Genomic DNA, 227,660 nt, shown 5'->3' with positions numbered 1-227,660 from the left:
TCTGCTGACAACCAGCCACAGGAATATGTCATGGAACTTGTCTATAAATGGATCACGCTGGCCAACCGGCATTACTACATGTATCTCAACCGCGCACTCGCACCCTTTGGCATCAATAGCAGCCAGTATCTGTTCATTCTCAACCTGTGCCGCGACCCTGGCATCACTCAGGACAAATTGCCCGAACGTATCTGCGTGAACAAAAGCAACGTTGCCCGCACTCTGGCCCAGCTTGAGAAGAAAGGGCTTATCCGGCGGCAGGTCAATCCTGGGGACAAGCGCACAGCCGCGGTTTTTCCCACCGAGCGGGCACGGGAGCTGTACCCGCGGATAATGGAAGTTATTGCAACATGGGATGATGCCGTGACCAGCGTGCTCAGCGCGCAGGAAAAGGAAAATCTGCTTGAGTTCATGCAGCGCGTGGCGGACAAGGCCGCTGCCCTGCGCGGGGCAAGCCCCGCGGCCCTCAGAAAGTAGGGCTGTTTTCGCTAAGCGCTTGTGTCTTGTGACCATTACGGGATATGTTGCGGCAAAGGCATTGCGCCTTGACATGTGTTTTGCGGGAGGAGCGCCATGCTCAGCGTTTTTGATCTGTTCAAGATCGGCATAGGGCCGTCCAGTTCCCATACCATTGGCCCCATGATTGCGGGCAAGGCCTTTGCGGGCGAACTTGCCGTTTTGGGCATGCTGCCTCTGGTAGGCCGGGTAAAGGTGGAGCTTTATGGTTCACTGGCGCTCACCGGCGAGGGGCACGGCACCATTGGGGCCGTGCTGGCAGGCATTGAGGGGGAAGAACCGCAGGAGGTGGACATTGCCCATATGGCCCGCCGTACTGCAGATCTGCAAAACAATGCCGACCTTGTGCTCATGTGTGCCTACACCATCCCTTTTAATTTTGAGCGCGATGTGTGTCAGCACAAGGGCATATTTTTACCCAAACATTCCAATGCCATGACGCTTTCGGCCTTCAGCGCCGACGGCGAGCTGATATACTCCAAGAATTTCTATTCCATCGGCGGCGGGTTTATCCGCACGGACGATGATTTTGACAGCCCGCGCGAACTGTACGCCGCGCCCCCCTATCCGTACGAAAAGGCTTCGGAGCTTTTTGACATCTGCGCCCGCGAAAACAAGACCATCGCGCAGATCGTTATGGCCAACGAAGTATTCTGGCGGTCTGAAAGCGAGGTCAGCGAGCGCGTAACTGCCATCATAGACGTCATGCGTGAAGCCGTGGAACGCGGTTGCTATACTGACGGCGTGCTGCCGGGCGGGTACAATGTGCGACGCCGTGCGCCCAACCTGCTGCGCAAGGTCAGCGCCCTGCAGGCAGCCGGGCGGCGCGACCTGAGCCTGTGGCCCATGCTCTACGCCTTTGCCGTGGCGGAAGAAAACGCCTCAGGCGGGCGCATTGTGACCGCGCCCACCAATGGCGCGGCGGGTATTGTGCCGGCCGTGCTGCTGTATTATCTGAATTTTTACCCCCACGCGACGGATGACGGCGCCCGTGATTTTTTGCTCACTGCCGGAGCCATTGGCCTGTTCTACAAGCTCAATGCGTCCATTTCCGGCGCGGAGGTGGGCTGCCAGGGCGAAGTTGGCGTGGCCTGCTCCATGGCTGCTGGCGCGTACTGCGCGGTTACGGGCGGCAACGTCAAACAGGTGGAAGTGGCGGCGGAGATCGGCATGGAACACAACCTCGGCCTTACCTGCGATCCTGTGGGGGGGCTGGTGCAGATTCCCTGTATCGAACGCAACGGCGTGGCCGCGGAGCGAGCGGTCAACTGCGCCCAGTTGTCGCGGCTGGAAGACGGGCGGCAGCGGGTGATCTCGCTGGATGATATTATTGAGGTCATGTACCGCACCGGGCTTGATTTGCAGTCCCGCTACAAGGAAACCTCGCTCGGCGGGCTGGCCGAAGCCGTAGCCAAGGTTATGGAACGCAAAAAGATGGTTCCGGGGGCATCCGGCAACTAGGCGTAAACGCACTTTTTCCCCCTTGGGGACGAGCTAAGAAAACGCGGCTGAGAAGCCGCGTTTTCTTGTTGATGGGTACAAGTGAGTTGAAAATATAATCAATCTTTAAGTATTTGCCTGGCAACAACCAGAATGGAGAAGTAAAACAGGCTGGGCAATGCTTTTGCAATGTAGAATATTTTATATTTATGTGGTAATGTACTTGGCGGATTTGTGTGAATTGTAAATTATCACATGCGATTTATTGGCAGATATTGGAATTTGTGTTTTTTTGATGCAACAAGTCACAAGACTTATTATATTTTCGAATATATTTGAATTTATGACAGCATATCGACAAAATATAAAAAATAAGGGAGTGTTTTTTATACCGTGGCAGCATCTGGAGTAATGTGGACATATGCCTTACGTGGTGTCTGGTTAAACAGAGTGCCGATCTGGCGTATATTTAAATGTGCAGGACTCGAATATAATTGGATAAAAAGTACTAAGTTCTCTTTTTGTCCAGATTCAAGACATTACTGCAATGGATCTGATCATGCTTCATAGTGCTCTTTATGCTGCCTGTTGTGCGTCCTGAAACATGTAACACTGGAAGTGCAAGATGAAAAAAGTATGTTTTGCAATCGTGCTGGCGGCCGTGCTTGCCTTGCCCATGACTGCCTCGGCAAAGAGCGACAAGATAGATTTCGGCAAGCTGCCTTGCAGTTCGTTTGTGCAGTTGGACGCCCAGACCATGACCATGTTCTATTTCTGGCTTGATGGTTATGCCAGCGCCAAAACCGGCGACACGACCCTGGATGTCAACGCTGTGGAAAACAACCTGACCCAGATTATGAAGGTCTGCAAACAGAACCCCAAAAAGACCGTGCTTTCGGTCATTGCCGACTAATAGCGCAAGGGGCGGACCGTAAGGCCCGCCCCTGTTTTTTGGAGAGAATACCTTCAGCGGTCTGCTATGGTTTTTTCAGGGGCAGATTTGTCTGACGGGGTGCAGCCGTATTTGCGGCGACAGCGCTGTCTTTTCCAATAGCAAAAAGCTTGTCCGCCAGCTTGCGGTGCGCAGCGGGCATTGCCAGGGCGTCCAGATCTTGCGGCGTGACCCAGCGAGCCTCGGTGGCGGCGGAAAGCACCGGCGGCAGCGGCGGGGTTATCTGCGAGTCTGGTGCGTCCGCGCTGTCAAACTCAAGCCCAAAACAGTGCAGCGTCAGGCGGTAGGTGGTATATCCGTGCCGGATAATCCCGTGCTGTGCCGCCACACGCACGGCAAAGCCCGTTTCTTCCATAAATTCCCGCACTGTGGCCTGTTCCGGGCTTTCGTCCGGCTCAACCCGGCCGCCGGGAAATTCCCACAGATTGCCCCACACGCCCGCAGGCGGGCGCTTTTGCACAAATATTCTGTTGCCGCAGCATAAAACCCCGGTCACGGCGTTAACGGGCGTGATGGTGGCTCGCTTCCCGGGCACCGGGCGCTGGTCTGTGATGCCAAGATGCAGGCTGATGCAGAACCGGGCCAGGGGGCACTCTGCACAGCGTGGCTTTTTGCCGCAAACAAGAGCTCCAAGCTCCATCATGGCCTGATTATGTTCCCGCGACCTGCCCTCGGGCACCAGCCGCAAGGCCCAGCGGTGAATGATGCCCGCCGCCGGGTTCTGCTTTACGGGGCTGTCCACATCAAAGATGCGCGCAATGACGCGCTCCACATTGGCGTCCACGCATGGCAGCTTTTCACCAAAGGCAATGCTTGCCACCGCGCCTGCCGTGTAAGGGCCAACACCGGGCAGACCTCGGATGGCTTCAAGCTCCGAGGGAAAAACGCCGCCGTGTTCCGCCATGATTTTACGGGCGGCGGTCAGGATGTGTCTGGCGCGTGAATAGTAGCCAAGGCCTTCCCACTGGCGCAGCACGTCTTCCTCGCTGGCGGCGGCGAGAGTTGCTATGTCGGGGAAGCGCTGCATCCAGCGGTTAAAGTAGCTGACGCCCCGCTCCATTTGGGTTTGTTGAAGCATGACCTCGGAAATCCATACTTCGTAGGGCGTGTAGTTGACCCGCCACGGCAGGCGGCGCTGGTTTGCGGCAAACCAGTCGAGCAGGGAGTTTTGCAGGTCGCCAAGGTGATTCTGGGGCGGCAGATGCGTGCTGGCAGCGGCCTGTTCCGGCATGCCCGGCAGTGTTGCCGGTTGGGGCTTGGAAGTCTTGCGGTTCATGCTCCGAAGCCTATACCGGGAAACGGGCATTGTCATCCGCGCTTCCATACCCTATATTCGCGCCAATGGCGGGGGAACGCCCGCTGTGCAGAATAACCATTCAAGGAGCACCCATGTCCGACAATCCTACGGTTTTGCTGGAGACCTCCTCCGGCGACATTCTTGTGGAGCTTTATGCCGACAAGGCCCCCCAAACCGTTGCCAATTTTTTGAAATATGTGGATGACGGCTTTTACGCCAACACCATTTTCCACCGCGTTATCCCCGGCTTCATGATTCAGGGCGGCGGCCTTGGCGCGCGCATGGACGAAAAGACCACCCGCGAGCCTGTGACCAACGAAGCAGACAACGGCCTCAAGAACGAGCGCGGCACCCTGGCCATGGCCCGCACCCGCGATCCACATAGCGCCACTGCCCAGTTCTTCATCAATCTGGTGGACAACGATTTTCTCAACCACAGCTCCCCCACCCCTGACGGCTGGGGTTACTGCGTTTTCGGCAAAGTGACCGAAGGCATGGAGAATGTGGACAAAATTGCCAAGGTTAAAACCAAGACCGTGGGCTTTCATGAAAATGTGCCCACCGACATGGTGCTGATCACCGGGGCAAGCCGCTTCGAATAAATGGCGCGGCAGGCTTTGCCCTGCAACGCTATAGCATGGAACCGCCGTATGCCCGCAGTTGCGGCGCTGCGGCGGTTTTGTGTTTGAGCGGCCTTTTACGCACAGGTAGCTGTGCACCAAACCTGAAAAAAAGAGGAAAAGCCATGTCCAGAGACATCGTTGCCGCCCTTGAAGAACCCTATCAGCGTTCCTGGGCCCTGCTGGCCCAGTTTATGGACATCTGCCCCGAAAATATCTGGGCCGAAACCAACGGCGGCTGGCCTGTGTGGCAACAGGTGGCCCACGCCATTGCCGTGCTGAACTTCTTTATTCTTGAAAAAGATGATGAATCCTTTATGCCTGCGCCAGCCGACATTGGCGTGCTTATGCTCAAGGAGCAGGGCAAGGCTGTTGTGAGCAAAGAAGCCATGCAGGCTTACGGCAAATCCGTAAAGGCCGCAGTGGACGCACGGCTTGCTGCGCTTTCCAATGCCGACCTGACCAGGGTGCAGGAGCGCGTGAGCAAAAAGATTGGCCGGGATCTGACCTATGCGGCCATGATTGCCATGCTGGCCTCGCACACCACCTACCATCTGGGTTCCTGTGATGCGGCTTTGCGGGATCACGGCTTGCCGGGCGTGTTCTAGGCTGCAACAGTATTTTACTGTTGGCGGGTTGTTCTGCGGCAAGCTTCAGGGCTGCCGCAGAACAGCCCGCACTGCCTGCGTATCACTAACAAGGGCAGTGGCGCAATTTTTTTTGATAAATCATCTGGAACAACTTGACTCGGCAGCGTGGAGCCTTAACTAAAATCCATAGCTTGAACGTATGTTTTTCGGCAGGTGTTGCCGTTAAAACCAGTAATATAGATTTGAGCCCAACCTGCACTAAGCGGGAGGTTGTTATGGCTACCTGGAAGAACGATCCCGACCATTCGCACCTTGGTTTTGTGGTGCGGCATCTCATGATTACCGACATCAACGGCAGGTTTGCAGACGTTGCCATTGACCTTGAAACCGCCAAGGGCGACCTTTCTGACGCGGTCTTTACCATGACGGCCAAGGCTGTGAGCATTGATACACACGTGCATGCGCGCGATGAGCATTTGCGCTCGCCGGACTTTTTTGATGTGGCGCAGCACCCCGAAGTTACCTTCCAGAGTTCGTCTGTGCGCCTTGGGCCGGATCATGCCGGAACCATCACTGGTCTGCTCGAAATGCGTGGTACGGCGCGAGAAGTGACGTTCAACATCACAGCCAGCGACCGCATCACCAACCCCATCAATAACAAGGAAACGCAGTCTTTCAGCATCACTGGCGAGGTGAATCGAAGCGACTTTGGTATTGGCCCCAACATCCCGGCAGCCATTGTGGGCGACAGGGTGAAGGTGGCGGCAAACTTTGAAGTTTCGCCTGCCTAGGGTTCGCTTCTGGCTCAAGTAATTGCTGGGGGTTCCCTGGTCAGAAACATCCGCTAATATAAAAAATTCAGTTGCAGAGTTGTAACTGTCGTGATCTTTCCCACCACGCGAAATCCGGCCCCGCCATACCCCGGGTTACGTTTAAAAGCCGCCCCTGCTGACAGGGGCGGCTTTTTATTCTTCTGCCCATTCATCAATTCCGCACAAAAAGGCCGGGGCATCTGCTCCCGGCCTGATGGCCCTGTGCGGGCCAATATGTATTTTTAACCTTACTGGATCTTGCAGTTGCCGTCATTGCAGTCTTCGGTGGCGATCACAGGTGTAGCCTGGAACAGCACTACCTGTTCGCGCCCCTTGTTGGTGATGACCACCACGGTAATGCGCATGAGGCCTTCGGGCAGCGCGGGCGTGGCCTTGGCCTTGAGGTAGCCTGTGCCGGTGATGAGCTTGGCGTCGCTGATCAGGGCAGTGCGGGCATTGGTGAAGGTCAGCCGGTCAATGACCAGTTCCTTGTTCTTGATGGTATTGATGAAGTGTTCTTTGTCCTCAATGTGCCCGTTGGCGTTGATATGCCAGTAGTTGGGGGCCAACAGGGTTTCAAGGGCCGGGATGTCGCCTGTCATGACGGCTTCGGTATACAGCGCAACTGTGTCTGCCTTGGCGTGGGCAAGCCCACCGGAAAGTGCAATAACAAGGGCTATGAACACAGTGGTCACTTGCAGAATCTTCATGGTATCCTCCCTGGATGGGCTGTTGGGGCGGCCAGAACGAAAATTGCCAATGTGAACGGATTCTTCTATGGTTATGTGTAAAGAGTTAAGCAAAACTTTTCCATTGTAAAGCGAATATCTGCCATCGAGCCGGATTTCCTGGCATTTTTTACTGTGAGGCATATGTTTTCATGTTAACCAGCATTTTGCAAACCATTGGCAACACCCCAATGCTGCGGCTTGATCTTTCACGCGACCTGCCCGGCACGGTCTGGCTGAAGCTTGAAAACCGCAATCCCGGCGGTTCCATCAAGGATCGTGTGGCCTTTCACCTTGTTGGCGAAGCTCTGGAAGAAGGGCGCGTAGAACCGGGCGGGGTGCTGGTGGAGGCCACCAGCGGCAATATGGGCATTGGTATGGCTCTGGTTGCCTCGGTACGTGGTTTTCGCTGCATACTGACCATGCCCGAATCCATGAGCGTTGAGCGCCGCAACCTGCTGCGGGCGCTGGGCGCAGAGCTTGTACTCACCCCGGCGGAACAGGGCATGAGCGGCGCTGTGGCCGCTGCAAAGCGCATTGCCGAAGAACAGGATGCCTTTGTTCTTGGCCAGTTTACCAATCCACAGGCTGTGGTGGCTCACTACAAGACCACCGGACCGGAAATTTTCAAGGACAGCGTGGGCAAGATGGACGTGCTGGTTGCGGGCGTTGGCTCCGGCTCGACCATCACTGGCGTGGGCAGGTACCTCAAGGAGCGCATCCCCGGCTTCAGGGTGGTTGCCGTTGAGCCAGCCGCCTCGCCGGTGCTCTCGGGCGGCAAACCCGGCCCTCATCTTATTCAGGGTATTGGCGCTGACTTTGTGCCAGCCATCCTTGACCGTGCGCTTTTGGACGAGATTATCCAGATGGACGGCGAGGAAGCCATAAGAACCGCCCGTCTGCTCATGGAAAACGGCATCATGGCGGGCATATCCACAGGCTCCAACGTGCGCGCGGCCCTTGATCTTGCGGCGCGGCCAGAAATGCAGGACAAGAATATTGTTACCTTTGTCTGCGACACGGGCGAACGCTACATGTCAACGCGGTTGTTTCAGGGAATATAAACGGCTGGCAAGCTGGCTTTGCACCTGATTTATGACGGTATTTTCAATGCCAATGCGCTCAGTTTGATATGTTCCCCGTTTTGTGCGAAACAGAAAAATATGAAAAAAACTGTCTTTTCGGCCTGCATGGCTAAATATTTGCACTTGGCAACCGATAAGAGAGTCAGCGTAAGCTTCGCTCACCGGCTGGCAGCAAACAAGTTCAGGTCTGCCGTCCGACATTAACGGGCTTCGGCCCAACGGAGAGCATTTCCATGGCGCAGACCAACATCCTGCTGGAAACCGGCACCAATGAGCTGGAAATTGTGGAATTTTTCGTCAACCAGGACGGTTACGAAGCCCACTATGGCCTTAACGTGGCCAAGGTGGTTGAAATTGGCCGTCGCCAGCCAGTGACTGCCATGCCGGAAATGCGCCATAAAGCACTTTTGGGCGCGTTTCTGCACCGCAATGGCCGTGTGGTGCCGCTGATTGATATGGCCCAGTTTCTGGGCAGCGGGCCCATTGAAAACGAAGACGCCAAGGTTATCGTCACCGAATTTAACGGCGTGTGTACGGGCTTTCTGGTGTCGGGGGTCAACCGCATCTATCGGCTGAGCTGGACGGACGTGGAAGCGCCGGGGCAGTTTTTGCAGAATGTGAGCCGCAGCTCGGTAACGGGCGTGGTGCGGCTGGAAGAGCGCGTGATCTTTTTGCTGGATCTTGAAGCCATTGTAGCCGAACTGCATCCGGCCATGGCCATGCGCTTTGACGCCTCAGACATGCGCCACAGCGGTGAAAAGACCTACAATATCCTGCACGTGGACGATTCAAGCAGTATCCGTAGCCTGCTGCTTGACCTGCTCAACAAGGAAGGCCGCTTCACGGTGACGCAGAAGGTCAACGGCCAGGAAGCCTGGGATTACCTGAAGGTTCTGCGCGACCGCTGCGAAGCCGAAGATCGCCCCATTTCCGATTTCGTTCACGGTGTCATCACTGACATTGAAATGCCTGGTATGGACGGCTTGGCCCTGTGCAAACACATCAAGGAAGAAAGAGTCCTTAAAAAACTGCCAGTGGCCATCTTCTCTTCCATGATCAACGAGGCGTTGGCCAAGAAGTGCGCGGTTGTGGGGGCTGATGTGCAGTACACCAAGCCCGACCTCAAGGTGCTTTCCGTCAAACTGTATGATCTGGTGACTGAAGCCTGGGGCTAGCGCCGCTTATCGCTGAAAATGTTGAAGGCCCTCTCCCATTGGTCAGTCAATGGGAGAGGGCCTTCTTGTATTGAACGGTTTGCGATTGTTTAACGCGCAACCCCCTCTCGGGTAGGGACACGAGAGGGGGCGCGCATGGGGCGGCCAGGGGTAGGGGCCGCCTCTTGTCACTATGAAAAGGGCTGGTTAGCCCATCTTGGTGGCGTCAATCACGTTGTAGTCGAGGCCCAGTTCCTTGCCGGGAATACCCAGGGCAAGGCCCACCAGCTGCGAAAGGTGCAGCACGGGTACACGGGCTTTTGACTTGGCTATATCCTGCGCTGCTTCCTGATAAATGTCGAGCTGCATCTGGCAGAGCGGGCAGGGGGTTACGATGCAGGCCGCGCCGGAGGTAGCGGCGCTGTCCACAATCTGGCTGGTCATGCGCATGACGGATTTTTCCGCCGGGTACACGGCGTGGAAGCCGCAGCAGTCCAGCCGCTTGGCAAAGGGAACCGTCTGCCCGCCAAGGGCGGCCACCACGGTTTCAAAGCTCGAGGGATTCACCGAGCTTTCAAAGCCAAGGGAGGATTCGGGCCGCAAGCTGTGACAGCCATAAAAAGCCGCCACTTTAAGACCCGTAAGCGGCTTGGTCACCTTGGTCTTGAGGGTCTGGGCGTTTTGCGCCAGAACCCAGAGCAGGCTGGTGACTTCGCTGGTGCCGTGATAGGTCATGTTGCCCTTGGCAAGAAAGGTGTTGATACGGTCCTTTTTGCCGCCGTCAAGTTCTGCCTTGGCGCGGCGCAGCATGAGCAGGCAGGTGCTGCACGAGGTCAGCACGGGCAGGCCCATTTTTTCGGCCAGGGCAATGTTGCGGGCATTGGCAACCAGGGTCGCCACGGGGTCCACATCCTGAGCCTGGGAAGCGCCGCAGCAACTCCAGCCGGGGATTTCCTTGAGTTTGATGCCAAGCCTTGGGGCCACGGCCTCAAGAGCCATCTTGGATTCCTTGGCGGCCTGAGTCAGCACGCAGCCGGGAAAAAAGGCGAATTCGGTCTGCATACGGCTACTCCTTTTCTGCGGCATGGGCCGCCTGAATCATCTTCACCAGGGCATCATGCCCTTCAATGGTTTCGCCGCCAAAGGCCTCAAGCGGGTTCATCTTGCCCTGGCGCAGCAGGGTCACAGCCATGCCCGCGCGGGCAATGGTGCTGATGCCTTCGGTGCGCAGGGCAAGGCGCACTTCGTTGAGGCGGCCGGAATTTTCCACCAGATCGGTGTAGAACGACTTGGCGTGGGCCGGGCCAACGCCGTCGGTCATGCCCTTGGCCATGACCATGGCCCGCAGGCCGGCGATGTCGTCGGCGGCGCTGATGCCCTTGGGGCAGCGGCTGGCGCATTCCTGACAATGCACGCAGTTCCACAGGCCGCCCGCCACTGCAGGCTTGCCGTGCAGCAGGGGATCCTTGGAGCGCGAATCGTTGGCCACGCGCCATGCGTGGGTGAAGACAAAGGGTTCCATGTAGTCGCTGCGGTCGGCGCTGAGCTTGTTGCACTCAGAGGCGCACGCGCCGCAGAGGATGCAGTCCCACTGCTTGATGATGCGGTCGAATTCCTTCTGGTTCTGGCGGCAGCCTTCCTTCATGGAGAATTCGGATTTTGCCACCATGCCCGGATGCACTTTGCGCAGGTTTTCCATGGCGGGTTCCCAGTCCACAACCAGGTCGGAAATAACCTTGAAGTTCGCCAGGGGCGAGATGTGGAAGGTGTCTGAACCATAGGTTTTGGCGAGGTCGTCCATCTTGGTGTCGCAGGCCAGAACCGCATGCCCGTTGACGCGCACGGCGCACGCGCCGCAGATGGCGCAGCGGCAGGAGGCCGTGAAGTTCAGCGTGGGATCCTGGGTCTGCTTGATGAACAGCAGGGTGTTGAGCACGGTCTTGCCCGCCACGTCCGCCGGATCAAGTTTGTAGCTCTGCTCAAAACTGTTTTTGCCGTCAAAGCGGTCAATGATGATGGTGGGCATTAGTACTTCCGCTCCTCAGGCTTGAATTTGGTGATTTCCACTTCTTTCCAGCCCATGCGCATTTTGCCGCTGTCGTCCATGGTGACCATGCTGTGCTTGAGGAAGTTGGCATCGTCACGCTTGGGGAAGTCCTCGCGGGTGTGCGCGCCGCGCGATTCCTTGCGCTCTGAGGCGGCAAGGCAGGCGGCCTGGGCCAGTTGCAGCATGTTGCCCAGCTCCACATATTCGGTGAACACCGTATTGTAGACGGGGTTGGCGTTGGGGACGCGCAGGGCGTCGTAGCGCGAACGCAGGTCGGCCAGGGTGCTGCTCAGGGTGTCGAGCTTGGACTGGGTGCGGAAAATACCCATGTTGTCCCAGAGTTGTGCGCCCATTTCTTCGCGGATGGCGTACATCTGCTTGGCATCGCCCCCGTTGGTGGTGTTGCGGAAGCGATCCTGCCAGCGGGCGGTCAGATCGGTGAGGCGCTTGCCCGCGCCAAAATCGGCATGGCTGGCAAAGGCCGCCGCGCCGTTACCGGCGATTTTGCCCGTCACCACCGCATCGGCCAGCGAGTTGCCGCCAAGGCGGTTTGCGCCGTGGATGGACACGCACGAAGCTTCACCAGCGGCAAACAGACCGGGCACAACCGTGGCCATGTCGTCAAAGGTATTCACGTCAATGCCGCCCATAGAGTAGTGGGCCGTGGGGCGGATGACCATGGGCTTGTCCACAAGGTCGATATTTTCAAAAAGCTTGCCCACGTGGCGAATCTGCGGCAGATCGTGGACGATCTTTTCCTTGCCGAGGTGCCTCAGGTCAAGCAGCACATAGGCTTCCAGCCCCTGTCCGTAGCCACGACCCTCGCGGATTTCCGTCTCGATGGCGCGGGCCACGATGTCACGGGGTCCAAGTTCCATCTTGGCGGGGGCGTAGTCCTTCATGAAGCGCTCCCCCTTGTTGTTGAGCAGGTAGCCGCCTTCGCCGCGAGCCGCTTCGGTGATCAGCACGCCGCCGTGCACCACGCCCGTGGGGTGGAACTGCACCATTTCGGCATCCTTAAAGGGAATGCCTGCGCGCAGGGCAGCGGCTACGCCGTCTCCTGTGGCAATGTAGGGTGTGGAGGTGCGGTTCCAGAAAATGCGGGTATAGCCGCCGGTGGCAAGCACCACGGCCTTGGCGCGCACAGGGGCGATTTCGCCGGTGCGGATGTTGCGCAGCACGGCGCCTTCGCAGCGGCCATTATCCACGGCCACGTCAAGCAGCTCGTGATCCATGAGGAATTTGACGCCGTGGCTCAGGGCATCGTCCAGGCAGGTGTGGGCAACGATGTGGCCGGTCTTGTCGGCGGAGTAGTTGCAACGCACCTTGGACGCGCCGCCAAAGGGACGGGCCTTGACCTTGCCTTCAGCCGTGCGCGAGAAGGGCATGCCCAGATAATCCAGTTCAAGGATGGCGGGGCCTGCCTGCTCGCAGAATTTGAGCGTGGATTCCTGGTCAACCAGATAGTCGCCGCCCTTCACGGTATCAAAGCAGTGCAGCTCGTAGGAGTCACCCTTGCTGAAATCGGTGACGCCGTTGATGCCGCCTTCGGCCATACAGGTGGCGCTGCGCGAGGGCATGCACTTGCTGACCACAACCACGTTGAGTTTGGGATTTTTTTGCAGGGCTGCCACGGCGGCTCGCAGGCCAGCGCCACCCGATCCGATGATCAGGATGTCGCAGGTGGCCAGGGGGCCGACACCAGCGGCTGCGGCAAGAGCTTTTTCAATGCCGCTCATGTTCACCGTCAGCGCGCTGATGGTGATGCAGGCCGATTGCAGAAATTTTCTGCGGGTAAACTGCTGCGTCATAAGGGTTTCCTCAAAAGTAGGTGGATTTGCCGTCATTTCCAGCGGTTGTGCAAGAAATTACTTGTGCCGGAAAGGACGGCAAAAAACTGATTGATTGAGCAAAGAATAAAAGTATGCTCTGTTGATAGTGAAAAATAACACACCAAATCGCGCCAGAGCAACGCGGATTCTTGATTTGTAAGTTTTGAAACTTTTGTAAGTAATGAAATCGGTCGGGGCGGCGGGTACAAGGATGGGCCGCGGCGGAACTTTCAGCGCCGCATGTTTTGAGAACAGTCAAAAAAAGGAGACTCTTTGATAAAAGAGCCTCCTCATCATGTCGTTCAAGAGCTTATGCTGGCAGCAGCTAGAACCCCTGTTCCAGCGGCGGCCATACGAGCCAGTCGCCATCGTGCGGCGCACGGGGGCTGTTGCCGGGCTTGAGGTGCACCTGCCGCCCCTGCACATCTATACGGCCCTGAGCCAGCCATTGGATTGCCTGAGGATAGATGCGGTGCTCCATCACATGGATGCGGCTCATGAGGTCGTCCTCGCTTTCGCCAGCGTTGACCGGCACAACGGCCTGAATCAGCACCGGGCCGCTGTCCACCTTTTCTTCCACAAAATGCACGGTGCAGCCGGAAACCTTGACGCCGTAATTGACGGCATCGGCACCGCCGTGCACGCCGGGAAAGCTTGGCAGCAGCGCCGGGTGGATGTTGATGACCCTTCCGGCAAATGCCTCAAGGAATACCGGGGTCAGCAGCCGCATATAGCCCGCCAGCACCACAAGCTCCGTCCCGGCTTCGCGCAGGGCTTCAACCATACGGGCGTCAAAGCTCGCGCGATCGGGAAAGCTTGTGTGATCCAGTACAAGGCAGGGAATGCCCGCCTTTTCCGCACGGCTCACAACGCCCGCACCGGGGCGGTTGCAGACGATCAGGGCAATGTTCACGTCCAGCACGCCCTGGGCGGCCTTGTCGATCATGGCCTGAGCGTTAGTGCCGCTGCCGGAGGCCAGTATGGCGATATTCAGGGGCATGTCTTATCTCGCAAAGTACGTTTTCAGGGCGTCCACCAGTGCCGGGATGGTGTAATCCATGGGCATGATGTTGCAGGTAAGGCCGTTTTTTTGCAGCGTTTCTGCCGTTACCGGGCCGATGGCGGCCAGCTTCACTTCCGGGTGCATCTTGAGGATTGCAGCCGGGATAAGGGAGAGGAAGTTCTCCACCGTGGAGGAGGAGCCGAAGGTCACGCAGTTCAGGGTGCCAGCGTTGATGCGCTCGAGCACTTCGTCCCTTTTGTGCGCGGCGGGTACGGTTTCGTAGGCGGAAATAACGTCCACCACGGCCCCTGCCTTGCGCAGTTCTTCGGGCAGCACTTCGCGGGCCTTGGCGGCGCGGGGCAGCAAAAAGCGCATGCCTGCCACGTTGCCGTTTTCAAGGGTCAGCAGCCCTTCAAGCACACCCTCGGCCATGTAGCGCTCGGGAATGAAATCGGGGGTGATGCCGCGCTCGGTCAGGGCATCGGCTGTGGCGGGGCCGATGGCGGCCACCTTGCAGTTGCCGAGCGCGCGGCTGTCCTTGCCCGCCTTTGCCAGCCGCAGCCAGAAGTGCTTTACGCCGTTGACCGAGGTAAAGATAACCCAGCGGTAGCTGGCAAGATTACCCAGAGCCGCGTCAAGTTCCGCATAATCGGCCAGAGGGCTGATTTCAATGGTGGGGCACTGGATGACCTCGGCCCCCAGCGCCGTAAGGCTCTGGGCGAGGCCGCTGGCCTGCTCGCGCGCGCGGGTCACAACAATGCTGCGGCCAAACAGCGGCTTTTTCTCAAACCAGCCAAGGGTGTCGCGCAGGCCGGCAACCTTGCCCACAAGAATGACCGAAGGATTGGTGAATTTGGCTTCTACCGCAGCCTGAGGCAGACGGGCCAGGGTATCCACAAGGCTGCGCTGGTAGGGCGTGGTGCCGCGATAGATAAGCGCCGCCGGAGTGTGCGGGTCCATGCCGGCTTCAAGCAGGTTGCGGGCGATGTCGGGCAGGTTTTTCATGCCCATCACAAAAACCAGAGTGGAGGCGCTGGCGGCAAGGGCCTCCCAGTTGTGCACGGAGCCTGGCTTGTCGGGATTTTCGTGCCCGGTGATAATGGTCACGGAAGAGGCAAAATCCCTGTGAGTCACGGGAATGCCCGCATAGGCGGGGGCGGCTATGGTGCTGCTGATGCCTGGCACTTCTTCAAAGGGAATGCCTGCAGCCGCCAGCTCTTCGCCTTCTTCGCCGCCGCGCCCAAAGATATATGGGTCGCCGCCTTTCAGGCGGGCCACAACGTTGCCTTCCTTGGCCTTGTCCACCAGAAGGGCGTTGATCTGATCCTGCGGCAGGGCGTGGTTGCCCGCCACCTTGCCCACATAGATTTTTTCCGCATCGGGGCGGGCGTAAGAGAGCAGGCTGTCGTTTGCCAGGGCGTCGTATACCACCACATCGGCGGCGGCCAGGGCGTCACGCCCCTTGATGGTCAGCAGGCCCGGATCGCCGGGTCCGGCTCCGATGAGAAATACCTTCATTATACGCCTCCCCTGGCGAGATCGAGCAGCGTACGCGCGCCAAAGGCCGTGGGCCCTGCCGGAGCAAGGGGTGTGGCCTTGGCGGCCCAGTCTACCCCGGCAATGTCCAGATGGGCCCAGCGCACGCCCTCTTGAATAAAGTGTTGCAAAAAGAGCGCGGCGTTGATGGCCCCGCCTTCGCGCGGGCCCATGTGGCAAATATCGGCCACTTCGCTTTTGAGCGATTCAACATAGGGCTTCCACAGCGGCAGGGGCCAGTATTCTTCGCCGCAAGCGCCGCCTGCCGCGCGGATACGCTCGGCAAGGTCGGCATCGTCGCTGAACAGGCCCGCAAGCTGGGTTCCCAGCGCAACGGCGCAGGCCCCGGTGAGGGTAGCAATATCAACCACAGCAGCCGGAACCCATGTTTTTTGGGCATAGGCCAGCGCATCGCACAGGGCAAGGCGGCCTTCCGCATCGGTATTCTGGATTTCAACGGTGTCGCCATTGGCGGCGCGCACCACATCGCCGGGGCGCATGGCGCGGCCACCGGGCATGTTTTCAGCGCAGGCCAGCAGGCCCACCACGCGGCGGGGCGCGTCTTCCTGCGCAAGGGCCGCCACCGTGGCCAGCACCGTTGCGGCGCCGGTCATGTCGGCCTTCATCTGGTGCATGTTTGCGGCGGGCTTGAGGCTGATGCCACCCGTATCAAAAGTGATGCCCTTGCCCACAAGCACGAGGGGCTTGTCCTGTTCATGCCCGGCAGGAGCGTGCTCCAGCACGATGAGGCGGGGCGGACGGCCCGAACCCTGGCCCACGGCCATGAGGCAGCCCATGCCTTCCTTTTCCAGATCGGTTTCGTCCAGCACGGTGCAGGCAAAACCTTTTTCGCGCGCCAGTTCCTGCGCTTTCTGGGCCAGCATTTCGGGGTAGAGCAGGTTGGGCGGCGTGGTGGCAAGGTCGCGGGCCAGGCTCACGGCCCAGGCGGCGTTTTCACCCCTGCGGGCGGCGGCGTGGGCGGCGTCCGGCACTTCCTGGCCGTCAAAGGCCACGGCCAGCCACTGCGGATCGGCAGTTTCGTCCTCATCGGCCTTTTTGAGGGCCGTAAAGCGGTACAGGGCAAGCTGGGCGGCGCATACGCATTCTTCCACCAGCCGTTCGCGGCCTCCGGGCAGTTTTGCCAGAGCCGGTTCGGGCAGCACTATGGACGTGTAGCCCTGCTTGCGGCACAGTTGCACTGCGGCGGCAATGGCCTTGCGGATGTCGCTGGTGGAGACCTTTTCCCTCGGGCCAAGGCCCACGGCCAGCACACGGGGAACGGAAAGGTCGGGATGCCCGTGCAGAAGGGCCAGTTCGCCCGTCTTGCCCTTGAAGTCACGCAGGGCAGGGGCTATGACCAGCCAGGGAGCAACCTTGTCCAGTTCAGGAACCTGCTCAAGCAGGGCTTCGTCCTGGCAGACGGGGGCCAGCAGAACGTCCCCTTTCCATTGTTCCGGTCCGAGATTCTGAAAGCGTATATCCATAGAGCTGCGTCTCCTGAAAGTGCGTTGCGTACAGGCCGCCAGCGCGGTGAAAGATGCGGCAGAAGGCCGCAGGGCGCTTGCGCCGTGTTCCAATTGGTGAATATACTTCGCCGCCGCGTTTTTGCCAAGGGCGGGCAGCCGCCTGCGCGCGGAATTCCCGGCACGGCGGCGGATGCGGGCATATTCCTTGCAGACTTTGTTCATATCTGTTGCCAGTGGGCTGCAACGCTGGTTTTTTCTTTGTTCCGCAGGGTGTTACGCGCAGGCGGAGCGTCGTTTTTTTGTCACTCACAGGATCGCTTATGCTGCTTTACATACATGTTCCCTTTTGCTCCACGCGCTGCCGCTACTGCGCATTTCATTCAAGCCCGCTGGGGCGCGGCGTTGATGCGGCCAGCTCCCCTGCCGTGCGCGACTACGTGGATACCCTGTTCCTGGAGCTTGCCCACTGGGGCGACCAGCTTGGCGGCAGCGAGGTGCAGTCTGTCTTTTTTGGCGGGGGGACGCCCAGCCTGCTTTCGCCGCGCATCATCGGCCTGACCATGGAGCGCATAAACAAGTATTTCAGGCTCGTGCCCAAGGCTGAGGTGACGCTTGAGGCCAATCCGGAATCCCTGCGCGGCGGGCACCGCGCGGCCCAGTATCTGGATGCGGGCATCAACCGCCTTTCCATCGGCGTGCAGAGCATGGACGAAGGCATGCTGCGTCTGCTGGGCCGTCCACACAAGGCGCAGGACAGTCTGCACGTGGCCTTTCTGGCGCGGGAGGCGGGCTGCGCCAATATCAACCTTGACCTCATGTGGGGTTTGCCGGGGCAGAGCGTGCGCCAGTGGCTGCAAACGCTCAAGGATGTTATCCGCATGACTCCCGACCATATTTCCGCCTACGGCCTCACGCTTGAGCCGGGAACCCCGCTGGAGCTTGATGTGGAAGAAGGCCGCCTGACCCTGCCGCCGGAGCGCGACCAGAACATCATGTTCATGGAAGGGGCAGCCATGCTTGAGCAGCACGGCTACCTGCACTATGAAATTTCCAATTTCGCCCGCATGGGTTTTCAGTGCCGCCACAACATGGGCTACTGGGAGGGGGAAGACTATCTTGGTCTTGGCCCTTCGGCCACGTCCACCATCAACAACCGCCGCTGGACAAATCCTTCAAGTCAGGCTGCCTGGAACGCCCGCACCCGCGAGGGCAAACTGGCCCAGACTGTGGAAGAACTCACGCCTGAAACGCGCGTGCTCGAGCTTTTGATGCTGCGCCTGCGCACGGCGCGGGGCCTGCGCGTAAAAGAATACCGCGAGATGACCGGGCGCGACTTTGTGCGCGATCACCAGCGGCTGGTGCAGGCCCTGCACGAAAACGGGCTTATCCGCATCCGGCAGGGCTATCTGCGGCTGACCCGCAGCGGCATGCTGGTTTCCAACTCCATTCTCAGCAATCTGTTTGCCCGCACCCGCGAGGTGCTCAAGCAGGCGGCGCTTTCTGGCGGGCTGAAGCCCCAGGCCGTGGAATCTCCCGAAGGAACAGCAGAGCCGAGCGCGCTGCACGAAGACAGCCCGGAAATCCGCCCGGTACGCTGGCCCAGCGCCTGATTTACGGTCAGGAGTGGGGCCGCTGTGCAGGCTTGCGCAAGGCCGGTGTTTACGCGGGGCAAAAATGCCACTAGTATGCGGCAGCCGGTCTTGACGGTACCCCCCTCCGTCTGCTCGGCTGATGCGAATTGCCCGCGCCCTTGCGCGGCTATGGCTGATCCTTCCCCGCCGTCTGCGGTTACGCGCGGCGCGGGACCAACCGATTTGGGCCTGTTTACGCTATGGCTCCTTTGCCCTCTGCTTGCGTCAGAAAGCCTTTTTATTCCAGTTGAGTACCTATGTGTACACTCCTTTCACAAAAAGGCTTCCACCCTTGGCAGGGAACAAAAGTTCTCACAGTGTCAGTAGCCCTGAGCGTCAACGAGAATACGGAGAGAGGGTATGCGTCAAAAGGATTTTGTGGTTTTAGGCGTTTGTTTGGCGGCGTTCGGTTGGCTGGCTTTTGGGCCCGGGGCGCTTGAGGGCTTTATCAGCCTGACTGCCCAGTATCCTTTTGGCATGAGCTTTCTCAAGTTTGCCATTCTGGCTACCCTTGGCGAATGCATTGCCCTGCGCATCACCACGGGCGTGTACAACAGGCCCGGATTTGGCGTTTTGCCCAAGGCGATTATCTGGGGTTTGCTGGGCATAGGCATCAAGATTGCCTTTACCGTGTACGGCGCGGGCACGTTCAAGCTGCTCAACGAAATGGGTCTGCTTTCGGGCGCACCCACGACCTTTGGCGCCAAGCTGCTCATGTCTTTTTCCATCAGCGTGCTTATCAATACGCTTTTCGCCCCGGTGCTGATGATTACCCACAAGCTCACCGACCTGCACATTGCGGCCACCGGCGGCACGCTCAACAGCCTGTGCACCAAGCCTGACGTGGCGGCCCTGTTCCGCACCATCGACTGGAATTCCATGTGGAGCTTTGTGCTCAAGAAGACCATTCCTTTCTTCTGGATTCCCGCGCACACCATCACCTTTATGCTGCCCGCCCATTTTCAGGTGGTGTTTGCGGCGGCGTTGGGCATTGCCCTGGGCGTGATTCTGGCCTTTGCGGGCCTGCGCGCCAAGAAGGCGTAAACAAAACAGAAAACCTTGCGGGTGAACTCCGCAAGATTGAGAACATAAAAAACGGCCACACCGCAAAAAGTGTGGCCGTTTTTTATGATGCATACGTCTGGCAGGGGGCGCTGCGAATCTGCCTACCTGCCCGTGCGGCATGCGCCAAGGTTCAGGCCCATTGCGAGGATGGCGGCGATGTTGCGCGCGGTTCTGCGCAAATTTTCATTGCCTTCGGTAAGGGCCTCGTCAATGGTGCAGGGGCGGTAGAGCACGCTTGAAACCGCGTCAATGCCGTGAGCAAACACGGCGTCCACATCGGCCCGCAGTGAACCGCCAATGGCTATAACCGGCTTGTTGTGGCGCTTTGCCACGCGGGCAACGCCCACGGGGGTCTTGCCAAAGGCCGTCTGCCCGTCAATGCGGCCCTCGCCGGTAACGACGATATCGGCATCGCGCACGTGCGCGTCCAGGCCCACGGCTTCGGTCACAATCTCGCTGCCGGGGCGCAGCCGCCCTTTCAAAAAGGCGAACATGGCAGCGCCCATGCCGCCAGCAGCGCCAGCGCCGGGCATGTCCGCCATGTCCACGCCGAGGTCGCGGCGCGCGATGGCCGCAAAGTTCTGCAAATAGCCGTCGAGCTGCTGCACCATTTCAGGCGTGGCCCCTTTCTGCGGGCCAAAAATGGCCGATGCGCCGCGCGGGCCGCAGAGTGGGTTGTCCACATCGCAGGCAACATCAATGACGCAGCCGGCAAGGCGGGCGTCAAAGTTGGACATATCTATGCGCGCAAGCCTGCCAAGGCCCATGCCGGTGGGCTCGATTTCCTGCCCCTGGCCGTCCAGCAGCCGCACTCCAAGGGCCTGAAGCATGCCAGCGCCGCCCTCGTTGGTGGCGCTGCCGCCAATGCCCAAAATGAACTTGCGCGCGCCAGCATCCAGCGCAGAGCGGATAAGCTGGCCTGTGCCGTAGCTGGTGGTATTGAGGGGGTTGCGCAAGTGGGGCGGCACAAGGGCCAGACCGCTGGCTGCGGCCATTTCGATCACAGCGGTTTTGCCGTCGCCGGTCAGGCCGTAAAAAGCATCCACGGGGTCGCCCAGCGGGCCGCGTACCGTGGTATCCACCCGGCGGCCTGCCGTGGCTTCCACCATAGCTTCCACGGTGCCTTCGCCGCCGTCCGCCACAGGAACCTTGACGTAGACCGCATCGGGGAAAACCTCGCGAAAGCCGGATTCGATGGAAAGGGCCACTTGCAGGGCAGACAGGCATTCCTTGTACGAGTCGGGCGCGATGACGATCTTCATACTACCTCCAGAACGGCAGGAATCTGCGGCGCGTTACGCGCCGCGATGCCCCAGCATAGGGCACAACTGGCCGAATGAACAGGTGCTGCGGGGACTGGCCTTATCTGCACCAACAACAAATGCCGACAGCCCGTGTGGGGGCCATCGGCATTTGTTGTTGCGGCACCATGTCGGAGAGGGTCGGCTGTGCCGTCTCAAGCTTTAAGACGCTCACTCCCGTGCGTAATAGCTTCGTGGCGGGGCCTGTTCGCACAGTTGCCAGAGCGATCTCAGAGTGAAATTGCTCTAGATGAAAAAGCCCGCCACGATGAGGATGGTGCAGCCCACAGCCCAGCAGATGGTGGTCGTGACCGACCAGATGCGGATCTGCTCGCGCACGTCCGAAACACCGAGCATGCGGGTGACAACCCAGTAGTAGCTGTCATTGAAGTAGGAGAAGATAAATGCGCCAGTGCAACAGGCCAGCGCCCCAAGGGTGGGATTGAGGCCAAGGGTTGCGGCCATGGGCGCAACGATGGAGGCCGATGTGACCATGGCCACAGTGCCGGAACCCTGCATAAGGCGCACAATGGTGGCGATGGCAAGCGGCAGGATGACCGCAGGCAGATGCATGGTGGCAATGAGGTTTGCCACATGCGTACCCGCGCCGCTGTCGCGCAGCACCATGCCCAGCGCGCCGCCGCCGCCCGTAACCAGCAGAATGATGCCCGCCTGCTTGACGGAGTCGTCCATCGTGTTGACCACGTCCTTGCGGCTCATGCCGTCGGTGAGGAAGAAGGCCGCGAAAACAAGGCCGATGCCCACTGCCACAACGGGGGAACCAAGGCCGTCAATGAGGTCAAACATCAAGCCCACGCGCTCAGCCTTGGGAACAAGGGCGGTGGTGAAGGTGCCAAGCAGGATGAGCACTACGGGAATAAGAATGGGTGCAAAGCTCTTCCAGGCCGAGGGCAGCTTGCTGTCGTCAGCGTCCATCCACTGGCCGCCCGCGCCAATGGCATAGGGCTGGTCAACAAAACCATCATCACTGTCCTGTGCGGGCAGGCGAAACACCTTGTTGCCGATGTAACGGGCATAGATGATGGAGGCGATGGTCAGGGGGATGGCCAGCAGCAGGCCGAACAGGATCATGTCGCCAAGGGGCACGTTGAAGTATTCCGCCGAGGCCACAGGGCCGGGAGTGGGCGGAATAAGGTGGTGGGTGATGACCAGCCCTGCCGCCAGCGCCACGCCAAGAGTTATGAGGCTTTTGCCAGTGGCCCGCGAAATGGCTTTTGCCAGCGGCGAAAGAATGACAAAACCCGAATCGCAGAAAATGGGAATGGACACGATAAAGCCCGTTGTGGCAAGGGCCAGTTCTTCGCGGCCTTTACCAAAAAGCTTCAGAAAAACCTTGGCCATGCGCTTGGCAGCGCCGGATTTTTCAAAGATGGCGCCCATCATGATGCCAAAGCCGATGATGATGCCGATGCTGCCCAGGGTGCCGCCAAAGCCCTTGGTGACAGAAGCGATAACCTTGCTGAAGGGCATGCCGCCCACAAGCCCCGTGACGATGGCGGCAATGATCAGCGCCGGGAAGGCGTGAATACGACTGTAAAGAATAAGACCAACCAGAACGCTGATGCCAACCACAAGGCCAGCAATCATCTGCCAACTGCCCACATCCATAGTTAACTCCCTTTTAAAAGTGCGTGCACGGCAAACCCTCGTTGCCGCACCGGCTTTATCCGGCGGCCACTGCCATACCCCTTTGCAGCAGTGGCCGAGCCCCGGATTTAATGTCTGACGAAGTTGGGCGCGTATTCCGCAGCAAGGCGGATGGCTTCCACCATGCTCACGGCGCTGGCCTTGCCTGTTCCGGCAATGTCAAAGGCCGTGCCGTGATCCACCGATGTGCGCAGAATGGGCATGCCCAGCGTGAGCGAGATGGTGCGTTCAAAATCCACCATCTTGGTCGCTATGTGCCCCTGATCGTGATAGAGCGAAAGCACCGCGTCCCACGCGCCCTTGAGGGCAAAGTGGAAGACCGAATCCGCCGGGTTGGGGCCGTGAACGTTGAAGCCCTGACGGCGGGCTTCTTCAATGGCCGGAACCACTTCAGCGTCTTCCTCATTGCCAAAAAGTCCGTGCTCGCCGCAGTGCGGGTTGAGGCCAGCCACCACCATGCTCGGATTTTTCAGCCCCAGCAGCTTGAGGGCGCTGGTGCAGCGGCCGATGTAGTCGAGCACGCGGTCTTTTTTCACAGCGCGGCAGGCATCAATCAGCGAGAGGTGACGGGTCAGGAAGAACACGCGCAGGTTGTGCACCTGAAACATGGTCAGCGGATCCTTGGTGCCTGTGAGGTCGCCAAAAATTTCGGTGTGCCCGATGTAGGGCACATGGGCTGCCTTGAGGGATTCCTTGTTGATGGGCGTGGTCGCCACGGCTGCGGCCTTGCCCGCCATTGTCAGCTCAATGGAGGCCTTGATGTATTCAAAGGCCGCCTGGCCGCACTGGGCCTGCACCTTGCCGTAGGCAAAGGAGGCCAGATCCACGTTGTCCATGTTGATGATGTTGGCAGCGCCCTCGCGCCAGCCGTTGAGATCCGCATCCACCTCGTTGAAGTCGAGGTCTGCCTTCATGATGGCGGCGGCGCGGCGCATGATTTCGGTATTGCCCACCACAAGCACATTGGCCATGTCGGTGACGGCGGCGTCAGCCAGCGAAGCGGCCAGAATTTCCGGCCCAACGCCTGCGGGGTCGCCCATTGGAGCGCAAATCAGGGGTTTCATTTCTTTCGTCCTTGTTGATTATGAACTGGTTTTGGTGCGGCGCAGCGCGTCAGGCGGGCCGCTTGCGGCTTGAAATCTTGGTGAACAGGTATTCCATGCACTCCACCAGGCTGTCTTTGTCGCCCACAAATCCGCCCTTGGTGATCATGGGCAGATCGGGGTGTTCGCCGCCGATGATGTGGCCATACACGGCAAGGGGCAGCACTTGATCGCGCACGGAAAATCCGCCTGCCTTCAGGGTGCGCACCACGGCTACCGTGACTTCTCCGCCTGAGGTGTAGAGGCCGCCGATGCCCAGTTGTTTTTGTTGCAGGGCCTCGCGCGTCACGGCGGCAAGGGCCGTGTTGATGCGCTGCGAAATATCGCAGGGCAAAATGCCAAGCCTGCGGGACATTTCTTCCATGGAAAAAACATCTTCCCTGCTGCCAGCCGTGCAGATGCCAAGAACCGTGGCCTCCTTGTGCGGGGCGCATACGGCCTTGAGCACCCGGTCGCATTCCTGTTGCCGCTCTGCCTCTCCAGCCAGAATTTTACGAACATCCATCGTTATGAGGTGGCAGGGATGGGCCAGGCGCAGGGCCTCAAGCTGGGTGCGGGTCAGTTCGCTGGTGCTGCCCACGGCAAGAAAAACACGGTTTTCAAACTGCGCGCGCGGGGCCTTGACGCGTACGGCGGCAAGCTCTGCCGTGAACGGGCCGGGATCAAGGGCAATCAGGGGATAGGGCGCACTGGCAAGGGCCTGAGCGATGGTGGTGATGTCTTCATCCGCCACGGCATCGCAGACCACGGCGCGACAGCCACGGGCGCGTGCGTCCTCAATGGTTTCGCGTACGGCGGCAGGCCCGGCGAGGATCCTGTCAAGCGGGACAAATCCGCAGGCAATGGCGCTCTGCTCTGCCACGATTTTAAGCACAGACGTATTGTTGACAGGGGTTGCCGCGTCCTTGGCAATGGGCGAGCGTTCCAACGGTATGCCGTGAACGATCTGGTATCCCCCCACGCATATGCGGCCCGATGTCGGGTAGGACGGCACCAGCACGGCCAGCGACTGCTGGTGCCCGTAGGTGTCGTCCATAGCCTTGATGGAGGCTTCCATTTCTGCCCCCACGTTGCCGCGCAATGTGGAATCCACCCGCTTTGAAACAAGGGCTGGATGTTCCCTGCAAAACATGCTCACGGCGTCGTACACAACCTGCCAGGCTTTTTGCTGTGGCAGCAGGCGACTTTCCGCATTAAGGGAAACCGCAGTGTAGGCAGAAAAATCTGCGGGGTTCCAGTGATCCGGCCCAAGGCAGGTGGCGCTGGAAAAGCCCTTGGCTGTGAGCAGGGCCCCGTTGGCATTGGCGCCCGTGAAATCATCGGCAATAACGGCAATATCCATAACAAACCTTGTCAGAAAAGGGTTATGCGTCGGCAATAATCAAATGGGCGGGCGCAGCTTCAAGGGCGGCGCGGGCTTCGGCGGTCAGGCCGCTGTCGGTGATGATGTGGTCAAAGCGTTCCACACCGGCCACCAGCCAGGGGCTGAACTTGGCGTACTTGGACGCATCCGCCAGCAGAAAGGTTTTGTCGGCGCTGGTCATGAGCTGACGCTTGTAATGCATCTTGGCGGAAGTGCTGGTGGTGATGCCGTGGTGGGCATCCCACACGTTGGTGCCCACAAAGGCCATGGTAAGGCGCAGGCCGCGCAGGTAGGCCACGGCATCGCTGTCGTTGCAGGCGCGGCTGACAGGATCGATAAGCCCGCCCGAAAGAAAGACGGAAATATGGTCGCAGCCAGAAAGCAGCAGGGCTATTTCCAGGTCAGGCGTGACAACGCCGAGGCTTGTGAGGGGCAGGGCGGGCAGCAGGCGGGCCAGCTCAAGGCTGGTGGTGCCCGCATCAAGGGCAATAAAGTCTTCGTTCTTGATAAACTGGCAGGCGGCGCGTGCTATGACCTGTTTGGCCTCAAGCATGGAAACGGCCTTGCGGGCGCGGGGGATGTCGTTGGCTTCAAAACTCAGGGGCACAGCCCCGCCCCAGGTGAGTTCAAGCTGGTTGCGTTCTTCCAGCAGCTTGAGGTCACGGCGCACTGTCATGGTGGAAATGCCCAGCGCTTCGGCAAGTTCGCGTGTATTGACCGCGCCCCGGTTTTTGATGAGGCGGGCCATTTCTCTGCGGCGTTCTGCTGGCAACATGGCGGCTCCGGAGTGTGACGGGTATGTGTTAATTTTGTTTCAAATTTGTTGTTTTGTGTTATGCCCCTGAAAGGGAATATCGTCAAGACAGGTGGGGTAATTTTGTGGATATAGCTCATACTTTTTATCTATGTTGTCAGAAAAATGTTGTTTTTTGTTAATTAGTGAGAGGTCAGCCAGGGCACTGTGTTCCGCCTCCCCGCCGGGGCAACAAAAAAAGCCCGGAGCATCCCTCCGGGCTGGAAAAAGCGCGTCTGCCGCTCCTGTGCCGTATTGCCTGCGGCAGAACGCAAAAAGGCCGCCGGGCACATGATCCGGCAGCCTTCTGCTAGGGTTTACGCGGGCGGGGTAGACCCGCGCTGGCTATGCGTTGCCGAAGAATGGGGGGCGGCGCGTCTGCGCATCGCCGCTGACCCGGAAAATCTGTACCGTATACTGGTCTTTGCCGCTGCACATGGGGCAGCCGTCTGTGACCAGCATGCAGGAAGAATCGAGTTCAAGGGGGTCAATGCCCGCCAAGCTGAGAATATGAGTGGCCTTGCCCTGCTCCCACATGACGGGCGAGCCGCAACGGGCGCACTCAACATAGAGCATTTCAGGGTCAAAGCCTGCGGGCACGGGGGTACCGCGCAGCGGTTCGGCAATGGCTTTCAGTGTGTTGCTGTACATAGAAACCTCCCGGCTTGCTTTGCGTGTTGCCAGAAGCCTGGCCGCGCGCATACGCAGCCTCGTCTTCCATACATAAGCACAGCGTGCGCCGAGGCAAGCCCTGCCACGGGAATTTATTCTCCCCGCGCAGCCGCGCATGCGCCGCAGTCGAGGCCGCTTGCCTTGTGGAGCGCGCCCGAATACACTGGGCCTATGTCTGAAAAACATCGTCATATACGTTTGCTACCGCCTGAGTTGCGCAATCAGATCGCCGCAGGTGAAGTGGTGGAGCGTCCTGCCAGCGTGCTCAAGGAGCTGGTTGAAAACAGCCTTGACGCCGATGCCGCGCAGATCGACGTTTGCCTTGAAAACGGCGGGCAGAGCCTTATCAGCGTGCAGGACGACGGGTGCGGCATAGCCGCAGCCGATCTGGAACTGGCCGTCACCCGGCACGCCACGAGCAAGATTGCCAGCCTGTCTGACCTTGAGCACATCAGCTCTTACGGTTTCAGGGGCGAGGCCCTGCCGAGCATTGCCTCGGTTTCCCGGTTTTCCATAACCTCTGCGGTGACTGACCCAGACGGCCAGACACAGGCGCACAGGGTTGAGGTGGAGCACGGCTTGCTGACGGTTTCCGCCCCGGCGGCCCTGCACCGGGGAACGCGGGTGGAAGTGCGCGATCTTTTTTCCAACATACCAGCACGCTTGAAATTTTTAAAGACCCCATCCACAGAGTTCAAACGTGCGCAGGACTGGCTGGCCCGACTGGCGCTGGCCCGCCCCGCCGTGGGCCTGAGCCTGAGCTCCGGCGAGCGCGAGGCTCTGCGGTTTTTACCGGGGCAAAGCCTTTCCGACCGCCTTGGCGTGCTCTGGCCCCGGCTGATTGTGGAGGCCCTGCGCCCCTTTGACGGCACCCGCCACGGCATCCGCGTGCGCGGGTTGGCTGCCCTGCCCAATGTGAGCCAGCCGCGCGGCGACCGCATGCTGTTTTACGTCAATGGCCGCTCGGTGACGGACAAGCGCCTGCTTGCTGCCGTGCGCGAGGCCTACAAGGGCCGTATGACCAGCCGGGATTATCCGCAGGTAGCACTGTTTGTGGAGATGGACCCGGCGGAAGTGGACGTGAACGTACATCCCGCCAAGTCTGAAGTGCGTTTCCGGGATGAGTCCGCCGTGTTTTCTGCCGTGCTGCATGCCGTGCAGGGGGCGCTGCTGACCTCCTACGATGTGGCCGAAAATCTTTGGCCGAACGCGTCAGAAGACGACACTGCGGAAAGCCCTCTTGAAGCTTCTGCCCAACAATCTGCCCCGCGTCCGCAGGGTTTTTGGGGCAGGCTGGACAACCCCCCTCTTATCAAGCCGCAGGAGCAGGACGACAGGCCGGACGAGGAATCCTCGTGGCAGGCCCGGTTGCCCGAACCAGCCGCAGGCCCGGACAGTGCGGCAAACTGGTGGGGCGATTCTGTTCAGAGTGATGCGGCATCAGCCCATGAGTCAGCACCCGCGCAGAAGGAAAGCGCTCTGTTTGTTGCTGCGCCGGAAGATATTTCTGGCCTTGCGGAAGCGGCCTCAGCCTATGCGCACCACACCCCTGATACTGTCCCGTATCAGGCTGCGGATAAAGCGAACGAACACAGTGGAGACATTTTCCCGCCGGCGCAGGAACGTCAGCCCTTGAGCGTTGGGCAGTTTGCCTACCTCGGGCAGGTGGCGCTGACCTATCTGGTGCTGCGGGACGCATCCGGCGCGTTGCTGCTGCTCGACCAGCACGCGGCGCACGAGCGAGTGCTGTATGCCCGCCTGCGGCGCGGGGGATTTGCCGGGTCTGGTCAGTTGCTGGCCCTGCCGCTGGATCTGCCCCTGCACCCGGCTGAAACGGAACGTTTTTTTGAACTGCGGCCCCGGCTGGAATCTCTGGGCTTTGCCCTTGAGGTCAGCGGCGGCAACTTGCGCGTCAACGCCATGCCCCCGGTACTCTCCCGCGCCGAAGCCAGGGATTTTTTGCGTGAGGCCCTTGCCGGACGTAAGGATGATCTGGCCGACATGTTCATATCTATGTCGTGCAAGGGGGCCATCAAGGCTGGGCAACGTCTTGCGGATGACGAGGCCGCGGGGCTGTTGCAGCAGTGGCTGGAAACGCCCGACCGGGAATACTGCCCGCATGGCCGCCCCTGCGTCTTGCGCTGGGACGCCGCCGAACTGGAGAAGATGTTCAAGCGACGGCAGTCATAAGGGGAAAAGCCGTCAGGCACGGCATCTCATTTCTTGCGCATAAAACAGCGGGCGGCTCTCCCATGAGAACCGCCCGCTTTGCTGTTTATTCGCTGGCTTCGTCAACCAGATAGACAATAGAATAGTAGGGGATGCCGCCGTGCAGCGAGAGGCCGATCTGGCAGGTGCGGCTGGATGAATAGCCCACCTCGCAGGTGCTTACCTGCATGCGCAGGCCCTTGAGCGCGGCCTCGTTGAGTTCGGGATGGGTAAAGCCACGGTCACCCGCCCAGCCGCAGCAGTTGATGCCGTCCGGCACAACCACGGTTTCAGCGCACTTGCGGGCCAGTTCTTCCAGCTTGCCCTCAAGGCCCATCTTGCGCATGGAGCAAGTGGCGTGCAGGGCCACGGTCTTGGGCAGTTTTTTGAGCTTGAGCGTGTCCATGAGGTTCTCAAGGATAAACTGCACAGGCTCCATGAGCTTGATGCTGGGGTCGAGGGTCTGCTTCATGTGCAAGAGGCAGGGGCTGGTTTCGCACAGCACTGGGTATTCGCCATTGTTGCTGGCTTGGCGCAGGGCCTTTTCCAGCTCCTGTTCTTTCTTGTGGGCGGCGTCTGCGAGGCCCTTGCTGGCAAAGGCCATGCCGCAGCACAGCTTGTCCAGATTGTTGGGCAGAATGACGTCATACCCGCCCTTGAGCAGCACGCTGATGACGGCTTCCGGCTCTGTACGGCGGTCGTTGTGCTCCTCGCCGGGGCCCATGTTGCGGGCGATGCAGCTGGGGAAGTAGACGACCTTCTTGGCGTTGCCCGAGTACGGGGTGGGCAGATAGACCGAGCCCCCGCCCTTGGGCATGTTTTTGTTCCACAGTGGCACCTTGTTGAAGGTCAGGCAGCGCAGGAGGCGCGAGCCGTCGCGCATGATGGTGGTGCCAAGGGCGCGGTGCAGGGCGTCCACGCTGTTAAGCGCAATGGACATGGCCTTGCAGGTTCCCGCAAAGTGGTCGGCAATGGAACCGGCAATCTTTTTGCTGAGCGATCCGGCGTCCTTTTTGCGCAGGCTCTTGATGAACACGCCCGTATCCACGCCTGCAGGGCAGCGCGGGCGGCACAGGCTGTCTGTGGCGCAGGTGGCCTTGCCCATGTATTCGTAGCCCTTTTGCAGCGTTTTCAGCTCGCTGCTATCAGGGGCAACCTCGCGCAGGCGGCAGATTTCGCGGTATACGGTGATGCGCTGGCGCGGCGTGAGCGTAAGATCGCGCGAGGGACAGACAGACTCGCAGAAGCCGCATTCCATACACTTGTCCACCAGTTCGTCGGCGGGGTGCAGGGGCTTGAGATTTTTGAGATGCCCCTGCGAATCGCTGTTGAGCAGCACGCCGGGGTTGAGGATGTTCTTGGGGTCGAGCAGGCTCTTGATGCTCTTCATGATGGCGTAGGCCTGACTGCCCCACTCCAGCTCCACAAAGGGCGCGATGTTGCGGCCAGTGCCGTGCTCCGCCTTGAGTGAACCATCATACTTTTCCGTAACCAGCTTGCAGAAGTCTTCCATGAATCCCTTGTAGCGGGCCACTTCTGCCGGAGCGCCAAAATCCTGCCAGAAAACAAAGTGCAGGTTGCCGTCGCGGGCGTGGCCGAAGAGCGGGGCCACCGTGTAGCCGTGGCGGGCAAAAAGCTCCTGCAGGTCTGTGGCGGCCTCGCCCAGCCTGTCGAGGGTGAAGGCCACGTCTTCAATGACAATGGAGGTGCCCACGGGCCGCATGCCGCCCACCGAGGCCAGAATGCCCTTGCGGATGAGCCACAGCTTGGTGAATTCTTCGGGTTTGTCGGTAAAGGCGTAGGGCCGCACAAAGGTCACGTTGCTGAAAGCCGCATTGATGGTGGCAATGTTCTTTTCAAGCTGTTCGTGGGTGGCGGCACGGGTTTCCACAAGCAGGGAACAGACGTCGTCGTCCAGGGTTTCCAGCCCTTCGGGCAGGCCGGGGGTGCCTTCCACCGAGCGCAGGGATGCCCTGTCCATAAGTTCCGCAGCAGCAACGGGCAGGGTTGCCACGGCAGAAGCCAGATCACAGGCGGCCTTGACCGTGGGCAGGAGCAGCAGGGCAGAGGCCTTGAAGGGGGCCTCCTCCACCGTGCGGTAAGTCACTTCGGCAATAAAACCCAACGTGCCTTCGGAGCCGACCATGACATGCTGCAAAATTTCAAAGGGGTCTTCGTAATCCACCAGGGCGTTGAGGCTGTAACCCGTGGTGTTCTTGATCTTGAACTTGCGGCGGATGCGGTCGGCAAGCTCGGGATTGTCCATGATCTGTTTGCGCAGATCGGCAAGGCCGTTGAGAATATGGGCATGGGTTCTGGCAAAGGCGGCGCGGCTTTTGGCGTCCGCCGTGTCCAGCAGGGTGCCGTCTGCCAGCACCATGCGCGAGGAAACAACGGTTTTATAGGAGTTGTCGGAGGTGCCGCAGCACATGCCGCTGGCATTGTTGGCAAAGATGCCGCCGATAAAGCAACTGTCGATGGAGGCCGGGTCAGGCCCGATTTTTTTGCCAAATTCCGCCAGAATCTTGTTGGCCCCGGAGCCGATGATGCCGGGTTGCAGGGTGATGCGCTCGGCGTTTTCGCCCACGCGCCAGTTGCGCCAGCCCTTGCCTATGCGCACAAGGACGGAATCGGACACCGCCTGACCGGACAGGCTGGTGCCTGCGGCGCGAAAGGTCACAGGCACGCGCATGCGGTCTGCCAGGGCCACCAGTTGCACCACTTCGGCCTCGTCCAGCACGTCCACCACGATCTTGGGGATCAGGCGGTACACGCTGGCATCTGTGCCGTAGGCCAGGAGGCGCAGGGGATCAGTATGGATGCGGTCTTTGGGAATAAAGTCCAGAAGGGCTTCTTTGAATTCTTTGTAGGGAGAAGCAAGCATGGACAAACCTCCGTGGCGGTTCATGCCGTCATTGGGTGGGCGCTTAAAATAGCGCTGGGCGGGGAATTACTGCCGTTGAAACCTGGATGGAATCCCGGCATTTCTGCAAATGCGGGATGTGCTGATCTGGAGATGACAATAGATTACCAATAACAATTCTCGGCTCGGATTGCTACTGTTTTACAATCAAAAAGCACTTCGGCCTGCGCAATCCTTGTGCCCCTGCCGCCCCTGCGTTACAAAAAAGAAAAACAGTTTGCTGATTTGATTTACAGCACTCCAGCGCCTGCCGCTGGGGTTACTGGCGTTTTTGCGTATCGGTTTGAGCATGCGGGATGTTACGGTCTGATTTTTTATGGAGGTTCCATGAAGCGGCTGATCGTCTTGTGCTGTGTCTCTCTGGCCCTGCTGCTGCCTCAGGCAGCCCTTGCCTGCACCACCTTTATTGTCACCAAAGGAGCCAGCGCCGATGGCTCCGTGATGGTAAGCCATTCTGACGACAACGATCTCAACGACCAGTCCATTGTGTACGTTCCCGCCCGCGACTGGCCGGAAGGCGCGCAGCGCCCCGTGTACGATTCCGCCGTGGCGGTGAAGGAAAATCCCGCCACCAATACCTTTCTTGTTCCCCGCCTTTCCGACCCCAAGCGCGCGCCGGGCTATCACCACCCGGATACGCCGCGCACGATTGCCATCGGTTTTATCCCTCAGGTGCGGCACACCTTTGCCTATATTGACGGCAACTACGCGATCATGAACGAGCATGGCCTCATGTTTGGCGAATGCACGGATGGGGCGCACAATACCTGCACGGCAGAGCCGGGCAAGCGCATTTTCTATTCGTCCGAGCTGGCGCGCGTGGCGCTGGAGCGCTGCAAAACAGCCCGCGAGGCCATTGAGCTGATGGGCGCGCTCATTGAGCAGTATGGCTACTACGGGACGGGCGAAACCCTGCCCGTGGCCGACAAAAACGAAGCCTGGGTTATGGAAATGGCCCCCTCCCCGTCGGGAACAGGGGGCTTGTGGGTAGCCCAGCGCGTGCCGGACGGCCAGTTTTTTGTGGCGGCCAACGAATTTCGCATCCGCGACATCACGCCCGGCAACCCCGACCAGATGTACGGCAAAACCCTGTTTGCCACGGTAGACAAGTACAACATGCGCAGCCCCAAGGACGCCTCCAAGCCTCTGGACTGGCTGACCACCGTGAGCGATGGTGAATATAACCACCCGTATTATTCGCTGCGCCGCGTGTGGCGGGCGCTCTCTCTGGCGGCTCCTTCGCTGAAACTGCCCGCATGGGTGGAAAGCGGCGCAACACACGCCTATCCTTTTTCCGTCAAGCCGGACAAGCTGCTGAGCCTGAACGACATCAAGCGCATGCACCGCGACCACTACGAAGGTACGGAATTCGACCTCACCAAGGGCACTGCGGCGGGGCCGTTTGGCAATCCCAACCGCATTATCGGCCCCAAGGATCCCAGCGGCGACGTGAGCCCGACCACCAAGCTTGAAGGCGCGTGGGAACGGCCCATGGGCATGTATTATGTGGGCTACACGACCATTGCGCAGTATCGGCCCGATGTACCGGAACCGCTCGCGCTGGTGTGCTGGGTTGCGCTCGCTCCGGCGGCGGAATCTGTCTTTGTGCCGCTGGCGGTCGCCCCCATGCCCGCAGGCTACGAACAGGGCGACACCCGCCGCTTTGCCAATGATTCCGCATGGTGGGCCTATTCCCTGGTGAGCGATTACGCCAACATCCGTTACGACATGATTTCTCAGGAGATTCAGACCAGAGCCGCCAGCATGGAAGCCGTCTTTGCCGCCCGCGTAGCCTCGCTGCAAAAGGAACTGGCCCCCAAGGCGGCATCATCCCCGGCGCAGGCGCAGGCTGCCTTTGCCAAGGCCCTGCGGGCACAGGCAGAGGGCGCGTTGCGCGACTGGCGAGAATTTTTTCCCCAACTGGTGGCGCGGCACTGTCAGGGTTTTCTCAACAGCCCGGACAAAATGGCCCAGAACATCGGCTATCCCGATGCATGGCTGCCCCGCACCAACTATTCCACCGGCCCGGTCTCGTATAAAAAGCCCCGGCAGTAGGCTTCGCAATCTGCCAGATAACTCAGGAGGATGCATGTATGTACTGTAATCGTCGGCGTTTCCTGCAATCAGTGGCTGTGACGGGCGCGGGCCTGTGCCTGCCCTCACTCACTTGGGCAGGCTTTGACCCCCTGTGGAAGCCTGGCTCCGTGTGCGCCAATCCCATTGATGTGACCGTGTTCGAGATGTTCAAGATCGGCCCTGGCCCCTCCAGTTCGCACACCATCGCGCCCATGTCGGCGGGCAATGATTTTATCCATCTGTGCGCCCAGTTGCCGCAGGAGCAGCTTGCCCAGGCGGATGCCGTCAAGGTGCACCTGTACGGCAGCCTCTCGGCCACGGGCAAGGGGCACGGCACTGACCGCGCCGTGGCGGCGGGCCTGCTTGGGCAAAAGCCCGATGAATGCAAGGCCGAATTTCTGGACAATCTTTTTACAAAGCCGGACGACACCCGCACAGTGGTGCTTGGCCCGGCCCGGATTCCGCTCAAGGATTCGGACGTGATCTTTGAGCAGGGCACCATCGAGGCTCCGTTCAGCAACGTGCTGATCATCGAGCTGCTGGGCAAGGGCAAACAGCTTGCCTCGCGCGAATACTATTCCGTGGGCGGCGGATTCTTGCAGTGGAAGGGCTGGAAAGCACCGGACAAAGGCAAGCCCGTGCATGCCTTTGATTCCATGAACGGCCTGCTTGAAATCGTGAAGAACTCGGGCAAGAGCATCCCGCTCATTATGCTGGAAAACGAAATGGCCATCACCGGGCAGTCGGAACAGAACATCCGGCAGGGCGCGCAGCGCATCATCCACGTGATGGACAGTTGCGCCGCCACGGGCCTTGGGCTGGAAGGCAAACTCAAGGGGCCGTTTGGCCTGGAGCGCCGGGCCAAGCTCATGCTGGAGCAGGCCGCCAGCTCGCCGGAGCCAGCGGATGCCTTTGCGGCGCGGCTGTCGGCCTACGGGCAGGCCGGGTCGGAAGAAAACGCCATGGGCCACCCCATTGTAACCGCGCCCACGGCGGGTTCCGCAGGGGTTATGCCTGCGGTGGTGCACATGCTCATCAAGGAGCGCGGCAAAACAGAGGCCGACCTTGTGGACGGTCTGCTGGTGGCTTCTATGGTGGGTACGCTTATCAAGCGGCACGCCAGTGTGGCGGGCGCGGATGTGGGCTGTCAGGGCGAGATCGGCTCGGCCTCAAGTATGGCGGCTGCCATGCTGTCGCAGGTCATGGGCGAAACGCCCGATGTGGTGGAAAATGCGGCGGAGTTCGCGCTGGAGCACCACCTGGGCATGACCTGCGACCCTGTGGGCGGTTATGTGCAGATTCCCTGTATTTCGCGCAACGCCATGAGTTCCGTGAAGTCGTGGAACTCCTGGATGATGGCCCGCACCGGGCAGGGCACCAAGCACCCTGTGGGGCTTGATCTCTGCATACGCACCATGAACCAGACAGGCCGCGACATGAAGGATGACTACCGCGAAACCGCGCGCGGCGGGCTGGCCTTGTTCTATACGCAGGGGTGCTAGTGTTTTTAGGGGGCAAGGTAAACGTGGGCTACCACTATCTTACAAAAAATAAAGAGCTGAAGCCCTCGCGGGTTTCAGCTCTTTATTTTTTAGCATTGACTAAATGGAAATTTGAAAAAATTCCGTTTAAGGCATTAACAATGTTTTATTGGGGTTTGTTGCAGGACTTATCTTCTTTGTGGAGCTAAATATGATTATATGTGGGGGAGAGGTTCCTGAAAACTTGCCTTGTTGCTCGAATCTGTTTAGGACCTACAAAAATGGCATTTGTTTTATGTCGATGTATTCAACTTACCATATTAGTAGGCGACATTGTTGGTGCTTAAGTGGCTAGTAATAAAAGAAATTTCAAAGCCCTTGCGGAGCTTTTTAAGCCCCGTTTTTTACATCGCCTTGCGATGGATGACTATAAGGATTTGTTGTCGGAAGTGCTTGTTGCGTCGGGCAGCATTAAAGAGTTTTCTAAGATTAAGCGGTTACCGACCTTATTCAAAAAAGCTTATAGTGCCCTTTTGTCGCATTGTAAGTATGAATATGTGTATAAAACAGCGATTCTGAATGATGTTTTTCTAAAATATCACAATTTTAATTCTGCATTTTACACGACAGAATTTTATTGTGGAAAGTCAAAAGCAGATATTGCTATATTTAACGGTTGCTCAACTGTTTATGAAATAAAGACAAAATATGATAATCTTGAAAAGCTAGATAAGCAACTGCGCGATTATAGAAAAATTTTTTCTAAGCAATTTGTGGTGGTAGACTGCAAACATCTTGTAAATGTCAAAAAAATTGTAGACTCCTCTGTAGGTATTTTGCTTTTCCAAGAAGATGGGGCATTGCTAGAAATAAGAAATGCTGTTGAGGATGCCGCTGGGATAGATACGGGGGCGCTGTTCGATTGTTTACATAAAAAAGAATATAAGGATATCGTGCATAAGTATATTGGTAGAGAATTGGCAGTTCCAAACGCATTAGAGTACGCTAGTTATAAAAAAATATTTGTCGAACTGCCTCGCGAAGACGCAATGAGCCAAGTGGTTGAGCGCCTTAGATCCCGCAGTATACCAACTCAGCGACGAGCATTGCTTGAGAAATCCCCCTCCTGTCTTGGGCAAGCTATCATTGACTCTAATTTGACAGTTTCTATGTCAATGTCTATTATTTCAAAAATGGAGAAACCTTTTGCTATAATCTAGGGGGAGTGATGTATTTTCCTTATATTCGTGGGAAAATGTATGATCTTGCGGCGATAGCTGAGTTAAGCGAAGAAATTGCAGGATCAGGCAAGATCTGTCCGATTGTCGAGCCTGTAAATGTCAGCGCCGCAACACAAAATAAAATTTCCCTTTTTGCTGAAACGGGGATGCCCTTTCTCCTGATTGTTAATCCTCATGTTGGTTCTCTGTCTAAAAATCCCAACGAAGTAAAACAGACCCTTTTTGATCTGTACCTAACAGAATGCGAAACATGTTTTCCTGCATTTATTATAGATTCAAAAACAACCCAGGGTGAAGTTTCTAATTTTTTTTCGAAGTATTCTGAACAAAGAGTGGGGCTGATTTATGAGTCTGAACCAACTGATCAGAATTTTGTGAACTTTCTTATAGGCCATTCGCAAGTCCAATATCATGTTTTTTTTGAGTATAAAACAAAACGTCAGATTAGAACCTTGTTAGACCCGTCAATGAAGGTGATTGTTGGTGATTGGTTTGAAAAGCAAGATAGAAATGCAGACTATCCATATGAAAGTTCATTCTCAGACCAATATCTGACTGTCCCGGATGATGAGTATGGAAATTTTGGTGATTTTTCTGTAATTGGTCGGGCATATTCGGCTTCTGGTGGCCGAGTTCATGCTGTGGCCCTTCACCACATCTATGCAAAATCAAATTCTGGAAATGCCCTGTTTGTAAGACACTTTGTCTCTGACAGGACAGATTCCCCTGTTGACCCTGGTGGAAAATTTATTGAAGCATTAACTAAACTTGTCAATGCACTGCCAACTTTTGGGCGACAAAATTCGACACCTATTGATGTCATATATCAATCTCTACATGCTGCTTCGCGGTACCCAGGGTTAGGAGTGGCAAAAAAACTTGCACTCAAGCACCACATGCACCTAATGCTTAGGCTTTTACCCTAGCTTTTGATACTGGGGTATTTACCGAGCGACGCAGATAATAAATCGGATATCTCGCAACGGTTATAACGAGTAACCCTTACCCCTCCTTCCACAAAACAAAAGAGCTGAAACCCGCAAAGGTTTCAGCTCTTTTCTAATCACGTACAAGCAAACTGGCGGAGGGGGAGGGATTTGAACCCCCGGAAGGCTCACACCTTCAACGGTTTTCAAGACCGCCGCGATCAACCGCTCTGCCACCCCTCCGCAGGGATGTTTTCTCCGGCTTTATGCAGAGGCGGCCAGAATGCCGCGTACATGGCGGGAGAAAATATCGACGGCGCGATTACCCTGTGTGAAGGCAATAGCGCCGCCGAAAAAATGTGTCGCTACGCCACTTACTTAATGGCGTCTTTCAGGCCCTTGCCGGGCGTGAACTTGGCAACCTTGCTGGCAGGAATGGTGATTTCCTTGCCGGTGCGGGGGTTGCGACCCTTGCGGGCGGCGCGCTCAACTACCTTGAAGCTGCCGAAACCGGTGAAGGTCACGGATTCGCCAGAGGCCAGGGCTTCGCGCAGCGAGGCCACCACGGCGTCAAGAGCTTCTTCGGCTTTGGCCTTGGTGGGCAGGCCGGCTTTGGCATGGATCTTTTCTACGAGCTCAGCTTTGGTCATGATGCTACTCCATAAAGGATTTCGGTTATTCCCTGCAAGCCGGATCGGGTAGACATGCCAGAAGTCTGGTGCCGGGGCCCGATTCGCCGCACTCAAATGAAACAGCCGCAAAAAAGCCGCCAAGGCTTTTTCACGTCATGGGGGAATCGTAAGCAAAACCGCTTCTACAGCGGTCAGAACTTTTGTTTCCTTACGTTAGGGGCGGTTTCCTGTCAACGAAAAAGCGCAGAATCCCGCGTCTGCTCTAGCTTTTCACGAAATACCGTTTGGGCAAACAGGCTCAATACAAGAGTCTGCCCCGTACTGGAAGTTTTTTATCTGTCCGAAAATAATGATTAAAAATACTGTTATAGATCGACCAGGCAAACTTCATCATCGCTGAGGTTGCGGCCCAGAAAAAGGCTGCCTGTCCGGGCAAAGCGGGCTGCATTATCTGTGGTCAAAAAGCGGTAGTGCGCGCCGCTATCCGCGGGCTGCAGCAGGTTGGTGGCCCGCAGCTCGTCAGCCACGCACAGCGCCGTGGTGGCGGCAGAATCCACTATGCGAACCTGCGGCCCCACCACGTTTTGCAGTGCTTCCTGCAACAGTGGAAAATGCGTGCAGCCCAGCAGCAGGGTATCGGGTTCCAGATTTCCTGCGGGGGCGGCTCCCTCAAATGGAAAAATATCAGCCAGATAGCGCCTTGCAACGCCTTCCACAATGGGGCCGTTCATCCAGCCTTCTTCGGCAAGGGGCACAAACAGGGTGCAGGCACGCCCGGTCACAACAGCGTCAGGCCGGATGCGCGCAATGGCCTTCTGGTATGCGCCGCCGGAGATGGTGGCTTCTGTCGCCACTACTACTATATGACCGTTGGCGCTGGCTGCGGCAGCCGCCTGCGCGCCAGGATCCACCACGCCCATGACCGGCAGCGGGGCAAACTGCTCCCGCACTGCGGAAAGCGCCGCAGAGGTAGCCGTATTGCAGGCAATAACGAGCATTTTAACGCCCAGGTCCACCAGCTTTTGGGCGGCCTTGAGCGTATAGCGCGTTATAGTGTCGCGCCCCTTGGTGCCGTAGGGCAGGCGGGCGGTGTCGCCAAGGTAGAGCAGATCTTCGCCGGGCAGACATTCTGCCAGAGCCTTGAAAACCGTGAGGCCGCCCATGCCGGAATCAAACAGGCCAATGGGCAACCGGGAAGAATCATTCATTGCAATTTCCTTTACAGTGCCGCGCGCGATACTGCAAAACGCGCGCCTTGGGGGCTTTGCTGCCTGCCCAAAACAGACGAAGCGCCTCCGGCGCTGCCCTGAGGCAGGTCGAAAGCGCTCCGGCCAGAAAAATTCCGGGCGGCAGCGGCGCTAGAAACCTTGGCCCAAATAGCGCACGGCTGTAAAGAGCAAAACTGCGGTCAAAAGGGCCTTCAAGGCAATGGAAGGCACAAACTTCTGACAACGCGCACCGGCATACATGCCGCACATGCCGCCAAGGCCCACCAGAACGCCCATGCGCCAGTCAGGCGCAACGGCCATATCCGGGTAAAAGGGCGCGAGCAGGGCGTAAAACGACACGCCCGCCACGGATGTTACAAAGGTGGCAAAGAGCGTGGAGCCAGCAACAACATAGACAGGCAGCCCGAAAAACGAAACCAGAAACGGCGCCATAATGGCACCGCCGCCGATGCCGTAAATGCCGCCCACAAGCCCCACCACAAGGCTCAGCAGCACAAGCGCGCGGGTGGCGACAACATACTTTGTTTCCTGAAACACAAAGGCCACTTCCTTCATGTTCCAGTAGAGCACATGGCAGCACATGAGCCTGCCGTTTTTGTCCTCGCAGGTGGGCATGTTCTCTTTTTTTTCCTTGCGCGACCACAGCGAGGCCCTGCCTTGCCAAGTGGTTATGGCCATGCGCCCGCCAATGTACAGCAGCACAAGGCCCGCAAAAATTTTAAAGCTCTGGGGATTGGGCAGCAGATTGATGCGCACGATGGCCCCTATAAACACGCCCGGCAATGTGCCCAAGGCAATGGTAAAGGCCAGCGGCCACACAAGCCGCCCCTCGTGCCAGTAACGCCATACGCCCGAGGGACAGGCCAGCACGTTAAAGAACTGGTTGGTGGCGCTGACGCTGGGGTTGGTATAACCCAGAACGCTCATCTGAAACGGCAGCAGCAAAAAAGCGCCCGAGATGCCGCCCATGGATGTGAAAAAAGAGATGCCAAGAGCCACCGCAAAAGGAACAAACGGGTTGCACTCAATGCCTGCAGTGGGAAAATACATGCTGGCCTCCTGCGCGAATGGCGTTGTAACTAGAGTAAAATATTAAATAAATTCTTTGCATGGGAAGTTCTAATGTTCACGGTTTCTATAATAACCGTGAACATTGAAATTGTCACGCCATTCCGCAAAAGGTTTGCCGCCGCCGCTTGCTGGCGCGCTGATTTTTCCTGCGATGCCGGGGCATCATGCCAGCCTGCGCGTTGCCTGCGCACCGGCAAAAAGGTATGATACATCTTTCAAAGCCACTAGCCGCCAATCCCCCCACGGCAACAACAAGCAGAGGATGCACCATGCTGGCCATTCTGGACTACAAGGCAGGCAATCAGACGAGCGTGCGCCGCGCCCTTGAACATTTGGGTATACCTTGCGCCATCACGGCGGACCCCGCAACACTGGAACGCGCCCACGGCATCATTTTCCCCGGTGTGGGCGCTGCCGGGCAGGCCATGCGCGCCCTGCACCCCACGGGCCTTGACGTGCTGCTGCGCGAGTGCGTCAAGCGCGGCCAGCCCCTGCTGGGTATCTGTCTGGGCTGCCAGATTCTGCTTGACCGCAGTGAAGAAAACGACACCACAACCCTTGGCATCGTGCCGGGCCTGTGCCGCCGTTTTGAAGACAACATGCGCGAAGAGGACGGCACCCCCGCGCCCATCCCGCATATGGGCTGGAACAGCCTGAAAGCGACCGCCCTCTGCCCTCTGCTCGCGGGCGTTGCCCCCACTGCGGAATTCTACTTCGTGCACAGCTATTATGTGGAGCCGGACCCCACCTTTGTGATTGCCACCACCACCTACGGCAAGGAATTCTGCTCCGTATACGGGCGCGACGGCCTGTGGGCCACCCAGTTCCATCCCGAAAAAAGCGGGCGACCGGGGCTGACAATTCTGCGCAACTTCTACGACTACTGCGAGGCGCGTCATGCTCAGTAAGCGAGTGATTCCCTGTCTGGATGTGCGCAACGGCCGACTGACCAAGGGCGTCAAATTCGTGGGCAACGAAGACATCGGCGATCCGGTTGAAACCGCGCGGCGGTACTATGAAGAAGGCGCGGACGAAATAGTGTTTTACGACATCACGGCCTCTGCCGAGGCGCGAGGTATCTTTATTGATGTAGTGGAGCACGTGGCGGAGCAGATTTTTATTCCATTTTCTGTTGGCGGCGGCATTTCCAGCGTGGCGGATATGCGCGCCGTGCTGCTGGCTGGGGCGGAAAAGGTTTCCGTCAATTCGGCTGCTGTCAAGGATCCGCACATCATCAGCGATGGCGCGGATGCTTTCGGTTCCCAGGCTATCGTGGTGGGCATGGACGTGCTGGCTGTTCCGGTAAGCGCAGAAATCCCCTCGGGCTACGAGATCGTCATCAACGGCGGTCGCAAGCGCATGGGGCTGGACGCCATTGCCTGGGCGCGCCGCTGTCAGGAGCTGGGTGCTGGCGAGCTCTGCGTCAATTCCATTGATGCGGACGGCACCAAGGATGGTTACGAACTCAAGCTGACCCGCGCCATAGTCGATGCCGTGTCCATCCCCGTGATCGCTTCCGGCGGTGCGGGCGAGCCGCGCCACATGCTCGAGGCAGTTACCGAAGGCGGGGCCTCTGCTGCGCTGATCGCGTCCATTGTTCACTACGGGCAGTACTCCATCCGGCAGTGCAAGGAATATATGGCCGGGCACGGGGCCAAGGTGCGTATGACCTGGTAGGCCCGGTCCAAGGCTTGTGCGGCCTTTTGTCGTATCAAGAGTAGAAGATATGAGTAAAAATCCTTTCCGCGCGGATCAGGTTCCAGCTGCGCTTGCCGCAGTGCTGCGCGATCTGCCCCGCCTGGCGGTGGCTTTTTCCGGCGGGCTGGACAGTCGTTTTTTATGCCACGCTGCCCTGTTGAGCGGTTGCGACGTGCTGGCCGTGCATGTTTACGGCCCGCACATCCCCCCGCAGGAAAGCGCCTGGGCCGCAGCCTGGGCGCGTGAGCGCGGCATGCGCCTGCACACGGCGCGGTTTGATCCTCTTGCCCTGGCGGAGGTGGAGACCAACAGCCCCCAGCGTTGCTACGGCTGTAAGACTGGGCTTGTGGCTCTGTTGCGCGGCGAGCTTGCCCCCATGGCGGAAGCTCATGACCGCGTGCTCTGCGATGGCACCAATGCGGATGATTTGCAGGCCTACAGACCGGGACTGCGCGCACTTGAAGAAGGCCGCGTGCGTTCCCCCCTGGCCGAAGCCGGGCTGACCAAGGCGCAAGTGCGCGAGGCCGCCCGCGCCACTGGGCTGGACAGGCCGTGGCAGCGCGCGCGGCCCTGCCTGCTGACGCGGCTGGCCTACGGCATGCGTCCCGAGGCCGGCACGCTGGCGCGTCTGGCGGCGGCGGAGGCCGATCTTGCGGCTTTGGGAGCAACAGCCTCCGCACAAGAGGAGTCGCAATGTGTTGTGCCGGAGGAGGGCAGCGTGGGCGCGCTGGGGGATTTTCGTCTGCGGCTCACGCCGGAGCCTGTGTTGCAGGCTGAAAAACTGCCGGAAGAACTGCTCCCCGAATTGCGGAACATCCTGATCCGTCATGGTTTCTGGCCGTGCGGGCTGGAGGCTGGCGGCAATATCAGCGGCTTTTACGATGCGGGCAACAGCGCCGGAAGGCACTAGACGAGGCAGATATTTTTCCGCCTGCGGTCAGTGTTTTCGGCCCGGAATGTGGCTCGGGGCTGGACTTTGCCGATCAAAGAGCATATGAATACCCACTTATATTAACGGGGCTTGCCCCTGGAGGGAATCATGGCACATAAGAAAATTGAGCGTAAGAAAGAACTGGATCGCCGCCGTAAGCGCCGTGAAGAGCGTCTGAAGCAGCGCGTGCGCGAAGCCAAGGCTGCCAAGGCCTAAGCTTCGGACACGGGAAACCGGCGTTCCGACGGCTGCGGATTGACGCGCCGTCACATATGGTGCTCGGCCCGGCTGCCTCCTGGCAGCCGCGCGGGGCGCAAACAAGCAGCAGCGGTCAGCGCGGCAGCATGCCGTGTCATGGCCTTTTTAGTGTTACCATGCCTATCTACGAATATCAGTGCCCCAAGTGTCAGCATACGTTTGAGGAATGGGTCAAGGCATCGGAATCCCACGGGCAGGAACCCTGCCCCAAGTGCGGTGAGCCTTCGCCCCGCATCATGTCGCACACCTCGTTCGTCCTCAAGGGCGGCGGCTGGTATGTGAGCGACTACGGCTACCGCAAGGGTGTCAAGGAAGAAGGCGGCTCAACGGCCTCCTCCTCCGACACCTCCGGCGGTTCCTCTGCTCCCGCTTCCGGCGGTACGGCAGGCGAAAAAGCCTCCGCATCAGCATCCGATTCTGGAAACAGCGCCGCCAAGGCGGCCCCCGCCCCTACGCCAACCACAGGGTCCGCAGCGTCGGCACCCACCAAAGCCGCCAGCTCGGCTTCATGAGGCAGCCATGATTGATCGCTACACCCGTCAGGAAATGGGCCGTATCTGGACCCTTGAGAACCGCTATCAGGCATGGCTTGATGTGGAAGTTGCCGTTTGCCGGGCCTGGAGCGACATGGGCCGCATCCCGGCCGCCGCGGTGGAAAATATTCAGGCCAAGGCTTCCATTGATGTGGATCGCATTCTGGCTATTGAGGAAGTGACCCGCCACGACGTCATCGCTTTTTTGACTTCGCTTGAAGAAAAGGTTGGCGCGGAAGACGCGCGCTACATCCATCTGGGCTGTACCTCCTCCGATATCGTGGATACGGCCAACGCCCTTCTGCTCATGCAGGCCGGGCGCCTGATTCTCAAGGACATCCGCGCGCTCCTGACCGCCATTGAAAGTCTGGCCCGCCGCCACAAGGGTGTGCTGTGCATGGGCCGCACCCACGGCATCCACGCGGAGCCCACCAGCTTTGGGCTCAAAATGGCCGGATTCTACGCCGAGTTTGAGCGGCACCTTGCCCGGGTTGAAGCCGGGATTGAAAGCGTGCGCGTGGGTAAAATCTCTGGCGCGGTGGGTACCTATGCATTTTTGTCGCCCGAGCTTGAGCAGCGCGCCCTGAGCTATCTTGAGCTTGAGGTTGATCCGCACTCCACCCAGATCATTCAGCGCGACCGTTACGCCCACTTCTTCACCTCGCTTGCCGTGCTGGCAGGCGGTGTGGAGCGCCTGTGCGTGGAACTGCGCCACCTGCAACGCACGGAAGTGCTCGAGGTGGAAGAAGGCTTTGCCAAGGGACAGAAGGGTTCGTCGGCCATGCCGCACAAAAAGAACCCCATCTCGGCAGAAAATATGAGCGGTCTTTCGCGCCTTTTGCGTACCAACGCTCTTGCCTCGCTGGAAAATCAGGCCCTGTGGCACGAGCGCGACATCAGCCATTCCTCCGTGGAACGGGTTATCATGCCCGATTCCACCATCTTGGCCGATTATGTGCTGACCCGCCTTACCAAGCTGCTTGAAGGGCTGGTGGTCAAGCCCGAGCGCATGCGTGAAAATATGGAACGTTCTTACGGCCTGTATTTTTCGCAGCGTGTGCTGACGGCCCTTATTGCCACCGGGCTTCCGCGCCAGCAGGCGTATGAAGCCGTGCAGCGCCTTGCCATGCAGAGCTGGGAAAGCCGCACGCCCTTCCCCGATCTGGTGCGCAACGATGCCGACATGAGCGGGCGGCTGGGCGCAGCTGCGCTGGCTGAGCTTTTTGATCCTTCGTACTACCTGCAGCACGAAGACGAAATTTTTGCCCGGGTGTTCAAGAACGCTGCGGCCAACAAGGCGTAAGGAGCTGTCATGCAAACTCTTTCTTCTGAAGAACTGCTGGCGCTCAAGCGCCGCCTTGCCCGCCTGCTGGTAGAAAAATCATACCGCGAGGGAGATTTTGTGCTGGCATCAGGCCGCAGAAGCGATTATTATTTTGATTGCCGCGTCACGGCGCTCCACGCCGAAGGATCGTGGCTTATTGGAACCCTGTTCAACCACATGCTCCGCGAGATGGACATCAAGGGTGTGGGCGGCATGACCATGGGCGCTGACCCGCTGGTTGCAGCTACCACTGTCATCTCGCATGAACAGGGCAGACCGCTGAACGGCCTTTTGGTCCGCAAGGAAGCCAAGGGGCACGGCACAGGGCAGTTTGTTGAAGGGCTGGGCAATTTCTGCGCGGGCGACCGCGTGGCCATGCTTGAAGACGTTGTTACCACCGGCGGTTCTCTGCTGAAGGCCTGTGATCGTATTACAGATGCTGGCCTGTCCATTGTGGCGGTTTGCGCCATTCTGGATCGCGAGGAAGGTGGCCGGGAAAAGCTCCGTGAGGCGGGATATGACCTGCTTGCGCTCTTTACCCGTGCGGAATTGGTGGACCTTGCGCGTTAAGGTTCTCACCGACCCGCGCGCCTTGCCCCATGTGGCATTGTCGCAACGTCTGGCTGGCTCTGCTGTCAGTTCCATTGTCAGGCCGTTGATCAGCTGTCTGGCCAATTGCCTTGTCAGATGCATGGCCTTGGGGCTGCTGATGGCCTTTGGCATTGGTTGCCCACTTGCCGCTCCACATCTGGCGCAGGCCGAAGAATGGCAAGCCTCTCTGTACAACGAGGGGCTTCCTACGCATTTGGTGGCTGTGGACAAAAAGCGCCAGACCTTCATGTTTTTTGAGAAGAAAAGCCCCCTCAAGCTCAAATACACCTATCCCTGCACCACAGGCCAGTTGCCCGGCGACAAACAGGCGCTCAACGATCTGCGTACGCCCGAAGGCATCTACTTTGTGGAATACAAAATTGCCAGCGGGCTGGATTTCAAGGAGTATGGCGGCATTGCCTATACCCTGAACTATCCTAACCCCGTGGATCGCCTGCGCGGCAAAACCGGCCACGGCATCTGGATTCACAGCAAGGGTTTTGGCATTGAACCGCTTTCCACCCGTGGCTGTGTGGCCATCGGGCTTAAGGAAATTGACGAGGTCGGGCCGCAGCTGACGCCCGGTACGGCCGTGGTTCTGGCCGATAAGATGGACGAGAACGCCCAGCCCCGGCCCGACAGCAGCACCGCCAACGAACGGCGCCGCCTGATGCAGAACTGGAGCAACGCCTGGGCCTCCCGTTCGGTCAAGATGTTTGATTACTATAATCCTGATGCCTATTCCAGGGCCATGACGGAAAATTTCACGGCCTTCCGGCAGAACAAGGAGCGTCTGTTCAAGTCGCTTCGGTTCATCAAGATTTTCAATCGCAAGATCAACGTGCTGGAAGGGCCGGGGTATTGGGTAACCTGGTCAGAGCAGCTCTATACGGCATCCAATCTTTCCACTGAAGGCGTGCGCCGTTTGTACTGGCAGCGAGATAACGACCAGAAGTTCCGCATTGTTGGTATGGAATGGACCCCGCGGGATCTGGGTATGCGCGCCGATTTTCAGAAGGGCCAGCTTGTGGCCGAAGCGCCCTTGCAGCAGGTCAGCGATGCTTCCTCTGAAGCACCTCAGCGCCCCCGGCTGGATATGCCCGAAGCCGCGCCTGAAAAAGCGGAGGCAACGGCTCTTGCCGCGCCGCAGCCCTCGCAGGACAAAACCGCTACCGCCAAGGCTGGTCAGGGCGACAAACTCATGGCGGCCAATGATCCTTTGGTGCCCCGCCGCAGCAATGCGACACCCCCGGCAGAAGTAAACTGGGGAGCGCGCCCCGCAATGGAAGAAGCGGCCCGCAGCGAGGCGGAATCCGCCCCCAAGGGCGCACCTGCCAAACCTGCCGATCAGGCGGCAAAACCCGCCGAGGTCCAGCAGGCTGTTAACTTGCCTGCACCGACGTCTGTTCCGGCTCCCATAGCAGCGCCGGCACAAGCCAATGCTCCCGTGGCAGCGGCAGCCCAGCAATTGAGCCTTACTCCGGAAGTCCGCGCCGCGCTGGAAAAGGCCGTGCAGGCCTGGAATGCGGATTTTTCCGCGCGTTCGACCAACATCGCCTCTCTTTACGATCAGGCCAAGTACAACCGAGAAGCCGGAACCCCTCGGGGATATTCCTACAATTCGACCATGCGCGAACTTGATCGTCGCTTTGCGGTGCCGTGGCTGCGCCTCATAAGCCGCAAGCCCAAGTTCGAGATCCAGGGTTCACTGGCTGTGAGTCATTGCGAGCAGCTTGTGGTGGCCCCCAACGGCATGGAGCAAGGTGTGCGTTCCTTCTGGTGGAGCCGGGACAACAAGGGCGATTTCCGCATTGTTGCTTCGCAGTTCAAGCCAGAAGAACTTGGCCTTGCAGCGGATTATCTGGATCAGGTCAGCGACGCCGCCAGCGCTATGGTTGAAAAATGGCGCAAGGCCTGGGAAGCTGGACGTCTGGACGAATACATTGAATACTATGCGGACGATGCCATCCAGCAGGGGCGTTGGGGCGCAAAGAATATTCAGAAGCAGAAGGAACTGCTCTGGCAGCGTGTGCAGCCCACATTGGTTCAGATCACGGGCCTGCGGCTGGTGGCTGACAAGCAGGGCCTGCGAGCCGACATGAATCAGGTCTATGCCGACAGCTCCGGCCATACGGACCGCGGCACCAAGACCCTTTTGCTGCGCTTTGACGGCAAGGCCTGGCGTATCGCCCGCGAGGACTGGGCACCTCTTGGCGCTCCCGTTGCTCCCATCGGAGAGGCAGGTCAATAGGGTCTTCTGCCGTTTTGTCTCCTTGGACAGTGGGCTGAGGCTGGTCAAACAGTTTGCCCCGTTTTATGGCGAGGTATCATAACAAGGTGTTGTGTGCGGCCATCCCGAAATTTCAAACGCAAAGTTCGTGAGGACCGTTTGAAGTACCGCGAAAATCTCAGCATAATCCTGATGCGGGATAACGGCCCCAGGCGCAGCTATCGAGTGCGCAGGGGGCGGTTTGTGGCGGCCCTTGGGGTGATGGCCTGCCTGCCCGTGGCCTGCGCTGTTCTGGGATGGCTGTGCTGGACTTTGTGGCAGCAGAACGTGCAGTTGCGGGACAATGTGCTGCGCTTTGAAAGCGATTCGCAGACGGCACAGGCCAATGCGGAACGGCTGGAACACCTTGAAGAACTGCTGCGTGAAGAAAATATACCAGGTCGGGAGCTTGTGCTGCGCAGGCTCAGCACTGGCGGCGCCGCTGCGGAAGCACCGGGTGAAGGCCCCGCAATTACAGGCGGGCCAGCGGCGGCAGACAAGCCTCAGGCCGGGGTCAGCGACGCGGCCCGCACCACCGAAGGGCCGGGGCATGAGGACTTTCCCTCCATTGACCTTGATTACGTCAAGGTAGGGAATGTGCAGGTGCGTGAAATCAGGGGCGGCAAGCTTCGCGTCGCACTGGATCTGCGTAATACCGACAGCCAGAAGATACTTTCTGGTATGGTCAGCGGCACGTTGCTGACAGCCGATGGCAAAAAATATTCCCTGCGTTTTGAGCCCGAAGATGTGGGCAGTTTTCGTATCAGCCGGTTCAAGCGCGCCGTCATGGTTGCTTCTGCCGAGCACCCCATGAGTCTCACCAACGCCCAGGTCATTCTTGAAGTGCGCAGCCAGGAAAATGGCGTTGTGTTCCGCAATATTTACGCCGTTGAGCATTAAGGCGATTTTCAACATCCGTTGCCGATGCACCCAGAGCAAGAGGTGCTGCTAACCGGCCTCTGACCATGGAAAAGCGGCCGGGGCCTTGGCATTGCGAGGCCTTTGTGGCTGAAAGTTCCACCCTGTTGTGCTATTTTGCCACCATCCACGCGGCCTGGCCCTGGATGCGGCAGACAGAAGACGGCAACGGCGCTCTGGGCCGTGCGCAATTTGTGCTGCCCCCGCCAGCCGCTCATTCCCCTTCATCGCTCCCCTCCTCGCTGGAAACTGCCAGCGCTTGGCTTGTGGTTGTTGACGAAGCCCCTGCGGGTTTCAGCACCACAGTGCCCCGTGAACGGCGTATCCTCTTTGTCACCGAGCCGCCTGAAATCAAGAAATATCCCCGTTCCTACCTCGGACAGTTCGGCACGGTGGTGTCGCCTTATGACTTGCGCGGTGTCGAGCGGCGCAGCATGGTCATCAGCAACCCCTGTCTGAGTTGGCACTACGGCGTCGAACGCTCATCAGGAAGAAATATAAGTAAATTCACCAATCTTAGTGAATTACGCGCATTTCCTATGCCAGAAAAAACAGGCTTGATTTCCGTAGTCTGTTCCACCAAGACGGCAACGTCGGCACAGCGCGCACGACTAGCACTGGTGAGTATGCTCAAGGAGAGGCTGGGGGACGCGCTGCATGTGTACGGGCGCGAATTCAATCCTGTGGACGACAAAATGTCGGCCATTGCGCCCTACAAGTATCATGTGGTGCTTGAAAACAACTACCTCGACAACTTCTGGACAGAAAAACTGTCCGATGCCTGGCTCGGCTGGGCGCTGCCGCTCTTTCTTGGAGCGCCCAACCTTGGCGCTGTTTGCCCAGCACCCGGATTTTTGCCCTTGCCGCTCGGCGATCTGGAAGCCTGCGTGCAGAGCATCCTGTCTGCAATCAAGAGCCATTTGTGGGAGGCCCGGCAAGCAGAGCTGGTTCTGTGCCGCAACTGGATGCTGGAAACCACCAATGTTTTTGCCCGCGCTGCCAGGATGATGGAAACAGCGCCGGATTATTGCCGCAGACTGCCTGCGCTGGGCAGACCGGAGCCCATATTTGGCGCGGGGCGCGATGATGTGGCCGCCATGTACAGGCAGGTGAGGGGGGAGGGTAAGTGAGTTCGTCCACGCCAGAAATCACTGTGGCAATGCCCGCCTATAATGCCGCCTCCCATCTGCTTGAAGCGATAGAGTCCATCCTGGCCCAGAGCTTTGAAGACTTTGAGCTGCTGGTGGTGGACGATGGTTCCACAGACAATACCCTTGCCCTTGCGAAGTCCTTTGACGACAAAAGGATTCGAGTTGAGCTGCTGCCATCCAACAAGGGGCGGGCCACGGCGCGCAATATGGCCTTGGGCCGTGCGCGTGGTCGGTATCTGGCCTGGATGGACGCGGACGACATTGCCATGCCCCACCGGCTGGAAGCGCAACATGCCTGCCTTGAGGCGCAATCCCAGATTCATATCTGCGGTGCTGGCGTGCAGTATTTCGAGCAATCAAGCGCGCTTGAGCTGTTTCCCGAACAGCCGGGCGCAACACGAGCCGCCACACTGTTTGGGGTGCCTGTGCCCAACTGTTGCGTCATGGTGCGGCTGGACGCGATGCGCGCCTTTGGCTTACGCTATGACGCCAGCCTGGCAAGGGCAGAAGACATGGCCTTTTGGGCCGATGCCCTGCTCAAGGCCGGATTGCAGGCGGTCAATTTGCAAGAGCCGCTGCTGCACTATCGTTATGCGCCAGCAGCCCATGCCCGCCAGTGGCACATGCGCGCACTGCTTGGGCATGTGTTCCCTCCGTTCGGTATCCGGGCGACAGGCGCACAGGCGGCACTGCACGCAGGGCTGATCTATGGCGGGCCTGCAGAGCCGGAAGCTGCGCTGCGCTGGCTTGATACCCTCTGGCAGGCCTGGACAGACCGTTATGGGTACGATGAATATATGCAACGTCATATGCTTGTTTTTATGGCGCGCATTCTGCGCGAAGCCTCGGCGGATGCAGCACAGGCGGATCGGGCAGGCAGGCTTTTGCGTACACTTTCGCTCGCCGCGCTGGCAGAAAATATCTGACGCTTACGCTCCGGCCCTGCGCTTTGGCCGCCCGCGCGTTTTTTACAGTCAGGAGGATACCATGCACGATTTCACGTACTACACGCCCACACGGGTGGTTTTCGGCAAAAATACAGAGCAGCAGACCGGCGCACTTGTCAAAGCCTGCAAATGCCGCAAGGTGCTTATCCACTTTGGCGGGCAGAGCGCCCTGCGTTCGGGTCTTGTGGACAGGATAAAAACCTCTCTTCAGGCTGAAGGACTTGCCTTTGTCACTCTTGGCGGCGTCGTGCCCAACCCCCGGCTTTCGCTGATCCGCGAGGGCATTGAACTGGCACGCAGTGAAGGGGTGGATTTTGTGCTGGCAGTGGGCGGCGGTAGCGTTATCGACTCGGCCAAGGCCATTGCCTACGGCGCCGCCAACGAGGGTGATGTGTGGGATTATTACATGGGCAAGCGCAAGCCGGACGCCTGCCTGCCCGTTGGCTGCGTGGTGACCATTGCCGCCGCAGGCAGCGAGATGAGCAGTTCAACTGTTGTGACCAACGAGGAAAACGGCTTCAAACGCAGCTTCAAAACGGATATGGCCCGTCCGGCCTTTGCCGTCATGAATCCCGAGCTGACCATGTCGTTGCCGCCCTTTCAGACGGCCTGCGGCTGCGTGGATATTCTCATGCACACCATGGAACGCTATTTCGGGCATGGCTCGAACATGGACATAACGGACAGCATCGGCGAGGGCCTCATGCGCGTGGTCATGCACCACGCCATCGTGCTACGCGATGACCCGGCCAACTACGATTCCAGAGCCGAAGTCATGTGGGCTGGCAGCCTTTCGCACAACGGTCTGACTGGCTGCGGCTCGGACGGCGGCGACTGGGCCACGCACATGATCGAGCACGAGTTGAGCGGCATGTTTGATGTGGCCCACGGTGCGGGGCTGTCTGCCATATGGGGCAGTTGGGCCCGCCATGTGCTGCCCTTGCGGCCTGATCGCTTTGCCCTGTTTGCAGAAAGGGTCATGGGCGTTGCCCCGGCGGAGACGGAAACCATCACAGGTCTGCGGGGCATTGAGGCCATGGAGCGGTTTTTCCGCTCGCTACGCATGCCCACATCGCTGAAGGATCTGCATCTTGCGCCCACGGATGCGCAGATTGCCGAAATGGCCGAGAAGGCCCTTGTGGGCAAAACCCACATTGGCAGCGTAAAAAAACTGCTGCCGCCCGATATTATCGCCATTTTTGCTGCCTCGCGGTAGGAGAAACTGTCGGAGATAGCATTGTTGGCCCGTTTCAGGCCGGGGTGGATACCAGACTGCCCCGTCTGCAACGGGCTTTTTCCGGTCCTGGGCCGGGGACATCGAGCAGCCTGCGGGCTGCGCAAAGCGACATCAGGAGCCAGCCATGCATGATGCATTTGAAGGCCGCATTGACGTGAGGTTTCCGCGCGCGGTGGTCACAGGCGTAACCGGCAACTGGGCCTTTGCCGCTGGCACGGTACTGCTGGCGCTTCGGCGGCATAATCCGGAAATGGAGGCCGACATCATCGTTTTTTGTGATGACTCCCTACTGGAAACCGATGCCGCGATATTGCGCAACCTTGGCGCGCAGCTTGTGCCCTTTACGCCTGTTCCCGCAAAGCTGACGGCTGAGGCGCTGGAGGTTTTTTCTCCGCTCAGTCTGGCCAAATTTGACTGCTTTGACTTGCTGCAACGCTATACATCTGTTGTATGGCTTGATGCGGACGTGCTGGTTCAGGATAGTCTGGAAGGGCTTTTTGATTGCGGCCCCCTTGGGCTGGCGCTGGAAGATCCCGAATTTTCAGACCCGCCAGGGGCCAAGCCTGCGCAGATCAATCTGCACGAACCTATTGAGGGGTTTGACGGCGGCGCAGACAACCTGAATTCGGGGGTCATTGTATTCCGCAATGATTTGCCAGCGCCGGACGCCTTGCGGCAGGGGTGTCTGGAGTTCATTTTCCGGCACGGCAGAATGCTGCGCTATCCCGATCAGGCGGCCTTTAACCTGCTGGCGCAGATGCTGCTGCGGCAGTACCCGCAGAGCGTTTTTCAACTACCCCAGGGGTTCAATATGCATCCGCGTAATCCGGCGGCGGCCTTTGCGCCAGTGGTGCATGCCTTTGGAGCGTACAAGTTATGGAATGACGGCCTCACCGCCACCTGTTTTCCTGAATGGCAGCGGGACTATGCCCGCTGGCAACGCCTTGGCGGCAGCCCCTATGCGGGAGCAGTGGAGAATGCTGAGTTTCTTGAGGGCGGCGCGTTTTCACTGCTCGGGGGGCTGTGCGGCACCATTGAAAAAGCCGAGGCCGCCATTGCCGAATTGCAGCAGAAGCTGGAAAAGGAAGCAATGGTTAGGACCAGACTCGAAGCTGTGGTCAGCAGGCTCGGATAATCTGCGGGGTGTTGCGCTGTCAGACGTATAGAGAAGGGTGATTGGATGGATATTCAACCGTCATTGCTAGGCTATATCTCTATCGCCAAGGATTGGCTGACGCTCATAATTGCGGGATGTGGCGTCTGGGTCGCGTGGCAAGGGCTGAGAACGTGGCGCAGGCAGCTCAAAGGCACTTCCCAGTTTGATGTTGCCAAACGGCTGATGCTCAAGGTGTATCAGATCAGGCGAGATATTGAGTATTGCAGATCATCTGTCCGTAAAATTTCCATCTTCACGCACAATGAGGATGGTAAACCTATTCCTGAAAGAGAACAGCTTCGTTATTCTTCAGATAGAGAGATGAAGAGCAGATTCAAATATACCCTAAAAACAATTAGTGAAATGGATTTCCTGTTATTTGAATCTGAAATTATACTTGATAAAAAATTACGTGAACTTTTTCAGCCCATTGAAGAAGTGTGTTATGTGCTGAGAGACAGTATTGAAGAATATACTGAAGATTATAATCAAAAAAATGGCAGATTTCGTGATGATGAGGAGCGAAATAGATATCGTGAATTAAGGCAGATTATTTATTCACGCAAAGGTGACGCTATTCAAACCAAGGTGAATTCGGCGGTGCGGGAGATAGAAAAATTTATTAAGCCTTACGTGCATGGTTAATTGCTATACACGCATGCTAACCAGCTCCTAGAATGAAAAAAGGTTGGGTGCATAGTCTGCATCCAACCTTTTGTCTTTTAATGGTGCGCCCGGCGAGATTCGAACTCACGGCCTTTGGCTCCGGAGGCCGAAGAATGTAAATTACACCTCCTTTCATTAGGCTTCATGAATACACCGCAAAATATTGACTACAAGCCACATTATGGATATTTTACATTCACAAACTTTCACGATTTTATGGCCCCTTTCATGCCCTTTTGGTGGCACAACGGTGGCACAAATCGAAGGTGGCACAGCATGGCGAGTGAATGGCAAAAGTTGGATGAGGGCATTAGGGCCAGAGTACACCCTACCCGCAAGCATGGTGTTAAGCCTGATCTCTATTTTGTACTTCGCTTCACTGTGGACGGGCAAAAGAAGCAAGAGGCCTTGGGCTGGGCTTCTGAGGGCTGGACGCTTGCAAAGGCGCGGGCAGAGCTTGCCAAGCTCAAGGAAGCAGCCAGAACGGGCAATGGCCCTGCCACCTTGCAGGAAAAGAGAGCGCAAGCGAAAGCTGCTCGTGAAGCAGAGCGTGCAAGGCCGACAATTATACGGCTTTGGGCAATCTACCGAGAGGCGAAGGGCGAATATTCCAATGGGCCAGCAGATTCAAGCAATTTTCAACACCTCTCTGCTTTCTATGGTCGCCAGCCAGAGGCCATAAAAACGCATGAAGTCAGCGCGTTGGCAAAAGAGCTTGAATTGCAAGGCAAATCTCCGCAGACAATACAGCACGTTCTTGAGTTACTGCGCCGCCTTATCAATTTTGGGGCGAGGCAAGAGCTTTGTTCACGCCCCGCTGGCCTACAATTCATTATGCCCAAGCTCGACAACCAAAAGACCGAATGTCTTACGCCGGAGCAAGGCCGCGCCTTGATTGATGCCCTGGACGCGGCCAAAGATCAAAACCTTGCTTCACTGGTTCGTCTGGCTTTGGCAACGGGTATGCGCCGAGGTGCGTTGCTGGCCCTGCAATGGGATGATCTGGATTTTCGCACCGGGCATATTACCTTGCGGGGCGAGTCAGCCAAGAGCGGCAAAACCTCGCAAATTCCTATGACAGCAGCGGCAAGGGGCATTCTTGAGGGCATAGAGCATACTGCTAGCCCGTATGTGTTCCCCGGCAAAGATGGGGGGAAGCGCGTTGAACTTCGCCGCTTTCTTAACGCCCTGCGCAAAGAGGCAGGCCTTCCTGCTGATTTTCGCCCCCTGCATGGCCTGCGCCACACTTATGCCTCATGGCTTGCCAGTAGCGGCAAGGTGGACTTGTTCACCCTGCAAAAGCTCATGACGCACGGCAGCCCACAAATGACACAGAGATATGCGCACTTGGCAGACGAAGCCATGAAACGGGCGGCATCTGTCATTGACGAATGCCTTGATCTTGCGGCCAATGCGGAACCAGCCCGGCCTGCTGGTGCAAAGGTGACAAGGTTTAAGAACGACTGAGAAAAGCAAATATTTTCCCCGGCTAGGTTCGGAGTAATTAACCGAGCCGAAAAGCGGAACCTTGACCGCTGCCGGGGGAATATTCAAGGGATACCCTTCAAGGGGGTTTTATGCCTATCAAGCAGCCAGCAATCGTTACATTTGATGAAATTACAGAAGAAAAACGCATACCCCCTAGGGTGATCACGGTTGATGCAAGCACGGATTCTGAATTCGTTGAATCTCCAAGCGGGACAGAGCTTGAAATCATGGAGATGGTTTATAAAAAGCACAATTGTTCACCAGAGGAATGGGAATCTTACACAGACGCCATGCGTTACGCATTGGGCGAACAGGCGACCAGCCAAAATAGTATGGAACCTAAAGACGGTGAAACTCCAAAGGGTTTTGCAGACCGCTTGCGTAGCGAAGGTGTGGCGCTAGGAACGATTATGCGCTTACTCTGCGAGCATCAAAATAAGGATTGGGATAAAATTCCCCAGTGGTTAGCTTCCGGGCTTGCAAGGGGAATCCCTTTTGCTGACGCAAAAGCCGACAGAAATAACCGTGCTCGTGACTATGCTTACCATGTGAACCAAAAGAAAAAATAACATGTAGAGTATTCAGTGCTGCTACTTATTCAGGCCGGGGGAACCCGGCTTTTTTATTTAGAAGTACAATTCTAGCAAAATTATCATCTTTGTATTTTTTTTGGTGGGTCACATGGGGGCGGGCTGACTGTAATTTATGTTCATACACTTCAACCTCAACACAGCAAAGGGGAAGGTTATGGACATTAATGCCCTGCCAATCGAAATCAAGGAATTGCCCGAAGTCTTTCAGCGCATGTATGAAGCTGCCCCGGCTGAGATTGTGCCGCTTGAATGGGTCGCCCGTCAGGCTGGATACAAACACGTTGGCAGTCTTCACAACAAAATCAGTGAAGGACATGGCCCTAGCAGCTTTATTTCGGGAAAGCGCAGAGTTTGTGATCGTAAAGATGCTGTCCTGTGGATTCACAGTCAGACACGCCCAAACTTGCGGGGGAGGGCTGCTTAGCATGGCAGCCGTTGAACAAGAAAGGCCCTGGGCGTTGCAGCGTCCAGAGCCTGAAAAATTGTGCAGCGTGGGAGCAGCACCAAGCAATGTTAGCCTGCCCCATGCTCGGCCTGTTCGTCAAGAATATTCCATCGCCACACCTTCAAACAACCGTTGCATAGATGGTTGTTTCTACTGCCGAGAAGTAATTACCCCGCAGGCCAGGGTGCGCAGAATATGCCAGTTTTGCGGACATAAGGTAAAAAAAGGTGATTACGCATGTGATTTCTTCCCTGGTCAACCGTGGGAGGTTTCGCATGACAACGCTTGATCAATCAGCAATTGCCAAGGCTCAAGCGGACTTTCTAGCTGCAACCCCGGTAAAGGAAGAACCGCAGACCCCGCCGGAATCTGCCGTTACCCCTTATCCTCTGGTAAGCGTGGGCATTGTTCTGGAATGCCCCCCGCTGCGCTGGCGTGTCAAAGGGTTAATCCCTGCGCGGGGTATTGGCCAGATATACGGGGCAAGCACGGCGGGTAAATCATTCCTGAGCTTTGATCTTGCCGTACATGTGGCCCGTGGGGCTGTTTGGTACGGCCATAAGACCAAGGCCGCGCCAGTGACCATTTTTAGCCTTGAGGGCCAAGAAGGCACGCGCAACCGCCTTGCCGCGTATATCGCCTATCACGGCGAAGAATTGCCCCCGAACCTAAGTATAGGAACCGCCCCCACCACGTTTTACAAGCCGGAAGACCTTGAAGCTATCGCGGCCAGCCTTCCCGATGTTTGTCTTTGCATTGTGGATACACAGGCTTGCGCCAGCGTGGGACTTGATGAAAACCGCACTGACGACATGACCTTGCTTATCGAAGGTTGCAAACAGCTTGCCGCCCGCAAGGATTGTTTTGTTCTGCTAGTTCACCATGCGGGCAAAGACCTAACCCGTGGGGCGCGAGGTTCGTCCACACAGTTACCAAGTTGGGATTGTTGTATTGAGGCCACCAGAAACGGCCAAAGCCGCGAATGGAAAGCAGTCAAAGTAAAAGATGGCGGCGGTGAAGGCGAAAAGCACCCATTCCGCTTGGCCGTGGTTGACCTTGGGCCAGATGAAGACGGCGACAGGATCACAAGCTGCGTGGCGTTGCCCGATGGGGAAGCCGTGCAGGACGAAAAGCCCTTGGCGGACAATCAGCGTTACACCCTGGATAGCCTTTGTGCTGCCCTTGAAGCGGCGGGGGCTGACTCTGTCCATTTGGAAGATTGGCGACCGATTTTTTATGCCGGACATACGGCGGACAAGCCGGACACGAAGTGCCGAGCCTTTGACCGTGGCAGGAAAGAATTGGTCAGTCGTGGGCTAATTTTTGTAACTAACGATTATTACAGCACAAAGGAATTAGCCGGACACGGACAATTGCCGGACATTGGCCGGACATGTCTTGCTGCCCAAAGCACCAAACAGACGGACGGACACGGACAGGGGTCTTTAGACCCTGTCCATCTGTCCGGCTTAGGTGATGGGGGGCTGTCCCATGAATAGTATTCTGACTTTTCTTACTTCTGCCATGAAGCCCAAGGGGCCGCACGAATTCGCCGGGCCATGCCCTCAGTGCGGCGGTGAAGATCGCTTTATTGTTTGGCCCGACAGGCCGCGCGGTGGAGCTTACCTTTGCCGTGGGTGCGGCTCTCAGGGTGACGGCATCCAGTTCATGCGCGAGTTTATGGGCATGAGCTACCCCGAAGCCTGCGCAGCTTTGGGCCTTGAGCAGAAACACACCACAAGCTTGCTATCTACACGGCGCACACATGTCCGGCCCCGTCCGGCGCTCCCGACACAGATGGCCTATGTACCGCCCAAGCCTGAGCCAGCCGTTATGCCCTGCAAGGAATGGATGGGCAGCGCCTCCGCGTTTCTCGCTGAGTGCCAGCGTGGGCTTGAAACTATCCCCGAAGCATTGCTTGCCATCTGCGGGCGCTTCCTGACCCCGTACACCGCGCTTGATTGCGGCATAGGCTGGAACCCTGCTGATCGCTATATCCTGCGCGAATCGTGGGGCTTGCCCGTTGTTGAGCTGGCAGGCGGCGGCATGCGTGACAAGCTGCTCTTGCCCTGTGCCCTTGTCATTGCCACACGCCGGAAGGCCGGAACCGTAGCCCTAACCGTGCGCTGTGCTGATGATCGCCCCGAAAGCCGCCCCAAATATTGGCAGACGCAGGGAAGCGGCAACGTGCCGTTTATTGCTGGACGTGCCGGGCTTCCGTTGCTTCTGGTTGAATCCGCTCTTGATGCCGTTCTAGTCTGGCAAGAATCATTCGGAAAACTGGCCGCTGTAGCCCTCATGGGCAACATGAAGGGGCTGGATTCAGACACCCACGCTTTTATCCAGGCTGCCCCCTTGCTGCTGGCTTGCCCCGACAATGACGAAGGCGGGCAAGTCGCCTGGCAGAGATGGAGTGCAGCTTATCCGCAAGCAATCCTTACCCCTGCCGTGGGAGCTAAAGACCTGGGCGACATGCACCGGGCCGCGCTGACATGGCCCATTAATCCCGACATCCCCAGCGTCATGGAGTGGATACCCGGTGTGCTGGCCTTCGCTTCTCGCAACTCAACCACCTACGCGCTTGCCACATAAAGGATATAGCCATGAAAAAACTTACCGCACTTGAAGCTATTCGCAAGTTCTGCCTGCAATGTCAGGGCGGCGTTTCCGCAAACGTGACTGAATGCCAGCACTCCGCTTGTCCCTTTTACGCCTACCGCTTGGGCGTGGCCTTGCCCGCAGGGAAGCACCGCCCCTTGAAAACTATCCGCGCATACTGCGTTGAAGAATGCCAAGCCGGGAACCAAGGGCAGGTTGACGACTGCCAAGGCGACACCGCCGCCGCTGGCCCTTGTCCCGCCTTCCCGTTTCGCATGGGCAAAAGCCCGAATGTCACGGCAGGAACGAGAGAGAAACGCCGGGCTGCCAATTTCAGGCAAACCGCAGCGGGCAAGAATGTGCTGGGTTCAATTTCCACTCGGCACAGTAAGCCATTTCAGGCCGCAGGATCGTCAAAAAGCACCCGGCCCGAAGTCGTGTAAGGGAGGGCAAAAAATGAACGCTCATTCTTATCAAAATCGGATTTTCTTGGGGGTGACTACATGCGCATAGTTCAGGACAGCCGAGAACAAGCCCCCTATGCCTTCAATGCCCCCAAATATGCGGGCGTTACCGTGGAGGTGGGTACGCTGCAAACTGGTGACTACAGTTTGCACGGCCTGACTGACCGCATTGCCCTTGAGCGAAAGAGCCTTTCCGACCTGTGCGGAACACTCACGGCAGGACGGGAACGGTTCAAGCGTGAGTGCGAGAGGGGCCGGGGGCTGGAATACTTCGGGCTGGTGATTGAGTCCTCAATGGACGATGTGCGCCGCCACAACTACCGCAGCGCCATGACACCGCAAAGCCTGCTGCAAACTCTGGCTGCGTGGTCTGTTCGCTACGGCCTGCATGTTCACTGGTGCGGGAGCCGTGAAGGCGGCGAATACATGGTTCACAGCCTGCTAGAGAAGTTTTTGAAGGAACAGCAAACCCGGCTTGCCGCGTTGGTTCGGGCGCATGGTGACGGCACTGAGGGAGGTGAAGCCGCATGAATCAGCTTGAACGTGATGCCCTGGCAACGATTGAAAAAGCCCTAGCAGGGCATGACAACCCGGCAATGTTCTGGAGCGGGGGCAAAGACAGCATTGTTGCCCTTCACCTGTTGCGGCAAGTTCACCCTTCCCCTGCCGTGATCTTTCTTGGGCATATCTACGGCAGCTCGTCTTGGCGTTGGAAATGGGCTTTGCAGGAGCTGACAGAGCAAAACTTGTGCGCCTTTTTCATGCCGCCCACCTGTTTTCAGCTTTGCCAGAACGGTGACAATTTCCTCTTGCTCGGTGCTTATGCCTTCAATGGGCAGCTTCTTTCAACAAGCGCATTCTTGCACTCAAAAGATAAGCGGGGCGATTCTGGCCCATTCACTTGCGCAAGGCATGAAATCTTATCGGCACCATTGGCCCCTCAAGGGCTAAAAGGCGCGTGGAATATGTTCGTTACGGGTCAAAGATCAAGTGACATTCTGAAATGCGCGTTTACGAGCGATATGAACCAAGGGGAGCCGTGGCAGGGTGAAAGCATTGCTCCGGCTGGTGGCGGGGTGCGGGTTACTCCTCTCCTGCACTGGCAACGCTCAGACGTGTGGGACTACATACGGCGGCATGGGCTGAGGTATCAGCGTGAACGCTATGAAGGCGGTTCGGCGGCAATGGACTTTGACAGCGGGCAAGCCTGCTGGGATTGCCTCGACACCCGGCACACAGGACAAACGGTGGTTTGCCCTAAGACCGGGCAGGAAATGACGGTGAATATCCCTGACGGCGTGTATCAAGCCTCACTGGAAAGCCTGACCGCTTGAGCGGCTAGCACCCTGTGTAACGGCTCTTTTTAGGTGTCGTTTAGGGTGTCGCTTTCTGTGCGTAGCCTAAACCTCGCGCGCGTGCGCGTGCGCGTACTGCGCGGCATCGGTAAAAAGCTAACTTCTCCGCGCTTCATCCGAGCTTCATCCGAGCTTCGCTCTTGGTTCATCCGTTGTTCTTCTGTTGTTCAACCTTTGTTCGCTTCACCTTCGGTTCGATAGGCACGGCAAAAGGGGAAGGCTACCCCGGCACCCCAAGCCCCCACAAACAACACGGCCCGGCGTAATCCCCACATGGAAAGGATTATTCCGGGCCATTTGGGTTCGCCTTATTCACGAATTGTTTCTGAGCCGGTTACGGGGTCAATTTCAATTCGATTGGGAATTTTCTTTCTCAACCCGTAAATATCACTAGAAATTGAACCTAACTCCAACCAATTTTTTTCATTTTGGTCGTTATTCTCACGGAGTAAATCTTCAATGCGAGATAGTTGGCTAGAAATGGTATTCAAATTTGATACGATTGCCATGCCAACGCATAAAATGAACAACGGCGATAACCATTCCATATTTACCCCCCCCTCTGTTGTTATTCATTGCTATCAGCCCGCACCAGAAGAAACAAGGACTCAGGCTTTATCTCTGCCGGGTAAATCGTTTCACGGAAAAATGTATAACACGCTGCACCATATTCGTAGCACAATAATTTTATGTGCTCAGGGTCGTTTTGTGAAACGCAGATAATCATTGAATATTTGTTTTTGGGCCATGTCTCATAAGAGTGATATGTAAACTTTACGAAACTTATTTCAACTTTAAATTGACATAAACAAATTTATCCCCCAAAGTAAAGCACAACAAACAAGGAGGGAAAATGATCGCTCCATTGACGGACGAAGAAAAGAGCACCCGCCCCCTTACATTGGAGGAAGCACAAGAATACTTGCGCGTTGGGCGCAATGTCATGCTGAGGCTTTTTCAAAATGGGGAAGTGCAGGCCCGAAAAGTCGGCAGAGAATGGCGAACCACAAAAGCCGCCCTCGATGACTACATGCGCGGCGAGTAAACAAAATAGCCCGGCAGGGAAGTAGTGATTCCCAACCGAGCCTAACCATGACCGATAGGAGGTCAAAGCTATGAGTATGCTATCTGCCGTCCTGCCAAAGTGCAACGGACAAACTCTGACCAAGGCTGTGCGGCAAAAAACTCTCGAGCTGCTGGATGTGTACTACCGCGCAAAGCTGGCAGGCCTGTCTGGCACGTTGCTAGACGGCACAACTTGGAATCTGACCACGGCCACAGAAGAAAGCTTCGGCTTCAACAAAAAAGATATACACAGATATCTCTGCCTGAACTTCTCAAACCCTGTAGCCCACGGTACCCTTATTAATGCCCGGTATGCCCCCAGATATGCGGACAATATCGAATATCATTATTTGGAGAGCAAAGCCTCGGGCGTGGATGCGCTAAAACGCCGTGGCTTTGAATTGGCAGAGCCAGACGACGAAGGCGCGTTCTGCGTTCGCTATGCTCGCAAAACAAGTACCGGCGTTTGCCGTCCTGCATAAGGGGGCCGACAATGAAAAAATTTAGCCTGACATTCTCCACTGCGACCCTGCCCGGACTGGTTCAAGCATATATGCAAGCAGAATTGGCCTTATCCCATTTTCAACCGAAGCCGGAAGACCTTTCGCGGGCGTTGGATAACCCTGCAACAAAGGAAACGTGCATATCCTGCTTGCAGCGCGGGGCAACTGCCTTGAATGCACTGGAAGCCTTGAGTGCGGGAGATGTAGAATATACAGCAACCTTGCTTGAGAACCTTATCAGTGGGGCATACAGCGAAGCCGCCGCACTGGGCAGGCCGAAGCGAACCCTCACAGTGAATGCCCGCCCTCTGTCGGTGGAGGCTGCCATGAATAACCCACAGTAGCCACCTAACGGCCTGAAATGAAAATCCCGACTCAGTTTCATGGGCCGGGATTTTTTATCGTTGGGGGTGTATTTATGATTTGTCATTATCAATCGCAGCCTCTGCTGCAGCCCATGCTTCAACCCCCATGCCATTCCCGAACTGATCGTCCATCATGCCAAGAAAGCAAGAAATGGCATTTTCGCTACCCAATCGGAGCCAATCCCCTCCGTTGCTCCGAATAAACATCTGATCGTTCTTAAAGCTTATTTCCCAAAAACCATCATCATATCCTTGTGTTGCAGAGACCGCCTGATAAAGTGAGTCAACCTGCCCGTACTCGTCAGGGTCTACGTTATCATCAAGCCACGCTTGAAAGTCATTAGTACTCATTGGTGCCTCCATTTGGTTATTGCATATCAATGAGCATATCATGCCAGATTCACGACCTTCCACGAAGTAAAATCTTTTTAAGTGGCACACAGGTGGCACAAATTGCCAAAGACCAAGAAAAAAGCGGCTAGCTTTTTACAGCTAACCGCTTGAATTCTTAATGGTGCGCTCGGCGAGATTCGAACTCACGGCCTTTGGCTCCGGAGGCCAACGCTCTATCCAACTGAGCTACGAGCGCATAAGAACATTTCTGATATGCTTTGTGCTGGCGGCTGTCAAGGCGTGGGCCTGAGCCGCCATGTTGACATCCGGCCCCAACCCCGGGGCGCGTCAAGGCTGGGCGGGTTTGCGCGCCGCGGCAATGTGCGTTAAAAATCAGGCTAAGGGGCAATAGCTCGGTGATATTTTATGCGGAGAATGCATGCGTGATATTCTTGTTGGGGTGAGCGGGGCCAGCGGCATGCCCTTGGCCCTGTGCCTCATGCGACTGCTGGCGGCCATGCCCGATGTGCGCACCCATTGCGTGGTTTCCGATGGCGCGCGGGCCGTGCTGCGGGCGGAATGCGGCGCGGACGCCGATCTACTCACGGCGCTGGCGCACACCGTGTATGCTGCGGAAGATCTGGGAGCAGGCCCGGCCAGCGGCTCGTGGTGGCGGCGTGGTAGCGAACCGGCGGCCATGCTGCTAGTGCCGTGCTCCATGGGAACAGTCGGGGCCATCGCCAGCGGCGCCACGCGCAACCTTGTGCACCGGGCTGCGGATGTAGCGCTGAAGGAGCGCTTGCCTCTGGTGATGGTCACGCGCGAAAGCCCGCTCTCTGCCATACATCTGCGCAATCTGCTTGCCTTGCGCGAGGCTGGCGCGGTGATCATGCCGTTTTCTCCCTGTTTTTACCTGCGGCCTGCTGGCGTGGAGGAACTGCTGGAGCAGTTCTGTGGCCGCATCTTTGATCAGGTGGGGCTAGCGCATGGTCTTGCCCGCTGGACAGGCCAAGCATAGCGCAAGCAAAAGGTGGTACCACGCCATTTCTCCTTCATTTGCCGTCTTCTGTTCCTTCCCGGTACGTATTTCCTGAATTGTTAAAGTCTTACGCTGGAGGCAGCATGAGCGACATAACCTGGTTTGGACATTCGGCATTCAAAATCAGCGCGCCTGGCGCGCAGGTGATTATTGATCCTTTTTTTGCTCCTTCTGCGGGAGTATCGTCCAGTGCTGCAGGTGATGTGGATATTGTGCTGGTGACCCACGACCACGGCGACCATGTGGGTGATGCCGTGTCCCTGTGCCGCCGCACCGGGGCGCAGTTGGGGGCCATTGTGGGCACGGCGGGCAAACTGGCCGAGGCTGGTGTGCCCCAAGAGCAGATTCTCAACGGCATCGGCTTTAACATGGGCGGCACCCTGACCCGCAAGGGCGTGAGCATGACCATGACGCAAGCCTACCATTCCAGCGATTCGGGCGCTCCGGCGGGCTACATTGTGCGTATGCCCGATGGCCTCACCGTATACCATGCGGGTGATACCTGTGTTTTTAGCGGGATGGAGCTATGGGGCCAGCTTTACAGCATAGACGTTGCCTTGCTGCCCGTGGGCGGCGTGTTTACCATGGATGCGCGTCAGGCTGCCCTGGCTTGCAAACTGTTGCGCTGCAAGGCTGCTGTTCCCATGCATTGGGGAACGTTCCCTGTGCTGGCGCAGAGCGCAGCCGGGTTCAGGGCAGAGATTGAAAATCTGCACCTGCCCTGCCGTTGTGTGGAAATGACCCCCGGCGAGACCGTAAGCTTCGGCTGATTTATTCCTGCGGTTGTACCGCCTTTTTCCCGCAAGGATTACCCATGAGCGTTTCACTTAAGTGCCAATACGGTTTGCGCGCCCTGTTCGAGCTTGCCAAGCGCACGGGTAGCGGCCCCACGCGCATTCAGGAGATTGCCGAGGCGCAGGCCATTCCCCCGCGTTTTCTTGAAAATATCCTCAACCAGCTCAGGCGCGGCGGCTTTGTGGACAGCCGTCGCGGCAAGGCTGGCGGCTTTATGCTGGCCCGGTCTGCCAGCCAGATCACCACGCTCGAAGTTATCCGTTTTCTGGACGGCCCCGTGCATCCTTTTGATTGCGAGGGCGACAACCCTGTACGCAAGTGCTCCCTTGGGCCGGACTGCGTGTTCATGCCTTTGTGGCAGCGGGCGCGGCAGGCGTTGGAAAACGTATACGGCGGCACGACGCTTCAGGACCTTGTGGACGCTCAGGCGGCAGCTATCCCCGATTTCAGCATTTGATGCGGGTTTACCTGCGCCTCTTCCCCGCGGGCAGAAATATTTTTGCATCAGGTCTTGCCTTTCAGGAGTTCTGTTATTATCACTTAGTCAGTCGAGTTAATGTAGTTAATGCCGGGACAGAGGTGTCATGCCCGCCCGACACGGCTGAACCATACAATCTGGATTGCACACAGCATCGCCAAGGCGGGCAAGGAGAACGCATATGTCCAGAATTTATCAGAATAATCCCCTTTCCATCGGCAATACTCCTCTGGTGCGGCTTAACCGCGTGGCCGGCCCCAAGGCCTTGGTGCTGGCCAAGATTGAGGGCCGCAATCCCTCCTATTCCGTCAAATGCCGCATTGGCGCGGCCATGATTGCCGATGCTGAGAGCCGTGGCCTGTTACGCCCCGGCGTTGGCATTGTGGAACCCACCAGCGGCAATACGGGCATTGCTCTGGCCTATGTGGCCGCCGCCAAGGGCTATGAGCTTACGCTCACCATGCCCGAAACAATGAGCCTCGAGCGCCGCCGCGTGGTGGCCATGCTGGGGGCCAAGCTGGTGCTCACACCCGGTGCGGAAGGCATGCCTGGGGCCATAAGAAAGGCCGAAGAACTGGTGGCTGCCAACCCCAGCGCGTATTTTATGCCTCAGCAGTTCAAGAACCCGGCCAATCCGGCCATACACGAAGCCACCACCGGTCCGGAAATCTGGAATGACACAGATGGGCAGGTGGACGCCATTGTGGCGGGCGTGGGCACAGGCGGCACCATCACGGGTATTTCGCGCTATCTCAAGCACACGCGGGGCAAGAACATTGTTTCCGTGGCCGTGGAGCCTGAGGCGAGCCCCGTGATCAGTCAGCATCTGGCGGGCAAACCCCTGCAACCGGGGCCGCACAAGATTCAGGGCATTGGTGCTGGCTTTATTCCTGAAACGCTGGATGTCAGCCTGCTGGACAGGGTGGAAACTGTGGCCAACGATGAGGCCATTGAATTTGCCCGCAGGCTGGCGCGCGAAGAGGGTATTCTTGCCGGTATTTCTTCTGGCGCTGCGGCAGCGGCGGCCGCGCGGCTGGCGGACTTGCCTGAATTTGAAGGCAAGACCATTGTGGTCATTCTGCCTGATGCGGGCGAGCGGTATTTGTCGTCTGCCCTGTACGAGGGCATTGGCGAGTAGAAGAGGAAAGAAAGGCAGGAAAGCAGAGAAGGGCTTGGCGGCGGGGGAGAGCCTGTCGAGCGCATTTACGCAAACCCGACTTTTACGCCCTGAATGCGTCAGCGCCGGGATTTTGAGCGCAGCGTACTCAAGTACGTGAGCATCAAAATCCCGGCGCTGACGCATTCAGGGCGTAAAACGCGCATTTTGCAAATTCGCCCAACACCAGCCATCGCCTCCGTTACGCTCCGGCGAGTTTAAGGAAGGCGACTCCACGACCATCCCCTGATAGCGAACAGGTTTTTCTAACTCGTAATATATCCTCCGGATTATGGTTGAATGATAATTGGCATCCCGTAGATGAAGTGAAACTGTCAGGCATGTTAGTGTTGGAATTTGATTTTCTTCAAGTTTGTGATGCACAAATATCCTGAAGCGACTGAAAAGGTACAAGGTCGTCCCCTGAACCAGTAATAGTATCAATGGTAGTTGGCTGAAGCGGATTTACATTCAAAGCGAAAGAGTTCTCTGGCATTTACGCGTCGCGGAGGGAGATCACCTGAGCGAGCGGAGCGAGTGAAGGAAGCTCCCGCAGCATAAGACGCGTTGCCCTCGTAGCTTGACGGAAATTGAAAGCACTTCTTAGGGGGTGTTCCGGGGGGAGTGCAGAGGGGGCCAAGGAGGGGCGCAGCCCCTAACAGGCCCCCTTTGCCCCGCGCCGGGGAGGCGAAATCGCACGCCGCGCAGGCGTCCCAAACTCCGCCGGGCGGCGGAATAACAAGCCCGTAGGGCAGAAAATTTCAAATCGCGCGCCGGGAAGGCAAAATCGCGCGCCGCGCAGGCGTCCCAAACTTTGCCGAAGGGCGAAATCCAGTGCCCGTAGGGCAAAAAATAACCAGGGCGCGCAAAAAACAAAACGGCCACATTCAGCAAGGAGTGCAGCCGCTCTGTCAAAAGAATATCAATCCCCTACAACTCATCCAGCGCACACAGCGCAGGCGTCAACTCACCCAAGCTATTGATAAGCGCCATGTTCTCGCTGTAGTCCACAGGGCAGGCCACCAGCGACACGCCGGGTTCGTTCAGAGCTTTTTGCAGGGTGGGCAAAAGCTCTGCGGCGCTTTCAATGCGGTATCCCTTGGCGCCAAAGCTTTCGGCATAGGTCACAAAGTCGGGATTGCCAAAGTCCACGCAGTCGTGCGAGCCGGATTCCATGTCCATCTTCCACTTGATGAGCCCGTAGCTGTCATCCACCCAGATCAGTATCTTGAGCGGAATATTCTCGCGCACGGCGGTTTCCATTTCCTGGGAATTCATCAAAAAGCTGCCATCGCCCATGACGGCAAGCACCTTGCGCTCGGGGCAGGCCAGATGCGCGCCGATGGCTCCCGGCAGGGAAAATGCCATGGTGGAAAGGCCGTTGGATACAATGCAGGTCAGGGGCGCATACGTGGGGTAGAGGCGCGCCATCCACATCTTGATGGCTCCGGTGTCGGCCAGCACTATATCCTCATCGCCCATTGCAGCGCGAATATCGCTTACAATGCGCTGCGGCTTGAGGGGGAAGGCGTCGCTCTCACGGCCCTTGGCAAGCTCGGCCTCCACGAGTTCGCGGATCCTCGCCCCGCGTCCGGCTGAAAGCAGCGGCTCCGCCCCAAGCTCCTTGGCCAGAGAGGCCAGGGCAAGGCCCACATCGGCCATGATGGTGACCTCGGGGTTATAGTGGGCGTCCACATCGGGCATGAATGTGTTGATATGGATGATACGCTTGTTTGATTGGGGATTGATGCGCATGGGAGTGAATTCCTGCAATTCGTAGCCGATGGAAAGGATCACGTCCGCCTGGTCGAAAGCGCAGTTTTCGTAGTCGTGCCGCATAAAGCCGATGACGCCCAGCGACTGGGGGCTGCGGTCGCTGATAACGCCCTTGCCCATGAAAGTCGTCGCCACGGGGATTTTGTAGCGCTCGGCAAAGGCGGCCAGTACGGCGGCATTGCCTGTGCGGGCCACGCCGTGCCCGGCCATGATGACGGGCTTGCGCGCGCAGCGCAGCAGGGCGGCGGCCTCCGCCACCGCAGCGGGGGAGGGGATGGCCTTGGCGCAGGGTGCCGCCTTTAGGGGCACGGCCTCTGGCATGGGGGCACCTTCCACATCTTCAGGAATGGCAAGGTAGGTCGCGCCGGGGCGTTCCTCCTGCGCTACCTGAAAGGCATTGCGCACCATTTCGGGCACGGCCTGGGGGGTCAGCACCGTATCTGCCCATTTGGTAACGGGCTTGAACATGCCCACAAGGTCAACAATCTGGTGCGACTCCTTGTAGATGCGCTTCAGCCCCACCTGGGCGGAAATGGCCACCAGAGGGCTTGAATTGGTCTGCGCGTCGGCAGCGCCCAACAGCAGGTTGATGGCCCCCGGCCCGAGAGTGGCGGTGCATACGCCCGCCTTGCCTGTCAGGCGGCCATAAATGTCGGCCATCAGGGATGCGCCCTGCTCGTGCCGGGCAAGAATAAAGCGGATGTCGCCGGAGGCGGCCACAGCCCGCACAAATTTGATATTTTCCTCACCGGGGATGCCGAAGACGTACTTAACTCCCTCGGTTCTGAGGCATGAAACAAGGAACTGGGCTACGTTCTGCTGATCCATGGCTAACCTCGCTGGGGGCGTTTGCCCAAGGCCCATGCCTTGGCGATGACTGGCCGGAAAGGGCTTGGTGCAATCCTGCCGTTTGCGGAATTTACGGTCGGGCCTATTTTTGCGCCACGGCGCGTTCAAGCACATCGGCCCAGTGGTGCAGAATGAAGATGTGGGCCTCCTGAATGCGGGCCGTGACATCGTGGGGGACGATAACAGCCATGTCGGCCAGCGATTCCAGCTTGCCGCCATCCCGACCCAGCAGGGCAATGCTGGCAATGCCCTGAGCGCGGGCCTCGTTGACGGCGGCGATGATGTTGGCCGAATTGCCGGAGGTGGAAATGCCCACAAAAACATCTCCGGGGCGGGCAAGTGCCTCTACCTGACGGGAGAAAACATCGTTGAAGCCGTAGTCGTTGCCAATGGCCGTGAGGTTTGACGTGTCCGTGGTCAGGGCGATGCAGGCCAGCGCCTTGCGGTTGCACTGAAAGCGCCCCACAAGCTCTGCTGCAAAGTGCTGAGCGTCCGCCGCAGAGCCGCCGTTGCCGGCAATAAGCACCTTGCCGCCTGCCCCAAGGGCTGCCCCAAGCCGCTCTGCCGCCGCTTCCACGGCGGGGCGCATGGTTTGTAACGCGCCAAAAAGCTCCAGATGGGCGGAGAGAGACATATCAAAAAGCGAATTCGTCATGATCTGGCCTTGCTGCACGGTTTGGGTTCCCCGTAGGGCATCGGTTTTTAAAACGTCTTGCAAGCCTAGCAAGGCCGGGAACAAAAGAAAAGCGTCCGCCGCCCGCGCTTGCGGCACCGGCGCGCATGCCGTACATGCAGGGGAGGAGGCATTATGAGCACATTCAAAGAGCAGTGGGCGCAACTGCTGGCCCCCAACCGCAAAACCGGCACGGGCATGAAGCTCGACACGCTGGACGCGGTGCGTAATCCCTTTCTGGTGGATTACGACCGGATCATCTTTTCCAGCTCATTCCGCAGGCTGGCAAGAAAAACCCAGGTGCACCCGCTGGTGCGCAACGACCATATCCACAACCGCCTTACCCATTCGCTTGAGGTGAGCTGCGTTGGGCGATCCCTTGGGCTTGGCGTGGGCGATGCCCTGCAGCGGCGCGGCGACCTGCCCGAGGGCTGCACGCCGGACCATCTGGGCCAGATCATTCAGGCCGCCTGCCTGGCGCACGACATAGGCAATCCTCCCTTTGGCCATGCGGGCGAGGAGGCTATCCGCGACTGGTTCAAGGATTCCGTCAATAAAGAGCAGTATTTCAAAAACCTGCTGCCCGCAGAGTGGGCCGACTTTACGGCTTTTGACGGCAACGCCCAGGGTTTCCGCGTCATCAACGCGCTTGAAAACAACAAGGACAGGGGCGGCTTTCGCCTGACATTCCCGGTCATTGCCGCACTGGTGAAGTACCCGCGTTCCGCCTATGAAGCGCAGGGCGTGGGCAAGAGCAAGTTCAATTTCTACACGGCGGAGCGCGAGCTTTTTGCCGAGATCTTCGGCGCGATGGGGCTTGCGGAAGGCGCGGGCTGGCGCAGGCATCCGCTTTCGTATCTTTTGGAAGCGGCGGACGACATCTGCTACCGCATTATCGATATGGAAGACGCGCGCGAGCTGCGCATCATCACCTATGCCGATTTTAAGGCTGCCATGACGCCTCTGCTGGATGTGAACTGTCTGGACGATCCGCGCCTTGATTCCATGGATTCCGACCGCAGACGCACCAGCATGCTGCGCACCACGGCCATGGGCCGCATGATTCCGTCCATCACGCAAACGTTTATGGATAATTATGAAGCCATCATGGAGGGCCGGCTTGAAGGCTGCCTGCTGAATCACGCCCGCGAGGATGTGGCCGGGTTCATGCGCGAGGCGGGGCGGGTTTTTAACAGCAAAATTATGAATAATCCGCAGAAGACGGCGCTGGAGATCGGCACCTATACGCTCTACCGACGGTTGCTTGACGTGTTCATTCCTGCCTGCTTCAACTTCACCAAGGGCAATGCCATGAGCTATCAGGAAACACGCGCCCTCACGCTCATGGGGGCCAATGCTCCGAGCAGGGAAGACAGCCTTTATATGGCCTATCTGCGGGTGCTGGATTTTGTGTCCGGCATGACGGATGACTACGCCGCGTTCATTTCGCAGCAGTTCTCCGGCACTGCCGGGCGGTGAGTATCTAGGGGCGGGAGCAACAAGCTCTGCCAATTCAGGATGCCGCGCAACGCGTGCCTTGGGCATGTGCTGCGCGGCATCTCTCGCCGAACCTGTCTATGCAGGTTATCAGGTGCGCCCCGTTAAAGGGCTATGGCGGCATTCATGAACGGCCCCGAAGCCTGCGGCAACATGCGGCGTCCGGTGTCGGCCCATTCGCGGTCTTGCGCGAGGGCGTCAAGCGTGAGGTCGCGCAGCTGCTCGTAACATTCCACCAGCGAATACCTGTCGGTATCAATGATGCTGTGGGGGCTGCGGGGTTCGTCAAAAGCGTCAAAAACTGAATCCAGGGTCGAAAGGTCGCCGCGTTCAGCCTTGGCATACAAGCCTTTGGCATCGCGCTGCACCAGGGTTTGCAGCGAGCAGCGCACCCACACCTCGCGGTACATGGGCAGCATGGCCCGGTTGCTCTGGCGCATGCTCTCATACGGGGTGGCGGCGGCTACCACGCATAGTTTACCCTGCGCCTGCAAGCTCAGCGCGTAATCGCGCAGGGCATCGGTATTGCGCACGCGATCCTCAGGGGTGGCGGCGGATAATCCGTTGCTGCGGCAAAAGGTGTCGGCGTCGATGAATTCAACGTCAAAGCCCTGCCCGTCAAGATACAGGCGCAGCAGTGAACCAAGGGTGGTTTTTCCGCTGCCGGAAAGTCCCAGCAACCAGATTGTCGGCGTCATACTATCCTCGCTTGCTTGCAGTGCGGTATTGCGTGTTGCAAACCTGCAATAGCTTATGCAAATTACCGGCCAGTGTTAAATTTTTTTAGTAAGTTTGTATTGTTAAAGAAAACCAATAAATTGGGGATGCGGCAATTTTGACAGTGCGGACACCATTCCGCCTTGGGCAATCCCTTGCGGGATCGCCCAAGGCGGTCATGCGAGCAAACACGTGCTGTGGGCGGGCTGGTTTGTGGCTGGCGAGAGAACAGCGGTTGTTATTTTGCAGAGCCCTGGACGGCATCGTTGACATAGGGGATGGGGAACCACTGATATCCCTGCCCCGCCTTGCCCACATGCCCAATGCCGGGAAAGGAAATGTGCGCCCCAGCCACAAGGTGTCCCTTTTCCGCGGCTTCCGCAAAAAGACGCTGCCTCTGCCTGACGGCTCCCTCCGGGTCAAGGTCATACTCAATGGCCGTATCCGGCAGGGGGAACTGCGCTTCCGCTACATGAACGGTATCTCCCCAGAACAACAGCTTTTCTCCATTGCTTTCAAGCAGATAACATGTGTGGCCAGGAGTGTGCCCCGGTGCGGCCACGGCGTATATTCCGGGCAGCACCATTTGGCCCGCTTCAAAATGGGCCACCTTGCCCGCGCTGAGGTATGGGGCCAGGGATTCCTGCCCTTTCACAAACATGGGCCTGAAATACTCCGGCGACTTGTCCATCTGGGCAGCGCTGAGCCAGAATTCGGCCTCAACGCGGTTCACATGCACGGTGGCAGACGGGAAAACCCTTTTGCCGTCCACTGTAAGCCCGCCAGAGTGGTCGCCGTGGATGTGCGTGAGCAGAATATCCGTGATATCGCCGGGTTTGAACCCGGCCCCCTCAAGGCTGGCTGCAAGTTTGTTTGCGGTTGGGCCGAGCAGCTTGCCTGAGCCAGTATCTACGAGGATACGGCGGTTTTGGGCGAGAATAAGAAAGGCATTGACAGAGGTAGGCCTGGGCGAGGGTACATAGGCCTTTTTAAGGGCTTCTTCTACCTGTCCCTGTTTGGCGCTGATCAGCCGTGCGTTGCTGGCCAATGTGCCATCGGAAATTGCCGCCACATGCACATCCCCCAGTTGCAGCCAGTAGTAGCCTGCCTGTCGGTAAAGCGGCGCGGGCGGCGGTGTAGCTGCGAGGGAAGGGTGCGGCAACAGCGCCGCACCGGGCAAAACAAGTGAAGCGACTGCTGCCTGTTGAAGAAACTGGCGTCTGTTCATGCGATCTCCTGTTTGGCTGGAGTCATCTGGGGCTAGGATGCCGCATATGCATGCTTGAATGCCCTCTATCCCCAGTATATGCTTGGTTTTGGCGGAATGCATATGCATATTGTTCATTAGTTCCGTTTTTATGAACTATTGGGACGGGTGTCAATATCGCCTGCGCAGGTTTGCCGTCTGGCGCCGTCCTTTTGCTTTTATACCAGGAAAAAATGATGAAAACCCTGCACCATCCGGCTGTTGAAAACGTAACGGTCGAAGGTCTTCTGCACGCCCTTTCTGATCCTGTGCGCGTACAGATTCTCAAGGAAATCATACGCTCAAATTCGCCAAAAATGTGTTCTGACTTCCTGAACATGCCGGACAGGGCCATACCCAAGTCGACCCTTTCGCAGCATTTCAGGATATTGCGCGAGGCTGGCCTGATCCGCAGTGAGAGAAGCGGTGTTGCGCTCAAGAATACCCCGCGGTGCCAGGAATTGCAGCCCCGTTTTGGGCGGATGATAGCCGAAATTCTGGCGGCGTATGCCGAAGAGTATGGCAGGAAAGATGTGGACGAATAGAGATGGACAGCCTGCTGATAGGACAGAAGGTGGTTGTGTGGTTCCGTGCAGACGGCGGAAGCAGCCCAAGAACCGACAGAAAGACTCCGTAGTTTTCGCAATGGATAAAAACAGGGCCGCCCTCGGTTGTGGGCGGCCCTTAATTTATTGCGCGTGGGCTACAATAAAAGAAACGGGAGGTCAGTGATCTGACCTCCCGGTGACTTCTGGCGGAGCGGAAGGGACTCGAACCCTCGGCCTCCGGCGTGACAGGCCGGCGTTATAACCGACTTAACTACCGCTCCGTTTTTGGGGATGGTGGGCAGTACAGGACTTGAACCTGTGGCCCCCGCCGTGTGAAGGCGGTGCTCTACCAGCTGAGCTAACTGCCCTCCCGGCGAAAATGAGTTCTACGCAAACACCCCCTCAGAGTCAAGCGAAAAAAAAGAAGTAAAAAAATTTTTACAAGGCAAAATTTTTAACATACTGATTTTTAACTAAAAGTTCGAAAAATGTCCCAGAATGCCCTTTTGCTTGTGTTGCGGTGCTTCATGGGGAGTGCTAGACCTCCCCTTAGCACATTACAGAACGCTGAACGCCGCTGTTTTCGCGCTTCCGGCGCAGAAGCAGCACAGTGAATGCGCCGCCGGGGAGGCGGTTTTCTGTTCTGGGCAATTCGCTGTTGAGGCACAAGAAAAATGAGATTTTTTTTCAAGCAGATATGCCTGGTAGCCTGCTTTTTTGCATTTGGGCTTGCTGCTCAGTCGGCGCAGGCACGTGTGGTGGAAGGCAACGTCATCATGGATCAACCCATGCGTGAGAACCTGTGCGCCCTCACCTTTGATGACGGTCCGTCGATAAACACCCCGCATCTGCTGGACATGCTGGAAGAATACGGCATCCCCGCCACGTTTTTTATGTTGGGCAGCCAGGCCGAGCGCCATCCCGATATCGTAAAGCGCGTCATCGCCGAGGGGCATGAGGTGGGCAACCACTCCTATTCGCACCCCAATCTGCGTGTGGTCAGCCTTGCCCGCAAGGAAGAAGAACTGCGCCGCACAGATACCATCTTGCGCAACCTCGGGGCTTCGCCCCAGTTCGTACGCCCGCCCTACGGTTCGTATGATGCCTCTACTGAAAAAGTGGCGGCCAGCCTTGGGCTTTCCCTCATGCTCTGGTCCATGGACAGCCGCGACTGGCAGCGCCTGCCAGACAATTACGCCACCCTGCGCAACAACAGGGGCACAGTCTATGCGCCGGGAACCCTGCGCGGTATTTTTCTGTTCCATGACTCGCACAAGCGTACTGTGGACGACCTGCCGCGCATCATTCGTGATCTGCGCGCTGGCGGCTGTCAGCGTTTTGTGACTGTGACCGACTATCTTGAGGGGCTTATGGATCCTGAACCCGGCCTGCTCATGACGCGCGTCAAGCGTGGCGCACCCGGCATGGATGAACCTCCCATGGTTGCCCGGCATCAGGTTGAGGGCGTGCACCAGTCGGAAGAACTGCCGCCGCACAGCTTCCCTGCCGGTTCGGCAGATATCCCTCTGGCGCGCAGCAGCACTCCCTGGCAACTGGAGGAAAGCCCAAGCCCTGAGATGGCTGGGCAGGCCGCATTGCCGGGCACTGCCGCGCATCCCGCGCAGGATGCTCCCCAGCCTGCCGGCAGCAGTGCAGTCCAGCCGAGAGAAGGCTCTGCCCTTTCCCCGGCGCAGGCTCCTGCCTCCTGATGCGGGATTAATGTTTCTTTTGACATTGCTCTGCCAAAGGCGTGTAATTCAGCTATGGCATGAGAGCATGCCTCCAGATTTTCCACTGTCCTCCCCCCCACAGGGAAGTACAAATGAAAGGCCCGGATCAACGATCCGGGCCTTTCTGCTTTCTAAAATAGAATAATACGAGGACAGTTATGTCCGCTTATGAAAGCCGCGTTCTAAAATCCTGGTAGCCAAATTCCCGCAGCATGCGAAAGCGCGTGTCGCCCGCTGCATCGGCCTCGCAAATGCCAATGGATGGCAGGCGCAGGCCGTTGAAAGTGGTGGTTTTGACCATGCTGTAAATGGCCATGTCTTCAAACACCAGCCGCTGACCAGGCACAAGAGGCGCGTTGAAAGAATATTCTCCTGCCACATCGCCCGCCAGGCAGGATTTTCCGGCAAGGCGGCATGTCCAGGCCTGTTCCCCGGCCTCGCCCGCCAGTTCGGCCACATTTGCAGATTCGTAGCGTACACGCGGGCGATAGGGCATTTCAATGACATCGGGCATGTGGCAGGGAACGCCGATATCAAGAATGGCCACAGGCATGTCGGCCTGCACCACATCCAGCACCGTTGCCACAAGCCAGCCTGCGTCCAGAGCTACAGCCTCTCCCGGCTCCAGGTATATCTGCGCGTTGTAGCGGTCGCGCCAGTCGGTCAGGCAGCGGCAGAGCAGATCAAGATCATAGCCGGGTTTGGTGATGTGGTGCCCGCCGCCAAAGTTGATCCAGCGGCACTGCGGCAACCACTGCCCAAAATGGCGCTCAACGGCCGCCAGGGTGCGCTCAAGGGCATCTGCCCCCTGTTCGCATAGGGTGTGGAAATGAAGCCCGGAAATGCCCTCCAGAGCCGCAGGATCAAAGTCCTTGGGCCTGATGCCCAGGCGCGAGCCAGGCGAGCAGGGATTGTAGATGGCGGCTGCTCCCTCGGAATGCTCAGGATTGATGCGCAGGCCGCACTGAATCTGACGATCCGGGCAGCGGCTCTTGTTCTGCATGGCCACTGCGGGCGCGAATTCGCGCCACTGGGCAATGGAGTTGAATACCAGATGGTCCACAAGGGTGAGCAGTTCGGCCATTTCGCGTCGGTTCCAGGCAGCGGCAAAGGCATGCACCTCGCCGCCAAAGTCCTCCCGTGCCAGCCGCGCTTCGTCCACGGAGCTTGCGCAGGCCCCCCACAAGGGGCCGTGCCCCTTGGCGCGCGAAAGAAGCGGAAAAGTTGCCCATGCTGCGTAGCCCTTGAGCGCAAGAAGAATTTTGGCCCCGGTGCGCTCCTGAACTGCGCCCAGAGTGGCGGCATTGGCCAGAAGCTGCGCTTCGTCCAGAACAAAACAGGGCGAAGGAATACGGGCGGGATCGAACAGAAGGTTCTGGCAGTGCATGGATATTCCTTTAAACAAAGAGAGTTTCAGTATGGTGTCGCGCCCGCGCTGGCTTATGCTTGCCAGACAAAGCGGTCGCGCCCTTCCCGTTTGGCTGTGTAAAGTTGGGCATCGGCCGCGTTGATGAGCGATTCGAGGTCGCTGGCCTTTTGCTCGGCCATACCGATGGAAACAGAAATGGCTATGCTGAGCGCGCCGATCTGCACTGGTTTTGAACTAACGGAAGTGCGAAAATTTTCAAGCCTTCGGGCAAAGTCGTCTTTATCCATGCTCGGCGCGACCACGCAAAACTCTTCGCCGCCGTAGCGCCCGCAGATGTAGGGAGCGGGAAACTCGTCGCGCAGCATGCCGCCAAGTTGCCGCAGGGCAATATCGCCCGCCAGGTGCCCGTAACGGTCATTGACCTGCTTGAAATAGTCAACGTCGATCATTGCGGCGGCCAGGGGGCGGCGGTCTTTTCTTGCCTCGGCCACAGCCTCTTGCGCCTCAGAGAAAAACTGACGGCGCACCAGCAGGTTGGTGAGGGCATCGCGCTCTGCCAGGGCGCGGTTTTTGCGGATAAGATCCTGTATGTCAAGATTCATGGAAATACGGCACAACAGCTCTTCAAAGGAGGAGGTTTTGAATACGTAATCATTGGCGCCTGACCGCAGAAATTGCGCACCCGCGTCCGTACCCACAGAAATGACAATAATGGACAGCTCGTCCATGGTGTGGGTTTTGCGGATGGCGGCGGTGAGTTTGATGCCGTCCATGCCGGGCATGTAGTGGTCGGCCAGCACAACGCGTATGGCGGGGTGCTCCTTGAGGATCTGCAAGGCTTCCAGACCGTTGCTCGCCGTGTAGGCGGTGATGCGCTGACGACGCAGCAACTCGGATACCTGCATACACCAGAGGTTGGAATCGTCCACGATCAGGGCTTCAACACCGCTGTTGGCGCGCAGGCGGCTCACCACGCGCATGAGGTACATCATATCATCGGGGGTGCGCTTGACGATGTAATCGGTAACACCCTGCAGCATGAGGCGTTTATAGATGTCTTCGTCAAAATGAGCGCTGACCACCACCACAGGGATGTTTCGGGCAAGGATGGCAGGGACAATTTCGCCGTTGGGGGCATCAGGCAGGTTGAGGTCGCAAAGGGCCAGAAAGTACTGCGAAGGGTTGTCCTCCAGCAGTTTCAAGGCTTGCTGGCGGTTCTCGGCGCATTCGTAGGAAAGCCCCAATTGTTCCTTGAGATTGTGCGCCATAAAACGTGCTGTTGTCCGGCTGTCTTCAACGATGAGAACTTTCTGCATGTTTGCTTCCGCATGGGGGATTGGTTTGGGGCAGGATAAAAAAATTGCGCCGTGCAAGAGTGCGGAACCTGCGCGGCGGCTGTGAATTCTAATCGTATTGATTTTTGCTCTTGCAGTCAAAAGGGATAAAGGCTCTTGCGTGCTATATTTGCAGAGTCTTCCCTGTACAGCGCAGTCAGCGAAACAGCGGGCCAGAGCAGCGGGAACCATTGCCAGCCGCAGTTTTTCCCAAGATAACAGGCAACAAGCCCTGCGCGTGCAGAGTCCGCTGGCAATTGTGGGCGGCATTACCGCAATGTATGTGGCTCCAACTGGTGTATTGCCCATTTTGCTTGGGGAAGCACGTTGCCTTGGCATTCTCCCGGCAAAGAGGTAGCAATGCCCATGTCGCCATCAATATTGCTCGCCATCCTCTTTGCCGCATTTTTACACGCGCTTTGGAATATTATTGTCAAAAGCGGCTCAAACAAGCTGTTTGAAACGGGTTTGAACGCTCTTGGCGCTTGCGCAGGCGCGTTGTGCCTGCTGCCTTTTTTGCCGCCTTTGCCGCAGGCCGCGTGGCCTTATCTTGGCATGTCGTGTCTGTGCCATCTTGGGTATTACATCTGCATTTCTGCCGCATATGAGCGGGTAGACATGTCTTTTGCCTATACCGTAATGCGCGGCTGCGCGCCCTTGCTCACCTCGCTGGCCCTGCTGGCCTTTGGCGTAAATATGTCTGCGGGCGCATGGTGCGGTGTGCTGACGCTGTGCGCCGGTATTCTGTGCCTTGCCACGGATAATATGCGCCGTGGCTATGGGTGGAGCGAAGTTTTTATCTCGTTGCGCACATCATGTGTCATTATGGGGTACACGCTGGCGGACGGCCTTGGTGCGCGCGAAAGCGGCAACGCTGCCACCTACACCACCTGGATTTTTTTGATCAACGCGCTCCCCGTGCATGTTTACATTCTGTGGCGGCATGGCTGGAGCTACGTGAGCTATGCCCGTAAGCGGCTTGCCGTGGGTACGTTTGGCGGCTTGGCGAGCATGGGCTCATACGGCATTGCCCTGTGGGCCATGACCCTTGCGCCCATTGCCGTGGTGGCGGCCCTGCGCGAAACCTCGGTGATCTTTGGCATGCTGCTGGCCATGTGGCTGCTGCACGAGCGTTTTACGCCCTTGCGCGGATTTTCTGTGCTGCTGGTTGTCGGTGGTGCCGCACTGCTCAAGCTGGCCTGATCAGGAGGCTGCAGGCTGGCGGACTAGCCGGTGATTATGGCGGCGGGCTATTGTGCGAATGTCTGCCATTGTTGATGTCTGGGCGCATGCCTCCCCGTGCGGCGGTAGTTCTGCCACTGGGGCAGGGTGCCAGCCCCGCGTGAGATCACGGGTACGCCCCCGACTCAATCTCCCCTCGCTGTTTGTTGCTGGCAGGCAACTGGCAGACAACAAGAAAGGGCGCTCCCTTGCGGGAACGCCCTTTTGTATTTTGAAGCAGAAACAGACTAGCTGTTTTCGCTTTCTTCAAACTTCTGCTTGAGCAGGTCGCCCAGGCTCTGACCGGCTTCTTGCGGGCCGGAATGGAATTCCTTGGGCTTGCGGCGTTCTTCTTCGTCCTTGATCTGCTTGATGGACAGGCCCAGACGGCGCTCTTCAGCGCTGACATGGATGACCTTGGCCTGGATTTCCTGGCCTTCCTTGTAGATCTCGGCGGGGGTCTTCACTTTCTTGCTGGAAAGTTCGGACACGTGCACCAGACCTTCAATGCCTTCTTCCACTTCAACAAAGAGGCCGAAGTCGGTGATGTTGGTCACGATACCCTTGATGGTGCAGCCCACGGGGTAGGTGTTGGGCACATGGCCCCACGGATCGTCCACCAGCTGCTTCACGCCGAGGGTGAACTTTTCGTTTTCCTGATCCACGGTCAGCACCTTGGCCTGCACGGTGTCGCCCACCTTGTACAGTTCGTTGGGATGACGCACTTTCTTGGTCCAGGAAATGTCGGAAACGTGGATAAGACCGTCGATGCCGTCCTCGATGCCAATGAACATGCCGAATTCGGTAATGTTCTTGATGACGCCTTCAAGGACGGTGCCTTCGGGGTACTTTTCAGCAACCAGTTCCCAGGGATTGGGGCGAACCTGCTTCATGCCGAGGCTGATGCGCTTCTTGTCGCCGTCCACGCCCAGGATGACCACTTCGACTTCGTCGCCGGTGTGAACCATCTGGGAAGGATGACGCAGCTTGCGGGTCCAGGACATTTCGGAAATGTGCACCAGGCCTTCAACGCCGGGTTCCAGTTCCACAAATGCGCCGTAGTCAACCAGGTTGGTGACCTTGCCGCTGCACTTGGCCCCTTCGGGGAAGCGAGCGGAGATGTCCTGCCACGGGTCGGGCACGAGCTGCTTGAGGCCGAGGGAAACTTTGTTGTTGTCGCGATCGAAGGAAAGCACCTTCAGGGTCAGTTCCTGACCGATGGTGATCATTTCCTTGGGATGGCGAATGCGCTTCCAGCTCATGTCGGTGATGTGCAGCAGGCCGTCGAGGCCGCCGAGGTCAACAAACACGCCGTATTCGGTGATGTTCTTGGCCTTACCGGTAACGATCTGGTTTTCTTCAAGGGTGCGCAGCAGATCCTGGCGTTTGGAATCGCGCTCCTCTTCAAGCAGCACGCGGCGAGAAACGATAACGTTGCTGCGGCGGCGGTTGATCTTGAGCACGCGGAATTCGAATTCCTGGTTGACCAGGGCATCCATATCCGGCACGGGGCGCAGATCCACATGTGAACCGGGCAAAAACGCTTCCACACCGCCGATGTCCACGGTGTAGCCACCCTTGATGCGGCGGACAATGTGGCCCTTGATGACCCGGTTGTTTTCCTGCACGTCTTCGAGCTGGTCGAACACCTGCATGCGCTTGGCTTTCTCGAAAGAAAGAGTGATGGTGCCGTCGTTTTCGTTCTTGCGAACAACGTAAACGTCAACACGATCGCCCACTTTGACGGAAATGTTGCCGGCGGGGTCGCGGAATTCTGCCGCGGGAATCTGCCCTTCGGACTTAAAGTTCACGTCAACAAGCACATTGTCATCATCCACGCGGACGATTTCGCCCTTCGTGATAGAGCCTTCCTCAAGATCGCCGAAATCGGGATTGAGGTAGTTTTCAAGGGCGCTTTCGAAATTGATTTCGTTGTCGTGCCCGGTTTCCAAACCTGCCATATGTCCAGCCTCCAAACATAATTTCCCCATAACAGGGAGGTGCCTTATTATCAGGATTTCAGTAAAAGAACAAGAAAAAATACGCGCCAAATCGGCTTTAGCCGCCGAAAAATCGGGATTCCACGCCGCTCCGGACGGCGCAGGCGCGGCAACCCGCGCGGGGCATACCCTGCAAGGGCCTGTCTGGCGGGGCTTGCAGGGTATGCCCACTTGACTTTTATTGCCGCATGAATTGTTTTGAAAAGGTCGGCGGGGAATTCCGTTAAAATCGGAAACAGTCGCGCTGCGGTAAGAGGGAACGAAGCTTCATCGTTCCGCCACATGGCGGGGCGCTACAGCCAGTCGCGCGAGCGGCGAAGGCGAAGTCTAGGCAAGGGGCGCAAGGCCCCCATGCCCTCAAGTCCGAATATCCTCCGGCATTTTATCCAACTTCAACCCGTCAACGCGCCATTGAGGAGGTTGCCATGCTGCGTACTACGCCGCATTTCATTCTGCATTTTTTCACCCGTACCCTTTTGCCCATTCTTTTGCTGTGCGCCGTCATGGGCGCGCCTGCGCTTGCCCCTGCCGCTGAATCCGGCGCAGAGAGCCCCAAGGCGGGCGTGCTGCTGGTGGCCTTTGGCACCAGTGTTCCCGAAGCCCTGGCTTCCATGAAGGCCGTGGATGCGGAGTTCAAGGCCGCTTTTCCCGGTCAGCCGGTGGTGTGGGCCTATACCTCGCAGATTATCCGCAAAAAAATAGCCGCCGAGGGGCATCCAGTGGGCGGCATCAGCGATGGCCTCGCCCAGCTTGCCAAGGACGGCGTGAAGGTCGTGCGCGTACAGTCGCTGCACGTCATGGCGGGCGAGGAGTTCAGCGCGCTTGAACGGGCCGTGCTTATCGATCTGCAAAAAAATCCGGGCCGCTTTGACTCCGTGTTTCTTGGCCGCCCCATGCTGGAATCGAAAAAAGACGCTCAGGAACTCATTCAGGCCATCAGGGAAGACGTGAAATCCCTGCGCGGCAAGGATGCAGCCCTGGTGCTCATGGGCCACGGCCAGAGCCACGGCCGGGCAGATCTGACCTTTGAAGGCACGCGCGCCGTGTTCCACGATGCGGATAAGCGCGTGTTTATGGCAACCGTTGAGGGCGCGCGCAGCGTGGACGACCTGCTGGTGGAGCTCAAGGCCGCCAAGGTCAAGAAAGTGGTTATCGAACCGCTCATGCTGGTGGCTGGCGATCATGCGCACAACGATCTGGCTGGGGATGAAGACGACTCCTGGGCCTCAAAGCTCAAGGCCGCAGGCTTCAAGGTGGAGACCAACCTCAAGGGTTTGGGCCAGATTGCCGGTGCGCGCGCCATACTGGTGCGCCATGCCCGCGAAGCTGCCGATGACCTGACCAAGGAACCCAAGAAGCAGTAGCGGGCGCTTCCTGCACCGCATATTTGTTGCGGGAGCCGCATAAGCCGGGACAGCGCGTCTGGTTTGTGCGGCTTCCGCATTTTTGTGCGGGAAAATTGGGAGTGCGGGAGGTGCTGCTTCCGGCGCAGGATTTTTGGGAATTTTCGTGGGGTTCAGTGCGCGTGAGTCTGTTTGTGTCTCAAGCCTGCCGGGCCACCAGCCAGGCCAACATGCCGCCCTGCGCCGCAATGGCGGCCGCAAAGGCCAGCCAGCAGCCCCAGAGGGGCAATGCCTTGGGCGCAATGCCCGCAGCCAGCGCCAGCATGCCCTGAAATGCCCGTTTGAGCGGCCACAGTAGTGCCAGGCCCGCCCACACTGAGGCGCTTAGGGTAAAAACCTGCAACTCCTTGATTTCCCACAGCCCCACCAGCGAAGCGTACAGATCCACCTTGCCCGCGTTGTAGGCATTGCCAATGAGTTCCAGCCTGTCCAGAGCCGGGCCGTCAGTGCAAATTGCGCCAAGAATGAAAAAAATGCCCACAAGACCAAGAAACAGCAGCAGAAAAAGACCGAAGGTGCGCATTTGCCAGCGGGAATGCGCCACGCCAGCAAAATCGCCGATACGGCGTGCAAGAAAATGCAGGGGAATTGCCAGAAGCGGCACTGGCACAATGAGCAGGCCCAGACCGGGCCTCACCAGCGCAAACGATCCCCCTGCAAGCATGAGGTAGCCTGCAAGCGAGAAAATGGATGCGGGTAAGGCGGCAAGGGGCATACGCGCTCCAGTGTCGGCGGTTCTGGCGCGTAGAACATGGGCGCGCTCGCATAAAATCCTATGCCAAAAAGGGGCAAAGGTCTATGCGGCAAAGGGAGTTGTGATAATTTGTCGGGGCTGGAGCGCACATGCGGCAATGCAAGCGTCCGCCGTCGGGCGAAGGGCTGGCGCTTTGTCCCACCCACTCTGGGCGGCGACTTTGATCTGATGTTCTGGCCTAGCGTTTGGGCGTGGCGAGAAAGGCGGGTATGCTGGCCGCAGCCGCACGGCAGGACGGAGCATCCGGGTCAAAGCAGCACAGGATGGCGCACCATGACCCGCCGTCGCGCTGTTGCGCCACGCAGCGGTCTAGCTGTCTGTCCGGGCAACTGGCGGCTGGGGCAAGGTCGGGCAGGGCAGCGCGGCAGGCAGCTTCAAGCCGCAGACATTCGGCTTGCACCTGAGTCTGATTTTTAGCTGGCGAACTGTGCCGGGCGCACCATTCTGGGCTGTCTACTTCTGCGATTTCTCTCGCGGAGGCAGCAGGGGGCAACAGGCACAGGGCCAGCAGGCATGCGGCGGCAAAGCCCATGATAAAGGCGCAGGGCAAAAACCCCGCGCCAGTGCAATCAATATTTTTTGCCACGCCTAGCGCTTGTCCACCACGCGCTTGGATTTGCTGAAGGTACGCGGCAGGCTGGCGTAGTCCGCCACGCTCACGGAAACACGGGCCATGATGGCCTTGTGGAGGCGGGTTTCAAGCTCGTGGGCCAGGGCGGCATCGTTGCCTGCGGTCTGCCCCTGCCCGCGTTCCACGGTGAGGGCCAGATGGTCGAGAGAGCGCTCGTCGCGGGTGAGTTCCACCTGATATTCGCCGCCAAGTTCCGCAAACTGGCCGATGACTTCCATGAGCTGACCGGGGTAGATGTTCACGCCACGGTATATGATCATGTCGTCCGAGCGCCCAAGGATGCGGTCATGGCGCGGCATGGCAAGGCCGCAGGAGCATTGGCCCGGCAGCAGGCGCGAAAGGTCGTGGGTGCGGTAGCGCAGCAGGGGCACGGCCTCCTTGCACAGGCTGGTCACGACCATTTCGCCCACTTCGCCCTCGGCAACAGGCTGCATGGTGGCAGGGTCGAGCACTTCAATGATGAAGAGGTCGGCCCAGTAGTGCAGGCCTTCGTGGGCATCGCAATCGATGGCGGTGCCGGGGCCGTACATTTCGGTCATGCCGCCGATGTCGTAACAGCCCTCAAGGCCGAGCTTGCTTTCAATGGCGAGGCGCATCTTTTCGCTGCGGGTTTCTGAGCCGCAGACCATGCGTTTGAGCTTGATTTTGCCGCGCAGATCGGCGCGCTCCACTTCTTCCGCCAGCAGCAGGGCCATGGATGCGGTGGCCGTAAAGCCTGTGGCCCCCAGATCCTGCAATAGCTGCAAGTGCATTTCAAGATTGCCCGGCCCCACTGGCACGGTGAGCATGCCAAGCCGTTCGCTGCCCGCCTGAAAGCCCGCGCCAGCCGTCCACAGGCCGTAGCCCACGGCAAGCTGCATGCGGTCTTCGGGGGTAAAGCCCGCCAGTTCAAAGCAGCGGGCAATCTGGAGGCTGAACGTATCAATATCGCGCTGGGTGTAGGCCAGAATCTTGCGTTTGCCAGTGGTGCCGCTGGAGGCATGGATGCGCACCACGTCATGTGGCGGTACGCACAGGAGTGGCAGGGGGTAGCCCTCGCGCAGGTCTTCCACGTCGCAGGTGGGCAGACGGCGCAGGTCGTCCAGGCTTGTGATGTCGTCCGGCTTCAGGCCGCAGGCTTCCAGCTTTGCCCTGTACTGGGGCGAATTCCAGGCCTGACGCACGGTGTAGCGCAGACCTTCAAGCTGTTTCTGGCGGATATCCTCATCGGTGAGCTGGGGAATAAAGCGATACGACATGAAGCTCTCCTGATTCCATTGGGGTCATGGGCTTGAAAAAGAAAATAAACCACACACTGCGGTTTTTTTGCGCCGCAGGCAAGCCCAAAGGGCGCTGTTGCCTACAGTTTGGCCCCAAGGGCGAACACTTCGCGCACTGAAAGCATGCGCTGCGCCGGTTCGGCATTCTTCTGCTGCTCCAGCGTCAGCATGAGCAGCACGCGGGCCTTGGCGGGTGAAAGCATGCCGCCGGGCACAAAGCCCTCGTATTCATCAAGGGGCGTCACCGGGCCGGAACCGGTGCGGCTGCACCGGATAACAGGGATGCCCCCGGCAATGGCCTGCCGCAGCTCGTGGCGCACGGCATCGGGCATGGAGCCATTGCCCATGCCAGCCAGCACTATGCCCGCGCTGCGCTCCACGGAATAGCGCACAAGATCAACAGGCATGCCCGCGCAACCGTAAATCACATCCACTCGCGGCAGATTTTGGCGGCCCGCAAGCTCGGCAAAGGTTCCGGCCAGAGCGGGATTTTCCTCCCTGCCGTAATAAAACTGGGGTTCGCCGTTGATAACCCGGCCAAGACAGCCCGATTCCAGGGCGCGGAAGGCCTCCACATCAAGAGTGGCGACCTTTACCGCCGTGCGGGCCGAGAGCACCCGGCTGTTCATGACCAGCAGCGCGCCGCGCGCCTGCGCCTGCGGGCAGGCCGCCACAGCCACGGCATCGCGTATGTTGATGGGGCCGTCTGCGCTCAGCGAGGTGGCGGGGCGCATGGAGCCGGTCAGCACCACGGGCTTGGGGCTGGCAAGGGTAAGGTGCAGATAGAAGGCCGATTCTTCCAGCGTGTCTGTACCGTGGGTCAGCACCACGCCGCAGATTTCGGGGTCGTCCAGCGCTTTGGCGCACTGCTCGCCCAGCATGGCCCAGTGTTCTGGGGTGATGTTTTCGCTGGGCAGGTTGCCGCACTGCACACTGGTGATGCGGGCCACACCCTCGATGCCGGGCAGGGTTTCGAGCATGCTGTCAACGGTGAGCACCCCCGCCTGATAGCTGATCTGCTCAAGCGGCGTGGGGGCAACGCCCGCAATGGTGCCGCCCGTGGCAATAAGGGCCACCTTGGGCAGGGAGATTGCGCTGGAACTGGCCGATGACGAAGAATGATTGCTCATGGTGGCTCCTGCGGCGCGCTTTGCCTATGGACGGCAGGTTGCAGCCGCGTTGTCGTGAACAGTGTGCGCCGCAGTCCAGAGCAGGCCTGTCTGCGGTTCGTTGGTATGCGGGCAGATGCTGCGCCCGGCGGGGATAAAACCCATGCGGGCATAGAATGCCAGTGCGCGGCTGTTTTTTTCGTATACAGTGCAGCGGAGGCTGGCGTTCTTTTGCTCGGGGAGTTCAGCCATCACCTGTTCCTGCACCAGTTCCAGCAGTTGCCGCCCAAGGCCTTTGCCCCACCAGCGGGGCAGCACGAACAATCCCGCCAGATACGTGCCGTTGCCATCCGGCAGGGTTGCGGCAAATGCGGCGGGCTCTCCATCGGCGGTCAGCAATAAGACCTGCGATGAAGGCAGATAGTGCTCCGCCATAACCGCCAGCTGCCCGCGCCAGAACGCGGCAGGCACAAAGTCATGCCCTGCCAGAGAGGCCGCCAGCCAGATGTCGGCGCAGATCGAATAATCTTTGGTAGATGCCGCCCTGACTGTTGTTGCAGCCGGGCGTGGTGCGGCATGCCCGGCGGGGGCGGGAAAAGTTGTCGTTTTCATGGCCTCCCTCTGCTTAAGCGAGCAAGTGCAGCGCGTCAACAGCCGGGAACGCAGTGCCGTCCCCGCGCTTGTGAAGCCGCGCGCGTTGCTTGGATTTGGAACAACATTGGTGTAGCGTGCCGCAATGGACAAAAAGAAAATACTCCTCGTGTCGTTAGGGCATTTGTCGTGCGATATTAACGGCGGGGCCTTGCCCGCCATACTGCCTTTTTTGCGGTCGGCTTTTGATTTGAGCTATCAGGCCACGGGCGGGCTGATGTTTGCATACTCCTGCCTGTCGTCCATGATCCAGCCGCTGTTCGGCCTGCTTTCAGACAGGTTTTCCAAACCCTGGTTTATCCCTGTGGGCGTGCTGCTGGCGGGCTGCGGCCTCGCGGCCATTGGCTGGATGTCCGGCTACTGGGGGATATTTGCGGCTATCGGCCTGAGCGGCATTGGCGCGGCCCTGTTCCACCCGGAAGGGGCGCGTTTTGCCAATGCGGTGTCGGGGCAGAACAAGGGCACGGGCATGAGCCTGTTTTCCATTGGCGGCAATGGGGGCTTTGTGCTTGGGCCGCTGCTGGCTACCGCCTGCCTTGGGGCCTTTGGCCTGACCGGGACGACAGTTTTTGCCGTGCTGGCTGTGATAACGGCGAGCATTCTGGTGTGGTCCATCGCCCGGATGGGCGCAACCAAGAATACGGGCGCATCTGCTGGCGGCAAGGCAGCGCCAGCCCTTGCGGCAGAGGGTGAAACGCCCGGTGAGAACAACTGGCGCGAATTTTCAAAGCTGACCGTTTCCATTGTGACTCGTTCCATCACCTTTGTGGGCTTTAACACGTTTATTCCGCTCTACTGGGTCAGCGCCTTCGGGCAGTCTACGGCAACGGGCGCGGTGGCCCTGACATTTTTCAGCGTATGCGGTGTTATCAGCAATGTTTTTGGCGGGATGCTTTCTGACAGATTCGGCTACCGCGCCGTCATCCGCGCGGTGTTCGCCCTGTTACCGCCTGTGGTGGCGGCATTCAGCCTGAGCGACAACCTGTATGCGGCCTGGGCCTTGCTGCCCCTGCTGGGTTTTGTGCTGTATGCGCCATTCAGCGCGCAGGTGGTGCTGGGCCAACAGTATCTTGCCAAGAACATCGGTTTTGCCTCGGGCATTACCCTTGGGTTGGCGACCAGCCTTGGCGGCGTGGTGGCCCCGCTGCTCGGCTGGATTGCAGACAACTACGGCATGCCAGCCACCTTTCAGTCGCTGGCGGCGCTTTCCATTGTGGGCGCGATTTTTGCCTATTCCCTCAAACCCGTAACCGTGAAGAAGGAAAAGAAGGCATGAACAGCAAACAAAAAAAAGAACCTCCCCATGCGGCGCATGCGCTGACGCGCGAAGTGCCGCTCATCGGCGCCGTGCGTATTGTGGAGCGCGGGGGAAGCATAGTCCGACTTGATCTTGGCCCCACGGCTCCTTTTGAAGCATTGAAAAATACCACGGAGCAGGAAACACCCCTGTTGCGTGAGGCCTTTAAGCAGCTTGACGAATATCTGACCGGGAAGCGCCGCGATTTTGATTTGCCCCTTGCCCCGGAGGGCACGGACTTTCAGCGCGGCGTGTGGCGTACCCTGCAAACGATACCCTACGGGCAGACCCGCAGCTACAGGCAGGTAGCCGAAGCCGCCAATTGCCCCAAGGGATACCGCGCGGTGGGCCTTGCCAATAATCGCAACCCCATTGCCATATTCATTCCCTGCCACCGCGTTATCGGCGCGGACGGCAGCATGGTTGGCTACGGCGGCGGATTGCCGATCAAGGAAGCCCTGTTGCATCTGGAGGGTTACATGTAGCCGCAGGCTTTTTCAGACGACACGTGTACCTTTTTCTAAGCCGTCCTTCGGGGCGGCTTTTTTGCGCGCACAGTCCTTTTTGCCCGGATGGTACGCCCACGCCGGGTGCCGCATCTTCCCACTTGCGTTTCTCCGCATATGACCGCGTTTCTTGTGTTGCTATGTGTGCGTTCTGCTCTGGCGATAATGTTCGCAAATAATGTAACACACTGAAAACATAATATTAATTTGCATGCTTGTTTGTGCATAATCTGGCCCTGCGGGCGCAAGAATGAACTCTGGTTCCGCTATTGGGCAGAATGTCGGCATTGTGCGCAAGAACAAAAAATGGGCGTAGATATTGTTCAAAAATATAATAACTTATTGTAATTTTTATGTTTGTTTTGAACATTTCAAGGATGGGCAGCCCTGCGACGTTGGGCAGGAACTCCAGCTCCTGCTTGCGGGGCACGTCCATTGCCTCGCGGCGCTCAAAAAACGGCAGCGGCAGGATGAAGGCTCCCCCTCCATTCTGCCGCTGCCGAAAATCAATTCCTTAAATGCGGGCGCTCAAATTGTGCGCAATTAATTTATTATTCTGTTATTATTGAAATAATTCTTTGAACAAACTGTTCCTAACCACCAAAGTATTGCGCCAAGCGCATGGGCCTGCTCAAGCGACGGGAATTACGGGTGCTGCGGACGCACGGGCAGCATGGGGCCAAGGTCTATGCCCGCAGGGCTGACGAGTGCGCGGAAGGGATACATCTCCACCCCTGCGGAGAGCGCTTCGTAAAACAGGGCGGCGTAGGCTGGATCAATGAAATCCGCCGGAGCAAAGCATTCTCCGTCCGGGCGCTGCACCAGATAGAACATGGCGGCGCGTTCGCCGCAGGCCACAATGTCCATAAGTTCGCGCAGGTGTTTTTGCCCGCGTTCGCTGGCGGCATCGGGGAAGCACGCGGCGTTGTCTTCCACCATCGTGACGTTTTTGCACTCCACCCACAGGGGCGGCAGATCGGGGGCCGTGAGCAGGCCGTCCAGCCTGCTTTGTCCGCGTTTGGCCTCGCGCACGAGGGTGGTGTAGCCTTGGGCAAAGGGCAGGCGGCGCGCGTGAAAAGCCGCCTCAAGCATGCGGTTGGGGGTGCTTGTGTTCACGCCAACCCAGAAGCCGCTGGCAGGGGAGTGAGCGCCAGATTCGTATGAGCCAGATTCGTGCGCGTTCTCAACCAGTTCTGGCACGGCCCTGCGCGCCAGCCACACGCATTCCTGCGTATATTTGAGCTTGCGGTCAGGGTTGCTTGCCGGGGATGCCAGCACCGGCGCGCCCGGCAGGCACAGACCCAGCATGCTGCCCGAATTGTTGCTGTGCACCCACAGGTCTGCGCCCTGATGCTGCAACAGCACGCTGAAGCGTTTGCGGCGCGCCACAAAGGCGGCCACAATGCAGTGGGGCGGCAAGGGCAGCAGCGGAGGAGTGCTCGCAGAGTTGGGCGCGGCTGCGCATGAAGGCTGGGAGAGATCGACAGCGGCTGCATGTGCTGCATTTTTGGGTTCAGAGCTCATTTACACCCCGATATGAAGCTGCTAGAAACAGCCAGTTGTGAGTACGCCTGCCGATTGCGGGTGCGTTGCATACGCCAAGGAGCCCCCTTATGCAGATTTCAGACCGTCTGAGCAGTATCAAACCTTCTCTGACACTCAGTGTCAACAGCCGCGCCCTCGAGCTTAAGGCCCAGGGCATTTCAGTAATCAGCCTTGCCGTGGGCGAGCCGGACTTTCCCACGCCCAAACACGTTTGCGAGGCTGCCAAAGCGGCTATTGACGACAATTTTTGCCGCTACACCGCCGTGCCGGGCATTCCCGAACTCCGCAAGGCTGCGGGCGCGTATTTTGAAAGAAACTACGGCGTTCCGGTTCCAATGGAATCCATTGTTATCGGCGCGGGCGGCAAGCACTGCCTCTATAATTTCATGCAGGCGACGCTCAACCCCGGCGACGAGGTGCTTGTGCCTGCCCCGTACTGGCTCAGCTACCCCGATATGGTCATGCTGACCGGCGCAACCCCCGTGCCTGTGCTGGCCGGGCCGGAGCAGGGCTTCAAGGTGACGCCCGCCATGCTTGAGGCGCATACCACGGATAAAACCAAGCTGCTCATTCTGAACTCGCCCAGCAATCCCACTGGCGCGGTCTACACCGAGGCCGAGTTTACAGCCATTATGGATTGGGCCATCGCGCGCGGGCTGTTTGTGCTCTCTGATGAAATTTACGACCAGCTTGTGTTCGCCCCTGCCAAAATGACCAGCGCCATCCGCTGGTTTGCCAAGTATCCAGAGCAGGTGGCCGTGCTCAACGGCCTCTCGAAGAGCTACGCCATGACAGGCTGGCGCGTGGGCTTTTTGGCTGCGCACCCGACCCTGATCAAAAAGATATCGGCCATGCAGGGCCACAGCACCTCGAATATCTGCTCCATCGCGCAGAAGGCGGGCCTTGCGGCCCTGACCGGCAGCATGGAATGCGTGGACAAAATGCGCGAGGCCTTTGTGCGGCGGCGCGATTTTGCCATGAAGATCATTGAGGGCTGGCCCTTTGCCATCTGCCCCAAGCCTGATGGCGCGTTCTACCTCTTTTTGGACGTCTCCAAGTGCTATGGCGGCAGCGTGCACAACTCCACCGACCTTTGCACCCTGCTGCTCGACAAAGCCCACGTGGCCGTGGTGCCGGGCGCGGCCTTTGGCGACGACAAGTGCATCCGCTTCTCGTATGCTGTGGGAGACGAAGTGCTCAAGGGCGCGCTGGAGAGCATTGGCGCAGTGCTTGCCGAGCTGGCTGCGGAGCCTAAATAGCGCCGGAAACCGTGGCAGGATTGCCGCCAAAACTGCCTCTGTAAAAAAAATGCAAAATTGTATTGACAGTTAGGCTGGTTTTGGTCATTCTGCTTTTCGCCGTGGGGCTGTAGCTCAGTTGGGAGAGCGCTTGAATGGCATTCAAGAGGTCAAGAGTTCAATTCTCTTCAGCTCCACCAGATAGGTAATAAAACCCCCGATCATTTTTCAATGATCGGGGGTTTTTGCGTGGCTAATTTTAGCCATGCGTGACATTGAATGCGTTTAGTGCAAAAATAGGTTTATTTCTTTGCGAGGTCCACATGGATAACTCTGTGGGTAGTGACAGTAATTCTGTGAAAATGTGGCTTGATTTTATCAAAAATCGTATAGAACGAACATATGCAAAGCAACGCACATCGGGTGTAACGACATGGATTTTGCTTAGTGTTGTTTTTTATCTCATATCACATGGGGTTGATGCTGTCTTTAATATGCATGAAGGGCAGTTCACTTTTTTCTTGTTATCGCTAACAACATTTGCAAACTTAATATGGCCCCTTTTTTATCTTTTGTCTGTTTTAAAAAACCTAAGTTCCCACAAAAAAACTACAATTTTATTCGGCGTCCAAAATAGCATATACAATGTTGTATGTGGTTTTTTCTTTGCACTATTTTTATCCGTTGCCATCTTAAATTGTTATGCGATTTATATAAAAGTAATACCTACCAATAATTTCTTTTATTGGTTTTTCATAATTTTTTACATATTGATTCTTGCTGGCACATTATTCCAAATTGTTTCAAGCATGAAGTATGGCTTTATAGTTGTAAATAATAAATTGAATTTAATAGATATATTGTGTTTTTTAGATTTATAACAAATATTTCTATCCTATTTTATGCTATATATTTTTGTTTCAATTTTTTAATTGAATTCAAAAGCGAATATATTTCCATGATGGCGGCATGTTCGTTTATTCTTTCAATCATAATTTTAATGCTCATTTGCTTAAGGCTTCATGGAGATAGTGTTATTGTCGCGCTACAAGGGCTTGAAGAAAAAATTATCATGGGGAAAGTATCTTATGAAAAAATAAGCCATGAATACAGCATAATTACAGATGGTTATGCTGTATCACAGTGGTGTGCCAGCAAGGAGCTCGAATTAAAAGAGATGGTTCGCAAAATTTTAAAAGAAAGTACTGTTATAACAGAAAAATTAGATAATGTTGCAAAAATTGATGGTGAAATGAAGTATGAAATTAAAGGGAGATTATGTGAGGCATTGGAGGAATTTACAACAATAAAAAATCAATATAATGATTTTATTAAAAAAACTATTATGCAATTAAAAAAGCTCAGAACTGAAGTGGTAGATGATGACATGAAACATCTAATGCATGCCGTTGATGCTTTAGACAATGAAATAAAAAACTCAAAAGTGCATTTTGATGCTCTACTTGAAAAAGCAAAAATGCTTAGTATGTAAATATTTATTATTTTGGTTTCTCAATTTAAGAAGTTTTAGATAACACCGTTTTATTAATGTCACGCATGGCTAAAATTAGCCACGCAAAAACCCCCGATCATTGAAAAATGATCGGGGGTTTTATTACCTATCTGGTGGAGCTGAAGAGAATTGAACTCTTGACCTCTTGAATGCCATTCAAGCGCTCTCCCAACTGAGCTACAGCCCCATGAGGAATTTGGAATTATACTTTTTCGCCGTGGGGTGCAAGTATTTATTTCATCTAGTCAAAAGAAAATGCCGAGAGCGGTGCGCCCATAGCCCTGCCGTGCCAGGCAAGCTTGCCCTGCGCGGCTCCGGCAGCTCCTGCAATCACCATCAGCGGGATCAGATGCTCCTCGCGCGGGTGGGCAAAGCGCGCACCGGGGGCCTTTTCCCATTCCGCAAGGGCAGCGTTGCGCATGGCGGCATTGGGGTTGCACACGGCATCCGCCAGCCAGTTGTCAAAAACATCCGCCCCTTCAATGGGCGTGTTATCCCCGTAGCGGAAGGCCCGCATGTTGTGAAAGCTCATGCCGCTGCCCACAAACAGCACGCCCTCATCGCGCAGCGGGGCCAGCGCCCGCCCCAGAGCCAGATGCTCCAGCGGATCAAGCCCCCGCCGCAGCGATATTTGTATCGTGGGCATCTGCGCCTCTGGATACATCAACAGGCCCGGCACAAACACGCCGTGGTCAAAGTCCCGCGTTGTGTCCTCTGCCAGCGGCAACCCTGCCGAGCGCATGCACTGGCCCACACGGTCAAACAGTTCCGGCGCTGGCGGCGCAGGCCACTGCAACTCATAGGTATGCGGCGGAAAGTCGTAGTAATCGTAATACAGGCCAGGGGTCCGCGTGGTCAGCAGGGTAAATTCCGACTGCTCCCAATGGGCGGAGAATACAATCTGCGCCCTTGGCTGTTGCGGCAACGTTGCCGGGATGGAGCGCATCCAGCCGCCAAGGGCATTCCAGGTGTCCGGCGGCATCCAGTCCATAAAAAAGCAGGGGCCGCCGCCGTGGGGGATGTAAAATGCGGGCATGGTCATGATGCGCCTCGCTGGTGGATGTGGATGTCACAAAACTAGCTTGAGGAGGGAAGATGCAGCTATCAGCGTAGCGCCAAATCCTGCCGGGGCCAAGAGCCGTAGCGACCAGTACAGACAAATTTTTGCGGGTGAAAGCAAGCCCATAATGAAGGCGGCATTCCGCAGAATACCCGCCTGTGCATGCAGTCATGTTTGCGGGCAACGCCCTTTATCCATCCTCGCGCCATGCGCCGCGCCCTGTTACCCACAGCCAGAGGCAGAGCACGCCGAGCAGCACGGCAAAACCAAGATGCACAAGGTCAATAAAGGTTGTCATACCCGGCGAAAACGTGATGGATGGCAGGTTTTTGGCAACGCGGGCCATGCCGCTCAGCACCACAACCCCCAGCACTGCCAGCCGCACCTTGCCCCAGTAGGCAAGGCGGCCCCGCAGCCTGCCGCGCACTTGCAGGGTCAGCCAATACAGGCCCATCGCCAGCAGCAGGGCAGCCAGAATATAGTGGACGTTCAGCGTGGTGTAAAAATCGCCTGTCCATGTGAGGCCGGGAACTTTGGCAATGCCGTATCGGCTTGCCACGGGCAGTTGCATCATGCCCGTAAAGCCGAGCAGCAGGGCCACGGTCACCCACAGCTTCTTGAGCAAGCCGCCGGAGAGGGCCGCTTCCGCCTTGGGGTCATGCAGCGCACCCTGAGGGCGGGCCTGCGTGTGGTTCGGGCCTTGCCCCTGGCGTGCCGCGCTCACCAGCGCCCCTGCCACGCCCACCAGCGGAGCCGTCATCAGCATGCGGGTGAGGTTGCCAGCCTGTGCCATGGAGTCCGCCACCGGGGCAAAGGTGGGCTTGCCGGGGCCGGGTTTGGCCTGCACCGCCAGTTCGGAAAACGGCACGGGCGACAGATAAAAAGTATTGGTGCCGCCGTTTTCCGTCACGCCATAAAGGTACGCGCCGCGCTCCTGCGCCAGCTTGCGGGCCTGCGCCAGAATCTCATCGCGCGGGCCAATGGTCTGCACCTGCTGGGGGCAAACCTCCACACAGGCGGGCAGTTGGCCGTGGGCAAAGCTGTCTGCGCAGCGGTCGCATTTGTACATGATGCCGTTGCCGGCAAAGCGCGGCATGAGGTCAAGATACAGCCCCACGCCCGATTGCCGCTGCGGGATGTGCCAGGGGCAGACCGTGCGGCATTTTGCCCCGCCAAGACAGGTCTGGCTGTCTATGCTCACCGTGCCGGTCTCTGGCTGGCGGCTGGCCGCGCCCCATGGGCAGAGGTTGGCGCAGGGCGGATTTGTGCAGTGCAGGCAGCGGCGGGGGATGTGCAGTTCAAGCGGCGCGCCGTCCTTTTGCACGGTAACGCTCTCAATATACAGCCAGTTATAGGGCGTGAGCCTGTCGTCCACATCCCGCTTGCCAGACCAGTCTTCATCCTTGGTTCCGGGCGGAAACATGACCGGCAGGGGCTTTTTGACTTCCGGATAGCGGCTCCCGTTACGCTCGCGGCAGCCCTCCACGCACTGCCCACAGCCAATGCATTTTTCAATGTCGAGCAGGGTCGCGTATTCCGCATGCTGGGCAGAGGCGCTCGCGCCATTGGTTTCGGCCCGGGCATCCAGCCCCGCAGCCGCAATGCCTGCCGCAGAGGCCGCGCCCACCAGAAAATTACGTCGGGTCAGTGCCATGTATGCTCCTCATCGGCATGTGCAGGCGCAAGGGTGCAGCCGAATTGCCGATTATTACGATTCATTCGCAATATGGCACATTCCGAAAAAGAGTGCAATTTATAGCATACTTTTATGGTATGGTTTGAAGAGACAGGCAAACAGGCAGAGCAAGGCAGAAAGCCTGAGCGCGAATGAGGGGGAGGGCCGTCAGGCCAGAAAATCAGACCCAAGAAGCTGGGAAGTCAGGCCCAATAGCCCGCAGCAGGGGGCAGGCTAGTCTTCGCGGGGCAGCACGGGCACATAGACATCGTGGGTGCCGGACTGAAAAAAGCGGCTGTCGTAGCGCTCAAAGCAGGGCTTGTCGGCAAGAACGGTATAGCCGCCCGGCGTTTGAGGCCATTCGTCATACATGTAGTCGTATGCTTCCTGAAGCATGCCTGCGGCGGGGATGCGGCAACAGGCATAGAGACCGCCCGGCAGGGTTACCGCGTCCATGCCTGCGGGAGGCGCGGCAAGTTCCGGAGCTTCCATTGCAGCCCAGTAATCAAAAGCCAGCCCCGCATGGTCTGTAAACAAGGAAAGCCCATAAGACGGCCCCTGATAGGTATTGCTGGGCTTGCCGCTCAGCTCTGGCATGCGGGGGGTAAAGACCTCATTCCACAGCCGGGGGCATTCCTGCGGGGCGTTGTGCAGGGTTGTGTGGATGCGCACACCGAAAAGGCGGACACTGTGGTGCTGCAACACCACAACGGCAAAAGGCATTGGCATGAACGCTCCTCGGCTGGTCTGATCACGGGCAACAGTTTCCGGCCTCAGGGGTGAAATGACGTCAGTCACCCGCATGCGCCGGTCAGCCGTTTTGCATGTACCAGTTATGTTTACATGTCAACCGGTATACCAATGTGATGAAATCGCCATAAGCATATATTACACTGAATTATATTTAAAATTAGTAAATGATAATTTGTAATTAATAGTGATTTGCTCACAAAAGCGAGGCGTGCCGCGCACCTATCCCACAGACAATACCACAGACCCTTGCCGCTGCTATGGCGCGCGTGGACAGCGCCCCCGGCTCCGGCTAGTGTGAGCCATGCCGTAAACCCCCAGTCTGGCGCGCAAACGCGTCGCAAGCAGGAGCCGTCATGCACCATGTCACTATGCTTCCACGCTATACCCGGCGCGCATTTTGCTCCTTTGCGCTGGGAACCTGCGCCGGTCTGCTGCTGCCCTGTTCCTGTATGGCCTCCATTGCGCAGGGCATCGGCAAGCCGGTGAGCGATGAGGCCCTCAAAGCCGAATTTGCGGGCATGTGCGCCGGGGCGGAGCAGATGCTTGCCGGGCAGCGGCCAGCGGAAGATTTGCGCGCCATGTTTGCCCAGGCAAGGCAGGCCCATGCCCGTCTGTTGCCTCTGCCGGATATTGGCGGGCCGGAAAACCTGACCTATCCCAGCTTTCTGGTAGGGCCGCAGTATGCGGCGCTGTACACGGCCATGCGCCCGCACGGATTCAGCGCCAGGGATGTGGGCAAGCTTGTGTACGATCTGGCGGTCTACAGTTTTGAGGAGCAGAAGGAAGCGTACCGCGCCAACGGGCAGCGGTTTTTTACGCCGGAGTATTTTGCCCTGTTGCAGGGCTGGGCCATGCGCAGCCAGCAGCGGCGCTACCCGCTGGATTGGGTGCAGACAGTATTTCAGGGTGATGGGCGCGATTTTGATATCGGCGTAAACTACACGGAATGCGGGCTGATGAAGTATTTTGCCTCGCTGGGCATGCCCGAGCTGGCTCCTTATCCCTGCCGGGTGGACTTTCCCACCGCAAGGGCGGAAGGCACGGGCCTTGCGCGCACCTCAACACTGGCTGAGGGCGGCAAGGTATGCGACTTCCGCTACAAGCAGGGACGGAAAACAACCCAGGGATGGGACATGGCGTGACGCGGCTGTTGCGCGGCGGCCTTGCAGCCATGCCGCGCACAGTCGTCAGCAGGTTTTGACCGCCAGCACGTCCTTTTCAACCAGCTTGCGCATGGTTTCCGCACAGCGAAAAATATCCCTGCCCACAATGTCTGCTTCTTCAAGCAGCGTGGTTTCGCCATCGGCATAGGCCAGCAGATCCATCATCAGATTGACCTGTTCCGTACAGGAAGTTTTTGTGCTCAGCGTGGGGTAGAGGCCGCACTTGCCCAACTGCGGTTCGCACAGCACACGCGGCTCGTAGGTGACGTTTTCTTCCAGCGCTTCAAGGATGCGCGTCATGATGTTCACGCTGCCTTCAAGCCCCTTTTGCGTGACAAGCGAGCAGTCGTCCAGCGAGGTGTGGTACTCGGGATAGACGTGGTATTTGCTGCGCATGACGCTGCACAGGGGCAGGTCGATGCCGGGCGCGCAGTACTGGCGCTCGTCGCTCTCGCGGTCAAGAAAGGTGTAGCGGATAAAATCGGGTGCAAAATGGTGCAACACGTGCAGGGCGGCCTTGTCGGCCAGAGTGTTGCCCTTGCGGCTGGGCAGATAGGAATAGGCCCGTTCATCGCCCATACAGGTGAGGTTGAAGCCCGCCACCACATTGCGGCGCAAGGCCTCGTGGTTGCGGCTCAGATAGGTGATGGAGCCGATGGTTTCCGGCACAAAGGCAAAACGGTAGGTGTAGCGGCGCGGGCGCTGCGCCACCCACTGCGCAAGGGCCGTGGCCACCACCGGGCCGGAAAGCTCGTTGTTGGCCATGGACGGATGGCAGATGTAGGTGGAAAGAAAAATTTCTTTTTCGCACTGGCCTGGAATCACGAGGTCGCCGTATGTCAGATGCCCCGGAGCCAGAGTGGAATCTATGGAGGCGTGGTACATGCCGGGGGCCAGCTTTTGCCGCTCGTCGTGCTTGATGCAGAATCCCCAGCGCCGGGCATAATATGATGTGATGTAAGGAATGGCATTGGGCATTTCGGGCAGGGAATGCAAATGATTTTGCAGATCCTCCAGCGAAATGTCGCAGTCAACGGGTTCGGAATACCCCATCACATGCAGATTGGTGTCGGCAAAGTCGGCAATCACTTCACCCGATGGGCCAGTCAGCCGCGCGCCCCTGATGTTCCATTCGTCCGGCACTGTCCAGTCAAAAACCTTGGATCCAGACGCTACCTCAAAGGTACGTAATCCCGGTAATTCTTCCTGCAACATGCGCAACGTCTGCCGCACCCCGTTGCCCGTAATACTGCGGCATATGGGAAAAAGACTGCGAAGAAAGTCATGGAAGCTCGTCATTATCCTTCCTTATGTTGGCATCGCGTGAGGCAGCAATTCCCAAAAGGGGCACTAACCCTGAGCGCCGAATTCCAGGGGGGGAATTTTTCGGCGGCAATGCCTGTCGCGAGCTTGCTTATGGCGACTAAGGCGCGCAGTCAAGCATCAATTTTCTGTAAAACGGAAAAAAGATGCCCGCTGCCCCCATACAGGGCTTTTGTTCCCGATCGTCGCGCAGGTCAGAACTGCCATTATGGCCGCGCGCGTGGAGCTTCAACGGCAGCACGGGCCAAGCGGGAGCCAGCGCGCCTTTTTAAGGTTAGCATTTAGTTTGTGCGTAGAAAAGCCCCAGGGCGGGCGCGCAAAACATCCTTTTCCGCCATCAACAATACTGGTATGCAAAAAGTGCTCGCGCAATGCAAGCAACTATAAGTAAAATCAGCTAGAATCTGGAGACTCCATGCCTCATATCAGCCTTACCGAAGCACAAAAAATGGGCGAAGACATTTTGCAGGCCCACAACGTCGGGCAGCGAAATGCCCAATTGACCATCGCCTCGCTCCTGCGGGCAGAAATGGAAGGCCTGCCTTCGCACGGATTTTCGCGCATTCCCTACTATGCATCCCAGGCGGCGGCAGGCAAGGTTGATGGCAACGCAGTTCCGGTGGTGGAACGCACAAAACCCGGCGTGGTGCTGGTTGACGCCTGCTGCGGTTTCGCCTTCAGCGCTTTTGCCGATGGCCTGCCCGTGGTGGCCAAGGCCGCCAGGGAGTCTGGCGTGGCCCTCATGGCCGTGCGCAATTCGCACCATGCGGGCGTGATGGGATTTCCCGTGGCGGATCTGGCGGCGCAGGGCCTGCTGGCCCTAGGCTTTGCCAACAGCCCCGCAGCATTGGCCCCCTACGGCGGCTCAAAGGTGACGTTTGGCACGAACCCTCTGGCCATGGCCTGCCCGCGCAAGGACGCCCCGCCCCTTGTAGTTGATCTTTCCATGGGGTTGCTGGCGCGCGGCAAGATTTTGCAGGCTGCAAAAAAAGGCGAGACTATTCCCGAGGGCGCGGCTGTAGATGCGGAGGGCAATCCCACCTGCGATCCGGTCAAGGCTTTCAACGGTGCGCTGCTGCCCTTTGGCGGCCCCAAGGGCTACGCCCTGGCTCTCATTGTGGAAATAATGTCGGCAGCGCTTACGGGGGCTTCCCTGGCCATTGAGGCCTCTTCGCTGTTCACGCCGGATGGCCCGCCGCCGCGTCTGGGGCAGAGCTTTCTGGTCATGGACCCTGCGGCAACGGCAGGGGCGAATTTTCTGGACCGCGTGGAGCAGTTGCTGGGCTTCATCAGCGACCAGCCGGGCGCGCGCCTTCCGGGCGATCGCCGTATCGGCCTCAGCCGCGCCGCCAGTGAGCGAAATAGTATTGATCTGCCAGAGGATCTGCTGGCCCAACTGCAATCGCTGCACTAGCCGCAGTGTTTAACCGGTTTTGCCCTCCGGCCTTGCGCGCCAGAGGGCAAAAACCTATTTCAGCCATGGTCGCAGGCCGGTTACTTGAAGGGAAAGTACAGCTCCCACAGGTGCGAAAGCGGCAAAATAATGGCCATCGCGGGCAGCATGTTGATGACCGGGAATATCTTGATATCGCACATGCGCAGGCCCGTGGCCACAAAGATGACGCCGCCGCAGGCGGTAAAGTCGTTGAGCATGGCCGGGGTCATGAACGGGGCAATGGTGGTGGCCCCCATGTAGATGAGCGCCAGAATAATAAACTGCGGCACGGCGATAAGGCTTACGGAAAAGCCCATGAAGGAGCCGAAAACCACGCCCGTGAACATGTCCAGCGCGGCCTTGGTCAGCAGAATGTCGGGCTTGCCGGTGAGGCCTTCATGAAAGGCCCCCAAAAAGCCCATGCTGCCAAAGCAGAATGCCGCCACCAAGGTTATGACCATCAGGGAAAAGTTTTCGTCGCCCATGCGCTTGCTCTTAAGCAGGCTAAAAATGGCCCGCAGGAACTTTTGCAGCAGGGCCTCAGCATACATGATTTCGCCCACCATGGTGCCGAGAATAAGCGAAATCGTCACGGCGGGCAGTGCTGCGGCCTTACCCACAAGGCTTGCGCCCAGACACAGGGTTATGACGCCAAAGATGGAAGGCAGCGCCTTTTTGAGCCGTTCAGGAAAAATGTCGGCAAAAATAACGCCGATGATGCCGCCGATGAAAAGTCCGCCACTGTTCACAATTGGCCCGATCATATGCGTGCTCCGCGTAATGGCATAGAAATCGTTCTGGAAGGCGGACAGGAAAAGTGGTCTGTAGGCCGGTGTGAATCGATGTGGTGATGCCAGGGTTTGTTGCCCCGAAAACAGCAAGGGCGCAGGCGCGGGGCCGCCAGTACGCCGGGATTATCCCTCAGGCAGGATGACTTGGTGTGCGGTTTGGGTACCACAAGGCATTTTCGTTGACAATGCGCCCCCGTCAGAGGCGGCGCAGGAGCAGACAGGAGACAGTATGATTGTGAGAACATGGCACGGCTGCGTGCCTGTAGTTATGGGGGACGCCTTTGCCGGGCATCTGCGCAAAACGGGCGAAGACCACGCCAAAAGCGTTCATGGCAATCTGGGTGTTGCGGTCAAACGCATGACCTTTCGCGGATGGGAGCACTTTTTCTTTGCCACATGGTGGGATTCTCTGGAGGCCATAAAGGCCTTTGCGGGCGAAAATTACCAGCTTGCCGTGCACTATCCCGATGACGAACGCTTTGAGCTGGTGGCAGATCCTTATGTGTTCCACCACGAGGTAGATCAGATTACGCCCCTGTAAACGCAAATCTGGGCGCGCAGAATGGAGAGGCCGTGGTATACGCACTTATTGCTCTATGCGGCATTGTGGCAGGGGCCATCAGCGGGGTGGTGGGCACCGGGTCGTCCATAATCCTGCTGCCAGTGCTGAGTCTGGCCTTCGGCCCCAAGGCCGCCATTCCCATCATGGCTGTTGCCTCCATCGCGGGCAATGCCTCGCGGGTGGTGGCCTGGCGGCGGCAGATAAGCCTCAGGGCCTTTGCCTGCTATTCGGTAACTGCCGTGCCTGCGGCGGTGCTGGGTGTGCGGACTCTCTGGATCATGCCCGCGGAAATTTCCAACCTGTGCATTGGGCTGTTCTTTTTTGCGCTCATCGGTTTGCGCCGGGCCAGCCGTACGCGCGGCATGCATCTTGGCTCCCCGCAGATGGCCCTGGCGGGTGGTCTTGTGGGATATCTGACCGGGGTAGTGTATTCCACCGGGCCGCTGACCATTCCCATATTTGCCGGTTTTGGCCTCGCCAAGGGCGCGCTGCTCGCCACCGAGGCGGCCGCGTCCATTGCCGTGTATGTTGCCAAGGCTCTGGCCTTCGGCGCTGTGGGCGGCTTGCCCCTGCCAGTGCTGTGCAATGGTCTTGTGGTTGGGGCGGCGCTGGCTGTTGGTACCTTTCTGGGCAAGCGTTTTGTGCTTGGCATGTCTGAAGCGACCTTCCGCCTGCTTATTGATATCATGCTTGCCTGCGCGGGCCTTGTAATGACGGGCAGCGCGCTGTTTGGGTAGAGCAAATGCGGCACGGAAGCGGAATTTTCCCCTCTTCACAAAAACCTGCATGAGGCATAACAGACCCTGAACGAACTGGCGCCGCGGCAGAATTGCGCGGAACAAGGCCCGGCGCTGCATTTGCGGCACAGCAACAAACAGGGACACGACTCATGGCACAGCATTACATGAAATACGGCGACAGGGAATTTTCTGTGGAGCTTGGCAACGGCCTCATCGCGGCGGAGCTGCATTCCAATGCGGTTGCGCTGCCCGCAAAAAGCGCGCTGGAGCACATTAACGAAGCTCTGGATAATCCCATCGGTTCGCCCCGGCTTGAGGAAATGCTCAAACCCGGCCAGACGGTCTGCATTGTCGTGCCTGACTCCACCCGCCTGTGGCAGTCGCCCAATGTTTATGTTCCTGCTGTGGTGGCCCGTCTGAACAAATGCGGCATCCGCGATGCGGACATTCGTATACTCACGGCCACGGGCACGCACCGTCCCATGACGCGCGAGGAGCACATCGCCATCGTTTCCGAGGATATTTACAACCGTATTCAGGTTATTGACCACAAGTGCCGCGATGCGGCGGATATGGTCAAGGCGGGCGTGACCAGCAACGGCACGGAGGTGTGGTTTAACCGCTTTGCCATGGAGTGCGACCATATCATCCTGACCGGCGGCGTGGTGTATCACTTTCTGGCCGGGTACGGCGGCGGCCCCAAGTATCTGCTGCCCGGCATCGCCAGCTACGAGACCATCCAGCGGCACCACAACCTGGCCCTGAACAAGGGCTTTGGCAGCGGCACCAATGCGGCGGTGCGCAGCGCCAATATGGAAACTAGCAATATTTTTCACGCCGATCTTGAAGAAGCCGCCCTGCTGGCCAAGCCCAGCTTCCTGCTCAACGTGGTGGTGGACGACAATTACAACATCATCAAGGCCGTGGCTGGCGACATGGTGCAGGCCCATCGCGAGGCCTGCGCGCTGGTTGACGCCATCGACGGCGTCAACGTGGGAGAACGCACTCCTCTGGTTATAGCAAGCGCTGGCGGCGCACCCAAGGACATCAATTTTTACCAGACCATCAAGACCCTGGCCAACGCCCTTGCGGTGGTGAGCGAGGGCGGCACCATCATCATTCTGTCCGCCTGCACCGAGGGCTTTGGCAGCCCGGATACCCAGCATCAGATTTGCGATTTCGACAACATGGACGCACGCGAAAAAGACCTGCGCGAGAATTTTTCCATAGGCAGCTATGTGGGCTTTCTGTTTGCGGAGTCGGCGGAAAAGCACAACCTCATCATGGTCAGCTCCATGAATGCCGCAGATTTTGCCAAAACAAAGATCCACATTACCACAACGCTGGATGAAGCCCTTGCGCTGGCAAAAAAGCTGAACGGCGGCAAAGACCTGCGGGCAACACTGCTGCCCCACGGGGCCAATACCCTGCCCAAGCTTCAGACGCCCAGGCGCTAGTGGCCGGGCCATCCGCCAAGGGGCTGACAAGAATACACTCTGTATGCCCCTTGTAGAATGCAGTGCTTTGATCTGCGGAAAGGTTCTCAGTGCTGCAAAGAGGCCATCAGTGGACAAACAAAGTTCATTTGACTATCGTTAAAAAATAACACAACCGTTAATTTTCTTTTCAGGTTTTATCCCATTGCGTAACAGGATGCCGCTGCCTTTCGCTCAAATGAACGGATTGAGGCTATGACCGCCTCATTTCTTCCAGGTTGGAAGAATCCCCGCGCAAATGAGCTTATCCACGCCTTCAGGTGCTCACGTCGGCTGCAAACAGTCGGCATTTTGCTGTTAGCAGCACGTTTTTCCTGTTTTTCACGCATTCTTTCTGAATTAGCATGCCGCTGGCTGGTGCCTGCCCTTTGGGCAGTCACCGGTCTGGCGGCTTTTGCTGCTGCACCTCCCGTAGCTTCACATCCCCCATCCGGCGTACGTGTTCCCTGTTCCCCCTCTGTATGGCCTGTGCTGCCCCAGCCCCGCACCAACCCGTCAGTTCCGGCGGGCTTTGGTAGTTTCCCCGCCACCTATAGCCACCTCAAACACCCATGATCGAAATCAAAAACCTGTCAAAATTTTATGGAACAGTGCAGGTGCTGGACAGCATCAATCTGACCATCAACAAGGGCGATGTATACGGCCTTGTTGGACGTAGCGGTGCAGGAAAATCCACCTTGTTGCGCTGCATCAACGGACTGGAGAAATTTTCTTCCGGCGGTATCACGGTTAACGGCATTGCCATTGAAGGTCTCAATGACAACATGCTGCGCGAAACAAGAAAAAATATCGGAATGATATTTCAGAATTTTTCGCTCATTGATCGCAAATCTGTTTACGACAATGTAGCCCTCCCCATGCAGTGCTGGCATAAACCTGTGCCGCAGCAAAAGGACAAGATTGAGTATGTTATTGAACTTGTAGGCCTTGCAGACAAAATAAATACCAAAACCAGAGATTTGAGCGGCGGTCAAAAACAGCGAGTGGCCATTGCGCGCGCGATGGTCATGGATCCGGCCATTCTGCTGAGCGATGAAGCCACCTCGGCCCTTGACCCCAGAACTACCGATGAAATCCTCGAGTTGCTCATGGGTCTCAATGAAAAACTTGGGGTCACCATTATTGCCGTTACCCACCAGATGTCTGTGGTGCGCAAAATCTGCACAAAGATGGCCATTCTGGAGAATGGCAGATGCGACACCACGGGCGATGTGCGCGAAATATTTATCCAGCAGCCGCCCGCCCTCATCAATCTGCTGGGTGAAGGAGAGGTGGAAATTCCGGCTGAGGGTTGTACGGTTCAGATTGTCACATTGGAGCAGCGCACCCAGCAGGAGCTCTTCTACAGAATGTCGTGCGATGTGGGGCACCCTTATCATCTGCTGGACAGCAAGGTGTCACGCCACAGGGGTGGCGTATATGGGGTGTTTGCCCTGAATTTCCCGAGTGAACGCGCGGATGTATTCCTGTCTTTTTTTCAGAAACAGGGCGTGCCCTGCAAAATTATTTCGCGGTAGGTTGCTGCAATGGTTGATTATCCTATGGAAGTTGTTTGGGCAAAGATACTTCTTCCCGCGCTTGTGGCCTCAGGCAAGATGCTGCTTTTTGGCTCGCTTCTCGGTGGTTTTTTTGGCTTTTTGCTTGCAGTTTCGCTGTTTGTGACCGGGCAGAACGGCCTCAGGCCAAACCCCAGAACCTATCAGGTGCTCAGCGCGCTGGTAAGCAGCATACGTTCCTTTCCTTTCGTGGTACTGATCGTGGCCATCATTCCTGTTACACGGTTTGTAACATCTTCTTCCATTGGCTGGGTGTCGGCCCTGCTGCCGCTTACTGTGGCCTCCACCCCGTTTTTTGGCAGAATGTTTGAGAACAGCCTGAAAGAAGTAAACCCTGCCCTCATTGAAGCCGCGCATTCATTCGGCGCCAGTAATTTTCAGATTATTTTTCGGGTAGTTGTGCCCGCCACTCTCCCCTCGCTCATCAGTGCGTCCGTGCTTGGGGTCATTCATATGCTTGGGCTTTCTACCATTGCCGGGACAATGGGAGCAGGCGGCGTGGGGGCTTCGGCACTCATTTACGGCTACCAGAGCTTTAACGACACTGTAATGTATCTTCTAGTTTTTATAATGTTTGTTATCGTCATGGGTATTCAGGCTATAGGAGACAGGCTGTACAAGTCTGCAAGCTGACATGGCGCGCCGCAATAAAGTTAGCACAAAGCTACCAGCATATAATAAATGATGAAAAAGGAATTTCACCAATGAAAAAGATTTTTGTTCTGCTTTCCGTCCTTGCCCTGTTGTGTCTGACCGCCTGCAATGAAACAAAGGAAAGTTCCAAGGCAGAGGCAAGCGCACAGCCAAAAACGTTGCGACTGGCCTGCATGGCCTACAATGAGCCAGAAGTTCAGGCAGGGGTGAAGGCACTTGAAGCCATGAACTACAAGGTTCAAGTAATTGTTCTGCAAAATGCAACAATAATGTTTGAAGCCATCGACAATAACGAAATTGATGCCTCCCTGCACGCTCACAAGCCCTGGATGGACAGCTACAATAAAACAAAATCAAAAAGCATAACCATGCTTACGCCGTATATTCATAAAAACGTCTTTGGTATTTTTTCCTCAAAGCATAAAAATATCAGTGAAATAAAAGAAGGTGCCAGCATAGCCATTCCGCAGGACGAATCCAACATGAGCCGCTCTCTGTTTCTGCTGGAGGAACTGGGTTTCATCAAGCTCAAGCCCGGCGTCACCAATCCCACCGACCTTGATATCGAAAGCAACATAAAACAAATCGAGATCATAAAGCTCGATACGCATCAGGTTATTTCTGCCCTTCAGGATGTTGACGCGGCATGCAGCGCCAAGCTTTTTATCGTGAGCAACAAGGTGGCTGACTTTACAGAACTGGCCCAGTCCAGCGATCTGGACAAGTTTGGCGTGGGCTTCACTGTTTCCAGCGCCAACAAGGACGCCCCGTGGACCAGGGATCTCATCAAGGCATATACCACTGAAGATGTTCGCAATGCCATCAATTCCCTGTACAAGGGCGGCAGCGTTGCCGGGTTCTAGCAGCCTTCAGCGCGGCGTATCTGGCGTTGTTTATCGTGCCGGATGCGGATTGTTGTCATTGATCCTAACCCTGCCGCGCAATGGCAGGACAAAAGTGTAATCATATAGGCAAATGCACTTTGCTAAACAGGATGCTGCCATGAAAATCACCAAGATCGACATAGTGATACTGGATACCCCCAATAACCCGCCCCTGTGGCGACCGGTCCTTTGCCGTGTGTACACGGATAACGGCCTTTATGGCGATGGCGAGGCCGCACTTGCTTATGGGCGGGGCGCGTATGCTGCCTTTGGCATGATCCGCGAGCTTGCGCCCCTGTTGATCGGCAAAAATCCTCTGGACAATGAACCCATATGGGAAACACTCTATAAATCCACATTCTGGGGGCAGAATGGCGGAGCCGTGGCTTTTGCCGGTATTTCAGCCCTTGATGTGGCCCTTTGGGATATCAAGGGTAAATACTACAAAGAACCGGTGTACAGGTTGCTCGGCGGCAAAAGACGTGAAAAACTGCGCTGTTATGCCAGCCAGTTGCAGTTTGGCTGGGATGAAGACGGTAAAAAGGCGGCAGTCAGCCCGGATGATTACGCGCGCTATGCCAAAAAAGCAGTTGGTGATGGCTATGATGCCATCAAGATTGATTTTTATGCCTTTGATGATAAGGGCAACCGCACCAACAGCGAACAAACCACCCGTCTTCAGCCGCCGCATGTCATGCGCATGCTGCGCGATCGCATCAGCGCCGTGCGCGAAGCCATTGGCCCGGATGTGGATCTGATAATGGAAAACCACTCCTACACGGATGTGCAGTCTGCCATCCAGATCGGGAACATGGCCAAGGAATATGGCATTCTGATTTTTGAAGAACCTTGCACCCCGGAACCGTCACTGAACAAATACGTCCACGACAATCTGGGCATTCCCATTGCTCAGGGGGAGCGCATCTATGGCAGATGGGGGTTTGCTCCGTACTTTCACAATGCCTCCATTCAGATGATCCAGCCGGACATCGGCAACTGCGGCGGCATAACCGAAGCAAAAAAAATATGTGATATGGCCCACACCTATGACGTGGGTGTACAGGTGCACGTGTGCTCAAGCCCCCTGCTTACGGCAGCGTCCCTGCATCTTGAGGCGGTGATTCCCAATTTCACCATCCACGAGCACCATGTATACAACTTGCACGGCTACAACAAACGCCTGTGCAAGTATGACTACCAGCCGGTGAACGGCATGTTCAGCATCCCGGATCTGCCCGGTCTTGGCAATGAGCTGAACCCCTGCGTTTTTGAAGAAGGCACACTGGTTACGGTAGAATAACTGGCAGTCTGGCTGAAGGTGGGCTGCCGGGAGCTGTTTAAGCTCGCACAACCCGCTGCTGATACTTCCCTGGCATAAAAGAGCGGGCATACGGCCAAGTAGATACACGCTCTTTTATGCCAGCGTTGATAACGCCCACTGCATTGCCGCCAGCTTGCGGAACAAGCGCCGCTCCCCTCATGCCTGCAATCGTCGGCATCGGTGAATGACTTGGACAAATGTAGAAAATGCGATATGTCCCAATAATGTGTTTTATGGGGGGGAGTATGCGCTTTATCTATAATCCTTGTACAGACGCCTCGTTCAATCTGGCGGCGGAAGAATGGCTGCTGCGCAATAGCGAAACCGACATTTTTATGCTCTGGCGTAATGCGGCTTCTGTTATTGTGGGGCGGAACCAGAACTCCCACTCCGAGATCAACGCCGATTATGTGCAGCAGCACGGCATCCCCGTTGTGCGCAGACTCACCGGCGGGGGAGCTGTTTTTCATGATCTGGGGAATATCAACTTTACCTTCATCAGCCTGAACAACCATTCAGGGTTGCTGGATTTCAAGCGCTTTGCCACGCCCATTACCGAAGCGCTCAATGCCCTTGGCGTCCCCTGTGAATTCAATGGCCGCAACGACATGGTCGTTGGCGAAAGCAAAATTTCCGGCAACGCGCAGCACATGCACCGCGACCGCCTGCTGCACCACGGCACCCTGCTGTATTCTGCCAACCTGGATTCTGTCTGTGCCGCGCTCAAGCCCAGCCCCGCAAAATACATTGATAAATCAGTCAAAAGCGTGCGTGGTCGTGTGGGCAATATTGTGGATTTTTTGCCCCAACCCATGCCCATTGAGGAATTCATAAACTACCTCATGCGCTTTGTGGCCGGGGAGGATTGGTCGGGGCAGACTGCCTTGAGCGCGGAAGAAATAACCGCCATTGAGGCTCTGGCAGAAGAACGCTACCGCTCCTGGTACTGGAATTTTGGCTATTCACCCAATTACGCCTTTGAACGCAGCACAAAGACCCCTGGCGGCGTACTTGACGTACACATGGATGTGCGTGACGGAATAATCGCCGATATCCGTCTGTTCGGCGACTATTTTGGCGTTCGGGATGTGACCGAACTTGAAGACATGCTCTGCGGATGCAGGCACGAACGTGGGGCTCTGGAACATCGGCTGGCTCTGGTGCACATTGACGCATTCATTCAGGGCATTGGCGATCGCATGTTTCTGGATTGCCTTTTTTAGTTGGCGCGACAGCGGTAAAGGGTTCAACGCGCTGGCGTCCAGCCCTGTTTTTAGGTTGTATTAATTTACGTATATTTTATTTACTTTATTTCCCGGGCTTTTTCCCATACTTTCCTGTTTGCCATATGCGCTCCAGCAGCGTGTTGCAGGTCTGCTTGGCAGGGTGATCCTCTGCGCGTGGTCTGATTCTGCGGGCTGATGTGTGCTTTTGAAAATTTTTCTGACTTGCGCGAGACGTTTGGATGTGGCAGTGCATAACATCTGGTGCCAAAATTAGTTTTGGGTTGGCACCATGCAGACGGCAAGAAAGTGTCAACTGCAAGCTGGCAACGCACACAATGGGGGCATTACAATGAGCGCTTCTACCAGAGACCTTGTTGGTATAATCATCAACCGCACCTCCCGCACATGGCGTACCAAGCTTGACGAGCGTCTTTCCCATCTGGGACTGACCCAGGCGCGCTGGCTGGTGCTCATGCACTTGTCGCGGATGAACGGTAAGGCCCTGCAAAAGGATCTGGCCGTTTCTGTGGGCGTGGAAGGCCCCACCCTGGTGCGGGTACTGGATGGCCTTGAACGCATGGGCCTTGTGGAGCGTGTGGGTGTGGAGGGCGACAGGCGCGCCAGACGGATATGTCTGACCCCCAAAGCGGACAACGTCATCACAGATATCCTGAATATTGGCAACCAATTGCGCACTGAAGCCCTGACGGGTATAGCCGATGCAGACCTTGAAGTTTTTTATAGCGTGATGGAAGTCATCCTGGCCAATCTGCTGTCCGCATCAGCAAAGTAGCGCTTGGTGCGCCTTTACAGCAGCGTTTATTATCCCCGGCATACTTGGGATGGCGCAGGCGCGCGGCCTGTTTGTTCAGCGCCTGTGCAGCAGGTGGGGCAGAGCCGTTGCGCAGAAAATACCGCCCAGAATGGCAAGGGCGCTCACCAGTAGCCGCAGGCCCAGAACTTCATTCATGAGCATGGTGCCGCCAAGGGCGGTGATGAGCGGTACGCTCAACTGCACCACAGCGGCAGAGGGCACGCTGAGCCAGCGCAAAACAGCATACCAGAGCACATAGCCAAGAGCCGAAGCCAGAGCTCCGGCAGCCAGGGCGCAGGCAACGCCTGCCCACGGCCACGCGGCGGGCATGCCAGCCTGGTCAAAGGCCGCAGCCCAAGCTAACAGCACTACAGCCAGCGGCACACAGCGGATAAAATTGCCAGCCGTGGCCGCAGCGGCATTGCCGCCCCCCCTGCCGTAAATTGTATAGGCCGCCCAGCACAGGCCAGAGCAGAAAATGACCGTAGCAGCCCCTGCTGGCGGCGCATCAAGCCCCGGAAGCAGCAGATAGACCAGGCCTGCCATGGCAAGCCCAATGCCCAGGCTCTGGGCCTTGCCGGGATGTTGCCCCAGCCGCAGCCCGGCCACGAGCATGCCAGCCTGCACGGCCACGGCAATAACCAGAGCGCCCGCCCCGGCAGATAGCCGAACATAAGCCCAGGAAAAGCAGGCCATATAGCCAAACAGCGCCAGCGCCGCGCCCCAGCTGCCGGCACGCAGCGGGTTGCCGCCGCGCCGCATCTGGAGCAGCCAGAGCATGGCAGCGGCAGAAATGGCCCTCAGGGCCGTATATACAGAGGGATTCAGGGGATGAGCGTTTTGCCCTTCGGCAAGCGCAAAACGGCAGAGCAGGGAGTTGGCGGCAAAAAGAATCATGACCAGGGTCGTCAAGGCCGCCACCACCAAGGGGGAAGCATGCGTCTTGACTGTCGCGTTGCCAGCCCTGACGCCCACACGCATCAGTCAATCCGCCGTGCGCCCTGCAACTTGCGGAACACCGTACTGCGGTTGATCTGGAACAGCTCCGCCACGCGCTGCACAGAGCCGTGCACTTCAATGGCCTTGAGCAGAAAATCCCGCTCCATTTCAGCCATGATATCGCGCAGGGGGCGGCGGGCGGCGAGGATGTCCTCGGTATAGCACGAGGCTTCACGGGGTGCGCCGGATATCTGCGGCGGCAGGTCGCGCGGGGAAATCAGCGGCCCGCTGAGCGTGATGACCAGACTGTGCACAAGGTTTTGCAGCTCACGCACGTTGCCGGGCCAGGAATAGGCCGTCATGATGTCGAGGGTCACGTCCATAAAGGCCATGGCCTTGTGGTATTTGGCAGTGTACTGGGCGAGGTAGTGTTCTGCCAGGGCGCGCACGTCTTCCTGCCTTTCGCGCAGTGGGGGGATGCGCACCGTGGCAACATTGAGGCGGTAGTACAGGTCGCGGCGGAAGGTCCCGGCCTCCACGCTTTCGGCCAGATCGCGGTTGGTGGCGGCAATGATGCGCACGTCCACCTTGCGCGGGCTGGAAGCGCCCACCCGCATGATTTCTCCGTCCTGGAGCACGCGTAAGAGCCGCGTCTGCATGGAAAGCGGCAACTCGCCCACTTCGTCCAGAAAGATGGTGCTGCCATCGGCAATTTCAAAATATCCGGCCTTGCCCTTGTTGGAAGCGCCCGTGAACGCCCCCGGCATGTAGCCGAACAGCTCGGATTCTGTGAGCGATTCAGAAATGCCGCCGCAGTCAACCTTGAGCAGGATTTTATCGTTGCGGGCCGATTGGGAGTGGGTGTAGCGGGCAAACACGTCCTTGCCCGCGCCGGTCTCGCCCAGAATAAGCACGGTCGCGTCCGTGTCCGCAAAGCGGCGCAGCAGGGAAACCACATCGCCCATGGCCCGGCTGGCATACACAGGTTCGCGCGATTTTGCCGCGCCCTGCGCAATGTAGGCCAACTGGTCGTTGATCTGGTCAATAAGCTTGCACTGCCCGGCCACCTGGGTCTGCAACTGGGCGAGCAGGGTGACATCGCGCGCAAACGTGACCACCAGACACAGATCCCCCTTGGCATCAAAAACGGGAAAGCCCGTAAGCACAAGCTTTTTACCGTTTTTGAGCTGCTGCACATGGGTGGTGGGCCTGCCCGTGCGCACGATCTCCGGGTTCAGGATGCAGTCAAACGTGCCTTCCTGTACCAGATCGCGCACATTCTTGCCGCGTATCTGTTCCTGGGTCAGCCCGGTCAGCTGCTCGTACATGCGGTTGACCCGCAGGCTGGTGCCAGAGGCGTCGCTTATAAAAACGCCTTCAGGCAGGGCGTCGAGTATGCGCTCCACATGTTTTGATAGAAGCTCGGAAGATTTGCATGCCATAGGTCGTCAGTTTGGGGTAAGTGGTTATCAGTGGGGTATGCGGAGCCGATCGCCCAGGATGCCCTGCGCCACAGCCTGAAGCCTGTTCATGTGCTCTGTTTCCAGCTTTACATCGCCCATGGGCACGGGCCTGTCGAGAAACTGGTATTTTTGCGTACCAAGGCGGTGGTAGGGCAGCATTTCGTATTCCACCCGCTCAAAAGGCTTGAGGAATCCGGCAATGGCGGCAATGGCTTCTTCGCTGTCGTTAAAGCCGGGAATTATCGGTGTGCGTGCCAGTATGGGCAGATCGGGAAATTCTTCTGCCAGAATGCGAAAATTTTCGAGGATACGCCTGTTGGGCAGGCCTGTCTGCGCTTCGTGCACTGCGCTGTCCATGTGCTTGATGTCGAACAGCACGTAATTGAGGTATGGCGCGGCCTCGCGGATGGTATCAGGCGAAACCATGCCGCAGGTTTCAACCGCGGTTTTGATGCGCCGGGTGCGGGCCTCGCGCAGCAGGGCCACGGCAAATTCCCCTTGCAATAGGGGTTCGCCTCCCGAAAGGGTCAGGCCGCCTCCAGAGCGGGCGTAGAAGGCCATATCTTGTTCAACGACATTCAGCACATCATCCACCGTACGCTCTTTGCCATAAACCAGCAAACCCTGGGCGGGGCAGGCAGCGGCGCAGGGCAGATCGCATTCGGCGCAGCGGCTGCGGTCAATGTTCAGCTTGTCGTCATCACCCAGGGTGATGGAGCCGTGCGGACAGGCCACAATGCAGTGCCCGCACTTGGAAACGCCCAGGCAGCGTCCGGCATTGAATGCCAGCTCCGGTTCGCGTTTTTGCGATTCAGGGTTGCTGCACCAGCGGCAGGAAAGGGCACAGCCCTTGAGAAAGACAATGGTTCTTATGCCGGGGCCGTCATGAACCGAATATTTCTGTATGTTAAAAACCATGCCCCGCTGTTGGCTGTCTTCCAGGCACATAAACCCTTCCTTTATGAAAAAAGCGCGGCAGCCCGGATGCTGAGGCTGCCGCGCGGTTGAATATTACATCACGTCGTGTTCAGTACGGGCAATCAGGTCGTTCTGCAGGTCGGGCGACAGATCCACAAAGTAGGCGCTGTACCCGGCAATGCGCACGATGAGGTTGCGGTACTTCTGCGGGTCTTTCTGCGCGGCCACCAGGGTCTGCTTGTTCACCACGTTGAACTGCACATGCCAGAGCTTGAGGTCGCAGAAGGTGCGGATAAAGGACACCAGCTTTTCCGTGCCCTGTTCGCCTTCCACGCACTTGGGCGTGAACTTGATGTTCAGCATGCGGGCGGCGCGGTCGCGCATGCCCATGTTCTTGGTCTGGTAGTTGGAGAGCAGCACGGCGGTGGGGCCGTTGACGTCCGCGCCGTGCGAAGCCGAGGAGCCGTCGGAAAGCGGGAAGCCGTCGGTACGGCCATTGGGCGTGGCGGAAACCACCTTGCCGAAGGGCACGTGCGAGGTGAAGGGCACGTAGCGCACATCGTTGTGGATGCCCAGCTCCTTCATGGAGTACTTTCCGCCGTATTCCACAGAAATCTTGTCGATTTCGCGGCCAATGGCGTCGGCGTATTCATCGTTGTTGCCGTAGCAGGGGGCGGAACGCAACATGGCGCGCACGTCGTCGTAGCCTTCAAAGTTGGCGTCAATGGCTGCCAGCAGCTTGTCCATGCTCAGTTTCTTTTCTTCAAACACCAGCTTTTTCACGGCGGCGAGGGAGTCCACGACCGTGCCAAGGCCCATGTATTCAAAGTAGCCCAGGTTGATGCCTTCGGGGATATGTTCCTGATGCAGGTCAATGCAGTGCTTCATGCACAGGTCGTGCATGGCCGAGCCCATGGGCTGGGCAAAGTGCTGGGCGCGCAGCTTGTTGATGATGTACTGCTGGGTAAAGGCCGCCTTGAGGAACAGCAGGTGCTGCTGCACGTAGGCGTTCCAGAATTCGTCCCAGGTCTTGAAGTTGCGCGGGTCGCCGGTTTCAACGCCCAGCAGCTGGTCGCCGTATTTTTTCATGCGGCCATTGCGCAGCACCATTTCCACGGCAGCGGCAAAGTTGATGTATGCGCCGCCGGAGGTATAGGTGTCGCGGTTGGGCATGCGGGCTTCGGTGCAGCCGGAAACCGCGTAGTCCAGGGCTTCCTCAAAGGTCGCGCCCTTGGAAACGTAGAGGGGCACGATTTCTTCGTCATTGATGAGCTTGGGGAAGCCGGAACCGTACTTGATGGTTTCGGCCACGTCCCACAGGTAGCGCTCAGGCGCGCGGGAGTGGATGCGGGCCGCGAGGTCGGGGTAATGCAGCGGGAACTCGCGTTTGGACTTGAGGATCAGGTAGGTCAGCGCGTTGCTGGCGTCGCGCCCATCGGTGGTCTGGCCGCCAACTGTCACGGCTTCCCAGTGGGCATAACCTTCGTTGAAAGCGCCGCCGGTGGGCGAAATGTACATGTCGATGAACTCGGCCATGCCTACCCACATGCATTCCAGCAGTTCCGTGGCCTGGGCATCGGTGATTTTGCCTTCGGCGCGGTCTTTGGCGTAGAAGGGGAAGAAGTACTGGTCCATGCGACCATTGGAGATCGTGGTGCCGGTCTTCTGCTCAATGCGCGAGAACATCTGGGTGAACCACTGGCTCTGGCAGGCTTCCCAGAAGTCGCGGGCGGGTTCGCCGGGCACGTGGTCTGCATTGTCGGCCATGCGCAGCAGTTCGGCCTTGCGGGTGGGGTCGGATTCCTTGGCGGCCATTTCGCGGGCAAGCACGGCGTGGCGCTTGGCCCACAGCACGATGGCATCGCACACGATGACGATGGCTTCAAGGAAGGGGCGCTTTTCGCAGGCGTCCTTGCAGCTCAGGGGATCAAGGGCGTCCAGCTTGTCTTGGGCTTCCTTCTTGATGCTGTTAAAGCCGCGCTTCAGGATCTTTTCATAGTCGTGCACCCACTGGATGGACGAACGGAAGGACGAAGTTTCGTTGACGATAAAGCGCGAGATAAGCCCCATGGGGTCGTCATAGGTCAGTTTGTGGATCTCGGCGGGCAGAGCGGCGTTAAGGGCCTCATGGTAGGTTTTGCCCTTCCAGTACGGCGCAATTTCTTCAATAACGCGCTTGGCGTCTTCAGGCGTGATCGTGGCGGGCGAGGTCTTGCGGGTGGGCAGATCGCGCACGGCGATATCCAGAAAATCGCCGTCCAGTTCGGGATACAGAATACCGTAACGGCCGTCGCAACCGGCGCGGCCAAGCAGCAACTGGTCTTCCTGCACGTAGACGGTCATGTTTTTCGCAATGTGCATGAGGGCCTTTGCCCATCGCAGTACCAGGGGCTGACCGTCTGTCTCCTGCATGGATTGGGTGAAGTACAGCGCGCGTTCAATGTCGATGCGCGGCTTCTGGCCCTCAAAGCGCTCCAGCAGCTTGAAAACGCGGGTGTGGGTTTTGCGGAACTTGTCTTCCCTGCCCTCAATCTTGTCGTACAAACGCTGTTCCTGGGGGGACCGGCATTCGCAAGTGGTGGTGCTCATCACGCTACTCCTGAAATATGAATATGTGGCGCGCGGTGCTGTTGTGGTGCCGCCGCGCGGAGAACGCCGATAGTTTGTGGCAATCCTCGGTTGCCCCCTATTTGCATGGGGTGTGCCAAATTTTATAATACTATGAAATAATTTTATTTTTTTAAAAATATGAATTTGCAGGCGCTCAGATGGCACCTGCGAGGGAAGGGATGATGCATGATTGCATCAGTCAGGATTGTTTTTTGATAAACTGGTACAGGAGTGCGACGCAATTTTGCGACATGCTGAGGAATTGCGGTTTGCCAAAGGGTCTCAAAATTGCGAAAATCCTATATGAAACATATTTCACAATGTGCCCAGAAGCGTTGTCGGCAGCAGGTATCAATAGGTGCGGATTTGCGACAGCAATAATCTTGCGCTGATTGGCTGCGCGCTTTGTTTATTATTAACTAGCTGTAAAATAAGTCTAAATTAGCCATACGCACTTTTAGATCCTGATTTTTAATGGCACGCATTGTGCAAAACAAAAAAATCACAAAGCGGAGGCCTTTGATGAGGCCGTCCTGGTTTATGTTTTACAACCCCCTACAGAGAGCGAGGAGAAACATGCGTAAACTATTTTTTGCAACCGCTCTTGCGGCTACAGCCTGCCTCGGCATGAGCCTTTTTTCGCAAGATGCCTTTGCTGAAAAGCCGCTGACCCTGAGGCTGGGACACCCCATGGCTCCGGGCAATAACGTGACCGTAGGGTATGAAAAGTTTAAGGAACTTGTTGAGCAGAAAAGCAACAAGAAAATCCGCATCCAGATTTTCGGCAACTGTCAGCTTGGCAGCGACCGCGTGACCACAGAAGCCGCTCAGGCTGGCACGCTTGATATGTCTTCAAGCTCTTCGCCCAACCTTGCCAGTTTTTCCAAGGCCTTTATGGCCATCGATCTGCCCTATGTGACTGACCCCAAAAATCAGGACAAGCTCTACAAGGCCCTGGACGAAGGCGATCTTGGCAAGGCTCTGGACAAGGTTGCAGGCGGTATCGGCCTCAAGACCATCATGTTCAGCGAATACGGCTACCGCAACTTTGTTTCTGCCAAAAAGCCCCTGAACAGCGTGCAGGATCTCATGAACCTCAAGGTGCGCACCACGGATTCCCCCGTGGAAGTGGCCGTGGCCACCGAACTGGGTATGAACCCGGCTCCTGTGGCCTGGGGTGAAACCTACACTGCGCTCCAGCAGGGCACTGTAGATGCCGAGGGCAACACATTCTCCCTGCTCAACGATGCCAAGCACACTGAAGTGCTTAAGTATGCCATGGATTCACAGCACAACTATTCCATGCATGTGCTGCTGATGAACAAGAAGAAGTGGGACAGCCTCACCCCCGAACAGCAGAAGATCATCGCCGAAGCGGCTCACGAAGCTCTGGTATGGCAGCGCGCGGAGACCGTGAAGCTTGAAAAGCTGGCCTGGCAGGCCTTCCGTGACCGGGGCATCACCATCCACATGCTCACTCCCGAACAGCGTGAGGAACTGAAAAAGAAGACCGCTCCTGTGCGCGAAAAGTTTGCCAAGGAAATTCCTGCTGAGTTGCTGGAACTGATCGCCGCAACGCAGAAGTAGTTATTGTCGGGGGGCCGCCAGTTTTGCTGGCAGGCCCCCCAACAAGAGTTAGCACTCACCGACGGGGAAAAGCATGAACGCCACAGAAGCAAAAAACAGTCCTCTGCGCTGGCTGAACCAGAATTTTGAAAGCATTTTCATGGTCGCTGGCCTGATCAGCATTATTTTATTCATTACCTGGCAGGTTATTTACCGCTACATCATTACCCAGTTCATTGAACGTGCCGGTGCGGCTGTATGGACTGAAGAGCTTTCGCGGTATATTTTTATCTGGATTTCCTATCTGGCCGTTTCTGTGGCTATCAGAAAGCGCTCGTCCATCCGCGTGGACATGCTGTATGACCACCTGCCTCCCCGCTGGCAGCGCATCAGTTGGATAACGGTTGAAACGCTGTTTTTATGCCTTACAGCCACCATCGCATGGTTCGGCTGGGGGCAGATAGAACGGTTGCTGACATTTCCCCAGTACACAACTGCTCTGGGCATGCCCTATCTTGTGCCGTACCTCATTCTGCCGCTGGGCTTCGGCCTCATGTGCCTGCGGCTTTTGCAGTCGCTCTACGGCCAGGTGAAGGAGTGCGGCGCGCTTGATACGCTCATTGGTCTGGCCCTGACAGCGCTCATTGCTTCTCCCTGTTTTATCTTTGATTATATTGAGCCTCTGACGGCGCTTTTTGGATACTTTGTGGTTTTGTGCGCCATTGGCGTGCCCATTGCCATTTCGCTGGGGCTTTCCACCCTTGCCACCATCATAAGCGCAGACACCCTGCCTATTGAGTACATGGCCCAGGTGTCGTTTACGTCCATCGACAGTTTCCCCATCATGGCCATCCCGTTCTTTATCGCTGCGGGCGTGTTCATGGGCGCTGGCGGCCTTTCGCGGCGTCTGCTCAGCCTTGCGGACGAGATAGTGGGCGGTCTGTATGGCGGCATGGGCCTTACGGCCATTGTGACCTGCATGTTCTTTGGGGCTATCAGCGGTTCCGGCCCGGCCACGGTGGCGGCCATTGGCGCACTGACCATCCCTGCCATGATCGAACGCGGGTACGACAAGTATTTTTCTGCCGCCCTGGTGGCTGCTGCTGGCTGCGTGGGCGTGATGATTCCGCCAAGCAACCCCTTTGTGGTCTACGGCGTATCCGCCCAGGTTTCCATCGGCGATCTGTTTATGAGCGGCATCGTGCCGGGTATCATGACCGGTTTTGTGCTCATGGGCTACTGCTACTTCTATTCACGCAAGCAGGGCTGGCGCGGCGAAAACAAGGTGCGCAACCTGCATACCCTGGGCAAGGCCTCGTGGGAAGCCAAGTGGGCGCTCATGGTGCCTGTAATCGTGCTTGGCGGCATTTACGGCGGCGTCATGACGCCCACCGAGGCCGCAGCCATCGCCGCTTTTTACGGAATGATCGTGGGGCTTTTTCTCTACCGCGAAATGGATATCAAGACATTCTTCGCTTCATGCGTTGAATCGTGCGAAACCTCGGCCATTATCATTGTGCTTATGGCGATGGCCACGCTTTTCGGCAACATCATGACCATTGAGGATGTGCCCGGCACCATTGCCCGCGCCATCCTGGGCTTCACAAACAGCAAGATCGTCATCCTGCTGCTCATCAATATCCTTCTGCTTATTGTGGGCACCTTCATGGAGGCTCTGGCCGCCATTGTCATCCTTACGCCCATACTGCTGCCCGTTGTCACGGGTGTGGGCGTGTCGCCCCTGCATTTCGGCGTCATCATCGTCGTAAACCTTGCCATTGGCTTCATCACGCCGCCAGTGGGCGTCAATCTGTTTGTGGCAAGCGGCGTTGCCAAGGCCAAACTGGAAAAGATAGCAGGTATGGCCCTGCCCATGATTGGCCTCATGGTGATCGTGCTGCTCATCTGCACCTATATTCCCGAAGTGCCCCTTTGCCTTGTAGGCGGCAAATAACGCACTTGGGTTGTTGAACTCTGTAGCCAGTTCAGGAGAACTGCACAATGAATACCATTGATTTTCGTTTTCGTCCCAATACGCCGGAGATCATCAACGGCATCAAGAACAGCTCCATGTTCAAGGCTGCCTGTAAGGCCATTGGCTTTGACAAGCGCAAGCCCCAGCCGCTTGAGGATATTGTGGCCGATCTTGACCGGCTTGGCGTAGACCTTGGCGTCATCACAGGCCGCGACTGCGAAACGACCTACGGTTTCCCGGCCAATAACGGCAGCGTGCTTGAATTCTGCCGGGCCTATCCCAACAAGTTTGTGGGCTTCTGGGGCATTGACCCGCACAAGAAAATGGCGGCGGTGCGCGAGATTGAGCAGGTTGTGGCCGAATACGGCATGAAGGGCATTGCCATTGACCCCTATCTTGCCCATATCCCTGCCTCTGAAGCCAGGTTTTATCCCCTGTACTCAAAGTGTTGCGAACTGAATATCCCCGTATTCATCACCATGGCTCCGCCGCCGCAGGTGCCTGGGGCCATTCTGGAATACGCCGACCCCCGCGATGTGGACAAAGTTGCCCGCGACTTCCCCGAGCTTACGCTCATCATGAGCCACGGCGCATACCCCTACGTGAACGAGGCCGTGTACACCTGCCTGCGCAATGCCAACGTGTACATGGATATTTCGGAATACGAGCGCGCGCCCATGGTTGACGTGTATGTGCGCGCCATGAACGATCTCATTCCCGACAAGGTGCTTTTTGCCAGCGCCCATCCCTTTGTGGAGCTTGCTGACGCCCTTGATGCCTATATCCACTTTGACCTCACTGAAGAAACCCGGCGCAAGGTCATGTATGAAAATGCCCGCCGTGTGCTGGGGCTGGATCGGGCGTAACACCCTGATCCTCTGATAACTTTGGAGTCTGGCCGCCGCTACGGCAGTTCTGCCGTGCAGGCTGGTTGGCACGTGGAGGGCTGACCGCCTGGCGTGCTGCCAGACCCCATTTGGAGAAACCCTCTCCTCCTGCCGGGGGCCGGGCTAATGCCAGCCCGCCCCCGTTCACAGTCCGGCCTGGGCGTGTGCTGCGTCACGCCGGGTCGGGCTGTTATTGGGCCAGACTGATATTGGCCGGACAGGCTTCGCACTATTGTCCGGCGTCTGTTATGGGAGCCTTTATGCTTGCGGCGCTTGCGGTTTCGTCATTTCTGGTGGGCGCGCTTATTGGCGCAACAGGGGTGGGCGGCGTGCTGCTGATCCCGGCCATCATGTTTTTCGGCGGGCTTGGCACGCATGAGGCCATGGCAACGGCGCTGTTCAGCTTTCTGTTTGCGGGCATTGTGGCAACGGCGAGCTATCAGCGCTACGGCACCATTGACTGGCGGGTTACCCTGCCTGTGGTGGCGGGCAGCTTTTTGTCGGGTTATGTGGGGGCGTACGTGGGGGCGTATGTTCCGGCGCGCGGGCTCAACATTCTGCTGGCCTGCCTGATAATCTTTTCCAGTCTGTATTCCATGCTTCCGGCGCGCAAGGGCACGGGCATGGCACAACGGCTCAGTCCAAGGGGCAATACGGCGCTGCTCTTTGGTATTGGCATTTTTACGGGATTTTTGTGCGGCATGACGGGGGCTGGCGGGGGCATCATTTCCGTGCCGGTCATGCTGCTGTTCAGCTATGCGCCCTTGCAGTGCATTGCCACAAGCCAGGTTTTGCAAATGGTTATTTCTGTTTCCGGCTCTGCAAGCAACATGAGCAACGGCTTTATTTCCTATTCCACGGTCTGGTGGGTCACGGCCTGCGAGCTTGTGGGCATAGCCGTGGGCGCGCATATTGCACACCGTGTGCCTGTGAGCCTGCTCAAGCGCATGGTCAGCGGGCTCTGCATGGCCATAGGCCTGTTCATCGCATGGCGGGCGCTGGGCTAGGCCAGCAGCGGGCTTTTCTGCACTTTAGCCTTTCCAGTGATATCTGGTCACGGGCCTGCCGTGGCCGCCGTAATCTTTTTCGCTGCCCAGGCGGTCAGTCGCCGCAAGGTAGTCGAAATATTTTTTCAGCGATATGCGCGAAATGCCCGTGAGCGGCTCAATATCCTTGAGACTGAACGGGCCGGAACAGCCCTGCAGCACCTGTATGATGTTTTGCAGTGTGGTGGCGTCTATGCCCTTTGGGGTATCTGCCGGAGGCTGACCAGATTTTTTAATAAATATGCGCTTGTCCAGGATTTCTTGCGTGATGGGCACCTCGGGCGATGTGAGCAGCTGGCGCTTTTCGCGCAGTTGCTCAAGGGCGGCGCGGAACCTCTCAACCGTGAAGGGCTTGACGATATAGTCTGCAACACCCATGCGCAGGGCGTTGAGAATGTCGTCGCTGTTCTGCGCGGCGGTTATCATGATGACGTCTGTATTGAAAAAATTGGTCTTGATGATGCGCAGCAGTTCCATGCCGGTCATGCCGGGCATGAACATGTCGAGCAGCACCAGATCAATCTCTCCGGCGCGCAGCAGTTCCAGCGCGGCCTCGCCGGAGCTGGCCCTGCCTTCAAGGCAAAAGCCCTCTATTCCCTCAAGATACACTGCCGCCAGATCTGCCACCATGGGATCGTCTTCAACGATGAGCACGCGGATCATTCCTGTTCTCCTTGCGCCAGCGCAGCCACAGGAACACGCACGGTAAAGACCGTGCCGTGCCCAGGTTTTGCGTCGATTTCCACAGAACCGTCCATTTCTTCCAGCGTAAGCAGCAGCATGTAAAGCCCGATGCCCCTGTTTGACCCCTTGGTGGAAAAGCCCTTGGTGAATATTTTTTCCAGATGTTCATCGGAAATGCCGCGTCCGGTATCGGACACGCTGATAACAAGTTCGTCGTACCCGCCCGCCTGAGCCGGGATATTTTCGATATTCAGGGTAATCCTTTTTTCTACAGCGTAGATGGTGGCTTCAAAGGCATTGTCAATGAGGTTGCCCACCACCGTGACCAAGGCGTGCGATCCCTTGGGCGAAAGCGGGGGGATCACGCCGTGCCCCTCAATCACCAGTGTCACGCCCATTTCATGGGCGCGGCTGTACTTGCTCTCCAGAAAACCCGCAACAATGGGATCCTTGACCAGCGCGGCAATGGCGGAAGTTTCCAGTTTTTTGCTGCCGATGATCTGCTCCAGGTAGGCATCAAGCTCCGCGTGGCGGCCATTGCGCAACAGACCGGAAATGACGTGCAGCTTGTTGAGGTACTCGTGCGAGCGCGAGCGCAGCGCCTCAACATAATTGCTGAGGCCGGTGAGGCGTTCGGCCTGGGCGCGCACGTCCGTCATGTCGCGGAAGGTCGCCACCGCGCCGATTATCTCTCCCTGCACCAGAATGGGCACGCGGTTGGTCAGCACCACGCTGCTGTTGATATTCTGCTCCTGGTCGTACTCCGGCCTGCCCTCCCTGACCACGGCGTCAAGACGGGTGCCGGGGATGGCGCTTTGCACGGGCTGGCCCTCCAACGGGCCGAAAACGCCCGCCGAACGCAGGATTTTTTCGGCCATTTCGTTAACAAGCACCAGGGTGCCGTCCTTGTTTACGGCGATAATTCCCTCGCGGGTGGTGCGCAGTATGGCGTTGCGTTCTTCAAGGAGCCGCGCGATCTGGTGCGGCTCCAGCCCGAAAAGAATTTTTTTAATGGTGCGCGAAAGCAGCACCGCCAGCACGATGCCAATAGCCAGCGAGAGCGCCAGCAGCCAGCCAAGAGGCCCGGTCAGGCGCGCCACGCCCGCTTCAATATCGCTGGACAGAATACCCGCGGAAGCCGCGCCCAGTTGATTGCCCTGCGCGTCAAAAATGGGCCGGAACGCCCGCAGCGAAAATCCGAATGTGCCGCGCGCCGATGAAAGGTAGGACTGCCCTTCAAGGGCCTTGCCTTCATCGCCGCCCATAAAGTGCTGACCGATTTTTGCAGCGTCGGGGTGAAAAAGGCGGATGCCCTGCATATCTATCAGCACGATAAATTTTACGTCCGAGGCACGGGTGAGCGTTTCAAGAAAGGCGGTCATCTGTCTGTACGCCTCGGGCTGGCGGGTGCGCATGGCCTCCACCACCAGCGGCGATTCCGCCGCAAGCTGCGCCACGCTTGAAACGGTGTTTTCCGCATCCTCATAGCCGTACTTGCTGATAAAATAGGAACCAGCCAGATGCCCAAGCAGCATGGGCGGGCAAAGCGCCAGACTGACCATAATAACAAGCTTTACAAACAGGCTGGAATTTCTGATGGCGTGCAGCATGGCAAACCGATGAGGGCGGTCATGCTGGCGGGCAGACCGGATTGTGGCGGCGGCCCGTGGCTGGGCTCCGCCTGTGAGTGTGCGGCACAATTGCGGCAGGCGTGGGCTTGCCCGCCAGGAGCTATCATATCAGGTGCGTTGTGGGGCCGCAAATGGCGGCAAGCGCGCTGAAAACGGGTATTGCTGCCAGATTGGGAGTGCTGCCGCAAATGGCAACATTTTGAAAATATCCCCTGAAACCGCACAGGTGTAGCGCGCGTAGCCCACACGTTCCACGGCCAAGTAAAAAATAGTGTGGAAAAATATCACCTGCGGAGTTAGGAATGGCGACCCCCCTATGTGTGCAGATTTTGGAAGGCTGTTGCGTTGGTCATTGAGTTACTGAACCAGGAAACGAAGATGGAGCCGGGGATGAAGAAAATTGCAGTGTTACTTTTGGTAGCCGGGATGTTGTGCGCAGTGCCCGGGGGAGCAAGCGCCATTGATTTTTCGGCCAAGGGCCGTTGGGCTTATAATTTCAGCTACGGCCAGCACGGCAATTTTACCGAGGGCGGGAACAAAACGGGCTACAGCTCCGGTGAAGACGAATTTGAAGCCGCCCAGCAGGTTCGCCTGCAACTGGACGCCAAGGCTTCTGAAAATCTTTCCGGCACGGTGCACTTTGAACTGGGCGGCTACAATCGCGGCATGATGCAATACTGGGGCGCCAGCAACAGCGGCGGCTCGCTGGGCGCGGACGGCAACTGGGTCAAGGTCAAGAACGCTTTTCTCGACTGGACTGTGCCGCAGACTGCCCTCAAGGTGCGCATGGGTATTCAGCCAATGCAGTTGCCCGACTACATCAACAACAGCCAGGTGCTGGCCGATGATGCGGCGGGCATCACCGCCTCCTACGCCTTTAATGAAAACGTTGGCGTGACGGCCTTCTGGGCGCGCCTTTTTAACGACAACACCACTGATGCAACCAACCGCAGCCCCGGCTATATGGATAACATGGACGCCGTGGGCCTGACCCTGCCCCTGACGCTTGACGGTGTAAGCCTCGCGCCCTGGGGCATGTATATGGGCATTGGCCCGGCCATCAACTACAACAACGTCAAAAATTCCCAGATCACCAGCTATACCAGCGTAGCCTCCGCCGGTGGCCCCAAGGCCGGTCTGCTGCCCCTGTACGGCGGCTTCCACAAGAGCAAGCTCAGCGAATACGGCAATGCCATGTGGATGGGCCTGCCCGGTCAGGTGACGTTGTTTGATCCTTTCCGCGTGTCGTGGGATGTTGTTTACGGCTCCGTGCAGTATGACGATGCCGCCATGAACCGCGCAGGCTGGCTGGCCTCGTTGCTGCTCGAATACAAGCTGGACTGGAGCACCCCTGGTCTCTACGGCTGGTACACCTCGGGCGACGACGACAATCTGGGCAACGGCTCCGAGCGCATGCCCAACATTCACCCCAACAACCCCAACGACTTTTCGGAATTCGCCTTTCACGGCGATCCCATTGTGGGCCGCGACAGCATTGTGGGCAAATCCATGACAGGCACCTGGGGCATTGGCGCGCGGCTCAAGGATATGAGCTTTATCGACAACCTCAGCCATACCTTCCGCATCAACTACATGGGCGGCACCAACGACCCGGCGATCCTGAAAAAGATCAAAAACGCCAATGGAAGCTGGATGGCCCCCAATGATGGTTCCGTGCCAGGCCGCGAGGGTCTGTACCTGACCCGCAACGACAGCCTTGTGGAATTTGGCCTGAGCACCAAGTACAAGATGTACGACAACTTCACCATCTACGTGGAAACAAACTATGATGCGCTCTTCCTCGACAAGAGCGCATCCGTGTGGGGCAACAGCAAGATGAATGGCAAGAGCGACCGCAGCGCCGATGCCTGGAATACAGCCGTGACCTTTGTGTATCAGTTCTAGGCCTCGCACGGTCAGCACCTGACGCACCGCAAAAATAAAGCGCCCATGATTTCATGGGCGCTTTCGCTTTTATCGGGACGTGCAGACGGCAGCGGTTGCTCACTCGGCGGTGCGGCTCCGGCTCATAAGCAGAACAGGCACAATGCCCAGCGCGGCGACCGCAGCCATGAGCAGATAAACGGCATCCATGCTCCAGAGGGAAGCAATGCCGCCAAACAGCACGGGCGTCAGCATGTTGATTATGCCGCGCCCGAAGGAATTGAACGAAAAAATGGCATCGTAGACGGTTGCGCCGCGTACCGGCTCCGTGATGATGGTCTGTATGACGGGCACAGTCCCCTTGGTCACAATACCGATGGCCAGGGATATAATCACCGTCAGTATGAGATTGCTTGACTGGAGCAGGGCGCAAAGCAGCAGGGCAAGGATAATACCGGCGATAACAAAGATTTTTCGGGTGCCGAAAATATCTATCAGGCGTCCGCAGGCCATCTTGCCCACGAAGGAACCGAGGGTGAAGCCAAGAGCGAACGAGCCGATGGTTTTGGCGTCTATGCCTTTTGCCACCAGCAGCAGGGGCAGAAAGGTAAAGATTCTGTCGTTGCTGAAAGCATTGAGCATGCTGGCAAGCATTGCCAGAAAGACATCCCGGTTTTTCAGTATGCTGAACCCGGCGAAAGGATTGCGCCTCGGGCGCGGGGGTGGGGCTGCCTCAGCACCGGGCAATGGATCAGAAGCGGGATCGCCCGGTTGCGTGCTGGCGTCTGCCGATGGGGATTTTTTTACGGCGGTGTAAAAGAGCCACAGGGCGGCGCACAGGGCCAGCACGCCATAGGCCAGGCAGACTGCCCGCCAGCCCGGCATGGTTCCCACAGAGTAGGCCGCCGCAAAGGCGGCAAAAGACACCAGCGGGATACGCCCCACATCGCCAATGGCGGTAAAGTCGCTCATGACCCGGCCAAGGCTCTGCCTTTCAGTATTGGCCGTGATGTAGGAAAAAGAAATGTTATGAAAGGCGGCAAAGCCCGCCATTGCCAGCACAAAGCACGCCCCGGCGGTGATCATGCTGCCCGCAAAAGCCGCGCCCAGATAGCCAAGCCCGGCAAGACCTATAAGCAGGGTCACAGAGCCGTAAAAGCCGAATCGCCGTGAGAACAGGCCCGTGCCAAGGCCAACGGCAGTACTCAGGGCCGCGCCCAGCGACACCACAAGGCCCACGTCTGTTTCTCCGCTGCCAAGGGCCAGCGCCATGAATGCCAGCACAACGGGAACGGAATCGAAAAGGCCGTCAATCAGAATGTGGTACAGATTCAGCATGATAAAGCGAGCGCGGGGTATCATGGGCAAGCTATACCGTTATGTCTGATAGGCGTCCAGTTGCTTGCAATGGGGCAGTGCGCAAAAAAGCTCCCCAAAGGCAGCCATTGGGGAGCTTGCGATCTTGTGGGGGATTACTCAGGCTGTCTGGCTTTGCGCCTTCATGTCCTTTATGAGCTGATGCAATATCTGGGTCTGCTGCATGAGGTCAGATACCGCCGTGGCGGCCTGTTCCATTGCCTGCGCTGTTTCTGCGGAGATGGTGGCAATCTGCTCAACAGAACGGTTGATCTCCTCGCTGGTTGCGGACTGCTGCTCGCTGGCCGTGGCAATGGACTGAACCTGATCATTGACCTGATCCACAAAGCCGAGGATATTTTTCAGCGAGTCGCCAGAGTGGGCGGAAAGGGCGGCGGCGTTTTCAATGGCCTTGACCACGGTTTCCACGCTGGAAATGTTTTTGCGCGTGCCAGCCTGAATTTCGTTCACCGCGCGGCCCACATCCTGGGTTGCCGTCATGGTTTTTTCCGCCAGTTTGCGCACCTCATCGGCCACCACGGCAAAGCCGCGACCCGCATCACCTGCGCGCGCAGCCTCAATGGCGGCGTTAAGCGCAAGCAGGTTGGTCTGGTCGGCGATGTCTGCAATGATGTTCATGACCTCCCCGATGCCGTCTGCCTGTTTGCCCAGCACCGCCATGTCTTCGCGAATGGCAAGGGAGTGGGCGCGTACGTCTTCAATGCCTTTGACCGCCTTGTCTACAACGGCGGCGCCGTCCTGAGCCTGCCCGCGCGTCTCGGTAGAGGCGCTGGCAGCCCGCTGGGAGTTTCTGGCGACCTCAAGCACGGTGGCGTTCATTTCTTCCATGGCTGTGGCGGTTTCCCGCACCCGGCCTGACTGCTCGTCCGCGCCCCGGCTGGACTGCTCAACGCGCGCAGAAAGCTGCTCGGAGGCCGCAGTCACAACACCCGCCACGCTCTCAAGCCTGTGGATTGTATCCACAAGTTTGTTGCGGTTCTCTTCCACCTTTTGTCTGGCTTCGTGCGCTTCTTCTGCTGCGCGGGTGGCCTTGGCAACCTCCTGCTCGGCAAGCTGGCTTTTTTCTTCCGCAAAAGAAATTTTGCGCTTCAGCTCCACAAGCATCGTGCTGAGGCTCGTTGCCAGCGTGCCAAAGTCGTCCTTTCTCTGCATGGTCATTTCTGAATCAAGCGCGCCGTTGCTGATGTTTTTTGCAAAACAGATGCACTCCCTGAGCGGCTTGATAATGCCCATGGCGATAGCCAGCGAGATCACCGTGATGAGCGCCAGACCGCAAATAAACATGGCGGTAAAGAAAATGCGCCCGGCTTCAACAACGCTGCGGCCCTCGTCCGAAACTTTTTTGGAATAGGCATCAAGCAGAATCGCAAGCTTGTCCACCACGCCCCGGTGCTTCTGATAGGCAGATGCAAGCTGGCTCAGGCAAATGCTTTCAGCTTCTGCCTTGTTGCCGGTCTGGAGAGCGGGTTTGAGCCTGGTTTCAAATATTTCAAAGATGGCCTTCCCCGTGGGGTACAGTTCCTGATTGAGAATTTCCTTGATCTTTGGGTCAATAGCGCCGGAATGCCAGAGTTCGTATTGCTGCTGGAATGCTTTTTTATGCTGGGCAATGGAAGCGTAAATTTTTTTAAGGCTTGCAGCATCATTGGTGTTAACGGTTTGCAATGCATCAAGATATGTTTCAACCACATAAAGCGGTGGAGGTAAAATATCGGCAAGCAAATCCTTGCTGTTTTCTATGGATTGATATGTTGTAGAGCCAATTGATGTTTTTGATATCGTGTATGTTGAAATAACAAAAAGGGCAGTCATGCCCAGAAATACAGAAGCTATAAGAATGGTGAACTTTCTGGCAACAGAGATATTTTTCAGCATTGCCGTTCCCTCGCAGTTATATCATAGAATGACTGATGTGATGCTTGGTTCTAAACGGACGCGCAGGGAAAAACAATAGGGGCAGCAGACCCTCGCCAATAGAACAGCACAAAAAAGTAACATTTGCCTGTTGGGCGCAAGGGCGTTTCCGCGCAATAGCTTGATATGATTGATATGATCAGCAGATATTGGAAAGGCTGTTTTGAACAGGGAGATGACGCGCATGTCGTAAATTTTGTAGGGGGAATCGCGCAGGCTTCTGTCAATGGGCGCATTGTCCGGGTGTTGCTTGATCTAGCGGCAGAATCGTATATCTGGCTATAATTACAGAGATATATTCCTGTTCTCCGGCAGAGGGTGTTTTGTTATGCTGCCTTTACACTGATAACCGTCATTGCTTTTCAAGCCCCTGCGCATAGTTAGGAAGCCGCCCATGACCGAAATTGAAAATTCTGATCCTTCTGCAACGCCCAGCCACGCGCCAAACCATGTGGCAGGCCACGCACCAGATACTGCCCCATACACTGTGCCAGACCTCGCCCCCGGTGGCGGAGTGTTGCCGCCGCTGACCAAGGCCTCGCTCAACACCCTTTGCGATTCCGGGGTAATCAGCACTGTAGCATGGCAGCGGGCCGTGGAATTTTGCGGTTTCAGGCCGGACGGCAAGGCCTGGCTCGCCTATTGGCGGCAGATGTTTTTGCTGGGCGGGGCGCTGTTTTTTCTGGCGGGCATGATCTGCTTCATTGCCTGGAACTGGGGAGCCATGACGCCCTTTGCGCGCATGGCGCTCACGGGTGCGCTTGTGGCAGGGAGCGGCCTTGGGGCTGTGCTGCTGGGGCCGGATACTCGGCTGGGGCAGGTTTTGCTGCTGGCCTGCGGCATTGCAATTGGGCCGATGCTGGCGGTGTTTGGGCAGACCTACCAGACAGGGGCCGAGCTGTGGGAGCTGTTCAGGGTATGGACGGCGTTGCTGGTGCTGCTTGCGCTGGCGGGCAGGCAGGCCGGGCTGTGGTTTGCCGCGTGGATTTCGGCCAATATCTTTGCGGCGCTCTGGCTTGGGCGTAGCCTTTCATCGCCTCTTGATGCCTTGGGGCAGTTTTTTATGGTGCCGGAATGGCTTGTTGCCATTGCCTGCGCCATTGCGTGCTGGGAGTGGATGGCCCGCAGGGCGGCAACCAGACTGCAACAGAATCTGGATGATGCCCCAGATAATCCCCAAGGCCAGAGCAAAGGGCAGAATGAAAGCCAAAGTAAAAACAAGGCCCATGCGCAGGCGTGGCTCTGCTCGCGCTGGATGCCCAGGCTGCTCTTTTTTGACATGGTTTCCCGCACCACGTTTTTTCTGATCGCCACCATTTTTGACCTGTATTTCAGGGATGGGCAGATGCTCTGGCTTTCGCCCAATTTTGTTGTGGGTTTTGCCCTGGTCGTGGCGGGTTTTTCGTGGTGGTGGTATCGCACCCGGCAACCCGACCTCTTCATGCTTGCAACCCTTCTGGCAGCGGGCGCGGCAGTGCTGCTTTCCGCTCTGGCGGAAGCGGAGCTGTTTTTCAGCGCCGGAAGCATGGCAACCTTTTTGCTGTGGGGTTTGCTTGTCACGGGCGTGACTGCGGGGCTGGCAAAGATACTCCTGCACCTGCAACGCAGCATGATGACGTCCCCCCGGCAGGAGGCCGAAACCGTGGCCTTTTTTCCTTCAATCCTTGCCCGCGCCACTGCCGGGAATAACTGGCAAACGCTGTGGGCGCACTTGCAGGCGGGCGCTTTTGTGCCTCTCAATCAATCGTTGTCTGACGCATTGGGCAGGCTGGGGGAGCAACCCTCCCCCTGGTATGTCAGGGGCATGCTTGCCTTTGGCGGATGGATGGCGGCGGTTTTCTTTATCGTCTTTTTTGGATTTTTGCTTTTTGAGAGTCTGGGGATCAGCTCCAATGAGGAACTGACAGTTTTTGCGGCATCTGTGCCGGTGCTGCTTATGGGGCGGGTGCTGCTGGCAAGGCAGCAGTTGTTTGCCCGGCACTTTGGCTTTGCCTTGGTGATTGCCGGAACTGTCGGGCTTGCCATTGCTCTGTGCGCCAGCATCAGGCCCGAAGGTTTGGCCTGTCTTGCGCTGGCGGGGGTGCTTTTGGTTCTCGGCATCCTCATGGGCAATGCTGGCTACGCAATGCTTGCGGCTATTGTGATCGGCAACTCAGTGGCGCTGGGGATTGCGTTCTTTTACGGGTATGCGCGCAATGGTTTTGCCGCCTCCGAAACGGGCGGCGCGGTGGAGCTGCTTTCGTTGTGGTGGGCGCTGGTTTGCGCGGGGCTGGCCTGCTATTGCCTGCGTGAACACAGGTGGCGCGGCACGGCGCGTGGCAAAGTGGCGGAAGGGTGGTTTTACGGCTTTTACGCTTCTGGGCTGATTTTTGAGATGTTCACCCTTGCTCCGGCGTATAGCCTCGCCAGCGATATGGGTTTGCCCGGTCTGGCAACGGGATATTTGGGGCTTGCCCCGGCTCTGGCTGTGGTCGCGCTGGCATTCTGGCTAGGCAAAGGCGCGGGCAGGCCCGCCCGGCTGCTCACAATGGCTGGCATGCCCCTTGTGTTTGCGCTGTCGTGGTATCTGCCGGGGGCGGGGCTGGCCCTTTTGGGGCTAACGCTGGCAAGGCGGATGGGCAGCGTGGTGATGCAGGGCTTTGTGCTGGCGTATCTCTTCGCCTACATGGTTTTTTATTATTACAGTCTGGCTGTACCGTTTTCGCAAAAATCCATCTATCTGATGGCAACAGGCCTTGGTTTGCTGGCGCTGGCCCTGATTCTGCGGCTATGGCAGGCAAAAACTGCGGCGCGGGAGGCAGCCCATGCGTAAGCTCTATATTCTTGCGGTGCTGGTTTTGTTTTTGGGCGGCTACGGCCTTTCCGTATACCGGATGGAAACAGTGCTGGCGGAAGGCAAGACAATCCTGCTGGCCCTTGCCCCGGTTGACCCGCGCGCGCCGCTCATGGGCGACTACATGGCCCTGCGTTATGTGGTGAACAACGATATTCGTAATGCACTGCGAAGGCAGAGCGCCACGCAGAGCGCGGGCCAAAAGGCAGCTCAAATGAATGCGGCAAACGGGGCACCGGAGGGCGGAGCTTCGGGCAATGCGGCAAACGGTGGGGGCGTGGATGGCGGGGCCAGTTCCCCCACAGCGAGCGCAAACAGCCGCAATACACATGATGAAAGCAGTAACGCGGAAGGCTTTGCCGTGCTCCGCATTACCAATGACCCGGTGCCGCACGCGGCATCATTTGTGCGGCTGGATGATGGCAGCCCCCTGCAAGCCGATGAATTTCTGCTGGCCTACAGGCTGCGCGGCTACGAAGTGCTCTCAGCCGCCCCGGCCTTCTATTTTCAGGAGGGAACCGCCCAGCAGTATACGGGTGCTAAGTTTGGGGTATTTAAGCTCGCGCCAGACGGCAAGACCCTGCTTGTGGGGCTGGGGTGAGGGGGGAGATAAAAATGAATGGCGACGAACATTATTCTGGTCGTGTCACAGCGATGCATAAAATTTTAATAAGATCTTATACCCGCAGTCTTTTGCCTATTCCAAATTCTGGGATATGTCGGAGTTGATTTTTTTGCGGTAAGTTTTTATCGATATTGATCGGAAGGGCGATTGTCTTAGATGTTTTGGCGCTATGGATCTCATAGAATTGCAATTGCATTGTCTAGTTCACAGGAGGTCTGGAAAATTGTGTATAGGGGATAGCGTTTCATGAATAACCGCGGAGTGTTGTCTGTCTCATTTGTTGCACTAATAGATAGATCTTTGCCTTCATAAAAAGGGGCAATTTTCAACATTGTTTCGTCGTGGGAGGTATTATGTCGCAAGATATTACATTCACTGACTTTATTAATATTGTGCAAAGTCCTGGTACGACAAAACTTTCTAAGATTAGGAATATAAAAAAACGAGTATACAGCCCCGCAACAGATTACTATAAAGGATTACGCGAAAAAATTATTGATGTGCTATCATCGAGTGATGATATAAATTGTATTTCAGATGCAGTATCGAGAGCCTCTGTGGCTAGGCAAGCGAATTACAGAATTATTGCAGATAATATGCTTGCTTGGCTCGGCAAACACCGTGGCTTAATTTGGTATGATCCGCCAAAAGCATACTATCGACCCAATAAAATTGGTATCAAAATCCATCCTGAATTGGCATTTGAAGAGGCTAATGGTACTATAAATGTTATAAAATTGCACATGAATAAGGATGCCCTTTCCAAAGGTAAACTCGAAGTTGCTGCATTTCTATTCTACAATGAATTGGCTCCAAAGTGCCCACAGAATACAGTATTTTCATTTTTAGATCTTCACCAAGGAAAGCTATTCCCCATTAGGCAACTTCATGAGTCAGGCTCTATTTTTTTGCAGGCAGAGATTGCTTACATAGAACAAATTTGGGATAGCGCGTAAGAGTGGCAAAGTCCATTGCAGTCTTTAAACAAAAAAGCCCTTACGGCTCGTCTCCGTAAGGGCTTGTATTATCTGGTTGCGGGGGCAGGATTTGAACCTACGACCTTCGGGTTATGAGCCCGACGAGCTACCGAGCTGCTCCACCCCGCGACACGTGCAGCGTTTCTCGCTGCGAGAACAGATATCTAAGCGCTTGGCCCCTGACTGTCAAGGAAATTAATAAATTTTTTTGAAAGAGCCTCATTTAAAAGTGATTACCTGAGGCTGAAATCCTTTATTGGCGCAGTGATGTTGCATTTTACTTCTCAAAAATATTTTTGCTCCGGGGCCACGTTTTCCAGTCGGCATAATCTCACTTGCCAGTTGCCGCAGTAACTGTCGTTCCTTTTTTTCATTTCATTCGTTGAGATTGCGGCTGGTTTTGCTGGTCAGCATCCACATTCGCCCCTCGCTCAACGCCCCAGCGATTGCAAACAGGCCCGCGCGGGGCTAAACTTCGGCTGTCAGCGCCGCCTTGCGTTTTGCAGGGCGACCCGCCGCATCAAATCCTTCGGATGTTTCGCCATGCTCACCCTTGTTCTGGCCGTTGTCATTGCTGTTGCCGTTTCCTTTACCTGTTCGCTGCTTGAGACGGTGCTGTATTCCCTTTCGTGGTCAACCATCGAGCGGCTGCGCAAGTCCGGGAGCAAGTCCGGCGAGCTGCTGTACGCCCTGCGCACCCAGGTGGACAAACCCATTGCCGCCATCCTCACGCTCAACACCATTGCCAACACCGCCGGGGCCACGGTGGCGGGCGCGGCCTTTCTGGCCGTGTACGGGCCGGAATACATGTCGATTTTTGCCGTGGGCTTTACGGTGTTGATTCTGACAATGGGCGAAATCCTGCCCAAGAATCTGGGCGTGACTAAGGCGGAGCCGCTCGGCGTAATGCTCGCCCGCCCGCTTGCCATCATGGTCAAGCTCATGTCGCCCCTGCTGTGGGTTACGAGCATGATAACGCGGCTTGTGTCCCCGCCGTCCGCTGGCCCGGTCATCTCCGAGGACGACATCCGCGCCGTAACGAGCCTTTCGCGTCAGGCGGGGCGCATCAAACCTTATGAAGAAGCCTTTATCCGCAACGTGCTGGCGCTGGACCAAAAGCGTGTGCGCGAGATCATGACCCCCCGCACGGTGGTTTTTGAGCTGCCGGACGACCTCACCGTGGAGCAGGCCTATACAGACCAGCGCACCTGGCATTTCAGCCGCATACCCGTGTACGGCGACAATAACGAAGACATCGTGGGCGTGGTGGAGCGCCGCACCCTGGGCCGCTGCATAAACGAGGGCCGCAAGGATGTGACCCTCGGCAAGATCATGCGCCCGGCGCACTTTATCCTTGAGAACCAGACGCTTGATGTGCTGCTGCACGATCTGCTCAAGGCCCGTGTGCATCTTTTTGTGGTGCTGGATGAATACGGTGGGCTTGCTGGCGTGGTGTCGCTGGAAGACGTGCTGGAAGAAATCCTCGGCAGCGAAATTGTGGACGAAAGCGATAATGTGGATGATCTGCGCGCGCTGGCCCGGCAGCGGCGGCGCGAACTGAGCGTGAACCGTCAGGGCTGATCTGTTACCCAGTGCTGCGCCCGCCACGTCCGGCTTGCAAAATCGGCGTGCCGCATTTTCGCGCCATCTGGAGCGGCTTGGGCAGCGAGGAATAATTGTATTATCCCTTGCGGCAGAAATCTTATTGCAGTAGTATGATAAGACGCAGGCCGCATTCTGCCTTGCCTGTGTGCTTATGCGTGCGCTTGTGCGGATGCCGCTCGTGCTTGCCTGTTGATGCAGTCGTGTGCGCCCGCACACAAAGCTTGCAGCAAGTGTGACCGCAATCACAGAACCCGCGCCCCAAGCTGCGTTATACTTCTATTAAAAATAATTCCTATCTTGTCAGCAGGTGTAAAATAGCGTAAGGTTTTGAGCAATCAGGGCCGGGCGGCCCAGGGCAAAAGCCCCAGCCCGGCAGGTTCGGTCTGCGCGCCCCTGCGGCGCAACAGGCCGAAGGTCATGGCCCCTTTCGGGCAGCACCAAACATGACCCAATGTTTCAGGAGAAACGCATGGCCCGCAAAAAAAATACTGGCATCTACATAGCCGCGCTGCTGCTCTTTTTGGGCGGGGTGGGCTATCTTGCATATTCCGGCTTTTCTGAAAACAGCGTGTATTTTCTGAACGTGTCGGAAGCCAAGGCCGCAACGCCCGAAAAACTCGTGGCTGCGCGGCTTTTTGGTACTGTGGCCGAAGACGGCATTGAGAAGCACCGGGGCGCGCCCGGTGTGGATTTTCGCCTTGAAGACAAGGACAACGCCAGCCAGACCATCCAGATAAGCTACTCCGGCGCGGTGCCGGATACCTTCAAGGCTGGCGCGGAAGTTATTGTTGAAGGCGGCATGGGGCCGGAAGGCCGCTTTCAGGCCAAGACGCTCATGACCAAATGCCCCTCCAAATACCAGAAAGAGAACCGCAATAGCTGAGCCTGCTCAGCGGCATTGCCGTTTGCGAGTGCGATTGGCCTGACTGCCCTTCGCCCTGTCAATAGTTGCGGGCCATATGCAGGCCACGGTCGCGGGCTTTCCCTGCAAAGATGGCCGGGTTTCAGTTCAGTGCGCAGAGCCGTAATCGGGCACCCGATGCCCAAACGATAGCAACGCCCCGCCCTGCGGCGGGCCGCCCCCTCAGCGGGATAAAGGAGTCTTATGTACGTTTTTGCCTTTGCCCTTCAACTGGTGGCCCTGCTGGCCGCACTTGGCGGCTGTGGTCTGGCCCTTCTGCAATTGTGGCAAAACCGGGAAGACTCCCTCGCCGTGGTGGAAAAAGCCCACCTCGTTATCAGCGGCGCGCTCTTGCTGGCCTCGGCACTGCTGCTGCACGCCCTGTTCTGGAACGACTTCAGCGTGGCCTACGTTGCCAGCTATACTGACCGCGTACTGCCCGTATTTTACCGCCTCACGGCCTTCTGGGCCGGGCAGCCCGGCTCCATGCTCTTCTGGGCGCTGGCAGTGGGCCTGAGCGGCAGCGCCTTTGCCCTCACGCGGGCCTACAGAAACCTCAGCCGCCCTACGCGCCTGTGGTACTGGAGCTTTTTTTACATCATCATGGGCTTTTTTGCCCTCATCCTCACCAGCTGGAGCAATCCCTTTGTGCTGCAATCGCCTGTTCCGGCAGACGGCAACGGCCTGAACCCCCTGCTCCAGAATCCCGGTATGATCTTTCATCCGCCGTTGCTGTTCCTTGGTTACGGCGGCTTTGCCGTGCCTGCCTGTCTGGCGCTGGCCCAGTGTCTTTCGGGGCAGAGCAGCAGCGAAGGCTCGTGGTTCCGCCTTTCGCGGCCCTTCATCATTCTGGCGTGGCTCTTCCTTACGGCGGGCATCGTGCTTGGTGCATGGTGGGCCTACATGGAGCTTGGCTGGGGCGGCTACTGGGCATGGGATCCAGTCGAAAACGCATCTCTGGTGCCCTGGCTTATCGCCACGGCCTCGCTGCATACCCTGATTGTTGAAGACCGCCGGGGCAAGCTTGGGCGCGTCAACGTTGCCATGATGGTGCTCACCACGGTTTCGGCCTTTTTTGCCACCTACCTCGTGCGCAGCGGCGTTATTGACTCCGTGCACGCCTTTGGCGACGGCAGCGTGGGGACGCCCCTGACCATCTTTGTGCTGGGCGGCCTTGTCATTGCCCTGTGGATTCCCTTTGCCACGCCCAAAACCGGCAAACCCCTTGCCGGGCTTGAAAGCCGCGAGGGCTTTCTGACCCTTGTGGCCTGGGTGCTGCTGGCGCTTGCCGTGATTATTCTGGTTGCCACCATGTGGCCCGTCATCAGCAAGTTGTGGTCTGCCGCGCCGCGCGGCCTTGACGCCCGCTTCTACAACCGCGTGTGCCTGCCCCTCGGCGCGTTGCTGGTGGTGATGATGGCGGCCTGCCCCTGGCTTGGCTGGGGCGGGGGCCTGCGCAACAAAAAGGGCTTTTTTGCCGTGATCGGGGCCTTTGTGGCCAGCGCCGGGGTTATCTGGGCGCTGGGCTACCATCAGCCCACGGCCCTGCTGGGCGCTTCCGCCGCTGTAGCTATCGTGCTTGGGGCCGTCATGCTGCTGGCAGACAAGGCCAACCGCTCGCAGCCTGTCACCATCGGGGCGTTGGGCGCGCACATCGGCATGGCGCTGGTCGCCATCGGCATATCCTTTTCAGGCCCGTACACCACTGACCGCGAAATGATCCTCGCCAAGGGCGAAAGCAGCACCGTGGGCAGCTATACTGCTACCCTGCTCGAACTGGGCGAGGGCCGCCGCGTTGACCATGAATTTATCGCCGCGCGGCTGGAAATCTTCAAGGACGGCAAATCCATAGGCATTGTCGCGCCGGAGCGCCGCCTGTACGACAAGTTCGGCACCATGCAGTTCTCCGAAGTGGACGTGATCCCCGGCCTTGGCAACGAAATCTACGCCTCCCTGCTGGGGCTGGATGAAAGTTCCAGGGTTGTGGTCAAGGTCAGCGTGGAACCGCTGGTCAACTGGCTGTGGATCGGCGGCACCATCATGTGCCTTCTGCCCCTCGCCGGTCTGCGCCGCCGCAAGAATCCCGCGCCGGAGTCGGACAGCGAGAACAGCGCGGCCTAGCCGCAGGAGGCCCTCTTGCTGGAACTTGTGCGCGTTGCCAAGGTCTATGGCGTCAAGGTCGTCTTTAAAGACGTAAGCTGCGCTCTTGCTGCGGGCAGTGTCTCGCTGCTCGTGGGCGGCAACGGCGCGGGCAAGAGCACCCTCATGCGCATTATGGCAGGGCTTTCCCGCCCAAGCGCTGGCGCTGCCAACGTGGCAGATCAGGCCCGCGTGGGCTATCTGGGGCACGCTACCTTTCTGTATCCCGGCCTCACGGCGGTGGAAAATCTGGCCTTCTGGCGCGATGCATACGGCCTCAAGCTGACGCGTGACGACATCATGGCAGGGCTGGCCCGCGTGGGGCTGGAAGCCCATGCCCACGAACGGGCGGGCGTGTTCTCGCGCGGCATGGCCCAGCGCCTCAATCTGGCACGGGTGCTCATGCAGGCCCCGGACGTGCTCCTGCTGGACGAACCCGGCACCGGCCTTGATGTGGCCTCGCTGGCGCTGCTGCGGCGAGAGATTCTTGCAGCGCGGCAACGCGGAGCCTGCGTGGTGCTTATCAGCCACGATCTGGCGGGCGATGCGCCTCTGGCCGACAGGCTGCTGGCGCTGGAACACCGCAAGCTGGCCTATGACGGCTCCCCCGCTGGCTTTGGCGGCTTTGCTCCGGTGGAAACACCGGCAGGCGCTGCCGCAGAGGCTTCTGAACGCGCGCAGGGAGGCCCCGCATGCTGCGCCTGATGTTTGCCATGGCCCGCAAGGATCTGGCCCTGACGCTGGCGCGCGGCAGCGGGCTGGTGCAGGCCTTGCTGCTCGGGCTTTTGCTGCTCTTTGTATTCAGCCTGTCGCAGGGCATTGGCGAGCGCATGGCTCCTCAAGGCGCTGCGGCTGTGTTCTGGATAAGCTCCGCCTTTTGTCAGGTGCTTATTTTCAACCAGCTCTATGCGCTGGAAGAAGTTAACAATTCCCGTCTCGGGCTTTTGCTCTGCCCCGCCCCGGTGCAGGCCGTATGGCTTGGCAAGGGCTGCGCGGGGCTTGCTCTGCTGGTGCTGGCGCAGGTTGTTTTTCTGCCTGCGGCGGTGGTTTTTCTGGGGCAGGAGCTTGGCGGGCCATTGCCCGAGGCTCTGCTGGCCCTTGTGCTGACTGATATCGGCATGTGCGCTCTCGGCTCCCTGCTTGGGGCGCTGGCGCAGGGGCAGGCCGCCCGTGAGTCTTTGCTGAGTATTGTGCTGTTTCCGCTGCTGACGCCGCTTTTGCTGGCGGGAATCAGCGTGGGGGCGCAGGCGCTCGGCGCGCCCAACCCGGATGGCCCGGGGGCGTGGCTCGGCGTTGCCGCCGCCTTTGACGCCGTTTTTCTGGGTGCCGGGCTTTTGCTGTTTGGATACATCTACGCGGGGGACGAGTAATGCCCAAGTGTTCGGCGTTGCCGCAGATTCTGGCCCTGCTGGGGGGCGTTGCCTTTGCCGCCTGTCAGTGGCTTGTGTTTGCCTATGCCCCCGAGGAAGTGACCCTGGGGCTGGCGCAAAAGATATTTTACATCCACCTGCCCATGTCGTGGTGGGCGCTGGTGAGCTTTTTTGTGGTGTTTGGCGCATCTGTGGCCTATCTGTGGCGGCGTAATCCCGCTGCGGACAGGCTGGCTGCCGCCGCCGCAGAAGTGGGCGTGCTGCTGGGCGGCCTTGCGCTGGTCACGGGCATGCTCTGGGCGCGCCGCTCATGGGGCGTGTGGTGGACGTGGGATCCGCGCCTGACCACAACCCTGATCATGTGGTTCGTGTACGCGGGTTATCTGGTTTTGCGCGGGCTTGATCTGCCGCCGCAGCGCCGCAATACGGTGTGCGCCGTGGTGGGCGTGGTGGCCTTTCTGGATGTGCCGCTGGTCTTTATGTCGGCGCGCATCTGGCGGTCAATCCATCCGGCTGTTTTTGGCAGCAAGGGCGGCGGGCTGGAACCTGAAATGCGCGTCACCGTCATGGCCTGCGTGGCCTGTTTTGGTCTGTTGTGGGCGGCCCTTGTGTGGCTGCGCAAGCGTCAGCTTGATCTGCGCGACCGCCTTGACGCGCTGGCGCAGAATCGGCTGAACGCCTGATATTTCGGCCCCTAACTGAAATCATTCACTCCACCCGGAGGAACTATGGATACACTGACATGGGTAATCATGGCCAATGCCGCCGTGTGGATTGGCATTGGCTCGTATATGGCTTTTCTGGCGGCTCGCCAGCGTTCACTGGCCGCGCGCCTTGCCCAGATGGAGATGCTCAACCATGACTGATACGAAAAAAGGCAACCTTTCCGCCCGTATCCTCATTATCGCGCTGGCTGTTGCGCTGGCTGTGATGCTTGGGGCCTCGCTCAAGGCGCGGTTCCAGAATCCCCACCTTACAGTGGCGGCCCGTCAACAGCAGGGAATGGGCGGGGGTGAAGCTGGCGAAGACGCCCAGACCGTGGGCAAGCTCATGCGTCAGGTGGCGGAAAATCCGCAGGATCTTGGCGCGCTTATTCACCTGATCGAGCATCTTGTGACCGCGCAGAACTGGGACGCGGCAGAAACCTTTGCCCAGCGTGCCGTGACCATGGACGTGAGCAATCCCAAGCCCCTGTATCTGCTCGGCGTTATCCAGCACAATCAAGGTCGCCACAAGGAAGCCGCTGAGGCCCTTGAGCAGGTCGTGAAGATCAAGGATGAGGCCTCCGTGCGCTACAGCCTCGGCGTGCTGTACATCTATTTTCTTGAAGATCCCAAGCGCGGCGCGGAACATTTGCGCGCGGGGTTGACCGACGCCACCGCCAGCGAGGAACTCAAGGCCGCCATCAAGCAGGAGCTGGAAAAGGTCCCCGCTGTGGAAGAAGCCCAGCCTGCCGCCGTCAAGCCCGATGCCAAGGCAGACGCCAAGGCGGACAAGAAAGCTGACAAAAAGACAGACAAGAAAGCCGCCAAGTAAGCAGCTCTCTTTCAGCATATTACGTAAAAAGGCCTCTGTGGATTCCCACAGAGGCCTTTTGGTGTTTTGAATACGAGATAGGAGAATAAAAAATTTAGGGGGAGGGGGTACGGGGGAGGAGACCCTTTTTAAAAGGGTCCCTCCCCCGCAAAACTCTCGCCTAGCTGTTGTAGAAATTGATCAGGCAGCCATCGAGGATGATCTTGCGTTCATCGCTGGTCAGTTCCTTGAGTGCGAGGCTGATCTGCTGGGCCTGCCCGCCTTCGCTGGCAACGTAGCCGGTGAAGGTGGGGTCGGCGTTCTGTACGGCGCTGCGCACGTTGGGCACCACAAGCCAGTCGCCGACTTTCAGGCTGTTGGCCAGCGAGGGATCAACGATAAAGGGCAGCATGCCCCAGTTGATAAGGTTGGAGCGGTAACGCTTGGTGGCGTATTCTACAGCCATATTGGCCCAGCCGCCCAGCACCTTCTGGCAGGAGGCCGCCTGTTCGCGGGCAGAGCCGTCGCCGGGCTTTACGGCAAAGATTGTGGAGCCAAGGCCCACCTGCTTGAGGTCGGCTGCGCCCTGCAATACATCAAGGCCGCACACGGCAAAGAGCCCGCGCGCCTTGGCAAGCAGTTCCGCATCGGCGGGATTGGCGAGGCGGGCGGCTTCCATGGCATTCACAGCCTTGGCGCGGCCCACATAGCCGGGGTCTTTGCGCGAAAGCGTGTATTCCGCCAGTTTGAGCGGGTTGGAGCGCAGGGAAGAAGTTTCGCCGGAGGGAATCAGCTCGTCCGTGGTGGTGACGGGGTCTGTGATCACGCTCACCACCTGCAGGAGCAGATGTTCTGGCAGAGGGCTCATGCTCGGCCAGTCGGCAATGTTGGGGCCGCGCACGAGCTGGGTTTCTGGTTCCGCCTTGCCAAAGCCGTTGTACACGCGGCTGTGGTAGATGAGCGGCTCAAAAGTATAGGAAAGATCAACATTGGCCAGCGCGGGCGCAGACCAGTCAAGCTCGGTCGCCGGGGTAAGGCGGCCGCCGTTGGCCGCAGTGGCGGCGATGGAGCGGGCGTCCATGAGGGCCACCGTGGAGACCTGCCCGTTGGAAGGCTTGGAGCCTTCGCGGTTGGGGAAGTTGCGGGTGGTGTGGCGGATGGAAAGCGCGCCGTGGGCCGGGGTGTCGCCCGCGCCGAAACAGGGGCCGCAGAAGGCCGTCTTCATCACAGCGCCTGCGAGCATGAGCTTGGCGGTTGCGCCGTTTTTGACGAGCGCAAGGCCTTGCGGTTCGCTGGCGGGGTACACGGCCAGATTGAAGGCCTGATTGCCCGTGGATTTGCCGTCCAGAATGGCGGCGGCCAGAGCGATGTTTTCAAAATTGCCGCCCGCGCAGCCAGCAATAATGCCCTGATCCACCCACACGCCGCCATCGCGCACCTTGGCGCGCATGTTCAGGCCCTTGGCCGCATCGCCAAACTGGCGCAGGGCTTCGGCTTCCACTTCGGCCAGCAGTTCGGCCCCGTGCTTGGCAACTTCGGCCACGGGGTACACGTTGCTGGGGTGGAAGGGCAGGGCGATCATGGGCACAATCCTGCTCAGATCAACGCGGATAAGGCCATCGTAACAGGCCGGGCCTTCAAGCCGCAGTTCGGCGTAGTCGCCCGCGCGGCCATGCATGGCCATGTAGTCGCGCACCTTTTCGTCCGTGGTCCAGATGGACGACAGGCAGGTGGTTTCTGTAGTCATGACGTCAATGCCGCAGCGGTATTCCACAGAAAGACCCGCTACGCCGGGGCCCATGAATTCCATGACCTTGTTCTTCACAAAGCCGTTTTTGAACACCGCGCCAATGATGGCAAGGGCCACGTCCTGCGGGCCAACGCCGGGGCGGGGCGCGCCTTCAAGCCAGACCACAACCTTTTGCGGATTGGTCACATCGTAGGTTTTGCCAAGCAGCTGCTTGACCAGTTCCGGCCCGCCTTCGCCAATGGCCATGACGCCCAGCGCCCCGTAGCGGGTGTGGCTGTCTGAGCCAAGGATCATACCGCCGCACCTGGTCATCATTTCGCGCACATACTGGTGGATAACCGCCAGATGCGGGGGCACGAAAATGCCGCCGTACTTGCGCGCTGCAGAAAGACCAAAGAGGTGGTCGTCTTCATTGATGGTGCCGCCCACGGCGCACAGGCTGTTGTGGCAGTTGGTCAGCGCGTAAGGGACGGGAAATTCCTTGAGGCCGCTGGCGCGGGCCGTCTGCACGATACCAACATAGGTGATGTCGTGCGAGGCCATGGCGTCAAAACGGATGCGCAGCACGTTGTCGTCCGTGCCGGTATTGTGCGCCGCCAGAATGCGGGCGGAAAGGCTGTTTTTGCGGGCGGATTCAATGTCCACGCCCTTGGCGCGGGCTTCTTCAGCCATGCGTATGCCGTTGGCGTCAATCACCACAGAACTGTTCACTATTTCGATCATGGCAGACCTTCAGGGGTTTGCGGGTCGCTGGCGCGACGCGGGTTAGCGAGCTTGCGCCGTGGCCAGTTTGAGGCCAAAGGCTATGAACACAAGGCCCGTGCAGCGCTGCATCCACTTCTGGAAGCGGCTGTTCTCAAAGATATGCCGGATGCGGCCCAACATATAGGCCAGCGGTACATACCAGAACAGACACAAGCCAGACATGATGCTGCCCAGGGTGAGAAACTGCGGGGCAAGCGGTGCGTGGGGATCCATGAACTGGGGGAGAAAGGTCAGAAAAATCAGTACGGCCTTGGGGTTCAGCACGTTGGTCAGAAATCCCTGGCCGAAGAAGTGCAGCCATTGGCGCAAGGTCAGGCGCTGCGACGCGCGGGGCGCATCAGGCTCCTGGGCGGTTTTGACCACAGTCGCACTTAACGGCTGCCCAGCACGTTGTCCGGCGCGTATGGCCTGAATGCCCAGCCAGACCAGATAGGCCGCCCCCACATATTTGAGGATGCTGAACCACAGCACGGACTGCGCGATGATGGCCGAAATGCCCAGCATGGCCGCCGTGGTGTGCACACAGATGCCAAGGGCCACGCCCACAGCGGCGGCCTGCCCTTGTGGACGCCCATTCATGAGTGAAATTTTGGCGATGAGTGCAAAATCCGGCCCCGGCAACATCACCAGAATGGCGGCCATGGGCACAAAGATCAGCAGAGTATCCAGCGAGATCATGGTGCAGTCCTTCATTCAAACCAGAGCAGGGGGGAGAAAAGGAGTGCCTTGCGGTTGCGCCCTCAGCCGGTTGACCTCCAGGCAGAGCCGTAAAACACTCCTTTTCTCCTCTTGCTACTAAAGACATATCAGCGGCAGCCACGCCACACCCTATGCCGTTGCGGGCAGGGTGTCGGGGCCAGCGCTGCGCATGCTACAGATTCGCGCCGATGATGTCGCCGAATTCCACGCAGCCCACAGTGCGCGAACCGGGCACCTGAGCGGCCAGGTCTTCAGTCACGGCCTTGGCGGCAATGGCCTTGCTCACGGCATTGCGGATGCGCTCGGCTGCCTTGGGCACGCCGATGTGTTCAAGCATCAGCGCACCGCACAAAATGACGCTGCCGGGGTTGGCCTTGTCCTTGCCCGCAATGGTGGGGGCAGTGCCGTGGGTGGCTTCGTAAAAGGCCAGGGTGTCCGACATGTTGACGCCGGGGGCCAGCCCAAGGCCGCCCACCTGCGCTGCCAGCGCGTCAGAGATGTAGTCGCCGTTGAGGTTGGGCGTGGCGAGAATCTGGTACTGCTCGGGGCGCAGCAGCGCCTCCTGAAACATGGCGTCGGCAATGCGGTCTTTGACCACCAGACGGCCAGCCACGGGTTCCTTTTCCGTGCAGGTCAGGTCGCCAAATTCCTGCGCGGCCACATCGTAGCCCCACTGACGGAAGGCGCCTTCGGTGAACTTCATGATATTGCCCTTGTGCACAAGGGTGAGGCTCTGCTGCTTCTGGTCCAGGGCAAAGCGCAGGGCGCGTCGTACAAGGCGCTTGGAGCCAGCCTCTGTCATGGGCTTGATGCCCACGGCGGCGGCATCGCCCACTTTGTTCACGCCCAGTTCTTCGCGCAAAAAGGTAATGAGCTTGCGGGCCTCGGGGGTCCCCGCGGCAAATTCCACACCGGCGTATACGTCTTCGGTGTTTTCGCGGAAAATGACCATGTTGACGCGCTCGGGGTGTTTGACGGGCGTTTCAAGCCCTTCGAAGTGACGCACCGGGCGGATGCAGGCGTAGAGGTCAAGCCCCTGGCGCAGGGCCACGTTGAGGCTGCGGATGCCCGTGCCCACGGGGGTGCCGAGGGGGCCCTTCATGGCAAGTTCTGCGGTGCGCAGGGTCTGCATGGTTTCTTCCGGCAGGGGAGAGCCGGTTTCTTTCACAGCCTTGTCGCCTGCCAGCAGCTCTGTCCACTCCAGATTGATGCCGGTGTTTTCGGCAGCAAGGGCAGCTTCAATGACAGGGCGCGCGGCCTTCCAGATTTCGGGGCCGATGCCGTCGCCTTCGATCCAGTAGATTCTCTTGTTCATGGAATTTCCTTACCTTAGTCGTTGTCGCTGTCGTCTGCTGCGGCCACTTCCTGCTGGAGTGCGCGCGCGCGTTTGAGAAGCTGTTCAAGCTGGATGTCCACGCCAATGACGCCCACGATGTTGTCCTTGTCATCAGTCACCGCGCATGAAACGGTGATGATGAGCTTGCTCGTGAAGTGCGACTGGTACACATCCATGATGTGCAGGTCGCCGGTTTTCATGGGCATCTTGAACCATTCGCGCTCCGAAAAATCGTAGCCGATGGGCAGTGCCTCGTAGGTTTCCCGGTACACCGGGTCGGTAATGGCCGAGCAGCGCAGCTTGCCCTGATCGTCTGTGAGGTAGCAGTACTGGATAAAGGGATATTCGCGTACAAATTCATCAAGCCGCGCGCAGGCATGCTTGTTGAGATCCAGCAGATCCTTGCTGCGGGCAAGGCGGATGATGATGTTGGCCGAAAGTTCGCCAGCAAGCTGCTTCATGTGGTCGTATTCGGAGGCGAAGAGCTCGGGCATGAAGCGCTGCACCAGAGCTTCCATTTCTTCGTGCGAGAAGCTGGTGGTGCGGCCCGTTTCTTCGTACACGGCCATGATGGCGTCGTATATCTGGCCCACGGCAGGGTGCTTTTTGGAGACCTGCTGGTCGTTGGGCAGATTGAGGTTGGCGTTGATCCAGTAGGCAACGCCAGCGCGGCCCGTTTTGTCGGTAATGATGATGGGCACCGGGCGGCCAAGCAGATGCTTGGTGTCGAAGATATTGTATATCTCTTCGTTCTTGGCCAGGCCGTCGGCATGCACGCCCGCGCTGGTGGCGTTGAAATCGCGGCCCACAAAAGGATAGTTGTGGGGGATGCGGTAGTGCAGTTCTTTTTCAAAGAATTCGGCAACTTCGCTCAGAATTGTGGTGTCTGCGGCGGCATCGTCGCCCGTAAGCGAAATGTATTCCACCAGCAGGGCTTCCAGCGGGGTGTTGCCCGTGCGCTCGCCAAAGCCGAACAGAGTGCCGTTGACCGCGCCGCAGCCATAGAGCCATGCGGTAACGCCGTTGACCAGCACCTTGTGGAAGTCGTTGTGTCCGTGCCACTCAAGCCACTGACCGGGGACGCCGGCCTCGTCCGTAAAGCAGCGCACAATGCGCTGCACCGAGCGGGGCAGCGCCGCGCCGGGGTAGGGAACGCCGTAGCCCATGGTGTCGCACAGACGGATTTTGACCGGCATGCCGCTCTCGCGCGAAAGCTCCATGAGCCGCTGGGCCAGGGGCAGGCAGAAGCCGTAAATATCGGCTCTGGTCACGTCTTCAAAGTGGCAGCGGGGGATGATGCCCCATTCCAGCGCCTGCTCGGCCATGCCCACATACATGTCCATGGCCTGCTGGCGGGTTTTGCCCAGCTTGAGAAAAATATGGTAGTCCGACACGCTGGTGAGCATGCCGGTCTCGTCAAATTCCATGTCGCGCGCTAGCTTGAGGTCGTCCTTGGTGGCGCGTATCCAGGCGGTTACGCGCGGAAAGCGGTAGCCTCTGGCGCGGCATACATCGATGCACTTGCGGTCTTTGGCCGAGTACAGAAAAAATTCCGAAGCCGTGATGAGTCCGGTTTTTCCGCCGAGTCGGTGCAGAAAATCGAACATCTTTGCCACTTGCTTGACCGTATAGGGGGGGCGGGCCTGCTGGCCGTCGCGAAAGGTCGTGTCGGTAATGCGCATCTGATCTGCCGGCCGGGGGGACAGCAGAACCTCGTCAAACGAGGTGCGGCAAACGCTGGTGTAAGGGAAAAGCTCACGGTAGAGCTGCGGTTTTTCCGGCTCCTGCATGACCAGGGTACGGCTGCCTCCAGTTTGGTGAATAATGTTGCTCATTGGGTGTCCGCCCTGCTCGCGCTATGCGAGTGGTAAAAATTGTTGCCGTAAGCCGCTAATATAGCGGTTTACAGCCCTTGCGTCCAGTATGTCTGGCGCTGCGCCCCCGGCGGCACTTGCCAGAAGGCCAAAAATAAAGGAATGTCTTTGGCTGCAAGCGCGACGGTCTATGGGAGAGCGGACGCGCTTTTTCTGAAGGAGCGGGCATGTCTGATTGTGTGCGCTACCCGGCGCCGGGTTGCGTGGTGGAATATATGGAAGGCAATGCCGTGCAGATTGCCCTGGTCACTGAAGAGGTCGGGGGCAGGCTGCGGCTGCTGTTGCCCAACAGAAGGGAAACCCGGCTCAATTCTTCGCGCCTGCTGCCCTGGATAGGCCCCATGCACGGGGCGGACATGGGGCGGGAAGACGCAGTGCGCGTGCTTGAAGCGCACAGAAAAACCCGCGAAGACATGGCCGCCCAGATCCCCGTCATGGACGTGTGGGAACTCGCCCAGGGCGAGGTGGAAGCGGCCCCGGCAAGCTGGTTTGCCGAGCTTTTTGAAAGCGACCCCACCACCGATCATATGGCTGCCTATGGCCGCGCCCTGCTGGCCTGCAAAAGTCACTTCCGTTTTCAGCCCCCGGATTTTCAGGTTTTTTCTGCCGACATGGTTGAAAAACGTATGGCCGAGGAGAAAATCCGCCTTGAGCGTGAATCGCTCATTGCAGGCGGAGCCGCCTTTTTGCGCCTTTTGTGGGATGTTGCCTGCCGCAAGCGCGAGCTGCCCCAGCCCCCGCGCGAGGGCGCTGCCCTTGGCGAATGGCCCCCGCAGGAAGTAGCCGAACGCCTTGAAGAAGTCCTTTTTTCCCGCATGATTGATCCTGAAAGTCAGGAGTGGGAAAACATCTGGCGCACCCTGAGCAAGGGCATGCCGGATGTGCCGCATCTGCCCCTGCAACTACTGGTGGCCTGGGGCAAGGTGCCGCCGCACTATAATTTCTGGCTTGACCGCGCGGGCTATGCCTCGGGCGATACATGGTGGCAGGCCTGCGCCGATGAGGTAGAATCCCTTGCCGCCGCTGGGCGCGCCCCCTTGGCGGCCCTTGCCAGAAACGGACAGGAAGGCAGCCTCGATGTCTGCGATCTGCCTTGCATCAGCATAGACAGCGCAACCACGCGCGACGTGGACGATGCCTTTCATGTGGAGGCGGAGGGCGACGGTTGGGCCCTGACCCTCATGCTGGCCTGCCCCTCGCTGTTCTGGAATTTTGGCGGGCCGCTGGACAAGATGGTGCTGCACCGCGGCACCAGCATTTATCTGCCGGAAGGCGACTGCCACATGCTGCCCGAAGTTCTGGGCACCGACGCCTACTCGCTGCTGGCAGGCCAGACGCGTCCCGCACTGAGCGTGCTCGTGCATGTGGCGGCGGACGGCACCCTTGGAGAGTGCGAAATTTCGGTTGTGCAGGTCGGTCTTGCCGCCAACCTGACCTATGTGGACAGCCAGGCCGTGCTTGACGCGCAGGCCGCAGGCGAGCCTCTGCCGCAGAATGCGGCCACGCCCTATGCCGAACAGCTGCGTCTGGGCCTTGAGCTTGCCCGTCAGCGGCAGACCGCCCGCATCGCGGACGGCGCGGTAATTATGGACAGGCCCGACCCTGTGATCCGTCTTGAGGGCGAAGGGGCAGAAGTGCGCGTGGAAGTTGGGCTGGATTATCAGGCCTCGGACGCGCAGATGCTGGTGGCGGAAATGATGATCCTTGCCAGCGCCGCTGTAGCCCAGTGGGCCGCCGATCACGGCGTCGCCATGCTGCACCGCGTGCAGGATGTGGCTCTGCCCAGGGAATACGCGGGCATCTGGACAACGCCCCAGGATATGACACGCATCATGCGCGCGCTCACGCCCTCCGGCCTTGAGGTGCAGGCACGCCCCCACGCGGCTCTCGGGCTTGCGCGTTACACTCCTGTGACCTCGCCGCTCAGGCGTTATCCCGATCTTGTCAACGAAGAACAGTTGGTGCATTTTTTCCGCACAGGCGCGCCGCGCTGGACAGAAACCGAGCTGACAGACCTGCTCAACGTGCTTTCGCCAGCGCTGGATGCGGCGGGCCAGGTGCAGCGCTTCCGCCCGCGCTACTGGAAGCTGCTTTTCTTCCGCCAGAAGGGCGACAAGGTCTGGTGGAACGGCGTCATCACTGAAGAAAACGATGCTTTTATTACCGTGAGCCTGCCCGATCAGGGTATGTTTGTGCGCGGTAAAAGGCGGCTTTTTGACGAGCGCTCGCACCCCGGCCTTGCCGTGGATGTGCGTATCGGCAAGGTGCAGCCTCTGTACAATGAAATCATGATTCTGGAAGCGGTTACGGCGGGCTAGACCGGTCTTTCGCTTCCGTCGGGCAGCATCCCGATCCGGCATGCGCGCCAGCAGCCACTTACGCTGCCATGCCATGGTGTTTTTAGGGGACTGTTTGGGGTTGCGGGCATATCTGCCCGTATTTTCAGAGGCTTGCAGCGGAGAATTATATGCTGGAAGTATTGTGGATTGCTCTGGCCTATGTGCTTGGTTCCGTGCCGTGGGGCCTTGTTATCGCCAAGACCTTTTGCCGTCTTGACCCGCGCGAGAGCGGCAGCCGCAACACCGGGGCCACCAATGTGGCGCGTCTGTGCGGCTTTGGCTGGGGTGTGGCAACCCTTGCGTGCGACGTCTGCAAGGGCGCGCTGCCGGTGTGGCTTGCGTTCCGCATCAATCCCTCGCCCGTATTTGTCAGCGTAGTGGGCTTGGCCTGCGTGCTTGGGCATGTGTTTTCCTGCTTCATGAAGTTCAAGGGCGGCAAGGCTGTTGCCACCAGCATAGGCGTGTTCATGCCCCTGGCTTTCTGGCAGTTGCTGGCAGCTTCTGCCCTGTGCTGTCTGATCATCTGGCGCAGCGGCTTTGTTTCGCTGGGTTCCCTGAGCCTCGTTGCCGCGCTGGTTGTGGCTTTGGCGGTTACAGGCCAATGGGTGTGGCTGCCTCTTTCCCTGTGCGTGCTGGCCGTGGTGGTCTGGAAGCACAAGGAAAATATCGCGCGCTTGCGCGCAGGTACCGAAAAAAGCTGGCTCAAGGGCAAGCATTCGGAAAAACAGGAAGACAAGGGATAGCCCCCGGCTTCCCGTAGATTTCGGCAATGCTGCGGCCTGCTGTGCCGCCATTGTCAGAGCCACAAGCGCCCCTGGCCGCAAAATGTTTTTGTGAACCGGGGGTGAGGATGGGGATTGCAAAGCCCCTTCCTGATGCAATTATCAAGGAGTTTCTCTCATGGCGCATGCGGATTTTCCGGCCTATCGCGGCCGCATGGAGTATGTTTGTCTTGACTGCGGCGCGCGTCATCCCGGCGACAGCCTGCTATACACCTGCCCGCAGTGCGGCGGCGTGTTTCTGCTGGAAAACCTGGATTTCGACAAACTGAAAGAACGCAGCGGCGCAGAGTGGCGCGAGCTTTTCGATGCCCGCTCCGCCAGCCGCAGCACCGCGCTTCGGGGGATATTCCGTTTTTATGAGCTGCTTGCTCCCCTGCTGGACGAAGACGATATCGTGTATCTGGGCGAAGGCATCACGCCGATTATTGAAGCGGCCCCGGCCCTGCGTGACCGCGTGGGCGTGCCCTTTGCCTACAAGAACGACGGTCAGAACCCCAGCGCGTCCTTCAAGGATCGCGGCATGGCCTGCGCGTTCAGCTACCTCAAGTGGCTGTGCCGCCGCAACAAGTGGGACGAAGTGCTGACCGTGTGCGCCTCCACTGGCGACACCTCGGCGGCGGCGGCCCTTTATGCCTCATACGTGGGCGCGCCCCTCAAGAGCGTGGTGCTTCTGCCCCACGGCAAGGTGACGCCCCAGCAGCTTTCGCAGCCCTTGGGCAGCGGAGCAACCGTGCTTGAACTGCCCGGCGTGTTTGACGACTGCATGAAGGTGGTTGAACTGCTGGCCGAAAATTATCGCGTGGCCCTGCTCAATTCCAAGAACAGCTGGCGCATCCTCGGGCAGGAATCCTACGCGTATGAAACAGCCCAGTGGTACGGCTGGGACATGACTGATCTCTGCCTCTTTGTGCCCATCGGCAATGCGGGCAACATCACGGCCATCATGTGCGGCTTCCTGAAAATGCTTGAGCTCGGCATCATCACCTCGCTGCCCCGCGTGTTTGGCGTGCAGTCCGAGCATGCCGACCCGGTGTGGCGCTATTATGATGCCCCCAAGGATGCCCGCCACTGGCAGCCCGTGACCGTCACGCCCAGCGTGGCGCAGGCCGCCATGATCGGTAATCCCGTTTCCTTCCCGCGAGTGCGCAAACTGGCGGAGATGTTTATCGAAAAGGGCGGCGAAGGGGCCTTTCAGGTGGTGCGCGTGACTGAGCAGCAGATTATGGATGCCATGATTGTTGCCAACCGTCACGGCCACATTGCCTGCACCCAGGGCGGCGAATGCCTTGCGGGTCTCATGAACGCCAAGGCCCTTGGCCTGATCAGCAACAAAGAGCATGCCGTGCTTGACGCAACGGCCCATGCCCTCAAGTTCGCAGGTTTTCAGGACATGTATTTCAACGATTCCTTCCCGGCGGAGTACGGCGTCACGCCCGACAAGAGCCTGGCCAACAAGCCGGAACTGCTCCTGCCCGAAAGCGCCCGCAAGGGGCGCGAAGTGGCCGAATTTGCCCGCATGGGGGCGGATGCCGTGGCAGATCGACTTTCTTTACAAAAAAAGTAAAGTTTATATTATAGAAGCCGATAATCAAAGAAGCGGCAGCGCAGGTCTGTTGCGCTGCCGCTTCTTTTTTGCTGTGCGGCAATACCGTGCCAGCGCAGGGGAAGCAGCGTTGATGGCATTATGCGGATAACAGCCACGCTGCGGCCTGTCTTGGCGTGTCCCCATGGAAAATTATCGACCTTCAGAAATGAGGGGGATGCCGCATATGAAATGTTATGAATCAAGGTGTTCAGGTGACTAGTTTTATTACGTAAAGGAAGCTGTTATGTTTTCACGCAGTATCAGAACTGCCATGTTGCTGGTCATCAGCATTGTGGTACTGGCGGTGCAGTCGGCTCTGGTTGTTGTCGTAACGCGCATGGGGGATGAGGCGAACCTTAAGGCAAGCACTCACGAAATGGATCTCACCGCGGACACGGTAAGCAAATCTCTGGGCGATTTTGGAACCCAGCTCAGCATGTTCATCAACGGTGTCTCCAAACCGCCGCGACTGCGTGAATTCCTGCTCACGGGCGAAGACAAAAAAGGCGCGGAGGTATTTCTTGCTGCCATGTCCAAAGCAGCGCCTGAAATCAACACAATTTACCTCTTTGACACCGCCGGAAAACAGCTCATTACCTATGCGCAAGGGCAGCCCGGCAAGCTCAGCGACCTTGCCGACCGCGAATACATCAAGGCGGCCCTGGCCAACAAGCCGGGCTTCAGTTCCGCACCTACAAAAAGTATAGCCACAGGCAAGCTTATCGTCAGCGTAACCGCACCCATCCTTGACGATAAAGGCAAGGTCGTGGGCGGCGTGGGCATGTCATACGACATTGACAGCCTGACAAAAAATCTCAAGGCAATCAGTATTGGCAAGACGGGCCGCGTCATTGTTGTTTCGCCCCAGGGCGTTGTGATCAGCCACGTAAACAGCGATTACATCCTCAAGAATATGGCTGGTGAACCGGGCGTCAGCGATATGGTCAAGGTTGATTCCGGCAGCGGCGTGGAATTTATGCGTGAAGGCGAAAAGCGCATGCTGGCCTGGGATGTGGCTCCCAACTGGAACTGGCGCGTAGGCGTGACCATGGCCCTTGATGAAATAGAAGCTCCGGCCCGCGAGCAGCGCAACGTCATGCTGGTGCTCGGCTTTGTTACTATCTTGGCATTGGTAGGCATTTGCCTGTTTGCGCTGGACAAAGTGGTTGTGCGCCCCTTGCGGCAGTTGCAGACTTTTGCTTCAGACGTAGCGGACGGTAATCTTGAATCTTCTTTGACAATCGACCTGCGCAATGAAATCGGCAAATTGGCAGACAGCCTGCGGAGTATGGTGAGCAGCCTCAAGGCCAAGATAGCCGAGGCCGATGAGAAAAGCCGTCTGGCTCAGGAAGAATCTGAACGCGCAGCCAGCGCAACAAAAGAGGCCGAAGCCGCGCGCATGGCCGCCGAACAGGCCAAGGCCGATGGCATGCTGCATGCCGCCACCAAGCTTGAAGGCGTTGTGGAAGCCGTAACCACCGCTTCGGAAGAACTCTCGGCCCAGGTGGAACAGGCCAGCCGCGGTGCTGAAAGCCAGACTGTCCGTGTGGGTGAAACAGCCACCGCCATGGAAGAAATGAACGCCACTGTGCTTGAAGTGGCGCGCAACGCCGGGCAGGCTGCGGAATCCGCAAAAACTGCCAAGAGCAAGGCTGAAAGCGGCGCCGATGTGGTAGCCCGCGTGGTGAAGGACATCAGCCGCATCCAGACCAGCGCCGTGGAACTGAAAACGGAAATGACCTCCCTCGGCAAGCAGGCCGAGAGTACGGGGCAGATCCTCGGCGTTATTTCAGACATTGCCGACCAGACGAATCTGCTGGCCCTCAATGCGGCCATTGAAGCCGCGCGCGCTGGCGAAGCCGGGCGAGGATTTGCCGTGGTTGCAGATGAAGTGCGCAAACTGGCGGAAAAAACCATGACCGCCACCAAGGAAGTGGGCGACGCCATCCGCGATATCCAGAACGGCACCCGCAAAAACGTGGGCAATGTGGAACAGGTTGTGGGCATGATTGACACCGCCACCACGCTTGCAAGCACCTCGGGCGAGGCCCTGAATGAAATTGTGGAGCTGGTGGACGCCACAGCCCAACAGGTGCAGTCCATCGCAACAGCTGCAGAAGAACAGTCCTCCACCAGCGAGGAGATCAACCGCTCCATTGAGGACGTGAACCGTATCTCGCTCGAAACCAGTTCCGCCATGCAGCATTCTGCCGGGGCGGTTTCAGACATGGCCCAGCAAGCCCAGGTGCTGCGCGGACTTATCAGCAGTATGAAGTCCGGAAACTAGCCAGTGATGATGGAAAACAGTGGCAGGTACGCCATAACATGCTGAACTTGTAGTTGAAGTATTCTAAAATCAGGCCTTGCTACCTGACTGCAAGCGGCTCCTGCTTATGTGGGGGCCGCTTTTTTCACCTTTTTTGCCGCTGCCCACAAGGCGCACATGCAGACATCACTGTTAATTATTTTAATATCAGTGTTAACAAATGAGGGCATATGGGAGCGTGGCGTGAAGTAATCAAGATTCAGATAACAATAAATTCTTAGTTATTTCACATGATAAGTATAAAATAAAACATCTTGATATATTGGAATATATATTGCATCCGCCTTCAATTTGATGTTTTTGGCAAGATCGCAGTGGACAGCCTGAATTGAAATGATCTGTTTTGCAGTGAGGAGGCTAGTTTATGTCGGTACGCAGCATCAGAATGGCAATGATGCTTCTTGTGGGCGGGGTGGTCTTTGCGGTGCAGTCGGCTCTGATTGTCGTTGTCGCCCGCTACAGCTATGAAGCCAGCCTGACGTCAAGCGTTGATCAGATGCGCCTCCTGGCTGGCACCATTGCCAAGTCGCTGGGCGACTTTGGCGAACAGCAGCAGATGGTGCTGCACGGAGCGGTGCTGCAACCTGCCCTCAAGGAATATTTGCGTAACCGGCATGATAATGGCGAGGCCGCAGGTTTTCTCTCGGCCATGTCGCGCTCGGCAGACGAAGTAAACTCCTTCTTTCTGTTTGACACGGAAGGCACCCAGCTGATCAACCGCGTTCACGGCAAGGAAGGCAGCCTCAAAAATTTTGCCCATCGCGAGTACATTCGCCAGACGTTCAAGGGCAAGCCCGGCCTGAGCGACACACCGTCAAAGAGCTCGATCACGGGCAAGGCCATTGTGGGCGTTGCCGATGCCATAGTGGACGACAGCGGCAAGGTCATTGGCGGCGTGGGCATGGCCTATGCCATTGACGGCCTGATGGAAAACTATATTAACGACATCCATCTGGGCAAAACGGGCTATCCGTTTATTGTCGCGCCCACAGGCGTCATGGTCGGGCACCCCGACAGCGAGCGCGTACTCAAGGATGTTTCCAAGGAAGAAGGCATTGCCAAGATTCTTGCCACTCCGTCGGGCGTGGAATCCTTCACCCGTGGCGGCGTGGAAAAAATGCTGGCGTGGGCTCCGGTTCCGGGCTGGAACTGGAAGGTTGTCATCACCATGGATCGCGCGGAGATTGAAGCCTCGGCCAACAACCAGCGCAACCTCATGGTTGGCGCGGGCTTTGCCGCAATTCTGCTGCTTGTGGGCATTACCCTGCTGGCCCTTGAAAAGATCATCGTCAAACCCCTGCAAGAGCTGGAATCCTATGCCCGGTCTGTGGCGTCGGGCGAGCTTGACCGCAGCCTGACGCTTGTGCGGCGTAATGAAATTGGTCATCTGGCAGACAGCCTGCGCAGCATGGTGGGCAGCCTTAAAGACAAGATAGCCGAGGCTGACGGAAAAAGCCGCCTGGCTCAGGAAGAATCTGAACGCGCAGCCAGCGCAACAAAAGAGGCCGAAGCCGCCCGTATTGCTGCGGAACAGGCCAAGGCCGACGGCATGCAGCATGCCGCCACCGAGCTTGAGGGCGTTGTGGAGGCCGTAACTACGGCTTCGGAAGAACTCTCGGCCCAGGTGGAACAGGCCAGCCGCGGCGCTGAAAGCCAGACCGCGCGCGTGGGCGAAACAGCCACCGCCATGGAAGAAATGAACGCTACCGTGCTTGAAGTGGCGCGTAACGCCGGGCAGGCGGCGGAATCCGCCAAAGCTGCCAAGAGCAAGGCTGAAAGCGGCGCGGATGTGGTGGCCAGTGTGGTAAAGGATATCAGCCGTATCCAGACCAGCGCAGTGGAACTGAAATCAGAAATGACCACGCTCGGCAAGCAGGCCGAGAGTACGGGGCAGATCCTGGGAGTTATTTCGGATATTGCCGACCAAACCAATCTGCTGGCCCTCAATGCGGCCATTGAAGCGGCGCGCGCTGGCGAAGCCGGGCGAGGATTTGCCGTGGTTGCTGACGAGGTGCGCAAACTGGCGGAAAAGACCATGACCGCCACCAAGGAAGTGGGCGACGCCATCCGCGATATCCAGAATGGCACCCGCAAAAACGTAGGCAACGTGGAGCAGGTTGTGAACATGATTGACACCGCCACCACGCTTGCGGGCACCTCGGGCGAGGCACTGCATGAAATTGTGAATCTGGTGGACGCCACAGCCCAGCAGGTGCAATCCATCGCCACTGCTGCGGAAGAACAATCCTCCACCAGTGAGGAGATCAATCGCTCCATTGAGGACGTGAACCGCATCTCGCTCGAGACCAGTTCCGCCATGCAGCATTCTGCCGGGGCGGTTTCCGACATGGCCCAGCAGGCCCAGGTGTTGCGCGGGCTTATCAGCAGTTTGAAATCCGGGCATTAGCCGTCTGCCTGTACGTACCAATGTGGGGGGGCCTTGCCGCATGGCAGGGCCCCCTTTTATCTGCCTTCCCGGGGCAGCTTTTAGGGTTGCTCACAGAGGCTTGCAAAAGAACGCTGCATCAGTAGTGTGGAAAAAACACCAGCAAACCCGGAGGCTCCATGCGGCAGACCACAATCATTGCTCTTTTGTTCATGCTGCTGGCGGCAACCGCCAGTGCGGCAGATTACAAGGACGTTGCCTCCGGCGTGCGCTATACGCACATCGGCGATTACAGCGTTGAACGGCTGAACAAAATTCTTACATCAGAAGTGGCGGCATTCAGCAATTTCAAGATGCAGTACCCGGAAGCCGCCAATGGTGTGAGCCTGTACAAGGTGCTGTATACAACCATGATCCCGGAACAGGGCAATCGGCCCACGCTGGCTTCCGGCCTTGTAGCGGTGCCGCAAACCACGCAAAAGAAGCTGCCAGTGGTTTCATATCAGCATGGCACGGTATTTACCCGCACTGCGGTGCCCTCCCGCCCCGAGGAATCGGATGAAACGCGCATTGTAACCGCGCGGCTGGCCGGGAACGGCTATGTGGTGATAGGTGCGGACTACATTGGCAAGGGTGATTCCACAGAGCCGGACAGCTACATGGTACGCGAGTCAACCGTGCAGGCCTGCATGGATATGCTTTTTGCCGCCCGTGCCGTGCTGGCGGATCTGGGCATTGAAGAGAATGGGCTTTATCTCAGCGGCTGGTCTCAGGGTAGCTGGAGCACCCAGCAGTTCCGCCATCGGCTCGAATCCCTGAACATGCCCGTCAAGGCGGCGGCAACGGCGGCTACGCCAGCCGATCTGTATCTGCTGCTGACCCGCTGGATAAACAACCCCTCATCGCTTGACGCCACGTGGCTGGCGGGCAGCGTTATCCTGTTTACCTATTCCTACGCCTACTATTACGACATGCCCGGCCTGCCCCAGACCATCATCAGGCCAGAGTATCAGGCTGTTTGCCGCGATTTTTACGAAAACAAGATCGGCTGGGAAGAGCTGCAACCGCAGATACCCGCCAAGGTTGCCGATCTGGTGCAAGAGGAAGTTATGGCGCAGTCTTCGGCGGGTATGGATACCTTTTTTCGCAGGCTGCGCGACAATCAGGCCTTCATGTGGCGCTCGGCAACGCCTTGCCGCTACTATTACGGCAAGGTGGATGAGGTCATGCCGCCCTACGTGTCCACCCTTGCCGTGGGCTACACCATCACCGCCGGGGGAGCCAGGGCTGAGGCCGTGTATGCTGGCGACACCGCCGACCACCGGGGTGCGTTTTTGTATGGGGTGGGGGATCAGAAGGATTTTTTTGACAGCAAGCGTTAAGCCGTTCCTTTGTCCGCTGGCTGTTTAAGACAGCCTTGCCGGGAAAAGACAATTCAAAAGGCAGGATTGCTCTGTTGACGGGATTTTGGGCCCTGCGGTCAGGAGGCTGAAAACCAGCCCCTGACCGCAGTTTTTTTATAACCATGTGTTGTAGCGGCGCATAAAGGCCCCCTTTACCAACGTGGCCAGGGCAAGATAACCCGCGAGCACCGCAGCCAGCCAGGGGAAGTAGCTGGCTGGCAGCGCGCCCATATCCAGCCCCTGACCCAGCGCGGTAAAGGGAATGGCCGTGCCCACGGCAACGCCAAGGCTCGTGAGCAGGGTCACCTGCCATGCGGCGCGGCTGTGCAGCAGGGGAACGCCCGGGGTGCGCAGCATGTGGATGACCATGGTCTGCGTCCACAGCGATTCCACAAACCAGCCCGCCTGAAACAGGGCGGCAAAGCTTGCCTGATCGACGCTGCTCATGGCCTGCCAGCCGCCTGCTGGCATGGGCACCACGGCAGGGCAGATTACCCAGAACAGCAAGGCGTAGGTTGTGAGGTCAAAGACCGAGCTGGTAGGCCCGAGCCAGAACATGAATCGCCGGATGCTGTCCGTGTTCCAGTTGCGGGGCTTGCGCAGAAACTCCTCATCCACATTGTCCCAGGGCATTGCCGTGCAGGAGACGTCGTAGAGCAGGTTGAGCACCAGTATCTGCAGGGGCGTCATGGGCAAGAAAGGTAAAAATACACTGGCCGCCAGCACGGAAAACATGTTGCCGAAGTTGGAACTTACCGTAATTTTTATATATTTGATTATATTTGCATAGGTGCGGCGTCCTTCCATCACCCCGGCTTCAAGCACGGTGAGGTCTTTCTCAAGCAGGATGACGCCCGCGGATTCCCGCGCCACATCCACAGCGGAATCAACGGAAATACCCACATCGGCGTTCTTCATGGCCGGGGCATCGTTGATGCCGTCGCCCATAAAGCCCACCACATGGCCGTTGCCGCGCAGGCAGGTCACAATGCGGGCTTTTTGGCGCGGGCTGAGCTTGGCGAAAATGTCGGTTTCTTCAACGGCGGTTTTCAGGGCCGCATCGTCCATCCCTTCTATTTCTACGCCCAGCAGAATGTTTTTTCCCGGCAGCCCCACCTGACGGCATACGCTGCGGGTAACGGCATCGTTGTCGCCTGTCAGCACCTTTACGCGTACGCCATGCTCGTTGAGCGCTGCCAGCGCCTTTGATGCGGAATCCTTGGGCGGATCAAGAAAGGCCAGATAGCCCAGCAGCACCATGTCTTTTTCGTCCGCCACAGAAAAAACTCCGCCCGGCGCTGACATGGTTTTGTGCGCCACGCCCACCACACGCATGCCGTCGTTGTTGTAACGCCGCACGCGCTCCAGTATTTCGGCCTGGAGTTCGGGCGTGAGCGGTTCTACCTGCCCGTGGTATTCGGCATAGGAGCACACGGTGAGCATTTCTTCCAGCGCGCCCTTGGTGATGATCTGGGTTTTGCCCGTGGTGTCGGCCACCACAACGCTCATACGGCGGCGGCTGAAATCAAAGGGCATTTCGTCCACAAGGCTGTATTCCTTGCGCAAGGGCTGCATGCTCAGTTCATCGGCGTGGTTGACGATGGCGGCGTCCAGCAGGTTTTTGAGGCCGGTCTGAAACCAGCTGTTCAAAAAGGCATGGCGCAGCACACGGGCGTCTTCCGTACCGTGAATATCGAGCGAATACTCAAGCACAATCCTGTCTTGCGTGAGGGTGCCCGTCTTGTCGGTACACAGCACATCCATGGCCCCAAGATTCTGGATGGCGTTGAGGCGGCGGGCAATAACCTTCTTGCGGGCCATAAACACGGCTCCGCGCACCAGATTGGCGGATACCACGGTGGGCAGCATCTCGGGCGTAAGGCCCACGGCAACGGAAAGGGCAAACAAGGCGGCTTCCACCCAGTCGCCCTTGGTAAAACCGTTGATAAAAAGCACCACCGGGGCCATGCAGAACATGAACCGCAAAAGCAGCCAGGAAACGGAATTCACGCCTTTGTCAAAGCTGGTGGGCGTTGTGGTGGCCGCAATCTGGCGCGCCAGAGAGCCAAAAAGCGTTGCTCCGCCCACAGCCAGCACAAGACCGTAGGCCGCGCCGCTGACAACGTTGCTGCCCATGAAGGCCAGATTGTCGCAATCAAGGGGCGAGGCGGCGGCCAGGTCGGCGGGCAGGGCATGGGGGAATTTTTCCACAGGCTCGCTTTCGCCCGTGAGGGAAGACTGGCTGACAAAAAGATCCTTGGCCCGTAAAATCCGCATGTCGGCGGGGATCATATCGCCTGCGGCCAGGCGCACCACATCGCCTACCACCAGCGAATTGATGGGCAGCTCCTTGCCCTCGCCCTCGCGCACCACTTCAATGGTGGTTTTGACCAGCGATTCAAGGCGGGCCACTGCATTGCCGGAACGGGCCTCCTGCACGAAATGCAGTACGCCGCTGATGCAGACCATGACCGTCACGATGATAACGGCGGTGAGGTCTCTTTCTCCGGCATCTGCCAGCAGATAGTCGGTAAAGAACGAAATGCAGGCCAGCAGCAGGAGCACAACGCTGAAAGGATTGATAAACGAGGTGAACAGGCGTTTGGGCAGGCTGTCCCTGCCCTTGGCGGCAAGGATATTGGCCCCGTACTGCTGGCGCATCGCATGCACCTGATGGCGGGTAAGACCATCGGGCGAGGAGTTGAACGTCTGCAGGGCTTCGTCCGGCTCAACGCGGGCGGCGTCAAGCAGGCGGGTTGCAGCCTGGCGAACCAGTTCAGTACTGACGGTATGTGAGGCGGCGTGGCCTTTGCGGCCAAAAAAACGGGCAAACGGCACAACAAGGCCGTGCGGCAGAAAAGAGCGCAGAACCATAAAATCCTCCTGGGAGCACGCGCAACGCGTTACCCGCAGGAAGATTTTCAGCTACGGGAACGGAATGGCGTGGAAAGAGTGGTGCGACGTAAACTGTCAGGTTCCGAAGGGGAACTGTGGCAACTGTCGGACGACATGTAGGATGCTCCTTCCAAGGGTTGAGGGTGACCGCCAGCCAGAAGGCAGACGCATAAAAAGTGCATGGCCGCAAAAGGCCATCTGCGCGGAACCTATTCGCTCCGGGCATTATTGTCAAAGGGTGAAATTTAAGCCCTATTCTGCCGTATCGTCTTCAAAGCCGGGTTTTCTGCGGTTTGGCTCGGCGGATTGTGCCATTTCGTCAAGAAAGTCATGCAAAAAACATATGGCGTCTACCGAAACGGATTCGCAAAGATGCGGTGGATCATTGGGATGGATGCCACCGGGCCTCAAATCCTTGCAGGAGAGGCTGCCAAAGCGTTCAGTGAACTGGGTTGCAAATCTGGCGCACAGATCAACAATTTCTGATTCTTCCTTGCCCAGCTCTGCGCCGCGCAGGCCGATGAGCAGTAAGCCGCCCTCCACAAGGCCGCACTGCCCGCCAGTGCCGCCAGCGCCGTGGCAACCCACTGTGGCAGTGTAAATCTGCGGGTGCAGCGGTTCTTTGAGAACAGTTTCCAGACAACGCAGGGTTGTGCGGGCGCAGTTGAGATCTCTGTCCCAATAGTAGTGGCGCACCAGGGCGGCCACTCTGTCGTGCGTACTCATGATTTTCCTCTCAGGTGCAGCAGTGTTTTCCATTTGGGAAGATCGACGTTCAGGTCAAGATATTCAGGTGGAAGGTGCAGGGGCGCTGCTGTTTGCAGCGCGCGGGCCACATCGTCCACGCTGCCGGTGCGCGGCAGGCTGGCTACATCTTGCAAGGGGCAGAGGTCAAAGTCGTCTGTGGGCAGCATGGCCACCACGGGCAGTCCCTTGATGGCGGCTTCAAGCGCCACGGTGGTGGAATTGGAGGCCCAGACCACCACGCCGGGGGCAAGCTGGTCGGCAATGGGGCCGTCTACCACCTGCACATCCTGCGCACGGCGGCCCAGCAAGGCCTTCAACCTTTCCTGAACCGGCAGGTAGGGGTGCGGCTTTACGCGGATTTCCCAGCCGTCAAGCAGGCCTGCATGCAGCGAACGGGCAAGCAGGGCCAGATGGGCCTCGGTTTCGTCCGCAAAAAAACTGGTTACGGCCAGCAACCGCCGGGGAGCAGGCGTGGAATCATGGCTCGCAGCAGCACTGGCATCTTGCGCGTCATTGTTCGCCAGATAGAGGTAACGCAGAGCTTCCACTTCGCCCAGGCGCTCGGCGGGCACGCCTGCCTCGCGCCACTGGGAACAGGCGGACTGCCCGTTGCCCCGCACCATATCGGGCTGGAATTCTGCCAGATCGCCCGTAAAGGTGCGCGGGTCGTCAAAATAGCGAAAGTCTGTGGGCCGGATGGTGGAGTGCTGCGCGCCGATGACCGGGCCGTTATTCGCCTCGTGCATGGTCTGGGTGAGCATGCGCTCCCACGGGCAGTTCTCCAGCGGAAAGAGCGTCCAGCGCTGCGGGCCGGCCATAGCGGCATATCGCTTGAATGCCCGGTGTTGCAGGCAGCGTTCAAGGCAACGCCAGCCCCGGAACGATTCCGCCCAGTAGGGGCCAAGGTAGGCCCAGAAATCAAGCTTTGAGCCTGCAAAACGAAAGGCCGCGCGGGCTTCTTTTTCCAGCCGCAGGCTGGCAAGGCACAGGCGCGCGTAGCGGAACAGGGCGGCTATGAGGTCGCCTGTGGTCAGAAATTCTTCAAGATAATGAAAGCTCGCGCCGTCCCTGCCTTCACGGCGAAAGCGGCCCCGCAGGGCAAGGCACTGGGCCAGACTGAGCTGGGGCGCGGGAAAGCGGATGAAAAGCCAGCGCACAAAGTGCCCGGCGGTCTGGGCATGCTCCCCGGCGCTTCCCTGTTCTTGCGTTTCCACCCCGGCGGTGGCGTTCAGCGCATCGTGCAGGCTCTCCCAGTAGCGGGAACGATAGCGGCCATTTTCCGCAGCCTTCATGTCCACATTGGGAAAGTAGGTGGCGATGGTGGCAGCCTGCCCCTGAGCGGGCGGCAGCAGGCTTTTGGCCGAAACTGGAGGCATGTGGCGGCGTACAGTCCACCACCAGTGGGCGTAGCGGGCCAGCGCGCGCAAGGGGGGAGGCGTTGCGTCATAAACCTTGCGCAGCAGACAGCGGGCTGGCTCAAGCGGAACCGGAGCTTCGCTGCATTCCGCAAACAGCCTGTGGCCTGACTTGCACATGCGCGCAAGCGCGCCGCGCAGGTCTTCATCCCCGCCAAAAACGCGCAGGGAGGCAAAGCCGCCCTCGTCCATGAGGCGCTCAAGGGAGCGTAATTTGTAAACAGTGTAGAGGCCGGGCGTCATCTTGGGATGGCGCTCGTACAGCAGCGAACACCACCACATGGAGAGCTTTTCGCCGCAACGCAGATGCTGCTGCATCTCGCGCCCGCCAACGCGCATGCGTCCCAAATCGTGCGCCCAGGCCATATGCTCGGCGCGGATGGCCGTCAGCTCATCGCGCAGGCGCGCAGACAGCGAAATTTCGCCATTGGGCGCTTCCCACCCGTCCCAGTGGGCAACAAGCCGTTCGGGCAGGGCCTGACCCGACTCTGTTTCGGCCTTGCCGCTGGGGCTGTAGCCCGGGGCCGTGCACAGCGCGCGTGCCGCATCCGGCAGTGCCGGGCCAATGACAAGAACAAGCTCTTTCATACTGAACCCCTAACGCTCAATAATCCCGGCGTCATCGGCTTCGGGCGCGGCGCTGGCCTCGTTGAGGGCTGCCCAGATGGCAAGCCCGTAGGGCGGCTGCAACACGCCTTTTTCGGTGATGATGCCGGTGATGAGTTCTGCCGGGGTTACGTCAAAAGCAAAATTGTACACGGGCACATCTGCGGGCGTAAGGCGCGTATCGCCCACGTGGGTGACCTCACGTTCCGGGCGCTGCTCAATGGGTATGCCGCTGCCGTCGGACGTTGTGGGGTCAATGGTGGAGAGCGGGGCAGCCACGTAGAAGGGAATATTGAAGTGCTTTGCCAGCAGGGCAACGCCATAGGTGCCGATCTTGTTGGCCGCGTCGCCGTTGGCGGCAATGCGGTCTGCCCCCACCACCACAGACTGCACAAGCCCCTTGCTCATGAGGAGCGCGCAGGCATTGTCGCAGGCAACGGTAACGGGGATATTGTCCTTGTGCAGCTCCCAGGCCGTGAGGCGTGCGCCCTGGAGGAAGGGCCGCGTTTCATCGGCAATAACCTTGATGCGTTTGCCCTGCTCCACAGCGCCGCGAATAACCCCAAGCGCCGTGCCATAGCCCGCAGTGGCCAGAGCCCCGGCATTGCAGTGGGTGAGCACGGTGTCGCCGTCTTTCAGGCAATCCGCGCCAAAGCGCCCCAGAGTCTTGCATGCTTCCACATCTTCGGCCTGCATTCTGGCGGCCTCGTCAAGAAAGGCCGCGAGCAGGGGTTCGCGGTCGCCGCTTCCGCTGTTGATGACCTTCCACCAGCATTTACGCATGCGTTCAACGGCCCATCGCAGGTTTACGGCTGTGGGCCGGGCATTGGCGATGCGGTCAAGCAGTTCTTCAAGCTGGGTGGCCCAGCCGGGGCCGCTGGTTTCGTTCAGCGCAAGGGCGCAGCCCCAGGCCGCAGTGACGCCAATGGCCGGAGCCCCGCGCACAACCATGGTTTGTAAAGCCGATACAATGTCGTCTGTATTGCGGCAGATCACTTCGGTTTCCTGCTCTGGCAGCAAGCGCTGGTCAAGCAGGTGCAGCGCAAGATTTTGCCTGTCAAAGCGAATATGATCTTCCATGGTTTGCCTCCGCAGGAATCAAGATATTTATCAAGGATACACAACTATGCGCGGAAGGCAAAGCGCAGTTGGCGGCATTCCGCCGGAAACCATATAAAAAACATGCCCCATCAAGGGGTTCGGCGGCCCGCAATGCTTTACAAACAGGCGCGCGGCTGGCTATGCTGCGGCATGACAAAATCGTTTCCGGCGCGTTGTGAGCGCCCGGTAAACGCACTGGCTTCCTGTGGGGCTGCGCGGCAGGGTGGAGTCCATGCCTGCATGGTGCGGGCGTGACCTGTTGCGAGCGCATGGGACAGACTGCATGTCGATCAACTTAGGAGCTATCAGACATGGAAGAGTTTTCGCGGATTCGCCGCCTCCCCCCCTATGTTTTTGCGGTGGTGGGAGACCTCAAGATGCGGCTGCGTCGGCAGAATATCGACATCGTGGACTTCAGCATGGGCAATCCGGACATCGCAACGCCCGCACCCATCGTCGACAAGCTTGTTGAGGCAGCACAGAAGCCGGTGAACCACCGCTACTCGCTTTCGCGCGGTATTCCGAACCTGCGCAAAGCCATCTGTGATCGCTACGCGCGCCACTACGGCGTGCAGCTCGACCCTGACAGCGAAGCCATCGTGACCCTGGGTTCCAAGGAAGGTCTGGCCCACCTTTCGCTGGCTATTCTTGAGCCTGGCGACGTGGTGCTCGCACCCGATCCGACCTACCCCATCCACAAGTACGCGCCCATCATTGCAGGCGCGGACGTGCGCAGCGTGCCCATCGGCCCTGGCCGCAACTTTTTTGAAGACCTTGAGGCCGCCATGCGTCAGGCCTGGCCCAAGCCCAAGGTGCTTTTCATCTGCTATCCGCACAACCCCACCACCGAAGTGACGGATCTGGAATTCTTCCAGAAGATTGTGGATTTCGCCAAGGAAAACCACATCTGGGTTGTGCATGATCTGGCATACGCCGATCTGGTTTTTGACGGCTATAAGGCCCCCAGCTTTTTGCAGGCCAAGGGCGCCAAGGATGTGGGCGTGGAATTTTACTCCCTGTCCAAGAGCTATTCCATGCCCGGCTGGCGCGTGGGTTTTGCCGTGGGCAACAAGGATCTTATCCATGCCCTGGCACGCATCAAGAGCTATCTGGATTACGGCATGTTCCAGCCCATCCAGATTGCCTCCACCGTGGCCCTCAACGGCCCCGAAGACTGCGTGCACCAGATCCGCGACGTGTACCAGGAACGGCGCGACCGCCTCATCGAAGGCCTGAACCGCATCGGCTGGGAAACTCCTTCGCCCAAGGCGACCATGTTTGTGTGGGCGCATATTCCCGAGCCCTTCCGCAAGATGGGCTCCGTGGAATTTTCCAAGCTGCTGTTGCAGGAGGCTCACGTGGCCGTTTCGCCGGGTCTGGGCTTCGGCTCCTACGGCGACGAATACGTGCGTTTCGCCCTGATTGAAAACGAACACCGCACGCGGCAGGCTATCAGTAGCATGCGGCGGTTGTTGTCGGGCGTCTCCGACTAAACCTGTTTCGCCCTCCGCGTTTTTTTGCTTCCGGCGGCGTCAGGCGGTCTTTTTATTCCGGTCGAGTACCATCAGAGTACACTCCCTGCATAAAAAGCCCGCCTTCCTTGCCGGAAGGCAAAAATCCGCAGGATGGCAAAACAGGTTTTGAAAGCAGTTTTTGTTCACTGGACTGCCTCAACGGGCCGTTTTCTTGCCAGGGAACAAAATCTCGCTTTCAAAAAACGTTTTTCCGAGCGGTTTGGGTTCAATCCGCTTGGATTGTCGGAAAAAGCGAAGCCAGAACAACTGAAATCGGCGGGGTCGGGAGGTTTTCCGGCCCCGCCGCAGCAACCATAAGGCCGTATACGGCCAACAACCGCGCAGGCCCGCGGCGGACAGACCGGGGTTAGGCAGCAGATTCGGAGGCGACATGACAAAGAACAGCGAAAAACCCCTGGTAGTGGGCCTTGCGGGATTTGGTACGGTGGGCGGCGGTCTTGTACGCCTGCTTGACGAAAACGCCGACCTTATCCGCCGCCGTTGCGGGCGCGACATCGTGCTCAAAAAGGTGCTGGTGCGCAACGCCACCAAGGCCCGCAGCGCCCAGTTGCCCGCCGGAACCGAGCTTACAACCGATTACCGCGCGCTTACCGATGACCCAGAAATCGATGTGCTGGTGGAGCTCATTGGCGGCATCGACAATGCCCGCACCATCATCGACCGCGCCCTTGATCAGGGCAAGCACATCGTCACCGCCAACAAAGCCCTGCTGGCCGAGGAAGGTCTGGCCCTGTTCCAGAAGGCTGACCGCAAAAAGCGCATCCTGCGCTACGAAGCCAGCGTGGCCGGGGCCATCCCCATTGTGGAAACGCTCAAGGAAAGCCTCACGGGCAACCGTATTGAATCGCTCATGGGCATTCTTAACGGCACCAGCAACTATATTTTGTCTGAAATGACCAGCAACGGCATGGATTTTGACGTTGCGCTCAAGCAGGCCCAGCAGTTGGGCTATGCCGAGGCCGACCCCACGCTGGACATTGACGGCCACGATGCCGCCCACAAGCTTATTTTGCTTATCCGTCTGGCCTATGGGGTGCACTATCCGTACACGGCCCTTTCGGTGCGCGGCATTCGCGGGCTTTCCGGCATGGATATCCGCCTTGCGCGCGAATTTGGCTACCGCATCAAGCTTATTGGTCAGGTGCGCGAGGTTCCCGGCGCCGAGGGCGCTGAGAGTGAAGGCAACATCCGGCTTGAAGCCGGAGTGTTCCCCGCCCTTGTGTACCACAAGTTTTTGCTGGCCCGCGTGGGCGGCGTGTACAATGCCGTGCGGGTGGACGCCAACGCCTCCGGCCCGCTGTTTTTCCACGGACGCGGCGCGGGCGATCTGCCCACAGCCGGAGCCGTGTTGGGCGATCTGCTGGCCGTTGCCCGCGATGAACGCCCCAACAACACCGGCTTTGTGAGCAAGGAACTGCCCAAGGCCTCCATCGTGCCGCCGGAAGAATGGCGTTCGTGCTACTACGTGCGCGTCATGGTGCAGGACGCCCCCGGCGTGCTGCGCGATCTTTCGGGCTGCATGGCCGCCGAGGGCATCAGCATGGCCCAGGTCATCCAGAAGAGTGATGAAGGCAATGGCGTACCGCTGGTCTTCATGACCCACGAAACCACGGCCCGCGCCATGAGCGATGCTCTCCAGCGCACCATGGACGCCGGCCTGCTCAAGGAACCCGCGGTCTACTTCCGCGTGTTGGGAGGAGCATGATAATTTTTGATGAACCATACGTCTCGCCAGAGCTGCTCGACTACGCGGCAGCCCGGCGGGAACCGGTGCTCGACAATGCTGTGGCGCGGGACTTGTCCCGCGCCCGCGCGCTTTCTGGCGCAGCGCCCCTGAACCTCGTTCCGGAAGCGGAATTTGCGGCCCAGTGCCGGAAGTCCTGCACGGACTGCGCGCCCCCGCGCATCTATACCTGCTCGGAAAATTCCCTGGCCTGGGTCTGCGACCATGTGGACAATGCCGAACTTGTCAGCGGCATTGAAAAGCTCAAAAACAAGGCCAGAACCCGCGAGTTGCTGCGCCCCCTCTACGATGATTATTTCTATCGCAGACTCAGCCTTGATGCCCTGCGCCGCCTGCCTTTTGAAGAACTGCGCCTGCCCTGCGTGGTCAAGCCTTCTGTAGGTTTTTTCAGCCTGGGCGTGCGCATTGTGCGCACCCGCGAGGACTGGCTTGCCGCCCTCGCCGCCATTGAGCAGGAAGCAACGCACTGGCGCGAGCAGTATCCTGACAGCGTGGTGGACAGCGAGGACTGGCTCATCGAGGAATACATTGACGGCGATGAATACGCCGTGGATGTATACTTTGACGCGCAGGGGCAGGCCGTGATCTGCAATATCCTGCGGCACGAATTTGCTTCCGCCTCGGACGTGAGCGACCGCCTGTACTACACGGGCGCTTCTGTGGTACGCTCCCACCTTGCAGAGTTCGAGGCATGGTTCAACAAGGTTAACTCCTTGCTGGGTCTGCGGAATTTTCCCACCCATGTGGAGCTGCGGCGTGACGCCCAGGGACGCATACGACCCATCGAGTTCAACGCTCTGCGTTTTGCGGGCTGGTGCTGCACGGACGTCACCCTGTTTTCCTGGGGCTTCCACACCTACGGGTGCTTTCTGGAAGGGCGGCGGCCCGACTGGGACAAGGCTCTGGCCGGGCGCGAAGGCAAGCTCTACACCCTCATTGTGCTGAACAAGCCGGAAAACTGCCCGCCCGTACGCAACTTTGATTACGAGGCCTTGAGCCGTGGCTTTGCCCGCGTGCTGCATGTGCGCAAAAGCGATTTCACGCGCTACGGGCTTTTTGGTTTTCTCTTTACCGAAACGCCGGAAAACCAGCGTGACGAGCTGGACCGCATAGCACGCTCCGACCTGCTGGAATTCACAAGCTGAGGCAGCCGTGGAAACTTTTGAAATAAGCACCCGCAGCCGATGCGAAATGGTCGATATCACGGCGGAGCTGCGCGCGCTGGTACGCCGCAAGGCCGCCGATGGCCGCTGGCAGAGCGGCGCTCTGGCCCTGTTCTGCCCGCACACCACCTGCGGCCTCACGGTTAACGAAGGCGCAGACCCTGACGTGCGGCGCGACATGCTGGCCTTTTTCAGCCGCCTTGCCCCGGAGCATGGCGATTACCGCCACGCTGAGGGTAACAGCGATGCCCACATAAAAACCACCCTGCACGGGCCATCCCTCCTGCTGATTGTGGAGAAGGGCGAACTGCGCCTTGGCACGTGGCAATCTGTTTATCTGTGCGAGGGCGATGGCCCCCGCCGCCGCAACCTGTGGCTGCAATGGCTGAAGTCCGACGACTAGAGCTTTTCGTGGCAGGGATTTTTCAGGAAAATCCTTGCGGACCAGTTGATCCATTCCCTTCGTCAACAGCTCTAGAGCGGGCATTCAGCTGCTTGCGGCCTGCCTTTTCATGGCCTTAAAGGAGCACCATCCATGCCCCATGACGTAAATCTTATTCTTACGCTTGCCGGGGGGCTTTCCGCCGCCCTGGTTCTTGGTTTTATCACGCAGAAACTGCGCCTTTCTCCCCTTGTAGGCTATCTGCTGGCAGGCATCATCGTAGGACCGCACTCCCCCGGTTTTGTGGCCGATGCGTCCACGGCGGCCCAGTGCGCCGAGATTGGCGTTATCCTGCTGATGTTTGGCGTGGGCCTGCATTTTCATCTCAAGGATCTGCTGGCCGTGGGGGCCATTGCCACTGGTGGCGCAGCGGCGCAAATCTCGCTGGCAACGCTGGCAAGCATGGGGCTGCTGCATCTTTTCGGCTTTGATCTGCTCTCTGGCGCGGTCTACGGCATGGCTATTTCTGTAGCCAGCACCGTGGTGCTTACCCGAGTGCTTGCAGATAACCATGACCTGCACAATCCCACCGGGCATGTGGCTCTGGGCTGGCTGGTGGTGGAAGACATCTTTACCATTCTGCTGCTTGTGCTGCTGCCTTCGGTTCTTTCTCCGGGCGGCGAATTCTGGAGCGCCCTGGGCATGACCCTGCTCAAACTGGCGGCGCTCTCCGTGTTTACGCTTGTGGTTGGGCAAAAGCTTATTCCGTTGTTTCTGGGCTACGTGGCCCGCACGGGCACCCGCGATCTGTTTACCCTTGCGGTGCTGGCTCTGGCCCTTGGCATTGCCGTTGCTGCTGCGGAGTTTTTTGGGGCGTCCATGGCGCTTGGCGCATTCTTGGCTGGCATGGTTGTGGGGCAGTCCGAGTTCAGCGCCCGTGCCGCCGCCGAAGCCCTGCCCCTGCGTGATGCCTTTGCCGTGCTGTTCTTTGTGTCTGTGGGCATGCTCTTTGACCCTGCCTCGCTGGCGCAGGACTGGCCCCTCATGCTGGCGACCCTCTTTGTCATCATGATTGTGAAGCCTCTTGGGGCGCTGCTGATGACAAGCCTGTTCCGCAAGCCTCTCAAGCTGGGACTGCCCGTGGCCGCCTCCCTGTCGCAGGTGGGTGAATTTACTTTTATTCTTGCGGGCCTCGGCATCAGCCTTGGGGTTTTTGACCAGAGGGTCAACAATGCGCTTATTCCTGCGGCCATCATTTCCATCACGTTCAACCCCATGCTGTACCGCAAGGCCAAGGATGTGGCCCTGTGGTGGGAGAAGCGCAAGCGCGGCAACGCTGCCGAACCATCGGCCTGCCTGATCGTGCCGGACGAAGGCAACCGCGCGCGGGTGGTTGTGGTGGGCTACGGCCCCGTTGGGCGCAGTTGCTGCCGCATTTTGCAGGACAGCAGCATGCTGCCAGTGGTTGTGGAAATGAATATCGACACGGTGCGGCTTTTGCGCAGCGAAGGGGTGCCCGTGGTGCACGGCGATGCCATGCAGGCCGAAGTACTGCGCGAAGCTGGCCTGGAAAAGGCCGAGGCCCTGCTGTTGACATCCCCCAGTATCCCCGCAGGCGAAGTGACGCCCATAGCACGCGCGGTGAATCCGCATGCGCGCATTCTGGCGCACACGGCCTTTGTGAGCGAAGCCCGCTCCCTGCGCGATAAAGGCGCGGACGCCGTTTTCAGCGGCGAACGCGAAGTTGCGCTGGCCATGGCGGAATATCTGTTGCGCTCGGCGGGTGCGCCGGAGGCGTATGTGCAGACTGAGCTTGAACGTGTGCGCGAGAAGCTCGACTAGTCTTTGTTTAAAAAGCGTCTTTTGTCCTCTGGACTGCGTCAAAGGCCCGTTTCAGGACAGGGCTGTACCATCATGTACTATCCCTGTCCTGAAACGGGCCTTTGACGCAGTCCAGAGGACAAAATCCATCTTTTTAAACATAAATCTTTGATGGAGAGAAAATTACGCCGAAATTGTAGTGTATTAACCTGAATATCAAAGAAAAATCAAAAGTATAGAGTCACCTTACCCCATACCTTGCAGTGAAACCAGCGCCCGGATTGTTGTCATGATTATCCATATCGACATGGATGCCTTTTTTGCATCGGTAGAGCAGATGGACGACCCCTCCCTGCGCGGCAAGCCCGTCATTGTGGGCGGCGAGCAGCGGGGCGTGGTTTCCACCTGTTCTTACGAGGCGCGCGTTTTTGGGGTGCATTCGGCCATGCCCATGGCAACGGCCCGCAGGCTCTGCCCGCAGGCCATTGTGGTGCGTGGGCGATACGCGCGCTATGCCGAGCTTTCGCGGGCGGTCATGGCGGCCCTTGCCGAGTTTTCACCCCTTGTGGAGCAGGCCAGCGTGGATGAGGCCTATGTGGACGCCACAGGCCTTGAGCGTCTGTTCGGCTCGCTGGAAGAACTGCTCCTGCGCATCAAGGAACGTGTGCGCGAGGCCACGGGCGGGCTTACCTGTTCCGCCGGGGCCGCGCCGGTGAAGTTTCTTGCCAAGATTTGTTCAGACATCAACAAGCCCGATGGCATGTTCATCCTGCGGCCCGAAGAAGTGGACGACTTTCTGGCGACCCTGCCTGTGGGCAAGATTCCCGGCGTGGGCAAGCGCATGGTTGAGAGTCTGCAAGGTCTGGGCGTGAGAACTGTGGGGCAGTTGCGCCGCTACAGTCTGGATTTCATGCTGCGCAAATACGGCAAGTGGGGCGGTGTGTTGTATGAGCGCGTGCACGGGCGCGACCCGCGCGGCATCGAGACCGAACGCGCCGCCAAGAGTGAAAGCGCGGAATGCACCTTTACCGAGGACACGCGCGACCGGGATTTTTTGCAGCGCATGCTGCTGGCCCATGCAGAGCGCGTGGGCGCCTCGCTGCGGCGGCACGGCTACAGAGGCCGCACGGTGACGCTCAAGGTCAAGTATACGGATTTTCGCCAGATTACCCGATCGCGCACCCTGCCGGAGGGCATAAACGCCACGGAAACCATTTTTGAGGTGGGCTGCGCCCTGCTGCGCGAGCTGCCCCTGCCCCAGCCTGTGCGGCTTATCGGCCTTGGGGTTTCAGGTTTTGACGCGCCTGTGGCGCAACTGGTCTTGCCGGGCGCGGTCAAGCCAGCAACGCAGGGGCTGGACCCGCAGGTTGAGGCCAGGAGACAAAAGCTGGATGCAGCGCTGGACGATCTGCGCAGCCGCTTTGGCAACAAGGCGGTGCAGCGCGGGCGACTGTTTACGCCTGCGGAAAAAAAGACCGCTGCCGCGCTTGCCCCGGATAGCGCCGGGGATGTGGACACGTCGGATGCAAAAGAATCTGACCGTGAGGATTAGGCGGCTTTATGCGCTTGCCTGACCCTGCCGCGCAAACAGGGCCATGTATTCCTGATTGCCCTTGGGGCCCTTGATGGCGGCGGGCAGCACACCCTGACAGGCAAGACCCAGATTGGCCTGGGTGAAGAGCAGAATCTTGTCCACCGCGCGCTGGCGGGCGGCATCATCGCGCACCACGCCCTTGACGGTTTCGCCGGGGCCAAGCTCAAACTGGGGTTTGATGAGCGTGGCGAGCATGCCGCCGGGTTTGAGCCAGGGCATGCACGAGGGCAGCACGAGGGTGAGCGAAATAAAGGAAACGTCCGCGACTACCAGATCAACCATCTCGGGGATAAGGCTCTGCTCCGCATGGCGCAGGTTGACGCCTTCTAGATTTATCACCCTTTCATCGGCCCGCAGGCGTTCGTGTAACTGGTTTTTGCCCACATCCACAGCATAAACGCGCTTGGCCCCCCGTTGCAGAAGGCAGTCCGTAAAACCTCCGGTGGAAGCGCCCGCGTCCAGGCACACAAAGTCGGTCACATCCAGCTTGAAATGCTCAAGGATGGTCAAAAGTTTGTAAGCGCCACGGCTCACGTAGCGTTCCGGTTCCAGCAGGGCAAAAACCGTGTCCGCAGCAAAAGGATGCCCCGGTTTGGGCACTACCTGCGGCGGCGCGCCAGGAACCGTCTGCTCAAGGATGATTTTGCCCGCCATGATAAGGCGGCGGGCCTGTTCGCGGCTTTCCGCAAGGCCCTGTTCAAATACAAGCTGGTCGGCGCGTTGTCTGGGTGATTTAGGCATGGAGGTCTTATAGCTGCTTGCCGCGGCAACCACAAGACTGCCTCTAAGTTGCCCGCGTGGGGCCGCCAAGTGGCTTGCAGCGAGCGTATGGCCGGGGCCGTAAAGCCATTTTATGCTCAACCCAGCCCGGTGCACTTGCCAAAGCCGCAAAAGAGGGCTATATAGCTTGCCCTTGTGCGGTACTGCGCCGCGCCAAGGGTAAAACGCGCGGGCGTCCGAATTGCTGTAAAAGCTGGATTATGCCGCGTTCACGAGGTAGCTGCCATGAAAAATGATATCCATCCCAAAGTGTTCAACGCCACCATCACCTGCGCCTGCGGCAATGAAGAGCACGTGCTCTCCACCAAGGGCGAACAGGTTAACGTGGAAGTTTGCTCCGCTTGCCATCCTTTCTTCACCGGCAAGCAGCGTTTTCTTGATACCGCTGGTCGTATTGACCGCTTCCGCAAGAAGTACGCCAAGTTTGATCAGCAGTAAGCTTGGGTCGGGCCTTTACCGGGACTCCAGCACTGGCATGACGCCCGAAAGTTCGCGGCGGGCAGGCTCGCAGCAAATCGCCCCGCGCGCAAAGCGCGCGAGCGGTGTGTTGCAGCTTGCCCTCGCTCTTTTGAATGCGGAATGCGCCCCGGTAGGCGGGCAGGCCGTCATGGAAGGCGTGATGATGCGTCACGGTGATGTCTACGGACTGGCTGTTCGCCAGACCGACGGCGTCATTCGTGCCATGCGCTGCCCGTGGTTTTCGCTTACCCGCAGCCCCTGGCTCAAAAAGCCCTTTGTACGGGGCTTTCCTGTGCTGCTGGAGACCCTGGTCAACGGCATCAAGGCGCTCAACCGCTCGGTTGAAGCTGTGGCCCAGAGCGAGCAGGAGGAAATCTCCGGCTGGCATCTGGTGCTTACGCTGATTCTGGCCCTGCTGATGGCAGTAGGCCTTTTTGTGGTTGTGCCGCACCTGCTCTCGCTGGTGATGCTTTGGGCGCGCCTTGGCGGCGATGTGGAAGGGCTTTCGTTCCACCTCTGGGACGGCTTTTTCAAGTGCTGCATCTTCATGGGGTATATCAAGGCAATTTCATATGTGCCTGATATCCGCCGTGTTTTTCAGTATCACGGGGCAGAACACAAAACCATCCACGCCTATGAGGCGGGGGGCGATGTGGACGCAGCCGCTGCCATGGGTAAAAGCCGTCTGCATCCGCGCTGCGGAACCACGTTTTTGCTGTTTGTCATCAGCATTTCCATATTGCTGCATGCGGTGCTGGTTCCCCTGATGTTGAGCATTTACACGCCGCAGGGCGAAGTGGCCAAGCACGCACTCACCATTGGAGTCAAGCTGCTGTTGATGGTGCCTATAAGCGCGCTGGCCTATGAGCTTATACGCTACGCCGCCAAGCTGCCCGAAGGGCTGTCGGCAACTGTGCTGCGCGCCCCGGGGCTGGCCCTCCAGCGGCTCACCACCTACGAGCCTGACGAAAGCCAGCTTGAAGTGGCCGTGGTGGCCCTGCGTGAAGCCCTTGGCCCGGATGACGGCGCGAGGGTGCGCACCGTAGCCTACACCACGGAATAGCGCTTATTGCCGTCTTTTTCTGCCGCCTTTGCGGCAGATGCTGTACATGGGCCTGTTGCCTGACATGCTGCTTGCGGCATGGCTGCGCGCCCGATTTTCGTTTTTTCCGCCCACAGCGTGTTGGAGACACCTATGTTCGCCAAATTGGAAGGTCTGGAAAAGAAATTCATGGAGCTGGAGCATTCCCTGGCTGAGCCGGACGTGTTCAACGATCAGGAACACTACCGCAAGCTCACCAAGGCCCATGCCGATCTGCGCGACATTGTGGGGATGTACCGCCGTCACAAGGCGCTGTTGCAGGAACAGGCCGAAAACAAGCTGCTGCTGCGCGATGAAGACCCGGAAATGCGCGAGCTTGCCCAGGAAGACCTGCGCCGCATTGAAACGGAACTGCCCGAGGTGGAGCAGGAGCTCAAGCTCATGCTGCTGCCCAAGGATCCGCTGGACGAAAAGAACACCATTCTTGAAATCCGCGCCGGTACTGGCGGCGAAGAAGCGGCCCTGTTTGCCGCTGACCTGTTCCGCATGTATTCGCGCTATGCCGAAGTAAAGGGCTGGAAGGTGGAACTCATGAGCGAATCGCCCTCTGAATCGGGCGGCCTCAAGGAAGTTATCTGCCTTATCAGCGGCAACAAGGTGTACAGCCGCCTCAAGTTCGAGGCGGGCACCCACCGCGTGCAGCGTGTGCCCGCCACGGAAGCCCAGGGCCGCATCCACACCTCTGCCGCCACCGTGGCCGTTATGCCCGAAGCGGAAGAAGTGGACGTGGAAATCCGCCCGGAAGACCTGCGCATCGACATTTACCGGGCCTCCGGCGCTGGCGGCCAGCACGTCAACAAAACGGAATCGGCTGTGCGCATCACGCACTTGCCCACCAATACCGTTGTGACCTGTCAGGATGAACGTTCGCAGCACAAAAACAAGGCCCGCGCCATGAAGGTGCTTGCCTCGCGCATCCTGGCCGCCGAGCGTGAACGCTATAATTCGGAAATTTCCGCCGACCGCAAGTCGCAGGTGGGTTCCGGCGACCGTTCCGAACGCATCCGCACCTACAATTTCCCGCAGGGGCGTTGCACGGATCACCGCATCAACCTGACCTTGTATTCTCTGGACCGCATCATGGAAGGCGAAATCGATCCTCTGATTGAAGCCCTGAGCACTGTGGCGCAGGCCGATGCGCTCAAGGCGCAGGCTTCTGATTAATCGCCTGCCTGTAATATGGATACTAAAAACGCCCGCAATCGCGGGCGTTTTTTGCGTCTGCGTGGCGGGCATCCACGCGGCAGGCAATGCACTTATACTGACTGGTCGGGCAGCCGCAGCATGCCCTCGCGGATGATAAAGGCGATCACGGCTTCAATGCCTGCGCCGGAAAGCATCTCTGTGAGCACATAGGGGCGTTCGCCGCGCATGCGCCGGGTGTCGCGCTCCATCACGTCCAGCGAGGCATGCACCATGGGCGCGAGGTCAACCTTGTTGATGATGAGCAGGTCGGACTTGGTGATGCCGGGGCCGCCCTTGCGCGGGATTTTGTCCCCGCCGCTCACATCGATGACATAGATGGTGAGGTCTGCCAGTTCCGGGCTGAACGTGGCGGAGAGGTTGTCTCCGCCGCTTTCCACCAGCACCAGCTCAAGGCCGGGATGGCGGGCCTGAAGCTCTTCAATTGCCTGAATGTTCATGGAGGCGTCTTCGCGGATGGCAGTGTGCGGGCAGCCGCCCGTTTCAACGCCGATGATGCGGTCGGCCTCAAGGGCGTTGTGACGCAGCAGAAATTCCGCATCCTCGCGGGTATAAATGTCGTTGGTGACGACAGCCATGTTGTAGTGCTTGCGAAGGCGCATGCACAGGTGGCGCAAGAGGGCCGTTTTGCCGGAACCCACTGGGCCACCAACGCCCACTCGCAGGCAGGGTCTATTGGTCATGACGTTCAACTCCTGAAAAGTCGGGTGTATTGTCGTTCGTGTCCGGCGCTGCACAGGGCAAGGCCGGGGAGGCTGGAGCCGATGTCGTCATCGGGCAGGGCCGCTGCCTGCGCCACCAGTTGCGGCACGGCAGGCATGAACTCCAGCAACAGTTTTTGTGCGGCGGTCTGGCCCAGAGGTACCGTTTTGCAGGCCACGGCCACCTGATTTTGCAGCCAGCTCCACACATAGGCGCAGGCCGCATCCATCCCGGCGCGCTGTTGCGCGGCAGGGTCGCTAAAAGGCTCCATGCTGCGGGCGTGCTGGTCGAGCATGACGGCGGCAACAGCAAAACAGGCCGTGTACCCCGCGTTGTCTGGCAGAGGCCAGTGCGGCAGCATGTCCTGATCGTGCAAAATGCGGCGCAAGGCGCGTCCCATCTGGATTTCTTCCTGCCACAGTTCGCGGCTTTCGCGTCCGGCAAGCATAAGGGCGTTCCAGCGGGCGAGCGCAACGGCATCCTCACTGCTTGCCGCCGCGTGCATGCGCAGCAGCAGCGGCAGGTCGTTGCGTGCAAGGCCAAGGCGCAGCACGCCCCAAAGCCAGCGGCGCACGCCTTCCGCCGTGCCTGCGAGCCCCCGCTCCACTGCGGCGGCCAGGCCCTGCGACCAGGCAAAGCCGCCCACGGGCAGGGATTGCCCCGCCAGATAGAGCAAGGCTGTCAGGCCAAACTGCGGCCCATTCCATGCAGTGCGGCTACAGCTACGGCCAGCATGCGGCCCGGTTTGTCCTGCGGCGTCCTTCGCCTGCCCATGCGGCGCGCACTGTTGTACTTGTTGAGCAAGGCAGGTTCCACCTGCCAGCGCCCTTGTGGGGGGCGTTTGCTCGGATGCCGGGTCAGTCGCCAGTCCGGCAGCCAATTCAGCCATGACTGTGACCGTGACCGCCGTAGGCTCCGCCCTCGGGCACAAAGGGCAGGTTTTCACGCCGCAGCCGCAGACCCAGATTTTCCGCCAGTTCTTCAAGCACGTGGTCGGGCATGAAGCGCAGCCACTTGTGCCCAAGCTGCAAGGCGGCGTGGCGGTTGCCAAGGTGATAGCAGGCGCGGGCCAGGGTTTCCCAGTTGGGGGCAATGCCCGTCACCACGGGTTCCGCGCCGTTGCGCACAATTGCCAGTACGTCCCCGGCGCGCAAAATATCGCCCTCGCGCAGAACCTGCCCGCGCGTGAGAAACAGGCCCGCTTCTTCGCCGCTGTCCAGCCGCAGCCGCTGACGGCATTTGCCGCGCTGCTCCCAGGTCAGGGTGAGGGTGGCCGTAGGCTCCAGATTGGTGCGCTGCCCCATGTTTTCGGTAAATTCCAGCATGGTCGCTCCTTGGGTGGTTTGCCTAGAACAAAAAATACCGTTGCGCCAGCGGCAGCACTTCCGCCGGAGCGCAGGTGAGTATTTCGCCGTCAGCGCGGACTTCATAGGTTTGCGGGTTCACGGCAATGGCCGGGGTGGCGCTGTTGAGCAAGAGGTCGCTCTTGCACAGGGTGCGCGTACCCCGGCAGGAGGAAAGCCCGCGCAGCAGGCCCAGCTCCCGCAACCGTCCCTCGCCGCCGTTTTCCATGAAGGCGCGCGAAACAAAGCTCAGGCTGGCGGCAGCCGCAGCCTGCCCCAGCGCGCCAAACATGGGCCGATAGTGCATGGGTTGCGGCGTGGGGATGGAGGCGTTGGCATCGCCCATGGGCGCGGCGGCTATCTGCCCGCCCTTGATGACCAGCGAGGGTTTGACCCCAAAGAAGGCGGGCTTCCACAACACGAGGTCGGCCAGAAGGCCGGGGGCCACTGCGCCAATGGCGTGGGAAAGGCCGTGGGTCACGGCAGGGTTGCAGGTGTACTTGGCCAGATACCGGCGCACCCGGAAGTTGTCGTTGCCGCGCCCCCGGTCTTCGGGCAGGGGGCCGCGCTGCACCTTCATCTTGTGGGCGGTCTGCCACGCGCGGGTGATGACCTCGCCCACGCGGCCCATGGCCTGCGAGTCTGAGGAAATCATGGAGATTACGCCCATATCCTGCAAGATATCCTCCGCGGCAATGGTTTCGCGCCGGATGCGCGAATCGGCAAAGGCCGCGTCCTCTGGCAGGGAGGGGTTGAGGTGGTGGCAAACCATGAGCATGTCCAGATGCTCGTCCACGGTGTTCACGGTATAGGGCCGGGTGGGATTGGTGGACGAGGGCAGCACGTTGGGCAGGGAGCAGGCGCGCAGAATGTCGGGAGCATGGCCGCCGCCTGCGCCTTCCGTGTGGTAGGTGTGGATGGTGCGGCCACGGAACGCGGCCAGCGTGTCTTCCACAAAGCCCGCCTCATTGAGCGTGTCGGTATGGATGGCGACCTGCACATCGTATTCGTCAGCCACGGTAAGGCAGGTGTCGATGGCAGCCGGGGTTGTGCCCCAGTCTTCGTGCAGTTTCAGGCCGCAAGCGCCCGCCTCGAGCTGCTCGCGCAGGGCCTCGGGCATGGCGGCATTGCCCTTGCCCAAAAAGCCAAAGTTCATGGGCAGCGCGTCTGTGGCGGCCAGCATGCGTTCCAGATGCCAGGGGCCGGGGGTGCAGGTGGTGGCGTTGGTGCCCGTGGCAGGGCCGGTGCCGCCGCCAAGCATGGTGGTAATGCCGCTGGCAAGGGCTTCTTCCACCTGTTGCGGGCAGATAAAATGGATGTGCGAGTCCATGCCGCCAGCGGTGAGCAGGCAGCCTTCGCCCGCAATAATCTCCGTGCCGGGGCCGATGATCACGTCCACATCGGGCTGCACATCGGGGTTGCCAGCCTTGCCGATGGCGGCAATGCGCCCGTCGCGTATGCCAAGATCGGCCTTGATGATGCCCAGCGCCGCATCCATGATGACGGCATTGGTGATGACTGTGTCCATAGCGCCGTCAGCATTGCTGATCTGGCTCTGGCCCATGCCGTCGCGAATGACCTTGCCGCCGCCAAAGCAGACTTCATCGCCATAGACGGTGTGGTCGCGCTCAATTTCTATCCACAGTTCCGTGTCCGCAAGGCGGATGCGGTCGCCCGTTGTGGGGCCGTAGAGTTCGGCATACTGGCTTCTGGGGATGCGGATCATGCTTTTTCCTCCCTGGGGGCTTCGGCATCAAGCGCCCCCATGATCTGGGCGCGAAAGCCAAACACGCGCCGTGCCCCGGCGTAGGGCACAAGGCGCACCTCGCGTTTTTGCCCCGGCTCAAAGCGCACGGCGGTTCCGGCGGGTATGTCGAGCCGCATGCCGCGCGCGGATTCGCGGGCAAAGGTTAGGGCCGGGTTTACCTCAAAAAAATGGTAGTGCGAACCAACCTGAATGGGCCTGTCGCCGGTATTGGAAACTTCCAGCACAACTTCTTGCCCTTCCGAGAGTGCGTTAAGGGTTATTTCGCCCTCTGCGATATGAAATTCACCGGGAATCATGCGTCCCCCTTGCGTGTTCGTATACGTTGCTGCGTTCGTTGTCGTGCACGGCTTGCCCTTGGTGCCCTGATTACAGAATGGGATCGTGCACGGTCACAAGCTTGGTGCCGTCAGGAAAGGTGGCCTCCACCTGCACTTCGTGGACCATCTCGGGGACGCCGTCCATGACGTCCTCGCGCGTGAGCAGGTTGCGGCACGAACCCATAAGCTCGGCCACGCTTTGCCCGTCGCGCGCGCCTTCAAGCACAGCCAGGCTGATGTAGGCAACAGCCTCGGGGTAATTGAGCTTGAGGCCGCGCGCCTTGCGCCTCTCTGCCAGCAGCCCGGCGGTGAAAAGCAGCAGCTTGTCTTTTTCTCTGGGCAGAAGTTCCATGATGCCTCCTGTATGTGCGGCATGCCGCAAGAGTTCCTTGAAAATTATATGATCGCAGCCCGACTTGCAGCTCAGGCCGCAGTCCGGCTATGAGAAATATCCCTAAAAAGCTCCGTACCAGATGCGCGGCATGTGCGGCGGGCAGCCTGTCAGCTCTGGCCGCAGCAGGTTCCAGGCTGTCAGCAGCAGGTTGCGCGCTTCTTCCATATCCGGCCCCAGATAGCGCACCACAAGCACCCCTCCGCGCACGGTGGCTCCGGCCCGTTCCCCCATGTGGGCAGACAGGGGAACGGGCCTGGCCTGGACGGGAATATCGCTTGCAGCGGGGCTTTGCCCTCCTGATGCATCATCGGGAGGGCCATCTGGCGCATCATCAAAATCGCGGTTGGGCGAGAGCATGTTTTGCAGCGTGGTGCAGCATGCTTCCAGCGCGGCAAGGTCTTGCCCGTCATCCGCTCCGCGTCCCACGGCAAAGAGGGTGGCGGAGACCGCCTGATCACCCAGACCACAGGCGCATTTTTGCAGGGCATCGCCGCCTTCAAAGCGCAGCACCTCATGCAGCAGGGGTAGCCCCTCGCGAGTGAGTATGAGGCTTTGGCGTACACTGCCGTGGGTAAAGCTCTCGTTGGCGGCAGGGCGGCCAAGGCAGATCATTTCCCAGCCGATGCAGGCACTGGTATTGTCCAGCTCCACCGATGTGCGCATTTCGGCCCGCGCGCCGTCATAGATGATGGTTTCACGCGGCAGCCATTCCAGCATGCCGCCCGCAACGTTCAGGTCTGTGGTCTGGCGCTGGGCGACGTTATGCGCATCCGCAGCGTAGAATTTGGAGGCAGAAGGTGCGGTGAGCAGTGCGTGCGCGCCTTGCTCCAGCCGCACGCTAAGGCTCAGATCATCACCGCTCACAAGGCCACCGGGCGGGTGCAGCAGGCAGCAATGGCAGGGCTGGGATGCCTGCGCCCGGCCCGGCGCATTGGTGGGCGCGGCTTCGGGATAGAAGGGCCGCTGCACGCGCAAAGGCCCGCTGAACTGCATTTTTGTCAGCGTGGTGCGCCCCTGCCGCACCGCAAAATCCAGCTCCATGCGCGCGCTCCAGCGGCGGTCAGGCGTAAAGCAGTGACCGTGGAGATTGCCGGCAGGGCTTGCGGGGTTGGCAGACATGCAGTTCCTTTTGTTCCCGTAGCGGGAATCAGACGCTCAGAAAGGCTTTGACAGTGGCATCGTCCAGGCCGTGCATGCCCCCCTGTGAAACGATGTGGCCGCGATCCATAATCATATAGGTATCTGCCATGCGGCGGGCAAAAGGCACTTTCTGCTCCACCAGCAGCACTGTGAGGCCCATTTCTTCGTTGAGTCTGCGAATGGTTGTGGCGATGTCGCGCACAATGTTGGGCTGAATGCCCTCGGTTGGTTCGTCCAGAATGAGCAGGCGCGGCTCCAGTGTGAGCGCCCGGGCAATGGCAAGCTGTTGCTGCTGCCCGCCGGAAAGATCGCCGCCCCTCCGATGCATCATTTCGCCCAGCACGGGGAAAAAGTCAAAGATGAACTGAGGAATGGCCCCGGCCTTGTCCTTGCGCATGGGCAGGGAAAGTTCCATGTTTTCACGTACGGTCAGCAGGGGGAAGATTTGGCGGCCCTGCGGCACATAACCGATGCCCAGGGCCGCGCGGCGCTCCACAGGCAGAGGAAGCAAGTCCGTTCCTTCAAGGAGAATATGACCGGAGCGCGCCGGCAGCACGCCCATGATGCACTGAAGCAAGGTGGTTTTGCCCACGCCGTTTCGTCCCATGAGGCAGGCGCACGAACCGGCCTTTACCTCAAGGTTGACGTCGCGCAGGATGTGGCTTTCGCCATAATACTGATTGAGACCTGTTATATGCAGCATTACGCTCCTCCGGAGCATGAGGCTCGAAAATTAGCAGTTTGCAGCGGTCATCCAGCTCAAGGCCAGCCCGAAATCAGCCAGCGGCAGGCCAGGGCCCTGCAGGCGCTAGGCCGCGCCCAGCGGTTCGCCCAGATAGGCCTCCACCACAGCGGGGTGGTTCTGCATTTCGTCCATGGTGCCCTCGGCCAGCACGCTGCCCTGATGCAGCACCGTGACCTTGTGGGCAATGGCCCGCACAAATTCCATGTCGTGTTCCACCACCATGATGCTCTGCTCGCCCTCAAGGTCGTGCAGCAGTTCGATGGTGCGATCCATTTCCTCAGGCGTCATGCCCGCCACGGGTTCGTCCAGAAGCAGAAGCTGGGGCTTCTGCATGAGCAGCATGCCGATTTCAAGCCACTGCTTCTGCCCGTGCGAAAGCTTGCCCGCCTGCAAGCGGGCCAGTTCCGTCAGGCGGATGCGGTGCAGCACTTCTTCGATAAAGACCCTGTTGTCGGCAGAGAGCCGCGCGCGGAATGTGGGCCATACCCGCTTGTCGCCAGCCAGCGCCAGTTCCAGATTTTGCAGTACGCTCAGGGCCTCGAACACCGAGGGCTTCTGGAATTTGCGGCCAATGCCAGCCTGGGCGATGGCGACTTCATCCATTTGCAGCAGGTTGCAGGTGCGCCCAAACCATGCGGAACCAGCGTCGGGCCGGGTTTTGCCGGTGATCACGTCCATCATGGTGGTCTTGCCCGCGCCGTTGGGGCCGATGACGCAGCGCAGTTCGCCCTTGTCCACATAGAAGGTCAGGTCGTTGAGCGCCTTGAAGCCGTCAAAGCTCACGCTGATTTTTTCCATATACAGCGCGATGTCTGGCTTGGACATCATGCGGCGCGGGGGCCGGGCACGCATCTTCATGGGGCGCTTGTCAAAGGGGGCGTGCGTTTCTTCGTAGGCGCGGGCGGCTTCTGCCACGTCCTCAAGGCTGCGCCCATGCAAGATATCCTGCTGGGTCTTCATGCTGCGCCTCCTTCATTGGCGGAATCGGCAGGGGCATCTGACGCCGCGCCGCGTATTGCGCGGTTGCGCCACTGCTCGGGCAAGCCCGCGAGGCCCTGCGGCAGAAAGATGGTCACCAGCACAAACATGCCACCAAGGGCAAACAGCCATGCCTCGGGCATGACCGCCGTAAACCACGTTTTGAAGGCATTAACGGCAAACGCGCCAAGCACAGCGCCGTAAAGCCGCCCACGGCCGCCCAGCGCCACCCAGACCACAATTTCAATGGAGTTGAGGGGCGAAAATTCACCAGGGTTGATGATGCCCACCTGCGGCACATACAGCGCGCCGCCGATACCCGCCAGAATGGCGGAAAGCGTGAACACCGCCACCTGATACCGCTCCACCCTGTAGCCGATAAAGCGCACGCGGCTTTCCGCATCGCGCACGGCAACGCACACGCGCCCAAGGCGCGACGCCGTCACGGCCCGGCACAGGAGGTAGCCAGCCATGAGCGCCACGGCGGAGCAGGCAAACAGGGTTGTACGCATGCCGTCTGTCTGCAATTCAAAGCCCAGCAGGGTCTTGAAGTCCGTGAGACCGTTGTTGCCGCCAAAGCCCATCTCGTTGCGGAAAAAGGCCAGCAGGAGGGCGTAGGTCATGGCCTGACTCATAATGGAGAAATACACGCCCGAAACCCGCGAACCAAAGGCCAGCCTGCCAAACACATAGGCCAGCAGGCCGGGCAGCAGCACCACCAGCAGCAGTGCCACCACAAAGTATTCGCTGCCCTGCCAGAACCATGGCAGTTCTTTCCAGTTCAGAAAAACCATGAAGTCCGGCAGGTTGGCATTGCCGTATACGCCGCGCGCGCCTATCTGCCGCATGAGGTACATGCCAAAGCCGTAGCCCCCAAGGGCGAAAAACGCGCCGTGCCCAAGGCTGAGCACGCCCATGAAACCCCAGACCAGATCAACGGAAAGTGCCAGCAATGAATATGTCAGGTATTTGCCCAGCAGGGTGACCATGTAGCCCGGCACATGCAGGGCGCTGCCTGCAGGCAGCAGGCTGCCTGCAACCACAGCCAGCGACAGCAGGGCGGTGATAGCCAGAAAGTTGCGGGTAGGCGCGTTGAGCAGCCTTTCGCGTTCAAAGATATCGGTCGCCATTTACGCCTCCACCGCGCGGCCCTTTTGCGGAAACAAGCCGCGCGGGCGCTTCTGGATGAACAGGATAAGGCAGACCAGAATGATGATCTTGGAGAGCATGGCGCCGCTGGCAGGCTCCAGAAACTTGTTGGCAATGCCCAGGGCCAGCCCGCCCGTCAGCGTGCCCCAGAGGTTGCCCACGCCGCCAAACACCACGACCATGAAGGAATCCACAATGTAGGTCTGGCCCAGATTGGGGCCAACGTTGGAAACCTGGCTCAAGGCCACGCCAGCCATGCCAGCCACGCCGGAGCCAAGGCCGAATGTCAGCGCGTCCACGCGCGAGGCGCGTACGCCCATGCAGCGGGCAATGGCCCTGTTTTGCGATACGGCGCGCACTTCAAGCCCCAGCCGGGTGCGGTGCATGGCCACATGGATGAGGGCGAATACGCCAAGGCAGAACAGGATGATGTACACACGGTTGCAGGTCAGGCTGAAATGCTGGGTTATCTGCCACACGCCGCTCATGAATTCCGGGTTCTGCACGGCGCGGTTGAGGGGCGAAAACATGGTACGCACGGCCTGTTGCAGCACAAGGCTGATGCCGAATGTCGCCAGCAGGGTTTCCAGCGGACGGCCGTAGAGAAAGCGGATAACAGTCTTTTCAAGCAGCACGCCTGTGCCGCCGCTCACCAGAAAGGCGGCGGGCACGGCCAGAATGAGCGCAAGACCAGGCTGGCCCGGCAAGAGCTGCTGCATGCCCCAGGCCGTATAGGCCCCAAGCATGATCAGTTCGCCGTGAGCCATGTTGATAACGCCCATGACGCCAAAGGTGATGGCAAGGCCAATGGCGGCTAGTACAAGAATGGATCCCAGACTCGTTCCAAAAAAGAGCATTTCAAAAAACTGCGCCCACTGGGCGGAAACGCGCTGGGAATAGAGGGCATCGTCCGCCGCCTTGGCCACAGCCGCGTCGGATGATGCGGCAAGGGTGCGCAGGGCGCTGAGGGCTGCCGGGCTGCCGTTGCTGTTCAGGGCCTTGACGGCGGCAAGCTGGTCTGAGCGCACGGCGGCAGGATCAGCCGCCACGTACAGGGCAAGAGCTGCGTTGAGGTTGCCGCGCACGGCTTCGTCCTTTTCTCCTGTCAGCAGTTTGTTCAGCGCCTCTGCCTTGAGGGGCGGGGTGGCGCTGTCCATGAGGGCTGCCGAAGCCTGACGGCGCTTGGCCGTGTCTGTGGAGGTAAGGGCCTGAGCGTTGAGGATATCCGTAATGCGCTGGCGCTGGCGGTTGCTTGTGCCCACCTTGCGCAGGGCATCGGCGCTCTGCGCCGCGCCAAGTTCGCCCTTGGCGTCAAGGGGCCGCGCCTGACCTGCATCATCGCTCACAAAGAGCGCTCCTGCGGCGGCATCGGCCAGCAGGGTATTGCGCAGCAGGGCTTCCAGCAGTTTTTCGCGCAGTGGCGCGGCAAGGCTGCTGTCATCCTTTTCCAGCGCGGCAATGGCCGCATCCCTGTCCGCTACCTTGGGGCTCACCAGAGCCTTGAGCAGATCGGCTGGAAGATTGGATGGCGAAGTTTGCACCGGGGACGCGGAAGGAGTCGAAACCGCGCCCCCGGCATTCCCGTCCGGTTCCGGTCCGGACGCCAGCACTGCGGGAGGCAGGCTGAAAATTATGAGGCAGCAGAGCAAGAGCGCCGTGCGCATGGGAATATCCTTTAGTCTGGTCTGCCGGGTCTGCGCTGGTGCTGGCCCTGGCCGACGTGCCGTGGGGGGATTGCGGGGGCCGCTGGGGCCCCCGCAGCAGATTCATACGGTTGCGCGGGCTACTTGGAAGCGCCGCCGCATTTCTTGGTCTTGGTGTTGTAGTTGCCGCAGTTGATGGGGTCGGTCCAGTCGCCGATCAGATCCTTGGATTCGGGCAGGTAGTGCGACCACGCTTCGCCGGGAACCACGGAGGGCGTTTCCCAGACCACCTGGAACTGTCCGTCGGCCTGGATTTCGCCAATCAGCACGGGCTTGGTGATGTGGTGGTTGGGCAGAACCTTGGCCACGCCGCCGGTGAGGTTGGGGGTTTCAAGGCCCACAATGGCCTTCAGAACCTTGTTCACATCGGTGCTCTGGGCCTTTTCAACAGCCTTCACCCACAGGTTGAAGCCGATGTAGTGGGCTTCCATGGGGTCGTTGGTCACGCGCTTGGGATTTTTGGTGAAGTCGTGCCACTTTTTGATGAAGGCCTTGTTGGCGGGATTGTCCACGCTCATGAAGTAGTTCCAGGCGGCCAGATGACCCACCAGAGGCTTGGTGTCTATGCCGGAAAGTTCTTCTTCACCCACGGAGAAAGCCATGACGGGAATGTCGGCGGCGGTGATGCCCTGGTTGGCAAGTTCCTTGTAGAAAGGCACGTTGGCATCGCCGTTGAGGGTGGAAACCACGGCGGTCTTTTTGCCCGCGTTACCGAACTTTTTGATTTCAGCAACGATGGACTGCCAGTCGGAATGACCGAACGGCGTGTAGTTGATAAGGATATCTTCCTTTTTCACGCCCTTGGAGATCAGGTAGGCTTCGATGATCTTGTTGGCGGTGCGGGGGAACACGTAGTCCGTACCGGCCAGCACCCAGCGCTTCACGCCGAGGTCGTTCATCAGGTAGTCCACAGCGGGAATGGCCTGCTGGTTCGGGGCCGCGCCGGTGTAGATGACGTTGCGCGAGGATTCTTCGCCTTCGTACTGCACGGGGTAGAAGAGGAGGCCGTTGAGTTCTTCAAACACGGGCAACACGGACTTGCGCGAAACCGAGGTCCAACAGCCGAAAACAGCGGCGACCTTGTCCTTGCTCAGCAGCTCGCGGGCCTTTTCTGCAAAGAGGGGCCAGTTGGAGGCAGGGTCCACCACCACGGGTTCCAGTTTTTTGCCCAGCAGGCCGCCTTTTTTGTTCTGCTCTTCAATGAGCATGAGCATGACGTCTTTCAGCGTTGTTTCGCTGATGGCCATGGTGCCGGAGAGCGAATGCAGAATGCCCACCTTGATGGTGTCTTCCGCGGCCTTTGCGTTCAGCGAACCGCACAGGGTGACGAGCATGAGAGCCAACGCCGCCAACGTTTTCTTGAACATGTGGAGCCTCCTTGGAACTGTCTGTATGTCTGTACGTGACGCGGCGCACCCCCATGGTTGCCGCGCTGCTTGCTACAGCACATAGGTAAGCAAGAGGCGTTCCAAGACGATATTTTTTGTAATAATTTGTATTTGTTTGATAAATTTTTATGTAGTGCTCTAAAATTAAAACATTTTTGTAAAATTATGGGATTTTAAAACAATTTTGTATGCATTCAGAGTGGTGCTGCATGCCCTGCCACAGTTCTGAGCGCCAGCGCAAAAAAACACACCCGGCCCGGCAGATTACAAGTCTGCCGGGCCGGGTGTGAAGTGCTGTATGCCGTGCATCGGTTTGAGGCGTTATGCTGGGGTGGAAGGAGCAAAACGGCGGTGATCTATGCCGTATTTTTTCATCTTGTAATAGATGATGCGGTAGGTGATGCCCAGATCGCGCGCGGCCTGATGGATATTGCCACGGGCATTTTTGAGGGCATCCACAATAAATTCCTGCTCCACCCGGGCGATGGTTTCATTAAAGCCAAGGCCGCCGCCCGTTGGGCCGGTGCTGCTGCTCTCCGCGCTTTGCAGGGTGCTGGGCAGGTGGTGGGCGCGCAGTACGGCATCCTCGCAGATGAGCACGGCGCGTTCCATGACGTTTTTCAGCTCACGCACGTTGCCGGGCCAGTGGTATTGCAGCAAAAGGTCGATGGCAGGCGTGGAAATGCGCCGTACCGGGCGGTCGTATTCCTTGCTGAACATGCGCAAAAAATGCTCCGTGAGGGGCAAAATGTCCTCCGGCCTTTCGCGCAGCGGCGGAATGAACACGGGAAAGACATTGATGCGGTAGTACAGATCCTCGCGGAATAGCCCCTGCTCCACCAGTTCTTCCAGCGGGCGGTTGGTTGCGCAGACAAGGCGCACGTCCACCTTGTAGCGGCGTTCATCGCCAAGAGGCTGGATTTCGCCTTCCTGAAGCGCGCGCAGCACCTTTGCCTGTGCGGTGGTGGAGAGGTCGCCGATTTCGTCCAGAAACAGCGTGCCCTTGTCTGCCTGGCGGAAAAGGCCGGCACGGTTTTGCACCGCGCCTGTGAACGCGCCCTTGCGCCAGCCAAAAAGCTCGCCTTCAATGAGTTCCGAGGGCAGGGCGGCGCAGTTGAGCATGACCAGCGGCTGCGTGCGCCGAGGGCTTGCTGTGTGCAGGGCCTGGGCCATCAGTTCTTTGCCCACGCCCGACTCCCCGCGCAACAGCACGGTTGCGCGGCTGGCCCCGGCTTGGGTAAGGCGGCGCAGCACGTGCCGCAAGCTCTTGGAGGTGGCAATGACCGAGGCTGGCGTGCCGCTGACAAGCGGTTCATCGGGCAGCATGCAGAAATGCTGGCGCGCCATTTCCTCCTGCAAACGCGCCACCTGTCGGCCCACAAGAGTGGCTACTGTTTCGAGAAAGCGGCAGCGCAGATCCAGTTCAGATTCTGGCGCAGTGGGGGTATCGGCGCTCAGTGTGCCGATAACTTCCGTCTGGTCGGCATTTTCAACGCGCACCGGCACGCTGATGAATGCAAGCCGCGCCATTTCTTCCTGGCTGCGGCCAAAAAGGCGGTTCTGAAAGTCTGGCCGACCCTGCATGCATGAAACAATAATGGGCCTGCCCTCGGCAAAAACCTGACCAGTGATGCCTGATCCCGGCTCATAGGCGGCCTCGGGCGCGTCCGCAGGGCCGTAGGAAAGCGAGAGCTTGAGCTCGCCGCTTTCAGGATCCTGAACCACAATGTGGGGCCTGTCGAAGTGCATGTCTTCTGCAAGAGCCGCCAGCAGCTCCCGCAGAGAATCGTGAAAGGAATGGCCCGGCGATAGGGCGGCCAACACCCGGTTAAGGGTGTCGAGGCACTGCCCTGTGCCCATGAAGGGCGCGGCGAAATGGGCTTCTTGCATATGTCCCCTGCTCAATGCGGCGTGAGTACGGCGCTGTTTTCCGAAGTTGCCGAACATTGTCCATAGCTGCGTTACGCCTTGGTGGCGGGCATCTGCTCACGCAGTAACCTGAGCAATCTCAACCAAAATTGCTGCAATACGGAACGGCACATCAGGCATCGCGGCACATGGTGCGCGCTGATGCAGACTGAGGGGGGAAGATGCGGATCTTGTCTGACCTGTTGTCGGCTTGCAGATGGTGCAATCCCAGGTCGTTGTGCCCCCTGTGGGGCTGATTGCTCTGAAACGGGCCGCTTCATAGCTGGCGGCAGGGCGGCTCCGCCACAGACTCAGAGTGTTGAAGGGCCGCGCCGATGGCGCGGCCCTTCAAAAGATTATTGCTGCGGTCCCTGGTCAATGTCAATGATACGGCCTTGCAGCCATACATAGGCATCGATTTCGTGTCCCGCTTCAGGTTCGTACTCGCCCAGAACCATCTTGGAGGCGTAAACAGCCAGACGCATGGGCTGTCTGTCCTCAAAGGGAAAGCTGAGGTAGAGCAGCTTTACGGGCATTTTTTCAAGCTGGCAGTCTTTCACTTCTTCAATGGTGGCGCGCATCTGGTATTCGCAGAAGTTGCGGCCTGGCATGATGAGGTGACGATTGCTGACGCTCACCTTGAGAGGCGGCACGTCCAGGCGGGTTTTGCCGGGGTTTTCGGCAAGCCATGCCTCGGCATAGGCCTCGTAACGCACGCCCTGGGTGATGGTGATTTCGTCCAGCAGGGCCTTGCGCAGGCCAAGAGCGAGGCCAGCCAGCAAAAATGTGTGCATGACGCCGGGGGTGAGGTCGTCCTTGTCGCGTCCATACAGCGGGTCATAAAACCACATGGGGTTTTTGCCCTCAAGCATGGTCACGGCCACATTGGCCTCAACGCCGGTCTGCCAGGGGTGCACGTTGTCAACCGTGAGGTCGTTGGGCAGCCCTTCAAGCAGGGGGGTGGCGGTAACAGGGGTAAGCTTTTCCCCTTCCTCGCCAGCCACAAGCACGGCAGCCCTGACAGGCTGATCCTGCGGCCATGCCAGCAGGATGTGATCCTTGCCGTCGCGTTTCCACTGCCAGGAGGGGCGGGTGCCGCCGTCGTGCATGACGGTGGTGGCAATCTGGCCCATGATGGCGGCGGGGTTTTGCCCTGTCAGCACCGCCCAGGCATCGCCCAGGGTTTCTGTGTGCCCACGGTTGGCGGCAGCCAGCTTGGCTTCCAGCTCTTCGGCAGTAGGAGCCTGATCGGCAAGAGGATTGCCTTCACTGTCAACGCGAACCCATTCTTCGGCTTCGGTTTCGGCAGCCTGAATTTTGTTTTCAGCTTTTTTGGCCATGAAATATTCCTTTCATCGCGCGGTCAGGGCGCAGGCCGGAGAGTATCCGGCCTGCGCGCAATACATTTTAACGTCTGTCGCCACGGTCGCGGCGGTCACGCCCGCCACGGTCACCACGGCCATTTCTGTCGCCGCGGTCGCCCCTGTCGGAACGGGGAGGACGGGCGGTTTCTTCGGGATTCCAGGGATGGCCCTGCTCTTCAAGCAGCACGGCCTTGCGGCTGGCGCGGATGCGGTCGCCGTTGATTTCAATGACCTTGACCATCATGTCTTCGCCAAGGCGAGCCACGTCGCCGGGCTGTTCCACGCGGTTAACGTCAAGCTGCGACACGTGCACAAGGGCTTCCACATTGGGCAGCACTTCCACGATGGCGCCGATTTCCATGATTTTGCGCACCTTGGCAAGATAGTTCTTGCCGAGATCGGGGCGCTGGTCATAGTAAGAAACCATTTCGCGGGCTTTTTCCAGGGCTTCGGCCGTGGGGGCGAAGATGGACACGCGGCCCGAATCTTCAATATCCACAGACGCGCCCGTAGCCGCGGTGATGGCCTTGATGTTCTTGCCGCCGGGGCCAATGATGAGGCGGATGATGTCCGGGTTCACGAACACTTCGGCATGCTGGGGGGCAAAGCGCGAAAGTTCCTTGCGCGGTTCGCCAATGGCCTTGGCCATTTCTTCCAGAATGTGATGGCGGCCTTCGTGGGCCTGCTTCATGGCGGCGCGCATGATTTCGGTGGTGAGGCCGGTGATCTTGATGTCCATCTGCACGCCGGTCACGCCTTCTGCGGTGCCAGCGATCTTGAAGTCCATGTCGCCGAGGGCGTCTTCATCACCAAGAATATCGGTGAGCACGATGAACTTGTCGCCTTCCTTGATGAGGCCCATGGCCACACCGGCCACAGGGGCGCTGATGGGCACGCCCGCATCCATGAGAGAAAGCGAGCCGCCGCACACGGCAGCCATGGAGGAAGAGCCGTTGGATTCGAGAGTCTCGGACACAACGCGCAGGGTAAAGGGAAAATCAGCGTCAGCGGGCAGCACGGGGCGCAGGGATTTTTCCGCCAGCGCGCCGTGGCCGATTTCGCGACGCGAAACGCGCACGGGCTTGACCTCGCCCACAGAGAAGGGCGGGAAGTTGTAGTGCAGCATAAAGCGCTTGGTCACGTCGCCGGTGAGCGAATCCATACGCTGTTCATCGGTGGAGGAACCAAGGGTGGTCACAACCATGGACTTGGTTTCGCCGCGGCGGAACAGGGCGGAGCCGTGGGCGCGGGGCAGCAGGCCGGTCTGGATCTGTATGGGGCGCACGGTCTTGGTGTCGCGGCCGTCAATGCGCGTGCCTTCGTTGACAATACGGGCGCGCACCAGCTTCTTTTCCAGGTCGGAGAGCATGTCGCCCACGCTCTTGAGCGCGGCGTCGTTCTCGGCCCAGGCCGGATCGTTCTTGAGGTTCTCCATGACCTTTTCTTTCACGGCCTTGCGGGCGTCCTTGCGGGCCATCTTTTCAGGCACGCGCAGGGCTTCTTCCAGGCCTGCGGCAAGGGCCAGTTCCTTCACGCGGGCAACCAGAACCGGGTCGTCGGCGTGGGGGGTAAAGGCCATCTTGGGCTTGCCGGCCAGTTCGCGCAGCTTGAGCTGGGCTTCGACCAGAGGCTGAATCTGCTGGCGGCCCCATTCAAGAGCGTCGATGATGACTTCTTCGGGCACAAAGCGGGCTTCGCCTTCCACCATGGTGAGCGCATCGGCAGAGGCGGCAAACACGATGTTGAGGTCGCTCTGTTCCTGCTGCTCAAAGGTGGGGTTCAGCACAAACTGGCCATTGATGCGGCCAATGCGGCCACCGGCCACCGGGCCGTCAAAGGGCAGGGGCGAAAGCATGACAGCGGCGGAAGCGCCCGTAAGGGCCAGCACGTCGGAGTCGTTCACCTGATCGGCAGAGATAACGCTGGCCAGAACCTGCACGTCTTCGTTCAGGCCCTTCTTGGGGAAGAGCGGACGCAGCGGGCGGTCGATCAGGCGGGAAACCAGGGTTTCGCGCTCGGAAGGACGGCCGATTTCGCGGCGGAAGAAGCTGCCGGGGATGCGGCCAGCGGCGTACATTTTTTCGGAGTATTCAACGGTAAGGGGGAAGAAGCCCTTGTCGAATTCAAGCGTCTGCGAGCACACGGTGACGAGCACCACGGTACCGCCGCACTGAATCCACACAGAGCCGTGGGCCTGATTGGCCATACGGCCTGTTTCAAGGATAACTTCCTTGCCGCCGACCATGGCTGTAACCCTGATGGGTTCAAAAATATCTTGATACATAAAAATTCCTTTGCGTAGTGCGAAGGGGATTCCGGCAAAAGCGGGCAGATCATCGGCCTTTGGCCTCTGCCTGATTTTCCCGGACCCCCCTTCTTCGCGTTTTGTACCCTCGTGGGGGTTGATTCAAGCAACAAGGGGGAGCGCTGGCTCCCCCTTGCGCGACAGAAGTCTTACTTGCGCAGACCGAGCTTTTCGATAAGAGCGCGGTAACGCTGAACGTCTTTCTTCTTCAGATAGTTCAGAATGTTGCGACGACGGCCAACCAGCTTGAGCAGACCGGTGCGGGAGTGGAAGTCCTTCTTGTGTTCTTTGAAGTGACCGGTGAGGTCTTCAATACGGGCGGTGAGCAGTGCCACCTGAACTTCCGGGGAACCGGTGTCGCCTTCGTGTTTGGCGTGAGCATCAATAACCGTTTTCTTGTCGCTGGCATCCATTACCACAGCAGTACTCCTTGATAGTCGGGGTTAGTTCCAAAGTCCCCGCAACACGGTCCAGCATGGGCCAGCGGGCGTGGTTTCGAGCTGCGCCAGAGCCAGGGCAGTGCCCTGTTCAAGCAGCAGCGCAAAGCCTTCCGCAGGCTCGGCACCTGTCGCGCCCTGCTCGGGGGCATCCGCTTGCGCGGGTGCTTCCGGGCGGCAAGGCACGGCTATGCCGTTGCGCACACGTGCGGCTTCATCCGGCGTGAGTTCCACCTTGCGCCAGTGGGGCAGCGCTTCCGCAATGGGACGCACGCAACCGGGCAACAGGGTGGGATCAGCCGTGAAATCCGCAGGATCGTGGGCCACATCGAGGCCGAAGGGGTGACTATACTCCCGGGTCAGTTCTGTGAGCACGGCTCCACACCCTAAGCGCGTCCCCAAGCTGTGGGCCAGGGAGCGTATATAGGTGCCAGAACTGCAAGCGACCCGAAAGCTCACAAACGGAAGACTCACCGTGAGTGTTTCCGCCTGTGAAATTTTCATGCGTTTGACCTTGGCAGGGGCTTCTACGCCCTTGCGCGCCAGTTTGTAGAGCGGCTGGCCTTCGTGCTTGGCCGCTGAATAGGGCGGCACGGCCTGCTCGGCAAGCTCAAGCCACGCGGCAACTTCGCGGCGCACGTCAGCTTCGCTCACATGCTCCCACGGCGCTTCGGCCACTACCTTGCCTTCAATATCCCAGGTGTCGGTGGTCTGGCCCAGCCGCAGCGTGCCGCTGTAAACCTTGCCGCCGCCAGCCAGCAGATGCCCTGAAAGTTTGGTGGCCTGCCCCAGCAAAACAAGCAGAACCCCTGATGCCAAAGGATCAAGAGTGCCCGCATGCCCGATCTTTTTTTGCCCAAGGCGTTTGATAGCCGTGAGACAACGGGCCGAGGTGGGGCCGGAGGGCTTGCGCAGCACCAGAATGCCGTGCTGCTGGGGCAACTGGGCCGCCCCGGAGCTTTTTTCCGGCTGCCGGTCTGGGGTGCTGGGTGCGGCAGCAGCCGCTTTGGTCATACTCATACGCAAGTTGCAACCATAGCCGCAGAGCGGGCATAAGTCAAAAAAATATCGACGGCAAAGGCCCCTGGCGGGCCCTAAAGCCGAGAAAAAAGCAGAAAACTGTTACTCGCCGGAAGAATCCTGCTCTTCGGCATCCAGTTCTTCAGCTATGGCCGCCAGCAACTGGGCGCTTGCCGCATCCATATCTGCCCGCACAGTGCCGCCCGCGGCATTGCGGTGCCCGCCGCCGCCAAGTCTGGCCGCCGCCGCGCGCACGTCTACCGCCCCGTAGGAGCGCAGGCTGAACTTGCAGCAGGCCGGGGAATCCTCCCGCAGTACTGCGGCCACCTGAACGCCGCGCAAGCGGCGCAGTTGCTCCACAAAGCCCTCGAGGTCTTCCTTCAGCGCCCCGCATTTGCGCAGGTCTTCAAGATACACGGGGCAAAAACAGACGCTGCCGTTGCGCTCAAGTTGCGCCCGCTGCAAAAGCTGGCCCCAGAGGGTCAGGCGGCCACGGCTCCAGCTGTTTTCAAGATGTTCGCGCAACTGGGCAATATTACAGCCATGCTCAACCAGATGGGCCGTGAGGTAGAGCACCTCGGCGCTGGTATTGCCGTGGCAGAAACCGCCGGTGTCGGTAATGATGCCAAGGGCCAGACCGTTTGCCAGCTCGCCAGTAAGGGGCAGGCCTGCGGCCAGGGCCACATAGGCCATGAGCTGGGCAGTGGCCGCTGCCTGGGGTTCAACCCAGTTTGCCACGTTCCCCATGCCGTTGCCGCCGAGGTGGTGGTCAATATTCAGGGTTTGCAGATCCGGCAGGCGCCCCGCCAGCTCGCGGCCAAGGCGCTCGGGTTCGCCGCAGTCAAGCAGCACCGCGCAGCGCGGCTTGAAGGGCGGATGCTCCAGCGTTGTGTGCACAAAGCCCGGCGTGGAAAAAAAATCCAGATATCCCGGCAGGCCTGGCTGGGCGTAGAGCATGAATTCCTTGCCCATGGAGCGCAGGATATGCCCAGCAGCCGCCACCGCGCCTGCTGCATCGCCGTCTGGGTTCACATGGGCGGCCACAATAACCTGATCCACATGGCGAAAAGCTTCGGCCATGCGTTCCGCACCTTCGCGGAATTGCGGGGGAATGAGTTCAGTCCGCTGCATATATCTCCACCTGGCTATCCGTCATTTCCTCGGGGCAGACCGCTTCCATCATGAGCGCGCATTTGTCCATGCGGCTGCGCAGATGGCTCTCGCTGTTGGAAATGGATACCACTGCAAGCCGCAGACGGGAGAGGCTGTCTTCTGTTCCCGCTTCGGCTATGGCTACATTGAATTTGTTTCTGGTCTTCTGTTTCAGGCTGTTGGCAACGCGGCGCTTGGCCTTGAGATTATCGTTGCCTTCCAGGCTGAATTCTACGGTAAGAACCGCCATAAACATGGCCATAGACTGGATTCCTGCCGGGCGAAAGGCTTTTTGCAGGCTTGTCGCCTTGTGGCGGCAAGGGATAGGTGGTGTGCTTTTGGCCCCACGGGCGCTTTCCGGCACAGCCGAGAACTACAGATATGGCCTGAAAGGCTGGCTGTCAAAGGCATGTATGCAAAAAAAGAAGGGAGGCCTGTTTGCGGCCTCCCTTCCCATTAATCAATGTCTAAAGAGTGGCGGCTTCTTCGACTGTTTCAAAGGCTTCAATAATGTCGCCGATCTTCACGTCGTTGAAGTTTTCAAGGCCCACGCCGCACTCGTTGCCCTTAACCACTTCCTTGGAGTCGTCCTTGAAGCGCTTGAGGGAAGAGATCTTGCCCGTGTAGACCACCACGCCGTCGCGCAGCAGACGCACACCGGCATTACGGGCGATCTTGCCGTCAGCCACGTAGGAACCGGCGATGACGCCGACCTTGGGCACGCTGAAGGTGTCGCGCACTTCGGCCTGGCCGAGGTACACTTCACGCTGCACAGGAGCGAGCATGCCAGCCATGGCGCTCTTGATATCGTCCACGAGCTTGTAAATGATCTCGTAGAAGCGGATATCCACGTTCTCGTGGTCGGCCACATCCTTGATCTTGGAAGTGGGACGCACGTTGAAGCCGATAATGATGGCCTGCGAGGCAGAAGCCAGCAGAATGTCGGATTCCGTGATTGCGCCTGTGCCGCCGTGCACCACGTTGATGCGCACCTTTTCCGTGCTCTGCTTGTTCAGAGCTTCGGTGATGGCTTCCAGGCTGCCCTGCACGTCCGCCTTGACCACAAGGTTGAGGGTCAGGGTTTCCTGATCGGACTTGCGCTGCGACAGGAAGGTTTCAAGGGTGACGCGCGATTCGGAGGCCAGATCGCGTTCACGCTGCTTGACCGCGCGGGAATCGGCGATGCGGCGGGCGACCTTTTCGTCGGACACCACAAAGAATTCTTCACCGGCTTCCGGCACGCCTTCAAAGCCCTGCACTTCCACAGGCAGCGAGGGGCCGGCGTCCTTGACCTTCTTGCCCTGGTCGCTCATGAGAGCGCGCACACGGCCCGAGAAGGTGCCGCACACAAAGCTGTCGCCCTGGCGCAGAGTGCCTTCCTGAATGAGCACGGTGGCGATGGGGCCACGGCCCTTGTCGAGCTTGGCTTCCACGATATGACCGCGAGCGGGCTTGTCGGGGTTGGCCTTGAGCTCCATGATTTCAGACTGGAGGGCCACCATTTCGAGCAGTTCGTCCAGGCCCATGCGGCTCTTGGCCGAAACCTTGGCAACGATGGTGTCGCCGCCCCATTCTTCGGCCTGCAAACCAAGCTCGGCCAGTTCACGCAACACGCGGTCAGGCTCGGCGCCGGGCTTGTCCATCTTGTTCACGGCCACCATAATGGGAACATTGGCGGCGCGGGAGTGGTTGATGGCTTCGCGGGTCTGCTCCATGACGCCGTCATCGGCGGCGACCACAAGAATAACAAGGTCGGTGACCTGAGCGCCACGGGCGCGCATTGCGGTGAAGGCTTCGTGGCCGGGCGTGTCGAGGAACACGATTTCGCCGCGCTTGGTCTTCACATGGTATGCGCCGATGTGCTGGGTGATGCCGCCGGCTTCGCCGCTGGTGACGTTGGACTTGCGTATGGCGTCGAGCAGCGAGGTTTTACCGTGGTCAACGTGACCCATGATGGTAACAACAGGGGGCCGCGGCTTGAGTGTTTCAGGCGCGTCCACTTCCTTGGGAACCAGATAATCGTCTTCAGAAAAGCCGACTTTTTCAACTTCGTAGCCGAATTCGGCTGCCACCAGGGTGGCGGTGTCGATATCCAGCGTCTGGTTGATGGTCGCCATGATGCCAAGACCAAAGAGCACCTTGATGATCTCGTTGGCCTTGAGGCCCATCTGGTGGGCCATATCGGCAACGCGGATGGCTTCGGTAATACGGATCTTGCGCTTTGCGGCCTTGAGCGGCTGGGTGGACTGCGGCACCACAGAAGAACGGCCCGACTTGCGGCGGCCCTTGCCTCTGTTCAGGCGACCGCTGTCGTCGTCATCGCTGCGGCGACCAAAATCACCCTGCTGAAAATCAACAGTGCGGCGACCCTTGAGACGCTTTTTCTTGCTCTGCCCATCGCGGGTGTCGGAAGGGGAGGCAGGCGCTGTCTGCTGTCCAAAGCCGCCTGCGGGACCGCCGGGACGGGGGCCGCCAGCAGAACGCGGCGCGCCGCCGGGGCCACCGGGGCCGCCAGGACGGGGACCGCCGGGACGGGGAGGCCTGCCAGCGCCGTCTCTGGGCGGATAACCGCCGGGGCGGCTGTCGCCAGTGCGGGCGGGGCGGGCATCCTGCGAGGGAGTCGCGCCGGGAACAGGACGGGAAATAATGCGAACCTGCGGTGTTGCCGGAGCTTCTGAACGGGGTGCGCGACGGGGCGCGGCGCCTTCCTCGCCGTCTTCACTGGCGCGGGCTTCGGCAGAACGCTGGGGCAGGGTAGGCGCAGACGAGCCTTCGGGCATGGCCGAGGCATCGGGGCGCGCCACACGAGCCTTGGCGGCCTTGTCCTGGGCTTCAGCCTTGTCGGCGTGGGGCTTTTCAGCCTGAACCTTTGCAGCAACGGCTTCCACCACAGGGGCGGCGGGCGCTGCTTCAGGTGCAGACTCCGCAGCGGCGGGAGCCGGAGCTTCCACAACCTCGGGTTCTTTCTGGTCGCTGGGGCGGCTGATGACGCGGGCGGGCGAGACAACCTTGGCAGGCTTGACGACGCGGGCCTTGTGTTCGGCAGCGGGGGCCGATTCCTGCGCGGGCTTGGAAGCCTTGGGCGCAACGGATTCAGCAGCGGGAGCCGCAGGGGCCGCTTCGGCCACGGCTTCTACCACAGGGGCAGCTTCCTTGGGCGCTTCGGTTTCAACCGGTGCGGCAACGGGGGCTTCCTGCGCTGCGGTTTCGGCTTCCTGCGGGGAGTCCTTGCGGCGGCGGCGCACGATGACGTCGCGCTGCGAACCGGCGCGCTCCGCATCAACCTGTTTCTGTTCGGCAAAGTAGTCGCGCAAGCGAGTGGCCTCCTCTGAGGTGACGGAACCAGTAGCGGATTTTACCGGCAGGCCGAGCTCACGCGCGACACGCAGTATATCCTTGGGATCTTGCGAGATATCCCCGCCGAGATCCTTAATTTTTATTTTATCATCGGACATGTTTTCCCCCCTTGCGCCGTGTTCCGGGTCTGAATTTCGCGAACTTGGCCGCGCAGACAGGATCGGAACATACATACCAGCCTCTGCCCGGTCTGGTTTTTTCTGCGTCTAAAGTCAAAATTCCCTGCTCCGCCAGTACGTGGCGGTCGAGATCGGCCTTGGGAAAGCGGCGGCGGCAGATGACGCACATGCGCTCCGGCCCGTCACAGGCCTGCTCCCCGACTTCAACGGGCGCAGCGTTATTCTTTTGCATCTCCGCTTTCCGTGGCGGCGGGCATTTTCAGCTCCACTGCCGAGGATTCGGGAGTGCTTTCCACAATCGGGGCCAGGAAGTTGATGGCCGAGCGCAGGTCGGCAATGCGCGCCGCGCTGATAGTGAGCTTGTCAGACAGTTCCTGATCCGTGGCCTCGCGCAGGTTGTCCAGCGAGCTGTAGCCCGCGGCAAGAAGCGCTTCAATGGAAACTTCCGCCACGCTGGCAACCTGTTCAAGGCCGTGCCCAATGGCATTGGCCTCGTTGTAGCGGGTTTCGGTAAATATATCGACCTTCCAGCCCAGCAGGCGCGCGGCAAGCTTGACGTTTTGCCCCTTGCGCCCGATGGCGTTGGTGAGCTGATCGTCAGGCACGATGACTTCCAGAAGATTTTCTTCTTCGTCCACCACAATGCGCGAAACCAGGGCCGGGGCCAGGGCGTTGCGGGCATAGGTGGCAATGTCTGCGCTCCAGACAACGATGTCGATGCGTTCGCCGTGCAGTTCCTGCACGATGTTCTGGATACGCGAACCGCGCACGCCAACGCATGCGCCCACGGGATCCACATCGCGCTCACGCGAAAGCACGGCAACCTTGGCGCGGGAGCCGGGATCGCGGGCAACGCCCATGATCTGCACCACGCCATCGTCAACTTCGGGCACTTCACGGCGGAACAGGGCGGCCATGTAGTCGCGGTGCGAACGCGAAACAACAACCTGCGGGCCGCGCCCTTCCTGGCGTACCTCAATGATGAGGGCCTGCACGCGGTCGCCGCGCTTGTAATGTTCGCGGGGGATCTGTTCCTCGCGGGGCAGTATGGCCTCGGTGCGGCCAAGGTTCACAACCCAGCCGCCCTTGTCGCGGCGCTGCACGATGCCGGATACAATTTCGCCCACGCGATCCTTGTATTCGGTGTAGATGATTTCCTGCTCCGCATCACGCATGCGCTGGATGATGACCTGCTTGGCAGACTGGGCGGCAATGCGGCCAAGGTCTTCAACCTTGACGCGGAAGCCCATTTCATCGTCCACCTGCACGGAAGGATCATGCTTGATCGCTTCGGAGTACTCAATCTGCGTGTCAGGATTGGCAAAGTCGTCGTCGGCCATGACGATTTTGAACTGGTAGACCTCAATGTCGCCTGTTTCGTCATTGTAGGTAACTTCCACGTCCATATCTTCGCTGAAGCGGCGCAGCACCGAAGTGCGCACCGCGTCTTCAAGCGTGTCGATGAGCATGTTGCGGTCAAGGCCTTTGTCCTTGCTGATCTGGTCAATGGCCTTTTTAAGTTCAAGATTCATGGGTGCCTCCGGCTGCTGGCGCTGCGGCGAAAATATCTCTGGTTCCTGCCCTGTTCACGGCGGCCAGTGCTTCTGGCCATGCCAAGCGAGTGTGCAGTTGCGTCAGGTTTTACTGGTTCTCTTCAGAACCACTGGATTTTGTTTTCTTTTCCTTGCGGGGCTTGGTCGCAGTCTTGGCGGCGGGCGCTTTGGCGCGGCCCTTGCCAGGCTTTTGCGGCTGCCTGAAAATATACATGCGGCTTGCCCTGCGCACGGCATCCCAGGGGATGCTGACCGGCGGCAGGTTTTCGGGTGTCACCTCGCCCTCGGGCGAGATGGTGGCTGGCGCCAGGGTGAACGCATTCTCTTCAACGGAAAGCAGGGCGCCGCGCCACAGGCGGCGGGGGCCGCCGTGGGAGGGGTTGGGCCCTTCGGGCGCATCCTCGTTGATGGCAACGGCCCTGAGCAGACGGGCTTCCACCACATCGCCAATATAATGGCGCATCTGGTCAAGGCTGAAGAAAAGTCGCGTCAGGCCGGGGGTGGAAACCTCCAGCACGTACGCCTCGGGAATGGTATCTTCCACCTCAAGGGCGAGGCCAATGTGGCGCGAGATGTGCTCGCACTGCTCAAGGGTGGCAGAAAGTGCGACCAGGGCTGGCGCATCAATGTCGTCGGTGTCGGCGGGGGCGGGCTGGGTGCCGGTTTCTTCAGAAAACGGCACGTCTACAAAGAGCCGAACCACTGTGCGCCCGGCGCGGACGATTTCCACTCCCCAGATAACCAGGCCCAGCGATGTTGCGAGGGGCTCGGCCAAACTGGTGATGGTTTCTTTGAGTACGTCGTCGGTCATTCGTTTCTTAGAGCATTCCTTTGCGCTGAAAATGCGCTTGCCTGGCGGGTTTGCCCTGTCACAAGGACAAAAAAAAGGGGGCCCATTCAGGCCACCCCGCAGGAACTGCGTTCCGCATCAGGATGTAGCAGTGGCGCGAACGCCAGCCGCTTTGAATGAGTTTCATTATCTTGGTGAAAAAAAATTGTCAAGATGTTTGTGCAATGCGGGCAAGATATACTGTGGTGAGTTGTCGTACCTTGATTGATGAAGTATGGATACCACCAAATGGTAAAAATGCCCCTTTTTTTTCTGAAAACTAATTTTTTTCAAAAAACTGCCGAAATGCAGAATGAGAAGAGAATAGTCCGGGACAGCGGCATTAGGGGGCTGCTGTACCTTTTTGTAAACGATGGCATGCAGACGGCAAGTTTTTGCCACGTATAAAAAGTTTTGCGTTTTAAAGAGAGGTGGCTCAGTGAACGGTAAATTCCTTTTGTACAGTTGCGCATCAGCGCTGCTGGCAGCGGGTATTGGCTTTGGCGTAACTCAGCTGGCGGGTCTGCCCGTTTTAGCTGTCATAGTGAGCGCTCTTGTGGCGGCTTTTGGCGCGTTTGCTGCCGGGCGTGCGCTTGCTGGCGGGGCTTTGCGTCAGGCTGGTGAAGCTGTCTGCGCCGTGGCGGCCAATCCAAGCCGAAGCCTGAGCAATACTGATCCCTCTCTTGCTCCGCTGTTTACAAGCCTTGAAGACCTGCGGCAGGCATTTAAAAACGACAGGGAATACAAAGACGGCATCCTGCGTGGCCTGCCCATGCCGTACCTGCTGGTGGACACCAACGAGCGCGCGCTCAGCACCAACAGGGCATGTCTGAACATGCTGGAAATCGACGACAGCATTGAATCCTGCCTTGGCAAAACCCTGGCCCATCTGTTTTATAACGATCCCACGCGCAAAACCGCCGTGGGCAAGAGCATGGCCACGGGCGAGTGCTTCAAGAATCTTGAAGTGACCATCGGCGGGCACAAGGGCGGCAAGGTCAACGTGCTCGCCAACGTGTTCCCCATCTACAATGCCGAAGGGGCCTGTATTGGCGGCATGTGCGTGTATGTGGACATGACCGCGCTTAACGAGGCGCAGCGGCAGATCACGGAAAAGAACCAGCGTATGGCCGAAGTGGCGCAGGCGCTGGAAGAAACCATGGATGAGCTGGCCGAGATCGTGGTGGCCCTTACCGGCAGCATCCGGCAGTCGGACAAAAATGCCGCCATTGCCGCGGGCCAGCTTAAAGAGGCCGCCTCCTCCATGGGCCACATGAACGCCAGAGTGCAGGAAGTTGCCGGCAATGCGGATAAGGCCGCCGAAGCTTCTGGCCACACCATGTCCAAGGCCACCACAGGGGCGGAAGTTGTGCAGAACGCCCTGCACGGCATTGAAAACGTGCACCGTGTTACGCTTGATCTGCGCACGGATATGGCCACGCTGGAATCACATGCCAGAGCCATTACCGAAATTATGAACGTTATTTCAGATATTGCCGACCAGACCAACCTGCTGGCCCTCAACGCAGCCATTGAAGCGGCCCGTGCCGGCGAAGCCGGGCGCGGTTTTGCCGTGGTGGCCGATGAGGTGCGCAAACTGGCAGAAAAAACCATGGCTTCCACCACGGATGTGGGCCGTGCCATTGAGGCCATTCAGCAAAGCGCCGCCAAGAGCATGTCGTCCATGGACAATGCCGTGCAGCAGGTGGAGCAGGCCACAGACTACGCCAAGCAGTCTGGCGAGGCGCTGGACGCCATCGTGGGTACGGTGGAAAACACCGTGGGGCAGGTCAAGGCTATTGCCGCTGCCAGCGAAGAGCAGTCAGCCGCCAGCGAGCAGATCACCCACACCATTGATCAGGTGAACCATATGGTGGCAGACACGTCCCAATCCATGGGCCAGGCCAGCATGGAAACCGACAAGCTTCAGGAACTGACCGACAAGCTGGAAGACCTGACCGCGCAATTGAAAGTGTAGCTCAGTTTTTTGCCTCAAGGCAGTACAAGACCCGTTGCAGCCGGATAGAGCGATAAGCGCGCAATATCTGTCTGTAACGGGTCTTTTTTTGTGGTCAAAAATATCTGGCAGCTCTTATGCTTGCTCGTTCACGCCCAGCACCATCTCAAGCACGGCGTCAGCCAGCAGGGCGGCGGCTTCTGTCACACGGGGGGCAAGGGGCGGGGCCAGCAGGATATCTGTGCTGAAGTCGCCCACGAGCACCAGATTGCCAAGGTAGCGTTTGCCCATGGCTTTGCCGCCCCAGCCACCCATGCCCGATGCGCTGGCTATGCGGTAGCCGCCGAGCAGGGCAGTTTCCACCAGCAGCGTTTTGTCGTCCGGCCCGTCAAAGGCCTCCACCCAGATTGGGCAGGTGGGCAGCACCTCAGCCATGTTGCTCTGGTCAAGGCGCATACGCCGGGCTTCCACGCCCATTTCGGGATTCAGTTCCAGCAGCAGCTCTGCCAGGGCTTCGACCTTGGGGCGGCCCACATGCCGGGGCCAGTATTGCTGGCGGTTGAGATTGGAGGCGTCCACCACGTCATCATCCACCAGCACCAGATTGCCCACGCCGCTGCGGGCCAGCATCAGGGCCGCGTTGGAGCCAAGCCCCCCCGCCCCGGCAATGCCCACGCGGGCGGCGCGCAGGGCCTCCAGTTGGTCGGGGCTGAGGTAGCGGGCAAGGCCGTTGTGAAGTGCATTGTGCATGGCGTAGATCCGTGAGTTGGTATTTGGCCTGGAGTTGTCAGCTTGTATCACACGGCGGCCCGGTGTGCACCAGACCGCCGCTCCATCACTGCAAACAGTGCTGTTACACTGCCACCGGGTCTTCCCAGTCTTTAAGCACAGCCTGATAGCCTATGCCAGCCAGGGAGGCCGCCATTTCTTCAAGGCTGCGGCGGTCGGTGATCTCAAACTGGCCGGGATTGTGCAAGTCCTCGGTTGCGCGGCCGCCCACGGCGGTGGAAACACCGGCGGAAACTCTGGTTACGCCGATAGGCACCAGATGGTCGCGCATAAAGGCGCTTTCGCGGCTGGAGCAGGTGATGCCCGCACGCGGCAGGAAGCAGCGCATGGCAGTAACATATTGTACAAGATGGCGGTCGTCCACGGCGTGCTGCACGTCAAAGTTGCCCTCATGCGGGCAGATGCGCGGGATGGAAACGCTCACATCCACGCCGGGATAGCGCCTTTGCAGCCACCATGCGTGCAGGCCTGTGGCAAAGGCATCCTGCTCAAAAGATTCCAGCCCCAGCAAGGCGCCCACGCCGATGGAGCGGATGCCGCCCTCTGCCGCGCGCTGCGGCGCATTGAGCCTGAAGCCGTAATCATGCTTGGGGCCAACGGGGTGCAGCCATGCGTAAAGTTCCGGATTATACGTCTCCTGAAACATGGTCATGCTGTCCACGCCTGCGTTCACCAGCAGGTTATATTCCTCGGTGGTGAGCGAATAGACCTCCACGCCCACCGAGGCAAAGCGGGGTTTGATGCGCCGGGCCGCATCCGCGATATACTGCGGCGAGGATAAATGCCGCGCATCGCCCGTCAGCAGCAGGATGTGCTGAAAGCCCTTGTCGGCGATAACGTCCGCCTCCGCAGCGGCCTCATCAATGCTCAAATGGCGGCGTGGTTGCTTGTTTTTGGCATTGAATCCGCAGTAGCGGCACTGGTTGGTGCAGACATCGGAGATGTAGAGTGGAGTGAAGATGTTCACGGCCTTGCCAAAGAAACGCAGGGTCAGCTCGCGTGCGCGGCGGGCCATGGCCTCAAGGTGCGGAGCAGCCGCAGGCGAAAGCAGGGTAAGGAGATCGGCTGGCTGCAAAATTTCCTTTTGCAGCACGGCCAGCACATCCGCTTCTGTGGCGCGTGCGGCTCCCTCTGCCCGGCGGGCTGAAGGCCACGCCTGCAAATATTCCTGAAAAGTTTCCATGTGTGATCCTTATAAGCGGTCGGCTGCCAGCGGTTTGGCTGGCGGTCAACATGGTGTGTATTGCAAGCGTTAGCGGAGAAATCCCGTCAGCGGTGAAGACGCTTCCGCGCCCTGGCCCTGCGCCTTGACGGCACCGGGGCCAGCCAGCCATGCATCGCGCCCGGCCCGAACTGCCGCGCCGAATGCGCGGGCCATGCTGACTGGATCGCTGGACGAGGCAATGGCTGTGTTTACCAAACAGGCAGCCGCGCCCATTTCCATGGCCTCGCAAGCCTGAGAGGGGCGGCCAATGCCCGCGTCCACCACAATGGGCAGGTCGATTTCTTCAATCAGGATGCCCACCATTTCCTTGGTGCGCAGGCCCCGGTTGGTGCCGATGGGCGCACCCAGAGGCATGACGGCTGCCGCGCCGGCATTGGCGCAGGCCCGCGCCACGTAGAGGTCTGGATTGATGTAGGGCAGAACGGTAAAGCCATCTTTAGCGAGAATTTCCGTGGCCTTGGCGGTTTCGTAGCCGTCGGGCAGCAGATGGCGGGTGTCGGAAATGACCTCGATTTTTATCCAGTCGCCGCAACCAGCAGCGCGGGCCAGCCGGGCCAGACGCACGGCTTCCTCTGCGGTTCGCGCGCCCGAGGTGTTGGGCAACAGCCGCATATGGGCGGGGATATGCCCCATGATACCCTGGCTGGAAGCCTGATGTTCGCCCTGTTTGTCCACACGGCGCATGGCCACGGTGATGACTTGCGCGCCGCTGGCTTCGGCCACTGAAGGAATGAGGCTGTCGGCTCCATATTTGCCGGTACCGATGAAAAGACGGCTTGTAAGGGTGACGCCGCCGATGATGAAGGGATCGTTCATTGTGCTCTCCGTCTGGAATGTGCTGGTAAAAGGATGGTGTGCCGGGCCGGAAACAGGTCTGGCCTTTTATCCGCCGCCCACAAAGTGCACGATCTCCAGACTGTCGCCCCCGCAGAGCAGGGTTTGGGCAAAACGTTCGCGGGGCAGGATTTCTCCGTTGCGTTCAACGACAACCCGTGCCGCATCATGCCCGCGTGCTGCCAGAAGTCCGGCAACGCTGCATGGTTCGGCAATGGCTTCGGTTTCCCCGTTGACTGTGACATCCATACGCGCCTCCAGAGGAAAACAGCCGATGGGCTGCCTTCCGAGGTTGAGGTTGTAATGGTTCTGCGGGGCAGTTGATGCCGGACGGCATAAAACAGAAATGCCCGCAAAAACCATTACGGCTGCGGGCGAGCACAATCCTGCAAATACATGCAGGTTGGCCAGCTTCCCTTCGTCGGCACTATCCGCGTCAGGTGCAGAACCGCGTTGTTTTGCGCGATTCTAGGGGTCAGGGCGCTATCACCCTTTCTCAGCCTTTGAGGCTCCCCCAGCCGGTTTTTCAAGTTTAGGCCCAGGCGCGGAGGAATGCAAGCAAAACGGCCAACGACAGGCAGCAACCCGGCGTTGCTACATTTCGATTGCCACATTGGGAGGGTTTAGCGCGGGGCATGCAAGCCCGCCAACAAAGTGCTTGCATGGATTCACGAAAAGAGTGAAAATTTTCACATCGCTGCGGGGCCTTTGTGAATGCAGGCAATCTGTCTTCGGTAACCGAGCAAAATACTGTATAAACAGTGTGCGCCAGAAGCCTTTTCCATTAAACTGCGCAAGATATATGGTGATTGGCGTTTGGCCGAAAGTGCGGCACTGGCCTTGCGTAAACAATTTGTATGGACAGCGCAATTTAATGGGGGTACGCGAAAAGCAGGAAAGTTTATGATTAGCAATGTTGACCAGTTAACTGGGGGTTCTGGTTTGTCGCGGTTTTGATGCCCGACGCATTGGCAAGGAGGAAGCAGACTGTGCATTGTTCCGCGGGATTCAGTAGCGTGTTTCTGGGGTAGCGGCTGTGTGCTTTGGAATGATTTGCTGGCTGCGACCAGAAGAACAAAACAGGGAGAGACACGATGGAAAGCTTGGAGCACATTAATGCCATCACGCTAGTGTTTGCGGCATTGTGCATATTTGCCATTGCCTACCGGGTGTATGGCATTTTTCTGGCAAACAAGGTTCTGAAACTGGATGCGGGCCGCATTACGCCAGCGGTTCGTTTTGCTGATGGTCACGACTACGTCAAAACCAACGAATTTGTTCTCTACGGCCACCATTTTGCCGCCATCGCGGCTGCAGGGCCGCTGGTTGGCCCTGTGCTCGCCGCGCAGTTCGGCTATTTGCCCGGCGCGCTGTGGATTCTGATTGGCTGCGTACTTGGCGGCGCGGTGCACGATATGGTGGTGCTGTTCGCCTCCGTCCGGCACAAGGGCCAGAGCCTTTCGGCCATCGCCCAGCGCGAGGTCGGCCCCGTTACAGGCACCGTGGCGGGCATCGCCGTGCTGTGTATTCTTATTCTGACCCTGGCCGGTCTTTCGCTGGCCTGCATCAGCGCCATGCACAACGCGCCCTGGTCGCTGTTTATCGTTGTCATCACCATGCCTATCGCCATGCTCATGGGCCTGATCATGCGCTTCAAGCAGAACAGCGTTCTGCTTGCCAGCCTTGTGGGTCTGGTGCTGCTGGTTGTGGGTATTCTGAGCGGCCATGACCTCATGCAGAAGGACGTGCTGGGCTGGGCATTTGACTGGAACCGCGACACCGTGGCTCTGGCCATCGCCGGTTACGGCTTCCTCGCTTCCGTTCTGCCCGTGTGGTTCCTGCTGGTGCCGCGCGACTATCTTTCCACCTATCTCAAGATAGGCACCATCCTTATGCTGGCCGTGGGCATCATCTTTGTGCAGCCCATCCTGCTCATGCCCACCGTTACCCCCTTTATTAACGGCGGTGGCCCCGTGATCGGCGGGCCTGCATTGCCCTTTATCTTTATCACCATCGCTTGCGGCGCCATGTCCGGCTTCCACGCCATCATCGGCACCGGCACAACGCCCAAAATGATCGGCAACGAGCGCGACATCCTCTTTGTAGGCTACGGCGCCATGCTGACCGAAGGCTTTGTCGCCATCATGGCCTTGATCGCCGCCTGCACCCTGATGCCCGGCGACTACTTTGCCATCAACGCTACCCCCGACAAGTTCAGCTCGCTGGTTGCGGCGCACCCCGCGCTGAACACTGTCGATCTGGGCTTCTTTGAAGAAAAGATCGGCCTGAACCTGCATGCCCGCCCCGGCGGCGCAGTTTCTCTGGCCGTGGGCATGGCCCACATTTTCCACAAGATCCCCTACATGGATCACCTGATGGCCTACTGGTACAACTTTGCCGTCATGTTTGAAGCGGTCTTCATCCTGACCGCCATTGACGCCGGTACCCGCGTGGGCCGCTTCTTCCTGCAGGAAATGCTGGGCAAGGTGTACGCGCCCTTTGGCGACAAGAACTGGATGCCCGGCGTCTACATCACCAGCTTCATCTTCACGTCCATGTGGGGCTATCTGATGTACACCGGCAACATCAGCAACATCTGGCCCCTGTTCGGTCTGAGCAACCAGCTGCTTGCTGGCTGCGCCCTGATCGTGTGCACCTCCATGCTGCTGCGCATGAACCGCGGCAAGCTCAGCCTTGTTACGGCCATCCCCGGTATCTTCCTGACCGCCGTGACCTTCTGGGCTGGCTATTTGCAGGTCACCACGACCTACATCCCCGGCGGCAAGTATCTGCTTGCCTTCCTGGCCTGCCTGGTCATGGTGCTGATGGTCTTTGTGCTTGTGGGCACCATCCGCCGCTGGATTGAACTCATGAACACCACTGGCACGGTTAACGACGCTTACGGCGAACCCGTGCGCGCCCTGGCCGAAGAATAGCTGAAAGCCGCTGCTGGCGGCTGGCATAACAAAGCTCCCCCGGAATCTCGCGGTTCCGGGGGAGCTTTCTATTTATGGCAAAGGTCAACTATGGCTTGCGGGATGCGCCAAGAAGAACGTTACTTCAGCTTGCCCTCAAGGGCATCGGCAGCAATCTGGCTTGCGGTTTTTTCGTAAACATCCTCGCCGTCAAAGAGCTCGCACGGGGCTGTGTTGCCCGCTTCGGCCAGGCGGCGCAGAGCTGGGGCGTCCATGAGGTCGGGCGGCAGTTGGCTGAGCGCCCATGCGGCCATGCCCTGGCACACAGGATCAACGTCTTCCAGCCCTTTCAGCAGCCAGGGGCGGGCGGTCAGGCACAATTGCGGGCGAGTCTGGGCAAGACGCCCGATGGCCCAGTAGCAGGAGCGGCGCAGGGTGTCGTTGTCGCAATAGTTGTCGTCGCGGCCAAGATCAATGATGTAGCTGATAAGAATGCGGTGAAAATCCTTGGCCAGAGATTCGCTGGCGGCGAGGATTTCTGCAAAGGCCTCGGGGATGCCCCAGCCGATGTTGCCGGATTCTTCGTTGAGATGCCACATGAGGCGGCGGACAATATTCTTGGCCGATTCCGGCTGTTCCTGCATCAGGCGCGCTGTTACCTGCCCCAGCGCAACAGCGGCTCGGTGCATGGTTTGGGGGCCGAGCAGAAGAAAGGAAAAGAGCGGCCCAATATTTTCAAGGCCGCCTTGGGCGATTTCGTCCAGGTGTTCACGCCACTGCGGGCTGACAAGGCACTCTTTAAGCTTTTGTTTTGTAGATCGCATGCGGGCCATGAGCAGTTCCTCCGCGGTCTGTTTTCAGGCTTGCATTCATAGTGAGCGCTTTTGAGCGATCTGGCAAGGCAGGAATCGGTTATGTGTTTCGCCGTGCGGCGGGATTGCGCCCTTCGGGCGCGGAAGTTTCGCCATCCGGTGAAGTTTGGGACGCCTGCCCGGCGCGGGGCAAAGGGGACCGGCTATGGGGCTGCGCCCCGCCATTCTGATGCCAAACCCCGCTCTGCGGTTTTTGGGCCGCTTTCGGCGGCGTTGCCGCCGAGCGGTAAGGCACGGCTATCAGTCGCTGACGGCGCGGCAAAGCCGCGACCTGCTCCTGATTTCCGGTCGTATTGGCTAAGCCAATACTCCGTATGGTGCTGCGCCCCCTCCTCGGCCCCCTCTGCTACCCCCCTTGGGGTTTCAATTACCGTGGGCTTGCGAGGGCACGCGTCTGCTGCTGCGGGAGCTTCCTTCCCTCGCTGCGCTCGCTCAGGTGATCTCCCTCCGCGACGCGTAAATGCCAGAGGCCGCTTTCGCTTCGTTCAATATTCGTTTCATCCAAATACCACGGATAGCTTGGCCGGTTCACCCGCCCCTCAAGCATGCGAGGTAAGTCCTCTTCAATTTCCTACAATGTACAAAATAAAATCACCCAGAATGGTACGCTAAAATCCAGTACCATGCCATGTACGATGGAAACAAAGAGCCAGTCCTTGCCGCAATACCGGGTAATACCAGGCAGCGTTGTATCCATGGTAGATGCGCCGCCGCAACAGATCGGCGCCAGCGGCCCAAGATATCGCGCAAGCAGTGGCGTGAGCAGCAGGGTGACGAGCTCGCGGGCAATGTTGCTGATGAGCGCAATGGTGCCCAGCTCCGGCCCCTTGTACTGCGAAATGAAGATGGACGACAGCGAATAATAGGCAAAGCCCGCGCCCACAGCCATGCACTCGCTCACGCTGTACGCAAGAAACAGGCTCATGAGCGCCGTGCCCGCAAATGTGCCCACCGTGGTTGCCAGCGGCAGCAGCAGTACGCGAGGGCGCAGAGTGCGCAAAATTTCGCCAAGCCTGCGGTCTGAACCGATGGAAATGCCCACCAGCAGCATGAGCAGCCACAGGGCGTATATCGTGAAGTCGTGTTCCACCAGATAGGTGGGTATCAGCCCCATGCGCGCAAGCAGTACGCCGGAACAGAAAAAAAACAGGATGATGAGGCTACCCTTCATGACTGCGCGCCTCTGCATCAGTTGCCTTTTGCTGGGGTGAAATCCCCGCAGGCGTGGGCGTTTTGGTGAAAAATCGGCGAATCAGCGCCGCGCAGGCTAAGGAACCCAGAATGCCCGCTACCGTGAGGGCCAGAGCTGCGCCGCCAAGCCGGGGCAGGGACTGTATGAGCAGCTCGTTGCTGCCCACAGATATGCCCAGCGCAAAAAGCAGCAGCATGATGGCGGGTGTGACGCAGCGTGTCAGCGAGGTAATCCAGGGCTGGCCGCGCAGCAGAAAGCCAAGGGCCATGCCAAGAAAGGTGAGTCCAAGCGCAATAAACATGGAAAGAAAATCTCCTCTCGGTCGCCCATGAGCGACAATGAAGGGCCGTCCGAAGTGCGCGGCGACCCTCACGCGTCCTGTTGGCGGGGCTTACCGCAAAATGTGGCGCAGGGCTTCGCGCAGCAGGGCCAGCATGGATGCATAGCGCTGGTCAAACTGGAGCAGGTTGTCCACGTCCCAGAGAACCCATACCAGCTTGCCCCTGTGGCGTATCTGCTGCGGAGGTCGCAGCCCGCCGGGGAGCGCAACGGCATTGGCTGCCGCCGAACCCATGACCACCACGCCTCTGGCGCGAAGTTGGGCAGCGCCAGACCAGAACACGTCCGCATTGGCCGCAAAGCCATTGTCCGATATGGGCGGTACGGTTGGCGGCAATGCTTCGGGATCAGGCGGCAGGCACGAGGGCCAAAAGGTGTGCGTCCCAGCGGGATGCCCCAGATCGTTCAGCAGGCGTTGCAAAAACTGGCGGCGTTCCATCCGGCCCGGGGTTTGCGGATCGCAGAGGTCGGGGCCAAGATTCCAGTATGTCCAGAGCACAGGGCCGGGGCGGGTCTGCTTCAGCCGTGCCTGCCAGGGGCCGGGCCACACGTGGGGAGGCAGGGGCAGCCAAGCGGCGGCCTTGCTCTGCCCTGCGGCAGGAGCGGCTTCGGCTTGGGGGGCTGTTCTGCTGGCGGCATTGGCGGTATCCGGCCCTGCGGGCATGTGGGGCCGCCGTTGGGGGGGCACTTCACGGTTTGGCGCGGGGCTTGCCGGTCGAGGACTTTGCTGCTGACCACTTTGTTGCCATGGCTGGCGCTCCCGCGCGTGCTGGCCTGTGCGCGCCTGATCAGTGTGTGCTTGCCCCGCGTGCGTCTGGCCGTGGGCGTTGGCGGACGCAGCACGAGACGCCTCCTGTTGCGGGGCGGCAAAGGCATCGTAGCCTTCGGGCATGAGCAGGGTGGTAAGCCCCCGGCGCTGCCAGAGCGCGCTGACGGGGTTTACGAGCGCAAAAGCCATGAACACAGTTCCCAGGCCACATCAGCCTTGCTTTGGTTGGGCCAGATTTCTTCATGCCCGGTTGCGTCTACAACAGCCATGGAATTGGTGACAGCGCCAAAGCCGCTGTCTGTGGCGTTGACGCGGTTGGCGGCCAGCACATCAGCCTTTTTGCCTTGGAGCTTGGCATGGGCCAGCGGCAGCAGGGCCTGCATGTCGGCGGCGGTTTCCGCGGCAAAGCCCAGCACCTTTTGGCCTGGCTTGCGGCCCTCGGAAAGGGTGCGCAGAATATCAGGGTTGGGCGTAAAGGCCACGGTGAGGCCGTCCGGAGCGTCCGCTTTCTTGAATTTGCGGGGCCCAAAGGGCTGGGGCGAAAAATCCGCCACAGCAGCGGTGAACATGCCCATGTCCATGCCGGGCCAGATATCGGCGGCGGCCTGAAACATGTCGCGGGCGCTCACAACGTCGTGCCGGACGATTTCACGCGGCAAACGTGCGCGCACGCCGGGGCCGCAGATGGCAGTAACCTCTGCGCCTCGCAGCCATGCCGCCACTGCCAGCGCCGCGCCCATAAGGCCGCTGGAAGGATTTGACCAGAAGCGCACGCCGTCCCATGCCTCGCGGGTGGGGCCAAGAGTGACCATAACGCGCTTGCCCGCCATGTCCTGAGGCGAAAGCGCGCGCAGGGCAGCCAGAAAAATATCGTGCAAGGGGGCAAGACGTCCCTCGCCCTGTTCGCCGCAGGCTGTGCCGCCGCAGGCAGGGATTACAATGCGCACCCCGCGTTGCCGCAAAATGTCAATATTGGCCTGCGTGGCAGGATTGGCCCACATGCGCGGGTTCATGGCTGGGGCGATCACCATTGGCCCGTCAAAGGCCAGTGCCTGCGCCGCCAGCATGTCGCCCGCCGCGCCGTGCGCCAGACGGAACAGGGCGTCAGCCGATGCCGGAGCCACCACCAGCGCCTGCGCGTGTTGCCCCGGTTCAAGGTGCGAAAAAACATCCTGTCCCTGCGAAAACATGTCTTCGTACACCGGGGCAGCGCCCAGCGACTCAAAGAGCAGGGGGGCCACAAATCGGCGCGCGCCCGGAGTGAGCGTGGCGGAAACATGCATGCCCATGCCTGTCCATGCGCGCAAAAGATCGGCGGCCTTGTAGCAGGCCACGGAGCCGCACACGCCAAGGTGCAGACGTTTGCGTTCGTAACGGGTGCTCTGGTCAAAGGGAGTGTTCAGACCACTTTTGCTTTCGCTCATAGGTTTCGCTCCTGTAGACCGCCCTTGTTGCCGCCCCAGCTTTCTGTGAAGCCGGGCTTGGGGGAGGAATTCATGCCGCCGCCACCGCCAGAGCTTTCGCTGTAACCGGACGAGCTGCCGCTGCCGCTGTTGCCCCCGCCGTAGCCGCTGGCGCCAGTATTTTCCTGCATGGGCAGGGTTGCGCCATCGGGCATGCGGTCGGCAACCCATATGGCGAGTACGGTGCCCATGGTTTCCCGTTCAATAGTCAGCGTAGCCATTGTTGAGCCGCGTTCGTAAACGTATACGCTGCGTATGCCCTTGCGCTGGGCCATGCGCAAATGCCAGCCCTGACCCTGCAAACCGGTGAACATGATCTGGGCTACAAACCCCATGTCGGCATCACCGCGAAATATTTCAAGCCCTTGCGCGCCGCCAGCCCCAGCGGTCTGGTATCCGTGGGTGGGGAAACGCTGCATTCCGGCAGGTGTGGGAACCCCCAAAAGTTGGCTTGTGCCAGTATCAACACCGCCCGTAAGGGGGTCATTGGTAAAGGGATTGCTGATTTCCATCGTCGAGCAGCCCGCCATCAGAGCGGCAAGCAGGGTGACTGCAAGGATGACAAGCGGGCGTCGCATGGCTATAATCTCCTCCTCCCGGCGTGAAATGCTCCGGAAGCAACCCAAGTACACTAGCCCCTCAGCCCCATGCTGACAAGCCCGCGGCGCGAGAGGTTCATTAACGAGGCCCACGTATCATGCCCACTGCGGAAGCGGATTTTTTTCTCGAAAGTTATAATTTTGCATTGCCTGAAGCGCAGATAGCCCAGTTCCCGCCTGAAGAGCGCGGGAACTCGCGTCTGCTGGTCATGCCGCGCCAGGGCGCGCTTGAGCTTGAGCACCACCAGTTCAGCGATCTGCCGGATTGCCTGCCCGAGGGGGCGTTGCTGGTAGCCAACAATTCCCGCGTACTGCAGGCGCGCCTGCTGGGAACACGCTCCACCGGCGGCAAGGTGGAGTTTCTGCTGCTCACGCCCCTGCCGCTGGTGCTTGAAAGGGCGCGGCCCGACAAGCTTGGCGGCTCAAGTGCCGAGGTTGAGGGGCTCATACGCTCCGGCGGCAGTATTCGTGACGGTGAAAAGCTTGAATTTGGCGCGGGCATCAGCGTGACCGTGCTGGAATCGGGCGAATTCGGGCATCGGCGTGTGCGTCTGGCCTGGGACGGCGACCTCTCCAAGGCCTTTGCCGCCACCGGGCATATTCCTTTGCCGCCCTACATCAAGCGGACAGATGCGGAAGAAGATCTGAGCCGCTACCAGACCATCTATTCCCGCGAGGACAAGACGGGTTCTGTGGCCGCGCCCACGGCGGGGCTGCATTTTACCCCCGAGATGCGAGAAACCCTGAAGGCCAGAGGCTTTCAGTGGGCGGACGTAACCCTGTATGTGGGGTACGGCACCTTCAGCCCTGTGCGCAGCGCCGACATCCGAGGCCACCGCATGCACAGGGAATATGTGGAAATACCCGAGGCAACGGCTCTTGCCATTGCCGAGGCCAAGCGTGAAGGGCGGCCTGTGATTGCCGTTGGCACCACCAGCCTGCGCTCTATGGAGGGCGTGGCCGAATTGTGCGGCAGGGTGCAGCCCTTTACCGGATGGACGGACATCTTTTTGTACCCCGGCAGGCCCTTCCGCGTGGTTGACGGCCTGCTGACAAACTTTCATCTGCCTGAGTCCTCCCTGATTATGCTGGTTTCTGCCCTGGCCGGGCGCGAGCGTGTGCTTGCCGCTTATGCCGAGGCCGTGAGCAGGGGGTATCGGTTCTTCTCATATGGCGATGCCATGCTTATTCGCTGATTGTTTCATGAAGCGGGTGTGGAATCCCAAGGAGCTGAAATGTCAAGAGTTGTATTCATGGAAGAGCGCTGCAAGGGCTGCCGCCTGTGTGTGGAAGTCTGCCCGGTGCACATCCTCCGGCCTTCGGGCCGTTTTAACCGCCACGGTTATGAAGTGATGGAAATGGAAGGCCAATGCACGGGCTGTGCCTCGTGCGCGGTCATGTGTCCCGATGTGGCCATACGCGTGTTCAAAAGCGCGAAAACCAAGGGGGGCAAGGCATGAGCGCTGCAACCGAACGTGTGCTCATCAAGGGCAACGAAGCCGTGGCCTTTGGCGCCATAGATGCGGGCTGCCGCTGCTATTTCGGCTACCCCATCACCCCGCAGAATGAAGTGCCGGAATCCCTCTCCAGCCTCTTGCCCGAAGTCGGCGGCCAGTTTGTGCAGGCCGAAAGCGAAGTCGGCGCCATCAACATGGTGCTGGGTGCGGCAGCCAGCGGCATTCCTGCGCTTACGTCATCCTCCAGTTGCGGCATTTCGCTCATGCAGGAAGGCATTTCCTACATGGCGGGCAGCCAGATTCCCGGCGTGATCGTCAACATGCAGCGCGGCGGCCCCGGCCTAGGCGATATCGGCCCCTCGCAGGGCGATTATTTTCAGGCCGTCAAGGGCGGCGGGCACGGCGACCACCGCAATCTGGTGCTGGCCCCCTCCACCGCTCAGGAATGCTATGATTTCATGTTCAGGGCCTTTGCCCTGGCATTCAAATACGCCAACCCGGTCATGGTGCTGGGCGACGCCATCGTGGGCCAGATCAAGGAACCCGTGCGCCGCGTGCCGCCCAAGGACGCCGTGCCCGCCGAGGAACTGGCCGCCCTTGCCGCGCCCTGGCGCATGGAAGGTTATGGCCGCCGTGGCCCCGGCGCGCAGCCGCGCCTGCTCAAGTCGGTCTATCTGGCCGAAGGGGCATTGGCCGAGCGCAACCGCATGCTCATGCGCAAGTACGAATCCATGAAGGCCGATTGCGCCTTTGAATGCGTTGATACTGACGATGCGGAACTGATCGTGGTGGCCTTTGGCTCCATTGCCCGCATTGCGCGCAGCGCCATCCGCCAGTTGCGCGCCCAGGGGCATAAAATCGGCCTGTTCCGGCCCATTACCCTGTTCCCCTTCCCGGATGAAGCCCTGCGCGCGCTTGCGCCCGGCCGGCGTTTTCTGGTTATGGAGCAGAACACGGGGCAGATGGTGGAAGATGTCCGTCTGGCCCTCTTTGGCCAGCCGGGTGTTGCGCCCGCATCCGTGCTGTGGCACGGCGTCATGCCGGGGCTGTTCATTGGTGCCGATGCCCTGCGCGAACCCATGCTTCAGGCCCTCAAGGAGAACTAATCATGCAAGCTCAGGAACTGGACGCATTGCGTCCCGCCGAGGGCGAAAGCCTGGTTTTTGATACCAATCCCGTGCTCAACGAGCGCCCCACCCACTATTGCCCCGGATGCCACCACGGTATTGCCCACAGGCTGGTGAGCGAGGTGCTGCACGAACTGGGCGTGGCCGAACGCACCATTCTGGTGGCATCGGTGGGCTGCGCCACCTTTACCTACGATTACTTTAACGTGGACGGCCTTGAGGCCCCGCATGGCCGCGCCTGCGCCGTGGCCACAGGCGTGCGCCGCGCGCGCCCGGACGCCGTGGTGTTCACCTATCAGGGCGACGGCGACATGGCAGCCATCGGCATGGCCGAATCCATGCACGCCGCCAACCGTGGCGAAAAGATCACCGGCATCTTCATCAACAACACGGTGTACGGCATGACCGGCGGGCAGATGGCCCCCACCACCCTGGTGGGACAAAAGACCACCACATCGCGGCAGGGACGCTCCATCAGCAACGAGGGCGGCCCCATCCGTATGGCCGAAATCATGGCCCAGCTGGACGGCGTGGCCTATTCCGCCCGCTGCTCGCTGGATTCGGTCAAGCATGTGCGCGAATCCAAAAAGGCCATGCGCAAAGCCTTTGAAGTGCAGTTGCAGGGCCTTGGCTTTGGCTTCATCGAGCTGCTTTCCGGCTGCCCCACCAACTGGCATCTGGATCCCATTGCTGCCAACAAGCGGATTGCCGAGGCCATGATGCCCGTATTCCCCCTTGGGGTGTACAAGGATGTGACGGCCAGCGTGGAGGCGGATCATGTCTAACGCATATCAGGATGTGATTATTGCCGGTTTTGGCGGTCAGGGCGTCATGCTCATCGGCAACCTGCTGGCGCAGGCTGGCATGGAGCACGGGCTTGAGGTGAGCTTTATCCCCGTTTACGGGGCAGAAATGCGCGGCGGCACGGCCAACTGCACGGTGGTGCTTGATGAGCACCCCATCGGTTCGCCTCTGGTGCGTGAACCCATGTCCACCATCATTCTCAACGAGCCTTCGCTTTCCAAGTTCCAGCCCCGGCTGAGCGCGGACGGCGTGCAGATCGTCAATGCCTCGCTGGTGGCGGAGAACCTGCTCGATGCCGCAAAGCGCACGGTGTACATTCCCGTGAACGACATGGCCCACGAACTGGGCAATGTGAAAATGGCCAATATGGTGGCCCTGGGCGCATGGCTCAAGGCAACGGGGGCGCTGCCCCTCAATGTGGTGCAGGAAGCGCTGAATCGCGTGGTCAGCGCGCACTACGCCAAACTGATCTCCGCCAACGCCAAGGCGCTGGAGCAGGGTTACAACTTCGCATAGCATGCGGCCCGCCCGTGCGGGACGCTTTTGCAGAATAAAGACAACATCCGGCAGGGGTTTCCCTGCCGGATGTTTGATTTCAGGGCGCGTGCAGGCCGCAGAGCCTACGCCCCAGCCAGCCCATTACCGATCATGGTTTCGGGCCGCACGATGTTGTCAAACTGTTCCGCGGTCACGCTTCCCAGCTCCAGCGCCGCCTGCCTGAGGGTGAGCCCCTCCGCCGAGGCCTTTTCTGCAATTTTTGCCGCCTGCTGGTAGCCGATGACGGGCGAAAGCGCCGTGACCAGCATCAGGGAATTATTGACGAACGAATCAATTTTCGCCCTGTTGAGCCTTGTGCCTTCAACGGAATGTTCCCTGAACTTGCGGCAGCCGTCGCCCAGAATATTTATGGATTGCAGCACGTTTTTGATGGCTACGGGGCGCATGACATTGAGTTCAAAATTGCCCTGGCTGCCCGCAATGGCCACGGCGCTGTCGTTGCCCATGACCTGTATGGCGATCATGATCAGGGCCTCGCACTGGGTGGGGTTGATCTTGCCGGGCATGATGGACGAGCCGGGTTCGTTTTCCGGCAATTGCAGTTCGCCCAGCCCGCAGCGCGGGCCAGCCGCCAGCCAGCGCATGTCGTTGGCTATTTTGACCAGAGCCACGGCCAGCCCCCGCAGGGCGGCGCTGAAGCGCACAATGGCGTCCTGGGAGGCAAGGGCCATGAACTTGTTGGGCGCTGTGACAAAGGGCTTGCCCGTGATGCTCGCCAGTTCTTCCGCAACTGCCATGCTGAAGCCCTTTGGCGCGTTCAGCCCGGTGCCCACGGCGGTGCCGCCCAGAGCCAGGGGGTAGAGTCCCTCGCGGGCGGTCTGGATGTCCGCAACGCAGGCCCGCAGTTGGGCGGCATAGCCAGACCATTCCTGCCCCACGCTGAGGGGCACTGCATCCTGCAAGTGGGTGCGGCCAATCTTGACCACGTCCATCCACTGCACGGCCTTGCGTTCCACTGCATCGGCCAGGGCTTCCACCTCCGGCAGCAGACGCGCATCGCAGCTCTGCACAGCAGCCAGATGCATGGCCGTAGGAAAGGCGTCGTTGGACGACTGGCTCATGTTCACATCATCATTGGGGCCAACGGGTTTCTGACTGCCCATGACGCCGCCGAGCAACTGGATGGCGCGGTTGGACAGCACCTCGTTCACATTCATGTTGGTCTGGGTGCCGGAACCAGTCTGCCACACATAGAGGGGAAAATGTTCGTCCAGCAGGCCGTCCATGCCTTCCTGCGCAGCGCGGTCAATGGCCTGTGCCTTCCAGCCGGGCAGCCGCCCCATGCGGGCGTTGACCTGTGCGCTGGCCTTTTTGATCAGGCAGAGGGCGCGGCAGATTTCCAGCGGCATCTTGTCGTCGCCAATGGAAAAATGTTCGAGCGAGCGCTGCGTCTGCGCACCCCAGTAACGGTTGGCAGGCACCATGACCTGCCCCATGCTGTCAAATTCTTCGCGTTCTCCAGCGGCGTCTATGCCCACAGGAAGATCAAGAACAGAGGGTTCTTTTTGTGCTGTACTGCCCACGGCGCGCTCCTCCCTGCACGAACAACGGCCCCCGGCCCGCTCCTTGCGAAGCGGCTGACCGGGGGCCGTTCTGTGCCGTTATACGGTGCTGTGCTAGAAGCCCTTGGCCCCCATGAGGCAGGCGAGGTCGCACACGCGGTTGGAATAGCCCCATTCGTTGTCGTACCAGGCCACAATCTTGACAAGGCGGCCTTCCTGCACGGTGGTGTAGGGGGCTTCAAGAATGGAAGAATGCGGGTCGCCCTTGAAGTCCATGGAGACCAGGGGTTTTTCGTTGTAAGCCAGAATGCCCTTGAGGTAGGTTTCCGAAGCTTCCTTGAGTTCGCCGAGCAGGCTTTCGGTGTCGGTGGATTTTTCCAGAATGCCCGAAAAGTCCACAACCGAAACCGTGGGCGTGGGCACACGCAGCGAATAGCCCGTGAACTTGCCCTTGAGTTCGGGAATAACCTTGGCTACTGCCTGAGCCGCGCCGGTGGAGGTGGGGATGATGTTGCAGGCGGCGGCGCGGGCGCGACGCGGGTCCTTGTGGGCCATGTCGAGAATTCGCTGGTCGTTGGTATAGGCATGGATGGTGGTCATGTTGCCCATCTGGATGCCGAATTTGCGCTGCAACACAAGAGCCACCGGGGCAAGGCAGTTGGTGGTGCACGAGGCGTTGGACACGACGTGGTGCTTGGCCGGGTCGTACTGCTCGTGGTTCACGCCCATGACGATGGTGATGTCTTCGTCCTTGGCGGGGGCGGTGATGATGACCTTTTTTGCGCCGTTTTCAATATGCACGGCCGCCTGGGTGGCAGAGCGGAAGATGCCCGTGCTTTCCACCACGATGTCAACATCATGCGCGCCCCAGGTAAGCTGCTTGGGGTCGCGCTCTGCAAAGCAGTGGATGTTCCAGTCGCCTACTGTGGCGTCCTGACCGTTGACCTTGGCGTCAAGGTTGGCACGTCCATAGACGGAATCGTATTCCAGCAGGTGGAAATTGGATTCCGCGTCAAACAGGTCGTTGATGGCAACCACTTCCACTTTGTCGCGGTAGCTCTGGTGCAGGGCGCGGAAAACCTGCCGCCCAATACGGCCAAAGCCGTTGATGCCTACTTTGATTCTGCTCATATGCAAGTTCCTCATAGCGTAGAGGGAAAAATCGTTGTCGTGCGCTGCCGCCGGAATTCAACGGCTCAAATTTGCAAAGCGCATGCACTGCGCCCGACTGTTCTGGCCCCGGACGAAAGCCCTGCCACTTTTAGGCAATGCCTTTGCTGCACGGGCTGTTGAAAACCTGCCAGGCAGCCGGGACAAAATCGCCTGTGCGCGGCCTAGTCTTCGTAGAGAGAGTAGGCGTGTTTGGCCATCAGCTCGTAATTGTTGCGCAGGGCTTCATGCAGGCGGGAGTTTTCAATGGCCAGCGCCGAAATGGCAGCCACGGCTTCCATGAAGGTTTCCTCGTCGGCGCTGAATTCGCGCTCCACGTCGGAGTACACGCGGATGAGGCCAATGGCTTTGCCGTCAGCCATGAGGGGGGAGGACAGCACGGAAACAAGGCCTTCGGCCTTGGCCGATTCCGGGTACTGAAAACGCCCGTCGGCGGTGGCGTCCTTAAGGTGAATGGTCTTGCCGGAAAGCACTTCGCCGTCAAGGCCGCTGCGTTTCACTTCCACCGGGCCTTTACGCATGTAGGTGGAGGAAAGGCCGTGGGCGGCGCTGGGCAGCAAGAAGCGTCCGGTGCTGTCCAGCAGACGGATGGTGCTTGCTTTGCAGCCCATGGTAACGGCGGTTTGCTCGGTGATTTTGTGCAGAACTTCGCGGGGCTCAAGGCTGGAGTTGATAACCAGCGCCACATCCCTGAGCGCACGGAAATAATCGTGTGCCATAGGTGCCTCCTGAGGAAAGCGTTTCGACAGGTATTAAAGCCTGCCGCGCATGAATTGTTGATCTGGTTTGTAACACGTTTTCCAGTTCCAACTATGCGCTATTTTTCTGCATCAGGCAAATGTGGTGTGGCATGGCCCGGCGAATATGCCATAAACAGGCAAGAGTGCACCAATGCAGCGCTATTTCAGGAGGCTGCTGGCCGGGATACTTGCATTGGCAGGATCCTTTCTGGGCAGCGCAGCAAAATTGCCGCAGGCTCTTATCGATCTGTCCGCGCAGGGAAGCCGAACGTTGAGAAAACGCGGCTTGGCGCACCCTCAGGCGTTCTTGCTTTGCCCCCTAAGCCTTGGGCCCTTAAGCCTTGGGCTTGACCGGGGCCTTCATGCTGATCTGGCCTTCAATGATGCCGCCTTCTTCCGTAAGCAGATTGGGCGTGACAACCTGACCTTCGAGCACCCCGGAGCTGTAAACCACGATGCGGCGTTTGGCCGTCACATCGCCGGTGAAGTGGCCGGAAAGCAGCAGTTCACCCACATCAAGGGTGCCCTGCACCTGAGCATCCTTGCCCACGTTGAGCGTACCGTCACTGACAATTTCGCCAGTATAGCGGCCTTCAATGCGCACAGTGCCCTTGAAGTTGAGCTTGCCTTCATAGACGGTATCGGAGCCGAGGTACGCTATTTCGTCCTTTGCCACGTTTATCCCCTTTGGCTTTACAGTTAGCTTTTAAACATGAAACGTCGCATGGACACGTTGAGTACAATGCCAAGCAGTGTGAAGTTGACCACCGTGGCGCTGCCGCCGTAGCTGATGAAGGGCAAGGGAATGCCCACCACCGGCATGAGGCCTATGACCATGCCCATGTTGATAAAAATCTGCCAGAAAAAGTAAAAAAACACCCCAACCACCAGGGTACTGCCAAAGCGATCCTTGGCCTGAACTGCGGTTGAGAAGATGGAAAGCAAAAACAGGCAGAACAGCGTGACCAGAGCCACGCAGCCCACAAAACCCCATTCCTCGCCAAAAACAGCCACGGCAAAGTCGGAGTGGCGTTCGGGCAGAAAGCGCAACTGGCTCTGCGTGCCTTCGCGAAAACCCTTGCCCCACAATTCGCCCGATCCAATGGCAATGCGCGACTGGATGATGTGATACCCTGTGCCGCGCGGGTCGTTGCCGGGGTCCAGAAACGTCAGGATGCGCTGGCGCTGGTAATCGTGCATACCCACAAACCACATGAAGGCCACAGCGGCTGGCGCTACCAGCAGGCATGTTTTGAGCACGTAGCCCTTAAGCCCGTGGAACAGGATCATGCCGCCCATGATCAGCAATATGAGCAGGGTAGTGCCCAGATCGGGCTGAACGATGATAAGCCCGCAAGGAATAAGGCCCACGCAAAGCACGCTGCAAAAATTTTTCCAGCCCAGGGGGCGGCTGTCGCGCGCCAGCAGGCGCGCCACCAGAACCAGCACGGAAAGCTTGGCCATTTCTGAAGGCTGCAAGCTCATGAAACCCAGCGAAATCCAGCGCTTGGCACCGTAGACTGTTTTGCCCGCAATGGGCACCAGCAGCAGAAGAAAGACGGTTATGAGAAAGAAAGGCCAGGCAAGGTTGCGCAACTGGCGGTAGTCAAAAACCATTGCCAGCAGCATGCATACCACGCCGCACAGGCCCCAGATCAGCTGGCGCTGATAAAAGGAATTGAATGCCAGGCCAGATTCCACGCGCGTACCGCTGGCGGAATACAGGTTGCCCACGCCCACAAGATAGAGCAGCAGCATACAGGCCAGAAGGCCCCAGTTGATATAGCTGAAAAGGCGATTATCCATGCCGCTTGTCCGCTTGTCAGGAATGCGTGGTTGCAGGGTGGTCTGAAAAGGCTTGTCCATGTGCCGCGCACCGCAACACTCCTTGCCCGTGGCGGGCCTTGCTGCGATTGTTGGCTGCGCTCTTGCCATTGGAGCAAACATTGTTTGCGCCTGTGCGCGGTGCCGGCTCTTTGCGCATGTTGCCTAGTCCGTGGGGTCTACGGCTGCGGTTGGGGCGGGCAACACGATCATGGGCGCGTTGGGGTCAGGCCCGAAAAGATAGTCGTAAACCTTGCGGGCCACAGGGCCAGCCACACTTGAACCGCCGCCGCCGTGTTCTACCATGACAATAACCACGTAGGTTTTGCCGTCTTTAACACCCCAGGTGGCAATCCAGGCGTGGTCACGCTGGGCGTATTCCATTTCTGACATTTTCAGGCGGCGGTCGCCCGCGGCCATCTTGAGTTTGACCACCTGCGCCGTGCCTGTTTTACCGCCCATGTCGGCATCCTTGCGGCCCACAACCTTGGCTGTGCCGCCGTTGGCAGTGCGGCGCATGGCCTCCACCACAAACTTGAGCGTTTCAGGCTTGGCGGGTACGCGCCCGCGCACTTCGCGGGTGGCGTCATCCACAAGCTGGGGCTTGAGCAGATCGCCGCCGTTGAGCAGGGCCGAAACAAATACTGCTACCTGCACCGGTGTCACCAGGGTGTAGCCCTGGCCGATGGACACGTTGTAGGTTTCACCGCGTGTCCACGGGCGACCAAAACGCCGCCGTTTCCAGTCGCGCGAAGGCACAAGACCCGATTTTTCGTGCGGCAGATCAATGCCTGTAGGCCGCCCGAATCCACAAGCCTTGGCGAATTCTTCCAACTTGTCAATGCCCAGGCGGTCGCCCATCTGGTAGAAATAGACGTCGCAGGAGTCGATGAGCGCGTGCACGAGGTCTTCCGAGCCGTGCCCGCCACGCTTCCAGCAGCGGAAAATCTGGTTGCCCAGCTTGACCTGACCGGGGCAGAACACGCTTTCGCGCGGGTTAACGCCCTTTTCAAGCAGCATGGTGGCCATAACCAGCTTCCATACGGAACCTGGGGGGTACACGCTCTGGATAACGCGGTTCTGCAAGGGAAAGCGGTTGTTGGTGCGCAGGGCGTCCCAGTCGCGTTGCGAAATGCCCGCAGCAAAAAGATTGTTGTCGTAGGCCGGGGATGTCACCAGCGCGCGCAGTTTGCCGCTGTCCGGCTCCATGACCACGATGCAGCCAGCCTCGCCGCCGAGGGCGTCCCAGGCGGCCTTTTGCAGGCCCGCATCGAGCGAAAGATGTATTTCGTGCCCGCCGCGCGGTTCATCGCGCAGGGTCTTGCCAAGCACCCGGGCGTGGGCGTCAACCTCGACATCGTACAATCCCTTGCGGCCCCGCAACTGCTTTTCCAGCTCCAGTTCCAGCCCTTGCTTGCCCACCAGATCGCCCATGGCAAGGGCGCTGTCCGCGGCCATTTCCTGCTCGTTGGCTTCTGCAACGTAGCCAAGAATATGGGCGAAAAGTTCTTTCTCGGGGTAGCTGCGCTTGGTGCGCACCACAATTTCAAGCCCCGGCCATTCGTGAATCTCGGATTCAATGCGGGCCACAAGGTCAAAGTCGATATCGGTGATGAGCAGCAGAGGCTCAAAGGGTTTGACCTTGAAGCGGTCCTGCCGGAACTTGTCCCAGACCTGCTGGAGGGGAATGCCCGACCATTCGCTTATCTGGGCCAGGGTGGCCGGGATGTCGTGGCAGTCTTCGCGTACGATGGAAAGGCCGTAGGCGGTGCGGTTGTCGGCCAGCACCTTGCCCTTGTCGTCCATGATGCGCCCGCGCGGGGCAAAGATGCGCTCAATGCGCAGGCGGTTGTCCTGCGCCTGACGCGCAAACTCTTCACCCCTGTGCACCTGCAAATACCAGAAGCGCACCACAAGCACAAAAAACATCAGACCCACCAGAACCTGAAGCAGGATTGCGCCCGCGCGCGGCGGCTGATAGCCCTCGCTCTCGACCTGAATCTTGAGCCAGGAGCGAATGCCCTTATGCTGCGCCTTGTCTTTGTGCGCCAGCAGCGAGGTATTGT

The 227,660-nt window shown here is 58.7% G+C and carries 199 protein-coding genes, 7 tRNA genes and 1 riboswitch (2 of these 207 cut by a window edge); of the genes, 103 read left to right on the top strand and 103 right to left on the bottom strand.

Annotated elements, in window-relative coordinates:
- Positions 1-30 precede the first annotated feature (30 nt).
- The 3 genes from NE637_RS07100 to NE637_RS07090 all read left to right on the top strand — a co-directional run bounded on the left by NE637_RS07100 (position 31) and on the right by NE637_RS07090 (position 2,869).
- Complete coding sequence (locus NE637_RS07100) at positions 31-477, top strand: MarR family winged helix-turn-helix transcriptional regulator (RefSeq protein WP_215647524.1); 447 nt, start codon at positions 31-33, stop codon at positions 475-477.
- 96 nt (positions 478-573) lie between these two features.
- On the top strand, positions 574-1,977 hold the full coding sequence (locus tag NE637_RS07095) for an L-serine ammonia-lyase (RefSeq protein ID WP_256267626.1): 1,404 nt from the start codon (positions 574-576) through the stop codon (positions 1,975-1,977).
- Between the two features lie 604 nt (positions 1,978-2,581).
- Positions 2,582-2,869, top strand: coding sequence for an HdeA/HdeB family chaperone (locus tag NE637_RS07090; protein ID WP_192113170.1), 288 nt, complete (start codon positions 2,582-2,584; stop codon positions 2,867-2,869).
- Positions 2,870-2,933: 64 nt separating this feature from the next.
- Here NE637_RS07090 and mutY read toward each other — a convergent pair whose 3' ends face one another.
- A complete protein-coding gene (gene mutY, locus NE637_RS07085; protein ID WP_275161362.1) occupies positions 2,934-4,184 on the bottom strand; it encodes an A/G-specific adenine glycosylase in 1,251 nt (416 codons plus the stop codon).
- A 113-nt stretch (positions 4,185-4,297) separates the two neighbouring features.
- Here mutY and NE637_RS07080 point away from each other — a divergent pair, with 113 nt between their 5' ends.
- From NE637_RS07080 to NE637_RS07070, 3 genes are all read left to right on the top strand, one after another.
- On the top strand, positions 4,298-4,807 hold the full coding sequence (locus NE637_RS07080; RefSeq protein ID WP_215647526.1) for a peptidylprolyl isomerase: 510 nt from the start codon (positions 4,298-4,300) through the stop codon (positions 4,805-4,807).
- A gap of 143 nt (positions 4,808-4,950) precedes the next feature.
- Positions 4,951-5,433 carry a DinB family protein gene (locus tag NE637_RS07075; protein WP_192113171.1) on the top strand — a complete coding sequence of 161 codons (483 nt, stop codon included), beginning with the start codon at positions 4,951-4,953 and terminating at the stop codon, positions 5,431-5,433.
- Between the two features lie 257 nt (positions 5,434-5,690).
- On the top strand, positions 5,691-6,206 hold the full coding sequence (locus tag NE637_RS07070; RefSeq protein ID WP_192113172.1) for a YceI family protein: 516 nt from the start codon (positions 5,691-5,693) through the stop codon (positions 6,204-6,206).
- 269 nt (positions 6,207-6,475) lie between these two features.
- Here NE637_RS07070 and NE637_RS07065 read toward each other — a convergent pair whose 3' ends face one another.
- Positions 6,476-6,937: a nuclear transport factor 2 family protein gene (locus tag NE637_RS07065; RefSeq protein WP_215647527.1), complete on the bottom strand. Its 462-nt coding sequence runs from the start codon at positions 6,935-6,937 to the stop codon at positions 6,476-6,478.
- Between the two features lie 170 nt (positions 6,938-7,107).
- Here NE637_RS07065 and cysK (NE637_RS07060) point away from each other — a divergent pair, with 170 nt between their 5' ends.
- Positions 7,108-8,019 carry a cysteine synthase A gene (gene cysK / locus NE637_RS07060; protein WP_215647528.1) on the top strand — a complete coding sequence of 304 codons (912 nt, stop codon included), beginning with the start codon at positions 7,108-7,110 and terminating at the stop codon, positions 8,017-8,019.
- A gap of 254 nt (positions 8,020-8,273) precedes the next feature.
- On the top strand, positions 8,274-9,215 hold the full coding sequence (locus NE637_RS07055) for a chemotaxis protein (RefSeq protein ID WP_192113175.1): 942 nt from the start codon (positions 8,274-8,276) through the stop codon (positions 9,213-9,215).
- A gap of 186 nt (positions 9,216-9,401) precedes the next feature.
- On the opposite strand, the gene sdhE is transcribed toward NE637_RS07055, so the two are convergent.
- The 6 genes from sdhE to NE637_RS07025 form a co-directional block, all read right to left on the bottom strand.
- On the bottom strand, positions 9,402-10,256 hold the full coding sequence (gene sdhE / locus NE637_RS07050) for an 8-methylmenaquinol:fumarate reductase membrane anchor subunit (protein WP_227118171.1): 855 nt from the start codon (positions 10,254-10,256) through the stop codon (positions 9,402-9,404).
- Between the two features lie 4 nt (positions 10,257-10,260).
- Positions 10,261-11,220, bottom strand: a complete 960-nt coding sequence (locus NE637_RS07045; RefSeq protein WP_227118170.1) for a succinate dehydrogenase/fumarate reductase iron-sulfur subunit — start codon at positions 11,218-11,220, stop codon at positions 10,261-10,263.
- A complete protein-coding gene (gene sdhA, locus NE637_RS07040; protein ID WP_227118169.1) occupies positions 11,220-13,052 on the bottom strand; it encodes an 8-methylmenaquinol:fumarate reductase flavoprotein subunit in 1,833 nt (610 codons plus the stop codon). The genes NE637_RS07045 and sdhA overlap by 1 nt, the downstream gene beginning before the upstream one ends.
- 346 nt (positions 13,053-13,398) lie before the next feature.
- Positions 13,399-14,073, bottom strand: coding sequence for a phosphoribosylglycinamide formyltransferase (purN, locus tag NE637_RS07035; protein ID WP_215647529.1), 675 nt, complete (start codon positions 14,071-14,073; stop codon positions 13,399-13,401).
- A gap of 3 nt (positions 14,074-14,076) precedes the next feature.
- Positions 14,077-15,594 (bottom strand): uroporphyrinogen-III C-methyltransferase, encoded by a 1,518-nt coding sequence (cobA, locus tag NE637_RS07030; RefSeq protein ID WP_192113180.1) that lies wholly within the window; start codon positions 15,592-15,594, stop codon positions 14,077-14,079.
- A complete protein-coding gene (locus NE637_RS07025) occupies positions 15,594-17,096 on the bottom strand; it encodes a leucyl aminopeptidase (RefSeq protein ID WP_192113236.1) in 1,503 nt (500 codons plus the stop codon). Before NE637_RS07025 ends, cobA begins: the two co-directional genes overlap by 1 nt.
- Before the next feature lie 302 nt (positions 17,097-17,398).
- Between NE637_RS07025 and hemW the strand changes: the two genes are divergently transcribed.
- Together hemW and NE637_RS07015 are read left to right on the top strand one after the other, a co-directional pair.
- A complete protein-coding gene (gene hemW / locus NE637_RS07020; RefSeq protein ID WP_215647530.1) occupies positions 17,399-18,688 on the top strand; it encodes a radical SAM family heme chaperone HemW in 1,290 nt (429 codons plus the stop codon).
- Positions 18,689-19,069: 381 nt separating this feature from the next.
- The gene (locus NE637_RS07015; RefSeq protein ID WP_192113182.1) at positions 19,070-19,753 is read left to right on the top strand and encodes an Mpv17/PMP22 family protein; all 684 of its coding nucleotides are present in this window, start codon (positions 19,070-19,072) and stop codon (positions 19,751-19,753) included.
- Positions 19,754-19,875: 122 nt separating this feature from the next.
- On the opposite strand, the gene NE637_RS07010 is transcribed toward NE637_RS07015, so the two are convergent.
- The 6 genes from NE637_RS07010 to NE637_RS06985 all read right to left on the bottom strand — a co-directional run bounded on the left by NE637_RS07010 (position 19,876) and on the right by NE637_RS06985 (position 26,653).
- On the bottom strand, positions 19,876-21,036 hold the full coding sequence (locus NE637_RS07010) for a glycerate kinase (RefSeq protein ID WP_227118168.1): 1,161 nt from the start codon (positions 21,034-21,036) through the stop codon (positions 19,876-19,878).
- 285 nt (positions 21,037-21,321) lie between these two features.
- Positions 21,322-22,704, bottom strand: a complete 1,383-nt coding sequence (locus NE637_RS07005) for a GntP family permease (protein WP_192113184.1) — start codon at positions 22,702-22,704, stop codon at positions 21,322-21,324.
- Between the two features lie 107 nt (positions 22,705-22,811).
- On the bottom strand, positions 22,812-23,807 hold the full coding sequence (gene pdxA, locus NE637_RS07000; RefSeq protein ID WP_192113185.1) for a 4-hydroxythreonine-4-phosphate dehydrogenase PdxA: 996 nt from the start codon (positions 23,805-23,807) through the stop codon (positions 22,812-22,814).
- A 49-nt stretch (positions 23,808-23,856) separates the two neighbouring features.
- Positions 23,857-25,188 carry a four-carbon acid sugar kinase family protein gene (locus NE637_RS06995; protein ID WP_192113186.1) on the bottom strand — a complete coding sequence of 444 codons (1,332 nt, stop codon included), beginning with the start codon at positions 25,186-25,188 and terminating at the stop codon, positions 23,857-23,859.
- A gap of 22 nt (positions 25,189-25,210) precedes the next feature.
- On the bottom strand, positions 25,211-25,984 hold the full coding sequence (locus NE637_RS06990) for a DeoR/GlpR family DNA-binding transcription regulator (RefSeq protein WP_227118167.1): 774 nt from the start codon (positions 25,982-25,984) through the stop codon (positions 25,211-25,213).
- Positions 25,985-26,347: 363 nt separating this feature from the next.
- Complete coding sequence (locus tag NE637_RS06985) at positions 26,348-26,653, bottom strand: hypothetical protein (protein WP_192113188.1); 306 nt, start codon at positions 26,651-26,653, stop codon at positions 26,348-26,350.
- Between the two features lie 192 nt (positions 26,654-26,845).
- On the opposite strand from NE637_RS06985, the gene mutL reads away from it, so the two are divergent.
- Positions 26,846-28,864 carry a DNA mismatch repair endonuclease MutL gene (mutL, locus tag NE637_RS06980; RefSeq protein WP_227118166.1) on the top strand — a complete coding sequence of 673 codons (2,019 nt, stop codon included), beginning with the start codon at positions 26,846-26,848 and terminating at the stop codon, positions 28,862-28,864.
- Between the two features lie 85 nt (positions 28,865-28,949).
- Here the strand turns inward: mutL and NE637_RS06975 are convergent, their stop codons facing one another.
- Positions 28,950-31,766: an FAD-binding and (Fe-S)-binding domain-containing protein gene (locus tag NE637_RS06975; RefSeq protein WP_227118165.1), complete on the bottom strand. Its 2,817-nt coding sequence runs from the start codon at positions 31,764-31,766 to the stop codon at positions 28,950-28,952.
- Between the two features lie 366 nt (positions 31,767-32,132).
- Here NE637_RS06975 and NE637_RS06970 point away from each other — a divergent pair, with 366 nt between their 5' ends.
- From NE637_RS06970 to NE637_RS06955, 4 genes are all read left to right on the top strand, one after another.
- On the top strand, positions 32,133-33,860 hold the full coding sequence (locus NE637_RS06970) for a dipeptidase (protein WP_227118164.1): 1,728 nt from the start codon (positions 32,133-32,135) through the stop codon (positions 33,858-33,860).
- Positions 33,861-33,898: 38 nt separating this feature from the next.
- Positions 33,899-35,383, top strand: a complete 1,485-nt coding sequence (locus NE637_RS06965; protein ID WP_227118163.1) for an L-serine ammonia-lyase — start codon at positions 33,899-33,901, stop codon at positions 35,381-35,383.
- Positions 35,384-35,709: 326 nt separating this feature from the next.
- Entirely contained in the window at positions 35,710-36,582 is an 873-nt protein-coding gene (locus NE637_RS06960; protein ID WP_227118162.1) for a sce7726 family protein, read from the top strand.
- Between the two features lie 8 nt (positions 36,583-36,590).
- Complete coding sequence (locus NE637_RS06955) at positions 36,591-37,529, top strand: sce7725 family protein (RefSeq protein ID WP_227118161.1); 939 nt, start codon at positions 36,591-36,593, stop codon at positions 37,527-37,529.
- Positions 37,530-37,682: 153 nt separating this feature from the next.
- Here the strand turns inward: NE637_RS06955 and NE637_RS06950 are convergent.
- The 5 genes from NE637_RS06950 to NE637_RS06930 all read right to left on the bottom strand — a co-directional run bounded on the left by NE637_RS06950 (position 37,683) and on the right by NE637_RS06930 (position 40,673).
- Positions 37,683-37,772, bottom strand: a tRNA-Ser gene (locus tag NE637_RS06950).
- Between the two features lie 131 nt (positions 37,773-37,903).
- Positions 37,904-38,179: an HU family DNA-binding protein gene (locus tag NE637_RS06945; RefSeq protein ID WP_022659096.1), complete on the bottom strand. Its 276-nt coding sequence runs from the start codon at positions 38,177-38,179 to the stop codon at positions 37,904-37,906.
- Between the two features lie 347 nt (positions 38,180-38,526).
- Positions 38,527-39,369, bottom strand: coding sequence for a glutamate racemase (murI, locus tag NE637_RS06940; protein ID WP_022659097.1), 843 nt, complete (start codon positions 39,367-39,369; stop codon positions 38,527-38,529).
- A gap of 150 nt (positions 39,370-39,519) precedes the next feature.
- Positions 39,520-40,440 (bottom strand): sulfite exporter TauE/SafE family protein, encoded by a 921-nt coding sequence (locus tag NE637_RS06935; RefSeq protein WP_192113194.1) that lies wholly within the window; start codon positions 40,438-40,440, stop codon positions 39,520-39,522.
- Positions 40,441-40,469: 29 nt separating this feature from the next.
- Positions 40,470-40,673: a hypothetical protein gene (locus NE637_RS06930; RefSeq protein ID WP_256267625.1), complete on the bottom strand. Its 204-nt coding sequence runs from the start codon at positions 40,671-40,673 to the stop codon at positions 40,470-40,472.
- A gap of 57 nt (positions 40,674-40,730) precedes the next feature.
- Between NE637_RS06930 and hisH the strand changes: the two genes are divergently transcribed.
- From hisH to NE637_RS06855, 15 genes are all read left to right on the top strand, one after another.
- Complete coding sequence (gene hisH / locus NE637_RS06925; protein ID WP_227118160.1) at positions 40,731-41,369, top strand: imidazole glycerol phosphate synthase subunit HisH; 639 nt, start codon at positions 40,731-40,733, stop codon at positions 41,367-41,369.
- The gene (gene hisF, locus NE637_RS06920; RefSeq protein ID WP_227118159.1) at positions 41,359-42,138 is read left to right on the top strand and encodes an imidazole glycerol phosphate synthase subunit HisF; all 780 of its coding nucleotides are present in this window, start codon (positions 41,359-41,361) and stop codon (positions 42,136-42,138) included. The genes hisH and hisF overlap by 11 nt, the downstream gene beginning before the upstream one ends.
- Before the next feature lie 49 nt (positions 42,139-42,187).
- Positions 42,188-43,069, top strand: a complete 882-nt coding sequence (larE, locus tag NE637_RS06915; protein ID WP_192113197.1) for an ATP-dependent sacrificial sulfur transferase LarE — start codon at positions 42,188-42,190, stop codon at positions 43,067-43,069.
- A 395-nt stretch (positions 43,070-43,464) separates the two neighbouring features.
- Complete coding sequence (locus NE637_RS06910; protein ID WP_192113198.1) at positions 43,465-43,860, top strand: FmdB family zinc ribbon protein; 396 nt, start codon at positions 43,465-43,467, stop codon at positions 43,858-43,860.
- Between the two features lie 7 nt (positions 43,861-43,867).
- Entirely contained in the window at positions 43,868-45,184 is a 1,317-nt protein-coding gene (gene purB, locus NE637_RS06905; RefSeq protein WP_192113199.1) for an adenylosuccinate lyase, read from the top strand.
- 9 nt (positions 45,185-45,193) lie between these two features.
- Complete coding sequence (gene pyrE, locus NE637_RS06900) at positions 45,194-45,775, top strand: orotate phosphoribosyltransferase (RefSeq protein WP_371740831.1); 582 nt, start codon at positions 45,194-45,196, stop codon at positions 45,773-45,775.
- Complete coding sequence (locus NE637_RS06895; RefSeq protein WP_256267624.1) at positions 45,765-48,047, top strand: L,D-transpeptidase family protein; 2,283 nt, start codon at positions 45,765-45,767, stop codon at positions 48,045-48,047. The genes pyrE and NE637_RS06895 overlap by 11 nt, the downstream gene beginning before the upstream one ends.
- Positions 48,048-48,218: 171 nt before the next feature.
- Entirely contained in the window at positions 48,219-48,965 is a 747-nt protein-coding gene (locus NE637_RS06890) for a hypothetical protein (RefSeq protein WP_227118157.1), read from the top strand.
- A gap of 104 nt (positions 48,966-49,069) precedes the next feature.
- The gene (locus NE637_RS06885) at positions 49,070-50,113 is read left to right on the top strand and encodes a glycosyltransferase family 10 domain-containing protein (protein WP_227118156.1); all 1,044 of its coding nucleotides are present in this window, start codon (positions 49,070-49,072) and stop codon (positions 50,111-50,113) included.
- Positions 50,110-51,060, top strand: a complete 951-nt coding sequence (locus NE637_RS06880) for a glycosyltransferase family 2 protein (protein WP_227118155.1) — start codon at positions 50,110-50,112, stop codon at positions 51,058-51,060. The genes NE637_RS06885 and NE637_RS06880 overlap by 4 nt, the downstream gene beginning before the upstream one ends.
- 61 nt (positions 51,061-51,121) lie before the next feature.
- A complete protein-coding gene (locus NE637_RS06875; protein WP_227118154.1) occupies positions 51,122-52,297 on the top strand; it encodes an iron-containing alcohol dehydrogenase in 1,176 nt (391 codons plus the stop codon).
- Positions 52,298-52,442: 145 nt separating this feature from the next.
- Positions 52,443-53,453 carry a glycosyltransferase gene (locus NE637_RS06870; RefSeq protein ID WP_227118153.1) on the top strand — a complete coding sequence of 337 codons (1,011 nt, stop codon included), beginning with the start codon at positions 52,443-52,445 and terminating at the stop codon, positions 53,451-53,453.
- Positions 53,454-53,498: 45 nt separating this feature from the next.
- Positions 53,499-54,119 (top strand): hypothetical protein, encoded by a 621-nt coding sequence (locus NE637_RS06865; protein ID WP_227118152.1) that lies wholly within the window; start codon positions 53,499-53,501, stop codon positions 54,117-54,119.
- Positions 54,120-54,233: 114 nt separating this feature from the next.
- Entirely contained in the window at positions 54,234-55,607 is a 1,374-nt protein-coding gene (locus NE637_RS06860) for a site-specific integrase (protein WP_227124393.1), read from the top strand.
- Positions 55,608-55,717: 110 nt separating this feature from the next.
- On the top strand, positions 55,718-56,197 hold the full coding sequence (locus NE637_RS06855) for a hypothetical protein (protein WP_227118150.1): 480 nt from the start codon (positions 55,718-55,720) through the stop codon (positions 56,195-56,197).
- 25 nt (positions 56,198-56,222) lie between these two features.
- Here NE637_RS06855 and NE637_RS06850 read toward each other — a convergent pair whose 3' ends face one another.
- Entirely contained in the window at positions 56,223-56,537 is a 315-nt protein-coding gene (locus tag NE637_RS06850) for a hypothetical protein (RefSeq protein ID WP_256267623.1), read from the bottom strand.
- Positions 56,538-56,941: 404 nt separating this feature from the next.
- Between NE637_RS06850 and NE637_RS06845 the strand changes: the two genes are divergently transcribed.
- The 5 genes from NE637_RS06845 to NE637_RS06825 are packed head-to-tail and all read left to right on the top strand — an operon-like array spanning position 56,942 to position 61,062.
- Positions 56,942-58,165, top strand: a complete 1,224-nt coding sequence (locus NE637_RS06845; protein WP_227118148.1) for an AAA family ATPase — start codon at positions 56,942-56,944, stop codon at positions 58,163-58,165.
- Complete coding sequence (locus NE637_RS06840) at positions 58,158-59,258, top strand: primase-helicase zinc-binding domain-containing protein (protein WP_227118147.1); 1,101 nt, start codon at positions 58,158-58,160, stop codon at positions 59,256-59,258. Before NE637_RS06845 ends, NE637_RS06840 begins: the two co-directional genes overlap by 8 nt.
- 11 nt (positions 59,259-59,269) lie before the next feature.
- Positions 59,270-59,707, top strand: coding sequence for a hypothetical protein (locus tag NE637_RS06835; RefSeq protein WP_227118146.1), 438 nt, complete (start codon positions 59,270-59,272; stop codon positions 59,705-59,707).
- Between the two features lie 60 nt (positions 59,708-59,767).
- Positions 59,768-60,259, top strand: a complete 492-nt coding sequence (locus NE637_RS06830) for an ERCC4 domain-containing protein (protein WP_227118145.1) — start codon at positions 59,768-59,770, stop codon at positions 60,257-60,259.
- On the top strand, positions 60,256-61,062 hold the full coding sequence (locus NE637_RS06825) for a phosphoadenosine phosphosulfate reductase domain-containing protein (protein ID WP_227118144.1): 807 nt from the start codon (positions 60,256-60,258) through the stop codon (positions 61,060-61,062). Before NE637_RS06830 ends, NE637_RS06825 begins: the two co-directional genes overlap by 4 nt.
- A gap of 329 nt (positions 61,063-61,391) precedes the next feature.
- Here NE637_RS06825 and NE637_RS06820 read toward each other — a convergent pair whose 3' ends face one another.
- Positions 61,392-61,631, bottom strand: a complete 240-nt coding sequence (locus NE637_RS06820) for a hypothetical protein (RefSeq protein WP_227118143.1) — start codon at positions 61,629-61,631, stop codon at positions 61,392-61,394.
- A 305-nt stretch (positions 61,632-61,936) separates the two neighbouring features.
- Between NE637_RS06820 and NE637_RS06815 the strand changes: the two genes are divergently transcribed.
- The 3 genes from NE637_RS06815 (at position 61,937) to NE637_RS06805 (ending at position 62,995) form a co-directional block, all read left to right on the top strand.
- Positions 61,937-62,128 carry a helix-turn-helix domain-containing protein gene (locus NE637_RS06815; RefSeq protein WP_227118142.1) on the top strand — a complete coding sequence of 64 codons (192 nt, stop codon included), beginning with the start codon at positions 61,937-61,939 and terminating at the stop codon, positions 62,126-62,128.
- A 70-nt stretch (positions 62,129-62,198) separates the two neighbouring features.
- Positions 62,199-62,630, top strand: coding sequence for a hypothetical protein (locus NE637_RS06810; RefSeq protein ID WP_227118141.1), 432 nt, complete (start codon positions 62,199-62,201; stop codon positions 62,628-62,630).
- 11 nt (positions 62,631-62,641) lie between these two features.
- On the top strand, positions 62,642-62,995 hold the full coding sequence (locus NE637_RS06805; RefSeq protein ID WP_227118140.1) for a hypothetical protein: 354 nt from the start codon (positions 62,642-62,644) through the stop codon (positions 62,993-62,995).
- A gap of 72 nt (positions 62,996-63,067) precedes the next feature.
- Here the strand turns inward: NE637_RS06805 and NE637_RS06800 are convergent, their stop codons facing one another.
- Complete coding sequence (locus NE637_RS06800; protein WP_256267622.1) at positions 63,068-63,367, bottom strand: hypothetical protein; 300 nt, start codon at positions 63,365-63,367, stop codon at positions 63,068-63,070.
- Positions 63,368-63,528: 161 nt separating this feature from the next.
- Positions 63,529-63,605, bottom strand: a tRNA-Arg gene (locus tag NE637_RS06795).
- Positions 63,606-63,788: 183 nt separating this feature from the next.
- Between NE637_RS06795 and NE637_RS06790 the strand changes: the two genes are divergently transcribed.
- From NE637_RS06790 to cysK (NE637_RS06775), 4 genes are all read left to right on the top strand, one after another.
- A complete protein-coding gene (locus tag NE637_RS06790; RefSeq protein ID WP_192113205.1) occupies positions 63,789-64,367 on the top strand; it encodes a UbiX family flavin prenyltransferase in 579 nt (192 codons plus the stop codon).
- Between the two features lie 104 nt (positions 64,368-64,471).
- The gene (locus tag NE637_RS06785; protein WP_227118138.1) at positions 64,472-65,158 is read left to right on the top strand and encodes a metal-dependent hydrolase; all 687 of its coding nucleotides are present in this window, start codon (positions 64,472-64,474) and stop codon (positions 65,156-65,158) included.
- A gap of 44 nt (positions 65,159-65,202) precedes the next feature.
- A complete protein-coding gene (locus tag NE637_RS06780) occupies positions 65,203-65,640 on the top strand; it encodes an RrF2 family transcriptional regulator (protein ID WP_192113207.1) in 438 nt (145 codons plus the stop codon).
- 202 nt (positions 65,641-65,842) lie between these two features.
- On the top strand, positions 65,843-66,799 hold the full coding sequence (gene cysK, locus NE637_RS06775) for a cysteine synthase A (protein WP_227118137.1): 957 nt from the start codon (positions 65,843-65,845) through the stop codon (positions 66,797-66,799).
- A gap of 948 nt (positions 66,800-67,747) precedes the next feature.
- Here cysK (NE637_RS06775) and NE637_RS06770 read toward each other — a convergent pair.
- Together NE637_RS06770 and gmhA are read right to left on the bottom strand one after the other, a co-directional pair.
- On the bottom strand, positions 67,748-69,421 hold the full coding sequence (locus tag NE637_RS06770) for an acetolactate synthase large subunit (protein ID WP_192113209.1): 1,674 nt from the start codon (positions 69,419-69,421) through the stop codon (positions 67,748-67,750).
- Between the two features lie 103 nt (positions 69,422-69,524).
- The gene (gmhA, locus tag NE637_RS06765) at positions 69,525-70,097 is read right to left on the bottom strand and encodes a D-sedoheptulose 7-phosphate isomerase (protein WP_215647549.1); all 573 of its coding nucleotides are present in this window, start codon (positions 70,095-70,097) and stop codon (positions 69,525-69,527) included.
- A 153-nt stretch (positions 70,098-70,250) separates the two neighbouring features.
- Between gmhA and NE637_RS06760 the strand changes: the two genes are divergently transcribed.
- Entirely contained in the window at positions 70,251-71,594 is a 1,344-nt protein-coding gene (locus tag NE637_RS06760; protein WP_227118136.1) for a deoxyguanosinetriphosphate triphosphohydrolase, read from the top strand.
- A 122-nt stretch (positions 71,595-71,716) separates the two neighbouring features.
- Here NE637_RS06760 and NE637_RS06755 read toward each other — a convergent pair whose 3' ends face one another.
- The gene (locus NE637_RS06755; RefSeq protein ID WP_192113211.1) at positions 71,717-72,310 is read right to left on the bottom strand and encodes an adenylyl-sulfate kinase; all 594 of its coding nucleotides are present in this window, start codon (positions 72,308-72,310) and stop codon (positions 71,717-71,719) included.
- Between the two features lie 257 nt (positions 72,311-72,567).
- A complete protein-coding gene (locus NE637_RS06750; RefSeq protein ID WP_227118135.1) occupies positions 72,568-73,557 on the bottom strand; it encodes an MBL fold metallo-hydrolase in 990 nt (329 codons plus the stop codon).
- Between the two features lie 215 nt (positions 73,558-73,772).
- Between NE637_RS06750 and NE637_RS06745 the strand changes: the two genes are divergently transcribed.
- Positions 73,773-74,120 carry an ArsR/SmtB family transcription factor gene (locus NE637_RS06745; RefSeq protein WP_227118134.1) on the top strand — a complete coding sequence of 116 codons (348 nt, stop codon included), beginning with the start codon at positions 73,773-73,775 and terminating at the stop codon, positions 74,118-74,120.
- A gap of 207 nt (positions 74,121-74,327) precedes the next feature.
- Here NE637_RS06745 and NE637_RS06740 read toward each other — a convergent pair.
- Positions 74,328-74,404: transfer RNA gene (locus tag NE637_RS06740), tRNA-Asp, on the bottom strand.
- Between the two features lie 11 nt (positions 74,405-74,415).
- Positions 74,416-74,491, bottom strand: a tRNA-Val gene (locus NE637_RS06735).
- A gap of 306 nt (positions 74,492-74,797) precedes the next feature.
- Between NE637_RS06735 and NE637_RS06730 the strand changes: the two genes are divergently transcribed.
- Positions 74,798-75,832, top strand: coding sequence for a polysaccharide deacetylase family protein (locus NE637_RS06730; protein WP_227118133.1), 1,035 nt, complete (start codon positions 74,798-74,800; stop codon positions 75,830-75,832).
- A gap of 187 nt (positions 75,833-76,019) precedes the next feature.
- Here the strand turns inward: NE637_RS06730 and nspC are convergent, their stop codons facing one another.
- Positions 76,020-77,240: a carboxynorspermidine decarboxylase gene (nspC, locus tag NE637_RS06725; RefSeq protein WP_227118132.1), complete on the bottom strand. Its 1,221-nt coding sequence runs from the start codon at positions 77,238-77,240 to the stop codon at positions 76,020-76,022.
- 53 nt (positions 77,241-77,293) lie between these two features.
- Entirely contained in the window at positions 77,294-78,538 is a 1,245-nt protein-coding gene (locus NE637_RS06720) for a GGDEF domain-containing response regulator (protein WP_227118131.1), read from the bottom strand.
- A gap of 384 nt (positions 78,539-78,922) precedes the next feature.
- On the opposite strand from NE637_RS06720, the gene NE637_RS06715 reads away from it, so the two are divergent.
- Positions 78,923-79,759: an EamA family transporter gene (locus NE637_RS06715; protein WP_215647556.1), complete on the top strand. Its 837-nt coding sequence runs from the start codon at positions 78,923-78,925 to the stop codon at positions 79,757-79,759.
- Between the two features lie 266 nt (positions 79,760-80,025).
- On the opposite strand, the gene NE637_RS06710 is transcribed toward NE637_RS06715, so the two are convergent.
- A complete protein-coding gene (locus NE637_RS06710) occupies positions 80,026-81,738 on the bottom strand; it encodes a 30S ribosomal protein S1 (RefSeq protein ID WP_022659135.1) in 1,713 nt (570 codons plus the stop codon).
- Between the two features lie 207 nt (positions 81,739-81,945).
- Positions 81,946-82,170, top strand: a riboswitch (cobalamin riboswitch).
- A gap of 32 nt (positions 82,171-82,202) precedes the next feature.
- On the opposite strand from NE637_RS06710, the gene NE637_RS06705 reads away from it, so the two are divergent.
- Positions 82,203-83,141, top strand: coding sequence for a sirohydrochlorin cobaltochelatase (locus tag NE637_RS06705; RefSeq protein WP_227118130.1), 939 nt, complete (start codon positions 82,203-82,205; stop codon positions 83,139-83,141).
- Between the two features lie 178 nt (positions 83,142-83,319).
- Here the strand turns inward: NE637_RS06705 and NE637_RS06700 are convergent, their stop codons facing one another.
- The 5 genes from NE637_RS06700 to NE637_RS06680 form a co-directional block, all read right to left on the bottom strand.
- On the bottom strand, positions 83,320-83,895 hold the full coding sequence (locus NE637_RS06700; RefSeq protein WP_227118129.1) for a hypothetical protein: 576 nt from the start codon (positions 83,893-83,895) through the stop codon (positions 83,320-83,322).
- 217 nt (positions 83,896-84,112) lie between these two features.
- On the bottom strand, positions 84,113-84,520 hold the full coding sequence (locus NE637_RS06695) for a hypothetical protein (RefSeq protein ID WP_227118128.1): 408 nt from the start codon (positions 84,518-84,520) through the stop codon (positions 84,113-84,115).
- Between the two features lie 2 nt (positions 84,521-84,522).
- Positions 84,523-85,803, bottom strand: coding sequence for a phenylacetate--CoA ligase family protein (locus tag NE637_RS06690; RefSeq protein ID WP_227118127.1), 1,281 nt, complete (start codon positions 85,801-85,803; stop codon positions 84,523-84,525).
- A 101-nt stretch (positions 85,804-85,904) separates the two neighbouring features.
- A complete protein-coding gene (locus NE637_RS06685; protein ID WP_227118126.1) occupies positions 85,905-86,954 on the bottom strand; it encodes an asparaginase in 1,050 nt (349 codons plus the stop codon).
- A 24-nt stretch (positions 86,955-86,978) separates the two neighbouring features.
- Complete coding sequence (locus NE637_RS06680) at positions 86,979-87,545, bottom strand: GNAT family N-acetyltransferase (RefSeq protein ID WP_227118125.1); 567 nt, start codon at positions 87,543-87,545, stop codon at positions 86,979-86,981.
- Positions 87,546-87,669: 124 nt separating this feature from the next.
- On the opposite strand from NE637_RS06680, the gene NE637_RS06675 reads away from it, so the two are divergent.
- Both NE637_RS06675 and NE637_RS06670 read left to right on the top strand, forming a co-directional pair.
- Complete coding sequence (locus NE637_RS06675) at positions 87,670-88,860, top strand: MFS transporter (protein ID WP_215647562.1); 1,191 nt, start codon at positions 87,670-87,672, stop codon at positions 88,858-88,860.
- Positions 88,857-89,366 carry a methylated-DNA--[protein]-cysteine S-methyltransferase gene (locus NE637_RS06670; protein WP_227118124.1) on the top strand — a complete coding sequence of 170 codons (510 nt, stop codon included), beginning with the start codon at positions 88,857-88,859 and terminating at the stop codon, positions 89,364-89,366. The genes NE637_RS06675 and NE637_RS06670 overlap by 4 nt, the downstream gene beginning before the upstream one ends.
- Before the next feature lie 666 nt (positions 89,367-90,032).
- On the opposite strand, the gene sfsA is transcribed toward NE637_RS06670, so the two are convergent.
- Positions 90,033-90,911, bottom strand: a complete 879-nt coding sequence (gene sfsA, locus NE637_RS06665; protein WP_227118123.1) for a DNA/RNA nuclease SfsA — start codon at positions 90,909-90,911, stop codon at positions 90,033-90,035.
- Between the two features lie 89 nt (positions 90,912-91,000).
- Between sfsA and NE637_RS06660 the strand changes: the two genes are divergently transcribed.
- The 4 genes from NE637_RS06660 (at position 91,001) to NE637_RS06645 (ending at position 93,662) form a co-directional block, all read left to right on the top strand.
- Positions 91,001-92,191, top strand: coding sequence for a pyridoxal phosphate-dependent aminotransferase (locus tag NE637_RS06660; RefSeq protein ID WP_227118122.1), 1,191 nt, complete (start codon positions 91,001-91,003; stop codon positions 92,189-92,191).
- 103 nt (positions 92,192-92,294) lie between these two features.
- A tRNA-Ala gene (locus NE637_RS06655) sits at positions 92,295-92,370 on the top strand.
- 123 nt (positions 92,371-92,493) lie between these two features.
- A complete protein-coding gene (locus NE637_RS06650; protein ID WP_256267621.1) occupies positions 92,494-93,051 on the top strand; it encodes a hypothetical protein in 558 nt (185 codons plus the stop codon).
- A 77-nt stretch (positions 93,052-93,128) separates the two neighbouring features.
- Positions 93,129-93,662, top strand: a complete 534-nt coding sequence (locus tag NE637_RS06645) for a hypothetical protein (RefSeq protein WP_256267620.1) — start codon at positions 93,129-93,131, stop codon at positions 93,660-93,662.
- A 132-nt stretch (positions 93,663-93,794) separates the two neighbouring features.
- Here the strand turns inward: NE637_RS06645 and NE637_RS06640 are convergent.
- From NE637_RS06640 to NE637_RS06625, 4 genes are all read right to left on the bottom strand, one after another.
- Positions 93,795-93,870: transfer RNA gene (locus tag NE637_RS06640), tRNA-Ala, on the bottom strand.
- A gap of 54 nt (positions 93,871-93,924) precedes the next feature.
- Positions 93,925-94,725 carry a DODA-type extradiol aromatic ring-opening family dioxygenase gene (locus NE637_RS06635; RefSeq protein WP_215646978.1) on the bottom strand — a complete coding sequence of 267 codons (801 nt, stop codon included), beginning with the start codon at positions 94,723-94,725 and terminating at the stop codon, positions 93,925-93,927.
- Between the two features lie 208 nt (positions 94,726-94,933).
- Entirely contained in the window at positions 94,934-96,397 is a 1,464-nt protein-coding gene (locus NE637_RS06630; protein ID WP_227118120.1) for a 4Fe-4S dicluster domain-containing protein, read from the bottom strand.
- A gap of 255 nt (positions 96,398-96,652) precedes the next feature.
- Positions 96,653-97,147, bottom strand: a complete 495-nt coding sequence (locus NE637_RS06625; protein WP_215646976.1) for a GyrI-like domain-containing protein — start codon at positions 97,145-97,147, stop codon at positions 96,653-96,655.
- 377 nt (positions 97,148-97,524) lie between these two features.
- Between NE637_RS06625 and NE637_RS06620 the strand changes: the two genes are divergently transcribed.
- The gene (locus NE637_RS06620; protein WP_227118119.1) at positions 97,525-98,313 is read left to right on the top strand and encodes an L-2-amino-thiazoline-4-carboxylic acid hydrolase; all 789 of its coding nucleotides are present in this window, start codon (positions 97,525-97,527) and stop codon (positions 98,311-98,313) included.
- 45 nt (positions 98,314-98,358) lie between these two features.
- On the opposite strand, the gene NE637_RS06615 is transcribed toward NE637_RS06620, so the two are convergent.
- The gene (locus NE637_RS06615; RefSeq protein ID WP_256267619.1) at positions 98,359-99,633 is read right to left on the bottom strand and encodes a DUF4910 domain-containing protein; all 1,275 of its coding nucleotides are present in this window, start codon (positions 99,631-99,633) and stop codon (positions 98,359-98,361) included.
- Positions 99,634-100,072: 439 nt separating this feature from the next.
- Here NE637_RS06615 and NE637_RS06610 point away from each other — a divergent pair, with 439 nt between their 5' ends.
- Positions 100,073-101,071: an Ldh family oxidoreductase gene (locus tag NE637_RS06610; protein ID WP_227118118.1), complete on the top strand. Its 999-nt coding sequence runs from the start codon at positions 100,073-100,075 to the stop codon at positions 101,069-101,071.
- A gap of 80 nt (positions 101,072-101,151) precedes the next feature.
- On the opposite strand, the gene NE637_RS06605 is transcribed toward NE637_RS06610, so the two are convergent.
- Entirely contained in the window at positions 101,152-101,856 is a 705-nt protein-coding gene (locus tag NE637_RS06605) for a DUF554 domain-containing protein (protein ID WP_192113422.1), read from the bottom strand.
- 256 nt (positions 101,857-102,112) lie between these two features.
- Here NE637_RS06605 and NE637_RS06600 point away from each other — a divergent pair, with 256 nt between their 5' ends.
- From NE637_RS06600 to NE637_RS06560, 9 genes are all read left to right on the top strand, one after another.
- The gene (locus NE637_RS06600) at positions 102,113-102,424 is read left to right on the top strand and encodes a hypothetical protein (protein WP_227118117.1); all 312 of its coding nucleotides are present in this window, start codon (positions 102,113-102,115) and stop codon (positions 102,422-102,424) included.
- Positions 102,425-102,456: 32 nt separating this feature from the next.
- Entirely contained in the window at positions 102,457-103,182 is a 726-nt protein-coding gene (locus NE637_RS06595; protein WP_227118116.1) for a sulfite exporter TauE/SafE family protein, read from the top strand.
- Positions 103,183-103,334: 152 nt separating this feature from the next.
- Positions 103,335-104,642 carry a lactate racemase domain-containing protein gene (locus NE637_RS06590; RefSeq protein ID WP_227118115.1) on the top strand — a complete coding sequence of 436 codons (1,308 nt, stop codon included), beginning with the start codon at positions 103,335-103,337 and terminating at the stop codon, positions 104,640-104,642.
- A gap of 590 nt (positions 104,643-105,232) precedes the next feature.
- Complete coding sequence (locus NE637_RS06585) at positions 105,233-106,198, top strand: methionine ABC transporter ATP-binding protein (RefSeq protein WP_227118114.1); 966 nt, start codon at positions 105,233-105,235, stop codon at positions 106,196-106,198.
- Between the two features lie 9 nt (positions 106,199-106,207).
- A complete protein-coding gene (locus NE637_RS06580; protein WP_227118113.1) occupies positions 106,208-106,870 on the top strand; it encodes a methionine ABC transporter permease in 663 nt (220 codons plus the stop codon).
- Positions 106,871-106,941: 71 nt separating this feature from the next.
- Positions 106,942-107,754 (top strand): MetQ/NlpA family ABC transporter substrate-binding protein, encoded by an 813-nt coding sequence (locus NE637_RS06575; RefSeq protein ID WP_227118112.1) that lies wholly within the window; start codon positions 106,942-106,944, stop codon positions 107,752-107,754.
- A 139-nt stretch (positions 107,755-107,893) separates the two neighbouring features.
- On the top strand, positions 107,894-109,075 hold the full coding sequence (locus NE637_RS06570; RefSeq protein ID WP_215646967.1) for a mandelate racemase/muconate lactonizing enzyme family protein: 1,182 nt from the start codon (positions 107,894-107,896) through the stop codon (positions 109,073-109,075).
- Between the two features lie 266 nt (positions 109,076-109,341).
- Entirely contained in the window at positions 109,342-110,319 is a 978-nt protein-coding gene (gene lplA, locus NE637_RS06565; protein ID WP_192113426.1) for a lipoate--protein ligase, read from the top strand.
- A gap of 352 nt (positions 110,320-110,671) precedes the next feature.
- Positions 110,672-111,115, top strand: a complete 444-nt coding sequence (locus NE637_RS06560) for a MarR family transcriptional regulator (protein ID WP_192113427.1) — start codon at positions 110,672-110,674, stop codon at positions 111,113-111,115.
- 75 nt (positions 111,116-111,190) lie between these two features.
- Here the strand turns inward: NE637_RS06560 and NE637_RS06555 are convergent, their stop codons facing one another.
- The 4 genes from NE637_RS06555 to hpsG all read right to left on the bottom strand — a co-directional run bounded on the left by NE637_RS06555 (position 111,191) and on the right by hpsG (position 117,045).
- Positions 111,191-112,117: a DMT family transporter gene (locus NE637_RS06555; protein ID WP_227118111.1), complete on the bottom strand. Its 927-nt coding sequence runs from the start codon at positions 112,115-112,117 to the stop codon at positions 111,191-111,193.
- Positions 112,117-113,517: a sigma-54 interaction domain-containing protein gene (locus NE637_RS06550; RefSeq protein ID WP_192113429.1), complete on the bottom strand. Its 1,401-nt coding sequence runs from the start codon at positions 113,515-113,517 to the stop codon at positions 112,117-112,119. Before NE637_RS06550 ends, NE637_RS06555 begins: the two co-directional genes overlap by 1 nt.
- Positions 113,518-113,544: 27 nt before the next feature.
- Positions 113,545-114,486 (bottom strand): (2S)-3-sulfopropanediol dehydratase activating enzyme, encoded by a 942-nt coding sequence (hpsH, locus tag NE637_RS06545; RefSeq protein ID WP_227118109.1) that lies wholly within the window; start codon positions 114,484-114,486, stop codon positions 113,545-113,547.
- A gap of 63 nt (positions 114,487-114,549) precedes the next feature.
- Complete coding sequence (gene hpsG / locus NE637_RS06540) at positions 114,550-117,045, bottom strand: (2S)-3-sulfopropanediol dehydratase (RefSeq protein WP_215646963.1); 2,496 nt, start codon at positions 117,043-117,045, stop codon at positions 114,550-114,552.
- A 597-nt stretch (positions 117,046-117,642) separates the two neighbouring features.
- Here hpsG and NE637_RS06535 point away from each other — a divergent pair.
- From NE637_RS06535 to NE637_RS06520, 4 genes are all read left to right on the top strand, one after another.
- Complete coding sequence (locus tag NE637_RS06535) at positions 117,643-118,653, top strand: TRAP transporter substrate-binding protein (protein WP_192113432.1); 1,011 nt, start codon at positions 117,643-117,645, stop codon at positions 118,651-118,653.
- 73 nt (positions 118,654-118,726) lie between these two features.
- Positions 118,727-120,586, top strand: coding sequence for a TRAP transporter large permease (locus NE637_RS06530; protein ID WP_192113433.1), 1,860 nt, complete (start codon positions 118,727-118,729; stop codon positions 120,584-120,586).
- A 47-nt stretch (positions 120,587-120,633) separates the two neighbouring features.
- Positions 120,634-121,473, top strand: coding sequence for an amidohydrolase family protein (locus NE637_RS06525; RefSeq protein ID WP_192113434.1), 840 nt, complete (start codon positions 120,634-120,636; stop codon positions 121,471-121,473).
- Positions 121,474-121,754: 281 nt separating this feature from the next.
- Positions 121,755-122,501 carry a sulfite exporter TauE/SafE family protein gene (locus NE637_RS06520; RefSeq protein WP_227118108.1) on the top strand — a complete coding sequence of 249 codons (747 nt, stop codon included), beginning with the start codon at positions 121,755-121,757 and terminating at the stop codon, positions 122,499-122,501.
- Positions 122,502-122,525: 24 nt separating this feature from the next.
- Here NE637_RS06520 and NE637_RS06515 read toward each other — a convergent pair whose 3' ends face one another.
- A complete protein-coding gene (locus NE637_RS06515) occupies positions 122,526-123,203 on the bottom strand; it encodes a response regulator (RefSeq protein WP_227118107.1) in 678 nt (225 codons plus the stop codon).
- Positions 123,200-124,834, bottom strand: coding sequence for an ATP-binding protein (locus NE637_RS06510; RefSeq protein WP_227118106.1), 1,635 nt, complete (start codon positions 124,832-124,834; stop codon positions 123,200-123,202). The genes NE637_RS06515 and NE637_RS06510 overlap by 4 nt, the downstream gene beginning before the upstream one ends.
- Before the next feature lie 411 nt (positions 124,835-125,245).
- On the opposite strand from NE637_RS06510, the gene NE637_RS06505 reads away from it, so the two are divergent.
- The gene (locus NE637_RS06505) at positions 125,246-126,760 is read left to right on the top strand and encodes an outer membrane homotrimeric porin (RefSeq protein ID WP_227118105.1); all 1,515 of its coding nucleotides are present in this window, start codon (positions 125,246-125,248) and stop codon (positions 126,758-126,760) included.
- 99 nt (positions 126,761-126,859) lie between these two features.
- Here NE637_RS06505 and NE637_RS06500 read toward each other — a convergent pair whose 3' ends face one another.
- Both NE637_RS06500 and NE637_RS06495 read right to left on the bottom strand, forming a co-directional pair.
- Positions 126,860-128,101 carry an MFS transporter gene (locus NE637_RS06500; protein WP_227118104.1) on the bottom strand — a complete coding sequence of 414 codons (1,242 nt, stop codon included), beginning with the start codon at positions 128,099-128,101 and terminating at the stop codon, positions 126,860-126,862.
- A gap of 114 nt (positions 128,102-128,215) precedes the next feature.
- On the bottom strand, positions 128,216-129,991 hold the full coding sequence (locus NE637_RS06495; protein WP_227118103.1) for a methyl-accepting chemotaxis protein: 1,776 nt from the start codon (positions 129,989-129,991) through the stop codon (positions 128,216-128,218).
- A 433-nt stretch (positions 129,992-130,424) separates the two neighbouring features.
- On the opposite strand from NE637_RS06495, the gene NE637_RS06490 reads away from it, so the two are divergent.
- The 3 genes from NE637_RS06490 to NE637_RS06480 all read left to right on the top strand — a co-directional run bounded on the left by NE637_RS06490 (position 130,425) and on the right by NE637_RS06480 (position 134,444).
- A complete protein-coding gene (locus tag NE637_RS06490) occupies positions 130,425-132,842 on the top strand; it encodes a DUF2157 domain-containing protein (RefSeq protein WP_227118102.1) in 2,418 nt (805 codons plus the stop codon).
- Entirely contained in the window at positions 132,835-133,464 is a 630-nt protein-coding gene (locus NE637_RS06485; protein ID WP_227118101.1) for a GDYXXLXY domain-containing protein, read from the top strand. Before NE637_RS06490 ends, NE637_RS06485 begins: the two co-directional genes overlap by 8 nt.
- 377 nt (positions 133,465-133,841) lie before the next feature.
- Positions 133,842-134,444: a hypothetical protein gene (locus NE637_RS06480; RefSeq protein ID WP_227118100.1), complete on the top strand. Its 603-nt coding sequence runs from the start codon at positions 133,842-133,844 to the stop codon at positions 134,442-134,444.
- A 73-nt stretch (positions 134,445-134,517) separates the two neighbouring features.
- Here the strand turns inward: NE637_RS06480 and NE637_RS06475 are convergent.
- A tRNA-Met gene (locus NE637_RS06475) sits at positions 134,518-134,594 on the bottom strand.
- A gap of 414 nt (positions 134,595-135,008) precedes the next feature.
- On the opposite strand from NE637_RS06475, the gene NE637_RS06470 reads away from it, so the two are divergent.
- From NE637_RS06470 to NE637_RS06435, 8 genes are all read left to right on the top strand, one after another.
- The gene (locus tag NE637_RS06470) at positions 135,009-136,046 is read left to right on the top strand and encodes a hemolysin family protein (RefSeq protein WP_227118422.1); all 1,038 of its coding nucleotides are present in this window, start codon (positions 135,009-135,011) and stop codon (positions 136,044-136,046) included.
- 493 nt (positions 136,047-136,539) lie between these two features.
- Positions 136,540-136,953, top strand: a complete 414-nt coding sequence (locus NE637_RS06465; protein ID WP_192113476.1) for a cytochrome c maturation protein CcmE — start codon at positions 136,540-136,542, stop codon at positions 136,951-136,953.
- Positions 136,954-137,175: 222 nt separating this feature from the next.
- The gene (locus NE637_RS06460; RefSeq protein ID WP_227118423.1) at positions 137,176-139,092 is read left to right on the top strand and encodes a heme lyase CcmF/NrfE family subunit; all 1,917 of its coding nucleotides are present in this window, start codon (positions 137,176-137,178) and stop codon (positions 139,090-139,092) included.
- Positions 139,093-139,107: 15 nt separating this feature from the next.
- Positions 139,108-139,815, top strand: coding sequence for an ABC transporter ATP-binding protein (locus NE637_RS06455; RefSeq protein ID WP_227118424.1), 708 nt, complete (start codon positions 139,108-139,110; stop codon positions 139,813-139,815).
- Positions 139,803-140,480, top strand: coding sequence for a heme exporter protein CcmB (locus NE637_RS06450; protein ID WP_215646926.1), 678 nt, complete (start codon positions 139,803-139,805; stop codon positions 140,478-140,480). Before NE637_RS06455 ends, NE637_RS06450 begins: the two co-directional genes overlap by 13 nt.
- Positions 140,480-141,163 (top strand): cytochrome c biogenesis protein, encoded by a 684-nt coding sequence (locus NE637_RS06445; RefSeq protein WP_215646925.1) that lies wholly within the window; start codon positions 140,480-140,482, stop codon positions 141,161-141,163. Before NE637_RS06450 ends, NE637_RS06445 begins: the two co-directional genes overlap by 1 nt.
- Before the next feature lie 45 nt (positions 141,164-141,208).
- Complete coding sequence (locus NE637_RS06440) at positions 141,209-141,346, top strand: CcmD family protein (RefSeq protein ID WP_022659954.1); 138 nt, start codon at positions 141,209-141,211, stop codon at positions 141,344-141,346.
- Entirely contained in the window at positions 141,339-142,016 is a 678-nt protein-coding gene (locus tag NE637_RS06435) for a tetratricopeptide repeat protein (protein WP_227118425.1), read from the top strand. Before NE637_RS06440 ends, NE637_RS06435 begins: the two co-directional genes overlap by 8 nt.
- Before the next feature lie 160 nt (positions 142,017-142,176).
- On the opposite strand, the gene NE637_RS06430 is transcribed toward NE637_RS06435, so the two are convergent.
- The 4 genes from NE637_RS06430 to NE637_RS06415 form a co-directional block, all read right to left on the bottom strand.
- Positions 142,177-144,468 carry a hydratase gene (locus NE637_RS06430; RefSeq protein ID WP_227118426.1) on the bottom strand — a complete coding sequence of 764 codons (2,292 nt, stop codon included), beginning with the start codon at positions 144,466-144,468 and terminating at the stop codon, positions 142,177-142,179.
- Between the two features lie 42 nt (positions 144,469-144,510).
- Positions 144,511-145,188, bottom strand: coding sequence for a LysE family translocator (locus NE637_RS06425; RefSeq protein WP_227118427.1), 678 nt, complete (start codon positions 145,186-145,188; stop codon positions 144,511-144,513).
- A 193-nt stretch (positions 145,189-145,381) separates the two neighbouring features.
- Positions 145,382-146,524 (bottom strand): NADP-dependent isocitrate dehydrogenase, encoded by a 1,143-nt coding sequence (icd, locus tag NE637_RS06420; RefSeq protein WP_192113483.1) that lies wholly within the window; start codon positions 146,522-146,524, stop codon positions 145,382-145,384.
- A 14-nt stretch (positions 146,525-146,538) separates the two neighbouring features.
- Entirely contained in the window at positions 146,539-148,380 is a 1,842-nt protein-coding gene (locus NE637_RS06415; RefSeq protein WP_215646917.1) for a triose-phosphate isomerase, read from the bottom strand.
- A 206-nt stretch (positions 148,381-148,586) separates the two neighbouring features.
- On the opposite strand from NE637_RS06415, the gene NE637_RS06410 reads away from it, so the two are divergent.
- The 6 genes from NE637_RS06410 to NE637_RS06385 all read left to right on the top strand — a co-directional run bounded on the left by NE637_RS06410 (position 148,587) and on the right by NE637_RS06385 (position 159,219).
- The gene (locus tag NE637_RS06410; RefSeq protein WP_227118428.1) at positions 148,587-150,737 is read left to right on the top strand and encodes a ribonuclease catalytic domain-containing protein; all 2,151 of its coding nucleotides are present in this window, start codon (positions 148,587-148,589) and stop codon (positions 150,735-150,737) included.
- Positions 150,738-150,886: 149 nt separating this feature from the next.
- A complete protein-coding gene (plsY, locus tag NE637_RS06405; RefSeq protein ID WP_192113486.1) occupies positions 150,887-151,501 on the top strand; it encodes a glycerol-3-phosphate 1-O-acyltransferase PlsY in 615 nt (204 codons plus the stop codon).
- A 157-nt stretch (positions 151,502-151,658) separates the two neighbouring features.
- Positions 151,659-153,104 (top strand): threonine synthase, encoded by a 1,446-nt coding sequence (gene thrC, locus NE637_RS06400; protein ID WP_227118429.1) that lies wholly within the window; start codon positions 151,659-151,661, stop codon positions 153,102-153,104.
- Between the two features lie 265 nt (positions 153,105-153,369).
- On the top strand, positions 153,370-155,412 hold the full coding sequence (locus tag NE637_RS06395; RefSeq protein WP_192113488.1) for a methyl-accepting chemotaxis protein: 2,043 nt from the start codon (positions 153,370-153,372) through the stop codon (positions 155,410-155,412).
- A gap of 403 nt (positions 155,413-155,815) precedes the next feature.
- A complete protein-coding gene (locus NE637_RS06390) occupies positions 155,816-157,858 on the top strand; it encodes a methyl-accepting chemotaxis protein (RefSeq protein WP_192113489.1) in 2,043 nt (680 codons plus the stop codon).
- A 158-nt stretch (positions 157,859-158,016) separates the two neighbouring features.
- Complete coding sequence (locus NE637_RS06385; protein ID WP_192113490.1) at positions 158,017-159,219, top strand: alpha/beta hydrolase family protein; 1,203 nt, start codon at positions 158,017-158,019, stop codon at positions 159,217-159,219.
- Between the two features lie 135 nt (positions 159,220-159,354).
- Here the strand turns inward: NE637_RS06385 and mgtA are convergent, their stop codons facing one another.
- The 4 genes from mgtA to mtnA form a co-directional block, all read right to left on the bottom strand.
- Positions 159,355-162,114, bottom strand: coding sequence for a magnesium-translocating P-type ATPase (gene mgtA / locus NE637_RS06380; protein WP_227118430.1), 2,760 nt, complete (start codon positions 162,112-162,114; stop codon positions 159,355-159,357).
- Positions 162,115-162,387: 273 nt separating this feature from the next.
- Positions 162,388-162,861, bottom strand: a complete 474-nt coding sequence (locus NE637_RS06375) for a C-GCAxxG-C-C family (seleno)protein (protein ID WP_192113492.1) — start codon at positions 162,859-162,861, stop codon at positions 162,388-162,390.
- A complete protein-coding gene (locus NE637_RS06370; protein ID WP_227118431.1) occupies positions 162,858-164,885 on the bottom strand; it encodes a TIGR04326 family surface carbohydrate biosynthesis protein in 2,028 nt (675 codons plus the stop codon). The genes NE637_RS06375 and NE637_RS06370 overlap by 4 nt, the downstream gene beginning before the upstream one ends.
- Positions 164,886-164,894: 9 nt before the next feature.
- Positions 164,895-165,983, bottom strand: a complete 1,089-nt coding sequence (gene mtnA / locus NE637_RS06365; protein WP_227118432.1) for an S-methyl-5-thioribose-1-phosphate isomerase — start codon at positions 165,981-165,983, stop codon at positions 164,895-164,897.
- Between the two features lie 332 nt (positions 165,984-166,315).
- Here mtnA and NE637_RS06360 point away from each other — a divergent pair, with 332 nt between their 5' ends.
- The 7 genes from NE637_RS06360 to NE637_RS06330 all read left to right on the top strand — a co-directional run bounded on the left by NE637_RS06360 (position 166,316) and on the right by NE637_RS06330 (position 174,201).
- Positions 166,316-167,497 (top strand): aminotransferase class I/II-fold pyridoxal phosphate-dependent enzyme, encoded by a 1,182-nt coding sequence (locus tag NE637_RS06360; protein WP_192113495.1) that lies wholly within the window; start codon positions 166,316-166,318, stop codon positions 167,495-167,497.
- 132 nt (positions 167,498-167,629) lie between these two features.
- Entirely contained in the window at positions 167,630-167,836 is a 207-nt protein-coding gene (locus NE637_RS06355; RefSeq protein WP_227118433.1) for a hypothetical protein, read from the top strand.
- A 73-nt stretch (positions 167,837-167,909) separates the two neighbouring features.
- On the top strand, positions 167,910-169,244 hold the full coding sequence (locus NE637_RS06350; RefSeq protein WP_227118434.1) for a homoserine dehydrogenase: 1,335 nt from the start codon (positions 167,910-167,912) through the stop codon (positions 169,242-169,244).
- Positions 169,241-170,428: an ATP-grasp domain-containing protein gene (locus NE637_RS06345; protein ID WP_227118435.1), complete on the top strand. Its 1,188-nt coding sequence runs from the start codon at positions 169,241-169,243 to the stop codon at positions 170,426-170,428. The genes NE637_RS06350 and NE637_RS06345 overlap by 4 nt, the downstream gene beginning before the upstream one ends.
- 7 nt (positions 170,429-170,435) lie before the next feature.
- A complete protein-coding gene (locus NE637_RS06340; RefSeq protein ID WP_192113499.1) occupies positions 170,436-170,849 on the top strand; it encodes a secondary thiamine-phosphate synthase enzyme YjbQ in 414 nt (137 codons plus the stop codon).
- 132 nt (positions 170,850-170,981) lie between these two features.
- Positions 170,982-172,670, top strand: coding sequence for a cation:proton antiporter (locus tag NE637_RS06335; RefSeq protein WP_192113500.1), 1,689 nt, complete (start codon positions 170,982-170,984; stop codon positions 172,668-172,670).
- Between the two features lie 268 nt (positions 172,671-172,938).
- The gene (locus NE637_RS06330) at positions 172,939-174,201 is read left to right on the top strand and encodes a DNA polymerase IV (protein WP_227118436.1); all 1,263 of its coding nucleotides are present in this window, start codon (positions 172,939-172,941) and stop codon (positions 174,199-174,201) included.
- Between the two features lie 6 nt (positions 174,202-174,207).
- On the opposite strand, the gene NE637_RS06325 is transcribed toward NE637_RS06330, so the two are convergent.
- On the bottom strand, positions 174,208-174,984 hold the full coding sequence (locus NE637_RS06325; RefSeq protein WP_215646890.1) for a TlyA family RNA methyltransferase: 777 nt from the start codon (positions 174,982-174,984) through the stop codon (positions 174,208-174,210).
- A gap of 264 nt (positions 174,985-175,248) precedes the next feature.
- Between NE637_RS06325 and rpmE the strand changes: the two genes are divergently transcribed.
- The 3 genes from rpmE to prfA all read left to right on the top strand — a co-directional run bounded on the left by rpmE (position 175,249) and on the right by prfA (position 177,748).
- Positions 175,249-175,461, top strand: coding sequence for a 50S ribosomal protein L31 (gene rpmE, locus NE637_RS06320; RefSeq protein WP_192113503.1), 213 nt, complete (start codon positions 175,249-175,251; stop codon positions 175,459-175,461).
- A gap of 169 nt (positions 175,462-175,630) precedes the next feature.
- A complete protein-coding gene (locus tag NE637_RS06315) occupies positions 175,631-176,545 on the top strand; it encodes a DUF1385 domain-containing protein (RefSeq protein ID WP_192113586.1) in 915 nt (304 codons plus the stop codon).
- 132 nt (positions 176,546-176,677) lie between these two features.
- A complete protein-coding gene (prfA, locus tag NE637_RS06310; RefSeq protein WP_192113504.1) occupies positions 176,678-177,748 on the top strand; it encodes a peptide chain release factor 1 in 1,071 nt (356 codons plus the stop codon).
- A 92-nt stretch (positions 177,749-177,840) separates the two neighbouring features.
- On the opposite strand, the gene ureG is transcribed toward prfA, so the two are convergent.
- From ureG to NE637_RS06195, 23 genes are all read right to left on the bottom strand, one after another.
- Positions 177,841-178,470 (bottom strand): urease accessory protein UreG, encoded by a 630-nt coding sequence (gene ureG, locus NE637_RS06305; RefSeq protein WP_192113505.1) that lies wholly within the window; start codon positions 178,468-178,470, stop codon positions 177,841-177,843.
- A gap of 5 nt (positions 178,471-178,475) precedes the next feature.
- Complete coding sequence (locus NE637_RS06300) at positions 178,476-179,378, bottom strand: urease accessory protein UreF (RefSeq protein ID WP_227118437.1); 903 nt, start codon at positions 179,376-179,378, stop codon at positions 178,476-178,478.
- Entirely contained in the window at positions 179,371-179,814 is a 444-nt protein-coding gene (ureE, locus tag NE637_RS06295; RefSeq protein ID WP_192113507.1) for an urease accessory protein UreE, read from the bottom strand. The genes NE637_RS06300 and ureE overlap by 8 nt, the downstream gene beginning before the upstream one ends.
- A 22-nt stretch (positions 179,815-179,836) precedes the next feature.
- Positions 179,837-181,558: an urease subunit alpha gene (ureC, locus tag NE637_RS06290; RefSeq protein WP_215646886.1), complete on the bottom strand. Its 1,722-nt coding sequence runs from the start codon at positions 181,556-181,558 to the stop codon at positions 179,837-179,839.
- Positions 181,555-181,896: an urease subunit beta gene (locus NE637_RS06285; protein ID WP_022659923.1), complete on the bottom strand. Its 342-nt coding sequence runs from the start codon at positions 181,894-181,896 to the stop codon at positions 181,555-181,557. Before NE637_RS06285 ends, ureC begins: the two co-directional genes overlap by 4 nt.
- 70 nt (positions 181,897-181,966) lie before the next feature.
- Positions 181,967-182,269, bottom strand: a complete 303-nt coding sequence (gene ureA, locus NE637_RS06280; RefSeq protein WP_192113509.1) for an urease subunit gamma — start codon at positions 182,267-182,269, stop codon at positions 181,967-181,969.
- A 102-nt stretch (positions 182,270-182,371) separates the two neighbouring features.
- Positions 182,372-183,430, bottom strand: a complete 1,059-nt coding sequence (locus tag NE637_RS06275; protein WP_227118438.1) for an urease accessory protein UreD — start codon at positions 183,428-183,430, stop codon at positions 182,372-182,374.
- A gap of 28 nt (positions 183,431-183,458) precedes the next feature.
- Entirely contained in the window at positions 183,459-184,154 is a 696-nt protein-coding gene (gene urtE, locus NE637_RS06270) for an urea ABC transporter ATP-binding subunit UrtE (protein WP_227118439.1), read from the bottom strand.
- 105 nt (positions 184,155-184,259) lie between these two features.
- Positions 184,260-185,156: an urea ABC transporter ATP-binding protein UrtD gene (gene urtD / locus NE637_RS06265; protein WP_225530057.1), complete on the bottom strand. Its 897-nt coding sequence runs from the start codon at positions 185,154-185,156 to the stop codon at positions 184,260-184,262.
- Complete coding sequence (gene urtC, locus NE637_RS06260) at positions 185,153-186,304, bottom strand: urea ABC transporter permease subunit UrtC (protein ID WP_192113512.1); 1,152 nt, start codon at positions 186,302-186,304, stop codon at positions 185,153-185,155. The genes urtD and urtC overlap by 4 nt, the downstream gene beginning before the upstream one ends.
- Entirely contained in the window at positions 186,305-187,987 is a 1,683-nt protein-coding gene (gene urtB, locus NE637_RS06255) for an urea ABC transporter permease subunit UrtB (RefSeq protein WP_256267618.1), read from the bottom strand.
- A gap of 119 nt (positions 187,988-188,106) precedes the next feature.
- Complete coding sequence (gene urtA / locus NE637_RS06250; RefSeq protein ID WP_192113514.1) at positions 188,107-189,393, bottom strand: urea ABC transporter substrate-binding protein; 1,287 nt, start codon at positions 189,391-189,393, stop codon at positions 188,107-188,109.
- Between the two features lie 342 nt (positions 189,394-189,735).
- Positions 189,736-191,304: a sigma-54-dependent Fis family transcriptional regulator gene (locus NE637_RS06245; protein ID WP_225530058.1), complete on the bottom strand. Its 1,569-nt coding sequence runs from the start codon at positions 191,302-191,304 to the stop codon at positions 189,736-189,738.
- A 374-nt stretch (positions 191,305-191,678) separates the two neighbouring features.
- The gene (locus tag NE637_RS06240) at positions 191,679-192,662 is read right to left on the bottom strand and encodes a hypothetical protein (protein ID WP_227118441.1); all 984 of its coding nucleotides are present in this window, start codon (positions 192,660-192,662) and stop codon (positions 191,679-191,681) included.
- A gap of 67 nt (positions 192,663-192,729) precedes the next feature.
- Complete coding sequence (pnp, locus tag NE637_RS06235) at positions 192,730-194,970, bottom strand: polyribonucleotide nucleotidyltransferase (protein ID WP_215646870.1); 2,241 nt, start codon at positions 194,968-194,970, stop codon at positions 192,730-192,732.
- A gap of 170 nt (positions 194,971-195,140) precedes the next feature.
- Positions 195,141-195,410 (bottom strand): 30S ribosomal protein S15, encoded by a 270-nt coding sequence (gene rpsO, locus NE637_RS06230; RefSeq protein WP_022659913.1) that lies wholly within the window; start codon positions 195,408-195,410, stop codon positions 195,141-195,143.
- Between the two features lie 24 nt (positions 195,411-195,434).
- Positions 195,435-196,448, bottom strand: a complete 1,014-nt coding sequence (gene truB / locus NE637_RS06225; protein WP_371740830.1) for a tRNA pseudouridine(55) synthase TruB — start codon at positions 196,446-196,448, stop codon at positions 195,435-195,437.
- A 102-nt stretch (positions 196,449-196,550) separates the two neighbouring features.
- The gene (locus tag NE637_RS06220) at positions 196,551-197,579 is read right to left on the bottom strand and encodes a DHH family phosphoesterase (protein WP_192113517.1); all 1,029 of its coding nucleotides are present in this window, start codon (positions 197,577-197,579) and stop codon (positions 196,551-196,553) included.
- Positions 197,566-197,856: a DUF503 domain-containing protein gene (locus tag NE637_RS06215; protein WP_027181023.1), complete on the bottom strand. Its 291-nt coding sequence runs from the start codon at positions 197,854-197,856 to the stop codon at positions 197,566-197,568. The genes NE637_RS06220 and NE637_RS06215 overlap by 14 nt, the downstream gene beginning before the upstream one ends.
- Positions 197,857-198,067: 211 nt before the next feature.
- Positions 198,068-201,055 carry a translation initiation factor IF-2 gene (gene infB, locus NE637_RS06210; protein WP_227118442.1) on the bottom strand — a complete coding sequence of 996 codons (2,988 nt, stop codon included), beginning with the start codon at positions 201,053-201,055 and terminating at the stop codon, positions 198,068-198,070.
- Complete coding sequence (locus NE637_RS06205) at positions 201,045-201,245, bottom strand: DUF448 domain-containing protein (protein ID WP_306666365.1); 201 nt, start codon at positions 201,243-201,245, stop codon at positions 201,045-201,047. Before NE637_RS06205 ends, infB begins: the two co-directional genes overlap by 11 nt.
- A gap of 49 nt (positions 201,246-201,294) precedes the next feature.
- Positions 201,295-202,608, bottom strand: coding sequence for a transcription termination factor NusA (nusA, locus tag NE637_RS06200; protein ID WP_192113519.1), 1,314 nt, complete (start codon positions 202,606-202,608; stop codon positions 201,295-201,297).
- A 109-nt stretch (positions 202,609-202,717) separates the two neighbouring features.
- Entirely contained in the window at positions 202,718-203,440 is a 723-nt protein-coding gene (locus NE637_RS06195) for an LSm family protein (protein ID WP_227118443.1), read from the bottom strand.
- Between the two features lie 457 nt (positions 203,441-203,897).
- Between NE637_RS06195 and NE637_RS06190 the strand changes: the two genes are divergently transcribed.
- The gene (locus tag NE637_RS06190; protein ID WP_227118444.1) at positions 203,898-205,436 is read left to right on the top strand and encodes a methyl-accepting chemotaxis protein; all 1,539 of its coding nucleotides are present in this window, start codon (positions 203,898-203,900) and stop codon (positions 205,434-205,436) included.
- A 114-nt stretch (positions 205,437-205,550) separates the two neighbouring features.
- On the opposite strand, the gene thiF is transcribed toward NE637_RS06190, so the two are convergent.
- From thiF to thiS, 4 genes are all read right to left on the bottom strand, one after another.
- The gene (thiF, locus tag NE637_RS06185) at positions 205,551-206,165 is read right to left on the bottom strand and encodes a sulfur carrier protein ThiS adenylyltransferase ThiF (protein ID WP_215646866.1); all 615 of its coding nucleotides are present in this window, start codon (positions 206,163-206,165) and stop codon (positions 205,551-205,553) included.
- A gap of 103 nt (positions 206,166-206,268) precedes the next feature.
- Positions 206,269-207,387, bottom strand: coding sequence for a 2-iminoacetate synthase ThiH (gene thiH / locus NE637_RS06180; RefSeq protein WP_227118445.1), 1,119 nt, complete (start codon positions 207,385-207,387; stop codon positions 206,269-206,271).
- A 69-nt stretch (positions 207,388-207,456) separates the two neighbouring features.
- The gene (locus NE637_RS06175) at positions 207,457-208,245 is read right to left on the bottom strand and encodes a thiazole synthase (RefSeq protein WP_215646864.1); all 789 of its coding nucleotides are present in this window, start codon (positions 208,243-208,245) and stop codon (positions 207,457-207,459) included.
- A 66-nt stretch (positions 208,246-208,311) separates the two neighbouring features.
- A complete protein-coding gene (thiS, locus tag NE637_RS06170) occupies positions 208,312-208,512 on the bottom strand; it encodes a sulfur carrier protein ThiS (protein ID WP_192113525.1) in 201 nt (66 codons plus the stop codon).
- An 845-nt stretch (positions 208,513-209,357) separates the two neighbouring features.
- Between thiS and NE637_RS06165 the strand changes: the two genes are divergently transcribed.
- Positions 209,358-211,199, top strand: a complete 1,842-nt coding sequence (locus NE637_RS06165) for a carbon starvation CstA family protein (RefSeq protein WP_192113526.1) — start codon at positions 209,358-209,360, stop codon at positions 211,197-211,199.
- A gap of 119 nt (positions 211,200-211,318) precedes the next feature.
- On the opposite strand, the gene NE637_RS06160 is transcribed toward NE637_RS06165, so the two are convergent.
- From NE637_RS06160 to NE637_RS06135, 6 genes are all read right to left on the bottom strand, one after another.
- Complete coding sequence (locus NE637_RS06160; protein ID WP_227118446.1) at positions 211,319-212,002, bottom strand: DVU0298 family protein; 684 nt, start codon at positions 212,000-212,002, stop codon at positions 211,319-211,321.
- Positions 212,003-212,621: 619 nt separating this feature from the next.
- Entirely contained in the window at positions 212,622-213,221 is a 600-nt protein-coding gene (locus tag NE637_RS06155; protein WP_192113528.1) for a LysO family transporter, read from the bottom strand.
- Positions 213,211-213,543, bottom strand: coding sequence for a LysO family transporter (locus NE637_RS06150; RefSeq protein WP_192113529.1), 333 nt, complete (start codon positions 213,541-213,543; stop codon positions 213,211-213,213). The genes NE637_RS06155 and NE637_RS06150 overlap by 11 nt, the downstream gene beginning before the upstream one ends.
- 90 nt (positions 213,544-213,633) lie before the next feature.
- Positions 213,634-214,539, bottom strand: coding sequence for a hypothetical protein (locus tag NE637_RS06145; protein ID WP_227118447.1), 906 nt, complete (start codon positions 214,537-214,539; stop codon positions 213,634-213,636).
- A complete protein-coding gene (gene coaBC / locus NE637_RS06140) occupies positions 214,521-215,774 on the bottom strand; it encodes a bifunctional phosphopantothenoylcysteine decarboxylase/phosphopantothenate--cysteine ligase CoaBC (protein WP_227118448.1) in 1,254 nt (417 codons plus the stop codon). Before coaBC ends, NE637_RS06145 begins: the two co-directional genes overlap by 19 nt.
- Complete coding sequence (locus NE637_RS06135) at positions 215,771-216,391, bottom strand: hypothetical protein (RefSeq protein ID WP_192113532.1); 621 nt, start codon at positions 216,389-216,391, stop codon at positions 215,771-215,773. Before NE637_RS06135 ends, coaBC begins: the two co-directional genes overlap by 4 nt.
- 119 nt (positions 216,392-216,510) lie before the next feature.
- Between NE637_RS06135 and queA the strand changes: the two genes are divergently transcribed.
- From queA to NE637_RS06110, 5 genes are read left to right on the top strand one after another with little or no spacing between them, the layout of a single operon-like run.
- On the top strand, positions 216,511-217,608 hold the full coding sequence (gene queA / locus NE637_RS06130) for a tRNA preQ1(34) S-adenosylmethionine ribosyltransferase-isomerase QueA (protein WP_227118449.1): 1,098 nt from the start codon (positions 216,511-216,513) through the stop codon (positions 217,606-217,608).
- Between the two features lie 39 nt (positions 217,609-217,647).
- Complete coding sequence (locus NE637_RS06125; RefSeq protein WP_192113534.1) at positions 217,648-217,872, top strand: ferredoxin family protein; 225 nt, start codon at positions 217,648-217,650, stop codon at positions 217,870-217,872.
- Positions 217,869-218,975: a 3-methyl-2-oxobutanoate dehydrogenase subunit VorB gene (vorB, locus tag NE637_RS06120; RefSeq protein ID WP_192113535.1), complete on the top strand. Its 1,107-nt coding sequence runs from the start codon at positions 217,869-217,871 to the stop codon at positions 218,973-218,975. Before NE637_RS06125 ends, vorB begins: the two co-directional genes overlap by 4 nt.
- Before the next feature lie 2 nt (positions 218,976-218,977).
- A complete protein-coding gene (locus tag NE637_RS06115; protein ID WP_022659889.1) occupies positions 218,978-219,781 on the top strand; it encodes a thiamine pyrophosphate-dependent enzyme in 804 nt (267 codons plus the stop codon).
- Positions 219,774-220,316: a 2-oxoacid:ferredoxin oxidoreductase subunit gamma family protein gene (locus NE637_RS06110; RefSeq protein ID WP_227118450.1), complete on the top strand. Its 543-nt coding sequence runs from the start codon at positions 219,774-219,776 to the stop codon at positions 220,314-220,316. Before NE637_RS06115 ends, NE637_RS06110 begins: the two co-directional genes overlap by 8 nt.
- A gap of 104 nt (positions 220,317-220,420) precedes the next feature.
- On the opposite strand, the gene fumC is transcribed toward NE637_RS06110, so the two are convergent.
- The gene (gene fumC / locus NE637_RS06105; RefSeq protein WP_227118451.1) at positions 220,421-221,881 is read right to left on the bottom strand and encodes a class II fumarate hydratase; all 1,461 of its coding nucleotides are present in this window, start codon (positions 221,879-221,881) and stop codon (positions 220,421-220,423) included.
- 93 nt (positions 221,882-221,974) lie between these two features.
- Positions 221,975-222,991, bottom strand: a complete 1,017-nt coding sequence (gap, locus tag NE637_RS06100; protein WP_022659886.1) for a type I glyceraldehyde-3-phosphate dehydrogenase — start codon at positions 222,989-222,991, stop codon at positions 221,975-221,977.
- Between the two features lie 203 nt (positions 222,992-223,194).
- Complete coding sequence (locus tag NE637_RS06095; protein WP_022659885.1) at positions 223,195-223,749, bottom strand: GAF domain-containing protein; 555 nt, start codon at positions 223,747-223,749, stop codon at positions 223,195-223,197.
- Positions 223,750-224,104: 355 nt separating this feature from the next.
- The gene (locus NE637_RS06090; protein ID WP_192113538.1) at positions 224,105-224,446 is read right to left on the bottom strand and encodes a bactofilin family protein; all 342 of its coding nucleotides are present in this window, start codon (positions 224,444-224,446) and stop codon (positions 224,105-224,107) included.
- Between the two features lie 23 nt (positions 224,447-224,469).
- Entirely contained in the window at positions 224,470-225,576 is a 1,107-nt protein-coding gene (rodA, locus tag NE637_RS06085; protein ID WP_192113590.1) for a rod shape-determining protein RodA, read from the bottom strand.
- Positions 225,577-225,759: 183 nt separating this feature from the next.
- Positions 225,760-227,660: the 3' portion of a penicillin-binding protein 2 gene (gene mrdA / locus NE637_RS06080; RefSeq protein WP_227118452.1), read on the bottom strand. It continues 16 nt past the right edge of the window; only the last 1,901 of its 1,917 coding nucleotides appear in the window; the start codon falls outside the window, past its right edge; it ends in the stop codon at positions 225,760-225,762.
- Position 227,660 carries a 1-nt sliver of a hypothetical protein gene (locus NE637_RS06075; protein ID WP_192113540.1) on the bottom strand. The gene runs 470 nt beyond the window's last position, so only 1 of the gene's 471 nt is visible here; its start codon lies off the right edge, out of view; its stop codon straddles the right edge of the window (only 1 of its three bases is visible, at position 227,660). Before NE637_RS06075 ends, mrdA begins: the two co-directional genes overlap by 17 nt.

Source organism: Desulfovibrio desulfuricans, assembly GCF_024460775.1.
GTDB classification, from domain to species: domain Bacteria; phylum Desulfobacterota; class Desulfovibrionia; order Desulfovibrionales; family Desulfovibrionaceae; genus Desulfovibrio; species Desulfovibrio desulfuricans_E.
Note: the sequence above shows the minus strand (reverse complement) of the source record. Positions and strands in the feature narration are given on the sequence as shown.

What these genes read in the sequence shown, in the direction of transcription:
- thiH (WP_227118445.1), bottom strand. Translation starts at nt 207,387, where the DNA reads ATGGAAACTTTTCAGGAATATTTGCAGGCGTGGCCTTCAGCCCGCCGG.
- queA (WP_227118449.1), top strand. Translation starts at nt 216,511, where the DNA reads ATGCCCACTGCGGAAGCGGATTTTTTTCTCGAAAGTTATAATTTTGCA.
- NE637_RS06870 (WP_227118153.1), top strand. Translation starts at nt 52,443, where the DNA reads ATGCATGATGCATTTGAAGGCCGCATTGACGTGAGGTTTCCGCGCGCG.
- NE637_RS06750 (WP_227118135.1), bottom strand. Translation starts at nt 73,557, where the DNA reads ATGAACAGACGCCAGTTTCTTCAACAGGCAGCAGTCGCTTCACTTGTT.
- NE637_RS06810 (WP_227118141.1), top strand. Translation starts at nt 62,199, where the DNA reads ATGAGTATGCTATCTGCCGTCCTGCCAAAGTGCAACGGACAAACTCTG.
- NE637_RS06965 (WP_227118163.1), top strand. Translation starts at nt 33,899, where the DNA reads ATGTACTGTAATCGTCGGCGTTTCCTGCAATCAGTGGCTGTGACGGGC.
- NE637_RS06890 (WP_227118157.1), top strand. Translation starts at nt 48,219, where the DNA reads ATGCGGGATAACGGCCCCAGGCGCAGCTATCGAGTGCGCAGGGGGCGG.
- NE637_RS06605 (WP_192113422.1), bottom strand. Translation starts at nt 101,856, where the DNA reads ATGATCGGGCCAATTGTGAACAGTGGCGGACTTTTCATCGGCGGCATC.
- vorB (WP_192113535.1), top strand. Translation starts at nt 217,869, where the DNA reads ATGAGCGCTGCAACCGAACGTGTGCTCATCAAGGGCAACGAAGCCGTG.
- thiS (WP_192113525.1), bottom strand. Translation starts at nt 208,512, where the DNA reads ATGGATGTCACAGTCAACGGGGAAACCGAAGCCATTGCCGAACCATGC.
- larE (WP_192113197.1), top strand. Translation starts at nt 42,188, where the DNA reads ATGAGTAAAAATCCTTTCCGCGCGGATCAGGTTCCAGCTGCGCTTGCC.
- mutY (WP_275161362.1), bottom strand. Translation starts at nt 4,184, where the DNA reads ATGAACCGCAAGACTTCCAAGCCCCAACCGGCAACACTGCCGGGCATG.
- NE637_RS06335 (WP_192113500.1), top strand. Translation starts at nt 170,982, where the DNA reads ATGCCCCATGACGTAAATCTTATTCTTACGCTTGCCGGGGGGCTTTCC.
- NE637_RS06935 (WP_192113194.1), bottom strand. Translation starts at nt 40,440, where the DNA reads ATGTATTTTCCCACTGCAGGCATTGAGTGCAACCCGTTTGTTCCTTTT.
- infB (WP_227118442.1), bottom strand. Translation starts at nt 201,055, where the DNA reads ATGTCCGATGATAAAATAAAAATTAAGGATCTCGGCGGGGATATCTCG.
- NE637_RS06560 (WP_192113427.1), top strand. Translation starts at nt 110,672, where the DNA reads ATGAGCGCTTCTACCAGAGACCTTGTTGGTATAATCATCAACCGCACC.
- mgtA (WP_227118430.1), bottom strand. Translation starts at nt 162,114, where the DNA reads ATGGTTCTGCGCTCTTTTCTGCCGCACGGCCTTGTTGTGCCGTTTGCC.
- NE637_RS06515 (WP_227118107.1), bottom strand. Translation starts at nt 123,203, where the DNA reads ATGATCCGCGTGCTCATCGTTGAAGACGATCCCATGGTGGCAGATCTG.
- NE637_RS07095 (WP_256267626.1), top strand. Translation starts at nt 574, where the DNA reads ATGCTCAGCGTTTTTGATCTGTTCAAGATCGGCATAGGGCCGTCCAGT.
- NE637_RS06490 (WP_227118102.1), top strand. Translation starts at nt 130,425, where the DNA reads ATGACCGAAATTGAAAATTCTGATCCTTCTGCAACGCCCAGCCACGCG.
- NE637_RS06625 (WP_215646976.1), bottom strand. Translation starts at nt 97,147, where the DNA reads ATGCCAATGCCTTTTGCCGTTGTGGTGTTGCAGCACCACAGTGTCCGC.
- NE637_RS06835 (WP_227118146.1), top strand. Translation starts at nt 59,270, where the DNA reads ATGAAAAAACTTACCGCACTTGAAGCTATTCGCAAGTTCTGCCTGCAA.
- ureE (WP_192113507.1), bottom strand. Translation starts at nt 179,814, where the DNA reads ATGCTGGAATTTACCGAAAACATGGGGCAGCGCACCAATCTGGAGCCT.
- NE637_RS06850 (WP_256267623.1), bottom strand. Translation starts at nt 56,537, where the DNA reads ATGTCCTTCACTGATTTTGTTGTGAAGACTGCCAACGTGTTTGTATCC.
- NE637_RS06995 (WP_192113186.1), bottom strand. Translation starts at nt 25,188, where the DNA reads ATGGATATTGCCGTTATTGCCGATGATTTCACGGGCGCCAATGCCAAC.
- pnp (WP_215646870.1), bottom strand. Translation starts at nt 194,970, where the DNA reads ATGTATCAAGATATTTTTGAACCCATCAGGGTTACAGCCATGGTCGGC.
- NE637_RS06470 (WP_227118422.1), top strand. Translation starts at nt 135,009, where the DNA reads ATGCTCACCCTTGTTCTGGCCGTTGTCATTGCTGTTGCCGTTTCCTTT.
- hpsG (WP_215646963.1), bottom strand. Translation starts at nt 117,045, where the DNA reads ATGAGCACCACCACTTGCGAATGCCGGTCCCCCCAGGAACAGCGTTTG.
- sfsA (WP_227118123.1), bottom strand. Translation starts at nt 90,911, where the DNA reads ATGAGCTCTGAACCCAAAAATGCAGCACATGCAGCCGCTGTCGATCTC.
- NE637_RS06525 (WP_192113434.1), top strand. Translation starts at nt 120,634, where the DNA reads ATGAATACCATTGATTTTCGTTTTCGTCCCAATACGCCGGAGATCATC.
- NE637_RS06150 (WP_192113529.1), bottom strand. Translation starts at nt 213,543, where the DNA reads ATGTTTATTGCGCTTGGACTCACCTTTCTTGGCATGGCCCTTGGCTTT.
- NE637_RS06410 (WP_227118428.1), top strand. Translation starts at nt 148,587, where the DNA reads ATGTCTGATTGTGTGCGCTACCCGGCGCCGGGTTGCGTGGTGGAATAT.
- NE637_RS06370 (WP_227118431.1), bottom strand. Translation starts at nt 164,885, where the DNA reads ATGAAAGAGCTTGTTCTTGTCATTGGCCCGGCACTGCCGGATGCGGCA.
- purN (WP_215647529.1), bottom strand. Translation starts at nt 14,073, where the DNA reads ATGCCCCTGAATATCGCCATACTGGCCTCCGGCAGCGGCACTAACGCT.
- NE637_RS06520 (WP_227118108.1), top strand. Translation starts at nt 121,755, where the DNA reads ATGCTTGCGGCGCTTGCGGTTTCGTCATTTCTGGTGGGCGCGCTTATT.
- NE637_RS06095 (WP_022659885.1), bottom strand. Translation starts at nt 223,749, where the DNA reads ATGGCACACGATTATTTCCGTGCGCTCAGGGATGTGGCGCTGGTTATC.
- NE637_RS06460 (WP_227118423.1), top strand. Translation starts at nt 137,176, where the DNA reads ATGTACGTTTTTGCCTTTGCCCTTCAACTGGTGGCCCTGCTGGCCGCA.
- mtnA (WP_227118432.1), bottom strand. Translation starts at nt 165,983, where the DNA reads ATGGAAGATCATATTCGCTTTGACAGGCAAAATCTTGCGCTGCACCTG.
- NE637_RS06985 (WP_192113188.1), bottom strand. Translation starts at nt 26,653, where the DNA reads ATGTACAGCAACACACTGAAAGCCATTGCCGAACCGCTGCGCGGTACC.
- gap (WP_022659886.1), bottom strand. Translation starts at nt 222,991, where the DNA reads ATGAGCAGAATCAAAGTAGGCATCAACGGCTTTGGCCGTATTGGGCGG.
- prfA (WP_192113504.1), top strand. Translation starts at nt 176,678, where the DNA reads ATGTTCGCCAAATTGGAAGGTCTGGAAAAGAAATTCATGGAGCTGGAG.
- rpmE (WP_192113503.1), top strand. Translation starts at nt 175,249, where the DNA reads ATGAAAAATGATATCCATCCCAAAGTGTTCAACGCCACCATCACCTGC.
- NE637_RS06480 (WP_227118100.1), top strand. Translation starts at nt 133,842, where the DNA reads ATGTCGCAAGATATTACATTCACTGACTTTATTAATATTGTGCAAAGT.
- NE637_RS06690 (WP_227118127.1), bottom strand. Translation starts at nt 85,803, where the DNA reads ATGTCGTATCGCTTTATTCCCCAGCTCACCGATGAGGATATCCGCCAG.
- NE637_RS06125 (WP_192113534.1), top strand. Translation starts at nt 217,648, where the DNA reads ATGTCAAGAGTTGTATTCATGGAAGAGCGCTGCAAGGGCTGCCGCCTG.
- NE637_RS06875 (WP_227118154.1), top strand. Translation starts at nt 51,122, where the DNA reads ATGCACGATTTCACGTACTACACGCCCACACGGGTGGTTTTCGGCAAA.
- sdhA (WP_227118169.1), bottom strand. Translation starts at nt 13,052, where the DNA reads ATGACGCAGCAGTTTACCCGCAGAAAATTTCTGCAATCGGCCTGCATC.
- murI (WP_022659097.1), bottom strand. Translation starts at nt 39,369, where the DNA reads ATGAATGATTCTTCCCGGTTGCCCATTGGCCTGTTTGATTCCGGCATG.
- NE637_RS06175 (WP_215646864.1), bottom strand. Translation starts at nt 208,245, where the DNA reads ATGAACGATCCCTTCATCATCGGCGGCGTCACCCTTACAAGCCGTCTT.
- NE637_RS06160 (WP_227118446.1), bottom strand. Translation starts at nt 212,002, where the DNA reads ATGCGATCTACAAAACAAAAGCTTAAAGAGTGCCTTGTCAGCCCGCAG.
- NE637_RS06485 (WP_227118101.1), top strand. Translation starts at nt 132,835, where the DNA reads ATGCGTAAGCTCTATATTCTTGCGGTGCTGGTTTTGTTTTTGGGCGGC.
- NE637_RS06790 (WP_192113205.1), top strand. Translation starts at nt 63,789, where the DNA reads ATGCGTGATATTCTTGTTGGGGTGAGCGGGGCCAGCGGCATGCCCTTG.
- NE637_RS06700 (WP_227118129.1), bottom strand. Translation starts at nt 83,895, where the DNA reads ATGCCCCTTGCCGCCTTACCCGCATCCATTTTCTCGCTTGCAGGCTAC.
- NE637_RS06220 (WP_192113517.1), bottom strand. Translation starts at nt 197,579, where the DNA reads ATGCAGCGGACTGAACTCATTCCCCCGCAATTCCGCGAAGGTGCGGAA.
- lplA (WP_192113426.1), top strand. Translation starts at nt 109,342, where the DNA reads ATGCGCTTTATCTATAATCCTTGTACAGACGCCTCGTTCAATCTGGCG.
- thiF (WP_215646866.1), bottom strand. Translation starts at nt 206,165, where the DNA reads ATGCACAATGCACTTCACAACGGCCTTGCCCGCTACCTCAGCCCCGAC.
- NE637_RS07010 (WP_227118168.1), bottom strand. Translation starts at nt 21,036, where the DNA reads ATGAAGATCGTCATCGCGCCCGACTCGTACAAGGAATGCCTGTCTGCC.
- NE637_RS06165 (WP_192113526.1), top strand. Translation starts at nt 209,358, where the DNA reads ATGGAAAGCTTGGAGCACATTAATGCCATCACGCTAGTGTTTGCGGCA.
- NE637_RS06720 (WP_227118131.1), bottom strand. Translation starts at nt 78,538, where the DNA reads ATGCAGAAAGTTCTCATCGTTGAAGACAGCCGGACAACAGCACGTTTT.
- NE637_RS06275 (WP_227118438.1), bottom strand. Translation starts at nt 183,430, where the DNA reads ATGTCTGCCAACCCCGCAAGCCCTGCCGGCAATCTCCACGGTCACTGC.
- NE637_RS06585 (WP_227118114.1), top strand. Translation starts at nt 105,233, where the DNA reads ATGATCGAAATCAAAAACCTGTCAAAATTTTATGGAACAGTGCAGGTG.
- NE637_RS06760 (WP_227118136.1), top strand. Translation starts at nt 70,251, where the DNA reads ATGAGCACATTCAAAGAGCAGTGGGCGCAACTGCTGGCCCCCAACCGC.
- NE637_RS06645 (WP_256267620.1), top strand. Translation starts at nt 93,129, where the DNA reads ATGATGGCGGCATGTTCGTTTATTCTTTCAATCATAATTTTAATGCTC.
- NE637_RS06820 (WP_227118143.1), bottom strand. Translation starts at nt 61,631, where the DNA reads ATGGAATGGTTATCGCCGTTGTTCATTTTATGCGTTGGCATGGCAATC.
- NE637_RS07065 (WP_215647527.1), bottom strand. Translation starts at nt 6,937, where the DNA reads ATGAAGATTCTGCAAGTGACCACTGTGTTCATAGCCCTTGTTATTGCA.
- NE637_RS06205 (WP_306666365.1), bottom strand. Translation starts at nt 201,245, where the DNA reads ATGTGCGTCATCTGCCGCCGCCGCTTTCCCAAGGCCGATCTCGACCGC.
- NE637_RS06530 (WP_192113433.1), top strand. Translation starts at nt 118,727, where the DNA reads ATGAACGCCACAGAAGCAAAAAACAGTCCTCTGCGCTGGCTGAACCAG.
- NE637_RS06630 (WP_227118120.1), bottom strand. Translation starts at nt 96,397, where the DNA reads ATGGCACTGACCCGACGTAATTTTCTGGTGGGCGCGGCCTCTGCGGCA.
- NE637_RS06620 (WP_227118119.1), top strand. Translation starts at nt 97,525, where the DNA reads ATGCACCATGTCACTATGCTTCCACGCTATACCCGGCGCGCATTTTGC.
- NE637_RS06375 (WP_192113492.1), bottom strand. Translation starts at nt 162,861, where the DNA reads ATGAGTACGCACGACAGAGTGGCCGCCCTGGTGCGCCACTACTATTGG.
- coaBC (WP_227118448.1), bottom strand. Translation starts at nt 215,774, where the DNA reads ATGAGCGAAAGCAAAAGTGGTCTGAACACTCCCTTTGACCAGAGCACC.
- NE637_RS06675 (WP_215647562.1), top strand. Translation starts at nt 87,670, where the DNA reads ATGGACAAAAAGAAAATACTCCTCGTGTCGTTAGGGCATTTGTCGTGC.
- gmhA (WP_215647549.1), bottom strand. Translation starts at nt 70,097, where the DNA reads ATGACGAATTCGCTTTTTGATATGTCTCTCTCCGCCCATCTGGAGCTT.
- NE637_RS06840 (WP_227118147.1), top strand. Translation starts at nt 58,158, where the DNA reads ATGAATAGTATTCTGACTTTTCTTACTTCTGCCATGAAGCCCAAGGGG.
- NE637_RS06495 (WP_227118103.1), bottom strand. Translation starts at nt 129,991, where the DNA reads ATGCTGAAAAATATCTCTGTTGCCAGAAAGTTCACCATTCTTATAGCT.
- urtC (WP_192113512.1), bottom strand. Translation starts at nt 186,304, where the DNA reads ATGGCGACCGATATCTTTGAACGCGAAAGGCTGCTCAACGCGCCTACC.
- NE637_RS06115 (WP_022659889.1), top strand. Translation starts at nt 218,978, where the DNA reads ATGCAAGCTCAGGAACTGGACGCATTGCGTCCCGCCGAGGGCGAAAGC.
- pyrE (WP_371740831.1), top strand. Translation starts at nt 45,194, where the DNA reads ATGCAAACTCTTTCTTCTGAAGAACTGCTGGCGCTCAAGCGCCGCCTT.
- NE637_RS06430 (WP_227118426.1), bottom strand. Translation starts at nt 144,468, where the DNA reads ATGATCGAAATAGTGAACAGTTCTGTGGTGATTGACGCCAACGGCATA.
- NE637_RS06800 (WP_256267622.1), bottom strand. Translation starts at nt 63,367, where the DNA reads ATGAGTACTAATGACTTTCAAGCGTGGCTTGATGATAACGTAGACCCT.
- icd (WP_192113483.1), bottom strand. Translation starts at nt 146,524, where the DNA reads ATGAACAAGAGAATCTACTGGATCGAAGGCGACGGCATCGGCCCCGAA.
- cysK (WP_215647528.1), top strand. Translation starts at nt 7,108, where the DNA reads ATGTTAACCAGCATTTTGCAAACCATTGGCAACACCCCAATGCTGCGG.
- NE637_RS06825 (WP_227118144.1), top strand. Translation starts at nt 60,256, where the DNA reads ATGAATCAGCTTGAACGTGATGCCCTGGCAACGATTGAAAAAGCCCTA.
- NE637_RS06865 (WP_227118152.1), top strand. Translation starts at nt 53,499, where the DNA reads ATGGATATTCAACCGTCATTGCTAGGCTATATCTCTATCGCCAAGGAT.
- NE637_RS06570 (WP_215646967.1), top strand. Translation starts at nt 107,894, where the DNA reads ATGAAAATCACCAAGATCGACATAGTGATACTGGATACCCCCAATAAC.
- cobA (WP_192113180.1), bottom strand. Translation starts at nt 15,594, where the DNA reads ATGAAGGTATTTCTCATCGGAGCCGGACCCGGCGATCCGGGCCTGCTG.
- hpsH (WP_227118109.1), bottom strand. Translation starts at nt 114,486, where the DNA reads ATGTGCCTGGAAGACAGCCAACAGCGGGGCATGGTTTTTAACATACAG.
- NE637_RS06770 (WP_192113209.1), bottom strand. Translation starts at nt 69,421, where the DNA reads ATGGATCAGCAGAACGTAGCCCAGTTCCTTGTTTCATGCCTCAGAACC.
- NE637_RS06730 (WP_227118133.1), top strand. Translation starts at nt 74,798, where the DNA reads ATGAGATTTTTTTTCAAGCAGATATGCCTGGTAGCCTGCTTTTTTGCA.
- NE637_RS06680 (WP_227118125.1), bottom strand. Translation starts at nt 87,545, where the DNA reads ATGAAAACGACAACTTTTCCCGCCCCCGCCGGGCATGCCGCACCACGC.
- NE637_RS07070 (WP_192113172.1), top strand. Translation starts at nt 5,691, where the DNA reads ATGGCTACCTGGAAGAACGATCCCGACCATTCGCACCTTGGTTTTGTG.
- NE637_RS06145 (WP_227118447.1), bottom strand. Translation starts at nt 214,539, where the DNA reads ATGGCTTTTGCGCTCGTAAACCCCGTCAGCGCGCTCTGGCAGCGCCGG.
- NE637_RS06355 (WP_227118433.1), top strand. Translation starts at nt 167,630, where the DNA reads ATGGCAAAACAGGTTTTGAAAGCAGTTTTTGTTCACTGGACTGCCTCA.
- ureC (WP_215646886.1), bottom strand. Translation starts at nt 181,558, where the DNA reads ATGATCCGCATCCCCAGAAGCCAGTATGCCGAACTCTACGGCCCCACA.
- thrC (WP_227118429.1), top strand. Translation starts at nt 151,659, where the DNA reads ATGGCGCATGCGGATTTTCCGGCCTATCGCGGCCGCATGGAGTATGTT.
- NE637_RS06500 (WP_227118104.1), bottom strand. Translation starts at nt 128,101, where the DNA reads ATGATACCCCGCGCTCGCTTTATCATGCTGAATCTGTACCACATTCTG.
- NE637_RS07075 (WP_192113171.1), top strand. Translation starts at nt 4,951, where the DNA reads ATGTCCAGAGACATCGTTGCCGCCCTTGAAGAACCCTATCAGCGTTCC.
- NE637_RS06815 (WP_227118142.1), top strand. Translation starts at nt 61,937, where the DNA reads ATGATCGCTCCATTGACGGACGAAGAAAAGAGCACCCGCCCCCTTACA.
- NE637_RS06390 (WP_192113489.1), top strand. Translation starts at nt 155,816, where the DNA reads ATGTCGGTACGCAGCATCAGAATGGCAATGATGCTTCTTGTGGGCGGG.
- NE637_RS07100 (WP_215647524.1), top strand. Translation starts at nt 31, where the DNA reads ATGGAACTTGTCTATAAATGGATCACGCTGGCCAACCGGCATTACTAC.
- sdhE (WP_227118171.1), bottom strand. Translation starts at nt 10,256, where the DNA reads ATGCAGACCGAATTCGCCTTTTTTCCCGGCTGCGTGCTGACTCAGGCC.
- urtD (WP_225530057.1), bottom strand. Translation starts at nt 185,156, where the DNA reads ATGAAGACCCAGCAGGATATCTTGCATGGGCGCAGCCTTGAGGACGTG.
- NE637_RS06505 (WP_227118105.1), top strand. Translation starts at nt 125,246, where the DNA reads ATGAAGAAAATTGCAGTGTTACTTTTGGTAGCCGGGATGTTGTGCGCA.
- NE637_RS06705 (WP_227118130.1), top strand. Translation starts at nt 82,203, where the DNA reads ATGCTGCGTACTACGCCGCATTTCATTCTGCATTTTTTCACCCGTACC.
- NE637_RS06345 (WP_227118435.1), top strand. Translation starts at nt 169,241, where the DNA reads ATGATAATTTTTGATGAACCATACGTCTCGCCAGAGCTGCTCGACTAC.
- NE637_RS06465 (WP_192113476.1), top strand. Translation starts at nt 136,540, where the DNA reads ATGGCCCGCAAAAAAAATACTGGCATCTACATAGCCGCGCTGCTGCTC.
- NE637_RS06855 (WP_227118150.1), top strand. Translation starts at nt 55,718, where the DNA reads ATGCCTATCAAGCAGCCAGCAATCGTTACATTTGATGAAATTACAGAA.
- rodA (WP_192113590.1), bottom strand. Translation starts at nt 225,576, where the DNA reads ATGGATAATCGCCTTTTCAGCTATATCAACTGGGGCCTTCTGGCCTGT.
- NE637_RS06785 (WP_227118138.1), top strand. Translation starts at nt 64,472, where the DNA reads ATGAGCGACATAACCTGGTTTGGACATTCGGCATTCAAAATCAGCGCG.
- urtB (WP_256267618.1), bottom strand. Translation starts at nt 187,987, where the DNA reads ATGCGCACGGCGCTCTTGCTCTGCTGCCTCATAATTTTCAGCCTGCCT.
- NE637_RS07090 (WP_192113170.1), top strand. Translation starts at nt 2,582, where the DNA reads ATGAAAAAAGTATGTTTTGCAATCGTGCTGGCGGCCGTGCTTGCCTTG.
- NE637_RS06945 (WP_022659096.1), bottom strand. Translation starts at nt 38,179, where the DNA reads ATGACCAAAGCTGAGCTCGTAGAAAAGATCCATGCCAAAGCCGGCCTG.
- NE637_RS06715 (WP_215647556.1), top strand. Translation starts at nt 78,923, where the DNA reads ATGTCGCCATCAATATTGCTCGCCATCCTCTTTGCCGCATTTTTACAC.
- NE637_RS06435 (WP_227118425.1), top strand. Translation starts at nt 141,339, where the DNA reads ATGACTGATACGAAAAAAGGCAACCTTTCCGCCCGTATCCTCATTATC.
- hisF (WP_227118159.1), top strand. Translation starts at nt 41,359, where the DNA reads ATGCTCAGTAAGCGAGTGATTCCCTGTCTGGATGTGCGCAACGGCCGA.
- NE637_RS06805 (WP_227118140.1), top strand. Translation starts at nt 62,642, where the DNA reads ATGAAAAAATTTAGCCTGACATTCTCCACTGCGACCCTGCCCGGACTG.
- NE637_RS06910 (WP_192113198.1), top strand. Translation starts at nt 43,465, where the DNA reads ATGCCTATCTACGAATATCAGTGCCCCAAGTGTCAGCATACGTTTGAG.
- NE637_RS06155 (WP_192113528.1), bottom strand. Translation starts at nt 213,221, where the DNA reads ATGAAGGGTAGCCTCATCATCCTGTTTTTTTTCTGTTCCGGCGTACTG.
- NE637_RS06830 (WP_227118145.1), top strand. Translation starts at nt 59,768, where the DNA reads ATGCGCATAGTTCAGGACAGCCGAGAACAAGCCCCCTATGCCTTCAAT.
- NE637_RS06975 (WP_227118165.1), bottom strand. Translation starts at nt 31,766, where the DNA reads ATGCTTGCTTCTCCCTACAAAGAATTCAAAGAAGCCCTTCTGGACTTT.
- NE637_RS06445 (WP_215646925.1), top strand. Translation starts at nt 140,480, where the DNA reads ATGCCCAAGTGTTCGGCGTTGCCGCAGATTCTGGCCCTGCTGGGGGGC.
- NE637_RS06440 (WP_022659954.1), top strand. Translation starts at nt 141,209, where the DNA reads ATGGATACACTGACATGGGTAATCATGGCCAATGCCGCCGTGTGGATT.
- NE637_RS06580 (WP_227118113.1), top strand. Translation starts at nt 106,208, where the DNA reads ATGGTTGATTATCCTATGGAAGTTGTTTGGGCAAAGATACTTCTTCCC.
- NE637_RS06615 (WP_256267619.1), bottom strand. Translation starts at nt 99,633, where the DNA reads ATGACGAGCTTCCATGACTTTCTTCGCAGTCTTTTTCCCATATGCCGC.
- NE637_RS06600 (WP_227118117.1), top strand. Translation starts at nt 102,113, where the DNA reads ATGATTGTGAGAACATGGCACGGCTGCGTGCCTGTAGTTATGGGGGAC.
- NE637_RS06650 (WP_256267621.1), top strand. Translation starts at nt 92,494, where the DNA reads ATGGATAACTCTGTGGGTAGTGACAGTAATTCTGTGAAAATGTGGCTT.
- NE637_RS06780 (WP_192113207.1), top strand. Translation starts at nt 65,203, where the DNA reads ATGAGCGTTTCACTTAAGTGCCAATACGGTTTGCGCGCCCTGTTCGAG.
- NE637_RS06450 (WP_215646926.1), top strand. Translation starts at nt 139,803, where the DNA reads ATGCTGCGCCTGATGTTTGCCATGGCCCGCAAGGATCTGGCCCTGACG.
- NE637_RS06215 (WP_027181023.1), bottom strand. Translation starts at nt 197,856, where the DNA reads ATGTTTATGGCGGTTCTTACCGTAGAATTCAGCCTGGAAGGCAACGAT.
- purB (WP_192113199.1), top strand. Translation starts at nt 43,868, where the DNA reads ATGATTGATCGCTACACCCGTCAGGAAATGGGCCGTATCTGGACCCTT.
- NE637_RS06955 (WP_227118161.1), top strand. Translation starts at nt 36,591, where the DNA reads ATGTATTTTCCTTATATTCGTGGGAAAATGTATGATCTTGCGGCGATA.
- NE637_RS06990 (WP_227118167.1), bottom strand. Translation starts at nt 25,984, where the DNA reads ATGTTGCCAGCAGAACGCCGCAGAGAAATGGCCCGCCTCATCAAAAAC.
- NE637_RS06660 (WP_227118122.1), top strand. Translation starts at nt 91,001, where the DNA reads ATGCAGATTTCAGACCGTCTGAGCAGTATCAAACCTTCTCTGACACTC.
- NE637_RS06745 (WP_227118134.1), top strand. Translation starts at nt 73,773, where the DNA reads ATGAAAACCCTGCACCATCCGGCTGTTGAAAACGTAACGGTCGAAGGT.
- NE637_RS06670 (WP_227118124.1), top strand. Translation starts at nt 88,857, where the DNA reads ATGAACAGCAAACAAAAAAAAGAACCTCCCCATGCGGCGCATGCGCTG.
- NE637_RS06970 (WP_227118164.1), top strand. Translation starts at nt 32,133, where the DNA reads ATGAAGCGGCTGATCGTCTTGTGCTGTGTCTCTCTGGCCCTGCTGCTG.
- NE637_RS06195 (WP_227118443.1), bottom strand. Translation starts at nt 203,440, where the DNA reads ATGACCGACGACGTACTCAAAGAAACCATCACCAGTTTGGCCGAGCCC.
- NE637_RS06360 (WP_192113495.1), top strand. Translation starts at nt 166,316, where the DNA reads ATGGAAGAGTTTTCGCGGATTCGCCGCCTCCCCCCCTATGTTTTTGCG.
- NE637_RS06395 (WP_192113488.1), top strand. Translation starts at nt 153,370, where the DNA reads ATGTTTTCACGCAGTATCAGAACTGCCATGTTGCTGGTCATCAGCATT.
- NE637_RS06285 (WP_022659923.1), bottom strand. Translation starts at nt 181,896, where the DNA reads ATGATTCCCGGTGAATTTCATATCGCAGAGGGCGAAATAACCCTTAAC.
- NE637_RS06610 (WP_227118118.1), top strand. Translation starts at nt 100,073, where the DNA reads ATGCCTCATATCAGCCTTACCGAAGCACAAAAAATGGGCGAAGACATT.
- mutL (WP_227118166.1), top strand. Translation starts at nt 26,846, where the DNA reads ATGTCTGAAAAACATCGTCATATACGTTTGCTACCGCCTGAGTTGCGC.
- NE637_RS06415 (WP_215646917.1), bottom strand. Translation starts at nt 148,380, where the DNA reads ATGAGCAACATTATTCACCAAACTGGAGGCAGCCGTACCCTGGTCATG.
- nusA (WP_192113519.1), bottom strand. Translation starts at nt 202,608, where the DNA reads ATGAATCTTGAACTTAAAAAGGCCATTGACCAGATCAGCAAGGACAAA.
- truB (WP_371740830.1), bottom strand. Translation starts at nt 196,448, where the DNA reads ATGAGTATGACCAAAGCGGCTGCTGCCGCACCCAGCACCCCAGACCGG.
- NE637_RS07045 (WP_227118170.1), bottom strand. Translation starts at nt 11,220, where the DNA reads ATGCCCACCATCATCATTGACCGCTTTGACGGCAAAAACAGTTTTGAG.
- plsY (WP_192113486.1), top strand. Translation starts at nt 150,887, where the DNA reads ATGCTGGAAGTATTGTGGATTGCTCTGGCCTATGTGCTTGGTTCCGTG.
- ureG (WP_192113505.1), bottom strand. Translation starts at nt 178,470, where the DNA reads ATGACCAATAGACCCTGCCTGCGAGTGGGCGTTGGTGGCCCAGTGGGT.
- NE637_RS06555 (WP_227118111.1), bottom strand. Translation starts at nt 112,117, where the DNA reads ATGCGTGTGGGCGTCAGGGCTGGCAACGCGACAGTCAAGACGCATGCT.
- urtE (WP_227118439.1), bottom strand. Translation starts at nt 184,154, where the DNA reads ATGCTGCATATAACAGGTCTCAATCAGTATTATGGCGAAAGCCACATC.
- NE637_RS06930 (WP_256267625.1), bottom strand. Translation starts at nt 40,673, where the DNA reads ATGTATCATACCTTTTTGCCGGTGCGCAGGCAACGCGCAGGCTGGCAT.
- NE637_RS06325 (WP_215646890.1), bottom strand. Translation starts at nt 174,984, where the DNA reads ATGCCTAAATCACCCAGACAACGCGCCGACCAGCTTGTATTTGAACAG.
- NE637_RS06350 (WP_227118434.1), top strand. Translation starts at nt 167,910, where the DNA reads ATGACAAAGAACAGCGAAAAACCCCTGGTAGTGGGCCTTGCGGGATTT.
- pdxA (WP_192113185.1), bottom strand. Translation starts at nt 23,807, where the DNA reads ATGAAACCCCTGATTTGCGCTCCAATGGGCGACCCCGCAGGCGTTGGG.
- NE637_RS07055 (WP_192113175.1), top strand. Translation starts at nt 8,274, where the DNA reads ATGGCGCAGACCAACATCCTGCTGGAAACCGGCACCAATGAGCTGGAA.
- NE637_RS07025 (WP_192113236.1), bottom strand. Translation starts at nt 17,096, where the DNA reads ATGGATATACGCTTTCAGAATCTCGGACCGGAACAATGGAAAGGGGAC.
- NE637_RS06845 (WP_227118148.1), top strand. Translation starts at nt 56,942, where the DNA reads ATGACAACGCTTGATCAATCAGCAATTGCCAAGGCTCAAGCGGACTTT.
- NE637_RS06550 (WP_192113429.1), bottom strand. Translation starts at nt 113,517, where the DNA reads ATGGCATGCAAATCTTCCGAGCTTCTATCAAAACATGTGGAGCGCATA.
- hemW (WP_215647530.1), top strand. Translation starts at nt 17,399, where the DNA reads ATGCTGCTTTACATACATGTTCCCTTTTGCTCCACGCGCTGCCGCTAC.
- NE637_RS06385 (WP_192113490.1), top strand. Translation starts at nt 158,017, where the DNA reads ATGCGGCAGACCACAATCATTGCTCTTTTGTTCATGCTGCTGGCGGCA.
- cysK (WP_227118137.1), top strand. Translation starts at nt 65,843, where the DNA reads ATGTCCAGAATTTATCAGAATAATCCCCTTTCCATCGGCAATACTCCT.
- nspC (WP_227118132.1), bottom strand. Translation starts at nt 77,240, where the DNA reads ATGCACTGCCAGAACCTTCTGTTCGATCCCGCCCGTATTCCTTCGCCC.
- urtA (WP_192113514.1), bottom strand. Translation starts at nt 189,393, where the DNA reads ATGTTCAAGAAAACGTTGGCGGCGTTGGCTCTCATGCTCGTCACCCTG.
- NE637_RS06635 (WP_215646978.1), bottom strand. Translation starts at nt 94,725, where the DNA reads ATGACCATGCCCGCATTTTACATCCCCCACGGCGGCGGCCCCTGCTTT.
- NE637_RS06710 (WP_022659135.1), bottom strand. Translation starts at nt 81,738, where the DNA reads ATGGCAGGTTTGGAAACCGGGCACGACAACGAAATCAATTTCGAAAGC.
- NE637_RS06330 (WP_227118436.1), top strand. Translation starts at nt 172,939, where the DNA reads ATGATTATCCATATCGACATGGATGCCTTTTTTGCATCGGTAGAGCAG.
- NE637_RS06755 (WP_192113211.1), bottom strand. Translation starts at nt 72,310, where the DNA reads ATGACGCCGACAATCTGGTTGCTGGGACTTTCCGGCAGCGGAAAAACC.
- NE637_RS07005 (WP_192113184.1), bottom strand. Translation starts at nt 22,704, where the DNA reads ATGGATGTGGGCAGTTGGCAGATGATTGCTGGCCTTGTGGTTGGCATC.
- NE637_RS06240 (WP_227118441.1), bottom strand. Translation starts at nt 192,662, where the DNA reads ATGGCCAAAAAAGCTGAAAACAAAATTCAGGCTGCCGAAACCGAAGCC.
- NE637_RS06245 (WP_225530058.1), bottom strand. Translation starts at nt 191,304, where the DNA reads ATGCAAGAAGCCCATTTCGCCGCGCCCTTCATGGGCACAGGGCAGTGC.
- NE637_RS06510 (WP_227118106.1), bottom strand. Translation starts at nt 124,834, where the DNA reads ATGCTGCACGCCATCAGAAATTCCAGCCTGTTTGTAAAGCTTGTTATT.
- NE637_RS06535 (WP_192113432.1), top strand. Translation starts at nt 117,643, where the DNA reads ATGCGTAAACTATTTTTTGCAACCGCTCTTGCGGCTACAGCCTGCCTC.
- hisH (WP_227118160.1), top strand. Translation starts at nt 40,731, where the DNA reads ATGCTGGCCATTCTGGACTACAAGGCAGGCAATCAGACGAGCGTGCGC.
- NE637_RS06425 (WP_227118427.1), bottom strand. Translation starts at nt 145,188, where the DNA reads ATGATCTCGCTGGATACTCTGCTGATCTTTGTGCCCATGGCCGCCATT.
- NE637_RS06315 (WP_192113586.1), top strand. Translation starts at nt 175,631, where the DNA reads ATGGAAGGCGTGATGATGCGTCACGGTGATGTCTACGGACTGGCTGTT.
- ureA (WP_192113509.1), bottom strand. Translation starts at nt 182,269, where the DNA reads ATGGAACTTCTGCCCAGAGAAAAAGACAAGCTGCTGCTTTTCACCGCC.
- NE637_RS06300 (WP_227118437.1), bottom strand. Translation starts at nt 179,378, where the DNA reads ATGGCTGAATTGGCTGCCGGACTGGCGACTGACCCGGCATCCGAGCAA.
- NE637_RS07015 (WP_192113182.1), top strand. Translation starts at nt 19,070, where the DNA reads ATGCGTCAAAAGGATTTTGTGGTTTTAGGCGTTTGTTTGGCGGCGTTC.
- NE637_RS06135 (WP_192113532.1), bottom strand. Translation starts at nt 216,391, where the DNA reads ATGCGACGCCCGCTTGTCATCCTTGCAGTCACCCTGCTTGCCGCTCTG.
- NE637_RS07080 (WP_215647526.1), top strand. Translation starts at nt 4,298, where the DNA reads ATGTCCGACAATCCTACGGTTTTGCTGGAGACCTCCTCCGGCGACATT.
- NE637_RS06110 (WP_227118450.1), top strand. Translation starts at nt 219,774, where the DNA reads ATGTCTAACGCATATCAGGATGTGATTATTGCCGGTTTTGGCGGTCAG.
- NE637_RS06575 (WP_227118112.1), top strand. Translation starts at nt 106,942, where the DNA reads ATGAAAAAGATTTTTGTTCTGCTTTCCGTCCTTGCCCTGTTGTGTCTG.
- NE637_RS06590 (WP_227118115.1), top strand. Translation starts at nt 103,335, where the DNA reads ATGGCACAGCATTACATGAAATACGGCGACAGGGAATTTTCTGTGGAG.
- NE637_RS06685 (WP_227118126.1), bottom strand. Translation starts at nt 86,954, where the DNA reads ATGAGCAATCATTCTTCGTCATCGGCCAGTTCCAGCGCAATCTCCCTG.